The 194,976-nt window shown below is 68.3% G+C and carries 183 protein-coding genes, 1 tRNA gene, 1 other RNA gene, 2 pseudogenes and 1 riboswitch; of the genes and pseudogenes, 93 read left to right on the top strand and 94 right to left on the bottom strand.

Going from position 1 to position 194,976, the window contains the following annotated elements; all coding sequences use genetic code 11:
* Window positions 1-142: 142 nt before the first annotated feature.
* Window positions 143-1,054 carry a LysR family transcriptional regulator gene (locus GQ56_RS0110170; protein ID WP_031398555.1) on the bottom strand — a complete coding sequence of 304 codons (912 nt, stop codon included), beginning with the start codon at window positions 1,052-1,054 and terminating at the stop codon, window positions 143-145.
* A gap of 99 nt (window positions 1,055-1,153) precedes the next feature.
* On the opposite strand from GQ56_RS0110170, the gene mdlC reads away from it, so the two are divergent.
* The 4 genes from mdlC to GQ56_RS0110150 all read left to right on the top strand — a co-directional run bounded on the left by mdlC (window position 1,154) and on the right by GQ56_RS0110150 (window position 6,833).
* Entirely contained in the window at window positions 1,154-2,761 is a 1,608-nt protein-coding gene (gene mdlC, locus GQ56_RS0110165; protein WP_031398554.1) for a benzoylformate decarboxylase, read from the top strand.
* Between the two features lie 29 nt (window positions 2,762-2,790).
* Window positions 2,791-4,242 (top strand): aldehyde dehydrogenase, encoded by a 1,452-nt coding sequence (locus GQ56_RS0110160; protein WP_031398553.1) that lies wholly within the window; start codon window positions 2,791-2,793, stop codon window positions 4,240-4,242.
* Window positions 4,243-4,256: 14 nt separating this feature from the next.
* Window positions 4,257-5,201 carry a ketopantoate reductase family protein gene (locus GQ56_RS0110155; RefSeq protein WP_031398552.1) on the top strand — a complete coding sequence of 315 codons (945 nt, stop codon included), beginning with the start codon at window positions 4,257-4,259 and terminating at the stop codon, window positions 5,199-5,201.
* 234 nt (window positions 5,202-5,435) lie between these two features.
* Window positions 5,436-6,833 (top strand): MFS transporter, encoded by a 1,398-nt coding sequence (locus tag GQ56_RS0110150; protein ID WP_031398551.1) that lies wholly within the window; start codon window positions 5,436-5,438, stop codon window positions 6,831-6,833.
* A 31-nt stretch (window positions 6,834-6,864) separates the two neighbouring features.
* Here GQ56_RS0110150 and kynA read toward each other — a convergent pair whose 3' ends face one another.
* From kynA to kynB, 3 genes are all read right to left on the bottom strand, one after another.
* Window positions 6,865-7,797: a tryptophan 2,3-dioxygenase gene (kynA, locus tag GQ56_RS0110145; RefSeq protein WP_031398550.1), complete on the bottom strand. Its 933-nt coding sequence runs from the start codon at window positions 7,795-7,797 to the stop codon at window positions 6,865-6,867.
* A gap of 67 nt (window positions 7,798-7,864) precedes the next feature.
* A complete protein-coding gene (kynU, locus tag GQ56_RS0110140; RefSeq protein ID WP_034199834.1) occupies window positions 7,865-9,118 on the bottom strand; it encodes a kynureninase in 1,254 nt (417 codons plus the stop codon).
* A gap of 25 nt (window positions 9,119-9,143) precedes the next feature.
* Window positions 9,144-9,785, bottom strand: coding sequence for an arylformamidase (gene kynB / locus GQ56_RS0110135; protein WP_031398548.1), 642 nt, complete (start codon window positions 9,783-9,785; stop codon window positions 9,144-9,146).
* Window positions 9,786-9,915: 130 nt separating this feature from the next.
* Between kynB and GQ56_RS0110130 the strand changes: the two genes are divergently transcribed.
* On the top strand, window positions 9,916-10,416 hold the full coding sequence (locus tag GQ56_RS0110130; protein ID WP_006477992.1) for an Lrp/AsnC family transcriptional regulator: 501 nt from the start codon (window positions 9,916-9,918) through the stop codon (window positions 10,414-10,416).
* On the opposite strand, the gene GQ56_RS0110125 is transcribed toward GQ56_RS0110130, so the two are convergent.
* The 4 genes from GQ56_RS0110125 to GQ56_RS46905 form a co-directional block, all read right to left on the bottom strand.
* On the bottom strand, window positions 10,403-10,912 hold the full coding sequence (locus GQ56_RS0110125) for a flavin reductase family protein (RefSeq protein WP_031398547.1): 510 nt from the start codon (window positions 10,910-10,912) through the stop codon (window positions 10,403-10,405). The genes GQ56_RS0110130 and GQ56_RS0110125 overlap by 14 nt on opposite strands.
* 303 nt (window positions 10,913-11,215) lie before the next feature.
* Window positions 11,216-11,881, bottom strand: coding sequence for a hypothetical protein (locus tag GQ56_RS0110120; RefSeq protein WP_031398546.1), 666 nt, complete (start codon window positions 11,879-11,881; stop codon window positions 11,216-11,218).
* A complete protein-coding gene (locus tag GQ56_RS0110115; protein WP_031398545.1) occupies window positions 11,878-13,284 on the bottom strand; it encodes a selenium-binding protein SBP56-related protein in 1,407 nt (468 codons plus the stop codon). Before GQ56_RS0110115 ends, GQ56_RS0110120 begins: the two co-directional genes overlap by 4 nt.
* A gap of 453 nt (window positions 13,285-13,737) precedes the next feature.
* Window positions 13,738-13,869 carry a hypothetical protein gene (locus GQ56_RS46905; protein ID WP_265183110.1) on the bottom strand — a complete coding sequence of 44 codons (132 nt, stop codon included), beginning with the start codon at window positions 13,867-13,869 and terminating at the stop codon, window positions 13,738-13,740.
* On the opposite strand from GQ56_RS46905, the gene msrA reads away from it, so the two are divergent.
* Window positions 13,868-14,428, top strand: coding sequence for a peptide-methionine (S)-S-oxide reductase MsrA (gene msrA / locus GQ56_RS0110105; RefSeq protein WP_031398544.1), 561 nt, complete (start codon window positions 13,868-13,870; stop codon window positions 14,426-14,428). The two genes, GQ56_RS46905 and msrA, sit on opposite strands and share 2 nt — an antisense overlap.
* Window positions 14,429-14,455: 27 nt before the next feature.
* Here the strand turns inward: msrA and GQ56_RS0110100 are convergent, their stop codons facing one another.
* From GQ56_RS0110100 to pdxH, 3 genes are all read right to left on the bottom strand, one after another.
* The gene (locus GQ56_RS0110100) at window positions 14,456-15,730 is read right to left on the bottom strand and encodes a DUF72 domain-containing protein (RefSeq protein WP_031398543.1); all 1,275 of its coding nucleotides are present in this window, start codon (window positions 15,728-15,730) and stop codon (window positions 14,456-14,458) included.
* Window positions 15,731-15,753: 23 nt separating this feature from the next.
* Window positions 15,754-16,974, bottom strand: coding sequence for an SAM-dependent methyltransferase (locus GQ56_RS0110095; protein WP_031398542.1), 1,221 nt, complete (start codon window positions 16,972-16,974; stop codon window positions 15,754-15,756).
* A 121-nt stretch (window positions 16,975-17,095) separates the two neighbouring features.
* Window positions 17,096-17,740 (bottom strand): pyridoxamine 5'-phosphate oxidase, encoded by a 645-nt coding sequence (gene pdxH / locus GQ56_RS0110090; protein ID WP_031398541.1) that lies wholly within the window; start codon window positions 17,738-17,740, stop codon window positions 17,096-17,098.
* Window positions 17,741-17,868: 128 nt separating this feature from the next.
* On the opposite strand from pdxH, the gene GQ56_RS0110085 reads away from it, so the two are divergent.
* Window positions 17,869-18,726 carry a tRNA threonylcarbamoyladenosine dehydratase gene (locus GQ56_RS0110085; protein ID WP_031398540.1) on the top strand — a complete coding sequence of 286 codons (858 nt, stop codon included), beginning with the start codon at window positions 17,869-17,871 and terminating at the stop codon, window positions 18,724-18,726.
* A 104-nt stretch (window positions 18,727-18,830) separates the two neighbouring features.
* Here GQ56_RS0110085 and trxA read toward each other — a convergent pair whose 3' ends face one another.
* Entirely contained in the window at window positions 18,831-19,679 is an 849-nt protein-coding gene (gene trxA, locus GQ56_RS0110080) for a thioredoxin (protein WP_031398539.1), read from the bottom strand.
* A gap of 52 nt (window positions 19,680-19,731) precedes the next feature.
* Window positions 19,732-20,613: a pirin family protein gene (locus GQ56_RS0110075; protein WP_031398538.1), complete on the bottom strand. Its 882-nt coding sequence runs from the start codon at window positions 20,611-20,613 to the stop codon at window positions 19,732-19,734.
* Between the two features lie 233 nt (window positions 20,614-20,846).
* On the opposite strand from GQ56_RS0110075, the gene GQ56_RS0110070 reads away from it, so the two are divergent.
* The gene (locus GQ56_RS0110070; protein WP_031398537.1) at window positions 20,847-21,725 is read left to right on the top strand and encodes an EamA family transporter; all 879 of its coding nucleotides are present in this window, start codon (window positions 20,847-20,849) and stop codon (window positions 21,723-21,725) included.
* 54 nt (window positions 21,726-21,779) lie between these two features.
* Here the strand turns inward: GQ56_RS0110070 and GQ56_RS0110065 are convergent, their stop codons facing one another.
* Window positions 21,780-23,312, bottom strand: a complete 1,533-nt coding sequence (locus tag GQ56_RS0110065) for an N-acetylmuramoyl-L-alanine amidase (RefSeq protein ID WP_031398536.1) — start codon at window positions 23,310-23,312, stop codon at window positions 21,780-21,782.
* Window positions 23,294-23,848 carry a tRNA (adenosine(37)-N6)-threonylcarbamoyltransferase complex ATPase subunit type 1 TsaE gene (tsaE, locus tag GQ56_RS0110060; protein WP_031398535.1) on the bottom strand — a complete coding sequence of 185 codons (555 nt, stop codon included), beginning with the start codon at window positions 23,846-23,848 and terminating at the stop codon, window positions 23,294-23,296. The genes GQ56_RS0110065 and tsaE overlap by 19 nt, the downstream gene beginning before the upstream one ends.
* Window positions 23,849-23,865: 17 nt before the next feature.
* Here tsaE and queG point away from each other — a divergent pair, with 17 nt between their 5' ends.
* From queG to xerD, 3 genes are all read left to right on the top strand, one after another.
* Window positions 23,866-25,095, top strand: coding sequence for a tRNA epoxyqueuosine(34) reductase QueG (gene queG, locus GQ56_RS0110055; protein WP_031398534.1), 1,230 nt, complete (start codon window positions 23,866-23,868; stop codon window positions 25,093-25,095).
* Between the two features lie 63 nt (window positions 25,096-25,158).
* Entirely contained in the window at window positions 25,159-25,629 is a 471-nt protein-coding gene (locus GQ56_RS0110050; protein ID WP_031398533.1) for a methylated-DNA--[protein]-cysteine S-methyltransferase, read from the top strand.
* Entirely contained in the window at window positions 25,626-26,576 is a 951-nt protein-coding gene (gene xerD / locus GQ56_RS0110045; RefSeq protein ID WP_031398532.1) for a site-specific tyrosine recombinase XerD, read from the top strand. Before GQ56_RS0110050 ends, xerD begins: the two co-directional genes overlap by 4 nt.
* A gap of 73 nt (window positions 26,577-26,649) precedes the next feature.
* Here the strand turns inward: xerD and GQ56_RS0110040 are convergent, their stop codons facing one another.
* Window positions 26,650-28,209 (bottom strand): class I adenylate-forming enzyme family protein, encoded by a 1,560-nt coding sequence (locus tag GQ56_RS0110040; protein WP_031398531.1) that lies wholly within the window; start codon window positions 28,207-28,209, stop codon window positions 26,650-26,652.
* Between the two features lie 239 nt (window positions 28,210-28,448).
* Between GQ56_RS0110040 and ybaK the strand changes: the two genes are divergently transcribed.
* On the top strand, window positions 28,449-28,940 hold the full coding sequence (gene ybaK / locus GQ56_RS0110035) for a Cys-tRNA(Pro) deacylase (protein WP_031398530.1): 492 nt from the start codon (window positions 28,449-28,451) through the stop codon (window positions 28,938-28,940).
* 116 nt (window positions 28,941-29,056) lie between these two features.
* A complete protein-coding gene (gene plsY / locus GQ56_RS0110030) occupies window positions 29,057-29,695 on the top strand; it encodes a glycerol-3-phosphate 1-O-acyltransferase PlsY (protein ID WP_031398529.1) in 639 nt (212 codons plus the stop codon).
* 75 nt (window positions 29,696-29,770) lie between these two features.
* Here the strand turns inward: plsY and GQ56_RS0110025 are convergent, their stop codons facing one another.
* The gene (locus tag GQ56_RS0110025) at window positions 29,771-30,256 is read right to left on the bottom strand and encodes a YajQ family cyclic di-GMP-binding protein (protein ID WP_031398528.1); all 486 of its coding nucleotides are present in this window, start codon (window positions 30,254-30,256) and stop codon (window positions 29,771-29,773) included.
* Between GQ56_RS0110025 and GQ56_RS45555 the strand changes: the two genes are divergently transcribed.
* Together GQ56_RS45555 and murB are read left to right on the top strand one after the other, a co-directional pair.
* On the top strand, window positions 30,255-30,410 hold the full coding sequence (locus GQ56_RS45555) for a hypothetical protein (protein WP_161788562.1): 156 nt from the start codon (window positions 30,255-30,257) through the stop codon (window positions 30,408-30,410). The genes GQ56_RS0110025 and GQ56_RS45555 overlap by 2 nt on opposite strands.
* Window positions 30,394-31,443, top strand: a complete 1,050-nt coding sequence (murB, locus tag GQ56_RS0110020) for a UDP-N-acetylmuramate dehydrogenase (RefSeq protein ID WP_031398527.1) — start codon at window positions 30,394-30,396, stop codon at window positions 31,441-31,443. Before GQ56_RS45555 ends, murB begins: the two co-directional genes overlap by 17 nt.
* An 85-nt stretch (window positions 31,444-31,528) precedes the next feature.
* Here the strand turns inward: murB and argF are convergent, their stop codons facing one another.
* Window positions 31,529-32,458 carry an ornithine carbamoyltransferase gene (gene argF / locus GQ56_RS0110015; protein WP_031398526.1) on the bottom strand — a complete coding sequence of 310 codons (930 nt, stop codon included), beginning with the start codon at window positions 32,456-32,458 and terminating at the stop codon, window positions 31,529-31,531.
* Between the two features lie 414 nt (window positions 32,459-32,872).
* Between argF and GQ56_RS0110010 the strand changes: the two genes are divergently transcribed.
* Complete coding sequence (locus tag GQ56_RS0110010) at window positions 32,873-33,193, top strand: DUF3579 domain-containing protein (protein ID WP_031398525.1); 321 nt, start codon at window positions 32,873-32,875, stop codon at window positions 33,191-33,193.
* A 151-nt stretch (window positions 33,194-33,344) separates the two neighbouring features.
* On the opposite strand, the gene rpsT is transcribed toward GQ56_RS0110010, so the two are convergent.
* Entirely contained in the window at window positions 33,345-33,617 is a 273-nt protein-coding gene (rpsT, locus tag GQ56_RS0110005; protein ID WP_006482211.1) for a 30S ribosomal protein S20, read from the bottom strand.
* Window positions 33,618-33,921: 304 nt separating this feature from the next.
* Between rpsT and murJ the strand changes: the two genes are divergently transcribed.
* Entirely contained in the window at window positions 33,922-35,472 is a 1,551-nt protein-coding gene (murJ, locus tag GQ56_RS0110000; protein ID WP_031398524.1) for a murein biosynthesis integral membrane protein MurJ, read from the top strand.
* Between the two features lie 8 nt (window positions 35,473-35,480).
* Entirely contained in the window at window positions 35,481-36,323 is an 843-nt protein-coding gene (locus GQ56_RS0109995; RefSeq protein ID WP_031398523.1) for a SirB1 family protein, read from the top strand.
* Between the two features lie 67 nt (window positions 36,324-36,390).
* Here the strand turns inward: GQ56_RS0109995 and GQ56_RS0109990 are convergent, their stop codons facing one another.
* From GQ56_RS0109990 to lpxK, 5 genes are all read right to left on the bottom strand, one after another.
* A complete protein-coding gene (locus GQ56_RS0109990) occupies window positions 36,391-37,149 on the bottom strand; it encodes a 3-hydroxyacyl-CoA dehydrogenase (RefSeq protein ID WP_031398522.1) in 759 nt (252 codons plus the stop codon).
* A gap of 330 nt (window positions 37,150-37,479) precedes the next feature.
* Window positions 37,480-38,142 (bottom strand): adenylate kinase, encoded by a 663-nt coding sequence (gene adk / locus GQ56_RS0109985; RefSeq protein ID WP_031398521.1) that lies wholly within the window; start codon window positions 38,140-38,142, stop codon window positions 37,480-37,482.
* 208 nt (window positions 38,143-38,350) lie between these two features.
* Window positions 38,351-39,142: a 3-deoxy-manno-octulosonate cytidylyltransferase gene (gene kdsB, locus GQ56_RS0109980; RefSeq protein ID WP_031398520.1), complete on the bottom strand. Its 792-nt coding sequence runs from the start codon at window positions 39,140-39,142 to the stop codon at window positions 38,351-38,353.
* 112 nt (window positions 39,143-39,254) lie between these two features.
* Complete coding sequence (locus tag GQ56_RS0109975; RefSeq protein ID WP_010090898.1) at window positions 39,255-39,449, bottom strand: Trm112 family protein; 195 nt, start codon at window positions 39,447-39,449, stop codon at window positions 39,255-39,257.
* On the bottom strand, window positions 39,430-40,458 hold the full coding sequence (gene lpxK / locus GQ56_RS0109970) for a tetraacyldisaccharide 4'-kinase (protein ID WP_031398519.1): 1,029 nt from the start codon (window positions 40,456-40,458) through the stop codon (window positions 39,430-39,432). Before lpxK ends, GQ56_RS0109975 begins: the two co-directional genes overlap by 20 nt.
* 450 nt (window positions 40,459-40,908) lie before the next feature.
* Between lpxK and xseA the strand changes: the two genes are divergently transcribed.
* Complete coding sequence (gene xseA / locus GQ56_RS0109965; protein ID WP_031398518.1) at window positions 40,909-42,291, top strand: exodeoxyribonuclease VII large subunit; 1,383 nt, start codon at window positions 40,909-40,911, stop codon at window positions 42,289-42,291.
* Between the two features lie 224 nt (window positions 42,292-42,515).
* Window positions 42,516-43,094, top strand: a complete 579-nt coding sequence (sodB, locus tag GQ56_RS0109960) for a superoxide dismutase [Fe] (RefSeq protein WP_011352986.1) — start codon at window positions 42,516-42,518, stop codon at window positions 43,092-43,094.
* A gap of 291 nt (window positions 43,095-43,385) precedes the next feature.
* Here sodB and GQ56_RS0109950 read toward each other — a convergent pair whose 3' ends face one another.
* Window positions 43,386-44,093, bottom strand: coding sequence for a Crp/Fnr family transcriptional regulator (locus GQ56_RS0109950; RefSeq protein ID WP_031398517.1), 708 nt, complete (start codon window positions 44,091-44,093; stop codon window positions 43,386-43,388).
* Window positions 44,094-44,174: 81 nt separating this feature from the next.
* On the opposite strand from GQ56_RS0109950, the gene GQ56_RS0109945 reads away from it, so the two are divergent.
* From GQ56_RS0109945 to GQ56_RS0109935, 3 genes are all read left to right on the top strand, one after another.
* Entirely contained in the window at window positions 44,175-44,699 is a 525-nt protein-coding gene (locus tag GQ56_RS0109945) for an Mpo1 family 2-hydroxy fatty acid dioxygenase (RefSeq protein WP_031398516.1), read from the top strand.
* Window positions 44,692-45,738: a 2-dehydropantoate 2-reductase gene (locus GQ56_RS0109940; RefSeq protein ID WP_031398515.1), complete on the top strand. Its 1,047-nt coding sequence runs from the start codon at window positions 44,692-44,694 to the stop codon at window positions 45,736-45,738. Before GQ56_RS0109945 ends, GQ56_RS0109940 begins: the two co-directional genes overlap by 8 nt.
* A 109-nt stretch (window positions 45,739-45,847) precedes the next feature.
* Window positions 45,848-46,465: a methyltransferase domain-containing protein gene (locus tag GQ56_RS0109935; protein WP_031398514.1), complete on the top strand. Its 618-nt coding sequence runs from the start codon at window positions 45,848-45,850 to the stop codon at window positions 46,463-46,465.
* Here the strand turns inward: GQ56_RS0109935 and GQ56_RS0109930 are convergent.
* Both GQ56_RS0109930 and mdtD read right to left on the bottom strand, forming a co-directional pair.
* Window positions 46,452-47,726 carry an EAL domain-containing protein gene (locus GQ56_RS0109930; protein WP_031398513.1) on the bottom strand — a complete coding sequence of 425 codons (1,275 nt, stop codon included), beginning with the start codon at window positions 47,724-47,726 and terminating at the stop codon, window positions 46,452-46,454. The genes GQ56_RS0109935 and GQ56_RS0109930 overlap by 14 nt on opposite strands.
* A gap of 191 nt (window positions 47,727-47,917) precedes the next feature.
* Window positions 47,918-49,354, bottom strand: a complete 1,437-nt coding sequence (gene mdtD / locus GQ56_RS0109925) for a multidrug transporter subunit MdtD (RefSeq protein ID WP_031398512.1) — start codon at window positions 49,352-49,354, stop codon at window positions 47,918-47,920.
* Window positions 49,355-49,572: 218 nt separating this feature from the next.
* Here mdtD and GQ56_RS0109920 point away from each other — a divergent pair, with 218 nt between their 5' ends.
* Window positions 49,573-49,896 carry a DUF2917 domain-containing protein gene (locus GQ56_RS0109920; protein WP_031398511.1) on the top strand — a complete coding sequence of 108 codons (324 nt, stop codon included), beginning with the start codon at window positions 49,573-49,575 and terminating at the stop codon, window positions 49,894-49,896.
* Here GQ56_RS0109920 and GQ56_RS0109915 read toward each other — a convergent pair.
* Complete coding sequence (locus GQ56_RS0109915; RefSeq protein WP_031398510.1) at window positions 49,869-51,101, bottom strand: citrate/2-methylcitrate synthase; 1,233 nt, start codon at window positions 51,099-51,101, stop codon at window positions 49,869-49,871. The genes GQ56_RS0109920 and GQ56_RS0109915 overlap by 28 nt on opposite strands.
* A 138-nt stretch (window positions 51,102-51,239) precedes the next feature.
* Here GQ56_RS0109915 and GQ56_RS0109910 point away from each other — a divergent pair, with 138 nt between their 5' ends.
* On the top strand, window positions 51,240-52,631 hold the full coding sequence (locus tag GQ56_RS0109910; RefSeq protein WP_031398509.1) for a CoA transferase: 1,392 nt from the start codon (window positions 51,240-51,242) through the stop codon (window positions 52,629-52,631).
* Window positions 52,632-52,652: 21 nt separating this feature from the next.
* On the opposite strand, the gene GQ56_RS0109905 is transcribed toward GQ56_RS0109910, so the two are convergent.
* A complete protein-coding gene (locus GQ56_RS0109905) occupies window positions 52,653-53,399 on the bottom strand; it encodes a GntR family transcriptional regulator (RefSeq protein ID WP_031398508.1) in 747 nt (248 codons plus the stop codon).
* A 166-nt stretch (window positions 53,400-53,565) separates the two neighbouring features.
* Between GQ56_RS0109905 and GQ56_RS0109900 the strand changes: the two genes are divergently transcribed.
* Window positions 53,566-54,411: an aldo/keto reductase gene (locus tag GQ56_RS0109900; RefSeq protein WP_031398507.1), complete on the top strand. Its 846-nt coding sequence runs from the start codon at window positions 53,566-53,568 to the stop codon at window positions 54,409-54,411.
* Between the two features lie 101 nt (window positions 54,412-54,512).
* On the opposite strand, the gene fusA is transcribed toward GQ56_RS0109900, so the two are convergent.
* From fusA to GQ56_RS0109885, 4 genes are all read right to left on the bottom strand, one after another.
* Window positions 54,513-56,624 carry an elongation factor G gene (fusA, locus tag GQ56_RS0109895; protein WP_031398506.1) on the bottom strand — a complete coding sequence of 704 codons (2,112 nt, stop codon included), beginning with the start codon at window positions 56,622-56,624 and terminating at the stop codon, window positions 54,513-54,515.
* Between the two features lie 216 nt (window positions 56,625-56,840).
* Window positions 56,841-57,341, bottom strand: coding sequence for a DUF192 domain-containing protein (locus GQ56_RS0109890; RefSeq protein ID WP_031398505.1), 501 nt, complete (start codon window positions 57,339-57,341; stop codon window positions 56,841-56,843).
* A gap of 159 nt (window positions 57,342-57,500) precedes the next feature.
* Window positions 57,501-57,713, bottom strand: coding sequence for a hypothetical protein (locus GQ56_RS41065; RefSeq protein WP_075122913.1), 213 nt, complete (start codon window positions 57,711-57,713; stop codon window positions 57,501-57,503).
* A gap of 280 nt (window positions 57,714-57,993) precedes the next feature.
* Window positions 57,994-58,572 carry a pseudouridine synthase gene (locus tag GQ56_RS0109885; protein WP_031398504.1) on the bottom strand — a complete coding sequence of 193 codons (579 nt, stop codon included), beginning with the start codon at window positions 58,570-58,572 and terminating at the stop codon, window positions 57,994-57,996.
* A gap of 275 nt (window positions 58,573-58,847) precedes the next feature.
* On the opposite strand from GQ56_RS0109885, the gene icd reads away from it, so the two are divergent.
* Together icd and GQ56_RS0109870 are read left to right on the top strand one after the other, a co-directional pair.
* Complete coding sequence (gene icd / locus GQ56_RS0109875) at window positions 58,848-60,104, top strand: NADP-dependent isocitrate dehydrogenase (protein WP_031398502.1); 1,257 nt, start codon at window positions 58,848-58,850, stop codon at window positions 60,102-60,104.
* A 278-nt stretch (window positions 60,105-60,382) separates the two neighbouring features.
* The gene (locus GQ56_RS0109870; RefSeq protein WP_031398501.1) at window positions 60,383-62,611 is read left to right on the top strand and encodes an NADP-dependent isocitrate dehydrogenase; all 2,229 of its coding nucleotides are present in this window, start codon (window positions 60,383-60,385) and stop codon (window positions 62,609-62,611) included.
* A gap of 111 nt (window positions 62,612-62,722) precedes the next feature.
* Here the strand turns inward: GQ56_RS0109870 and GQ56_RS0109865 are convergent, their stop codons facing one another.
* Window positions 62,723-62,947, bottom strand: coding sequence for a hypothetical protein (locus GQ56_RS0109865; RefSeq protein ID WP_031398500.1), 225 nt, complete (start codon window positions 62,945-62,947; stop codon window positions 62,723-62,725).
* Between the two features lie 639 nt (window positions 62,948-63,586).
* On the opposite strand from GQ56_RS0109865, the gene GQ56_RS0109860 reads away from it, so the two are divergent.
* Complete coding sequence (locus GQ56_RS0109860) at window positions 63,587-65,194, top strand: multicopper oxidase family protein (RefSeq protein ID WP_031398499.1); 1,608 nt, start codon at window positions 63,587-63,589, stop codon at window positions 65,192-65,194.
* Window positions 65,195-65,376: 182 nt separating this feature from the next.
* Here GQ56_RS0109860 and GQ56_RS0109855 read toward each other — a convergent pair whose 3' ends face one another.
* Window positions 65,377-65,580, bottom strand: coding sequence for a cold-shock protein (locus GQ56_RS0109855; protein ID WP_006478030.1), 204 nt, complete (start codon window positions 65,578-65,580; stop codon window positions 65,377-65,379).
* Between the two features lie 545 nt (window positions 65,581-66,125).
* Here GQ56_RS0109855 and clpS point away from each other — a divergent pair.
* The 3 genes from clpS to GQ56_RS0109840 all read left to right on the top strand — a co-directional run bounded on the left by clpS (window position 66,126) and on the right by GQ56_RS0109840 (window position 70,220).
* Complete coding sequence (gene clpS / locus GQ56_RS0109850; RefSeq protein ID WP_006398529.1) at window positions 66,126-66,440, top strand: ATP-dependent Clp protease adapter ClpS; 315 nt, start codon at window positions 66,126-66,128, stop codon at window positions 66,438-66,440.
* A complete protein-coding gene (clpA, locus tag GQ56_RS0109845) occupies window positions 66,437-68,737 on the top strand; it encodes an ATP-dependent Clp protease ATP-binding subunit ClpA (RefSeq protein WP_031398498.1) in 2,301 nt (766 codons plus the stop codon). Before clpS ends, clpA begins: the two co-directional genes overlap by 4 nt.
* 103 nt (window positions 68,738-68,840) lie before the next feature.
* On the top strand, window positions 68,841-70,220 hold the full coding sequence (locus GQ56_RS0109840; RefSeq protein ID WP_031398497.1) for an amino acid permease: 1,380 nt from the start codon (window positions 68,841-68,843) through the stop codon (window positions 70,218-70,220).
* Between the two features lie 87 nt (window positions 70,221-70,307).
* Here the strand turns inward: GQ56_RS0109840 and dut are convergent, their stop codons facing one another.
* The 5 genes from dut to GQ56_RS0109815 all read right to left on the bottom strand — a co-directional run bounded on the left by dut (window position 70,308) and on the right by GQ56_RS0109815 (window position 76,521).
* On the bottom strand, window positions 70,308-70,754 hold the full coding sequence (gene dut, locus GQ56_RS0109835; RefSeq protein ID WP_031398496.1) for a dUTP diphosphatase: 447 nt from the start codon (window positions 70,752-70,754) through the stop codon (window positions 70,308-70,310).
* Between the two features lie 52 nt (window positions 70,755-70,806).
* A complete protein-coding gene (coaBC, locus tag GQ56_RS0109830) occupies window positions 70,807-72,018 on the bottom strand; it encodes a bifunctional phosphopantothenoylcysteine decarboxylase/phosphopantothenate--cysteine ligase CoaBC (protein ID WP_031398495.1) in 1,212 nt (403 codons plus the stop codon).
* A gap of 67 nt (window positions 72,019-72,085) precedes the next feature.
* Complete coding sequence (lspA, locus tag GQ56_RS0109825; RefSeq protein WP_031398494.1) at window positions 72,086-72,586, bottom strand: signal peptidase II; 501 nt, start codon at window positions 72,584-72,586, stop codon at window positions 72,086-72,088.
* A gap of 3 nt (window positions 72,587-72,589) precedes the next feature.
* A complete protein-coding gene (gene ileS / locus GQ56_RS0109820; RefSeq protein WP_031398493.1) occupies window positions 72,590-75,427 on the bottom strand; it encodes an isoleucine--tRNA ligase in 2,838 nt (945 codons plus the stop codon).
* Window positions 75,428-75,528: 101 nt separating this feature from the next.
* Window positions 75,529-76,521 (bottom strand): bifunctional riboflavin kinase/FAD synthetase, encoded by a 993-nt coding sequence (locus GQ56_RS0109815; protein ID WP_031398492.1) that lies wholly within the window; start codon window positions 76,519-76,521, stop codon window positions 75,529-75,531.
* Window positions 76,522-76,643: 122 nt separating this feature from the next.
* Between GQ56_RS0109815 and purN the strand changes: the two genes are divergently transcribed.
* The 6 genes from purN to nadC all read left to right on the top strand — a co-directional run bounded on the left by purN (window position 76,644) and on the right by nadC (window position 83,666).
* A complete protein-coding gene (gene purN / locus GQ56_RS0109810) occupies window positions 76,644-77,306 on the top strand; it encodes a phosphoribosylglycinamide formyltransferase (RefSeq protein WP_031398491.1) in 663 nt (220 codons plus the stop codon).
* Window positions 77,303-78,565, top strand: a complete 1,263-nt coding sequence (locus GQ56_RS0109805) for an RsmB/NOP family class I SAM-dependent RNA methyltransferase (protein ID WP_031398490.1) — start codon at window positions 77,303-77,305, stop codon at window positions 78,563-78,565. Before purN ends, GQ56_RS0109805 begins: the two co-directional genes overlap by 4 nt.
* Window positions 78,566-78,583: 18 nt before the next feature.
* Window positions 78,584-79,966: a mechanosensitive ion channel family protein gene (locus GQ56_RS0109800; RefSeq protein ID WP_031398489.1), complete on the top strand. Its 1,383-nt coding sequence runs from the start codon at window positions 78,584-78,586 to the stop codon at window positions 79,964-79,966.
* A 217-nt stretch (window positions 79,967-80,183) separates the two neighbouring features.
* Window positions 80,184-81,380, top strand: a complete 1,197-nt coding sequence (locus tag GQ56_RS0109795) for a DesA family fatty acid desaturase (protein ID WP_031398488.1) — start codon at window positions 80,184-80,186, stop codon at window positions 81,378-81,380.
* A 205-nt stretch (window positions 81,381-81,585) separates the two neighbouring features.
* Complete coding sequence (gene nadA, locus GQ56_RS0109790) at window positions 81,586-82,722, top strand: quinolinate synthase NadA (protein WP_031398487.1); 1,137 nt, start codon at window positions 81,586-81,588, stop codon at window positions 82,720-82,722.
* The gene (gene nadC / locus GQ56_RS0109785; RefSeq protein ID WP_407638584.1) at window positions 82,719-83,666 is read left to right on the top strand and encodes a carboxylating nicotinate-nucleotide diphosphorylase; all 948 of its coding nucleotides are present in this window, start codon (window positions 82,719-82,721) and stop codon (window positions 83,664-83,666) included. The genes nadA and nadC overlap by 4 nt, the downstream gene beginning before the upstream one ends.
* A gap of 91 nt (window positions 83,667-83,757) precedes the next feature.
* Here the strand turns inward: nadC and nadB are convergent, their stop codons facing one another.
* The 4 genes from nadB to radC form a co-directional block, all read right to left on the bottom strand.
* A complete protein-coding gene (nadB, locus tag GQ56_RS0109780; protein ID WP_031398485.1) occupies window positions 83,758-85,344 on the bottom strand; it encodes an L-aspartate oxidase in 1,587 nt (528 codons plus the stop codon).
* A 160-nt stretch (window positions 85,345-85,504) separates the two neighbouring features.
* Window positions 85,505-85,672: a 50S ribosomal protein L33 gene (gene rpmG / locus GQ56_RS0109775; RefSeq protein WP_006478046.1), complete on the bottom strand. Its 168-nt coding sequence runs from the start codon at window positions 85,670-85,672 to the stop codon at window positions 85,505-85,507.
* 17 nt (window positions 85,673-85,689) lie between these two features.
* On the bottom strand, window positions 85,690-85,923 hold the full coding sequence (gene rpmB / locus GQ56_RS0109770; protein ID WP_004186391.1) for a 50S ribosomal protein L28: 234 nt from the start codon (window positions 85,921-85,923) through the stop codon (window positions 85,690-85,692).
* Between the two features lie 237 nt (window positions 85,924-86,160).
* Window positions 86,161-86,934, bottom strand: a complete 774-nt coding sequence (radC, locus tag GQ56_RS0109765; protein WP_031398484.1) for a RadC family protein — start codon at window positions 86,932-86,934, stop codon at window positions 86,161-86,163.
* A 135-nt stretch (window positions 86,935-87,069) separates the two neighbouring features.
* Between radC and GQ56_RS0109760 the strand changes: the two genes are divergently transcribed.
* The 8 genes from GQ56_RS0109760 (at window position 87,070) to GQ56_RS0109725 (ending at window position 94,280) form a co-directional block, all read left to right on the top strand.
* Window positions 87,070-87,525: an FKBP-type peptidyl-prolyl cis-trans isomerase gene (locus GQ56_RS0109760; RefSeq protein WP_031398483.1), complete on the top strand. Its 456-nt coding sequence runs from the start codon at window positions 87,070-87,072 to the stop codon at window positions 87,523-87,525.
* A gap of 2 nt (window positions 87,526-87,527) precedes the next feature.
* Entirely contained in the window at window positions 87,528-88,508 is a 981-nt protein-coding gene (ispH, locus tag GQ56_RS0109755; RefSeq protein ID WP_031398482.1) for a 4-hydroxy-3-methylbut-2-enyl diphosphate reductase, read from the top strand.
* 269 nt (window positions 88,509-88,777) lie between these two features.
* Window positions 88,778-89,455 carry a hypothetical protein gene (locus GQ56_RS0109750; protein ID WP_031398481.1) on the top strand — a complete coding sequence of 226 codons (678 nt, stop codon included), beginning with the start codon at window positions 88,778-88,780 and terminating at the stop codon, window positions 89,453-89,455.
* A gap of 211 nt (window positions 89,456-89,666) precedes the next feature.
* Entirely contained in the window at window positions 89,667-90,617 is a 951-nt protein-coding gene (locus GQ56_RS0109745) for a branched-chain amino acid ABC transporter permease (protein WP_006488946.1), read from the top strand.
* Window positions 90,618-90,635: 18 nt separating this feature from the next.
* A complete protein-coding gene (locus tag GQ56_RS0109740) occupies window positions 90,636-91,805 on the top strand; it encodes an ABC transporter permease subunit (RefSeq protein WP_031398480.1) in 1,170 nt (389 codons plus the stop codon).
* Between the two features lie 24 nt (window positions 91,806-91,829).
* Window positions 91,830-92,606 carry an ABC transporter ATP-binding protein gene (locus GQ56_RS0109735; protein ID WP_031398479.1) on the top strand — a complete coding sequence of 259 codons (777 nt, stop codon included), beginning with the start codon at window positions 91,830-91,832 and terminating at the stop codon, window positions 92,604-92,606.
* Complete coding sequence (locus GQ56_RS0109730; protein ID WP_031398478.1) at window positions 92,606-93,322, top strand: ABC transporter ATP-binding protein; 717 nt, start codon at window positions 92,606-92,608, stop codon at window positions 93,320-93,322. Before GQ56_RS0109735 ends, GQ56_RS0109730 begins: the two co-directional genes overlap by 1 nt.
* A 286-nt stretch (window positions 93,323-93,608) precedes the next feature.
* Window positions 93,609-94,280 carry a DUF2278 family protein gene (locus GQ56_RS0109725; RefSeq protein WP_031398477.1) on the top strand — a complete coding sequence of 224 codons (672 nt, stop codon included), beginning with the start codon at window positions 93,609-93,611 and terminating at the stop codon, window positions 94,278-94,280.
* Between the two features lie 18 nt (window positions 94,281-94,298).
* Here the strand turns inward: GQ56_RS0109725 and GQ56_RS0109720 are convergent, their stop codons facing one another.
* The 3 genes from GQ56_RS0109720 to GQ56_RS0109710 form a co-directional block, all read right to left on the bottom strand.
* Window positions 94,299-94,757 carry a GNAT family acetyltransferase gene (locus GQ56_RS0109720; protein ID WP_031398476.1) on the bottom strand — a complete coding sequence of 153 codons (459 nt, stop codon included), beginning with the start codon at window positions 94,755-94,757 and terminating at the stop codon, window positions 94,299-94,301.
* A 13-nt stretch (window positions 94,758-94,770) separates the two neighbouring features.
* The gene (locus GQ56_RS0109715; protein ID WP_031398475.1) at window positions 94,771-95,955 is read right to left on the bottom strand and encodes an acetylornithine transaminase; all 1,185 of its coding nucleotides are present in this window, start codon (window positions 95,953-95,955) and stop codon (window positions 94,771-94,773) included.
* A 285-nt stretch (window positions 95,956-96,240) separates the two neighbouring features.
* A complete protein-coding gene (locus GQ56_RS0109710; RefSeq protein WP_031398474.1) occupies window positions 96,241-97,272 on the bottom strand; it encodes a CDP-6-deoxy-delta-3,4-glucoseen reductase in 1,032 nt (343 codons plus the stop codon).
* A 110-nt stretch (window positions 97,273-97,382) separates the two neighbouring features.
* On the opposite strand from GQ56_RS0109710, the gene GQ56_RS0109705 reads away from it, so the two are divergent.
* Entirely contained in the window at window positions 97,383-98,420 is a 1,038-nt protein-coding gene (locus GQ56_RS0109705) for an NAD-dependent epimerase/dehydratase family protein (protein WP_031398473.1), read from the top strand.
* On the opposite strand, the gene GQ56_RS0109700 is transcribed toward GQ56_RS0109705, so the two are convergent.
* Both GQ56_RS0109700 and GQ56_RS0109695 read right to left on the bottom strand, forming a co-directional pair.
* Window positions 98,403-98,591, bottom strand: a complete 189-nt coding sequence (locus GQ56_RS0109700; RefSeq protein WP_031398472.1) for a hypothetical protein — start codon at window positions 98,589-98,591, stop codon at window positions 98,403-98,405. The genes GQ56_RS0109705 and GQ56_RS0109700 overlap by 18 nt on opposite strands.
* Before the next feature lie 105 nt (window positions 98,592-98,696).
* Complete coding sequence (locus tag GQ56_RS0109695; protein WP_031398471.1) at window positions 98,697-99,413, bottom strand: pseudouridine synthase; 717 nt, start codon at window positions 99,411-99,413, stop codon at window positions 98,697-98,699.
* A gap of 117 nt (window positions 99,414-99,530) precedes the next feature.
* On the opposite strand from GQ56_RS0109695, the gene copC reads away from it, so the two are divergent.
* The 4 genes from copC (at window position 99,531) to GQ56_RS0109675 (ending at window position 102,616) form a co-directional block, all read left to right on the top strand.
* The gene (gene copC, locus GQ56_RS0109690) at window positions 99,531-99,905 is read left to right on the top strand and encodes a copper homeostasis periplasmic binding protein CopC (protein ID WP_031398470.1); all 375 of its coding nucleotides are present in this window, start codon (window positions 99,531-99,533) and stop codon (window positions 99,903-99,905) included.
* 57 nt (window positions 99,906-99,962) lie between these two features.
* A complete protein-coding gene (locus GQ56_RS0109685) occupies window positions 99,963-100,478 on the top strand; it encodes a DinB family protein (protein WP_031398469.1) in 516 nt (171 codons plus the stop codon).
* A gap of 163 nt (window positions 100,479-100,641) precedes the next feature.
* Window positions 100,642-101,415, top strand: a complete 774-nt coding sequence (locus GQ56_RS0109680; RefSeq protein ID WP_031398468.1) for an SDR family oxidoreductase — start codon at window positions 100,642-100,644, stop codon at window positions 101,413-101,415.
* Window positions 101,416-101,602: 187 nt separating this feature from the next.
* Window positions 101,603-102,616, top strand: coding sequence for a LysR family transcriptional regulator (locus GQ56_RS0109675; protein WP_235212674.1), 1,014 nt, complete (start codon window positions 101,603-101,605; stop codon window positions 102,614-102,616).
* Here the strand turns inward: GQ56_RS0109675 and GQ56_RS0109670 are convergent.
* Complete coding sequence (locus GQ56_RS0109670; RefSeq protein WP_031398466.1) at window positions 102,517-103,413, bottom strand: LysR family transcriptional regulator; 897 nt, start codon at window positions 103,411-103,413, stop codon at window positions 102,517-102,519. The two genes, GQ56_RS0109675 and GQ56_RS0109670, sit on opposite strands and share 100 nt — an antisense overlap.
* Window positions 103,414-103,518: 105 nt before the next feature.
* Here GQ56_RS0109670 and GQ56_RS0109665 point away from each other — a divergent pair, with 105 nt between their 5' ends.
* Window positions 103,519-104,409, top strand: a complete 891-nt coding sequence (locus GQ56_RS0109665) for an alpha/beta fold hydrolase (protein ID WP_031398465.1) — start codon at window positions 103,519-103,521, stop codon at window positions 104,407-104,409.
* A 399-nt stretch (window positions 104,410-104,808) separates the two neighbouring features.
* Here the strand turns inward: GQ56_RS0109665 and GQ56_RS0109660 are convergent.
* The 3 genes from GQ56_RS0109660 to GQ56_RS0109645 form a co-directional block, all read right to left on the bottom strand.
* Window positions 104,809-104,893, bottom strand: a tRNA-Leu gene (locus GQ56_RS0109660).
* 95 nt (window positions 104,894-104,988) lie between these two features.
* Window positions 104,989-106,146 carry an ABC transporter substrate-binding protein gene (locus GQ56_RS0109650; RefSeq protein ID WP_031398464.1) on the bottom strand — a complete coding sequence of 386 codons (1,158 nt, stop codon included), beginning with the start codon at window positions 106,144-106,146 and terminating at the stop codon, window positions 104,989-104,991.
* A 73-nt stretch (window positions 106,147-106,219) separates the two neighbouring features.
* Window positions 106,220-107,161, bottom strand: a complete 942-nt coding sequence (locus GQ56_RS0109645; RefSeq protein WP_031398463.1) for a CysB family HTH-type transcriptional regulator — start codon at window positions 107,159-107,161, stop codon at window positions 106,220-106,222.
* Between the two features lie 214 nt (window positions 107,162-107,375).
* On the opposite strand from GQ56_RS0109645, the gene GQ56_RS0109640 reads away from it, so the two are divergent.
* The 6 genes from GQ56_RS0109640 (at window position 107,376) to cobA (ending at window position 113,600) form a co-directional block, all read left to right on the top strand.
* Window positions 107,376-109,055, top strand: a complete 1,680-nt coding sequence (locus tag GQ56_RS0109640; RefSeq protein WP_031398462.1) for a nitrite/sulfite reductase — start codon at window positions 107,376-107,378, stop codon at window positions 109,053-109,055.
* Between the two features lie 25 nt (window positions 109,056-109,080).
* Entirely contained in the window at window positions 109,081-109,638 is a 558-nt protein-coding gene (locus GQ56_RS0109635; protein WP_031398461.1) for a DUF934 domain-containing protein, read from the top strand.
* Entirely contained in the window at window positions 109,635-110,384 is a 750-nt protein-coding gene (locus GQ56_RS0109630) for a phosphoadenylyl-sulfate reductase (protein ID WP_031398460.1), read from the top strand. Before GQ56_RS0109635 ends, GQ56_RS0109630 begins: the two co-directional genes overlap by 4 nt.
* An 80-nt stretch (window positions 110,385-110,464) precedes the next feature.
* Window positions 110,465-111,427 carry a sulfate adenylyltransferase subunit CysD gene (gene cysD / locus GQ56_RS0109625; protein WP_031398459.1) on the top strand — a complete coding sequence of 321 codons (963 nt, stop codon included), beginning with the start codon at window positions 110,465-110,467 and terminating at the stop codon, window positions 111,425-111,427.
* 22 nt (window positions 111,428-111,449) lie between these two features.
* Window positions 111,450-112,766 carry a sulfate adenylyltransferase subunit 1 gene (locus GQ56_RS0109620; protein ID WP_031398458.1) on the top strand — a complete coding sequence of 439 codons (1,317 nt, stop codon included), beginning with the start codon at window positions 111,450-111,452 and terminating at the stop codon, window positions 112,764-112,766.
* Window positions 112,767-112,850: 84 nt separating this feature from the next.
* A complete protein-coding gene (gene cobA, locus GQ56_RS0109615) occupies window positions 112,851-113,600 on the top strand; it encodes a uroporphyrinogen-III C-methyltransferase (protein WP_031398457.1) in 750 nt (249 codons plus the stop codon).
* Window positions 113,601-113,682: 82 nt separating this feature from the next.
* On the opposite strand, the gene GQ56_RS0109610 is transcribed toward cobA, so the two are convergent.
* From GQ56_RS0109610 to lptF, 3 genes are read right to left on the bottom strand one after another with little or no spacing between them, the layout of a single operon-like run.
* Window positions 113,683-114,066 (bottom strand): sirohydrochlorin chelatase, encoded by a 384-nt coding sequence (locus tag GQ56_RS0109610; RefSeq protein WP_031398456.1) that lies wholly within the window; start codon window positions 114,064-114,066, stop codon window positions 113,683-113,685.
* Between the two features lie 27 nt (window positions 114,067-114,093).
* Window positions 114,094-115,242, bottom strand: a complete 1,149-nt coding sequence (gene lptG, locus GQ56_RS0109605) for an LPS export ABC transporter permease LptG (protein WP_031398455.1) — start codon at window positions 115,240-115,242, stop codon at window positions 114,094-114,096.
* 3 nt (window positions 115,243-115,245) lie between these two features.
* The gene (lptF, locus tag GQ56_RS0109600; RefSeq protein WP_031398454.1) at window positions 115,246-116,337 is read right to left on the bottom strand and encodes an LPS export ABC transporter permease LptF; all 1,092 of its coding nucleotides are present in this window, start codon (window positions 116,335-116,337) and stop codon (window positions 115,246-115,248) included.
* A 122-nt stretch (window positions 116,338-116,459) separates the two neighbouring features.
* On the opposite strand from lptF, the gene GQ56_RS0109595 reads away from it, so the two are divergent.
* The 3 genes from GQ56_RS0109595 (at window position 116,460) to GQ56_RS41055 (ending at window position 119,560) form a co-directional block, all read left to right on the top strand.
* Window positions 116,460-117,971: a leucyl aminopeptidase gene (locus GQ56_RS0109595; protein ID WP_031398453.1), complete on the top strand. Its 1,512-nt coding sequence runs from the start codon at window positions 116,460-116,462 to the stop codon at window positions 117,969-117,971.
* Window positions 117,972-118,005: 34 nt separating this feature from the next.
* Entirely contained in the window at window positions 118,006-118,422 is a 417-nt protein-coding gene (locus tag GQ56_RS0109590) for a DNA polymerase III subunit chi (protein ID WP_031398452.1), read from the top strand.
* A gap of 466 nt (window positions 118,423-118,888) precedes the next feature.
* Window positions 118,889-119,560 (top strand): DUF2486 family protein, encoded by a 672-nt coding sequence (locus GQ56_RS41055; protein ID WP_407638585.1) that lies wholly within the window; start codon window positions 118,889-118,891, stop codon window positions 119,558-119,560.
* A gap of 142 nt (window positions 119,561-119,702) precedes the next feature.
* On the opposite strand, the gene GQ56_RS0109580 is transcribed toward GQ56_RS41055, so the two are convergent.
* Both GQ56_RS0109580 and ilvD read right to left on the bottom strand, forming a co-directional pair.
* Window positions 119,703-120,029 carry a c-type cytochrome gene (locus GQ56_RS0109580; protein ID WP_031398450.1) on the bottom strand — a complete coding sequence of 109 codons (327 nt, stop codon included), beginning with the start codon at window positions 120,027-120,029 and terminating at the stop codon, window positions 119,703-119,705.
* 126 nt (window positions 120,030-120,155) lie between these two features.
* A complete protein-coding gene (gene ilvD, locus GQ56_RS0109575; protein WP_031398449.1) occupies window positions 120,156-121,829 on the bottom strand; it encodes a dihydroxy-acid dehydratase in 1,674 nt (557 codons plus the stop codon).
* A 276-nt stretch (window positions 121,830-122,105) separates the two neighbouring features.
* On the opposite strand from ilvD, the pseudogene GQ56_RS46460 reads away from it, so the two are divergent.
* Window positions 122,106-122,375 (top strand): annotated as a pseudogene (locus GQ56_RS46460) (LysR substrate-binding domain-containing protein); the annotation flags it as partial.
* A 115-nt stretch (window positions 122,376-122,490) separates the two neighbouring features.
* Window positions 122,491-123,381, top strand: a complete 891-nt coding sequence (gene lgt, locus GQ56_RS0109570) for a prolipoprotein diacylglyceryl transferase (protein ID WP_031398448.1) — start codon at window positions 122,491-122,493, stop codon at window positions 123,379-123,381.
* A gap of 111 nt (window positions 123,382-123,492) precedes the next feature.
* Here lgt and GQ56_RS0109565 read toward each other — a convergent pair whose 3' ends face one another.
* From GQ56_RS0109565 to GQ56_RS0109550, 5 genes are all read right to left on the bottom strand, one after another.
* Window positions 123,493-124,233 (bottom strand): SIMPL domain-containing protein, encoded by a 741-nt coding sequence (locus GQ56_RS0109565; protein ID WP_031398447.1) that lies wholly within the window; start codon window positions 124,231-124,233, stop codon window positions 123,493-123,495.
* Window positions 124,234-124,411: 178 nt separating this feature from the next.
* Window positions 124,412-124,873, bottom strand: a complete 462-nt coding sequence (locus tag GQ56_RS0109560) for an EVE domain-containing protein (RefSeq protein WP_031398446.1) — start codon at window positions 124,871-124,873, stop codon at window positions 124,412-124,414.
* A 71-nt stretch (window positions 124,874-124,944) separates the two neighbouring features.
* A non-coding RNA gene (gene ssrS / locus GQ56_RS40365) (6S RNA) lies at window positions 124,945-125,126 on the bottom strand.
* Between the two features lie 81 nt (window positions 125,127-125,207).
* Window positions 125,208-125,522, bottom strand: coding sequence for a cell division protein ZapA (locus GQ56_RS0109555; RefSeq protein WP_011352906.1), 315 nt, complete (start codon window positions 125,520-125,522; stop codon window positions 125,208-125,210).
* Window positions 125,519-125,869: a hypothetical protein gene (locus tag GQ56_RS0109550; RefSeq protein WP_031398445.1), complete on the bottom strand. Its 351-nt coding sequence runs from the start codon at window positions 125,867-125,869 to the stop codon at window positions 125,519-125,521. The genes GQ56_RS0109555 and GQ56_RS0109550 overlap by 4 nt, the downstream gene beginning before the upstream one ends.
* A 154-nt stretch (window positions 125,870-126,023) precedes the next feature.
* A riboswitch (cobalamin riboswitch) is annotated at window positions 126,024-126,273 on the top strand.
* A 159-nt stretch (window positions 126,274-126,432) separates the two neighbouring features.
* Between GQ56_RS0109550 and GQ56_RS0109545 the strand changes: the two genes are divergently transcribed.
* The 5 genes from GQ56_RS0109545 to cobC are packed head-to-tail and all read left to right on the top strand — an operon-like array spanning window position 126,433 to window position 130,686.
* Window positions 126,433-127,431: a FecCD family ABC transporter permease gene (locus tag GQ56_RS0109545; protein WP_031398444.1), complete on the top strand. Its 999-nt coding sequence runs from the start codon at window positions 126,433-126,435 to the stop codon at window positions 127,429-127,431.
* Entirely contained in the window at window positions 127,428-128,243 is an 816-nt protein-coding gene (locus GQ56_RS0109540) for an ABC transporter ATP-binding protein (protein ID WP_031398443.1), read from the top strand. Before GQ56_RS0109545 ends, GQ56_RS0109540 begins: the two co-directional genes overlap by 4 nt.
* A 52-nt stretch (window positions 128,244-128,295) precedes the next feature.
* Entirely contained in the window at window positions 128,296-129,351 is a 1,056-nt protein-coding gene (gene cobT / locus GQ56_RS0109535; protein ID WP_031398442.1) for a nicotinate-nucleotide--dimethylbenzimidazole phosphoribosyltransferase, read from the top strand.
* The gene (locus tag GQ56_RS0109530; protein WP_031398441.1) at window positions 129,344-130,117 is read left to right on the top strand and encodes an adenosylcobinamide-GDP ribazoletransferase; all 774 of its coding nucleotides are present in this window, start codon (window positions 129,344-129,346) and stop codon (window positions 130,115-130,117) included. Before cobT ends, GQ56_RS0109530 begins: the two co-directional genes overlap by 8 nt.
* Entirely contained in the window at window positions 130,102-130,686 is a 585-nt protein-coding gene (cobC, locus tag GQ56_RS0109525; protein ID WP_031398440.1) for an alpha-ribazole phosphatase, read from the top strand. Before GQ56_RS0109530 ends, cobC begins: the two co-directional genes overlap by 16 nt.
* 89 nt (window positions 130,687-130,775) lie before the next feature.
* Here the strand turns inward: cobC and GQ56_RS0109520 are convergent, their stop codons facing one another.
* The 4 genes from GQ56_RS0109520 to cobU are packed head-to-tail and all read right to left on the bottom strand — an operon-like array spanning window position 130,776 to window position 134,194.
* Window positions 130,776-131,693 (bottom strand): cobalamin-binding protein, encoded by a 918-nt coding sequence (locus GQ56_RS0109520; RefSeq protein WP_031398439.1) that lies wholly within the window; start codon window positions 131,691-131,693, stop codon window positions 130,776-130,778.
* Window positions 131,690-132,709, bottom strand: coding sequence for a threonine-phosphate decarboxylase CobD (cobD, locus tag GQ56_RS0109515; protein WP_031398438.1), 1,020 nt, complete (start codon window positions 132,707-132,709; stop codon window positions 131,690-131,692). The genes GQ56_RS0109520 and cobD overlap by 4 nt, the downstream gene beginning before the upstream one ends.
* Window positions 132,702-133,646, bottom strand: coding sequence for an adenosylcobinamide-phosphate synthase CbiB (gene cbiB, locus GQ56_RS0109510; RefSeq protein WP_031398437.1), 945 nt, complete (start codon window positions 133,644-133,646; stop codon window positions 132,702-132,704). The genes cobD and cbiB overlap by 8 nt, the downstream gene beginning before the upstream one ends.
* On the bottom strand, window positions 133,640-134,194 hold the full coding sequence (cobU, locus tag GQ56_RS0109505; RefSeq protein ID WP_031398436.1) for a bifunctional adenosylcobinamide kinase/adenosylcobinamide-phosphate guanylyltransferase: 555 nt from the start codon (window positions 134,192-134,194) through the stop codon (window positions 133,640-133,642). The genes cbiB and cobU overlap by 7 nt, the downstream gene beginning before the upstream one ends.
* A gap of 74 nt (window positions 134,195-134,268) precedes the next feature.
* On the opposite strand from cobU, the gene GQ56_RS0109500 reads away from it, so the two are divergent.
* From GQ56_RS0109500 to GQ56_RS0109490, 4 genes are all read left to right on the top strand, one after another.
* Window positions 134,269-135,771 (top strand): cobyric acid synthase, encoded by a 1,503-nt coding sequence (locus tag GQ56_RS0109500; protein WP_031398435.1) that lies wholly within the window; start codon window positions 134,269-134,271, stop codon window positions 135,769-135,771.
* 82 nt (window positions 135,772-135,853) lie between these two features.
* Window positions 135,854-135,994: a hypothetical protein gene (locus GQ56_RS46015; RefSeq protein WP_162836098.1), complete on the top strand. Its 141-nt coding sequence runs from the start codon at window positions 135,854-135,856 to the stop codon at window positions 135,992-135,994.
* 151 nt (window positions 135,995-136,145) lie between these two features.
* Window positions 136,146-136,559 (top strand): DoxX family protein, encoded by a 414-nt coding sequence (locus tag GQ56_RS0109495; protein ID WP_031398434.1) that lies wholly within the window; start codon window positions 136,146-136,148, stop codon window positions 136,557-136,559.
* A gap of 146 nt (window positions 136,560-136,705) precedes the next feature.
* A complete protein-coding gene (locus tag GQ56_RS0109490) occupies window positions 136,706-137,374 on the top strand; it encodes a ParA family protein (RefSeq protein WP_031398433.1) in 669 nt (222 codons plus the stop codon).
* A 148-nt stretch (window positions 137,375-137,522) separates the two neighbouring features.
* Here GQ56_RS0109490 and panD read toward each other — a convergent pair whose 3' ends face one another.
* The 4 genes from panD to GQ56_RS0109470 all read right to left on the bottom strand — a co-directional run bounded on the left by panD (window position 137,523) and on the right by GQ56_RS0109470 (window position 140,119).
* Window positions 137,523-137,909, bottom strand: a complete 387-nt coding sequence (gene panD / locus GQ56_RS0109485; RefSeq protein WP_031398432.1) for an aspartate 1-decarboxylase — start codon at window positions 137,907-137,909, stop codon at window positions 137,523-137,525.
* Window positions 137,910-137,953: 44 nt separating this feature from the next.
* Window positions 137,954-138,793, bottom strand: coding sequence for a pantoate--beta-alanine ligase (panC, locus tag GQ56_RS0109480; protein ID WP_031398431.1), 840 nt, complete (start codon window positions 138,791-138,793; stop codon window positions 137,954-137,956).
* Between the two features lie 260 nt (window positions 138,794-139,053).
* Window positions 139,054-139,926 (bottom strand): segregation and condensation protein A, encoded by an 873-nt coding sequence (locus tag GQ56_RS0109475; RefSeq protein ID WP_031398430.1) that lies wholly within the window; start codon window positions 139,924-139,926, stop codon window positions 139,054-139,056.
* 4 nt (window positions 139,927-139,930) lie between these two features.
* Entirely contained in the window at window positions 139,931-140,119 is a 189-nt protein-coding gene (locus tag GQ56_RS0109470; protein ID WP_006478107.1) for a DUF3460 family protein, read from the bottom strand.
* Window positions 140,120-140,384: 265 nt separating this feature from the next.
* Here GQ56_RS0109470 and GQ56_RS0109460 point away from each other — a divergent pair, with 265 nt between their 5' ends.
* A complete protein-coding gene (locus GQ56_RS0109460) occupies window positions 140,385-142,199 on the top strand; it encodes an autotransporter assembly complex protein TamA (RefSeq protein WP_031398429.1) in 1,815 nt (604 codons plus the stop codon).
* A 28-nt stretch (window positions 142,200-142,227) separates the two neighbouring features.
* The gene (locus GQ56_RS0109455) at window positions 142,228-146,271 is read left to right on the top strand and encodes a translocation/assembly module TamB domain-containing protein (protein ID WP_031398428.1); all 4,044 of its coding nucleotides are present in this window, start codon (window positions 142,228-142,230) and stop codon (window positions 146,269-146,271) included.
* Between the two features lie 93 nt (window positions 146,272-146,364).
* Here GQ56_RS0109455 and metG read toward each other — a convergent pair whose 3' ends face one another.
* Both metG and GQ56_RS0109445 read right to left on the bottom strand, forming a co-directional pair.
* Entirely contained in the window at window positions 146,365-148,518 is a 2,154-nt protein-coding gene (metG, locus tag GQ56_RS0109450; protein ID WP_031398427.1) for a methionine--tRNA ligase, read from the bottom strand.
* Between the two features lie 376 nt (window positions 148,519-148,894).
* A complete protein-coding gene (locus GQ56_RS0109445) occupies window positions 148,895-149,536 on the bottom strand; it encodes an OmpA family protein (RefSeq protein ID WP_031398426.1) in 642 nt (213 codons plus the stop codon).
* A gap of 347 nt (window positions 149,537-149,883) precedes the next feature.
* Here GQ56_RS0109445 and apbC point away from each other — a divergent pair, with 347 nt between their 5' ends.
* The 5 genes from apbC (at window position 149,884) to GQ56_RS0109420 (ending at window position 155,509) form a co-directional block, all read left to right on the top strand.
* Window positions 149,884-150,975 carry an iron-sulfur cluster carrier protein ApbC gene (apbC, locus tag GQ56_RS0109440; RefSeq protein ID WP_031398425.1) on the top strand — a complete coding sequence of 364 codons (1,092 nt, stop codon included), beginning with the start codon at window positions 149,884-149,886 and terminating at the stop codon, window positions 150,973-150,975.
* A 133-nt stretch (window positions 150,976-151,108) separates the two neighbouring features.
* A complete protein-coding gene (gene sodC / locus GQ56_RS0109435) occupies window positions 151,109-151,645 on the top strand; it encodes a superoxide dismutase [Cu-Zn] (RefSeq protein WP_031398424.1) in 537 nt (178 codons plus the stop codon).
* A 124-nt stretch (window positions 151,646-151,769) separates the two neighbouring features.
* Window positions 151,770-152,339 carry a dCTP deaminase gene (gene dcd / locus GQ56_RS0109430; RefSeq protein ID WP_006398615.1) on the top strand — a complete coding sequence of 190 codons (570 nt, stop codon included), beginning with the start codon at window positions 151,770-151,772 and terminating at the stop codon, window positions 152,337-152,339.
* Window positions 152,340-152,420: 81 nt separating this feature from the next.
* A complete protein-coding gene (locus GQ56_RS0109425; protein WP_031398423.1) occupies window positions 152,421-154,700 on the top strand; it encodes an arginine/lysine/ornithine decarboxylase in 2,280 nt (759 codons plus the stop codon).
* Complete coding sequence (locus GQ56_RS0109420) at window positions 154,700-155,509, top strand: lysozyme inhibitor LprI family protein (RefSeq protein WP_031398422.1); 810 nt, start codon at window positions 154,700-154,702, stop codon at window positions 155,507-155,509. Before GQ56_RS0109425 ends, GQ56_RS0109420 begins: the two co-directional genes overlap by 1 nt.
* A gap of 86 nt (window positions 155,510-155,595) precedes the next feature.
* Here the strand turns inward: GQ56_RS0109420 and GQ56_RS0109415 are convergent, their stop codons facing one another.
* The 3 genes from GQ56_RS0109415 to GQ56_RS0109405 form a co-directional block, all read right to left on the bottom strand.
* Window positions 155,596-156,279, bottom strand: coding sequence for an HAD family hydrolase (locus tag GQ56_RS0109415; RefSeq protein WP_031398421.1), 684 nt, complete (start codon window positions 156,277-156,279; stop codon window positions 155,596-155,598).
* A 94-nt stretch (window positions 156,280-156,373) separates the two neighbouring features.
* Entirely contained in the window at window positions 156,374-157,783 is a 1,410-nt protein-coding gene (gene argH / locus GQ56_RS0109410) for an argininosuccinate lyase (RefSeq protein WP_031398420.1), read from the bottom strand.
* Window positions 157,784-157,890: 107 nt separating this feature from the next.
* On the bottom strand, window positions 157,891-158,700 hold the full coding sequence (locus tag GQ56_RS0109405) for a helix-turn-helix transcriptional regulator (RefSeq protein WP_031398419.1): 810 nt from the start codon (window positions 158,698-158,700) through the stop codon (window positions 157,891-157,893).
* Between the two features lie 217 nt (window positions 158,701-158,917).
* Between GQ56_RS0109405 and GQ56_RS0109400 the strand changes: the two genes are divergently transcribed.
* Entirely contained in the window at window positions 158,918-159,670 is a 753-nt protein-coding gene (locus tag GQ56_RS0109400; protein ID WP_031398418.1) for a class I SAM-dependent methyltransferase, read from the top strand.
* Window positions 159,671-159,797: 127 nt separating this feature from the next.
* On the opposite strand, the gene ppc is transcribed toward GQ56_RS0109400, so the two are convergent.
* Window positions 159,798-162,824, bottom strand: coding sequence for a phosphoenolpyruvate carboxylase (gene ppc / locus GQ56_RS0109395; RefSeq protein WP_031398417.1), 3,027 nt, complete (start codon window positions 162,822-162,824; stop codon window positions 159,798-159,800).
* A 207-nt stretch (window positions 162,825-163,031) separates the two neighbouring features.
* Here ppc and hemC point away from each other — a divergent pair, with 207 nt between their 5' ends.
* From hemC to GQ56_RS0109380, 3 genes are read left to right on the top strand one after another with little or no spacing between them, the layout of a single operon-like run.
* Complete coding sequence (gene hemC / locus GQ56_RS0109390; RefSeq protein ID WP_031398416.1) at window positions 163,032-164,036, top strand: hydroxymethylbilane synthase; 1,005 nt, start codon at window positions 163,032-163,034, stop codon at window positions 164,034-164,036.
* A complete protein-coding gene (gene hemDX / locus GQ56_RS0109385; protein WP_031398415.1) occupies window positions 164,036-166,006 on the top strand; it encodes a fused uroporphyrinogen-III synthase HemD/membrane protein HemX in 1,971 nt (656 codons plus the stop codon). The genes hemC and hemDX overlap by 1 nt, the downstream gene beginning before the upstream one ends.
* 2 nt (window positions 166,007-166,008) lie before the next feature.
* The gene (locus GQ56_RS0109380) at window positions 166,009-167,196 is read left to right on the top strand and encodes a heme biosynthesis protein HemY (RefSeq protein WP_031398414.1); all 1,188 of its coding nucleotides are present in this window, start codon (window positions 166,009-166,011) and stop codon (window positions 167,194-167,196) included.
* Between the two features lie 76 nt (window positions 167,197-167,272).
* Here the strand turns inward: GQ56_RS0109380 and GQ56_RS0109375 are convergent, their stop codons facing one another.
* The 5 genes from GQ56_RS0109375 to GQ56_RS0109355 all read right to left on the bottom strand — a co-directional run bounded on the left by GQ56_RS0109375 (window position 167,273) and on the right by GQ56_RS0109355 (window position 172,797).
* Entirely contained in the window at window positions 167,273-168,499 is a 1,227-nt protein-coding gene (locus GQ56_RS0109375) for an alpha/beta fold hydrolase (protein WP_031398413.1), read from the bottom strand.
* The gene (locus GQ56_RS0109370) at window positions 168,496-168,909 is read right to left on the bottom strand and encodes a helix-turn-helix domain-containing protein (protein WP_031398412.1); all 414 of its coding nucleotides are present in this window, start codon (window positions 168,907-168,909) and stop codon (window positions 168,496-168,498) included. The genes GQ56_RS0109375 and GQ56_RS0109370 overlap by 4 nt, the downstream gene beginning before the upstream one ends.
* A gap of 210 nt (window positions 168,910-169,119) precedes the next feature.
* Complete coding sequence (locus tag GQ56_RS0109365) at window positions 169,120-170,424, bottom strand: MFS transporter (protein WP_031398411.1); 1,305 nt, start codon at window positions 170,422-170,424, stop codon at window positions 169,120-169,122.
* A gap of 80 nt (window positions 170,425-170,504) precedes the next feature.
* A complete protein-coding gene (locus GQ56_RS0109360; protein ID WP_031398410.1) occupies window positions 170,505-171,263 on the bottom strand; it encodes an SDR family oxidoreductase in 759 nt (252 codons plus the stop codon).
* A gap of 94 nt (window positions 171,264-171,357) precedes the next feature.
* Window positions 171,358-172,797 (bottom strand): aldehyde dehydrogenase family protein, encoded by a 1,440-nt coding sequence (locus GQ56_RS0109355; protein ID WP_031398409.1) that lies wholly within the window; start codon window positions 172,795-172,797, stop codon window positions 171,358-171,360.
* Window positions 172,798-173,100: 303 nt separating this feature from the next.
* Between GQ56_RS0109355 and ppa the strand changes: the two genes are divergently transcribed.
* Window positions 173,101-173,628: an inorganic diphosphatase gene (gene ppa / locus GQ56_RS0109345; RefSeq protein ID WP_017333852.1), complete on the top strand. Its 528-nt coding sequence runs from the start codon at window positions 173,101-173,103 to the stop codon at window positions 173,626-173,628.
* A gap of 54 nt (window positions 173,629-173,682) precedes the next feature.
* Here the strand turns inward: ppa and GQ56_RS0109340 are convergent, their stop codons facing one another.
* The 3 genes and pseudogenes from GQ56_RS0109340 to GQ56_RS0109335 form a co-directional block, all read right to left on the bottom strand.
* A complete protein-coding gene (locus GQ56_RS0109340; protein ID WP_321029194.1) occupies window positions 173,683-174,327 on the bottom strand; it encodes a GIY-YIG nuclease family protein in 645 nt (214 codons plus the stop codon).
* 36 nt (window positions 174,328-174,363) lie between these two features.
* Window positions 174,364-174,522, bottom strand: a pseudogene (locus GQ56_RS47020) (GIY-YIG nuclease family protein); the annotation flags it as partial.
* A 49-nt stretch (window positions 174,523-174,571) separates the two neighbouring features.
* Entirely contained in the window at window positions 174,572-175,606 is a 1,035-nt protein-coding gene (locus tag GQ56_RS0109335) for a helix-turn-helix transcriptional regulator (RefSeq protein ID WP_031398407.1), read from the bottom strand.
* 151 nt (window positions 175,607-175,757) lie between these two features.
* On the opposite strand from GQ56_RS0109335, the gene GQ56_RS0109330 reads away from it, so the two are divergent.
* Window positions 175,758-178,016 (top strand): glycoside hydrolase family 3 C-terminal domain-containing protein, encoded by a 2,259-nt coding sequence (locus tag GQ56_RS0109330; protein WP_031398406.1) that lies wholly within the window; start codon window positions 175,758-175,760, stop codon window positions 178,014-178,016.
* A 66-nt stretch (window positions 178,017-178,082) separates the two neighbouring features.
* Here GQ56_RS0109330 and GQ56_RS0109325 read toward each other — a convergent pair whose 3' ends face one another.
* Window positions 178,083-179,261, bottom strand: a complete 1,179-nt coding sequence (locus GQ56_RS0109325; RefSeq protein ID WP_031398405.1) for a GNAT family N-acetyltransferase — start codon at window positions 179,259-179,261, stop codon at window positions 178,083-178,085.
* A 113-nt stretch (window positions 179,262-179,374) separates the two neighbouring features.
* Here GQ56_RS0109325 and GQ56_RS0109320 point away from each other — a divergent pair, with 113 nt between their 5' ends.
* Window positions 179,375-181,096, top strand: a complete 1,722-nt coding sequence (locus tag GQ56_RS0109320; protein ID WP_031398404.1) for an NAD+ synthase — start codon at window positions 179,375-179,377, stop codon at window positions 181,094-181,096.
* 83 nt (window positions 181,097-181,179) lie between these two features.
* Window positions 181,180-181,518: a P-II family nitrogen regulator gene (locus GQ56_RS0109315; RefSeq protein ID WP_006398637.1), complete on the top strand. Its 339-nt coding sequence runs from the start codon at window positions 181,180-181,182 to the stop codon at window positions 181,516-181,518.
* Window positions 181,519-181,654: 136 nt separating this feature from the next.
* Here GQ56_RS0109315 and GQ56_RS0109310 read toward each other — a convergent pair whose 3' ends face one another.
* A complete protein-coding gene (locus tag GQ56_RS0109310) occupies window positions 181,655-182,734 on the bottom strand; it encodes a porin (RefSeq protein ID WP_031398403.1) in 1,080 nt (359 codons plus the stop codon).
* Between the two features lie 557 nt (window positions 182,735-183,291).
* Window positions 183,292-184,218 carry a LysR family transcriptional regulator gene (locus tag GQ56_RS0109305; protein ID WP_031398402.1) on the bottom strand — a complete coding sequence of 309 codons (927 nt, stop codon included), beginning with the start codon at window positions 184,216-184,218 and terminating at the stop codon, window positions 183,292-183,294.
* A gap of 133 nt (window positions 184,219-184,351) precedes the next feature.
* Between GQ56_RS0109305 and GQ56_RS0109300 the strand changes: the two genes are divergently transcribed.
* Window positions 184,352-184,849: a GNAT family N-acetyltransferase gene (locus GQ56_RS0109300; RefSeq protein WP_031398401.1), complete on the top strand. Its 498-nt coding sequence runs from the start codon at window positions 184,352-184,354 to the stop codon at window positions 184,847-184,849.
* A 63-nt stretch (window positions 184,850-184,912) separates the two neighbouring features.
* On the opposite strand, the gene GQ56_RS0109295 is transcribed toward GQ56_RS0109300, so the two are convergent.
* From GQ56_RS0109295 to GQ56_RS0109280, 4 genes are all read right to left on the bottom strand, one after another.
* Window positions 184,913-185,692, bottom strand: coding sequence for an ABC transporter ATP-binding protein (locus tag GQ56_RS0109295; RefSeq protein ID WP_031398400.1), 780 nt, complete (start codon window positions 185,690-185,692; stop codon window positions 184,913-184,915).
* A gap of 18 nt (window positions 185,693-185,710) precedes the next feature.
* Window positions 185,711-186,424: an ABC transporter permease gene (locus tag GQ56_RS0109290; protein WP_031398399.1), complete on the bottom strand. Its 714-nt coding sequence runs from the start codon at window positions 186,422-186,424 to the stop codon at window positions 185,711-185,713.
* Window positions 186,421-187,110, bottom strand: coding sequence for an ABC transporter permease (locus tag GQ56_RS0109285; RefSeq protein ID WP_031398398.1), 690 nt, complete (start codon window positions 187,108-187,110; stop codon window positions 186,421-186,423). The genes GQ56_RS0109290 and GQ56_RS0109285 overlap by 4 nt, the downstream gene beginning before the upstream one ends.
* Window positions 187,111-187,340: 230 nt before the next feature.
* Window positions 187,341-188,123 (bottom strand): ABC transporter substrate-binding protein, encoded by a 783-nt coding sequence (locus GQ56_RS0109280; protein WP_031398397.1) that lies wholly within the window; start codon window positions 188,121-188,123, stop codon window positions 187,341-187,343.
* Window positions 188,124-188,493: 370 nt separating this feature from the next.
* On the opposite strand from GQ56_RS0109280, the gene GQ56_RS0109275 reads away from it, so the two are divergent.
* Window positions 188,494-189,189, top strand: a complete 696-nt coding sequence (locus tag GQ56_RS0109275) for a pirin family protein (RefSeq protein WP_031398396.1) — start codon at window positions 188,494-188,496, stop codon at window positions 189,187-189,189.
* 70 nt (window positions 189,190-189,259) lie between these two features.
* Here GQ56_RS0109275 and GQ56_RS0109270 read toward each other — a convergent pair whose 3' ends face one another.
* Complete coding sequence (locus GQ56_RS0109270) at window positions 189,260-189,811, bottom strand: periplasmic heavy metal sensor (protein ID WP_031398395.1); 552 nt, start codon at window positions 189,809-189,811, stop codon at window positions 189,260-189,262.
* 223 nt (window positions 189,812-190,034) lie between these two features.
* Between GQ56_RS0109270 and GQ56_RS0109265 the strand changes: the two genes are divergently transcribed.
* Together GQ56_RS0109265 and GQ56_RS0109260 are read left to right on the top strand one after the other, a co-directional pair.
* Complete coding sequence (locus GQ56_RS0109265; RefSeq protein ID WP_006493394.1) at window positions 190,035-190,760, top strand: response regulator; 726 nt, start codon at window positions 190,035-190,037, stop codon at window positions 190,758-190,760.
* Window positions 190,744-192,060, top strand: a complete 1,317-nt coding sequence (locus GQ56_RS0109260; protein ID WP_031398394.1) for an ATP-binding protein — start codon at window positions 190,744-190,746, stop codon at window positions 192,058-192,060. The genes GQ56_RS0109265 and GQ56_RS0109260 overlap by 17 nt, the downstream gene beginning before the upstream one ends.
* Before the next feature lie 42 nt (window positions 192,061-192,102).
* Here GQ56_RS0109260 and GQ56_RS0109255 read toward each other — a convergent pair whose 3' ends face one another.
* Window positions 192,103-192,369, bottom strand: coding sequence for a double-stranded DNA-specific endonuclease (locus GQ56_RS0109255; protein WP_031398393.1), 267 nt, complete (start codon window positions 192,367-192,369; stop codon window positions 192,103-192,105).
* 480 nt (window positions 192,370-192,849) lie between these two features.
* Here GQ56_RS0109255 and GQ56_RS0109250 point away from each other — a divergent pair, with 480 nt between their 5' ends.
* Together GQ56_RS0109250 and GQ56_RS0109245 are read left to right on the top strand one after the other, a co-directional pair.
* On the top strand, window positions 192,850-194,607 hold the full coding sequence (locus GQ56_RS0109250) for an ABC transporter permease (protein WP_031398392.1): 1,758 nt from the start codon (window positions 192,850-192,852) through the stop codon (window positions 194,605-194,607).
* Between the two features lie 22 nt (window positions 194,608-194,629).
* A partial coding sequence (locus GQ56_RS0109245; RefSeq protein ID WP_031398391.1) for an ATP-binding cassette domain-containing protein occupies window positions 194,630-194,976 on the top strand: 347 nt, incomplete at its 3' end.

Here is a 194,976-nt window from a genome sequence, read left to right as displayed (position 1 = left end):
AAGGTCGATTGGCTCTTTAGGTGAGCGAATGATGGTATCGGGGGGGGCGAAAGCGAGGGGGGGGAACCGGCATTGCGGGGCGGCGCGGGGGCGGCGCGGGGGGGGGGGGGGGCGGGGGCGGGCGGTGGATCGGGTCGCGCCGTCAGCGCCCCTCGCGCGTCAGCGCGACGAGTTCGTCGAGCAGCTTGCCGGCCGGCCCCGGCAGGATGCCGTGGCGGCGCCGGAACGCGGTGAGGGTGCGCACCGCGACGACCTCGCGCACGGGCAGCGTATCGATCGTGCCGGCGCGCTGCTCGGCGCCGTACATCGGCTCGGCCATCCAGCTGAGGAACCCCGCATGCGCGACGAGGCTCTTCAGCGTCGTGACCGAGCGTGTCTCGACCGCGATGTCGGGCAGCGCGATGCCGTGCGCGTCGAAGGTCGCGCGCATGTGGTCGAACGGCGCGGTGCCGCGCGGCGGAATCGCCCAGCGCGCCTGCCGCGTGTCAGCCAGCGTCGGCGCGCGGCCGAGCGCGCGCAACGGATGATGCGGCGCCGCAACGATATGGCTGCGGTCTTCCCAGCGGCACTCGGGAATCGCGACGATCTCGTCGGTGTCGGGCCCGTGCGCGGACAGTGCGAGATCGATCTCGTGCTTGTGCAGCCCTTCCGCGAGCCGGTCCCACACGCCCTCGATGATCTCGACGCGCAGGTTCGGCCAGCGATCGAGCACGCGGCCGACCGCGACCGGCAGCACGAGGCTCGCGATGCTGCCCACCGTGCCGACCTTGATCGTGCCCTTCGCGAAGCCGCGCATCGCGTCGAGCTCCTCGCGCGCGTGCTCGGCCTCGTGCTGCAGCAGCGTTGCGTGCGGCAGCAGCGCCTCGCCGAACGCGGTGAGCTGCACGCCCTTCGAATGGCGTTCGAACAACGGCGCGCCGACCTGGTCCTCGAGCCGCTTCAGGATCCGGCTCAACGCCGGTTGCGTCACGTGCAGCGCGTCGGCCGCGCGCCCGAGGCTGCCGCACGCGACGATCGTCGTGAATGCGCGCAATTGTCGGAGATCGAAAGTCATGCCGGAACGTAATGGCTTATCGCAAAAAATACAGTATCCGAGAATGGCTCGCACTTCGATACTGTGGAAACCGCCAAGCCAACGAGGAGACACCCGAGCATGTCCGGCCACCCGCCCCCTTCCGCCGCATCGATCACCGTTCGCGATGCGGTGATCGACCTGCTTCGCCAGTTCGGCATCGACCGCGTGTTCGGCAATCCGGGTTCGACCGAGCTGCCGATGTTCCGCGATTTCCCGGCCGATTTCCGCTACGTGCTCGGCCTGCACGAGGCCGTCGTGGTCGGAATGGCCGACGGCCATGCGCAGGCGACCGGCAACGCGGCGGTCGTCAACCTGCATTCGGCGGCCGGTGTCGGCAATGCGATGGGCAACCTGTTTACCGCGTACCGGAACCGCACGCCGCTGATCGTCACCGCGGGCCAGCAGGCGCGCGCGATCCTGCCGTACGATCCGTTCCTCGGCGCGACGCAGGCCGCCGAGCTGCCGAAGCCGTACGTGAAATGGAGCATCGAGCCCGCGCGTGCGCAGGACGTGCCGGCCGCGATCGCCCGCGCGTACCGCATTGCGATGCAGGAGCCGCGCGGGCCGGTGTTCGTGTCGATCCCGGTCGACGACTGGGACCAGCCGGCCGAGTTGCTGCCGCGGCGCGACGTGAGCTGCGTCGTGCGGCCCGACCCCGACGCGCTCGCGCGGCTCGGCGACGCACTCGACGCCGCGCGGCGTCCCGCGCTCGTGGTTGGCGCGGCCGTCGATCGCGCCGGTGCGTGGGACGACGTGGTGCGCCTTGCCGAGCGGCATCGCGCCAGCGTGTACGTCGCGCCGATGTCGGGGCGCTGCAGCTTCCCCGAGGATCACCCGTTGTTCGCCGGTTTCCTGCCCGCGATCCGCGAGAAGATCGTCGCGCGGCTGGACGGGCACGACCTCGTGTTCGCGTTCGGCGCTCCCGCGTTCACCTATCACATCGAAGGCTTCGGCCCGCACGTGCCGCCGGGCGCCGTGCTCGTGCAACTCGTCGACGATCCGGGCGTCGCCGCATGGACGCCGTCGGGCGACGCGGTCGTCGGCAACCTGCGGCTCGCGGCGCGCGATCTGCTGGCGCGTCCGGCGCCGCCCGAGCGGGCGCTGCCCGCGCCGCGCCCGCCGCGCGAACGCGTCGCCGCGCCGGCCGCCGGGGAGCGCCTGTCCGTCGCATTCGTGCTGCAGACGCTCGCCGACGCGCGCGACGCGCAGGACATCGTCGTCGAGGAGGCGCCGAGCGCGCGGCCGGTGATGCAGGCGCATCTGCCGTTCACGCGCAGCGGCACGTTCTACACGATGGACAGCGGCGGGCTCGGCTACGGGATGCCGGCCGCCGTCGGCGTGGCGCTCGCGCAGCCCGGCCGGCGCGTGATCGGGCTGATCGGCGACGGTTCGAGCCTGTATTCGATCCAGGCGTTGTGGAGTGCCGCGCAGCTGAAGCTGCCGATCACGTTCGTGATCCTGAACAATCGGCGTTACGCGGCGCTGCAGGATTTCGCGCCGGTGTTCGGCTTCGGGCCGGACGACCCCGTGCAGGGCACCGATCTGCCGAACCTGGATTTCGTCGCGCTCGCGCAAGGGATGGGCTGCCGCGGCGTGCGCGTGACCGATGCGGCGCAGTTGCGCGACACGCTTGCCGACGCGCTGCGCGCCGTGACGCCGGTCGTCGTCGAAGTCGAGGTTGCCTGACGCGCCGCGCGCGTCTTTCGGGAGAATTCATGCAAACCGTATCGATGCTGATCGGCGGCGAACGCCGCCACGCGTCCGGCGGCGCGACCTTCGTGCGCCGCAACCCGCTCGACGGCGAAGTCGCGTCCGAGGCGCCCGCGTGCACCGTCGACGATGCGCGTGCGGCGGCCGACGCGGCCGCACGCGCGTTTCCCGGCTGGGCCGCGCTCGGCCCCGGTGCGCGGCGCGCGTTGCTGCTGAAGGCGGCCGCCGCGCTCGAAGCGAAGCACGAGCAGTTCGTCGCTGCGATGGCGGCCGAGACGGGCGCATCCGCGCTTTGGGCCGGCTTCAACGTGCACCTGGCCGCGAGCGGGCTCGTCGAGGCCGCGTCGCTGACGACGCAGGTCGGCGGCGAGCTGATTCCATCCGACGTGCCCGGTTCGCTCGCGATGGGGGTGCGGCAACCGGCCGGCGTCGTGCTCGGCATCGCGCCGTGGAACGCGCCGGTGATCCTCGCGACGCGTGCGCTCGCGCTGCCGCTCGCGTGCGGCAACACGGTCGTGCTGAAGGGTTCGGAGCTGTGTCCGGTCACGCACGGGCTGATCGTCGAGGCGTTGCAGGAGGCCGGGCTGCCGCCGGGTGTCGTCAATTTCGTGACGAACGCGCCCGAGGACGCCGGCGCGATCGTCGATGCGCTGATCGCGCATCCGGCCGTGCGCCGCGTGAATTTCACGGGCTCGACGCGGGTCGGCCGGATCGTCGCCGAAGCGTGCGCGCGTCACCTGAAGCCGTCGGTGCTCGAACTCGGCGGCAAGGCGCCGTTCGTCGTGCTCGACGACGCCGACATCGACGCGGCGGTCGCGGCCGCCGCGTTCGGCGCGTTTGCGAATTCCGGGCAGATCTGCATGTCGACCGAGCGCATCGTCGTCGACGAAGCGATTGCCGATGCGTTCGTCGCGAAGCTCGCCGACAAGGCCGCATCGCTGCCGCTCGGCGACCCGCGCGACGGGCCCGTCGTGCTCGGCTCGCTGATCGACATGAAGGCGGTCGAGCGCTGCAACGCGCTGATCGACGATGCGCTCGCGCACGGCGCGACGCTGTTGTGCGGCGGCAAGGCCGACAGCACGCTGTTTCCCGCGACGCTGCTCGACCGCGTGACGCCGGCGATGCGCATCCATGCCGAGGAGTCGTTCGGCCCGGTGAAGGGCATCGTGCGTGTCGACGGCGAGGAGGCCGCGATCCGCTGCGCGAACGACAACGCATTCGGGCTGTCGTCGGCCGTGTTCAGTCGCGATGTCGCGCGTGCGCTGCGGGTCGCGGCGCGCATCGAATCGGGCATCTGCCACGTGAACGGCCCGACCGTGCACGACGAGGCGCAGATGCCGTTCGGCGGCGTGAAGGACAGCGGCTTCGGGCAGTTCGGCGGCAAGGCCGGCATCGCGGCGTTCACGGACCTGCGCTGGATCACCGTGCAGACCGCGCCGCGCCACTATCCGTTCTGACGAGGCTGCCGACGATGAGAATCGCGATTCTGGGGGCGGGCGCGATGGGTTCGCTGTTCGGCGGGCTGCTGGCCGAAAGCGGCGAAGCCGTCACGCTGATCGACGTGAACGACGCGCATCTCGAGGCGATCCGGCGCGACGGACTACGGATCGACGACGATCGCGGCGAACGGCGCGTCCGCGCGCTGCAGGCCGTGCGGCCGGAAGCCGCGAATGCGGCGAATGCGGCGGCGTCCGGCACGCCGTTCGACCTGCTGATCGTGTTCACGAAATCCCTGCACACGCGTACCGCGCTCGACGGCGTGCGCGCGCTGCTGAGCCCGGACACGACCGTGCTGACGCTGCAGAACGGGCTCGGCAACGTCGAGACGCTGAATGCGTTCGTGCCGCTCGAACGCATCCTGGTCGGCGTGACGACGTGGCCGGCCGATGCGGCCGGGCCCGCGCACGTGCGCTCGCACGGCGCGGGCACGATCCGCATGATGACGGCCGACGGCGCGGCGCGCCCGATCGCGGCGGCCGTGGCCGATGCGCTGTCGCGTGCGGGGCTCGCGTGCACGCTCGACGCCGACGTGTGGGCGGCGATCTGGGAGAAGGTCGCGTTCAACGCGGCGCTCAACACGCTGTGTGCGGCGACGGGCTGCACGGTCGACCAGCTCGGCAACCACCCCGACGGGCCGCGGCTCGCGCTCGCGATCGCGGCCGAGACGGCAGCCGTCGCCCGCGCGAAGGGCATCGCGGTCGATGGCGAGCGCATCGCGCGCAACGTCGAACACGCGATCCACGCGCATCGCGGCCATCGTCCGTCGATGCTGCAGGACGTGCTTGCGGGCCGCCGCACGGAAATCGACGCGATCAGCGGCAAGGTAGTGGCGGCCGCACGCGAAGCGGGCGTCGCTGTGCCGCATGCCGAGACGCTGCTCGCGCTCGTCCGGCTGATCGACGCGCGCACGCACTGAGTACCGAGGCGGCGGCCGACTGGCGCCGCCCCACGTCGCGGGCGCGCCGCGTGCGGTCGGCGGCGCGGGATCGTGACGGGCCGGACTCGACACCGGTCGGCCACGCAAGATCGGGGCACGCGCCCACGCGCCAGCCCGGACAACTGGAGACGCCATGAAAGCCATCGAATGCCGTTGTCATGCCGCGCGCCGGACGCGCACGTTGCCGCCGGCGCGCGGCGTTCGGGAGGTCGCATGAGCACGCGCGACGTTTTGCAGCCGGCGCCGGTCGACATCGGCGCGACGCTCGACGACGGGCCGTTCACGACGATGCAGCGCTGCGTGGTGCTGCTCGCCGCGCTCGCGATCGTGCTGGACGGCTTCGACGGCCAGTTGATCGGCTTCGCGATCCCCGTGCTGATCCGCGAATGGGGCATCACGCGCGCCGCGTTCGCGCCGGCCGTCGCGGCCGGGCTGATCGGGATGGGGATCGGCAGCGCGTGCGCGGGGATCGTCGCGGACCGCTTCGGCCGCCGCCAGGCCGTGATCGGCAGCGTGTTCCTGTTCGGCGTGGCGACCTGCGCGATCGGCTTCGCGCCCGATGTCGCGGCGATCGCGGCGCTGCGCTTCTGCGCGGGGCTCGGGATCGGCGGCGCGCTGCCGACGGCCACGACGATGACGGCCGAATACACGCCCGCGCGGCGCCGCACGATGATGGTGACCGCGACGATCGTCTGCGTGCCGCTCGGCGGGATGCTGGCCGGCCTGTTCGCGCACGAGGTGCTGCCGCGCTACGGCTGGCGCGGGCTGTTCTTCGCGGGCGGCGCATTGCCGCTCGTGCTTGGCTTCGTGCTCGTGCGCGCGCTGCCCGAATCGCCGCGCTATCTCGCGCGGCGTCCCGCGCGCTGGCCGGAACTCGGCGCGCTGCTCGCCAGGATGCAGCGGCCGGTCGCACCGGGCGCCGTGTTCACCGATGCGAGGGACGCGCGCTCGCCCGGCGGCCGCGGCGGCTTCGGCGCGCTGTTCGCGGGCGGCCAGGCACGCGACACGATCGCGCTGTGGTGCGCGTTCTTCATGTGTCTGCTCGCCGTGTACGCGGCATTCAGCTGGCTGCCGACCATGCTCGCGGCGAGCGGGCTCAGCGTGTCGGTGGCGGGCGCGGGGCTCACCGCGTACAACCTCGGCGGCGTGATCGGTGCGCTGCTGTGCGCCTGGGCGATCGCGCATGCCGGGTCGCGCTGGCCGCTCGCGCTGTGCAGCATCGGCGGCGCGGCGAGCGCGATATGGCTGATGGGCGTCGACGCGGGTCGCCACACGGGCTGGCTGATCGTCGGGCTCGGCCTGCACGGGCTGTTCGTCAACGCGGTGCAGTCGACGATGTATGCGCTCTGCGCGTACATCTATCCGACGGCCGTGCGCGCGACCGGCACCGCGAGCGCGCTCGCGTTCGGCCGGCTCGGGGCGATCCTCAGCGCGTTCGCGGGGGCGGTCGTGATCACCACGGGCGGCGCCACGGCGTATCTGACGATGCTGGCGGCGGCGATGGGGATTGTGTGCGTCGCGCTGCTCGTCCTGCGACGGCACATTCCGCGGCTGTCGCGCGCGGCGGTGCAGCCGCGCGAAGGGGAGGCGCTCGCCCGCACGTCGTCGTGACGGCGGGCGGGGCGCGGTGGCGTGCCGCGCGTTACAGCGTGGTGCGCACGTGCCAGAGCTCGGGGAACAGCACGACGTCGAGCATCTTGCGCAGATACGGTGCGCCGTTGGTGCCGCCGGTGCCCTGCTTGAAGCCGATGATGCGCTCGACGGTCGTCACGTGACGGAAGCGCCACTGGCGAAATGCGTCCTCGAGATCGACGAGTTCCTCGGCCATCTCGTAGAGTTCCCAGTGCTGCTGCGGGTGGCGGTACACCTCGAGCCAGGCGGCCTCGACCGTCTCGTCGTGCTGCATCGGCTGCGCCCAGTCGCGCTCGAGCCGCGCCGGCGCGATCGGAAAGCCGCGCCGCGCAAGCAGGCGCACGACTTCGTCGTAGAACGACGGCGCCTCGAGCGTCGCGCGCACCTGTTCGAGGATATCGGGCCGGTGCGCGTGCGGCTGCAGCATCTGCACGTTCTTGTTGCCGAGCAGGAATTCGAGCTGGCGATACTGGTACGACTGGAAGCCCGACGACTGTCCGAGATACGGCCGCATCGCCGAGTACTCTGACGGCGTCATCGTCGACAGCACGCTCCACGCCTGCACCAGTTGCTCCAGGATGCGCGACACGCGCGCGAGCATCTTGAACGCGGGCGGCAGCGAGTCGGAGCGCACGGCGTCGAGCGCGCCGCGCAGTTCGAACAGCGCGAGCTTCATCCACAGCTCGCTCGTCTGATGCTGGATGATGAACAGCATCTCGTTGTGATCGGGCGACAGCGGGTGCTGTGCGTCGAGGATCGAGTTCAGCGACAGGTAGTCGCCGTAGCTCATCGACTTCGAGAAATCGAGCTGCGCGTTGTGCCAGCCGGCATCGCCGGGCACGTGCGGCGCTTCGTGCGCCGCCTGGGCGGCTTGCGCCGGATGCGCGGCGCGTGCGCCCGAGAACGGGCAGCCCGCCGGCGCGTCGCCGCCGGGTGGCTGCATATGACCAGAATTCACGACTATCTCCAGGATTGAATGACGAGGCCCGGCGTGCGCCGGGCAATGCCGGTCAGGTCACCGCGCCGCGCTCGGCGAACTCGGGCGCCTTCCACGCGTCGGTGGCGAGGATGTCGCGCAGCGTCTCGACGGCATCCCACACGTCGGCAAAGCGCGTATAGAGCGGCGTGAAGCCGAAGCGCAGCACATACGGCTCGCGGTAGTCGCCGATCACGCCGCGCGCGATCAGCGCCTGCATCACCTCGTAGCCGTGCGGATGCTCGAAGCTCGCCTGCGAGCCGCGCTGGTGATGCGCGCGCGGCGTGACGAGCTTCAGCGACAGGCCCGCGCAGCGCGCTTCGACGAGCGCGACGAACGCGTCGGTCAGCGCGAGCGACTTGCGGCGGATCGCCTGCATGTCGGTCTGCAGGAACACGTCGAGCCCGCATTCGACCATCGACATCGACACGATCGCCTGCGTGCCGCACAGGAAGCGCGCGATGCCCGGATCGGGCGCGAAGCCCGGCTGCATCGCGAACGGCGCGCGGTGGCCCCACCAGCCCGACAGCGGCTGCGAGAAATGCGCGTGATGGCGCTGCGGCACCCACACGAACGCGGGCGAACCGGGGCCGCCGTTCAGGTATTTGTACGTGCAACCGACCGCGCCGTCCGCGCGCGCGCCGTTCAGGTCGACCGGCACCGCGCCGGCCGAGTGCGCGAGATCCCACAGCATCAGCGCGCCTGCGTCGTGCACGAGCTGCGTGACGGCCGGCATGTCGTGCATGTAGCCGGTGCGGTAGTTGACGTGCGTGATCATCGCGACGGCCGTGTCGGCGCCAAGCGCACCGGGCAGGTCGGCCGGATCGTCGATCAGGCGCAGTTCGTAGTCGCCGCCGAGCTGTTCGATCAGCCCCTGCGCGATATACAGGTCGGTCGGGAAGTTCGAGCGCTCCGACACGATCACGCGGCGCTCGGGCGCGCGCTCGGCCTGGTGGCGCACCATCGCCGACAGCAGCTTGAACAGGTTGATCGAAATCGTGTCGGTCACGACCGTTTCGCCGGGGGCGCCGCCGATCAGCGTGGCGAGCTTGTCGCCGAGCCGGCGCGGCAGCGCGAACCAGCCGGCCGTGTTCCAGCTGCGGATCAGGCCTTCGCCCCATTCGGCGCCGATCACCTGCTGCGCGCGGGCGGCCGATGCGCGCGGCTGCGCGCCGAGCGAGTTGCCGTCGAGGTAGATCACGCCGTCGGGCAGGGAGAATTGCTCGCGCAGCGGGGCAAGCGGGTCGTCGCGGTCGAGCGCGAGCGCGTCTTCACGGGTCTTGATCATGATGTCGGGTCGTAGGTCGGGGAAATCAGGCGGCGCGCGCGGGCAACGCGCGCAGCACCGCGCGCACGGGGCTCGCGTCGAGCGTCGTGAACTTCAGCGGCAGTGCGATCAGTTCGTAGTCGCCGGGCGGCACGTCGTCGAGCACGATGCCCTCGAGAATTGCCATCCGGTGCGCACGCACGCGGCGATGCGCATCCATCGTCTTCGATTCCTGCGGATCGAGCGACGGGGTATCGATGCCGATCAGCGTCACGCCGTGCGCGGCGAGCAGGTCGACGGTCTCGGGCGCGACCGCGCAGAAGCGGCTGTCCCACTGCTCGACGCTGGCGCGCGCATACGTGCGCAGCAGCACGCGCGGCGGCACGTCGGCGAGCGCGGCTTCGATGTCGGCGGGCTGCACGACCGGCGAGGCGCCGATGCAGTGCAGCACGCGGCACGGGCCGAGGTAGGTGTCGAGCGGCACGGCGCCGATCGGCGCGCCGTCGGCATCGTAGTGCAGCGGCGCGTCGCAGTGCGCGCCCGTGTGCGGCGACAGCGTCAGGCGTGCGACGTTGACCGGCGAGCCGGCCTCCATCCGCCATACGCGTTCGACGGAAACCGGCGTATCGCCCGGCCACACGGGGGTGGCGGGGCTGACAGGCGGCGAGATGTCCCAGAGGGTGTCCATGGCATGACGATTCGGTGAGTCGATCCATCGAATGATAGGTGGACGCTCGCAGAAAGTGCTTGCGAAATAAACATGGACAATCCGCCGGATTGGCAGATAATTCGACTCAGAGGGAAAACGGGGACCAAAAATGCATGCGATTACGCTCGATGCCACCGACTGCCGGATTCTGGCGGTACTTCAGGAAGAGGGCAGAATCAGCAATCTCGACCTGGCGGAACGGATTTCGCTGTCGCCATCCGCGTGCCTGCGCCGCATGCGCCTGCTCGAGGAGCAGGGCGTGATCGAGCACTATCGCGCGTGCCTGAGCCGCGAGAAGCTCGGCTTCGAGCTCGAGGCGTTCGTGCAGGTATCGATGCGCAACGAAGAAAATCAATGGCACGAGCGCTTCGCGGAAGCGCTGCGCGAATGGCCGGAGGTGGTCGGCGCGTTCGTCGTGACCGGCGAGAGCCACTATCTGCTGCGCGTGCTCGCGCACAACCTCAAGCACTATTCGGATTTCGTGCTGAACCGGCTCTACAAGGCGCCGGGGGTGATGGACATCCGCTCGAACATCGTGCTGCAGACGCTGAAGGACGAAGCCGGCGCGCCGGTCGGGCTGGCGCGCACGGGAGCGATCAAAGCGGTGTAAGCCCGTGGAAGCCGCCGCCGTGGAACACGAGCGGCGGCGTCGTATCCGATACGGCGCGCACGCCGCAGCGTTCCACCTCGCCGACGAAGATCACGTGGTCGCCTTCGTCGTAGCGGCTGCGGTTGTGGCATTCGAACCAGGCGAGCGCCCCGTCGAGCACGGGCATTCCCGAGTTGCCGGCCGCGTGCGCGATTCCTTCGAAGCGGTCGCCCTTGTAGGTCGAGAAGCGCTTGCACAGGTCGAGCTGCGACGCGGCGAGCACGTTCACCACGTAATGGCTGTTGCCGCGGAACACCGGCGTCGACGCCGACTTGTGCGCGAGGCTCCACAGCACGAGCGGCGGATCGAGCGAGACCGAATTGAACGAACTGGCGGTGATGCCGATCAGTTGCCCGGACGGCGCGCGCGTCGTGATCACCGTGACGCCCGTTGCGAACTGGCCGAGCGCCTGACGGAAGGCTGCCGAGTCGAAATCCGGCGGAGTGGCGTGGTTCATCGGGCGGCGATCCGGAAGGAGGCGGACGGGCGCGGCGTGACGCGGGTGCGACGGGCGCGGCGGACGAAAGGCGACAAGGCGGTCGATTGGGAAGTGGTGCGCATGGCCCGATTTTAGCGGAATCGGGGCCGCCGGGCCCGGCCAGACGGCGCATTGCGGGGATAGGGTGACGTACCCAACACTGCGGCGCGATGCCGGGTGCGCGACGACGGGCGGCGCGGGGCGGCCGTCACGGCCCGTACGCGTACGCACCGCCGGGCCGGTCATGGTCGTGCCCGCCGGCGCATCGCGTCGCGCCCCGCGCTAACGCGCGGCCGCCAGCCCGAGCGACAGCGCGCCCGTCATGATCAGGCTCGACGCCCACACGGCATCGAGATTGAACCAGCTCCGCGACACGAATTGCAGCCCGAGATACCGGTACACGAGCCACGCGAGCCCGCCGCCGGCTGCGATCATCGCGGCCGCATGCACGGCCGCGACGACGAGCGCCATGCCGAGATGCGCGTCGACCAGCATGGCCGCCGCGCGATGGCCCGCGTCCGGGTCGAACCCGCAGAGCCCGAGGTAGATCGGCACCAGCATCAGCCCCGCGCCGTGCGCGAGCGCCACCGCGAACGACCACAGGCCGAGCCGCGCGGGCGGGATGCGCGCGAGGGCGCGCGGATGGCTGCGCCGGATCAGCAGCATGGCGCCGAAGCCGATCACGAGCGCGCTCGCGCCGATCCGGATCGCCGACTGCCACGCGAGCAGCGCCGCGAGCAGCCCGAACGGCAGCATCACCGCGAAGACGGCGAGCACGTGGCCGAGCGCGAGATAGCCGAGCGCCGCGACGAGCGCGCCGCCGCGGCGCGTCATCAGCGCGTTCGACACCGCGAGCGGCCAGCCCATCGCGGGGTTGAGTCCGTGATAGACCCCGCTCGCGAGCACGGCCGCCCACAACGCGAACGGGGCGTGAAGGCCGGCACTCAACGCTTGACCGACGGATAGCAGAACGAGTCGGTCGAACAGTCGCCGCCCTCGAGCCGGATCTGGTGCGCGCGATAACCGTCGGGGAACTCGACCCAGTAGTCGTCGGCGAGCGTCAGCCCGCCGTCCGGCCCCGCGTGCGCAAGCACCTGCGCGGCCGGCACGCCGTCCGGATAGAACTGGTCGTCCCACGTCGAATAGAGCGAGTTGGTCCAGTACACGCGCCGGCCGTCGCGGCTGATCTCGACCATCTGCGGGCCGCCCGCGAACGCGCGGCCGTTCGTGTGCGGCGCGCGGCGCACGATGCCGCCGATCCGCACCGATCCGGCGAGCACCGGGTTGTGCGGGTCCGACACGTCGTACTGGCGCATCTCGCCGGTGCCCCAGCACGACACGTAGAGGAAGCGGTCGTCGAGCGACAGGTCGATGTCGGTCACGAGCGGCGGCACGGCGCCGAACGCTTTCAGGAGCGGCGGCAGTTCGTCGGCCGCGGCCGGCTCGGCCGGGATCGTCGCGGTTTTCTTCACATGAAACTTGCCGTCTTCGCGCCACCAGGTCCAGATCGAGCCTTCCAGATTCGTCGTGTCGACCACGACGCCGACGAACCCGTATTCGCGCACCGGGTCGTGCGCGGGCCGTACCTCGAGCGCCATCTGGTGCTGCGCGCCGAGATCGATCGTCTGCACGTTGCGGCGCGCGCGCAGATCCCAGAAATGCAGCCGGTGCCCGTACTTGTTCGCGAGCAGGTCCTCGGGGACGATCCCGTTCTCGAATTGCGGCGGCAGCGCCCATTCGCTCGACACCATGTAGTCGCGCGGCAGGTTCCACCAGAAGTCGTAATGCTTGTCCTGCGGGCCGCGGTCGATCTCCCAGCGGCCGAGCACGTCGAAGGTCTCGCAATCCATGATGAAGATGCCCGGCGCGCCGTCGGTGCCGTCCTTGCCCGCGCCGCCGAGCGTGCTCACGTAGATGCCCTCCGGGCCGCAGTGAACGGTGTGCGGCCGCGAGTAGCCGGTCTTCGCGAAGATTTCGTCGGGCTCGACGATCTTGTGGATGCGTGCCTGCGTCGGGTGCGGCTTCGTGTCGATCACGTAGATGCGCGACGAGCGCAGGCCGGGGATGATCAGGAAGCGGCGTTCGAGGAACGCATGGCCGGTCAGCGGCGACAGCGCCGACGAGCACGCATTCCAGCCGAAGTGGTGAAACTCGTCGCCGGTGTTCGGCATCGTCACCGTGTGCACGATTTTGCCGTAGGTCGACGAGCCGGGCTTCACGTCGATCACGGCGAGCGCGTCGGGTCTGGAAAAATCGGGGCTCAGCAACAACGTATAGGCGAACGCCTCCGCCGGTGCCTGCATCGCAAGCTCGGGCGAGGCGTGAAACGTCGGGTCAGGCCGCATGCTCATGGTGATGCCCTCTCGATGATGTCGGATCGTGGCCGCACGGCCGTTCGTTGCCGGTGTGCGACCCGTGGTTGCCGCGCGGCGCCCGGCGCGCCGGCGGGGGAAATCGGCGGGCGGCCGCGCGCGTCGGCGACACGCGCGGCGCCGTGCATCAGATCGTCAAAGCGGATAAAGGCGGCGTGCTCGATTGCCGCGCCCGGATCGGCGTGGCTGCACGGCATGGCGAAGGCCCGGCCGAAGCGGCGGCCCGCGAGGCGGCGACGGCCGGGCGGGTGACACGGGCGATGTCTGTCAAGGCATGCATATCGATGTTCCGGCGGATGATGTTTGCATCTGGGGCGGGGGTGCATCGGACGCTTCGCGCTGAACGGCGGGTGGGTGGCTGCCGCGCGCGTGCATGGCTAAGTGTAGGCGAGAAAAGGTGCGGCCGGTCGCACGCGGCGCCTGTGCGATCTGTCAGGTTCGCGCGCGGGTGAGATACTTGTCGACGGGCCGCTGCATCCCGCACCGCTGGCGGGCGGCGGCGAGGCGCAACAGCGGCGCCGGCGCATGCGTGCCGGCTGCCGTCATCAACGAGGGAGATTTCATGGTGAACGCAATGCTTGAAACCGCGACGTTGGGAGGCGGGTGTTTCTGGTGCACGGAGGCCGTGTTTCTCGACGTCGACGGCGTGACGGCCGTTCAGTCGGGCTACGCGGGCGGCCATACGCGCAATCCCGGCTATCGCGACATCTGCGAAGGCGACACGGGCCACGCGGAAGTCGTCAACGTGACGTTCGATCCGGCGCGCATCGGCTATCGCGAGATCCTCGAGATCTTTTTCGCGACGCACGATCCGACCCAGCTGAACCGGCAGGGCAACGACGTCGGCACGCAGTACCGGTCGGTCGTGTTCACGCATTCGGATGCGCAGCGCGACACGGCGCTCGACGTGATCCGGGAGCTGGAAAGCGAGCAGGTGTTCGGGCAGCCGATCGTCACGCAGGTCGTGCCGCTCGACGGCAACTACTGGCCGGCCGAGGACTATCACCAGAATTACTACGCGCGTAACCCCGGGCAGGGCTACTGCTCGGTCGTGATCGGGCCGAAGCTCGCGAAATTCCGGCAGAAGTTCGCGCACCGGCTGAAGTCGCTGCGCGGCGCATAAGCGCCTGAACGGCCGCGCAACCGTGCGTCAGGCCGCCTCGCCGCGCCACTGCGCGCACGCGGCTGCGATCTCGCGCGCGAGCGCGATGCACGACAGCGGCGCGGAGCCTTCCGCCTTGTTGTTGATCGTGATGATCACCGGCTGCCCGGCCAGCGCATAGCGCGCGGCCAGCTCGGCAAGCGCCGAGCGCGTGGCCGGGTCTTCGTCGACGAGCTTGTCGAACGGCTCGTATTTCGCTTTCGCCTGTTCGTACTTGAAGCCGCCGTGCAGGCTCCAGCGCACGATCAGCGGGCCCGGCGCGTCGCCGTCGAGCAGCGCGAGCGCGGCGGCCTGGCGCAGCGGGTCGGGCATTCGCGCGTGCAGGCCGACGCAGTAGCGCACGCCGAGCGCGGCGAGCGCGCGGATGAAGCGCGGCGTGAGCAGGCTCGCGTCGCGGATCTCGATCGCATAGCGCGGGCCGTCGGCGTCCGCAGGCAGCGGCGGCAGCGCAGCAAAGAATGCAGCCAGCCGGTCGATCAACGCGGCCGGTTGGGCGAGCAACGAGTCGGGCAGCGGCGAGAACTGGAACACCAGCACGCCGGCCTTGCGGCCGAGCCCGTCGAGGCACGGCTGCACGAATTCGCGGGTGGCGAGCGGCGCATCGAGGAAGGTCGGGTTCGGCCCCGACGGCTCGCCGCGCCGGCCGCGGATCACCGCGTCGGTCACCGAGGCGGGCGCCTTGACGACGAAGCGGAAGTCGTCGGGCACCTGCTGTGCGTAGCGCAGGTAGTCGGCGACCGACAGCGGCCCGTAGAACGACCGGTCGAGGCTCACGCTCTTCAGCAGCGGATGCGCGCCGTAGGCCTCGAGCCCTTCGCGCGACAGCTTCGTCTGCGCGAAATCGCCGTCGTAGACGATGCCGTTCCAGCCGGGGAAGTACCACGACGACGTGCCGAGCCGGACGTTCGGCGGCAGGCCGGCCGCGGCGGCGGCCACGTCCGGTGCGACTGGTGCGGGCAGCACGCCGCGCTTGCGGCGACCTTGCTTCGGCGCGGCGGCCGGCGGCGACGGTTCGTCCCACAGCAGGCCGGAGGAGGCGGGTGGCGCTGCGTCGGCAGCGCGGTCGGGGGAGGCCGGCTCTGTGGCGTCGCGCGCGGCGGGCGTGGTGCGATCGTCGGCAGGGGCGTGTGCGGGCGGCGACGCGCGTGCGTCGTCGGGCGGCGCGCCGAACAGGTTGAACTGCCCGTCGTCGGGCGACCCGCTCGCGTCGTCGTGCTGTCGTCGTTGCGGCGGCGCCTTGCGCCGCGTGCTGCCGTCACCCATGCATGCCCAGCGTGAAGCGCGGCCTAGCGCGGCAGCGCGTGTTCGTACATATAGCGCCGCGACCACGGCAGCGTTTTGGCGCTGCGTCCGGCCTTGCGGCACACGATCTGGAAGATCGACACGTCGTCGTGCTCGAACGCATACGCGCAGCCGGCGAGATACACGCGCCAGATGCGGAATTTCTCGTCGTCGACGAGCTTGCGCGCTTCTTCGGCCTTCGCCTCGAAGTTCTCCGTCCAGATGTCGAGCGTGCGCGCATAGTGCCGCCGCAGGCTTTCGACGTCAACCGCTTCCAGCCCACCGCGCTGCGCGGCTTCGAGCGCGAGGCTGATGTGCGGCAGCTCGCCGTCCGGGAACACGTAGCGATCGATGAACTCGCCGCCGCCGAGCGCCGTCTCGCCGCTTTCCGCGTCGGTCGACGTGATCCCGTGGTTCATCGCGACGCCGTCGTCGGCGAGCAGGTCGTGGATCCGCGAGAAATACAGCGGCAGGTTCTTGCGGCCGACGTGCTCGAACATCCCGACGCTCGTGATGCGATCGAACTGGCCTTCGACCTCGCGGTAATCCTGCAGGCGGATCTCGATCCTGTCCTCGAGCCCCGCCGCCTTCACGCGTGCGGTTGCAAGGTCGAACTGGTTTTGCGACAGCGTCACGCCGAGGCACTGCGCGCCGAACTTCTGCGCGGCGCGCAGCACGAGCGCGCCCCAGCCGCAGCCGATGTCGAGCAGCCGCTGGCCGGGCTGAAGCTGGATCTTGGTCAGGATGTGGTCGATCTTCTTGATCTGCGCGGTGGCCAGATCCTCGTCGCCGTTCTCGAAGTACGCGCACGAGTACACCATGTTCTCGTCGAGCCACAGCTGGTAGAACGCGTTCGAGACGTCGTAGTGATACTGGATCGCCTTCTTGTCGGTGCTCTTCGAATGATTGAAGTAGCGCTTCACGCGCGCGAGCTTGCTCGCGCTCGTCACCGTGCTGCGCGCGAGCGAGTAGCCGATGTTGATGATGTCCGACAGCTTGCCCTCGATGTCGATCTTGCCCTTCACGTATGCCTCGCCGAGATTGTCGAGGCTCGGTTCGAGCAGCAGCGGCAATGCCGACGCGCTGTTCACCTTCAGGGTGACCTGCGGGGCGCTGAAGGTGCCGAAATCGAGCTGGTCGCCGTTCCACAGCACGAGGCGTGCCGGTATGTTCGCTTTCGCCCGTACTTCGTCCGCCCACTGTGCCAGCTTCTTTTCCCAGAACATTTGGATTCTCCGTTTGTTCGTTGAATCGAATACAGCCAAGTATCTTGACCGGCGCCCGCCGCTTGCGAGGCGGGCGCCCGGATGCAACACGAGACACGACCGGCGCGCGCCGGCGCCGCGCTTACGGCGACAGGCGCGAAATCGACCAGCCCGGCGACGCGTCGGATTCGCGCGTATAGAGCAGGCGGTCGTGCAGCCGCGACGGGCGGCCCTGCCAGAACTCGATCGAGTCGGGCACGAGGCGGTAGCCGCCCCAGTGCGGCGGGCGCGGCGGGTTGTCGCCGTAGCGTTCGCTGACGGCCTTCTCGCTTGCTTCGAGCGTCGCGCGGCTGTCGATCACGGCGCTCTGCGCCGATGCCCAGGCGCCGATGCGCGAGCCGAGCGGACGTGACGCGAAATAGCGGTCGCTTTCCTCGGCGCTGGTTTTCTCGATCCGGCCTTCGATGCGCACCTGGCGCTCGAGCTCGATCCAGTAGAACAGCAGCGCCGCCTGCGGATGCGCGGCGAGATCGCGCCCCTTGCGGCTGTCGTAATTGGTAAAGAAGACGAACCCGCGTTCGTCGACGCCCTTGATGAGCACGATCCGGGCCGATGGCCGGCCGTCGTCGCCGACGGTCGCGAGCGTCATCGTGTTCGGCTCGGGCAGTTTGGCGGCCAGCGCCTCCTTGAACCAGCGGTCGAACTGGGCGAAGGGGTCGGGGGCGACATCGGCTTCGTCGAGCGAAGCGCGTGAGTAGTTGATGCGGAGATCGGCGAGAGTCGTCATGTTATGCAAACGCTTCAATCTGGAACCATTGTAGCGAACGCGCGGAAAACGTGCGTGTACAGTGGCGTGTGAAAGCGGGGAGTTCAGGCAAAATAGAGGGCTGCTCGACTTACGTTTTCCTTGCTGCCATGTCTGCCGCCGACGCTGCCCCGCCCCGTTCTTCCGATCTTACCCCGACCCCGACAATCCAGCTTGACGTGGATCGGGCGCGCCGCTTCGGCGGCGTCGCGCGGTTGTACGGCGCGCCGGCGGCAGCCGCTTTCGAGCGCGCGCACGTCGCGGTGATCGGGATCGGCGGCGTCGGGTCGTGGGTGGCCGAGGCGCTCGCGCGCAACGCGGTCGGCACGCTGACGCTGATCGATCTCGACAACGTCGCGGAAAGCAACACGAACCGGCAGATCCATGCGCTCGACGGCAATTACGGCAAGCCGAAGGTCGATGCGATGGCCGAGCGGATCGCGCTGATCGATCCCGCGTGCCGCGTGAACCGGATCGAGGATTTCGTCGAGCCCGACAACTTCGACGCGCTGCTCGGCGGCGGCTTCGACTACGTGATCGACGCGATCGACAGCGTGCGCACCAAGGTGGCGCTGATCGCGTGGTGCGTCGCCCGGCGCCAGCCGCTCGTCGTGGTCGGCGGCGCGGGCGGCCAGCTCGACCCGACGCGCATCCGGATCGACGATCTCGCATTGACGATCCAGGATCCGCTGCTGTCGAAGGTGCGGGCGCAGTTGCGCAAGCAGCACGGCTTTCCGCGCGGGCCGAAGGCGCGTTTCAAGGTGAGCGCCGTGTATTCGGACGAGCCGCTGATCTATCCGGAAGCAGCCGCCTGCGATATCGAGGACGGCGCGGAGCCGTCGGCCGCCGCGCACGTCGCGGGGCTCAACTGCGCGGGCTTCGGTTCGAGCGTGTGCGTGACCGCGAGTTTCGGCTTCGCGGCCGCCGCGCATGCGTTGCGCGCGATCGCCGCGCAGGCCGCCGGCTGAGCCGCCGCGCAGCGCGGCCGCCGGCGCATGCCGCGGCGCGCGACGTGCGCCGGGCGTAAGAGGGCGATCGGCCGCCGGGCCGTTGCGGCCCGGCCGGCCGCGCGTCAGTTGAGCGCCATGCTCAACCTGCGCCGCCATGCGGCGACGAGGTCCGGGCGATCGCCCGCCAGCTCGAACACCGAGATCATCGTGCGGCGGCCGAGATCGTCGCCGTAGGCGCGGTCGCGCGTCACGATTTCCAGCAACTGCTCCAGCGCACCTTCGTACGCGCGCCGCGCGATCAGGCTTTGCGCGAGATCGAAGCGCGCGTCGAGATCGCCCGGGTTGGCGGCGATGCGCGCTTCGAGCGCGTCGGTCGGCGGCAAGTCGGCCGTGGCTTCGAGCGCGTCGAAACGGGTCTTGATCGCCTGGAAGCGCGGGTCGTTGCCTTGCACGGTTTGCGTCGACAGTCGCTCGGTTTCCGCGTGCGCGGCGTCGATCTCGTTGTTCGCGAGCAGCAGTTCGATCAGGTCGAGGCGCGCGTCGTCGAAGCCGGGGTTCAGCGCGAGCGCCGCTTCGAGGTGCGAGCGCGCATCGTCGTAGCGTTCCTCGGCCAGCGCGTATTGCGCGGCGCGGCGTTCGGCTTCCTCGGGCGCCGGCAGCAGCCGGTCGAGGAACGCGCGCAGCTGGCCTTCCGGCAGCACGCCGACGAACTGGTCGACGGGGCGCCCGTCGGCGAACGCGATCACGTGCGGGATGCTGCGCGTCTGGAAGTGCGCGGCAAGCTCCTGATTCTCGTCGACGTTGACCTTCACGAGCTTCCAGCGGCCTTCGTAGTCGCCTTCGAGCTTTTCCAGCAGCGGGCCGAGCGTCTTGCAGGGGCCGCACCAGGGGGCCCAGAAGTCGACCAGCACGGGCGTGTCCAGCGACGCCTCGATGACGTCCTTCTCGAATGTGGCAAGCGTGGTGTCCATGTCGTTCTCTTCGGTTCGAATATCGTCAGGATGGGGGCAGCGTGCCCCTTTTTCAACGCGGTTTCGCTTCGGGCAGCGGAATCCACTCGGTCTCGCCGGGCACCTTGCCCATTTCCTGGCGCGTCCACGCCTGCTTCGCGTGTTCGATCGCCTCGCGGCTGCTGGCGACGAAATTCCATTCGATGAAGCGCTCGCCGTCGATCCGGTCGCCGCCGAGCAGCATCGCGCGGGCGCCGCCGGCGCTCGTCAACGTGACCGTCGCGCCCGGCGCGAGTACGGCCATCCGTTCGGCGTCGACCGGCGTGCCGTCGATCGCCAGATCGCCGTCGACCACATAGACCGCCCGCTCCTCGTGCGACGCGTCGAGCTCGACGCGGCCGCCGGCCGCGAATTCGGCGGCGACGTACAGCGTGCGCGAGAACGTCGTGACGGGCGAGCGCAGTCCGAACGCGTCGCCGGCGATGACCGTCAGTTCGACGCCATCCCGATTGCGGCGCGGCAGGGTCGCGGCCGGATGATGCTCGAACGACGGTTCGGTCGTCTCGTGCGTGTGCGGCAGCGCGACCCAGGTCTGGATTCCGTGCACCGTGTGGCCGTTTTCGCGCTGCGCGTCGGGGGTGCGTTCCGAGTGGACGATCCCGCGCCCGGCCGTCATCCAGTTCACGTCGCCCGGCACGATTTCCTGCCGCGAGCCGAGACTGTCGCGGTGCAGGATCGCGCCGTCGAACAGGTAAGTGACGGTGGCCAGGCCGATATGCGGATGCGGCCGCACGTCGAGCCCCGAGCCGGGCGGCAGCGTGGCGGGCCCCATGTGATCGAAGAAGATGAACGGGCCGACGAGGCGCGCGGCGAGCGCGGGCAACGTGCGGCGCACCTGCAGGTTGCCGATGTCGCGCACGTGCGGTTTCAGCAGGGCTTTGATCGAGGCGGTCATGGCGGATCCTGTGGGGCGGCGGATGCCGGTCATTGTACTGGCCGCCCGCCGCCGATTCCATGCGTGCGGCGCGGGTATCGGCCCGCAGGCGAAACCCGGTAGACTGGCCGCCTTCGCGAAAGCGCGCCCGCCCCGGGGTCGTCGCCCCGCCGGACGTCCCGACGGGGAGGCCGCTCGCGCGGCCGGCGCGCCGCACGACGATTCGACAAAAAACGAAAGAGGAGACTCCGATGATGGCCCCGAAGGACTTGCTGCTCGCGCTGGTCGTGATCCTGGCGTGGGGCGTGAACTTCGTCGTGATCAAGGTCGGCCTGCACGGCATGCCGCCGATGCTGCTCGGCGCGCTACGCTTCACGCTCGCGGCCGTGCCCGCGGTGTTCTTCGTGCGCCGGCCGCAGATTCCGTGGCGCCTGCTGGTGCTGTACGGCGCGACGATCCAGCTCGGCCAGTTCGTGTTCCTGTTTACGGGCATGTACGTCGGCATGCCGGCCGGGCTCGCGTCGCTCGTGCTGCAGTCGCAGGCGTTCTTCACGCTCGTGTTCGCGATGCTGTTCCTCGGCGAGCGGCTGCGCCTGCAGAACCTGCTCGGGCTGGCGATCGCCGCGGGCGGGCTCGTCGTGATCGCGGCGCAGGGCGGCCGCGCGATGACGCTGGCGGGTTTCCTGCTGACGATCTGTTCGGCCGCGATGTGGGCGGTCGGCAACATCGTCACGAAGAAGGTCGGCCAGGCGAACCTCGTGTCTCTCGTCGTGTGGGCCAGCCTCGTGCCGCCCGTGCCGTTCTTCCTGCTGTCGCTGTGGTTCGAGGGGCCGCAGCGGATCGCGGACGCGCTCGCCGGACTGAACGGCGCGTCGATCTTCGCGGTCGTCTATCTCGCGTTCGTCGCGACGTTGCTCGGCTACGGGCTGTGGAGCCGCCTGATGTCGCGCTACCCGGCCGCGCAGGTCGCGCAGTTCTCGCTGCTGGTGCCGGTCGTCGGCCTCGCGTCGGCGTCGCTGCTGCTCGACGAGCATCTCACGCGCACGCAGCTGATCGGCGCGGCTCTCGTGATGGGCGGGCTCGCGGTGAACGTGTTCGGCGGGAAACTGATGCGCCGCTTCGCGGCATCGTGACGCGCCGGCACGCGCTGCGTGCCGGCGGCGGGGCGGGAACGGCCCGGGAAGCCGTCAGGCCATCCGGTTCTTCGCGAGCGGCGGGTTCGCGGAGAAGTAGCGCTTGATGCCGCGGAAGATCGCGTCGGCCATCTCGTCGCGATAGCTGTCGTCGTTGAGCCGGCGCTCTTCGTCCGGGTTGCTGATGAACGCCGTCTCGACGAGGATCGACGGAATGTCGGGCGCCTTCAGCACCGCGAACCCGGCCTGCTCGACCGAGCCCTTGTGCAGCTTGTTGATGCCGCCGACTTCCTTCAGCACGTAGTTGCCGTAGCGCAGCGAATCGCGGATCTGCGCGGTCGTCGACATGTCGAACAGTGCGCGGTTCACGGCCGCGTCCGGCGTCTTGATGTTGATGCCGCCGATCAGGTCGGACGAGTTTTCCTTGTTCGCCATCCAGCGCGCCGCGGCGCTCGTCGCGCCGTGGTCGGACAGCGCGAACACCGACGAGCCGCGCGCGGACGGCGTCGTGAACGCGTCCGCGTGGATCGACACGAACAGGTCGGCGCCCACGCGGCGCGCCTTCTGCACGCGCACGTTCAGCGGCACGAAGAAGTCGGCGTCGCGCGTCATCATCGCGCGCATGTTCGGCGCGCCGTCGATCTTCGCGCGCAGCTTCTTCGCGATGTCGAGCGCGATGTGCTTCTCGTACGTGCCGCCGCCGCCGATCGCGCCGGGATCCTCGCCGCCGTGGCCCGGATCGATCGCGACCGTCAGCAGGCGCACGGTGCCGCCCTTGCCGGATTTCGGTGCGGTGAACTTGTAGGTGTCGTCGTCGTCGTCACTGTCGTCGCGGCGGGCGATGACGGGCGGCGGCTTGACGGCCGGCTTCGCGGGCGTCGCCGGGGTCGCGGCGGTGGGCGGCGCGTGCGGCGTGGCGGGGGTGTTCTGCGCGAAACGCTGGAAGAATGCGTCGCTGTTGTCGCCCGCGGCGGGCGGCGGCAGCGGTGCGCCCGGGCCGGACAGCGCGGTCGGCGGCTGCATCTGCTGCGCGCGCGCGGCGTCGTTGAGCGCCTGCTCCTTGCGCTCCGTCTGCGTAATCAGGTCGGTCAGCGGATCGGGCGCGACGGCCGGATACAGGTCGAACACGAGCCGGTACTTGTACGCGCCGACCGGCGGCAGCGTGAACACCTGCGGCTTGACCGAACCTTTCAGGTCGAACACCATCCGCACGACATGCGGCTGATACTGGCCGACGCGTACCGACTGGATCTGCGGATCGTTCGGCGCGATCTTCGACACGAGGTCGCGCAGCGCCTGGTCGAGATCGAGGCCGTTCAGGTCGACGACGAGACGGTCGGGACCCTGCAGCAGTTGTTGGGTATTCTGCAGCGGCTGGTCGGATTCGATCGTGACGCGCGTGTAATCGCGGGCGGGCCAGACGCGCACGCCGAGCACCGACGACGCATGCGCGAGCCGCGGCGCGACGAGACCGAGCACCAGTGTCGACGCGCCCGCGCACAGGATCTGGCGGCGCCGCCAGTTGTGCGTCGCGGTGGCCGCCGATTCGATCGAACGGAACGGTTTGATCAACATCTTTCGAGACATGCCTTTCCTGAAGCGCTATACGCCCGAACGGTGAGGGCACGGCCGTCGCCATCCACGTCGAGCGAGAAGACCAGATCGGGCACGCCGAGCAGCGCACCCGCCTGTTGCGGCCATTCGACGAGACAGATCGCGCTGGAATTGAAATACTCGCGAAAGCCTGCGTCGGACCATTCGGCCGGATCGTTGAATCGATACAGATCGAAGTGATAGACCTCGAGTTCCCCATCGTCGCGTTCGAGCGCGTACGGCTCGACGAGCGTATAGGTCGGGCTGCGCACGCGGCCCGTGTGGCCGAGGCCGCGCAGGATCGCGCGCACGAGGGACGTCTTGCCCGCACCGAGATCGCCGACCAGCTGGATCTGCAGCCCGTCGAACGCGTGCGTGCGGGCGAGCTCGGTGCGCGCCGCGTCGAGCGCGTGTGCGAAGCGGGTGCCGAAGGCCTCGGTCGCCGCTTCGTCGGCGAGCGCGATCACGCGCTCCGCGAACGGGGCGGGCAGCGTGGCGTCATGAGGCGGTTGGCTGGGCGTGGCTGGCATTCTCGTAAAATAGTGCGATGAACCGATTACCGGAACTCGCCGCATCCGACAGGCCTTCGACTCGTGCCGAAGGCGCCGCGCCGTGCGCGCTCGACGATGCGGCGTTGAGTGCGCTCGCCACGCGCATCAGGGCGTGGGGGCGCGAATTGGGTTTCGGGGCGATCGGCATCAGCGATACCGATCTCTCGGACGCCGAAGCAGGCCTCGCCGCCTGGCTGGAAGCCGGCTACCACGGCGAGATGGATTATATGGCGAAACATGGGATGAAACGCGCGCGTCCGGCCGAACTTGTGGCCGGTACGCGACGCGTGATTTCCGCGCGGCTCGCCTACCTGCCGGCCGAAACGCTCGCCGCCGGCGCACCGGGCGGCGAGCCCGTCGCACGCGCGCCGCACGACTGGCGCGCGCGCGAACGGGCGCGGCTCGACGATCCGCAGGCGGCCGTCGTGTCGATCTATGCACGCGGTCGCGACTATCACAAGGTGCTGCGCAACCGGCTGCAGACGCTCGCGGAGCGCATCGAGCGCGAGATCGGCGCGTTCGGTTACCGCGTGTTTACCGATTCCGCGCCCGTGCTCGAGGTCGAGCTTGCGCAGAAGGCCGGCGTCGGCTGGCGCGGCAAGCACACGCTGCTGCTGCAGCGCGATGCGGGCTCGCTGTTCTTCCTCGGCGAGATTTACGTCGACGTTCCGCTGCCGACCGACGCGCAAACGTCGCCCGACACCGCGCCCGAGACGCCCGGCGCGCACTGCGGAAGCTGCACGCGCTGCATCGGCGCATGTCCGACCGGCGCGATCGTCGAACCGTACCGCGTCGACGCGCGCCGCTGCATCTCCTACCTGACGATCGAACTGAAAGGCAGCATCCCCGAACCGTTGCGGCCGATGATCGGCAATCGCGTGTACGGCTGCGACGACTGCCAGCTCGTCTGCCCGTGGAACAAGTTCGCGCAGGCCGCGCCCGTCGCCGATTTCGACGTGCGGCACGGCCTCGACCGCGCGACGCTCGTCGAGCTGTTCGCATGGGACGCCGAAGCGTTCGATACGCGGATGCAGGGCAGCGCGATCCGGCGCATCGGCTATGAAAGCTGGTTGCGCAATCTCGCGGTCGGCCTCGGCAATGCGCTGCGCGGGAACCGGCTCGCGCCGCAGGCGCGCGACGGCATCGTCGCCGCGTTGCGCGCGCGGGCCGACGATCCGTCTCCGGTCGTGCGCGAGCATGTCGAATGGGCGCTGCGTGCCGCGTGAAGGCGGCGTAAAGTGTCGTCGGCGCGCGGCGGTGCCGCGCGCATCCATCGGTCAGGAGAGGGTATGTTCAATGCAGTCATCGACGCGCCGTTCGGCAAGGTCGGCATCCGCACGGACGCCGCGGTGGTGCGCGAGATCGTCTATCTGCCCGAATCGGTGAAGTCGGTCGAGCCGGATTCGCCGCTCGCGAAGCGCGCGGTCACGCAGATCGAACGTTATTTCGCGCGCGCGTCGGCGCGCTTCGACCTGCCGCTCGCCGAAGTCGGCAGCGCGTTCCAGCATCGCGTGTGGGACGCCATCAGCGATATCCCGCCCGGCACGGTGCTGACCTACGGCCAGGTCGCCAAGCGGATCGGCAGCGCGCCGCGCGCGGTCGGCCAGGCGTGCGGCGCCAACTATTTCCCGCTCGTGATCCCGTGCCATCGCGTCGTCGCGGCGGGCGGCCTCGGCGGTTTCGCGAACCATGACGACAACGGCTATTACCGGAACGTGAAGCGCTGGCTGCTGGCGCACGAGGGCGTACCGTACCGATGAGCGAACCATTGATGATCCCCGGCGGCGACGAAGATACCGCCGCCGCGTCGCCCGCGCTGCTCGCGAGCCGCGCATCGATCGACGTGTTTTGCGATGCGCTGTGGCTCGAACACGGGCTCTCGCGCAACACGCTCGATGCGTACCGGCGCGATCTGGTGCTGTTTTCCCGGTGGCTGGCCGCGACGCACGACACGCCGCTCGATTCGGCCGACGAAGCGATGGTGACGGGCTACATCGCCGCGCGCAGCGACGGCAAGGCGACGTCGTCGAACCGGCGGCTGTCGGTGTTCCGGCGCTATTACGGCTGGGCCGTGCGCGAGCATCGCGCGAGCGCGGATCCGACGCTGCGGATCACGTCCGCGAAACAGGCGGTGCGCTTCCCGTCGACGTTGTCGGAGGCGCAGGTCGAGGCGCTGCTCGGTGCGCCCGACGTCGACACGCCGCTCGGCCTGCGCGATCGCACGATGCTCGAGCTGATGTATGCGAGCGGGCTGCGCGTGAGCGAACTCGTGATGCTGAAAACCGTCGAGGTCGGGCTCAACGAGGGTGTCGTGCGCGTGATGGGCAAGGGCTCGAAGGAGCGGCTCGTGCCGTTCGGCGAGGTGGCGCACGGCTGGATCGAGCGCTACCTGCGCGATGCGCGGCCCGCGCTGCTTGGCGCGCGCGCGGCCGATGCGCTGTTCGTGACCGGGCGCGGCGAGGGGATGACGCGCCAGCAGTTCTGGAACATCATCAAGCGCCACGCGCTGCGCGCCGACGTGCGCGCGCACCTGTCGCCCCATACGCTGCGGCATGCGTTCGCGACGCACCTGCTGAACCACGGCGCCGACCTGCGCGTCGTGCAGATGCTGCTCGGCCACAGCGATATCTCGACGACGCAGATCTACACGCACGTCGCGCGCGAGCGGTTGAAGTCGCTGCACGCGCAACACCATCCGCGCGGCTAGCGCGCGGCGGGCATCCGGCGCGGCACGCGCGCCGCCGGTTTCGCCGCCCGCGGCGCGCCGGCGCCGGCCTGCGTCAGACCAGGTCGCGCAGCTTGTGCTTCAACACCTTGCCGGTCGACGCGGCCGGCAGCGCATCGAGCACGCGGAGGTGCGCAGGGCGCTTGTAAGGGGCGAGGCGCTCCGCGCACCACGCGTGCAGCGCCGCCTCGTCGGCCGTCGCGCCAGGCACCAGTTCGACGAACGCGAGCACTTCCTCGTTGCCTTCGACCGCGCGGCCGATCACGGCCGCCTGCACGACGTCCGGATGCGCGTTCAGCACCTGCTCGACTTCGACCGGATACACGTTGAAGCCCGAGCGGATGATCAACTCCTTGCTGCGGCCCGCGATCGTGACCGCGCCGTCCGCTCCCTGCCGCGCGAGATCGCCGGTGGCGAGCCAGCCGTCCGGCGATACGGCCGCGCGTGTCGCGTCCGCGTTGCGGTAGTAGCCGAGCATCACGTTCGGCCCGCGCACGCGGATCTCGCCGACTTCGCCTCGCGGCACGTCGGTGCCGTCCGGCGCGACGATCCGCATCTCCACGCCGGGAATCGGCATGCCGACCGAGCTGTCGGTGCGCGGCGCGTCGAGCGCCGTCTGCGTGATCGTCGGGCTGCTTTCGGTCATTCCGTAGCCGTTGTGCAGCGGCACGCCGTACAGGCGCTCGACGCGCGCCTTCAGGTTCGCGTCGAGCGGCGAGCCGCCCGAATACGCGAAACGCAGGCGCGGCGCATGCCATGCGTGGCCGTGCGTATGCAGGTGTTCGAGCAGCTTCGCATGCATCGCGGGCACACCCTGGAAGATCGTGACGCCTTCGTCGGCGAGCGCGACGCGCACGGCTTCCGGCGCGAAGCGCGGGGCGAGCCGCAGCGTCGCGCCCGCATACAGGCTGCCGAGGCAGACCGACGCGAGCCCGTACACGTGCGACACGGGCAGCACCGTGTAGACGACGTCGTCGGGCGACACGCGGCGCAGCGTGCTCGACGTCGCCGCGATGAACAGCAGGTTGCGGTGCGACAGCATCACGCCCTTGGGCGTGCCGGTCGTGCCGGTCGTGTAGATCAGCGCCGCGCATTGCGCGGCGCCGGCGGCCACCGGTTCGCCCGGTGCGCTTGCGTCGACGCGATACGACCACGCGCCGATGTCGACCGGCAGGGCGCCGGCGGGCGTCGCGCCGAGCCGCGCGGCGTGCGTGCGCGCGTCGCTCGACGCCTCGGTCGTGAGCGCGATCAGCTTCGGGCGCGCGTGCGCGGCGATCGCGTCGAGTTCGGCGGCCGACAGCCGGGCGTTCGACACGAGCGCCCACGCGTCGAGGCGGGCGGTTGCGAACAGCAGCACGATCTGCGCGACGCAGTTCTCGGCGACGATCATCACGCGGTCGCCGCCTTGCACGCCGAGGCTCGCGAGCCGCGCGGCGGCCGCCTCGATGGCGTGCGACAGGTCGCCGTACGACAGGCGGCGGGCGTCCTCGATCAGCGCCGGGTGCGCGGGCGCCCGGGCGGCTTGGCGCGCGGGCACGTCCGAGATGCGGCGGGGCAGCGCGGCGAGCAGCGCATCGACGTCGAGCGGCTCGGACGAACGGATGGACGAGGGCATGGCGTCTCCAGAAAAGGGGCGGGCGGCGGCTGACGACGGGTGCGAACGATCGTGCCACGACGGCACGCGCGCCACAATCGGCCAATCGGGCAATAGCGCTTCGCGATGCCCGCAATGATGACGGGCGGAATCGTTGCGGCGCCGCAGCAGGCCGCCCGGCGGAAAACGGGCCGCGAGTATACCGCCGGTGCGGACGCGCGATTGCGCGCCCGTCGGTCGTTCGCCATTAAAATGCCGCCATGAGCAAATCCAGACATGTGTCCGAAACGCCCGCGACCCAGTTGTTGCGCCGCCACGGCGTCGCGTTCGGCGAGCATCCGTACGACTACGTCGAGCACGGCGGCACCGGCGAATCGGCGCGCCAGCTCGGCGTCGACGAGCACAGCGTCGTGAAGACGCTCGTGATGGAAGACGAGCACGCGAAGCCGCTGATCGTGCTGATGCACGGCGACCGCACGGTGTCGACGAAGAACCTCGCGCGGCAGATCGGCGCGAAGCGCGTCGAGCCGTGCAAGCCCGAGGTCGCGAACCGCCATTCGGGCTATCTCGTCGGCGGCACGTCGCCGTTCGGCACGCGCAAGTCGATGCCCGTCTACGTCGAGGCGACGATCCTCGACCTGCCCACGATCTACCTGAACGGCGGCCGTCGCGGCTACCTCGTCAGCCTCGCGCCGGCCGTGCTCGCGTCGCTGCTCGGCGCGCAGCCGGTGCAGTGCGCGAGTGTCGACTGAGGGTTTCACCTTCGTGGCAGGTCCCGCCCGTTCGGTAGAATGGGCGCCGTTTCGGCTTGCCGGCTCGCCGTGCAAGGCCGTCCCTTTACCGATACGTTGAAAGAAGAGTCCTCCGCATGCAGATCCTGCTCGCCGCCCTCGTTGCCTACCTGATCGGTTCGGTGTCGTTCGCCGTCGTCGTCAGTGGCGCGATGGGCCTGGCCGACCCGCGTTCGTACGGGTCGAAGAATCCCGGCGCGACCAACGTGCTGCGCAGCGGCAACAAGAAGGCCGCGATCCTGACGCTCGTCGGCGACGCGTTCAAGGGCTGGATCGCCGTCTGGCTCGCGCGACGCCTCGGCCTGCCCGACGTCGCGGTCGCGTGGGTCGCGATTGCCGTGTTCCTCGGCCACCTGTATCCGGTGTTCTTCCGCTTCCAGGGCGGCAAGGGCGTCGCGACCGCGGCCGGCGTGCTGCTTGCCATCCATCCCGTGCTCGGTCTCGCGACCGCGCTGACCTGGCTGATCGTCGCGTTCTTCTTCCGCTATTCGTCGCTCGCGGCGCTGGTGGCGGCCGTGTTCGCGCCGGTGTTCGACGTGTTCCTGTTCGGCACGGGCCACAACCCGGTCGCATGGGCGGTGCTCGCGATGAGCGTGCTGCTCGTGTGGCGTCACCGCGGCAACATTTCGAAGCTGCTCGCGGGGCAGGAAAGCCGGATCGGGGACAAGAAGAAGGCGGGCGCCGACGGTGGCGCGCAGGATGGCGGAAAAGCCTGAGTTGGCGGCGTTCGCCGCGCCGGTCGCCCCGCGTGTGCGGGGCCCGGCCGGTTGACGTGACGGATCGCCCGGCGATCAGTCGCGGAAGTTGTTGAAGTCGAGCGGCGTGTCGGTCACGTCCTTGCGCAGCATCGCGATCACGTTCTGCAGGTCGTCGCGCTTCGTGCCGGCCACGCGCACGGCGTCGCCCTGGATGCTCGCCTGCACCTTGATCTTGCTGTCCTTCACGAGCCGCACGATCTTCTTCGCGAGATCGCCGGTCACGCCTTTCTTCACGGTGACGATCTGCTTCACCTTGTCGCCGCCGATCTTCTCGACCTTGCCGTAGTCGAGAAAGCGCACGTCGACGTTGCGCTTGGCCAGCTTGCCGATCAGCACGTCCTTGACCTGGCCGAGCTTGAAATCGTCGTCGGCGAACAGCGTCAGCTCGCGATCCTTCTGCTCGACGCGTGCGTCGGAGCCCTTGAAGTCGAAGCGCGTCGAAATTTCCTTGTTCGACTGCTCGATGGCGTTCTTCACTTCGATCATGTTCGCTTCGGAAACGACGTCGAACGATGGCATGGCATTCTCCCTTGAGATGCGGGCGCCCGGCTCGCGCGCGGGCACTCGCTATAATTGCGGACTGTTTGCCATTTTACCGATGCCCCCTCGTTTGCCCAAGACCGGCCATGTGGCCGCCCGGGCGGACGTGACCGCGAATGCCGATGCCTTCTGACGAATCCGCCCTGTCGCTGCTTCCCGACCAGCCGCTCGCCGCACACAACACGTTCGGCATTGCCGCGAACGCGCGCCTTGCCGCGCGCATCACGCATGCTGCGCAGTTCGAGGCGCTGCATCGCGACCCGCGTGTCGCGACGCTGCCGCAGCTCGTGCTCGGCGGCGGCAGCAACGTCGTTTTTACGCGCGATTACGAAGGTGTCGTGCTGTTCGACGAGATCGCGGGCCGCCGTGTCGTGCGCGAGGACGACGACGCGTGGTACGTCGAGGCCGGCGGTGGCGAGAACTGGCACGGATTCGTCGCATGGACGCTGGAACACGGGATGCCGGGGCTCGAGAACCTCGCGCTGATCCCGGGCACCGTCGGCGCCGCGCCGATCCAGAACATCGGCGCGTACGGCCTCGAGATGAGGACGTATTTCGACTCGCTGGTCGCGGTCGAGCTGGCGACGGGGCGCAGCGAGCGTTTCGACGCCGCGCGCTGCGCGTTCGGCTATCGCGACAGCTTCTTCAAGCGGGAAGGGCGCGGCCGGTTCGCGATCGTATCGGTGACCTTCCGGTTGCCGAGGCAGTGGACGCCGCGGCTCGGCTACGCGGACGTCACGCGCGAGCTCGATGCGCGGGGCATCGCGCCCGGCGCGGCGACGCCGCGCGACGTGTTCGACGCGGTCGTCGCGATCCGCCGCGCGAAGCTGCCCGATCCGCTCGTGCTCGGCAACGCCGGCAGCTTCTTCAAGAACCCGGTGATCGATGCCGCGCAGTTCGACGCGTTGCGCGCTCGCGCGCCCGACGTCGTGTCGTATCCGCAGCCGGACGGGCAGGTGAAGCTCGCGGCCGGCTGGCTGATCGACCGCTGCGGCTGGAAGGGGCGCGCGCTGGGCGCGGCGGCCGTGCACGACCGCCAGGCGCTCGTGCTCGTCAATCGCGGCGGTGCGACGGGCGCCGAGGTGCTCGCGCTGGCGCAGGCGATCCAGGCCGATGTGCACGCGCAATTCGGCGTCGAGCTCGAGCCCGAGCCGGTCTGCCTGTAACGCGGGCGCCGCGCACCCAAACAAAAAGCGCCGATCGACGATCGGCGCTTTTTTTACGCGGGTGCGTTCCGGTGCGGCAGCGGCGTCAGTGCTTGAGACGGCCGAGCAGCAGGAACTCCATCAGCGCCTTCTGCACGTGCAGGCGGTTTTCCGCCTCGTCCCACACGACGCTCTGCGGGCCGTCGATCACGCCGGCCGTCACTTCCTCGCCGCGGTGCGCGGGCAGGCAGTGCATGAACAGCGCATCCGGATTCGCGTGGCCCATCATTTCCTCGTCGACGCACCAGTCGGCGAACGCCTGCTTGCGCGCCTCGTTCTCGGCCTCGAAGCCCATGCTCGTCCACACGTCGGTCGTCACGAGGTCGGCGCCCTTGCAGGCTGCGTTCGGATCGTCGCACACCTCGTAGAACGGCGCGCTGTCGGGCGACACCAGCTTCATGTCGAGCGCATAGCCGGGCGGCGTCGACAGGCGCAGCTTGAAGCCGAGGATCTGCGCGGCTTCGATCCACGTGTAGAGCATGTTGTTCGCGTCGCCGACCCACGCGACGGTCTTGCCGGCGATCGGGCCGCGGTGCTCGTAGTACGTGAAGATGTCGGCGAGCACCTGGCACGGGTGGTATTCGTTCGTCAGCCCGTTGATCACCGGCACGCGGGAATTTTCCGCGAAGCGCTTGATGACCGCCTGCTCGAACGTGCGGATCATGATGATGTCGACCATCCGCGAGATGACCTGCGCGGAATCCTCGACGGGTTCGCCGCGGCCGAGCTGCGTGTCGCGCGTGCTCATGAAGACGGCGTGGCCGCCGAGCTGGAAGATCCCGGCCTCGAACGACAGGCGCGTGCGCGTCGAGCTTTTCTCGAAGATCATCGCGAGCGTGCGGTCGTGCAGCGGGTGATAGGTCTCGTAGTTCTTGAACTTGCGTTTCAGGATACCCGTGCGTTCGAGCACGTACTCGTAGTCTTCCAGCGAGAAATCCTTGAACTGCAGGTAGTGACGAATGGTTTTGGCGGTCATGAAACGGGATGCGGCGGGTTTCACCCGGCAGCAAGGCCGGACGGCGCCGCCGTCGGGTGTGGATAACTCAAAGCAGCATAAAGGATTTTCTGTGCTTTGACGAGCCGCGAAGGAAAACGGGGCGTGATCGTCGCGCACGGCGTGCGGTGCAGGCGGAGGGGGCTCGTGACGACGTGCGATGGCGCGCTGCGGTATAATTCAAAAGTTTTCTTCAGCCCGGCAGGCAAGCCTCCTCGCGCTCTGCCGGACACAAGCCGTGCGCTGCACAAATCCTGTGCGGCACAACGGCGGCGCGCTTCGACGTCCTGTTTTCGGGATATCTGATGGCGGGTTGCCGTCGTTCATTCCAGCTTTGTGTTTGCGTATCCAGGCGCCGTCGCCTGGGCATGGCCGGGCCGTCACTTGGGTAACCACATGGCTGAAACCCCTCCGACCGAATTCTTCATCCAGGGCATTACGAAAGACGGGAAAAAGTTTCGCCCGAGCGACTGGTCGGAACGTCTGGCCGGTGTGATGGCCTGCTTCGGGCCGGGGGCAAGCGGCCCGAATGCGCGTCTCAAGTACTCGCTGTACGTGCGCCCGACGATGCTCGGCGACCTGAAATGCGTGATCCTCGATTCAAGGCTGCGCGAGATCGAACCGATGGCTTTCGATTTCGTGCTGAATTTCGCGAAGGACAACAACCTCGTCGTTACCGAGGCGTGCGAGTTGCCGGACTACGACGCGAAGAAGTGATGCCGGGCGAGGGCGCATGCCGCGCCCCTCCGGCCGATGCCGTCGCCGCCGCGCGTGATGCGTGGGCGACAGGCAACAAAAAAGCCCGCCTAGGCGGGCTTTTTTGCGATCGCAGGAAACAGGAACGCCCGCGCGAGCGGGCGCACCGGATTTACGCTGCTGCCTGCAGACCCTTGACGGCTGCGGCCAGGCGGCTCTTGCTGCGAGCGGCCTTGTTCTTGTGAACGATCTTCTTGTCGGCGATCGTGTCGATCGTCTTCACGGCAGCCTTGAACAGCTCGGCAGCCTTTGCCTGGTCGCCGGCTTCAACAGCCTTGCGAACCGACTTGATCGCGGTACGGAATTTCGAGCGCAGCGCCGAGTTGTGCGAGTTTGCCTTCGCGGCCTGGCGGGCGCGCTTGCGTGCTTGTGCGGAGTTAGCCATGACGGTTCCTTATCCTGTCCTGTTTCCAGAGCTTGGAGCCTGACGGCCAAGCGCTGCTTTTCGATCCGTCCCCTGAGAACGATTGCCCAGGGGCGCATAAAAAAACGGTGATTTTAACCGAGGCCGGGACATGAAAACGGCAGTTGCCGTGCATGTACGAGCCCAGAAACCGGCGATTATAGCAACAAAATCAAGCGCGTGGCAAGTTCAACGTGATGCCCGCCGGGCGGGGCGCCGGCGACGTGCGCGCTTTTCGGCATCGGCCGCTGGTCGGGCCACGCAACGTCCGTATAATAAGCGCCCCATGAATCTATTCCGAGCCCTGCTGACGGTCAGCGGCTTCACGCTGCTGTCGCGCGTGACCGGACTGGCCCGCGAGACGCTGATCGCCCGTGCGTTCGGTGCCAGTCAATATACCGACGCGTTCTACGTCGCCTTCCGCATTCCGAACCTGCTGCGTCGCCTGTCCGCGGAAGGCGCGTTCTCGCAGGCGTTCGTGCCGATCCTCGCCGAGTTCAAGAACCAGCAGGGGCACGATGCGACGAAGGCGCTCGTCGACGCGATGTCGACCGTGCTGGCCTGGGCGCTTGCCGCGCTGTCGGTCCTCGGGATCGCCGGTGCGTCCTGGGTCGTGTTCGCGGTCGCGTCCGGCCTGCACACCGACGGCCAGGCGTTCCCGCTCGCGGTCACGATGACGCAGATCATGTTCCCGTACATCGTGTTCATCTCGCTGACGACGCTCGCCTCCGGCGTGCTGAACACCTACAAGAGCTTCTCGCTGCCCGCGTTCGCGCCGGTGCTGCTCAACGTCGCGTTCATCGCCGCGGCCGTGTTCGTCGCGCCGCACCTGAAGGTCCCGGTGTTCGCGCTCGCGTGGGCGGTCATCGTCGGCGGCGTGCTGCAGTTCCTCGTGCAGCTGCCGGGCCTGAAGAAGATCGACATGGTGCCGCTGATCGGCCTCAACCCGCTGCGCGCGCTGCGTCACCCGGGCGTGAAGCGCGTGCTCGCGAAGATGGTGCCCGCGACGTTCGCCGTGTCGGTCGCGCAGCTGTCGCTGATCATCAACACCAACATCGCGTCGCGGCTCGGGCAGGGCGCCGTGTCGTGGATCAACTACGCCGACCGGCTGATGGAATTCCCGACGGCGCTGCTCGGCGTCGCGCTCGGCACAATCCTGCTGCCGAGCCTGTCGAAGGCGCACGTCGACGCCGATTCGCATGAATATTCGGCGCTGCTCGACTGGGGCCTGCGCGTCACGTTCCTGCTCGCGGCGCCGAGCGCGCTCGCGCTGTTCTTCTTCGCGACGCCGCTTACCGCCACCCTCTTCAACTACGGCAAGTTCGACGCGCACACCGTCACGATGGTCGCGCGCGCGCTCGCGACCTACGGGATCGGGCTGGTCGGCATCATCCTGATCAAGATCCTCGCGCCGGGCTTCTATGCGAAGCAGGACATCAAGACGCCGGTGAAGATCGCGATCGGCGTGCTGATCGTCACGCAGATCTCGAACTACGTGTTCGTGCCGCTGATCGGCCACGCGGGCCTGACGCTGAGCATCGGCGTCGGCGCGTGCCTGAACTCGCTGCTGCTGTTCATCGGGCTGCGCAAGCGCGGCATCTACCAGCCGTCGCCGGGCTGGCTGCGCTTCTTCGTGCAGCTGATCGGCGCGACGCTGGTGCTCGCGGGCCTGATGCACTGGCTGTCGATCAGCTTCGACTGGACCGGGATGCGCGCGCAGCCGCTCGATCGCATTGCGCTGATGGGCGCGTGCCTCGTGCTGTTCGCTGCACTATATTTCGGTATGTTGTGGGTGATGGGCTTCAAATACGCTTACTTCAGAAGGCGCGCCAAGTGACGACCGCAATGACCCGCGTCCTCGACTACTTCAGCACGCTCGTGGCGGACGACGACAGCCTGCCCGTCACGGAGGCCGCGCTGTCGCTGGCGCAGGACGCGTATCCCGACCTCGACCTGCAGGGTACGCTGGCCGAACTCGACATGCTGGCGGCGCGGCTGCGCCGGCGGCTCGCCGACGATGCGGACCTGAAGGGCCGCGTCGTCGCGCTGAACGACTTCTTCTTCCGCGAGCTCGGCTTCGCGTGCAACCACAACGACTATTACGACCCCGATAACAGCCACCTGAACGCCGTGCTGAAGCGGCGGCGCGGGATCCCGATCTCGCTGTCGGTGCTGTACCTGGAACTCGCCGAGCAGATCGGCGTGCCGGCGCGCGGCGTATCGTTCCCGGGCCACTTCCTGTTGCGCGTCACGCTGCCGGACGGCGACCTGATCATCGATCCGGCCAACGGCCATTCGCTGTCCGAGGCGGAGATGGTCGAGATGCTCGAGCCGTATGTCGCGCGCGCGGCCGGCGCGGTCGACAGCGCATTGCGCGCGTTGCTGCAGCCGGCGGCGAGCCGCGAGATCATCGCGCGGATGCTGCGCAACCTGAAGACGATCTATCTTCAGACGGAGCGCTGGCAGCGGCTGCTGGCCGTGCAGCAGCGGCTCGTGATCCTGCTGCCCGAGCAGCTCGACGAGGTTCGCGACCGCGGTTTCGCCTATGCGCGGCTCGACTACCTGCGCCCCGCGCTCGAGGATCTCGAACAGTATCTCGGCGAGCGGCCGGATGCGGACGACGCGACCGTCGTCGAGTCGCAGGTGAGCGAATTGCGGCAGCGGATGCAGCGGGACGGCGAGGACTGAGCCGTCGCGGTCCTGCCGCCTTCCGGATGAAAAAGCGCCCGCGGTTGCGGGCGTTTTTTATTTGCGCTTATTTCGGCTGCATCCGGATCGCGCCGTCGAGGCGGATCACTTCGCCGTTGAGCATCGGATTCTCGACGATCTGGCGCACCAGCAGCGCGTATTCGGCCGGTTTGCCGAGTCGCGGCGGGAACGGCACCATTGCGCCGAGCGCGTCCTGGACGTCTTTCGGCATGCCGAGCAGCATCGGCGTTTCGAACAGGCCGGGCGCGATCGTCATCACGCGGATGCCGCTGCGCGACAGGTCGCGAGCGATCGGCAGCGTCATGCCCGCGACGCCGGCTTTCGACGCTGCGTACGCGGCCTGGCCGATCTGTCCGTCGAATGCGGCGACCGACGCGGTGCTGACGATCACGCCGCGTTCGCCTTCCTCGGTCGGTGCGTTGGCGGCCATTGCGGCGGCTGCGAGCCGGATCATGTTGAAGGTGCCGACGAGGTTCACGTTGATCGTCCGGGCGAACGCGTCGAGCGGATGCGCGCCGTCCTTGCCGACGGTCTTCGCGGCGAGCGCGATGCCGGCGCAGTTGACCAGGCCGCGCAGCGTGCCTGCGTGCGTTGCCGTGTCGACGGCCGTCCGGGCGTCGGTTTCGCTCGACACGTCGCAGTGCACGAAGGCGCCGCCCAGTTCGGATGCGAGCGCGGTGCCGGCCGTATCGTTCAGGTCGGCGAGCACGACCTTGCCGCCAGCCTGCGCGATCATCCGCGCCGTGCCGGCGCCGAGGCCCGATGCGCCGCCGGTGATCAGAAACACGTTGCCGCGAATATCCATCACTGTCTCCGTGTCGACCGCCCTTGGCGCTTCAGCGCCTAGGGAGGTCCCATGCAACGCGGTCGACCGCCCTTGGCGCTTCAGCGCCTGGGGAGGTCCCATGCAACGCGGTCGACCACCCTTGGCGCTAGCGCCCGGGAAGGTCCCATGCAACGCGCTCGCGCGCCAAGGCTGAAACGCCGGCGCGCCGGTCGTCGCCGCAGTACACGTGTGCAGCCGATTGTACGGGGCGCCATCGTGCAGCAGGTACGAAAAACGATCGTACGACAACCGGCCGGGCAAAAAAAAGCCGCCCGGCGAGGGCGGCTTGCGGGTGCGCGACGCGGTTGCTTACTTCAGCGCGTCAAACGCGCGCTCGCGGATTTCCTCGACGCTGCCGAGGCCCGAGATCTTGCGATACTGCGGCGCCTTCAGGCCGTTTTCCTCGCCGCGCTGCGCCCAGTCGCCGTAGTACGTGATCAGCGGCTTGGTCTGCGCTTCGTACACTTCGAGACGCTTCTTGACGGTTTCTTCCTTGTCGTCGTCGCGCTGGATCAGCGGTTCGCCCGTCACGTCGTCATGGCCGTCGACCTTCGGCGGGTTGAACTTGACGTGGTACGTGCGGCCCGATGCCGGGTGCGTGCGGCGACCGCTCATGCGCTCGATGATTTCGGAGAACGGGACGTCGATCTCGAGCACGTAGTCGATCGCGACGCCGGCTTCCTTCATGGCGTCGGCCTGCGCGATCGTGCGCGGGAAACCGTCGAACAGATAGCCGTTCGCACAGTCGGCGTCCTTCAGGCGTTCCTTGACGAGGCCGATGATCAGGTCGTCCGTCACGAGCTTGCCTTCGTCCATGAAGCGCTTCGCTTCGATACCGAGCGGCGTGCCGGCCTTTACGGCCGCGCGCAGCATGTCGCCGGTCGAGATTTGCGGGATGCCGAATTTTTCCTTGATGAAGTTTGCCTGGGTGCCCTTTCCCGCGCCGGGCGCGCCCAACAGAATCAAACGCATGGTGATATCTCCGAGTATGTAGATTCCTGTGGCGAGCCCTGAAGGCATCGGCGACGGCGGACGTGGCGCTTGCCTGGCGCGCGGCGGGCCGGTCTGATGCGACGCGTCGGCTGTGGCGACGCGCGGCTGCCGGCAGGGCCGCGGGCGGGGTCAAGCGAGGACGCGCTGGTCGCGGACGGCTCGCACAATCGCCTGATTATGCCACGGGTTATTTTGAACCCGGCCGAAAAAGGGCCTGCACGCGCGCGAGATCCGCTGGCGTGTCGATACCGGCTTCGGGCGCGGACTCGGTGATCAGCACCGCGATGCGCTCGCCGTGCCACAGCGCGCGCAGCTGTTCGAGCTGCTCGGCCTGTTCGATCGGCGCTTGCGCGAGCGTCGGGTACGTGCGCAGGAAACGCGCGCGATACGCATAGAGGCCGATGTGCCGGTAGACCGGGAAAGCCGGCGCCGGCATGGCCGCGACGTCGGGCCAGTGCGGCTGGTATGCGTCGCGGCTCCACGGAATCGGCGCGCGCGAAAAGTACAGCGCGACGCTCTGCGCGTCGAGCGCGACCTTCACGACGTTCGGGTTGAATACGTCGGCCGCGTCGTGGATCGGGTGGGCGGCCGTCGCGATCGCGCAGGCCGGGTGCGCGGCCAGGTGCGACGCTACGTCGCGCACGAGCACGGGGTCGATCAGCGGTTCGTCGCCCTGAACATTGACGACGACGGTGTCGTCGCTCCACCCGAAGGTCGCCGCGACTTCCGCGAGCCGGTCGGTGCCGGACGGATGGTCGGCTCGCGTCAGCACCGCTTCGAAGCCGTGATCGCGCGCCGCATCGAGCACGCTTTGCGCGTCGGATGCGACGAGCACCTGTTGCGCGCCCGCTTCGCGCGCGCGCTCGGCGACGCGCACGACCATCGGCTTGCCGCCGAGATCGGCGAGCGGCTTGTTCGGGAGTCGCGTCGACGCGAGCCGTGCGGGGATGACGGCGATGAAGGGTTGCGGGCGGGTCATCGGGGAGGTGCGGTGAGAAGAACGGAGCAGGCGGCGTGTCCCGGGTCGGTCGCCGCGCGGGGTTGGGCGCCCCGCCGCGGGCCGGCCACGGCCGGGCGGGGCGTCGAGCCGGTCAGCGGCCGGCCGGGTCGACCGGCGTGCCTTCGACGGTCTGGCGCGCTTCGTCGACCAGCATCACGGGAATGCCGTCGCGAATCGGGTAGGCGAGCTTGTCCGCGTTGCAGATCAGCTCCTGCGCGGCGCGGTCATAGTGGAGCGGGCCTTTGCAGATAGGGCACACAAGGATTTCAAGCAGGCGAGCGTCCACGGAGTTTCTCCACAACGAGGGCAATGAGGCGAGGGTCGAGCGCGGCTTCGACGGGGACGACCCACAGTCGAGCGTCGCGCCAGGAAGCGCCCAATTTTACTGCATCCTTCTCGGTGATCAGGATCGCATCGACGGCGTCGTCGACGAACGGGTTGTCGGCGAACGCGTAGTGGTCGGGCAATGCGCGCGTCGCGGGTGCGAGGCCGGCCGCGCGCAGCGTCGCGAAAAAGCGTTCCGGCGCGCCGATGCCGGCCGCGGCGAGCACGCGCTCGTTCGCGAATTGCGACAGCGGGCGGCGCAGCGCGGGCTGGTCGAGGTGCCATGCGGCGCCCGGCGTGAGCGTCAGCGAGTAGGTGTCGGGCCACGGCGGCAGCGCGCCGCTGTACGGATCGTTGACGAGCGTGGCGTCGCGGCGCCGCGACAGCGGCTCGCGCAGCGGCCCGGCCGGCAGCAGGAAGCCGTTGCCGCCGAGCCGGTGGTCGAACACGACGAGCTCGACCGTGCGGGAGAGGCGGTAGTGCTGCAGGCCGTCGTCGCTGACGATCACGTCGACGTCCGGATGTGCGGCGCACAACGCCTGCGCGGCCGCGACGCGATCGGGGCATACCCAGACGGGCGCGCCGGTGCGGCGTGCGATCAGCAGCGGCTCGTCGCCGGCCGCACTCGCGCGCGACGCGGGCGTGACGGCAAGCGGCGCCGTCACGTTCGCGCCGTAGCCGCGCGACACGATGCCGGGCGTGAAGCCGGCCGCCCGCAACGCATCCACGAGCGCGATCACGGTGGGCGTCTTGCCGGTGCCGCCGACGGTCACGTTGCCGACCACGACGACGGGCACGCCGACATCGACCGGCTGCTTCCAGCCCTGCGCGTAGGCGGTGCGCCGCAGCGCCGCGCACAGGCCGAACACGCACGCGAACGGCGTCAGCGCCCACGCGAGCGCGCCGCGGCGCTGCCATTCGCGTGTCAGGCGCGCTTCGAGCCGGGCGAGCGGGCCGCCGGGCGCGCTCATCGGGCCGGGCGCGGCGCGTCGTGCGCCGCGGCGTGGGACGGATTCGTCAAGGCGGATTCTCCGGTGGGTGGTACATGCCGCAGGGGCTGCGGAAGGCGGCACTCTAGCGCGCCGCGGGCGAACGCGGCAAGCGGGCCCGGTCGCGGCGGTTCGAGGGGCCGGATCGAGGCGGACTGTGGATAACTCTGTGAAGAACTCCGCGCGGGATTGAGTCGAACGCCCGCCGGGCGGGCCTCGAATCGGATGAGAATCGTTCCGAAAGATTTAAAAATATATAAAAATCAATGCGTTATCGGGAATCGTCTGGGTTTTTCAGCGGTTTTCGCGCGTTTCAGAAGGACGATTGCCAGAGTGTGGACACCTTCTGCGCATCGCGCCGAATGCGGCCGGCGCTGGACGCCGCGCGCGCGTCGGACTATCGTGTCGCCGCCAGCATTCATCCGACCGTCCATGCTCTCCGACTCTCCTTTTGCCGCACCGGGCGCGACCCGCGGCGGCGACGAAGTGATTCCCGTCTCGTCGCTCAATCGCGCGATTTCGACGATGCTCGAGCGCTCGTTTCCGCTGTTGTGGATCTCGGGCGAAGTGTCGAACTTCACGCGTGCCGCCAGCGGCCACTGGTATTTCTCGATCAAGGATCAGCAGGCGCAGATGCGCTGCGTGATGTTCCGCGGCCGCGCCCAGTACGCGGAGTTCACGCCGCGCGAAGGCGACCGGATCGAGGTGCGCGCGGTCGTCACGATGTACGAGCCGCGCGGCGAAGTGCAACTCAACGTCGAGGCCGTGCGGCGCACCGGGCAGGGGCGCCTGTACGAGGCATTCCTGCGGCTGAAGGCGCAGCTCGAGGGCGAGGGGCTTTTTGCCGCCGAGCGCAAGCGGCCGCTGCCGGCCCACCCGCGCGCGATCGGCATCGTCACGTCGTTGCAGGCCGCCGCGCTGCGCGACGTGCTGACCACGATCGCCCGCCGTGCGCCGCACATTCCGGTGATCGTCTATCCGGCGCCCGTGCAGGGCGCCGGTTCCGCCGAAAAGCTCGTCGCGGCCGTGGAGACCGCGAATGCGCGCCGCGAGGTCGACGTGCTGCTGGTGTGCCGCGGCGGCGGCTCGATCGAGGATCTGTGGTCGTTCAACGACGAAGCGCTGGCGCGCGCGATCGCGGCGAGCGCGTTGCCGGTCGTCAGCGGCGTCGGCCATGAAACCGATTTCACGATCGCGGATTTCGCGGCGGACGTGCGTGCGCCGACGCCTACCGGCGCGGCCGAACTCGCGAGTCCGCAGCGCGCGCTGCTGCTGCGCGAGGTTGACGATCGCCGGCGTGCGCTCGCGCGCGGCATGGCGCGCCGGCTCGAACAGCGCGCGCAGCAGCTCGACTGGCTTGCGCGCCGGCTCGTGAGTCCGGCCGAGCGGCTGCAGCGGCAGCGTACGCACATCGAGCAGCTCGCGGTGCGGCTGGCTTCGGCGGCGTCGCGGCCGGTGCGCGACGCACGCGCGCGCTTCGCGCTCGCGCAATTGCGCTGGCAGCGCGCGCGGCCCGATCCGTCACGGGCGCAGCAGGCGCTCGCGGGGTTGTCGCAACGTCTCGCGCTGGCCTTGCAGCGCCGTCACGAGCGTGACACGGCCCGCGTATCGGCCTGTGCGGCACGGCTCGAAGTGTTGAGTCCGCAGCGCACGCTCGAGCGTGGCTATGCGGCGCTGATCGACGCCCAGACGGGCCGCGCGGTGCGCACGCCGAACGCGCTGAAGCCGCAGCGGCGCCTGACCGTGCATCTCGCCGAAGGCTCGGCCGACGTGTCGCTTGCCGACGTGCAGCCGCGGCTGAGCGATACGATCTGACGCAACCGGCGCAAGCGAAGCGACGGGACGAAACCGGCGTCCCGGGAAGCTGAACGCATGCGGTGCAGCGCCGGCTCGCGTGGCCGGACGTTGCGCAAACGCCGCTTTGCCGCATACCGCGGATAAATGGCCCGTGAGTTTGCGGGGTTATTCGTCCTCGCCTACAATCGGACGCTCGGCAGCATCCAACACAGCCCCCCTACATACTCAACGAAGGAATTGCCATGGCTCATACGCTCCCGCCGCTCCCGTACGCTGAAGACGCGCTCGCGCCGACCATCTCGCTCGAGACGATCCAGTACCACTACGGCAAGCACCATCAGGCTTATGTGACGAACCTGAACAATCTGATCCCGGGCACGGAATTCGAAAACCTGTCGCTGGAAGAGATCGTCAAGAAGTCGTCGGGCGGCATCTTCAACAACGCCGCGCAAATCTGGAACCACACGTTCTTCTGGAACAGCCTGTCGCCGAACGGCGGCGGCGCACCGACGGGCGCGCTGGGCGACGCGATCAACGCGAAGTGGGGTTCGTACGACGCGTTCAAGGAAGCGTTCACGAAGGCCGCGGTCGGCACGTTCGGTTCGGGCTGGGCATGGCTCGTGAAGAAGGCCGACGGTTCGCTCGACATCGTGTCGACGAGCAACGCAGCGACGCCGCTGACGACCGCCGACAAGGCACTGCTGACGATCGACGTGTGGGAACACGCGTACTACATCGACTACCGCAACGCACGTCCGAAGTTCGTCGAAGCGTTCTGGAACATCGTGAACTGGGACTTCGCAGCGAAGAACTTCGCGTAAGGTCCGGCGCCAGCGCGCCGCCATGGCGCGCGGCACCCCACGAAAAGCCCTCGTTTCGAGGGCTTTTTGTTTTTGTCCCGCGGGAAAGTACCGCGTTTGCCGGGGCGCGCGACCATGCCGGGCATCCGGCCGCGCGTCGCGCTTGCGATCGCGACGGCCCAGGGCGGCGTGCGCCGGAACGCCCGGGCGAGCGACACCGGCTACGGATGACGGGAACGGGCGGGGGCGGCTAACGGATTCAACACGCGACGCGGAGCGGACGGACGAGTCGCCGCGATCGCGCCACGCCGTTCAGTGCGCCCCGTCGCCGAGCCCGCTTGCCTGCCGCAGCGCGTCGATGTCGACGAGTTCGATCTCGCCGACATGCAGCCGCACGACGCCGTCGGCCTGCAGCGCCTTCAGCAACTGGTTGGTGGTCTGCCGCGTCAGCGACAGCATCGACGCGAGCGTTTCCTGCGACAGCCGCACGCGCGTGCGCCCGGCGCTGATGCCGCCGTAGCCTTCGGCGATCATCAGCAGGCGCGCGGCGAGCCGCTGCGCGGCCGGCATCACGCTCATCGCCTCGACGGTCAGGAAGCTCAGGCGCAGCTTCTGCGCCATCAGCAGCGCGAACTGCCGCCAGTATTGGGGCGTCGCGTCGAGGATCGCGAGCAGCGCGGCCTGCGGGATGTGCAGCAGCAGCGCGTCGTCGAGCGCGATCGCGTCGTGCGTGCGCGGCTGGCCGTCGAACAGCGCGATCTCGCCGAACCAGGTGACGGGTTCGGCCACCGTCAGCAGCGCCTCCTTGCCCTGCGGGTCGACCGCGCCTATCGTGAGTGAACCGGCCAGCACCGCGTACAGCCCGCACGGCGGGTCGCCGCGCCGGAACAGCGCGTGGCCGGCCGGCAGCCGGCGCAGCGCCGCACGCGCGAGCAGATCCGCGCGCAACGCGGCCGGCAGCGCCGCGAACCACGGGTTCGCTTCGATCTGCGGCAGATACGGGGCGAGCGAAGAGGGCATGGGCACGCGATGTCGGGTAGCTGACAGAGGTTCTGGGGCGTGACGCGCATCATAGCGCTCAACGACCGACCAGGAGACGCCATGAAGACGCTCGAAGACCATCTTTCCCAGTATGCGGCCTACCATCGCGACGCGCGCAACATCGCGACGCACCTGGTCGGCATTCCGATGATCGTGTTCGCGGTCGAGGTGCTGCTGTCGAGGCCGGTGGTCGGGATGGTGTCCGGCATCGCGCTGTCGCCGGCGCTGCTGCTTGCCGTCGTGTCCGTGCTGTTCTACCTGCGTCTCGACCGGCGTTTCGGGGTCGTGATGGCCGCGCTGTTCGCGCTCGGCCTATGGGCCGCGCAGGCGCTGGCATTGCTGCCGACCGCGCAATGGCTAGGCGTCGGCATCGGTGCGTTCGTCGTCGGCTGGATCGTGCAGTTCGTCGGGCACTGGTTCGAGGGGCGCAAGCCCGCGTTCGTCGACGATCTGGTCGGCTTGATCGTCGGGCCGCTGTTCGTCGTCGCCGAAGTCGCGTTCTTCGCGGGGTTGCGTGGCGACGTGCGCCGCGAGGTCGAGCGCCGGGCCGGGCCCGTGCACGGCGGCGCGCACTCGCATGTCTGACGCGCCGGTCTGCGTGATCGGCGCGGGCGCCGTCGGTTGTTATCTCGGCGGCCGGCTCGCGGCCGCCGGCGCGAATGTGACGCTGGTCGGCCGGGCGCGGATTGGTGATGCGATCCATCGACACGGGCTCACGCTGACCGATCAGCACGGTTATCGCGCGACGCTCGCGCCGGCCGATGTCGTGTTCACGACGGATCCCGCCGCCGCGGCCGCCGCGCGGCTCGTGCTCGTCGCGGTGAAATCGGCCGCGACCCGCGACGCCGCCGCGCAACTGGCCGGCGTGCTGCGTCCGGGTACGGTCGTGGTCAGCTTCCAGAACGGCCTGCACAATGCCGACCTGCTGCGCGACGCGCTGCCGCAAGCGACCGTGCTGGCCGGCATGGTGCCGTTCAACGTGATCGAGCGCGGGCCCGGCGCGTTTCACCAGGGTTCGGCGGGCGCGCTCGCGGCCGCTGCGTCGCCCGCGCTGCAGCCGTTCGCCGATGCATTCGCGCGCGCCGGGCTGCCGCTCGCGCTGCATCGCGACATGCCGGCCGTGCAGTGGGCGAAGCTGCTGCTCAACCTGAACAACGCGATCAACGCACTCGCGAACCTGCCGCTGCGCGACGAACTCGCGCAACGCGCGTACCGGCGCTGCGTCGCGCTCGCCCAGCGCGAAGCGCTGCACTGGCTCGCACGGGCCGCGATTCGCCCCGCGCGGCTGACACCGCTGCCGGCCGCGTGGATTCCGGCCGTGCTCGACCTGCCCGATGGCGCGTTTCGCGTGCTCGGCGGCCGGATGCTCGCGATCGATCCGCTCGCGCGTTCGTCGATGTCCGACGATCTCGCGGCGCACCGGGCGACGGAGATCGAGTGGATCAACGGCGAGGTCGTGCGGCTGGCCGAACGCTTCGGCGGCCAGGCGCCCGTCAACGCGCGACTGTGCGCGCTCGTCCACGATGCGGAAGGCGCCCAGGCCCGCCCGGCGTGGCGCGGCGATGCGCTATGGGCCGAGTTGGCCGCGCAGGCGCCGCGTGCCGACGCCGTGCGCCCGGCGTAGCGAGGCTTCGCGCGGGGCCTCGCCGCACGGGCCGGCCGTGACGCCACGGGCGCGGCGCAACGGCTAAGATGCGGAGTGCGTCATTCGACGCCTATGCGGAGCAAGCGCCATGGTGGATCGCCCGACTCTCGACGCCTACGATGCCCATGCCGCGCAATATGCGCAGGACTGGCTCGACCAGGCCGCGCCAGACGACATGTACGCGCTGCTCGAGCAGCATTTCTCGCCGGGGCCGACCGCTGACGTCGGTTGCGGCGCGGGGCGCGACACCGCCTGGCTCGCGTCGCGCGGTTTCGACGTGCGCGGCTACGATGCGAGCGCCGCGCTGCTCGACGAGGCGCGACGCCATCATCCCGGCCTGACTTTCGAACTGGCCGCGCTGCCGGCCCTGGCCGGCGTGCCGTCGGGCGCGTTCCGCAACGTGCTGTGCGAAACGGTCGTCATGCATCTCGACCAGGCGGACGCGGCGGCGGCGGTCGCGCGGCTGGCCGATCTGCTGATGCCGGGCGGCACGTTGTACCTGAGCTGGCGGGTGGCCGGGAACGGCGCATCGCGCGACGAGCGCGGCCGCCTCTACACGCCGCTCGATTCGGCGCGGATGCGTGCGGCGCTCGGCGCCGGCGCGCAGGTGATCGACGAGTACGAGGTCGTCAGCGCATCGTCCGGCAAGCGCGTGCACCGGCTGATCGTGCGCAAGGCGGCCGGCGCCGCGCTCACTCGCGGCTGAGCGCCGCTTCCCAGTTGATGTCGACGCAGAGCACCTGCATGCCGGCCGCGACGGGCGCGGCGATCGATGCGGTCACGCACAGGTGCGCCTCGTTGATCGACAGGTAGGGCGCCGTCAGGTGCACGCGGCCCGGCGCGCGCATCGCGTCGATGAAGTACGGGCGGCGCTCCCAGCTTGCGCCTTCGGAATGCAGCAGCGGCCGGAAGCGCTTGGCGCGCTGCGAGACGCTGCCGCGCGCGAGCACGTTGTCGCCGATCTGGCGCCCCGATGCGTCGAGCAGGAAGCAGCGCGCGGTCTCGGGCAGCCCGAGCACGGTCGCGGCCGCGTCGATGAGCGGTTCGCCCGCGCCGAGCCGGCGGCTCGCTTCCTCGAGCGCCGCGACGTACGGCGCGAGCCGTTCCGCCTGGGTCTGCTCGCGTTGCGCGACACGCAGCCGCAACGCGGCCGACAGCGTATCCATGCAGCCCGCGGCAGCCTGCGGCTGCACGGGTTCGACGCTCGGCCCCGCGAAGTACTGGCCCTGCACGAAATCGACGTCGCACTCCAGCGCGATCAGCGCGTCGCGCTCGGTCGCGAGCCCGCCCATCAACACGAGCTGGCCGGATTCGTGCAGCAGCGACACCAGCCCCGGCAGCACGCGCTCGAGATGCGAGTGCTCGCTCGCCTGTGCGAGGATGCCGCGATCGAGCGTGACGATGTCGGGATGCAGGTGCCACACGCGGTCGATGTTCGAATGCTTCGCGCCGAAGCCGACGAGCGCGATCAGGAAGCCGGCCTTGCGCAGCCCGTCGATGATCGCCGCGTAGCGCGGCGTTTCGCCGCCCGCCTGCTCGGGCACCTCGAGCACCACGCGGTGCGGCGGCAGCCCGAGCGCCTTCAGGTTCGCGAGCATCGCGTCGCCGTAGACGGTGTCCATCAGCGCGGCCGGATGCAGGCTCAGGAAGAGCCATTCGTCGTGGCTGTCGAACGCATGGAAGTTGCCGAGATGCAGCGATTCGGCGAGCCGGCCGAGCTCGAGCAGGTCGCCGCGCCGGGCCGCCTGCGTGAACACCTCGTGCGACGCCACCTGGCGGTTTTCCTCGTCGTGCGCCCGCAGCGACGCGTGATAGCCGATCGCGCGGCGGTGCGACACCGAAAAAACGGGCTGGAACACGCTGAACACGGTGTAGCCGCCGTACAGCACGGTGCGCCGGTTCCCGTCATCGCCGGCGACGGGGCGGGGCGGTTGAAAGCCGGGGGGATCGAGTTCGATCATGCTCATGATGTCGGCCGAAGGAAGGCTGCCAGTTTACCTACAGAATAGGCGAGCAAGAAGCGTGCACGGCAACGTACCCCGTGCGGCGGCCCGTCGCGGCCACGGAACGGGGCATCGAGGCGCGTGTCATCGGGCCGGATGCACCGCCATGGTGCGCGGCGCGGCGGCGCACCGTCCGAAACGGCGCGCGCCGCGCGTCAGGCGCGCTCGGACGGATCGGTCTTGCGTGCGGTGCCGCGGATCTCGGGTGCGAGCTGCGCGAAGATCCACGCGGACGCGGCCGTAATGATCCCGACGCAGATGAACGTCGCATGGAAGGCCGGCAGCGTGTTGCTTGGCGTCACGGCGCGCAGCATGCCGGTGAACGTCGCGAGCAGCGCGCCCGCGACCGTGACCCCGAGGCTCATCGACAGCATCTGCACCAGCGAGAACAGGCTGTTGCCGCTGCTCGCGCCGCCGGTGCCGAGATCCTTCAGTGTCAGCGTGTTCATCGCGGTGAACTGCATCGAGTTGAAGCCGCCGAACAGCGCGAGGTGCACGACCTTCACCCACACGGGCACCGTGTCGCGCATCAGCGCGAAGCTCGCCATCATCACGCCGACCATGATCGTGTTCACGAGCAGGACCTTGCGGTAGCCGTGCCGCGTGATCAGGCGCGTGATGATCCGTTTCGAGAACATCCCGGCCGCCGCGACCGGCAGCATCATCAACCCTGCTTCGAAGGCCGAGTAGCCGAGGCTCACCTGGAGCAGCAGCGGGATCAGGTACGGCATCGCGCCGCTGCCGATCCGCGCGAACAGGTTGCCGAGCAGCCCGACGCTGAACGTGTGGATCCTGAACAGTTCGAGCGAGAAGATCGGCTGCGGCGCGCGCACCGCATACAGCCCGTACGCGACGAAGCAGGCGAGGCTCAGGATCAGCAGCACGAGCACGGCCGCGTGCTGCATCCCGAGATCGGCGAGGCCGTCGAGCGACAGCGAGATCGCGATCATGCCGATCGTCAGCAGCAGGTAGCCCTTCAGGTCGAAGCGGCCGACGGCCGGATTGCGCGCATCGGGCATCGAATAGAAGGTCGCGATGCAGCCCGCGACGCCGACCGGCACGTTGATCAGGAAGATCCAGTGCCACGACGCGATCTTGACGAGCCAGCCGCCGAGCGTCGGCCCGATCAGCGGGCCGATCAGGCCGGGAATCGCGACGAACGACAGCGCGGGCAGGTAGCGTTCGGCCGGGAACGTGCGCAGCACTGCGAGGCGCCCGACCGGCAGCAGCATCGCGCCGCCGACTCCCTGCACGATGCGGAATGCGACGAGTTGCTGCAGCGAATGCGCGTTGGCGCACAGCAGCGAGCCGAGCGAGAACACCAGGATCGCGCTGAAGAACACCCGCCGCGTGCCGAAGGTATCGGCGAGCCAGCCTGACACGGGGATCATCACCGCCATCGTCAGCGAGTACGCGATCACGACCGACTGCATGCGCAGCGGCGATTCGCCGAGGCTCGCGGCCATCGACGGCAGCGCCGTGTTGACGATCGTCGAATCGAGCGTCTGCATGAAGAAGCCCGTCGCGACGAGCCAGAGCATCACGGTGAGGTTCTTTTCGCCGGGAGCGGCGGCGGGCGGGCGTTGGAACATGAGGGCGGGGCGGTGGCGCGGGACAGCCGACATTGTAGGGAAAGCCGCCGCGCCGTGCAGGTTTGGCGCAGGCGGCTGCGCGGGCCCGGGCCGGCGCGGCCCGTCCTCCCGAATTGACCAGTACAGTTCAGCCGGAAGTGTCTGCAGCCGTACCTGTCCCTGTGCTGCCACTGTCCGAAATACTGGTGTCATCGGACCCATGCGACCAGGAGGCTGCCATGCGTGAACTGCGACTTTACGTGATCGACGGCGACGAGCCGGCGGGCCGGTGGCGGATTGTCGATCGCACCGCGCTGCAGGTGGCGGACGGCGAGGCATGGGTGACGATCGAGGGTCGGCCCGACGATCACTGGCTCGGCGCCGGCGCGTCGTTGACATTGCTGCCCGGCATGCGCGTGTGGGTCAGCGCCGGGCCGTGCGGCGCGACATTCGCGTTCGGTCCGCTCGCGGTGCCGGCCGCGCTGGCGGCGGGTGCGTGGTGGCGGCCGTTCGTTGCGTGGCGCGACGGCCGGCGTCACGCGGCCGTGTCGCTGCCCACATAGCGCGCCCGCGGCCGGATCAGCTTGCCGTCCGCATATTGCTCGAGCGCATGCGCGATCCAGCCGGCCGTGCGGCCGGCCGCGAACAGCACGAACGCCGCGCCGTCCGGCAGCGCCAGCGCACGCTGCAGCACCGAAAGGGCGAAGTCGATCGTCGGGCGCAGACCCGTTGCCGCTTCGACGCGCGCGGCGAACGCGAGGGCCGTGCGCAGCGCCGGGCGGTCCGGCACGGTTGCCTGCAATGCATCGAGCAAGGCCCGTCCGCGCGGATCGCCGCCGGGGTAGAGCGGATGGCCGAAGCCGGCGAGCGTGCCGCGCCGGCCCGTCGTGCGTCCGTCGGGCGCGACGCGCGTTGCGAGGGTGCGGTCGAGGTCGGCGGTGCGGATCGCGTCGTCGAGCAGTGCGGTTGTGCGGAAGGTCTCGCCGCCGTGGCGCGGGCCCGACAACGCCGCAAGGCCGCCCGCGATCGCGCCGAACAGCGGCGTGCCGGTCGACGCGATGCAGCGTACGGCAAAGGTCGACGGATTCAGTTCGTGATCGGCGCTCAACACGAGCGCGCGACGCAGCAGGTCGGCTTCGTCGTCGCGCGTGACCTGCCAGGCGGTTGCGAGTTGCCGGTGCACGGGGGCGTCGCCGGGTGCGATCGCGGCCAGCGCGGCGGGGGCGATGCGCAGCAGCAGCGCCGCCGTGTCGAGTTGCGCATCGCGATTCCGTGCCTGCCGGCGCGGTAACGACGCAGCCGCGGCCGGCAGCAGCACGAGCGCGCGTTCGAGCGGCGCGAGATGTGTCCAGCTGCGCATCCAGTCCACCCAGCACCCGGCGTCGAAGCCGCTCGATCCGGGCGACACGGTCGCCAGCCGCGCGGGCGGGCAGTCCCACAGCCGGGCGGCGGTTTCCTCCAGCGTGGCCGAACCGGCGAGCGCGATCGCGTCGGCGCCCCGGTAGCGCAGGCGGCCGTCGGCGATCTGCGTGATGCGCGATTCGAGCACCGGCACGCCCCAGTCGAGCGAGCGTTCGGCCACCGCGCCCGCGCGTTTCGCGTCGGCCCGGCGGCGCGCGAGCAGGCGCACCTCGTCCGCGTCGTAGCGGCGGCGCCTGGTCGCGCCGTCGGGCAGCGAGCGCAGCAGGCCGCGGCTCACATACGCATAGAGCGTGCTCACGCTGACACCGAGGGTGCCGGCGGCTTCCTGCGCGCTGAGGGATGTCATGCAGGTCGCTCCTGTCGGGATGCATGAAGCATGGCCACGCTACAACTATTCGTTATGTATTGATTCGCGCAATCAAGATTGATCGCGCCTGTCGCGAATTCTAGACTCGATTCCGTCTCCTCCACCGCTCACTTCGCCATGACACCCGAACTCGCATTGACGCACCTCTGGCAACTCGCCGGCGGCGACGCCGGCGCGCTGGCCCGCGCGACCGTCGCCGGGCAGGACCCGACGTTGCCGTCGACATGTCACGTCGGCACGCTCGCCGCCGCGACGATCGCGGCGGCCGGACTCGCGGCGGCCGAATGCCACCGGCTTCGCACGGGCGTCGCGCAGTCCGTCGACGTGTCGGTGCGCGACGCGCTCGTCGCGTTCCGCAGCGAACGCTACCTGCGCGTGGACGACGGCCCGCCGCCGGAGCTGCGTCATCCGGTGACGGGCTTCTTCGAGACGGGCGACGGGCGCTGGATTCAACTGCACGCGAATTTTCCGCATCACCTGCAGGGGATCCTCGACGTGCTCGGTTGCGGCGAGCAGCATGCCGACGTCGCCGCCGCGATCCGCACGTGGCGTGGTGCGGCGCTCGACACGGCGCTTGCCGAGGCGGGCCTCTGCGCGGCATTGATCAGAACCCCTGATGAATGGGCGGCGCACGAGCAGGCGCATGCGATCGCGTCGCTGCCGCTGTTCGAGATTGAGCGGATCGGCGATGCGCCGGTCGAGCCGATCGGCCGCGGCGCGGCCGGCCAGCCGCTCGCCGGCGTGCGCGTGCTCGATCTCACTCGCATCATCGCGGGCCCGGTCGCGGGCCGCACGCTGGCGTCGCACGGCGCGCAGACGCTGCTCATTAACGGCCCGCACCTGCCGAACATCGCGCCGCTGGTGATCGACAACGGGCGTGGCAAGCGTTCGGCGTGGATCGACCTGCGCGACACGGCGGGCGTCGAGACGCTGCGCGCGCTTGCGCGCGATGCGGACGTGTTCCTGCAGTCGTACCGGCCCGGCGCGCTCGCGGCGCGCGGCTTCGCGCCGCAGGCGCTGGCGGCGCTGCGGCCCGGCATCGTGTGCGTCACGGTATCGGCGTACGGGCACGCAGGGCCGTGGGCGCAGCGGCGCGGCTTCGACAGCCTCGTGCAGTCGGCAAGCGGGATTGCGTGGCAGGAGCAGCAGGCCGCGCACGCGAGCGCACCGCGCCATCTGCCGTGCCAGGCGCTCGATCACGCGACGGGTTATCTGGCGGCGTTCGGCGCGATGATCGCGCTCGCGCGCCGGGCCCGCGAAGGGGGCAGCTGGCACGTGCGGATGTCGCTCGCGCAGACGGGGCGCTGGCTGCAGTCGTTCGGCGTCGTGCCGGACGGCCTTCAGGCGCCCGATTTCGGGCCCGCCGATTTACGCGAGCGGTTCGAGCGCGTCGCGTCGCCGTTCGGGATGCTCAGGACCGTGCGGCCGGCCGAGCGGTTGTCGGCGACGCCGCCGGCGTTCGCGCGGCCGCCCGTGCCGCTCGGCACCGACGAGGCGCGCTGGCTGTGAGCGCCGGCGGCGCGGCGGACGTTACTTGCGCAGCTCGACGACGAAGTCGTAGTAGTCGTTGCGGCAGTAGGTATCGGTCAGTTCGATCGCGCGCTGGTCCGACGTATAGCCGATCCGCGTGATCAACAGCAGCGCGTCGTGCGGCGCGATGCCCATCTGGTCGGCGATCTCGTCGGTCGCGTTGACCGCGCGGAAATGCTGCAGCGCGCGCACGATCGGCGTGCCGCGCGCCTCGAGATAGCTGTACAGCGAATCGCCGATCGCCTCCGGGTCGGGAATCAGCGTCGCGGGGAACGTCGAGTTCTCGACGGCCATCACGATGTTGTCGGCCAGGCGCAGGCGCTTCAGGCGCGTGACCGATGCGGCGGGCGACAGCCCGAGCTGGATCACCTCGTCGCGGTTCGCGGGCTGGATCTCGCGTGCGAGCCATTGCGAGCTCGGCCTGAAGCCGCGGCGCTCGAGCATTTCGCTGAAGCTCGACAGCCGCGACAGCGGATCTTCATAGCGCGGCTGGATGAAGTTGCCCGCGCCCTGCGTACGACGGATCAGGCCCTGCTCGACGAGCAGCGCGATCGCCTTGCGCGCGGTGATGCGCGATACGCCGAGCGCGTCGGACAGCACGCGCTCCGACGGCAGTGCCTCGCCGGCCGTCCAGCGGTTGTCGTGGAGCGCGTCGCCGAGCTTGCGGGCGAGTTGCAGGTAGAGCGGCGTGTCGTTGTCGGGGTCGGGGCGCAGGTCCTGCCAGCGGTCGTCCGTGGGTGCCTTCATGGGATGCGTGTCGATCAGGTTGCGGCCATTCTAAGTCATCATGCGGCGCTGTTATAGCCGGTTTTTGCCCTGCAATAGGCCGTCGGCGCGCCGATTGACTACACTGATGCGTCGAATTCGATGCCCGGGCGCGCGATGCGCGGCCCCTATCCGCAGCGAGGAGCGCATGACAGACACGATTGCCACGGTCGTCCTGCCGGACGGCGAGACGGTGCCGAAACTCGGCCAGGGCACCTGGGAAATGGGCGAGCGGCCGGCCCGGCGTGCGGACGAGATCGCCGCGCTGCGCGAGGGCGTCGAGCTCGGGATGACGCTGATCGATACGGCGGAGATGTACGGCGAGGGCGCGACCGAGACGCTTGTCGGCGAGGCGCTCGCGGGCCTGCGCGACGACGTGTTCCTCGTCAGCAAGGTGTATCCGCACCATGCGAGCCGGCGCGGCGTCGTCGCCGCCTGCGACGCGAGCCTCAAGCGCCTGCGCACCGACCGCCTCGACCTGTACCTGCTGCACTGGCGCGGCTCGGTGCCGCTCGAGGAGACGGTGGAGGGTTTCGAGGCGTTGCGGCGGTCGGGCAAGATCCGTCACTGGGGCGTCAGCAACTTCGATACGGCCGACATGGCCGAGCTCGTCGGCGAAGCGGGCGGAGCCGCGTGCGCGACCAACCAGATTCTCTACAACATCGCACGGCGCGGCCCGGAATTCGACCTGCTGCCGTGGCTCGCCGGGCGCCGGATGCCCGCGATGGCCTACAGTCCGGTCGATCACGGGCGGCTGCCGAAGCGTTCGCCGCTCGACGAGATCGCGCGGCAGCGCGGCGTATCGGTGCTGCGGGTCGCGCTCGCGTGGGTGCTCGCGCGGCCGGGCGTATTGGCGATCCCGAAGGCTGCGAGGATCGAACACGTGCGCGACAATCGGGCGGCACTCGATCTGGTGCTGACCGGCGACGAGCATGCGCAGCTCGACGCGTACTTCCGCCCGCCGCGCAGCAAGCGCGCGCTCGAAATGCTCTGACCGATGCACCGTGACGCGGAGCGGCGCGCCGGACGAAAAAAAGGCCCGTCCGGAACCGGACGGGCCTCGCCTGCATGCAACAGGGCGCGAGCGCCCCGTGCTTACTTCGTCTTCGCGCTGATCACGCCTTCCGATACGTTGGCCGGCGTCTCCGCATACTGCTTGAACTCCATCGTATAGGTCGCGCGGCCCTGCGTTGCCGAACGCAGCGACGTCGAATAGCCGAACATCTCGGCGAGCGGCACCTCGGCGCGCACGAGCTTGCCGCCGCCGCCCGCGATGTCCTCCATCCCCTGCACGATGCCGCGCCGGCTCGACAGGTCGCCCATCACGTTGCCCATGAATTCCTCGGGCGTCTCGACCTCGACCGCCATCATCGGCTCGAGCAGCACGGGCTTCGCCTTGCGCATCGCTTCCTTGAACGCGATCGAGCCGGCCATCCGGAACGCGTTTTCGTTCGAGTCGACGTCGTGGTACGAACCGAACGTCAGGTGCACCTTCACGTCGACGACCGGGTAGCCCGCGAGCACGCCGCTCTTCAGCGTGTCGATGATGCCCTTGTCGACGGCCGGGATGTACTCACGCGGAATCACGCCGCCCTTGATCTCGTCGAGGAACTCGTAGCCCTTGCCGGGGTTCGGCTCGAGCGTGATCACCGCATGGCCGTACTGGCCGCGCCCGCCCGATTGCTTGACGAACTTGCCCTCGACGTCGGCGGCCGTTGTGCGCACCGTCTCGCGATACGCGACCTGCGGCTTGCCGACGGTCGCTTCCACGCCGAATTCACGCTTCATCCGGTCGACCAGGATTTCGAGGTGCAGCTCGCCCATCCCCGAAATGATCGTCTGGCCGGATTCCTCGTCGGTCTGCACGCGGAACGACGGATCTTCCTGCGCGAGGCGGTTCAGCGCGAGGCCCATTTTTTCCTGGTCGGCCTTCGTCTTCGGCTCGACGGCCTGCGAGATCACCGGCTCCGGGAACTCCATCTTCTCGAGGATGATCGGCTTGGCCGGATCGCACAGCGTGTCGCCGGTGGTCGCTTCCTTCAGGCCGACGGCCGCCGCGATGTCGCCCGCGCGCACCTCCTTGATTTCCTTGCGCTCGTTCGCGTGCATCTGCAGGATCCGGCCGAGCCGTTCCTTCTTGTCCTTCGTCGCGTTGAGCACCGTGTCGCCCGATTCGACGACGCCCGAATACACGCGGAAGAAGATCAGCTGGCCGACGAACGGGTCGGTCATGATCTTGAACGCGAGCGACGAGAACGGCTCGTCGTCGCTCGGATGACGTTCCGCCGGCTTTTCCGGATCGGCGAAGTCGTGGCCGAGAATCGCCGGCACGTCGACCGGCGACGGCAGGTAGTCGATCACCGCGTCGAGCATGGCCTGCACGCCCTTGTTCTTGAATGCGCTGCCGCACAGCATCGGCACGATCTCGTTCGCGATGGTGCGCTTGCGCAGCGCGGCCTTGATCTCGTCCTCGGTCAGCGATTCGTGGTCGTGCAGGTACTTCTCGAGCAGTTCCTCGCTCGCTTCCGCCGCGGCCTCGACCATCTTCTCGCGCCATTCGTGCGCGAGCTCGACGAGGTTTGCAGGGATGTCCTCGTACGTGAACTTCACGCCCTGGCTTTCGTCGTCCCAGACGATCGCCTTCATCTTCACGAGATCGACGACGCCCTGGAAATGATCTTCCGCGCCGATCGGAATCTGGATCGGCACCGCGACGCCTTTCAGGCGCTCGCCGATCTGCCGCTGCACGCGGAAGAAATCGGCGCCGATGCGGTCCATCTTGTTGACGAACGCAATGCGCGGCACCTTGTACTTGTTCGCCTGGCGCCACACGGTCTCGGACTGCGGCTGCACGCCGCCGACCGAGTCGTAGACCATGCACGCGCCGTCGAGCACGCGCATCGAGCGCTCGACTTCGATCGTGAAGTCGACGTGCCCGGGCGTGTCGATGATGTTGATTCGGTGTTCCGGATAGTTGCCGGCCATGCCCTTCCAGAAGGCCGTGGTCGCCGCCGACGTGATCGTGATGCCGCGTTCCTGCTCCTGCTCCATCCAGTCCATCGTGGCCGCGCCGTCGTGCACTTCACCGATCTTGTGGCTCACGCCGGTGTAAAACAGGATGCGCTCGGTCGTCGTGGTTTTGCCGGCATCGATGTGAGCGCTGATCCCGATATTGCGATAGCGCTCGATGGGGGTTTTGCGGGGCACGTGAACCTCCTTAGGTTCGGATCGTAAGCGGGCCGGCTGGGCTGGCCCGGGCTGGACAAGCGAGACTTAAAGCATAGCGCTTGCGCGTGGCTTTTGCAGATGCGGCCGGCGCCGGCGGAATCAAGTCGGTGCCTGCGGGCGGCGCGTAAAAAAAGCCGGCGCGCAACGGGCGGCCGGCTTCGGTCGGTGCGCGGCGCGACGCCGCGGCGAGGGCCGTTACTGGGCCTGCGGCAGACCGTCGAGCTTCATGCCGGGCTTGATGCCCTTCGCCGCGAACCAGCCCTTGCTCATTTCGAGTGCATACACGCCGTTGTTGCGCGGGCAGTGGTTGTCGGTCGTCTCGGCCTTCATCTCGTCGATGTCGGTGATCGTGCCGTCCGCGCGGACGAACGCGATCGACAGCGGGATCAGCGTGTTCTTCATCCAGAAGCAGTGCACCGCGTTCTCGTTGAACACGAACAGCATGCCTTCGTTCGGCGCGAGCTGCGAACGGTACATCAGCCCCTGTTCACGGTCGGCGTCGTTCGCGGCGACGGCCGCGTCGATCACGTACATGCCGGCGCGCAGCTTCACGCGCGGGAACTCGCTCGGCTGCTTGGCGCCGGGCGGCATCTGCGCGCTGGCGGCTTGCATGCCGAACGCGAGGGCGGCGAGGGCGGCGGGAAACACGGCGGCGCGCACAAGGCGGCCGAGCGACGAGCGCAGGGAGAATTGCACAGCAAGGCTCCTATCTGGAAAACGAGACCCGCATGGTACGCGATGCGTGCGGGCGGGCACAAAAAGAAAAAGGCAGATCGCCTTGCGGTGATCTGCCTTTCAACGCCGTAAGAACGGCAAGACTGCGTGTTCTTGACTGCGTTATTACAGCTTGCTTACTTAGTTCGAAGCAGCTGCCGGTGCTGCTGCGTCGCTTGCTGCAGCCTTCTTCGATGCCTTGTGGTGTGCCTTCTTGTGAGCGTGCTTCTTAGCATGCTTAGCCGGTGCCGAAGCAGCGTCAGCAGCTGCCGGAGCAGCTTCCGGTGCCGATGCTTGTGCGAAAGCAGCCGTTGCGAAGAGGCCAGCGACCAGAGCGGCGATCAGTTTGTTCATGTTGTGTTCCTCAGCTTTAGTTAATTAACCAAATGACCCGGCAATAGGAGTCATGACGTCTAACGGTGCCATCCACCTTTCGGTTGACAGACGCTCCAAGAAATTTCTCTTTGCGCTGCGGGCGCCGAATCGTATTCGAAAAAAACGTCGCTTTCGTGACGCAAACACGGTTCGGCTGCCAATGCCGGATAGCTAAGGTTGGCATCTGCGAGGTTTAACGCGCGATCTTCGCAGGTGGTTGACGAAAAAAATGACGAAAAGTGTGCGTGTCCCGAAATCGTCATCCGGCGGGCGCGAAACCGTCCCACGGCGCGCGCGGCGGCAGTGCAATTGTTTCTCCCGGCGCAATGCCGAGCGCGAATATGTCCAGTGCGCCGATGCCGACGCGCACCAGGCGCAACGTCGGGAAGCCCACGGCGGCCGTCATGCGGCGCACCTGCCGATTCTTGCCTTCGGTGATCGCCAGTTCGATCCACGTCGTCGGGATCGCCGCGCGGTGGCGGATCGGCGGATTGCGCGGCCACAGCGCGTCGGGCGGCTCGATGAATTCGGCGCGGCACGGGCGCGTCACGTAGTCGCCCAGGTCGACGCCGCGCGCGAGCGCCTTCAGGTCGGTGGAGCCGGGCGCGCCCTCGACCTGCGCCCAGTAGCGCTTGACAAGCTTGTGGCGCGGCTCGGCGATGCGTGCCTGCAGCGCGCCGTCGTCGGTGAGCAGCAGCAGGCCTTCGCTGTCCGCGTCCAGCCGGCCGGCCGCGTAGACGCCGGGTGTCTTGACCCAGTCGCCGAGCGACGGCCGCGTCTCGTGCGCGGAAAACTGGCAAATCGTGCCGAACGGCTTGTTGAGGGCGATCAGGTTCATGGCGGGGCGGCTGCCCGGCGCCGCGGGGCGCGGGGGCGGGCGGTCTATGGCAAATGGCGGAATCTTAATGCATAATACGGAACGGCAAGTCCTCTGTCTTATATAAGACATAAGTGGGGTCTTGATACGCAGCGCCGCGGTTCACGCCGAAGTGCCCGATTGGGGCGCTAGAATAGCGGCTCGCTGTTGCCGTCACGGGGTGGCCATGCCGCGCCCCCGCCGCGCGCGCAGTTTCGACCAGCATCACCTGCTCAGCCACGTCACTGGAGTCGATCATGCCGTATCAGCACATCAAGGTTCCGGAGGGCGGTGACAAGATCACCGTCAACAAGGATTTCTCGCTCAACGTTTCCGATCAGCCGATCATTCCCTATATCGAAGGCGACGGTACGGGCTTCGATATCACGCCGGTCATGATCAAGGTCGTCGATGCGGCGGTCGAGCATGCCTACAAGGGCAAGCGCAAGATCCACTGGATGGAGATCTTCGCGGGCGAGAAGGCGACGAAGGTGTACGGTCCGGACGTGTGGCTCCCGGACGAAACGCTGCAGGTGCTCAAGGAATACGTGGTGTCGATCAAGGGGCCGCTCACGACCCCGGTCGGCGGCGGCATCCGTTCGCTGAACGTCGCGCTGCGCCAGGAACTCGACCTGTACGTGTGCCTGCGCCCGGTCCAGTACTTCAAGGGCGTGCCGTCGCCGGTGCGCGAGCCGCAAAAGATCGACATGGTGATCTTCCGCGAGAACTCGGAAGACATCTACGCGGGCATCGAATGGGCCGCGGGTTCCGAGCAGGCGAAGAAGGTCATCAAGTTCCTGCAGGACGAGATGGGCGTGAAGAAGATCCGCTTCCCGGAAACCTCGGGGATCGGCGTCAAGCCCGTGTCGACCGAAGGCACCGAGCGTCTCGTGCGCAAGGCGATCCAGTACGCGATCGACAACGATCGCAAGTCGGTCACGCTGGTGCACAAGGGCAACATCATGAAGTTCACGGAAGGCCTGTTCCGTGACGCCGGCTACGCGCTCGCGCAGAAGGAATTCGGCGGCGAGCTGATCGACGGCGGCCCGTGGATGCGCGTCAAGAACCCGAAGACGGGCAACGAGATCGTGATCAAGGATTCGATCGCCGATGCGTTCCTGCAGCAGATCCTGCTGCGCCCGGCCGAATACGACGTGATCGCCACGCTGAACCTGAACGGCGACTACATCTCCGACGCGCTGGCCGCGCAGGTCGGCGGCATCGGGATCGCGCCGGGCGCGAACCTGTCGGATTCGGTCGCGATGTTCGAGGCGACCCACGGCACGGCGCCGAAGTACGCGGGCAAGGATTACGTGAACCCCGGTTCCGAGATCCTGTCGGCTGAAATGATGCTGCGCCACCTCGGCTGGACGGAAGCGGCCGACACGATCATCGCCGCGATGGAGAAGTCGATCCTGCAGAAGCGCGTCACGTACGACTTCGCGCGCCTGATGGAAGGGGCGACGCAGGTGTCGTGCTCCGGCTTCGGCGAAGTGCTGATCGAGAACATGTAAGTCCCCTTCCGGGGTGGGCCGGCGCAGTTCCGGCCGCCCCGGCGCCTACTGCCGGCGCCGGGGCGTTTCGTGGATGGCAGGTTTGTTGGCAGGGCGGTCCGGCATGCGGGCCGCGGCGCCGCACGGCGGCCCGGAGCCCCTGCAAGGTAGAACATGACGGCCCTCGCAACACCATCGCCCGGTTAAGCCGGCGCCCCTTTCGCGACCGACCCGGTCGCTCCCCGCCGGTTATCCGCCGGCGCTCCTCAGTCCCATTTTCACGTAGCAACGCATCGACCATGTCCACTTCGCCCAAGATCATCTACACCCTCACCGACGAAGCGCCGGCGCTCGCGACCTATTCGCTGCTGCCGATCGTCAAGGCCTTCACGCGCTCGTCCGGCGTCGCCGTCGAAACGCGCGACATCTCGCTCGCCGGCCGCATCGTCGCGGCATTCGCGGACGTTCTGCCGCCCGAACAGAAGGGTTCCGACGATCTGGCCGAGCTGGGACAGCTCACGCTGAAGCCGGAAGCGAACATCATCAAGCTGCCGAACATCAGCGCGTCGGTGCCGCAGCTCAAGGCCGCGATCGCCGAACTCCAGGCGCAGGGCTACAAGCTGCCGGCCTATCCGGAAGATCCGGCGACGGACGAAGAGAAGGCCGTCAAGGCGCGCTACGACAAGATCAAGGGCAGCGCGGTGAACCCGGTGCTGCGCGAAGGCAACTCCGACCGCCGCGCGCCGCTGTCGGTCAAGAACTACGCACGCAAGCATCCGCACAAGATGGGTGCGTGGAAGGCCACGTCGAAGGCGCACGTCGCGCACATGAGCGAAGGCGATTTCTACGGCAGCGAGAAATCGGCGCTGATCGCCGATGCCGGCAGCGTGAAGATCGAACTCACGACGGCCGACGGCGCGAAGAAGGTGCTGAAGGAAAAGACGGCCGTCAAGGCCGGTGAAGTGATCGACGCATCGGTGATGAGCCGCAACGCGCTGCGCAGTTTCATCGAAGCGCAGATCGCCGACGCGAAGGCGCAGGACGTGCTGTTCTCGGTGCACCTGAAGGCGACCATGATGAAGGTCTCCGATCCGATCCTGTTCGGCCATTTCGTATCGGTGTTCTACCGCGACGCGCTCGCGAAGCACGCGGACGTGCTGGCGCAGGCCGGTTTCAACCCGAACAACGGCATCGGCGACCTGTACGCGCGCCTGAAGGACCTGCCGGCCGACACGCGCGACGCGATCGAAGCCGACATCAAGGCCGAATACGCGGCGCGCCCGCGCCTCGCGATGGTCAACTCGGACAAGGGCATCACGAACCTGCACGTGCCGAGCGACGTGATCGTCGACGCTTCGATGCCGGCGATGATCCGCGAATCGGGCGGCATGTGGGGCCCGGACGGCGAACTGTACGACGCGAAGGCCGTGATTCCGGATCGCTGCTACGCAGGCGTCTACCAGGCCGTGATCGAGGACTGCAAGCAGCACGGCGCATTCGATCCGGTCACGATGGGCAGCGTGCCGAACGTCGGCCTGATGGCGCAGGCGGCCGAAGAATACGGCTCGCACGACAAGACCTTCCAGATCCCGGCGGACGGCGTCGTGCGCGTCACCGACGAAGCCGGCAACGTGCTGCTCGAGCACGCGGTCGAAGCGGGCGACATCTGGCGCATGTGCCAGACCAAGGACGCGCCGGTGCAGGACTGGGTCAAGCTCGCGGTGAACCGCGCACGCGCGACCGGCGCACCGGCCGTGTTCTGGCTCGATCCGGCGCGTGCGCACGACGCGCAGATCATCGCGAAGGTCGAACGCTACCTGAAGGATCACGACACCAACGGTCTCGACATCCGCGTGATGACGCCGGTCGAAGCGACGCGCTTCTCGCTCGAGCGCATCCGTGCGGGCAAGGACACGATCTCGGTCACCGGCAACGTGCTGCGCGACTACCTGACCGACCTGTTCCCGATCATGGAACTCGGCACCAGCGCGAAGATGCTGTCGATCGTGCCGCTGATGGCCGGCGGCGGGATGTTCGAAACGGGTGCGGGCGGTTCCGCGCCGAAGCACGTGCAGCAGTTCGTCGAGGAAGGCTTCCTGCGCTGGGATTCGCTCGGCGAATTCCTCGCGCTGGCTGCGTCGCTCGAACACCTCGGCCACGCGTACCAGAACCCGAAGGCGGTCGTGCTCGCGAAGACGCTCGACCAGGCAACCGGCAAGTTCCTGGACGAGAACAAGTCGCCGGCGCGCAAGGTCGGCGGCCTCGACAACCGCGGCAGCCACTTCTACCTGTGCCTGTACTGGGCGCAGGCGCTGGCCGAGCAGACCGAGGACGCCGCACTGAAGGAGCAGTTCGAAGGCGTCGCGAAGGCGCTGTCCGACAGCGAAGCGCGTATTCTGGAAGAACTGGCGGCGGCGCAGGGCAAGCCGCAGGCGATCGGCGGCTACTACCGTCCGAACGTCGACCTGACGAGCCAGGCGATGCGCCCGAGCGCGACGCTGAACGGCATCGTCGACGCGGTCGCCTGACGCAGGCCGCGCGCGCGAGCGCGCCACCGCGGCGGGCGTGACGGCCCGTCGCCCGTGACAAAAGAAAACGCCCCGGCTGCCCCGGGGCGTTTTGCGTTGCAGGCTTGCCATTCAGACGTGAACGATTTCCCAGTCGGCGATTTCGTGCGGCACTTCGAGCGTCGCCGTGTCCAGTTCGGACAGTTGCTCGCAGTCGCCGCGGGAGATGTGGTCGGCCGCCACTTCGGGGCACGAGAACGCGCCGAGCAGGGCGTTGCCGAACGTCGCTTCCCAGCCGCCGTTACCCGGCAGGATGTAGAACGACCCGAGCGCTGAACCAAAGCGAAATCCCTTCATTTCCGTTCTCCCTTTCTGATCACAAGCGATTCTGTTGTGCCGTCGTGGCCCGACTGGCTGCTTGCGCCGGGTTCCGTATCGAACGTCGTGGCGAAGCGTCAGTGCATGGGACAAAGTCTACGTCCGGGCCCCGGTCGGATGGTGCGCGTAGAGTGCCTTCTCGAAAGAAAAATTTGTGTTTAAAAACAATGCATTATGTTGTGCGTTTTGTATTGCGGAACGATTTTTGGCATCGCGAAACAGGAATTTTGTGCCCTGCACCACGAATTTTTACAACGCAGAGACTTGTTCCGCATCGTGAAATATTGGCCGATTTGACGACGGGTGACGCGATCTGTGCCTGCGCGGGGCCGCACGGCAGGGGGCCGGCAATCGAAGGGAGGCTGCCAAGGACGTGCGCGTCACGGCGGCGCTGGCGGGCGCAGGGCGGGGCGCCCTGCGTGTCGAAGCCGGCTGAATCCGGCGGGTGCCGCTGCCCTGCGACGTATCGCCGCCCTCCGGGTGGCGGCGTATCGGGACAAGGGGCTGCAGTTATGATGACGCGGGCATCGGGTTTCGCGTCGCGCACCGGCATGCCAGCCGGCCGGCGCGGGCGTCGCGGCAGCCGCGCGACGCCGCATGGATAACGAGGATCGATTGATGATACGGAGAACCTTCCTGTCGTACGCCGTCGGCGTCGCAGCTGCATCGCTGTGGGCGCGCAGCGCGTGGGCGCAGCATGCCGGTCATGCGGGCATGGCCGGTATGGATTCGATGGACGACATGGCAGGCATGCCGAGGATGTCAGGGATGTCGGGTCACGCGCAGCATGGCAAGCCGGCACCGGCCGCGCTCGCGGCCGCCGATGCGTTGCCGGCCGGCGCGCCGCTTGCGGGGTTGCGCACGCTCGCGAACGAAAGCAGCGAGCCCGGTACGTTCCGGGCGACGCTGGTGGCGCAGCCCGTGGCGCGCCCGATGCTGCGCGGCGCACGGCCGACCACGTTCTGGCAGTTCGGCGAGGGTGCGCAAGGCCCCGTGGTCGGTCCGCTGATCGACGTGCGCGAGGGCGACACAGTCGAGATCAGGTTCGTGAACATGCTGCCGCAGCCGTCGACGATTCACTGGCACGGGCTGCCCGTGCCGCCCGATCAGGACGGCAATCCGTCCGATCCCGTCGCGTCCGGGGCGTCGCGCGTGTACCGCTTCACGCTGCCGAAGGGGAGCGCCGGCACCTACTGGTACCACCCGCATCCGCACATGATGACGGCCGAACAGGTGTTCCGCGGGCTGGCCGGCCCGTTCGTCGTGCGTGCCGCGGACGATCCGCTCGACGGCTGGCCCGAGCGCCATCTGTTCGTGTCGGACCTGAAGCTTGCGCGTAACGGCACGATTGCGCCGAACGACACGATGGACTGGATGAACGGCCGCGAGGGCCAGTTCGTGCTGGTCAACGGCGCGCGCCGGCCCCGGATCGATGTCGCCGGCGACGAGCGCTGGCGCCTGTGGAACGCGTGCAGCGCGCGCTACCTGCGGGTCGCGTTCGACGACGGCCGCCCGTTCGAGCACGCGGGCACCGACGGCGGGCTGTTCGACGCGCCGCGGCGCGTCACGTCGCTGCTGATTGCGCCGGGCGAGCGGGCGGAACTGCTGGTGCGCGCCGGCGATCGCGCGTCGCGCGCGGTGCTGCAGGCGGCCGAATACGACCGCGGCAAGATGGCGATGTCGCACGACGATGGCCACGGCAGCCTGCCGCCCGACCCGGCGCTGGCGCTGGCCGACGTCGCGTTCGCGCCCGCCGCCGCGCGTGCGCTGCCCGCCACGCTGCGCACGGTGCCGCCGCTCGGCGAGCCGGTTGCGCGCAAGACGGTCGCGTTCGGCGAGGAAATGGACATGGCCGCGATGATGAAGGGCGCGCCGCACGGCCGGCCGGCCGGCATGCGTTTCACGATCAACGGCGCGACCTACTCACCGCACCGCGCGACGCTGACGAGCCGCCGCGGCGACGTCGAGCGCTGGGAGATCCGCAATGCCACCGACATGGATCACCCGTTCCATCTGCACGGTACGCAGTTCCAGGTGATCGAGCGCGCGTCGGACGGCGCGAGTACGGCCGAGCCGTTCCGCGCATGGCGGGATACCGTGAACGTGCGCAGCGGCGAAACCGTGTCGATTCTCGTCACGCAAGACATGCCCGGCGAACGCATGTTTCATTGCCACATTCTCGAACACGAGGATCTCGGCATGATGGGCACGCTGAAGGTCGTGTAACGACGTGACGATTTTGTTTCACATGCCGGATGAGTATCCGATCTGCGCGCATGACAACACAATACGTGTTCAATTATCGGGATTGAACGAAAAGGCTGGCCAATCGATAATCGATTGGCCAGCCCGAAAAAAAAGAAACCCGGCGCAATGCGCCGGGTTTCTTCGTCCGATATCCGATGCCTTTATGCGGCCTGGATGTTCGACGCTTGCTTGCCCTTCGGTCCTTGAACGACGTCAAAGCTCACCTTCTGGCCTTCCTTCAGCGTCTTGAAGCCATTCATGGTGATAGCCGAGAAGTGCGCAAACAGATCCTCACCGCCCTCGTCGGGAGTGATGAAACCGAAGCCCTTCGCGTCGTTGAACCACTTAACGATACCAGTTGCCATTTCCTACTTCCCCTGTCACACAGTCGCTGCTACTTACCACGAGCACGCTCGAAAAGCTAAACGACCGGAAAATGCAGCCGTTCCCCCCTCACAAGCTCACCTCGGCCTCTTTCATTTTGCCGACTGGCAAATTGAAAAAAGTGCCAGCTTGATTGTTGGCGCTCTTTATTGGAGTGTCAAGAGGAATTTTTAGACGTTTAGAGGGACGTTGTAAAGAACCCATTTTCAGGGTTTTTCCGGCTTTGCTTTGCAGCACGTGGCCAAGCGCGAGGACTTGAAAAGCCGCATAATCGGCTCATATACCAGGCTCGGGTGACGCGCGTTCGAGTCGTCCCGGCTTGTGGGATACTGGATGCGGATACGACGTTCCGGTGCGGTTCCACCAGACGGTTCGTGTTCCGCGCCACGCGTGAAAGCCGGCACCGCAGCCGGCTTTCGCATGGCGCGAAGGCGGTCGCGTGTTCCGGGATTCCGGGGAGGGCGCCGGCCGGTCGGTCGGGTTATGGCAGGATTGCGGGCCTGTCCGAGTTGTTTAGAATGGGTGTATGGCGATTATCCCGGACAAGCAGGACAGTACCGTCCTGGAACGCAAGCAGCAGAAGCTCAAGCCGCCTTCGATGTACAAGGTGGTGCTGCTGAACGACGACTTCACGCCGATGGAATTCGTCGTGATGGTGGTCCAGGAGTATTTCAAGAAAGATCGCGAGACGGCCACGCAGATCATGCTGAAGGTCCATCGCGAAGGGCGAGGGGTTTGTGGGGTCTATACGCGGGACATCGCGTCGACCAAGGTTGAGCAAGTCGTTACCCATGCGCGGCAGGCCGGGCATCCGCTGCAGTGCGTGATGGAGGAAGCATGATTGCCCAGGAATTGGAAGTCAGCCTGCACATGGCGTTCATGGAAGCACGCCAGGCGCGCCATGAGTTCATTACGGTCGAGCATTTGCTGCTGGCCCTGCTGGATAATCCGACGGCAGCCGAGGTGTTGCGCGCGTGCGCGGCAAACATCGAGGACTTGCGTCAGAACCTGCGCAATTTCATCCACGACAATACCCCTACCGTCCCGGGTACCGACGACGTCGATACCCAGCCGACGCTCGGGTTCCAGCGCGTGATCCAGCGCGCGATCATGCACGTCCAGTCGACGTCGAACGGCAAGAAGGAAGTGACCGGCGCGAACGTGCTGGTCGCGATCTTCGGCGAGAAGGATTCGCACGCCGTCTACTACCTGCAGCAGCAGGGCGTCACGCGCCTCGACGTGGTGAACTTCATTTCGCACGGCATCGCGAAGACCAACAACGGCGAAGCCGCGAAGTCGACCGACGCAAGCGCGGAAAGTGAAGACGCGAACGCGCAGAAGGAAACGCCGCTCGCGCAATTCACGCAGAACCTGAACCAGATGGCGAAGGACGGCCGCATCGATCCGCTGATCGGGCGCGAGACCGAGGTCGAGCGCGTCGTGCAGGTGCTGTGCCGCCGCCGCAAGAACAATCCGCTGCTCGTCGGCGAGGCCGGCGTCGGCAAGACCGCGATCGCGGAAGGGCTCGCCTACCGCATCACGCGCGGCGAAGTGCCGGACATCCTCGCGAACGCACAGGTCTACTCGCTCGACATGGGCGCGCTGCTCGCGGGCACCAAGTATCGCGGCGATTTCGAGCAGCGTCTGAAGACGGTGCTGAAGGAGCTGAAGGAGCGTCCGCACGCGATCCTGTTCATCGACGAGATCCACACGCTGATCGGTGCGGGGGCGGCGTCGGGCGGCACGCTCGACGCGTCGAACCTGCTCAAGCCGGCGCTGTCGTCGGGCACGCTCAAGTGCATCGGCGCGACCACCTTCACCGAATATCGCGGCATCTTCGAGAAGGATGCGGCGCTGTCGCGGCGCTTCCAGAAGGTCGACGTGACCGAGCCGACCGTCGAGCAGACGGTCGCGATCCTGCGCGGGCTGAAGTCGCGCTTCGAGGAGCACCACGGCGTCAAGTACTCGTCGGGTGCGCTGTCGGCCGCGGCCGAGCTGTCGGCGCGCTTCATCACCGACCGCCACCTGCCGGACAAGGCGATCGACGTGATCGACGAAGCGGGCGCCGCCCAGCGCATCCTGCCGAAGTCGAAGCAGAAGAAGACGATCGGCAAGAGCGAGATCGAGGAAATCATCTCCAAGATCGCGCGCGTCCCGGCGCAAAGCGTGTCGCAGGACGATCGCAGCAAGCTGCAGACGCTCGACCGCGACCTGAAGAGCGTCGTGTTCGGCCAGGATCCGGCGATCGACGCGCTCGCCGCGTCGATCAAGATGGCGCGCGCGGGCCTCGGCAAGATGGACAAGCCGATCGGTGCGTTCCTGTTCTCCGGCCCGACGGGCGTCGGCAAGACCGAAGTGGCGCGCCAGCTCGCGTTCACGCTCGGCATCGAGCTGATCCGCTTCGACATGTCGGAGTACATGGAGCGCCATGCGGTGAGCCGCCTGATCGGCGCGCCGCCGGGCTACGTCGGGTTCGACCAGGGCGGGCTGCTGACCGAAGCCGTCACGAAGAAGCCGCACTGCGTGCTGTTGCTCGACGAAATCGAGAAGGCGCATCCGGACATCTACAACGTGCTGCTGCAGGTGATGGATCACGGCACGCTCACCGACAACAACGGCCGCAAGGCGGATTTCCGCAACGTCATCATCATCATGACGACGAACGCGGGCGCCGAGTCGATGCAGAAGGCGACGATCGGTTTCACGACGCGCCGCGAAACGGGCGACGAGATGACCGACATCAAGCGCCTGTTCACGCCGGAGTTCCGCAACCGCCTGGATTCGATCATCAGCTTCCGCTCGCTCGATGAGGAAATCATCATGCGCGTGGTCGACAAGTTCCTGATCCAGCTCGAGGAACAGCTGCACGAGAAGAAGGTCGACGCGCTGTTCACCGACGCGTTGCGCAAGCATCTCGCCAAGCACGGCTTCGACCCGCTGATGGGCGCGCGGCCGATGCAGCGGCTGATCCAGGACACGATCCGTCGCGCGCTGGCCGACGAGCTGCTGTTCGGCAAGCTCGTCAACGGCGGTCACGTGACGGTCGACGTCGACGAAAACGACAAGGTGCAGTTGTCGTTCGACAAGCTGGCGAACCCGCCGCACAAGCCGAACGAAGAGGCGGTCGAAGTCGAGTAAGCGATAATTCGAGGTTCATGCGAACGGCGCGGGAAGTTCTCCGCGCCGTTTCGTTTTATCTGGCGCCGGCGGCGCCACGGTGGTGCAGGGGAGTGGCAATACAGTGACACAACAACAACGGACGTTCGACGACATCGTCGCGCGCGAACAAGGGCTGCGCCACGCGCTGACGTCGGGGCAGATGGCGATGATCGCGATCGGCGGCGCGATCGGCACGGGGCTGTTCCTCGGCAGCGGGTTCGCGATCGGGCTCGCCGGCCCGAGCGTGCTGGTTTCGTATGCGATTGGCGCGCTGATCGCGTTGTTGCTGATGGGCGCGCTTGCGGAAATGACCGTCGCGCATCCGACGGCCGGCTCGTTCGGCGCGTATGCCGAGCACTACGTCGGCCCGCTCGCGGGCTTCCTGGTGCGCTATGCGTACTGGTTCGCGGTCGTGTTCGCCATCGGCACCGAGATCAGTGCGATCGCCGTGTTCATGAAGTACTGGTTTCCGGCCGTGCCGGGCTGGTACTGGGTGATCGGCTTCTCCGCGCTGCTGATCGCGGTGAACCTCGCGAGCGTCACGCTGTACGGCTCGGTCGAATATGCGTTCTCGCTGCTGAAGATCGCGGCGATCGTCGTATTCATCGTGCTCGGCGCGTATCTCGTGTGGTCCGCGCCGGCCGCGTCGGGCATCGGCTTCGCAAACTACACCGCGCACGGCGGCTTCATGCCGAAGGGGCCGTGGGGCACCTGGGTCGCGGTGATCGTCGCGATCTTCAGCTACATGAGCATCGAGGCCGTCGCGATCGCGGCCGGCGAGGCGCGCGATCCGCAGCACGCGGTCACGCGCGCATTCCGCTCGACCGTGTTCCGGCTCGTGCTGTTCTACCTGCTGACGCTGTCGCTGATGCTCGCGATCGTGCCGTGGACGCAGGCCGGCACCGACGAAAGCCCGTTCGTGAAAGTCATGGCCGCGACCCACGTGCCGTACGCGGCGGGCGTGATCAACTTCGTGCTGCTGATCGCGGCGCTGTCGGCAATGAACAGCCAGCTCTACGTGACGACGCGGATGATGTTCAGCCTGTCGCGCGCGCGGCTTGCCCCCGCGGTGTTCGGCCGGCTCGGCACGAACGGCGTGCCGCGAGCGGCGCTGTGGATCTCGACGAGCGGCGTCGCGGTGGCGGCCGTGCTGGTCGTGCTCGCGCCCGACACGGCGTTCACCGTGATGATGGCGATCGCGATGTTCGGCGCGCTGTTCACGTGGCTGATGATCTTCGTCACGCACCTGCGCTTCCGGGCGCGCTATCGCGGCCCGGCGCTTGCGTTCCGGATGTGGGGGCACCCGTTCGGCAGCCTGCTCGGTGCAGGGCTTGTCGCGTCGATCCTGTTCACCACGGCCTTCACGCGCGAATTCCGGATGACGATGGTGGTCGGCGTTGTATTCGCCGTGCTGCTCACGCTTGCTTACGTGCTGCACTACCGGCACCAACACGCACGCTGACGGCGCAGGCGTGACGCTCGCGCGAATCGCGCCGCCGACCGGAAAAAAAAGGGGCCTCGCGGCCCCTTTTCTTTGGCGATGCGCCGCTCAGTGGCGGCCGGTGCTGCCGAAGCCGCCTTCGCCGCGATCGCTCTCGGCAAACTCGTCGACGAGGTTGAACTGTGCCTGCACGACCGGCACGATCACAAGCTGCGCGAGCCGTTCGAACGGGTTCAGCACGAACTCGGTCTGACCGCGGTTCCAGGTCGAGATCATCAGCTGGCCCTGGTAGTCGGAATCGATCAGGCCGACCAGGTTGCCGAGCACGATGCCGTGCTTGTGGCCGAGGCCCGAGCGCGGCAGGATCAGCGCGGCATAGCCGGGATCGGCGAGGTGGATCGCGAGGCCGGTCGGCACGAGCGTCGTTTCGCCCGGCTGCAACGTGACCGGCGCGTCGAGGCACGCGCGCAGGTCGAGACCCGCGCTGCCGGGGGTGGCGTAGGCGGGCAGGTAGTCGCGCATGCGCGCGTCGAGAATCTTCAGGTCGAGTTTCATGCAGTCGTCGAATCGGTCGGGAAGGGCGCGGCGGCGGCCGCCGCGCGGTTGATCAGATCAGGCGGTTGTCGGGCAGGCGTTTCGCGATCTCCGCGACGAGCGTTTGCGCGAGCGTGTCTTTCGGCGCGCGCGGCAGGCGCGTGAGGCCGGCCGCCTCGAACAGCACGACTTCGTTGTCGTCGCGGCCGAACGTGAGCGGGCCGAGGTTGCCGACGAGCAGCGGCACGTTCTTGCGCTTGCGCTTCGCGTCGCCGTGCACGTCGAGGTCGCCGCTTTCGGCCGCGAACCCCACGCAGAAGGGCGGATCGGGCAGCGCCGCGACCGATGCGAGGATGTCCGGGTTCTCGACGAACGAGAGTGCCGGCATCTTGCGGTCGGCCGTCTTCTTCATCTTGTGCTCGGCCGGCTGGTCGACGCGCCAGTCGGCGACCGCGGCCACCGCGATGAAGATGTCGGCATTGGCGACGGCATGCATGACCGCGTCGTACATCTGCTGCGCGGTCTGCACGTCCTGGCGGTAGACGCCCCACGGCGTGTCGAGCGCTACCGGCCCCGCGACGAGATGCACGTCGGCGCCGGCCTGCTGCGCGGCGCGCGCGAGCGCGAAGCCCATCTTGCCGCTCGAGCGGTTCGTGAGGCCGCGCACCGGGTCGAGCGGCTCGAACGTCGGGCCGGCCGTGATCAGCACGCGCCGATGCGCGAGCACCTTCGGCGCGAAGTGCGCGACGATCGCTTCATAGATCGCCTCGGGCTCGAGCATGCGGCCGTCGCCGACCTCGCCGCATGCCTGTGCGCCCGAATCCGGGCCGAGCACCGACACGCCGTCCGCGCGCAGTTGCGCGGCATTGCGCTGGGTGGCCGGGTTCTGCCACATCTGGCGGTTCATCGCGGGGACGACGAGCAGCGGACAGTCGCGTGCGACGCACAGTGTCGACAGCAGATCGTCCGCGAAGCCGTGCGCGAGCTTCGCGAGGAAATCCGTCGACGCGGGCGCGATCACGATCGCGTCGGCTTCGCGCGACAGGTCGATGTGCGCCATGTTGTTGTCGATGCGCGCGTCCCACTGGCTCGTGTAGACCGGCCGGCCCGACAGCGCCTGCATCGTGACGGGCGTGATGAACTGGGTGGCGGCTTCGGTCATCGCGACCTGCACGGTCGCGCCGGCCTTCGTGAGCAGCCGGGTGAGCTCGGCGATCTTGTAGCAGGCGATGCCGCCCGTCAGGCCGAGAACGAGGTGTTTTCCTGCGAGTTCTGCGTGTGCCAACTCAGGCCTCCAAGGATCAAACGGAACGGCCGGCGCGAAGCCGGCCGTCGACGCCGAGTATGCGCGCCTAGCGCGAACCGCGCACGCGGCGCAGTTCGTCGTAGATCAGCAGCACCGCGCCGACCGTGATTGCGGAATCGGCGAGGTTGAACGCCGGGAAGTGCCAGGCGCCGAGGTGGAAATCGAGAAAGTCGATCACGTGACCGTAGATGAGCCGGTCGATCACGTTGCCGAGCGCGCCGCCGAGGATCAGCGCGAGCGACACGCTGAACAGCCGCTGATGACCGTGGCGCTTCAGCAGGAAGCAGATCACGAGCGTCGCGCCGATGCCGAGCGCGGTGAACGCCCAGCGCTGCCAGCCGCTCGCGGTCGACAGGAAGCCGAACGCGGCGCCGCGGTTGTACACCAGCACGAGGTTGAAGAACGACGTCAGCGCATGCTGCGCGCCGTACGCGAACGTTTTCAGGATCGCGATTTTCGACAACTGGTCGAACAGGATCACGATCAGCGAAATGCCGAGCCAGGGCGCAAGCGCGCCGCTGGCCGGTTTCGACAGGGTTTTCGCCATGGTTTAAGCAGCGCTCCGGATTTCGCCGTTTTCGAACAGGTTGGAGAAGCAGCGGCCGCACAGCGTCGGGTGATCGGCGTGCACGCCGACATCTTCGCGGTAGTGCCAGCAGCGTTCGCACTTCTGGTACTTCGACGCAGCCACGTCGACGCTCTCCTGCGCCTCGTCGTCGACCCTGACGACGGTCGCCGCCGATGTGATCAGCACGAACTTCAGGTCGTCGCCGAGGCTCGTGAGCGCGTCGTAACGCGCGCCGCTCGCATGCACGGCGACTTCGGCCTGCAGCGACGAACCGATGCGGTTCGCGGTGCGCGCTTCCTCCAGCGCCTTCGCCACGTTGCCGCGCACGTTGCGCAGCAGCGCCCACTTTTCGATCAGCGCGGCCGAGCCGGCGATTTCCGGATACGCGTAGTAGGTTTCCGTGAAGATCGTGTCGCTGGCCGGCTGGAACACCTTCCACGCTTCTTCCGCCGTGAACGACAGGAACGGCGCGAGCACGCGCAGCAGGCCCTGCGTCAGGTGGTACAGCGCCGTCTGCGCGGAGCGGCGTGCGCGCGAATCGGCCGCGCTCGTGTACAGGCGATCCTTCAGCACGTCGAGGTAGAAGCCGCCGAGATCTTCCGAGCAGTACGTCTGCAGCTTCGCGACGACCGGGTGGAATTCGTACTTCTCGTAGTGGCCGAGCAGATCCGCCTGCATCTGCGCCGAGAACGCCACCGCATAGCGGTCGATCTCGAGCCATTCGTCGACGGGCACCGCGTGCTGCGCGACGTCGAAATCCGACAGGTTCGCGAGCAGGAAGCGCAGCGTATTGCGGATGCGGCGATAGCCTTCGGTCACGCGCTTCAGGATTTCCTCGGAGATCGCGAGCTCGCCCGAGTAGTCGGTCGACGCGATCCACAGGCGGATGATTTCCGCGCCGAGGCGGTTCGCGACTTCATGCGGGTCGATGCCGTTGCCGAGCGACTTGCTCATCTTGCGGCCTTCGCCGTCGACCGTGAAGCCGTGCGTGAGCAGGCCCTTGTACGGCGCGCGGCCGTCGATCATCGACGCGGTCAGCAGCGACGAGTGGAACCAGCCGCGATGCTGGTCCGAGCCTTCGAGGTAGAGGTCGGCCGGGAACTGCAGCTGATCCTTGTGCGAGCCGCGCAACACGTGCCAGTGCGTCGTGCCCGAGTCGAACCACACGTCGAGCGTGTCGCGGTTCTTTTCGTACAGGTTCGCGTCGTCGCCGATCAGCTCGCGCGGATCGAGCGTCTGCCAGGCCTCGATGCCCGACTGCTCGACGCGTTTCGCGACTTCGTCGAGCAGCTCGAGCGTGCGCGGGTGCAGCTCGCCGGTTTCCTTGTGCACGAAGAACGCCATCGGCACGCCCCACTGGCGCTGGCGCGACAGCGTCCAGTCGGGACGGTTCGCGATCATGCTGAACAGGCGCTGCTTGCCCCACGACGGATAGAACGCCGTCGCATCGACGCCTTCGAGCGCCGTTTCGCGCAGCGTCTTGCCGCCGTCGCTCGGCGTCACGTCCATGCCGGCGAACCACTGCGACGTCGCGCGGTAGATGATCGGCGTCTTGTGGCGCCAGCAGTGCATGTAGCTGTGCGTGTACTTCTCGCTGCGCAGCAGCGAGCCGGCCGCGTTCAGCGCCTCGACGATCTTCGGGTTCGCGTCCCAGATCGACAGGCCGCCGAACAGCGGCAGCGATTCGATATAGCGGCCGTCGCCCATCACCGGGTTGATGAAGTCCGAGTCGGTCATCCCGTGCGCCTTGCAGGACATGAAGTCCTCGATGCCGTATGCGGGCGACGAGTGCACGACGCCGGTACCCGTGTCGGTCGTCACGTAGTCGCCGAGGTAGACGGGGGCGGTGCGCTTGTAGCCGGGGTGGGCCGACGCGAGCGGGTGGTGGAAGCGCAGGTTCGCGAGCTTCACGCCCGGCGCGGTCGCGACGACGCGGCCGGTCAGCTTGAAGTCGGCCATGCACGCGGCGACGCGCTCTTCCGCGATGATCAGCAGCCCGCGCTCGGTGTCGACCAGCGCGTAGACGATTTCGGGATGGAGGTTCAGCGCCTGGTTCGCCGGGATCGTCCACGGCGTGGTGGTCCAGATCACGATGCCGCCCTCGGCGCGCGGCAGCGCCGGCAGGCCGAACGCCTGCGCGGTCTTTTCCGGCTCCGCGAACGCGAACATCACGTCGATCGTCGGGTCGGTGCGGTCCTTGTACTCGACTTCCGCCTCGGCGAGCGCCGAGCCGCAATCGAAGCACCAGTTAACCGGCTTCAGGCCGCGGTACACGTAGCCCTTCTCGATGATCTTGCCGAGCGCGCGGATCTCTTCCGCCTCGTTGACGAAGTTCATCGTCTTGTACGGGTTGGCCCAGTCGCCGAGCACGCCGAGGCGCTTGAAGCCGACCTTCTGCTTCTCGATTTGCTCGGTCGCGTACGCCCGCGCCTTGCTCATCACCTCGGCCGCCGGCAGCGACTTGCCGAACTGCTTCTCGATCTGGATCTCGATCGGCATGCCGTGGCAATCCCAGCCCGGCACGTACGGCGCGTCGAAGCCGGCCATGTTGCGCGACTTGACGACGATGTCCTTCAGGATCTTGTTGACGGCGTGACCGAGGTGGATGTCGCCGTTCGCATACGGCGGGCCGTCGTGCAGGATGAACTTCGGCCGGCCCTTGCTGGCCGCGCGGATCTTCTCGTAAATGCCGCGCTCCTCCCATTCCTTGACCCACTGCGGCTCGCGCTTGGGCAGGTCGCCGCGCATCGGGAACGGCGTGTCGAGCAGGTTGACCGGATACTTGGCCTGCGGTTTCGAATCGGCTTTCTTGTTGCTCATGATGGGATCGCTATCAAATCGGGGGACGCGCGAGCGTCGTGAATCGGGGATGCGCGCGAGTGAGCGGCGCGAGGGTGCGGCGCGGGGCGCCGCCGGCCGGATCAGCTAATTCGGTCGGTGGCCGATGTCGAGAAGCCCGTGGCGCGGCTGCCGGGCGCACGGTCACGCTCGACGAAGTACGCGCGCGCATTCGCGACATCCAGCGCGATCGCGCGCGACAGCGCTTCGAGATCGTCGAATTTCGCCTCGTCGCGCAGCTTCTTCAGGAACTCGACGCGGATGAGCTTGCCGTATGCATCGCCGTGCCAGTCGAGCAGGTGGACTTCGAGCAGCACGCGGCCCGAATCGTCGACGGTCGGGCGCAGGCCGAGGCTGGCGACGCCCGGCAGCGGCGCGGGGCCGAGGCCGTGCACCTGCACGACGAAAATGCCCGCGAGCGCCGGCCGCTTGTGCGCGATCGGCAGGTTCAGCGTCGGGAAGCCGAGGTCGCGGCCGAGCTTCAGCCCGTGCGCGACGTGGCCGCTGATCGCGTAGCCGTGACCGAGCGCCTGCGCGGCCGCGTCGAGATCGCCGGCCGCGAGCGCGGTGCGCACGCCCGAGCTGGAGATGCGTGCGCCGTCGCTGCCGGCCACGGTGCCCATCTGTTCGACCTCGAAGCCGTACTGCTCGCCGGCCGCCTTCAGCGTGTCGAAGGTGCCCGCGCGCTTCGCGCCGTAGCAGAAATCGTCGCCGACCATCATCCAGCGCGTGTGCAGGCCGTTCACCAGCGTGCGTTCGACGAACGCTTGCGGCGACTGGCTCGCAAAGGTGTGGTTGAAGTGCTCGACGACCACGCGGTCGACGCCGTGATCGCGCAGCGCCTCGAGCTTGTCGCGCAGCATCGCGATGCGCGGCGGCGCGCCCGCCGGGTTGAAGAATTCACGCGGGTGCGGCTCGAACGTCATCACGCACACCGGCAGGCCGCGCGCGTCCGCTGCCGCGCGCACGCGCGCGAGCAGGGCCTGGTGGCCGCGATGGACACCGTCGAAGTTGCCGATCGTCAGCGCGCACGGGGCGCGGCTCTCGGCGTTGGGCAGGCCGCGGAAGACTTTCACGATAGCGGATGCAGCGTCGGGGAATGGGCGGTGGGATGCCGCAAAGCAGAAGATTATAAACGTTCGGGAGAGCCGGCGGCCGAGAAGGCGGGAAACGCGGGGGCGAATGGTAAAATTCGCGAATGAAAAAACTCGTGATCCTGATTTCCGGTCGCGGCAGCAACATGGAGGCCATCGTCCGCGCGTGCGCGCAGGAACGCTGGCCGGCCGAGATTGCCGCCGTGATCGCCAACCGGCCCGATGCGGCCGGACTGGCTTTTGCCGCGTCGCACGGGGTGGCGACGGCGGTGGTCGACCACCGGTCGTTCGATGGCCGCGACAGCTTCGATGCGGCGCTCGCCGCCGAGATCGACCGTTTCGCGCCCGATCTCGTCGTCCTCGCCGGCTTCATGCGCATCCTCACGCCCGCATTCGTCAGACGATACGAGGGCCGGCTGCTGAACATCCATCCGTCGCTGCTGCCAAGCTTCAAGGGCATCCACACGCACCAGCAGGCGCTCGAGGCGGGCGTCGCGGTGCATGGCGCGAGCGTGCATTTCGTCGTTCCGGAGCTCGACAGCGGCGCCATCGTCGCGCAGGGCGCGGTGCCGGTGCGTGCGGGCGACGACGCGGCGGCGCTCGCGCAGCGGGTGCTGGCGGTCGAGCATGTGCTGTACCCGCGTGCGGTGCGCTGGTTCGTCGACGGGCGTTTGCGCCTCGAGAACGGGCGTGCAGTGCTGGCGCCGGAAGAGGCGCGCTGGATTTTCGCGGATCAACCGCATACCGAAACGAGTGAGGGCGTATGAAGCTGCACGGATTCCTGATCGGCCAGACCGAGACATTGCTGGCCGAGGTGCTGAAGTTCGCCGGCCCCGCCGACGCGACGACGAGCCGGTTCTTCCGCGCACACCCGAAGCTCGGGCACGCCGAGCGCGGCGTGATCGCCGAGGCCGTGTTCGCGGTGCTGCGCCGGAAGATGGAGTTTTCGCACCTGGCCGAGAGCGGCACGGGCACGCCCGCGCGGCGCCTCACGCTGCTCGGCCTGATGCAGACGGTCGGCCGCAATGCGCTGAGGCCGTTCCTGTCCGATGCCGAGTCCGCGTGGCTCGAGCACGTGTCGAAAATCGATCCGGCGAGCCTGCCGGTGCGCGTGCGCACGAACCTGCCGGACTGGATCCTGCAGGCGCTGGCGGCCCGTTTCGACGCCGATGAGCTCGCGCAGCTCGCCGCCGCGCTGAACTACCCGGCGCCGCTCGACCTGCGCGCCAACGTGCAGAAGGCCAATCGCGACCAGGTGATCGATGCGCTGCGCGCGAGCGGCATCGACGCGGGCGCGACGCCGTTCGCGCCGAGCGGCGTGCGTGTCGTCGGCAAGCCGGCGCTGACGCGGCTGAAGCTGTTCGAGGAAGGCCAGATCGAGGTGCAGGACGAGGGCAGCCAGCTGCTGTGCTCGCTGGTCGCGCCGCGCCGCGGCGAGATGGTCGTCGATTTCTGCGCGGGCGCGGGCGGCAAGACGCTCGCGCTGGGCGCGATGATGCGCTCGACCGGGCGCCTCTATGCGTTCGACGTGTCGGAGAAGCGCCTCGCGAAGCTGAAGCCGCGCCTCGCGCGCAGCGGGCTGTCGAACGTGAACCCCGTGCTGATCGACAGCGAGCACGACGCGAAGATCAAGCGGCTCGCCGGCAAGATCGACCGCGTGCTGGTCGACGCGCCGTGCAGCGGCCTCGGCACGCTGCGCCGCAATCCGGACCTGAAGTGGCGCCAGACGCGCACGGCGATCGACGAACTGACGCCGAAGCAGGCGTCGATTCTCGCGAGTGCCGCGCGCCTGGTGAAGAAGGGCGGCCGGCTCGTCTATGCGACCTGCAGCGTGCTGGACGCCGAGAACGAGCGCATCGTCGAACAGTTCCTGGCCGACCATCCCGAGTTCGTGCTGGTGCCGGCGCAGAAGGTGCTGGACGAGCAGCGCATCGAGATCGAGACGGGCGACTACCTGTCGCTGTGGCCGCATCGCCACGCGACCGACGGCTTCTTCGCCGCGGTGCTCGAGCGGCGCGCGCAGTAACGGCGGCCCGGACGGACGATGGAGAATCTGCAGAGCCGCCTGCTGTCGCACCGGTTGGCGTCGGTCATTCGCGATTTCCACCAGCCGGTGATGATCTGGCAGGCGGCGATCCTGGTCGGGGCGCTGTGTTTCGCATGGGTGGCCGCGCGCTTCGTGCACGGCCGGATCGATGCGCGCCGCCGGGCGGCCGGACGCGCGCCCGGCGCGGGCGCGCACAGCCTGAAGCGCGCGCTGTTTCCGCTGTTCGGCGGCGTGTTCGCGGGCGGCGCGCAGCTCGCGTTCGACCCGTTCATGTCGACGTCGCTGTTGTCGCTCGCGCTCGTGCCGCTGTTCGGCATCGGGCTGATCTACGTGCTGTTCTTCTTCGCGCGGCGCGTGTTCGCGCGCGACGGCCATACGCATGCGTGGCTGTCGATCGTCGAGAAGATCGTGTCGACCGTCGTGTGGGCCGCGATGGTGCTGACCGTGCTCGGCATCCAGCGCGACGTGCTCGGCTGGCTCGACAGCGTGCAGTTCCGCGTCGCGAACGCGCACCTCACGCTGCTGTCGCTGATCTCCGGCGCGCTGTGGGTCTGCGTGACGCTGATGGTCGCGATGTGGCTCGGGTCGGTGCTCGAGGATCGCCTCACGCGTTCGAGCACGCTCGACGTCAACCTGAAGGTCGTGCTGTCGCGGGTCGGCCGCGCGCTGCTCGTGTTCGCGGCGGTCCTGATCGGGCTGTCGCTCGTCGGCATCGACGTGACGGTGCTCGGCGTATTCGGCGGCGCGGTCGGGGTCGGCCTCGGTTTCGGGCTGCAGAAGATCGCCAGCAACTACGTGTCGGGCTTCATCATCCTGCTCGACCGCTCGCTGCGGCTCGGCGACGCGATCAGCGTCGGCGGGCTGCAGGGCGTCGTCACGCAGATCCGCACGCGCTACACGGTCGTGCGCGGCCTCGACGGCAACGAGACGCTGATCCCGAACGAGAAGCTGATCACCGACGTCGTGCAGAACCAGTCGTCGTACCTGACGCGCGGCTATGCGAAGGTCGCGGTGCAGGTTGCGTACACGAGCGACGTCGAGCAGGCGCTCGCGTTGCTCGCCGACGCCGCGAAAGGCGTGCCGCGCGTGCTGGCGGAGCCTGCTCCGACCCCGTATCTGGTGGGTTTCGGTGCGGACGGGATCGATCTGGAACTCGGCTTCTGGATCGAGGATTCCGCGAAAGGCACGTCGGGCGTGCGTTCGAGCGTGAACCGCAACATCTGGCGGCTGTTCGGCGAGCATGGCGTGTCGATTCCGTTCCCGCAGCGCGAAGTGCGCGTGGTCGGGTGGCCGGACGGCGTTGCCGCCGCAGGCGAGGCCGCTGCGCCCGGCCCGGTGGCCGGCAACGGCGCGGCGGACGGGCGCGCACCGGCCGTGTAGCCTGGCGGCCGCCAATCGCGTCGGCCCGCGGCCGGAACCGGATCGCGGGCCCTTCCAAGTCCGCCCATGGACTGCGCCGGTTGCGTCAGGGCAAGAAAATGTTCATTTTTTACAAAGACTTGGAACGGTTGAAGTAAAATTCTGGTCTACACGCGGTATGCTTTCATTTTTCTGACGTCTGCGCGAGCCGGCGTCGCTCTCATCACGGGTAACTGCCTTGTTGAATTCCCTGCTCGATTTTCTTTCCCACGGGCTCCTGCGTTTTTCGTGGTGGCAGGTCGCGCTGTTCGCGCTTGCCGTCACGCACGTCACGATCATCGGCGTGACGGTCTACCTGCATCGCTGCCAGGCGCACCGCGCGCTTGAGATGCATCCGATCGCGAGCCACTTCTTCCGCCTCTGGCTGTGGATGACGACCGGCATGCTGACCGGCCAGTGGGCCGCGATTCACCGCAAGCACCACGCGAAGTGCGAGACCGAGGAAGATCCGCACAGCCCGCAGACGCGCGGCATCTGGAAGGTGTTCCTCGAGGGCGCCGAGCTGTATCGCGCGGAAGCGAAGAACGAAGAAACGATGCGCAAGTTCAGCCACGGCACGCCGAACGACTGGATCGAACGCAACGTGTACTCGAAGTACCCGATCCTCGGCGTGAGCATGATGATGGTGATCGACGTCGCGCTGTTCGGCGTGCTCGGCCTGACCGTGTGGGCCGTGCAGATGGTCTGGATTCCGTTCTGGGCGGCCGGTGTCGTCAACGGTTTCGGCCACTTCTGGGGCTATCGCAACTTCAACTCGGCCGACGCGAGCACGAACCTGTTCCCGTGGGGCATCGTGATCGGCGGCGAAGAGCTGCACAACAACCACCACACGTTCGCGACGTCGGCGAAGCTGTCGAACAAGTGGTACGAGTTCGACATCGGCTGGATGTATATCCGCATCATGTCGGCATTCGGTCTCGCGAAGGTGAAGAAGGTCGCGCCGACGCCGCGCCTGAACAAGCCGAAGACCGTGCTCGACCAGGAAACGCTGCAGGCCGTGCTGTCGAACCGCTACGAAGTGATGGCGCGCTACGGCAAGGCCGTGAAGCGTGCGTATCGCCAGGAACTCGCGCACCTGAAGGAACTCGGCTCGAGCGAGAAGTACCAGCTGATGCGCGGCGCGCGCAAATGGTTCCACAAGGATGCCGACGGCCTCGACGAGCCGCAGAAGAAGCTGCTGCCGGAAATCTTCGCCAACAGCCAGAAGCTGCATACGTACTTCCAGCTTCGCCAGGATCTCGCTGCAATCTGGGATCGTTCGACCGCCTCGCGCGAACAGCTGCTCGCGCAATTGCAGGATTGGTGCCATCGCGCAGAACAAAGCGGCATCAAGGCGCTGCAGGAATTCGCGACGCGCCTGCGCCGCTACGCCTGATTCGAAATCGATTAGAATCTAAGGACGTCACAAACCCCGCGTTGGCGGGGTTTTTTTATTTCGGCCGCCGGTTTCGATACATGACCGGACGGGCCGGATTCCGTCCAAGCCTTGGGGCGGCGTTGAAGCAACGCCCCGGGGCGAGCGCAGGGGATGAGGCCTGAGCGCGCCAAAGCGCCGGCTCGGGTCGACAGGAGATATGGAGATGCAATCGACGATCAAACCCGTCGAATACGACCGGCCCGTCGCGGCGGGGACCGTGTGCGGTGTGGGGCAGGCGTGGGCCAAGGTGCCCGATGCCCCGTCCGCCGAAGAGCGCGCCGCACTGAAGGCGCGCATCAAGGCGTTGCTCGTGCGTGAAAAGGCCGTGCTGGTCGCGCACTACTATGTCGATGGCGAACTGCAGGAACTGGCTGACGAAACCGGCGGCTGCGTTGCCGATTCGCTCGAGATGGCCCGCTTCGGCCGCGATCACGACGCGCAGACCCTGGTCGTCGCCGGCGTGCGCTTCATGGGCGAAACCGCGAAGATCCTGAGCCCGAACAAGCGGATCCTGATGCCCGATCTCGATGCGACCTGTTCGCTCGACCTCGGCTGCCCGGTCGACGAGTTCTCGGCATTCTGCGACGCGCATCCCGACCGTACCGTCGTCGTCTACGCGAACACCAGCGCAGCCGTGAAGGCACGCGCGGACTGGATGGTCACGTCGTCGATCGGCCTCGAGATCGTGGCCGACCTGCACGCGCGCGGCGAGAAGATCATCTGGGCGCCCGATCGCCATCTCGGCAATTACATTCAGAAGAAAACCGGCGCGGACATGCTGCTGTGGCAGGGCTCGTGCCTCGTTCACGACGAATTCAAGGGGATCGAGCTCGATCTGCTGCGCGCCGAGTATCCGGACGCGAAAGTGCTCGTCCACCCCGAATCGCCGGAAAACGTCGTTGCGCTGGCCGATGCCGTCGGCTCGACCACGCAACTGATCGACGCGGCCGTGAAGCTCGATGCGACGCGCTTCATCGTCGCGACCGATCTCGGCATCCTGCACAAGATGCAGCTCGCGGCACCCGGCAAGACCTTCATCGCCGCGCCGACGGCCGGCAACAGCGCGACCTGCAAGAGCTGCGCGCACTGCCCGTGGATGGCGATGAACGGCCTCGCGAACCTCGCCGACGTGCTCGAACGCGGTCACAACGAGATCTTCGTCGATCCCGCGATCGGCGAGCGTGCGCGCCTGCCGATCGACCGGATGCTCGGTTTCGCCGCCGCGCACAAGAAGCGCGTGCAGGCGAGCGGCGATCTGCAGCGCGACCAGCAACTGTTTGCAAACGTGGGGGCCGCATGATGAACAGCCTCCACGCGCAGGTTCAATCGTCGTCCGCCGATGAAGCCGCCGTCCTCGAAGGGGGCGCGAGCGCCGTTTCGCCGCTGTTCGGCAGCGTTCGCGAGCAATACGGCGCGGCGTTCGACGCGGCGATCGCGCGCAACGTGGCCGATGCGATCGCGGAAGACGTCGGGGCCGGCGACCAGACCGGGCGGCTCGTGCCGGCCGGCGGGCGTCGCCGTGCGCGCATCATCGTGCGCGAGGACGCCGTGCTGTGCGGCGTGCCGTGGTTCGAGGCCGTGATTGCCTGCATCGATCCCGCGATCGTCGTGCAATGGCGCTATCGCGAAGGCGACCGCATGACGCCCGATTCGACCGTCTGCGAGCTCGAAGGGCCGGCACGGTCGCTGTTGACGGCCGAGCGCAACGGGCTGAACTTCCTGCAACTGCTGTCGGGCGTCGCGACCGCGACGCGCCGCTACGTCGATCGCGTGGCAGGCACGCGCACGAAGATCCTCGATACGCGCAAGACGCTGCCGGGCCTGCGGCTCGCGCAGAAGTACGCGGTGCGCGTGGGCGGCGGCGAGAACCAGCGGCTCGCGCTGTACGACGGCATCCTGATCAAGGAAAACCACATCGCGGCGGCGGGCGGTGTCGGCCAGGCGCTCGACGCGGCGTTCGCGCTGGAGTCGGGCGTGCCCGTGCAGGTCGAGGTCGAGACGCTTGCGCAACTCGACACGGCGCTCGCGCATCGCGCGCAGTCGGTGCTGCTCGACAACTTCACGCTCGACATGATGCGTGAAGCGGTGCGCGTGGCGCACGGCAAGGCCGTGCTCGAAGTGTCGGGCGGGGTCAATTTCGACACGGTGCGTGCGTTCGCGGAAACGGGTGTCGACCGCATCTCGATCGGCGCGCTGACGAAGGACGTGCGCGCGACGGACTATTCGATGCGGATCGTCGACTGAGCGGGCGTCCGCGTCCGAACAGAAAAGCCGTTGGCACGTGAGTGCCAACGGCTTTTTTCCTGTGCGGGCCGCAGCCCGGGAGGGGGGGCGCTTAGCGGCGCGCGCGCGGCGTGAGCACGCTCGGCAGCGCCTTCGGCAGCGTGTGCGGCCAGTCGCGGCTGTAGTGCAGCCCGCGGCTTTCGCGGCGCGAGTGCGCACTTTTCACGATCAGTGTCGCCACGTCGACGAGGTTGCGCAGTTCAAGCAGGTCGCGCGTCACGCGGAAATTCGCGTAGTACTCGTGGATCTCGTCGCGCAGCAGCGACAAGCGGTGCTTCGCGCGTTCGAGACGCTTGTCGGTGCGCACGATGCCGACGTAGTTCCACATCAGACGGCGCAACTCGTCCCAGTTGTGCGCAACGACGACTTCCTCGTCCGCATCCGATACTCGGCTCTCGTCCCATGCCGGCAGCTTGGCCGGCGTTTCGACGTCGAAGCCGGCCGCCTCGATCGCTTCGGCGGCCGCACGGCCGATCACGAGACACTCGAGCAGCGAGTTGCTGGCGAGCCGGTTGGCGCCGTGGAGCCCCGTGTACGACGTTTCGCCGACCGCATAGAGGCCCGTCAGATCGGTGCGTCCGGCGAGATCGGTGACGACGCCGCCGCACGTGTAGTGCGCGGCCGGCACGACGGGAATCGGCTCTTTCGCGATGTCGATGCCGAACTCGAGGCAGCGCGCGTGAATCGTCGGGAAGTGTTCGCGCAGGAACGCTTCCGGCTGATGGCTGATGTCGAGGTACACGCAGTCGATCCCGCGCTTCTTGATCTCGAAGTCGATCGCGCGCGCGACGATGTCGCGCGGCGCGAGTTCGGCGCGGGGATCGTGCGCGGGCATGAAGCGCGTGCCGTCGGGCAGCTTCAGCAGGCCGCCTTCGCCGCGCACGGCTTCCGAGATCAGGAACGACTTCGCATACGGATGGAACAGGCAGGTCGGGTGGAACTGGATGAATTCCATGTTCGACACGCGACAGCCCGCGCGCCACGCCATCGCGATGCCGTCGCCGGTCGCGGTGTCGGGGTTCGTCGTGTACAGGTAGACCTTGCCGGCGCCGCCCGTCGCGAGCACCGTATGCGGCGCCTCGATCGTGATCGTGCGGTCGTTGTCGACATCGAGCGCGTACAGGCCGTGACAGCGGCGGCCGGGCAGGCCGAGCCGGTCGGACGTGATCAGGTCGATCGCGTGGTGATTTTCGAAGAACGTGATGTTCGGATGCTGGCGCGCACGTTCCGACAGTGTCGCGAGCACCGCGTGGCCGGTCGCGTCGGCCGCGTGGATGATCCGGCGATGGCTGTGACCGCCTTCGCGCGTCAGGTGGAAGCCGAGTTCGGCCGCGTCGTCCTTCGTGAACGGCACGCCTTGCGAGATCAGCCATTCGATCGCCTCGCGGCCGTGCTCGACGATGTATCGCGTGGCGGCTTCGTCGCACAGGCCGCCGCCGGCGACCAGCGTGTCGTCGACGTGGTTCTCGATGCTGTCCGTCGAGTCGAGGACGGCCGCGATGCCGCCCTGTGCGTTATCGCTTGCGCCCTCCATCATCGAGCGTTTCGCGATCAGCGCGACACGTCGCGTGCTGGCCAGATTGAGTGCGACCGACAGCCCTGCCAGGCCGCTGCCGACGATCGCCACGTCGAATTTCATGCTGCATCTCCATCGTTACGCTTTTGATCTTGTGCGTTCCGGCGGCCAAGGCCGCGGAAAGAGGAGAGCATACCGCGTCGGGCCAAAGCGTGCGCGCAAAACAAAAAGCCCCGCAAATGCGGGGCTTTTCGCTTGTCAGCGGGCTCGCAGAAACCGGAGATTACTTGATCTTGGTTTCTTTGTATTCCACATGCTTGCGGACGACGGGATCGAACTTCTTGATCGCCATCTTTTCCGGCATGTTGCGCTTGTTCTTCGTGGTCGTGTAGAAATGACCCGTACCAGCAGTCGACTCGAGCTTGATCTTGTCGCGTGCGCCTTTTGCCATGATTGTGCTCCTTGGGCTTAGGCTTCGCCGCGTGCGCGCAGGTCAGCGAGCACGGAATCGATGCCGTTCTTGTCGATCAGGCGCAGGCCGGCGTTCGAGACGCGCAGGCGCACCCAGCGGTTTTCGCTCTCTACCCAGAACCGGCGGTTTTGCAGGTTCGGCAGGAAGCGGCGCTTCGTCTTGTTGTTTGCGTGGGAAACGTTGTTGCCGCTCATCGGCGCTTTCCCAGTTACTTGGCATACGCGTGCCATGAGAGCACTCCTAATACGCTAAATTCGGGGTTCGATCGCCGATGAAGGTTCCATCGCACCGCCACGTGATCCATGGCTGCACTCAGAACGCCGAAGCCCTTACAGACAAGGCCCTTCGATGGCTAGAACTGGTTGGAAAAAAGACAGACGGCGATTCTAGCAGAAAAAGTTCAGAAAAATCAAACCTAATTTCGCTTCACCGTTGCGGCGCCCGTTGGCGGGCCGCCGCGCCACAGTCTACAGCCAACCGGCACGTGCGAACGAAAAAGTATCGCCGGTGCCGATGACGACATGATCGAGCAGCCGCACGTCGACGAGTGCGAGCGCATCGTGCAGCACGCGGGTCAGGCGGCGGTCTTCCGCGCTCGGCTGCACCGCGCCGGACGGATGGTTGTGCGCGACGATCAGCGCCGCGGCGTTGTGCTGCATCGCGCGGCGCACGATCTCGCGCGGGTAGACGGCCATGCGCGTCAGCGAGCCGCGCGTGATTTCCTCCGTTTCGATCAGGCCGTTGCGCGCATCGAGGTAGACCGCGGCGAACACTTCGTACGGGCGCGCGCCGATCTTCAGCCGCAGATAATCCTCGACCGCGCCGGGCGAATCGATCGGCGTCGTCTCGCGCGCCTTCTCCTTCAGCACGCGCCGCGCGATCTCGGTGACCGCCATCAGCCGCGCCGACCGCGCGGGGCCGATGCCGGCGTGCGCCTGGAAATCGGCGTCGCTCGCCTCGAGCAGCCCGCGCAACGTCTTGAACTGCGCGACCAGGGCGCGCGCGATGACGAACACATCGTGCTCCGGTGTGCCGGTGCCGAGCAGCAGTGCGATCAGTTCGTCGTTGGTCAGCGCGGCCGGCCCGCGTTCCAGCAGCCGCTCGCGGGGGCGTTCGGGGCACCAGCCGCGCGGGAGGCGCCCGCACCGGCCGACAGGGAGGGCGCAGCCGGGCGCGGCGGCCGGCCGGTCGTGGGCGTCGCGGCATTCGAGCGGCGGCGGGGCGAGGCAGGGTGACAGCATGCTTGGAACTCCATTGGCGGCGGGCGGTGTGCGCGACGTCGTCGCACTTTCCGCCTTGCGCGCTCAGGTGACTTACAATATTGGCTTTGCGCCGGGCCTTTCGGCCGTTTCGGGCGCCGACTGAACGAGTAATTCATGAGCCTCATCGATCTATCCGAAGTGAAGCCCGGTTCCCACGTCACGTTGCATTACCGCCTGGCACTGGCCGACGGCGCCGACATCGTCAACACCTTCACCGACAAGCCGGCCACGCTGCTGCTCGGCGCGGGGCAGCTGGCGCCGTCGCTGGAACAGATTCTGCTCGGGCTCAGGGTCGGCGACCACTCGACTTATCAGCTAACGCCCGAGCAGGGGTTCGGTCCCCGTAATCCCGACATGCTCCAGCGCGTGACGCTGTCGACGCTGCGCGAGAACGGGATGGTCGGCGACGATTTCACGCCGGGCGAGCTGATCGAGTTCAATGCGCCGGACGGCGGCCGGTACGCGGGGGTGCTGAAGGAAGTCAGCGAAACCTCGGCGCTGTTCGACTTCAATCATCCGCTCGCGGGCCAAGCGCTCACGTTCGAAGTGAAAATCATCGGAATCCTGTAATCATGAGCACCACCGATACGCTGTCCGGGCAGACCGTCGCCGCCGACGCCGAAATCCTGCTGGCCCAGCCGCGCGGTTTCTGCGCAGGCGTCGATCGCGCGATCGAGATCGTCGAGCGGGCGATCTCGATGCACGGCGCGCCGATCTACGTCCGTCACGAAATCGTCCACAACAAGTACGTGGTCGAGGATCTGAAGAAGAAAGGCGCGATCTTCGTCGAGGAGCTCGAGGAAGTGCCGGCCGGCAACACCGTGATCTTCAGTGCGCACGGCGTGTCGAAGGCCGTGCGCGACGAGGCCGACGTGCGCGGGTTGCGTATTTACGACGCCACCTGCCCGCTCGTCACGAAAGTGCACGTCGAGGTCGCGAAGATGCGCCAGGACGGCGTCGACATCGTCATGATCGGGCACAAGGGCCATCCGGAAGTCGAGGGCACGATGGGGCAGGTCGAGCGCGGCATGCATCTCGTCGAGAGCGTCGAGGATGTCCTGAAGCTGCAGCTCGCCGATCCCGAGCGCATCGCGCTCGTCACGCAGACCACGCTGTCCGTCGACGACGCGGCCGAGATCATCGCGGCGCTGAAGGCGAAGTATCCGAAGATCCGCGAGCCGAAGAAGCAGGACATCTGCTACGCGACGCAGAACCGCCAGGACGCGGTGAAGTTCATGGCGCCGCAGTGCGATGTCGTGATCGTCGTCGGCAGCCCGAACAGTTCGAATTCGAGCCGCCTGCGCGAAGTGGCCGAGAAGCGCGGCGTCGACGCCTACATGGTCGATGCGCCCGACCAGATCGATCCGGCATGGGTCGCGGGCAAGCGCCGCATCGGCGTGACGGCCGGCGCATCGGCGCCCGAGGTGCTCGCCCAGGCCGTGATCGCGCGGCTGCGCGAGCTCGGCGTGCGCAACGTCCGCGCCCTCGACGGCATCGAGGAAAACGTGTCGTTCCCGCTGCCGCGCGGGTTGAACCTGCCGCCCGCCGCCTGATTGACGCATTGCACCCGCGGAACACCGAAGCGCGCCTCCCGGCGCGCTTTTTTTTGCCTGTCGAAATTGTAATCGCAACCATTATTCGCGTTCGCGGTGCAACCGGGTTGCCCTGCGTGTTTCCAAGCGTCTCTCAAAATTGGTTGCAATGCAGGAAAACCCCATCGAATCAGGATTATTGGCGTCCTATAAATGGAGTTACAATGCGCCCGTTTTCAGGCCTGAATGGCTTTGAGATCGGGTTTGGGCAAGGCGCGGGAGACCATTCAATGCATGTGAAGTTGGCGTACGCCATGTCCGTCGCCGCACCGGTTGCAATGCTTGCCGGCTGCAGCAAAAAGAGCGACGACGGGGCGGGCAGGGAGGCTGCGGCGTTCGCGGCACCGCCGGCCAGCGGCGTGCGCGTCGCCGGAGCCGGTCGTGTGGCGCCATCCGTGTGCCGCAGCGCGCAATTGGGCAAGGACAAGGAAGACGGGGCACGTTTGGCGATCGAGGAATTCAACGCGCCTGGCCTGGCGATCGGCCGGGCAGCGGGCATGCAGGTTGCATTGCAGTACACCGCCGGCCGTGGTGCCACGGCGACCGGGCGTGCCGACCGACGGCAGCCGGCAGCAGCGCCTGGCGCTGCGGGCCGCGTGCGGAAGTCACCGACCCCCTTTCATTTCGATTCGACGAAACAGCGCGTTGCCGCGATCGGTGGTGTTGCGACGCGCGGTCTGGTTCGTACGATGGATTCCGACGCAGTCCTGACGAATGTCGGGTGCGGTCTTCGCGGCGCCCGGACGGGCGGCGCGGCGCGGAATCCGATCCGCCCGGGTGCGGGGTTTGCCCCGCACCGGACGGAAACAGGCACGGATGCCGGGCAACCGGACGAAGGCCGTCTCGGCATGCTGCCCTACGACTTCAAGGAGGCCACGAACACCGTCCTCGATGTCGTGACGATTTAGCGACGGGACTCATGACGGCACCGGAACAGTGCGGTGCCGTTTTTGTATCCGCTCCGGCGGCAGGTCCGGCCGTACAGGCCGGGCGGCGCGCGCCGGGACGATCCACCCTTACCGGTATCGACTAGTACCCGCAGTGTCGCCGAGAAGGCGCGATTCCTCGCTTACCCGCGGGGCGCAACGTCCTCCGGCAGCACGGGCCAAGGAGCTTTAAATGGATATTTTCGTCCAGCAGGTTCTCAACGGGCTGGTGCTCGGCAGTGTCTACGCCATCATCGCGTTGGGCTACACGATGGTGTACGGCATTCTCGGCATCATCAACTTCGCACATGGCGACGTGCTGATGATCGGCGCGATGGTCGCCCTGTCGGCCATCACCGTGCTGCAGAACCACTTCCCCGGACTCGGCAACGTCGCGACGCTGACGATCGGCCTGGGTATTGCCGCGGTCGTCTGTGCGTTCGTCGGCTTCACGATCGAACGCGTCGCCTACCGGCCGCTGCGCCGCGCGCCGCGCCTCGCGCCGCTGATCACCGCGATCGGCGTGTCGATCCTGCTGCAGACGGCTGCGATGATCATCTGGTCGCGCAACCCGCTGCCGTTCCCGCAATTGCTGCCGACCGATCCGATCAACGTGATCAAGGCCACCGACACGACGCCCGGCGCCGTGATCTCGGTGACTGAAATCGTGATCATCGCGGTTGCGTTCATCGTGATGGGCGGCCTGCTGCTGCTCGTGCACAAGACCAAGCTCGGCCGTGCGATGCGCGCGATCGCCGAAAGCCCGAACACCGCCAGCCTGATGGGCGTGAACCCGAACTTCGTGATCTCCGCGACGTTCATGATCGGCTCCGCGCTCGCCGCGCTGGCCGGCGTGATGATCGCGTCCGAATACGGCAACGTGCACTTCTACATGGGCTTCATCCCCGGCATGAAGGCATTCACGGCCGCGGTGCTCGGCGGGATCGGCAACCTCGGCGGCGCCATGGTCGGCGGCGTGCTGCTCGGCCTGATCGAGCAGCTCGGGGCCGGCTACATCGGCAACCTCACGGGCGGCGTATTCGGCAGTAACTACCAGGACGTGTTCGCCTTCATCGTGCTGATCATCGTGCTGGTGTTCCGTCCGTCCGGCCTGCTGGGCGAACGGGTCGCGGATCGCGCGTAACGGAAGGGAGCAAACGACATGACATCCATTCAACCGATCGAATCCTCGACGTCGCTCGTCGAAGAGCGCAACACCGCCAAGACCGTCATCATCGGCCTCCTGACCGCGGTCTTCGTGATCGCGGCGCCGATCATCATCGGCTCGGCCGGCGGCAACTACTGGGTCCGCGTGCTCGACTTCGCGATGCTGTACGTGATGCTCGCGCTGGGCCTGAACGTGGTGGTCGGCTTCGCCGGCCTGCTCGACCTGGGTTACATCGCGTTCTACGCGGTGGGCGCGTACACGGCGGCATTGTTGAGCTCGCCGCACCTGAGCTCGCAATTCGAGTGGATCGCGGCGCTGGCGCCGAACGGGCTGCATGTGCCGTTCCTGATCATCGTGCCGATCGCGATGGCGCTGGCGGCCACCTTCGGGATCCTGCTCGGCGCGCCGACGCTGCGCCTGCGCGGCGACTACCTGGCGATCGTGACGCTCGGCTTCGGTGAAATCGTCCGGATCTTCATGAACAACCTCGACCGTCCGGTGAACATCACCAACGGCCCGAAGGGGATCACGGGCATCGATCCGGTGCACCTCGGCGACTTCAGCCTTGCCCAGACGCACTCGCTGTTCGGGATCCAGCTGCCGTCGGTCTACATGTACTACTACCTGTTCGTGCTCTGCTCGCTGCTGGTGATCTGGGTGTGTACGCGCCTGCAGCACTCGCGTATCGGCCGCGCATGGGCGGCGATCCGTGAAGACGAGATCGCGGCGAAGGCGATGGGCATCAACACCCGCAACGTGAAGCTGCTCGCATTCGCGATGGGCGCGTCGTTCGGCGGCCTGTCGGGTGCGATGTTCGGTTCGTTCCAGGGCTTCGTGTCGCCGGAATCGTTCACGTTCTGGGAATCGATCGTCGTGCTCGCGTGCGTGGTGCTCGGCGGCATGGGCCACATCCCGGGCGTGATCCTGGGTGCGGTGCTGCTCGCGATCTTCCCGGAATTCCTGCGCTCGACGATGAGCCCGCTGCAGCACGCGCTGTTCGGTCACGACATCGTCGACACGGAAGTGATCCGTCAGGCGCTGTACGGCCTCGCGATGGTGGTCATCATGCTGTACCGCTCGGAAGGTCTGTGGCCCGCGCCGAAGCATGAGGACAAGATCGCGAAACTGGCGAAGCGCAACAGCAAGAAGCCGGTGCGCGCTTAACCTACGGACACAGGGGATACACACATGAGCGACAAGCAAATCCGACTGTCCGTGCAGGGCGTGAACAAACGCTTCGGCGGCCTGCAGGCACTGTCCGACGTCGGCCTGCAGATCAAGGAAGGCGAGATCTACGGCCTGATCGGCCCGAACGGCGCCGGCAAGACCACGTTCTTCAACGTGATCACGGGCCTCTACACGCCGGATTCGGGCGACTTCAAGCTGGACGGCCAGAACTACACGCCGACGGCCGTGCACCAGGTGGCCAAGGCCGGCATCGCGCGCACGTTCCAGAACATCCGCCTGTTCGGCGGGATGACCGCGCTCGAGAACGTGATGGTGGGCCGCCACGTGCGCACCAAGCACGGGCTGCTCGGCGCGGTGTTCCAGACGCCGGCCGAACGCCAGGAAGAGCGCGAGATCAAGGAACGCGCGATCGAGCTGCTCGACTACGTCGGCGTGCTGCAGTACGCCGACTACACGTCGCGCAACCTGTCGTACGGCCACCAGCGCCGGCTGGAAATCGCACGCGCGCTGGCGACCGATCCGAAGCTGCTCGCGCTCGACGAGCCGGCGGCCGGGATGAACGCGACCGAGAAGGTCGAACTCACGCGCCTGCTCGACAAGATCCGTTCGGACGGCCGCACGATTCTCCTGATCGAGCACGACGTGAAGCTCGTGATGGGGCTGTGCAACCGGATGACGGTGCTCGATTACGGCAAGGTGATCGCCGAGGGTCTGCCGCAGGACGTGCAGAAGAATCCGAAGGTGATTGAGGCATATCTCGGCGCAGGGGTGCACTGATGGCAGCGGCAATGTTGAAAATCAAGGGCTTGCAGGTCAACTACGGCGGCATCCAGGCCGTCAAGGGCGTTGACATGGAAGTCCGTCAGGGCGAGCTCGTGACGCTGATCGGCGCGAACGGCGCGGGCAAGACCACGACGATGAAGGCGATCACGGGTCTGAAGGCGTATTCGGCGGGCGACATCGAGTACGACGGCAAGTCGATCAAGGGCGTGCCGTCGCACGAGTTGCTCAAGCGCGGCCTCGCGATGGTGCCGGAAGGCCGCGGGATCTTCGCGCGGATGTCGATCATCGAGAACATGCAGATGGGCGCGTATCTGCGCAACGACAACGACCAGATCAAGAAGGACGTCGACCGCATGTTCGGCTTCTTCCCGCGCCTGAAGGAGCGTGCGACGCAGCTCGCGGGCACGCTGTCGGGCGGCGAGCAGCAGATGCTGGCGATGTCGCGCGCGATCCTCTCGAAGCCGAAGCTGCTGCTGCTCGACGAACCGTCGATGGGCCTGTCGCCGATCATGGTCGAGAAGATCTTCGAGGTGGTGCGTGAAATCTCGAAGGAGGGCATCACGGTGCTGCTCGTCGAACAGAACGCACGGCTTGCGCTGCAGGCGGCCGACCGCGGCTACGTGATGGATTCGGGCACGGTCACGATGGAAGGCGACGCGAAGCAGATGCTCGACGATCCGAAGGTGCGTGCCGCGTATCTGGGTGAATGAGCGAGTGAATGAGCGGGCCCGGTAGCGCGCGACGGCGAGTGCCGGGCGCGTCGCACGCGGGCTTTCGAAAGGCTGTCACGGAATGCCGTGACAGCCTTTTTTTTCGTCTTCCGGCGATTCGCGGCGAACTTGTCCGTGCGGAAGCGACTCCATGCGACTGTTGCGCCGGGCCCGCGGCGGCCGTTCGATGCCGGCCGCCGGCCGCCGGCCGCCGGCAGCGGGTTGCCGGCAAATCGACACACGGGCCGCGTAGCATCGAAGGCCCGGCGAAATACGGAGCGCACGCATGAGTCTCGACTATGGTTTCGTGAAGGCGAAGGTGACATCGGTGGCGAAGCTGAAGGGCTCGCCGCACGGCAACGAGATCCAGTATCACATCCACCTGACGCTGGCGCTGCCCGGCGGCGACTGGGACGTCGCGATCAACGTCGGCACCAGCGACGCGGACGACCTGCTGAACTACAAGCTCGTCTACGATTTCCACCACCCGATCACGCAGACGCTCGCGGATGCGGCCGAAGGCTATACGGACCTGACGGGGCAGGCGGCATTGCCCGCGCTCGACTACCTGCGCAGCGACATCCTGAGCGAAACGGGCGCGTGGCGCGCGAGTGAGGTGATGGACGGCACCGAAAACCCGGAGCCGATCCCGTCGCTGCTGCGGCTCGTGAACGCCGCGCAGTCGCAGGGGCTCGACGTCGTCGTGTTCGGCCGCTCGTATGCGGAAGGCAACGGGATCCACGACACGCACATGAACCAGGGCTCGACCGGCTCGAACTATCTGCACCGCGAGGGCGACGACCACAACGACCACAACGACGTCTGGCAGGACGGCGCGCTGATCGTGCGCGTGAACGACACGCAATGGGCCGCGTATTTCGCGGCGTTCGAGCAGCAGGCCGTGCCGACCGACGCGCTCGGCAATCCGCTGCCGGGCGCGGGGCCGATCACGCGCTGAGTCGGGCCGGCGGCGGTATTACGCAGCCGGCAGCGTCTTGCCGAACGAGATGCGCTCCTCGACGCGATAGCCGAGGGCCGCATAGAAGCGGCACGCATCGTCGTTGCCGGGCAGCACCTGAAGGTTGATCTTCAGGCAGCCGCGTGCGGCGAGCGCGCGTTCCGCATGCGCGATCAGCGCGCGGCCGACACCGAGCCGCCGCGCGTCGTTCGCGACGCCGAACGAGTAGAGCCAGCCGCGATGTCCGTCGAAACCCGCCATCAGCGTACCGACGACGCGCGTGCCGCTCGTCGCGACGAAGAACAGCTCCGGCTGCGTCGCGAGCTTCAGCGCGATCGATCGCAGCGGGTCGCGGTGCGGCGGCGCGCCGTCTTCGTCGTACTGCGGGAACGCGTCGCGCCATACCGCGAGCACGGCGTCGGTGTCGGCGCGTTCGAACGGGCGGATGGCGATTGCGTCGGTTGCGGCGGCGTCCATCGCGGCGGTCTCCTTAGAGCGTGTCGAGGATCGACCGCAGCATCGCCATCATCTGGTCGATTTCCTCGGTCGTCACGTTCAGGGCGGGCATGAAGCGCAGCAGGTTCGGCCGCGCGGCGTTCAGCAGCAGGCCGTCCGGCTGCATGTCGCGCGCCTTCTCGACGATCTGCGGGCCGATGTCCTTGCCGAGCAGCAGCGCGCGCAGCAGGCCTTCGCCGCGTTCGCCCTCGAAGCCGCGCTCCTCCGACAGCTCGAGCAGCCTGCGCTTCAGGTATTCGCTGCGTTCGCGCACGCCTTCGAGGAAGCCCGGTGCGACGAGCTGCGAGATCACCGCATGGCCGGCCGCCGTCATCAGCGGGTTGCCGTTGTACGTGCCGCCCTGGTCGCCGGCCTCGAACACCGCGACGTCGGCCTTCGACAGCAGCGCGCCGAGCGGCACGCCGCCGCCGATGCCCTTCGCGAGCGTCATGATGTCCGGCTCGATGCCCGACAGTTCGTAGGCGAACAGCGTGCCCGCGCGGCCGCAGCCGCTTTGCACCTCGTCGACGATCAGCAGCAGGTTGTGCTGTTTCGTCAGCGCGCGCAGCGCCTGCATGAATTCACGCGTCGCCGGAATCACGCCGCCTTCGCCCTGGATCGGTTCGAGCATCACGGCGACGGTCTTGTCGGTGATCAGCCGCTCGACCGAGTTGATGTCGTTCAGCTCGGCCTTCGGGAAGCCCGGCACCTGCGGGGCGTAGATCGTGTCCCAGCCCGGCTTGCCGCTGGCCGACATCGTCGCGAGCGTACGGCCGTGGAAGCTGTGGTCGAACGTGATGATCTCGTACGCGCCGTTCCTGAACTTGCGCCCCCACTTGCGTGCGAGCTTGATCGCGCCTTCGTTAGCCTCGGCGCCGCTGTTCGTGAAGAACACCTTGTCGAACACGCTGTGCTGCGTGAGCAGGCCCGCGAGCTTCGCCATCGGCTCGTTGTAGAACGCCGGCGACGGGTTCAGCAGCTTGTCCGCCTGCGTCTTCAGCGCCTCGACGATGCCATCGTTGCAGTGGCCGAGGCTGTTGACGGCCCAGCCCTGGATGAAGTCCAGATAGCGCTTGCCGGTGTGATCGTAGAGCCACGAACCCTTGCCGTGCGTAAACACGATGTCGGGGCGGTTCGTGATGTACATCAGCGAGTCGATCGGATAATCGTTCAGGGGCATGGCAGCAGACTCCAGCGGACGTTGAAAGGGAAACGGGCAATAAAAAAGCCACGGAAGGCCGTGGCTGGTGGGTTCGAACAGCTTGTGCGTAACCGGTGAAGCGGTGGGGGTTACGCGCGAGTCCGTGACGAGCCTGCGGCATCCGGGCGGAGCGGCGAGCGGCGACGTCGGAGAGCGGACAGGAAGCGGTTCATGTGCGCAAGCATAAGGCATCCCGCGCCCCACTGTAAACCGCCGCGATGCCACGGATGTGACATCGCGGCGCGGGACGCGGGCGCGCGGGCGTCAGACCGGATGCGCGAGATCGGCGGCGCTCGTGAACGAGTCCGCGTAGAACTCGTCGGCTGGCAGCGCGTGGTGCTGCGTGAAGTCGCGCTGGGCGGACTCGACCATCACCGGCGCGCCGCATGCGTACACCTGGTGACCCGACAGGTCGGGCAGGTCGTCGATCACCGCGCGATGCACGAAGCCCGTGCGGCCCGTCCACTGATCGGCGGCGTCCGGCTCCGAGAGCACCGGCACGTACTTGAAGTTCGGGATCTCGCGCGCCCACTGCTCGGCGAGTTCGCCGAGGTAGATGTCCTTCTTGCGGCGGGCGCCCCAGTAGAGCGTCATCGGGCGCGTGATGCCCGTATGCTTCACGTGCTCGATGATCGCCTTGATCGGCGCGAAGCCCGTGCCCGATGCGAGCAGCACGATCGGCTTGTCGGAATCCTCGCGCAGGAAGAACGTGCCGAGCGGGCCCTCGAAGCGCAGGATGTCACGCTCCTTCATGGCGCCGAACACGTGGTCGGTGAACTTGCCGCCCGGCATGTGGCGGATGTGCAGCTCGATCGGGCCTTCCTCGTGCGGCGCGTTCGCCATCGAGTAGCTGCGGCGCGAACCGTCCTTCAGGATGAACTCGACATACTGGCCCGCGAGGTACTGCAGGCGTTCGTTGGCGGGCAACTGCAGCTTCACGACCATCACGTCGTCGGCCTTGCGCTCGAGTGCGGCGATCCGGCACGGCAGCTTCTTGACCTGCACGCCGTCGACGCCGGCGATCTCGCGCACGTCGATCTCGAGATCGCACTGCGCCTTCGAGCAGCACAGCAGCGCGAGGCCGCGCGTCCGTTCGTCGTTGGACAGCGCCGACGCGGCGTGCGGGCCCTGTTCGATCTGTCCCGACACGATCTGGCCCTTGCAGGAGCCGCACGCGCCGTTCTTGCAACCGTACGGCAGATGGACGTTCTGGCGCAGCGCGGCCGCCAGCACGGTTTCGTCCGACTCGACCTGGAATTGCCGGCCGCTTTGCTTGAGAGTGACGTTGAATGCCATAGAACCAAACTAGAACAAAATGTGGGGACCGTGCATTTGGAGCACGGCAGCTACAATGCAAACCCGTTGCGCGCCGCGCAACGATGGCTACTGATTTCTTCGCAACCAATATGATCGCGACACGAATCCTGCGCCGGCCGCGCGCACTGATCGTCGGCTGCGGCGACGTCGGCATGCGTTGCGTCGCGCAATGGCGCGAGACGCGCCGCAACCTGCGGATCTTCGCGCTGACGAGCCACCCGGCCCGCCGCGACGCGCTGCGCGCCGCGGGCGCGACGCCGATCGTCGGCGACCTCGATCGCCGGGCGACGCTTGGCCGCCTCGCGGGGCTGGCCCGCACGATCCTGCACCTCGCGCCGCCGCAGTCCGACGGACGCGACGACAGGCGCACGCGTGCGCTGATCGCCGCAACGACCGTGCCTGCACGGCGGCCACCGGCGCCCGCAGCACCGGCGGTCGGCCGGCTCCGGACGCTGCGCACCGCTGCCCGGCGGGCCGGCGCGCCCGTTCGGGCAGCGCGTATTGTACCCGACGGCCCTCGCGCGCCGAGGCTCGTATACGCCAGCACGACGGGCGTGTACGGCGACTGCGGCGGCGCGTGCATCGACGAGACGCACCCGCTGCGTCCCGCGAATCCGCGCGCGTTCCGGCGCGTGTCGGCCGAGCGGCAACTGCGCGCGGCGACGGTGCGCGGCGTGCTGTCCGCACGCATCGTGCGGATCCCCGGCATCTACGCGGCGAACCGTCTGCCGGTCGCACGGCTCGAGCGCGGCACGCCGGCGCTCGAGCCGGCCGACGATGTCTATACGAACCACATCCACGCGGACGATCTCGCGGCGATACTGCGCCGCGCGGCCGAGCGCGGCAAGCCCGCGCGGGCCGTGCACGCGTCGGACGACACCGAACTGCGGATGGGGGAGTATTTCGACCGGGTCGCGCAGGTGCTCGGCCTGCCGAAGCCGCCGCGCGTGAGCCGCGCGGACGCCGAACGCCAACTGGAACCGACGCTGCTGTCGTTCATGCGCGAATCGAGGCGACTGTCCAACGCACGGCTCAAGGCCGAATTGTGCGTGACGTTGCGGTATCCGACCGTAGACGATTTCCTTCAAACGCTCGCGCCGGGCAGCGCGTCAGGTGAGCGCCGGTAACGCCTCGATCAGCAGGAAGCACAGCAGCGCCCCGATCAGCGCGCCGATCAGGTTCGGATGATATCTGTGCCTCAGGTGCATCGCGGCCAGCAGGCCGCCGATCCCGACGACGCCGATGACCGCGAACGCGATCATCACGTATGACAGTTCCCAGGTGTGGTTGATGTTCATGATGTCTCCCCCGCATCGCTGCTCGTACAGCTTGTGATTTCAGTATAGCGGGGGATCATGCGGCCGGGACGCGGCCGGACACCGAACGGTCGTGCGGATTTTCCCTTACAGGGTTTTGACGGGATTGCGCAGCGCTGAAAGGTCGGCGGCATCGAGCCAGCGCCACGCACCGGGTGCGAGGTCGTCCGGCAGCGCGAAGCCGCCGATGCTTTCGCGGTGCAGCAGCTCGACGCGGTTGCTCGCCGCCGCGACCATGCGTTTGACCTGGTGATACTTGCCTTCGAGGACGGTCAGCGCGAGCGCATGCGGGCCGCGCGCGTCTGCGGCGACCGCGGCGATCGGCTTCGGCTCGCCGTGCAGCTGCACGCCGGCGCGCAGCGCCTGCAACTGCGTATCGTCGAGCGGATGGCGTACGGTCGCCACGTAGGTCTTCGGCACCTTGCGCTTCGGCGACGTGTACGCGTGCACGAACTGGCCGTCGTCGGAGAGCAGCAGCAGGCCCGTCGTGTCCTGGTCGAGCCGGCCGACGCACTGCACGCCGCGCGCGACGAACGGCGCGGGCAGCAGGCTGAACACGCTGGCGTGGTGTTGCGGATCGCGCGAACACTCGTAGCCGGCCGGCTTGTTGAGCGCGAGGTATGCCTGCGCGTGGAACGGCCACGCCGTATCGTCGACCGAGAACACGAGGCCTTCGGTGTCGAACGCGGCGTCGGGATCGGTGGCGCAGGCGCCCGCGACGGCCACGCGGCCCGCTTCGATCAGGCCGCGGCACTGGCGGCGCGAGCCGAAACCCTGGGTGTAGAGAATGCTTTCGAGATCCATAGCGCGCGCATTCTATCAAGCGGCGCCGCGCCGCGGCCGGCATGAACGCATTTGCGCTGGTAAGCTGCCGTAACGCCGCGCGGTGCGCGGCGCCCGTTCATTTTTCACGGAAAGCCCATGCTCATCGCTTCGTTCCCGTTCGGCCGCCAGGCGGCCGCCGCCATCCTTGCCGCGACCGTTTCGTCGGCTGCGTTCGCGCATGCGCATCTCGCGACGAGCGACCCGGCGGCAGGTGCTGCGGTGGCAGCCGCACCGGCCGCCGTCACGATCGATTTCACCGAGCCGCTGGAGCCGGCGTTCAGCTCGATCGTCGTCGTCGACAACGCAGGCAAGACGGTGTCGGACGGCAAGGCGCGCATCGACGCGTCGAACCGCAAGCGGATGACGATACCGCTCACCGCGGTCGGCACGGGCGCCTATACGGTGAAATGGGTGGCCGTCGCGGCCGACGGGCACCGCACGCAGGGTTCGTACGGTTTCAACGTGAAGTAACGCAGCGGCGGCAGGGCCGTGCCAGGGCCGCCGCCCGCATCCGACAGGGGAATCCGCATGAACCCGACGACGCTCGCCGCACTCGCCGATTTCCCCCGGCTGCTCGAAGCCCATTTCGCCGCCGTGCCCGACGGCTATGCGCGCTGGACGCCCGACGACTGGGCCGGGATTCCGAGCGAACATTTCTCGCCGCTCGGGCAGCTCTGCCACGTGCGCGATATCGAAATCGACGGCTACCACGTGCGGCTGCGCCGCATGCTCGACGAAGACCGGCCGCTGCTCGTGTCGGTCGACGGCGATGCGCTCGCGATCGAGCGTCGCTATGACGATGCCGATTCGTCCGACGTGCTTGCGGCCATTCGAGAAGCGCGGCGCGAGACGCTGGACCTCGTGTCGCGCCTGACGCCCGAACAGCTGGCTCGCACCGGCGAGTTCGACGGCTACGGGGCGCTGACCGTGCGCGGGCTCGTCCATTACCTGTGCAGCCACGACCAGCAGCATCTGGCCGGCATGCAGTGGCTGCTCGGCAAGATCGACGCGGCGCGGCACGCGCGCGAAGCCGGCCGGCAATAGCGCGGTCGTGCGTGGAATCCGGGGCGCTTGTCGGTACGGCAGCGCACGGTACGCGACTCCGATTGGCCGGTTTTTATGGATAATCCATCCAGCCGCGACCGGCTGACCGGCGTCTTGCGCGTGCCTACACTGCTAGCTTCGTTCACCGAAAAAGGAGTTACCCGTGGCAAATCATACGCTCGCAGACAAGGTCGTCCTGATCGCAGGCGGCGCAAAGAATCTTGGAGGGCTGATCGCCCGGGATCTGGCGAGCCACGGCGCGAAAGCGGTGGCGATTCACTACAACAGCGCGGCGTCGCAGGCGCAGGCCGAGGAGACGGCCGCCGCGGTGCGCGCGGCCGGCGCGCAAGCCGCCACGTTCCAGGCCGACCTGACGACGGCCGCCGCGGTCGAGAAGCTGTTCGACGACGCGAAGCGGCACTTCGGCAAGATCGACATCGCGATCAACACGGTCGGCAAGGTGCTGAAGAAGCCGTTCACCGAGATCAGCGAGGCCGAATACGACGAGATGTTCGCGGTCAACAGCAAGTCGGCGTTCTTCTTCATCAAGGAAGCCGGGCGGCACCTCGAGGATCACGGCAAGCTCGTCACGCTCGTGACGTCGCTGCTCGGCGCATTTACGCCGTTCTATGCGGCGTACGAGGGGTCGAAGGCGCCGGTCGAACACTTCACGCGCGCGGCGTCGAAGGAATACGGCGCGCGCGGGATCTCGGTGACGGCCGTCGGGCCGGGCCCGATGGACACGCCGTTCTTCTATCCGGCCGAAGGCGCCGATGCGGTCGCGTATCACAAGACGGCCGCCGCGCTGTCGCCGTTCAGCAAGACTGGCCTGACCGACATCGAGGACGTCGTGCCGTTCATCCGCCATCTCGTGACCGACGGCTGGTGGATCACGGGCCAGACGATCCTGATCAACGGCGGCTACACGACCAAGTAACCCGCCGTGCAGCGGGCCGCGCCGGCAACCGGCGCGAGCGCGCGGCGCGCCGCAATGGCGCGTTTGCGTGGACAATGGACGGGTGCGCCGCCATCGGGCCGCGCACCCTCTCCCGGTGCCGCCGGGCCTTGCCGCGCCGTGCGCGACGGCGGGCGGCGGCGATCGTCCGAACCTACGTTTCCCGTCGATGGACAAGCTGGACCAGGTCAGAATCTTCCTGCAGGTTGCCGAAATGGGCAGCTTCATCAAGGCCGCGCATGCGCTCGACGTGCCGCGCGCCACCGTATCGGCGGCCGTCCAGCAGCTCGAGACGGGGCTCGGCACGCGCCTCCTGCATCGCACCACGCGCCAGGTGCAACTGACTGCCGACGGCGCGCTGCTGCTCGAGCGCGGCCGGCGTCTGCTCGCGGAGGCCGACGAACTCGACCGGTTGTTCCGCCGCCGCGAGCGCGACGTGATCGGCCGGCTGAGCGTCGACGTGCCGAGCCGGATCGCGCGCCGCGTGGTCGCGCCCGCGCTGCCTTCGCTGTTTCAGCGTTACCCGAAGCTGCAACTGTCGCTCGGCTCGACCGACCGTTCGATCGACCTCGTGCAGGAGGGCGTGGACTGCGCGATACGCGTCGGGCGGCTCGCGGACAGCAGCCTCGTCGTGCGGCCGCTCGGACAGTTCACGCTGATCAACTGCGCGAGCCCCGACTACTTGCGCGAATGCGGCGTGCCCGAGCACCCGGATGCGCTTGTGCGCGGGCACTGGGCGATCGGCTATGCGTCGCCGACGACGGGGCGCGAGCTCGACTGGGAGTACTGCACGGACGGCCAGCGGCACGCGCTGACGCTGCCGAGCCGCGTGATCGTCAACAACGCCGAAACCTATATTGCCGCCTGCATCGCCGGGATGGGGCTGATCCAGATCCCGCGCTTCGACGTCGCGCACCTGCTCAACAGCGGCGCGCTCGTCGACGTGATGCCCGGCTATCGCGCCGCGCCGATGGACGTGTCGGTCGTGTATCCGCACCGGCGCCACCGGTCGCGTCGGCTCAACGCATTCATCGAGTGGTTCGGGGAGCTGATGGCGGGTGCGCCGGGCGCCGCCGCGTTTTTTCAACCGGGCTGCGTTGCAAACCGCCGGCCGCGCCCGGCCTCCCGTACTGCGTCGATCAAGGCTGAACCGACGCCGTCCGGTTTCGCCGCGAATGCGTAGAAGCGCGCGGCCGGCAGCGCGGGCAGCCCGTCCGGCGCCCCGCATGCGCGCAGGCCGTCGCGCAGCTGGCTGCGCGCCAGCGCGGTGACCGCGAAGCCCGCGAGCGCGGCCGACACGCAGCCGGCCATGCTGCCGCTCTCGAACAGCACGCGGAACGGCCGCAGCGCGGCGGCGAGCGCCGCGACGGCGGCTTCCCGATAGACGCACGGCTGAGGAAACAGCGCGAGGGGCACTTCGCCGCGGGCGTCGAGCGGGCAATCCGACGCGAACGCCCATACGAGCGGTTCTTCCCACAGCAGTTCGCCGGGCGCGTCGACCTGCCGGCACTGCTTGCCGAACACGACATCGAGCCGGCCGAGCGTCTGTTCGTGCAGCAGCGACGCGGTGATCCCGACCTTCAGCTCGATCGACGTATGCGGATGGCGGTCGCGGAACGTGCGCAGCACGTGCGGCAGCCACGCCCCCGCGAAATCCTCCGATGCGCCGACCCGCAGCCGTCCGTGCGCCGGCGCGCCGCGCAGCCGCGCGCGCACTTCGCGCTCCATGTCGACGATGTTGCGGGCGTACGCGTACAGCGTGTCGCCGGCCGGCGTGAGCGCGATGCGGCGCGTCGTGCGCGCGAGCAGCACGGTGCCGGCCGCCTGTTCGAGCCGCTTGATGTGGCCGCTGACGGCGGACGGCGTCAGCGCGAGGCGTTCCGCGGCCGGCGCGAAGCCGCGGCTGTCGACGACTTCCAGGAAGGTGCGCAGCAGCGTGATGTCGAGCGAGCTCGACGCGGGATCGGTCAACGGTTCCATCGGTCAATTCAACGCAATACTCGAAGAATGAGTGATGATACTCCGTGAATCGTGTTGAAAGACCGACCTACCATCGTGCGCTCAGTTTGACCAACGGAGTGCACGATGACTGCCTATGCGTATGCGACGACCGCGTCGCTCGATATCGCCTATCTCGAATGGAACCCGCGCGGCGAGCGCGTGGCCGTGCTGCTGCACGGCTGGCCGGACAGCCCGGTCGGCTGGGAAGCCGTGGCGTCGGCGCTCGCGGCGCGCGGCTACCGCGTGCTCGCGCCCGCGCTGCGCGGCTTTGCGCCGACGCGCTTTCGCGATCCCGCCACGCCGCGCAGCGGCCGGCTCGCGGCGCTGGGCCGTGACTTGCTCGAATTCAACGACGCACTCGGCATCGCGCGGCCGGTGCTGGTCGGGCACGACTGGGGCGCGCGTGCGGTCGCGAACGCGTGCGGACTGGACAACGCCGCGGCGTCGCATCTGGTGATGCTGTCGGTGGGTTACGGCACGAACGATCCGGCGCAGCCGCTGTCGCTGCCGCAGGCGCGCAACTACTGGTATCACTGGTTCATGGCGACGGCGCGCGGCGAGCGCGCGCTGCGCGACGATCGTCGCGCATTCGCGCGCCTGATGTGGGACACGTGGTCGCCTGCCGGCTGGTACGACGAGCGCGACTTCGACGCGGCTGCCGCGGCGTTCGACGGGCCTGACTGGATCGACGTGGTGCTGCATTCGTACCGTTATCGCTGGGGATTCGTCGACGGCGGGGCCGCGTACGCGGAGGACGAGGCGCGGCTGACGCCCGCACCCGTGCTGTCGGTGCCGACGCTCGTGCTGCACGGCGCCGTGGATACCTGCAATGCCGCGGATACGTCCGCCGGGCGCGAGCGGTTCTTCTCGGGCCGCTATGCGCGCGCCGTGCTGGATGGTGTCGGCCATTTTCCGCAGCGCGAGGCGCCGGCGGCGGTCGCCGATGCGATCGTCGGGTTCTGCGGGCACGGCTGATGCTGTCGGCCGGTGACGGTCGGCGACGCGGGGTGCGCTGCTCGGCCTGCGTTACACGATTTCGCGCGGGTGTCGATGGCGTGCGCAGGGGAGGTGGACGATGGCCGGTTGGGGCCTTTCGTTCGGGACGATACGGGATGGCGTCCGGGAGCGGATTCGGGCGCTCGGCACGTCGTTTCCGTCCGCGATGAGCAAGCGCGCCATGACGCGCATGCCGGGGGAGGGCGGAGACGGTATCGGGCGCACCGATATTGCGTGCCTTCGTGCCGCGCGTCCTCTGGATGGCCGGGCCGTCGCGCAGGGGCACGCGTTGCGGCGTGCTCGGCAAAAACAAAAAACCCGCGAAGCGGCGAGCTTGCGCGGGTTTCGTCTGCGGCATCGTGAGACGCTGCTAAATACTGGTGCCCAGGGCCGGAATCGAACCGGCACGCCTTGCGGCGGGGGATTTTGAGTCCCCTGCGTCTACCAATTTCACCACCTGGGCTTGATCGTGGCCACGCGTGAGGCCGTGCGCGGCGAAAGGCGGATTATGGCGGAAATCCGGATGCCGGGCAAGCTGCACGACATCCGGCACGCTCGTCACTGGCTCAGGTAGACGAACCGGCCCTGCTTGACGATTCCCATCACGCTCGCCCGCTGATCGAGCCCCACATGATCCTTGTCGCTCGTGTTGACGACGCCGTTCGGCACGACGAGTTCGTGCGCGCGCTCCAGCTCGCGCCGCAGCGCCGCGCGGAATGCGGGGGTGCCGGGCTGCGCGGTCTTCAGCGCGCGGCCGACCGCATCGGCGAGACGCGGATAGACGCCTGCCGCGTCGCCCGCGAACTGCGTGACGGTGCCGGCGCCGTATTTCGCTTCGTACGCGTCGACGAACGCGAGCGCGGCCTGACGGGCCGGATGCCCGGCCGGCAGCGTGCGCGCGACGACCACCGGCTGGGTCGGGAACAGCGTCCCGTCGACATCCTTGCCGCCGAGCTTGATGAATTCGGGCGTCGCGATGCCGTGGGTCTGGTAGATCGGGCCCTTGTAGCCGCGCTCGATCAACGTGCGTTGCGGCAGCACGGCCGGCGTGCCCGACCCCGCGATCAGGATCGCGTCGGGCTTCGCCGCGATCAGCTTCAGCGCCTGGCCGGTCACGCTCGCGTCGGTGCGGTTGAAGCGCTCGGTCGCGACGACGCGGATCTTGCGCAGCTCGGCGAAGCGCGTGAACTCGTTCAGCCAGCTGTCGCCGTAGCTGTCCGCGAAGCCGATGAAGCCGACCGTCTTCACGCCATGGTTCGCCATGTAGCGCGTCATCACGTCGGCCATCGCGCGGTCGCTCTGCGCCATCTTGAACGCCCAGGTCCGCGCGCCTTCCTGCGGCTCGACGATCGCGCCGGAGCCGACCAGCGTGACCATCGGCGTCTGCCCGGCGGCGATCGCGTCGAGCGCCGCGAGCGCGGCCGGCGTGATGTTCGGCCCGACCACGACGTCGACGTGATCCTCGTCGACCAGCTTGCGGATGTTGCGCACCGCGGTGCCCGGGTCGGAGGCGTCGTCGAGCACCGTCACCTGGACGGGCTGCCCCGCGATCGTCTTCGGCCACATCAGGATCGCGTTCTTGCTCGTGATGCCGATCGCGGCGGCCGGGCCGGTCGACGACAGGTCGACGCCGACCTTCAGGTCGGCCTGCGCGGCCGTGCAGGCCAGCACGAGGGCGCCGGCGGCGGCGCGGCGCAACAGGGCGGGAAGCGTCATGCGGGAATCTCCGTCGGGCAGCGGAACAGGACGCCGAACGGGAAGCCGGCGCCCCTGCGTTTATACACGCCGGTCAAAGCTCGTACGATTCGGATTCGCCCTTGAGCGCCTGCTCGATCAGCTTGCGGTTCAGCGTCGGCGACAGCAGTTCGACGAGCGTATACACATAGCTGCGCAGATAGGCGCCCTGCTTGAGCGCGACGCGCGTCACGTTGCTGCCGAACAGGTGGCCGACCGGGATGAGCCGCAGGCTGCGGTCGCGCTCGGGATTGAACGCGATGTCGGCCATGATCCCGACGCCGAGGCCGAGTTCGACGTAGGTCTTGATCACGTCGGCGTCGATCGCCTCGAGGACGATGTCCGGCGACAGCCCGCGCAGCGCGAACGCATGGTTGATCTTCTTGCGGCCCGCGAACGCATCGTCGTAGGTGATCAGCGGGTACTGCGCGAGATCGTCGAGCGTCGGCGGCTTGCGTTCGAGCAACGGGTGGTCGGCCGGCACGACGGCCGCGTGATGCCACTGGAAGCAGGGCAGCGACACGAGCTCCTTATAGTCGGAGATCGCCTCGGTGGCGATCGCGAGATCGGCCTGGTCATGGATCACCATCTCGGCTACCTGCGTCGGGCTGCCCTGCAGGATCGACAGGTGAACCTTCGGGAAGCGCTTCTTGAACTCGGCGATCGCGGCCGGCAGCGAGTAGCGGGCCTGCGTGTGGGTGGCCGCGATGGTCAGGTTGCCCTGGTCTTGCGCGGCATAATCTTTCCCGACCCTTTTAAGGCTTTCAACCTCCTGGAGAATCCGCTCGACCGACGCGAGGATGATCCGGCCCGGCTCGGTGAGCGAGCGCACGCGCTTGCCGTGCCGCGTGAAGATCTCCACGCCCAGCTCGTCCTCGAGCTCGATGATCGCCTTCGATACCCCCGGTTGCGACGTGTAGAGCGCCTTCGCGGCCTCGGTGAGATTGAAATTCTGCCGGACGGCCTCGCGCACGAAGCGAAATTGGTGCAGGTTCATTTATAACCCTTCCGCATATCAACAGAATTTTTTAGTCGTTTGAAATATAAGGCGAGTTTATTACGATTCACCGGAGTTTTTCAAATATGGATATCTGTTTTCGTCATTAGCAATCCACCCGGCAGTGGTTGGCGGCGGTGACGGCGGAACGGAGATTCGGGCGCGACGTGGCTAGGACGTCGCGCGGTCACCACGAAAACCCTGGGGTCCCCGAATGTATCAGTACGACCAATACGACCAGACGATCGTCGACGAACGTGTCGCGCAGTACCGCGATCAGGTGCGCCGCCGGCTGTCGGGCGAGCTGAGCGAAGACGAGTTCCGTCCGCTGCGCCTGCAGAACGGCCTGTACATGCAGCGCCACGCATATATGCACCGCATCGCGATTCCGTACGGCAACCTGCGCAGCGACCAGCTCCGGATGCTGGCGCGCATCGCCCGCGAACACGATCGCGGCTACGGCCATTTCTCGACCCGCTCGAACATCCAGTTCAACTGGATCCAGCTGGAAGAGACGCCCGAGATCCTCGCGAAGCTCGCGTCGGTGCAGATGCACGGCATCCAGACCTCGGGCAACTGCATCCGCAACATCACGGCCGACCAGTTCGCGGGCGTCGCCCAGGACGAGGAGATCGATCCGCGTCCGTGGTCGGAAATCCTGCGCCAGTGGTCGACGTTCCATCCCGAATTCGCGTGGCTGCCGCGCAAGTTCAAGATCGCCGTGTCGGGCTCCAGGGACGACCGCGCGGCCGTGCAGATCCACGATCTCGGCGTCTACCTGAAGAAGAACGCGCAGGGCGAGGTGGTCGCGAGCATCCTCGCGGGCGGCGGCCTCGGCCGTACGCCGATCATCGGCGCGGTGATCAAGGAAGACCTGCCGTGGCAGCACCTGCTCACCTACTGCGAAGCCGTGCTGCGCGTGTACAACCGCTACGGCCGCCGCGACAACCTGTACAAGGCGCGCATCAAGATCCTCGTGAAGGCGCTGTCGCCCGCGAAGTTCGCGCAGCAGGTCGAGGAAGAGTGGCAACACCTGAAGGACGGCCCGTCGACGCTCACGCAGGCGGAGGTCGATCGCGTGTCGCAGTACTTCCAGCCGCCCGTATACGAGAAGCTGGCCGACACCGACGCATCGTTCGAGCAGCATCTGCTCGAGAACAAGGCGTTCGCGCGCTGGGTCGAGCGTAACGTCGCGCCGCACAAGGTGGCCGGCTATGCGGCCGTCACGCTGTCGCTGAAGGATCACCGCGTGGCCCCGGGCGACGCGACCGACCAGCAGATGGAACAGGTGGCGGACTGGGCCGACGCCTACTCGCTCGGCGAGCTGCGCGTGTCGCACGAGCAGAACCTGATCCTCGCGAACGTCAAGAAGCGCGACCTGTTCGCCGTGTGGGAAAAGGCGAAGGCGGCCGGTTTCGCCACGCCGAACGTCGGCCTGCTGACCGACATCATCGCGTGCCCGGGCGGCGACTTCTGCTCGCTCGCGAACGCGAAGTCGATCCCGATCGCGCTGGCGATCCAGCAGCGCTTCGACGATCTCGACTACGTATACGATCTCGGCGACCTGTCGCTGAACATTTCCGGTTGCATGAACTCGTGCGGTCACCACCACGTCGGCAACATCGGCATCCTCGGCGTCGACAAGGACGGCGCGGAGTGGTATCAGGTGTCGCTCGGCGGCGAGCAGGGCACGGGTCGCAACGGCGCGCGCCTGGGCCGCGTGATCGGGCCGTCGTTCTCGGCGGAGGAAGTGCCGGACGTCATCGCGAAGCTGATCGACACGTTCGTCGAATCGCGCGTCGACGGCGAGCGCTTCGTCGACACGTACGACCGCATCGGCCTCACGCCGTTCAAGGAGCGCGTCTATGCGGCGCGCCAGGCGGTGAACGCGTAACCAACCGGGTAGAAGGAATTAGCAGATGGCTTCGATTATCAAGAACCGCGCAGTGATCGACGATGCATGGCAGGTCGTGCGCGCGGCGGAAGACGGTGCGCTGCCCGCGGTCGATGCGCTGCCGGCCGGCAAGGTACTGGTGCCGCTCGCGTGGTGGCAGGCCGAGCGCGCGGCGCTCGTCGCCGCGAAGACGAAGGACGAACTCGGCGTCTGGCTCGCTCCGGACAGCGAGCCGGCCGATCTCGCGGCCGATTTCGGCGCGATTTCGCTCGTCGCGGTCGACTTTCCGCGCTTCGCGGACGGCCGCGGCTACAGCATCGCGCGCCTGTTGCGCGAGCGCCACGGCTGGACGGGCGAGCTGCGCGCGATCGGCGACGTGCTGCGCGACCAACTGCTGTACATGTCGCGTTGCGGCTTCGACGCATTCGCGGTGCGCGCCGACAAGGACATCCACGACGCGCTGAACGCGTTCACGGAATTCACGCAGCGCTACCAGGGCGCGTTCGACGAGCCGGCGCCGCTGTTTCGCCGCCGCGCCACCGCGGCCGACGGGGCGGCGCCCAGCGCCAAGGTGAGCGCATGAGCGCCGCGACCGCCACCGTGCTGACGCCGGAGCTTGCCGCGAAGGTCGAGCGCCTCGACGCGTTGCTCGCGCAGATCGGCGAGCGTCACGAGCGCGTGAAGTTCGCGAGCAGCCTCGCGGCGGAAGACATGCTGCTGACGCACGCGATCCTGTCGAAAGGCGTGCCGATCGGCATCTTCTCGCTGAACACCGGCCGCCTGCATGCGGAAACGCTGGGCATGATCGATCGCGTGCGCGAGCGTTACGGCTACGAGATCGAGCAGTTCCACCCGCAGCAGGACGCGATCGACAGGTACGTCGCCGAGCACGGCCTGAACGCGTTCTACGAGAGCGTCGAGCTGCGCAAGTCGTGCTGCCACATCCGCAAGGTCGAGCCGCTGAATCGCGCGCTGGCCGACGTCGGCGGATGGGTCACGGGCCAGCGCCGCGAGCAGTCGGTCACGCGGGCGGAGCTGCACGAGGAAGAACAGGACGAAGCGCGCGGGATCGCGAAGTACAATCCGCTCGCCGACTGGACCGAAAGCGACGTATGGGCGTACCTTGAGGCGTTCGACGTGCCGGTGAACCCGCTGCACGCACGCGGCTACCCGAGCATCGGCTGCGAGCCCTGCACGCGGGCGATCCGCCCCGGCGAGGACAGCCGCGCGGGCCGCTGGTGGTGGGAATCGCGCGACACGAAGGAATGCGGCCTGCACATCACGATCACGCCGCTTCCCGCGACCGCCGAGGCCGGCGCCGCACACTGAAAGCCTGACAAAAAACTGAATATTGCGCCGCCAGCGACAGACCGCGGGCGGCACGAACCCGGAAGAGAAGGACTGAAACCATGAGCACGACGCTCGAGCAATCCGCCTTTGCCCCGCCCGCCGGTGCCGACAGCCGCATGGGCCACCTCGACTGGCTCGAAGCCGAGTCGATCCACATCCTGCGCGAACTGGTCGCCGAATGCAGCAAGCCGGCGCTGTTGTTCTCGGGCGGCAAGGATTCGGTCGTCGTGCTGCATCTGGCCCTTAAGGCGTTCGGCCTCGGCGCGAACCGCAAGACGACGCTGCCGTTCCCGCTCGTGCACATCGACACGGGCCACAACTACCGGGAAGTGATCGATTTCCGCGATCGCCGCGCGCAGGAGCTCGGCGCCGAGCTGGTCGTCGGCCACGTCGAGGATTCGATCAAGCGCGGCACGGTCGTGCTGCGCCGCGAGACCGATTCGCGCAATGCCGCGCAGGCCGTCACGCTGCTCGAGACGATCGAGGCGCACGGCTACACCGCGCTGATCGGCGGCGCGCGCCGCGACGAAGAGAAGGCGCGGGCGAAGGAGCGCATCTTCTCGTTCCGCGACGAATTCGGCCAGTGGGACCCGAAGGCGCAGCGCCCGGAACTGTGGAGCCTGTACAACGCGCGCCTGCACAAGGGCGAGCACCTGCGCGTGTTCCCGATCTCGAACTGGACCGAGCTTGACGTGTGGCAGTACATCGCGCGCGAAAACCTCGAACTGCCGTCGATCTATTACGCGCACCAGCGCGAGATCGTGCGCCGCAACGGGCTGCTCGTGCCGGTCACGCCGCTGACACCGATGCGCGACGGCGAGACGAGCGAGTTCGCGCAGGTGCGCTTCCGCACGGTCGGCGACATCAGCTGCACGTGCCCGGTCGAGAGCGACGCGGACGACGTCGAGAAGATCATCGCCGAGACAGCGGTGACCGAGATCACCGAGCGCGGCGCGACGCGGATGGACGACCAGGCCTCCGAAGCCGCGATGGAGCAGCGCAAGAAGCAAGGTTATTTCTGAAGCACACGAGGACATTCACATCATGAGCATCATCGAGAACACCGAAGACCTCGGCGTGTTGCGCTTCATCACCGCGGGCAGCGTCGACGACGGCAAGAGCACGCTGATCGGCCGCCTGCTGTACGACAGCAAGGCGGTGCTGTCCGACCAGCTGTCCGCGCTGTCGCGCGCGAAGAACAAGCGCACCGTCGGCGACGAGCTCGACCTCGCGCTGCTGACGGACGGCCTCGAGGCCGAGCGCGAGCAGGGCATCACGATCGACGTCGCATACCGCTACTTCGCGACCGCGAAGCGCAAGTTCATCATCGCCGACACGCCGGGTCACGAGCAGTACACGCGCAACATGGTGACGGGCGCATCGACCGCCCATGCAGCGATCATCCTGATCGACGCAACGCGCGTGACGGTCGAGAACGGCGTCGCGGACCTGCTGCCGCAGACCAAGCGTCACAGCGCGATCGTCAAGCTGCTCGCGCTGCAGCACGTGATCGTCGCGATCAACAAGATGGACCTCGTCGACTACAGCGAAGCGCGCTTCAACGAGATCCGCGATGCGTACGTCGCGCTCGCGAAGCAGCTCGGCCTGGCCGACGTGCGTTTCGTGCCGGTGTCGGCGCTGAAGGGCGACAACATCGTCGGCGCGAGCGAGCGCATGCCGTGGTACGCGGGCGAGCCGCTCCTCGACGTGCTCGAATCGCTGACGGTCGAGACGCAGGCGCATGACGCGCTGCGCTTCCCGGTGCAGTGGGTCGCGCGCCAGGACGGCAGCTCGGCCGACGATTTCCGCGGCTACATGGGCCGTATCGAATCGGGTGAAGTGAAGCTCGGCGACGAGATCGTCGTGCTGCCGTCGAACCGCACCGCGACGGTCGCCGAGATCGTCGCGCCGGTGCCGGGCGGCACCGCGTCGATCGCGCACGCATTCGCGGGCCAGGCCGTGACGATCCGCCTCGCGGAAGACGTCGACGTGTCGCGCGGCGACATGTTCGTCACGGCCGCCGAGCCGGTTGCGCCGGCGAAGAAGCTCGAGGCCGATCTGTGCTGGTTCGACGAGACGCCGCTGTCGCCGCAGCGCAAGTACCTGTTGAAGCAGACCACCAGCACGGTGTTCGCGAAGATCGGCGGCGTCAAGCAGGTGCTCGACGTGCATACGCTGTCGCACGCGACCGATCGCCACGACCTGAAGATGAACGACATCGGCCGCGTCGAGTTGACGCTGCAGAAGCCGATCGTCTGCGATACGTACGACGCGCATCCGGGCACGGGCGCGTTCGTGCTGATCGACGAGGCGACGCACCACACGGTCGCCGCGGGCATGATCCGCGCGTTCTCGGCGTAATCGTCAATCTGCGCGGCAAGCCGCGCCGCCACGGGCGGCGCGCGCCGGACCAGCCGTTCGCAGGGACCAAGCGAAGCGACAAACATGGGCAAGGTGTATCTGATCGGAGCAGGGCCGGGCGCGGCCGACCTCATCACGGTGCGCGGCGCGCGCCTGCTCGCGCAGGCCGACGTCGTGCTGCACGACGCGCTCGTCGAGCCCGCGATGCTCGACTACGCGCCGAACGCGCGCCGGATCGCGGTCGGCAAGCGCTGCGGGCAGCGCTCGACCGCGCAGCATTTCATCAACAAGCAGATCGTCGATGCGGCGCAGGAGCACGCGTGCGTCGTGCGGCTCAAGGGCGGCGATCCGATGCTGTTCGGCCGCGCGGAGGAGGAAATGCGTGCGCTCGAGGCGGCCGGCATCGACTACGAGGTCGTGCCGGGCATCACCGCGGCGCTGGCTGGCGCGGCGACGCTGAAGCGTTCGCTGACGTTGCGCGGCGTGTCGCGCAGCGTCGCGTTCGCGACGCACAGCCGCGCGCCGGGCAGCGACGACATCCGCGAAGCCGCGCGCGCCGATTCGATCGTCTACTACATGGGCCGCGACAGCGCGCCCGGCATCGCGCAGGAACTGATCGACGCCGGCCGTGCGCCGGCGACGCCCGTGGCGATCGTCGAGGCGTGCAGCACCGCGCGCGAGCGCTCGCTGACGCTGACGCTCGCGCAGATGGCGGCGGGTGACGCGCAGGCGTGGCTCGATCCCGCGGAGCCGAGCCTGCTGATGATCGGCGAAGCGTTCGCCGAACGCGCCGGGCAGGCCGGGAAGGTCGACCGGATGCGGGACGCCGCCTGAGCGGGCGCCGGCCGTCGTCCGGAACGAAAAAAGCGCCGGCGGAAGCCGGCGCTTTGTCTTTGGGGGCTGTGGCTGCGTCGTTTTACGCGTCGCCGCCGATCTGGCCGATGCAGTAGCGCGCGACCGCGTCGAGCACGCCGTCGTCTTCGCCGACCGCCGTCGCGCAGCGGATCTCGATGCCCGGATGCGCCGCGCGGCATGCGTCGACGAGTTGCGGCAGGTCGCGGCGGACGTGGCCGCCCTGGCCGAAGAATACGGGCACCACGGTGATGCGCGTGCAGCCGGCGGCGACCTGCGCCGCCACGGCGTCACCGAGCGACGGCGTCATCAGTTCGAGGAACGCGAGCGACACGTGCGCCGCCGGGGAGCCGGCGACGCGCAGCCGCGCGGCGAGCCGCTCGAACGGCTCGGCCCAGCGTGGATCGCGGGCGCCATGGCCGAACAGGACGATGCCGTGCGAACTCATGTCGAAGCCTCCGTCGTGACGCGGCGCTCAGTGCCGGTCGACCCACTTGAGCGCGAACAGGCCGAGCGCGAGATAGATGAGGCCCGGGGTCGCGGCGGTGAGCGGCGCCGGCCACGTGTTCAGCGTGCCGATGTGCGAGAACAGCGTATTGAGGAGCTGGAAGCTCATGCCGAGCATGATGCCGCCAAACACCTTCACGCCGACCACGCCCGCACGCGTGTGCAGGTATGCGAACGGCAGCGACAGCACGAGCATCACGAACACCGCGAACGGATACAGCAGCTTGCGCCACAGCGCGATGTCGTAGCGCTGCGTGTCCTGCTGGTTCTCGCGCAAGTGCTGGATGTAGCGGAACAGGTTGATGATCGACATGCGCTCCGGCGAAACGAGCAGCACCGACAGGATCTGCGGCGTCAGGTCGGAGCGCAGCCGGTATTCGGGCAGGGACACCTGCTGCGACCGGTAGACGGGATTCAGCGCATCGGCCGGCTGGCCGCCGACCGGCTTGATCGGCGTCAGCTCGGTTTCGGTGACGCCCGTCAGCAGCCAGTGGCCGGGCGGCTCGTAGCGGCCCGTTTGTGCGATCCGCACGTTCCGCAGCTGGAATTTCGAGTCGAATTCGTAGATGCGGACATTGCTGATCGTCGAATCGGGCGACAGGCTGCCGACGTTGACGAAGCGCGTGACCTGCTCGCCGTTGTCGCGTGCCGTGAGCGTGTCCTTCACCCACACGCCCGACTGGAAGTTCGACGACACCGACGCCCCGAGCGCCTGCAGCCGCACGCGCTCGGACAGCTGGTCGGCGTACGGGCCGACGAATTCGCCGATCAGGTAGGTGACGATCACGAGCGGCACGCCGATCTTCAGCAGCGAGCGCAACGCCTGGTTGGTCGCGAGGCCCGACACGCGGAAGATCGTGAATTCGGAGTTCGCGGCCATCTGCGCGAACACGTAGATCGCGCTGATCAGCGCGGCGACCGGGATGATCTCGTAGAAGCGCGACGGCGTCTGCAGCGCGACGCGCAGCACGGCGTAGCCGAACTTGTAGTTGCCGTGGCCGACCGAGTTCAGTTCGTTGATCAGGTCGAAGAAGAAGAACAGGCCCGAGAACGCGAACAGGATGAAGACGAACGTGACGTAGATCTGTCGCGCGAAATACTTTTCATAGAGCCGCATCGATCATGCTCCCGAGCGGCCGAACAGCGCGCGTGTAAACAGCGGACGATTGCGCACGCGCAACCAGAAGATGAACGCGACGATCGCCGCGACGACCAGGTGCAGGCCGACGAGGCCGACGCCGAACGACATCTTGCCCTGCTCGATCTGCGACTGCACGACGTTCAGCAGGTTCGAGTACGTGAGATAGATCAGCACGGCCATCACGAGGTTGATCGTGCGGCTGCGGCGCGGGTTCTGGTATGCGAGCGGGATGCCGAGCACCATCAGGTTGATCGCGATCAGCGGCAGCCCCGCGCGCCACGCGAATTCCGCGAGGTTGTCGCGCGTCGGGTTGCGCAGCAGGTCGGGCGTCGGCGTGCTGTTGGTGGTCGGCACGTTGACGACCGGCGTGCTCGTGATCTTCACGCCGTAGCGCTCGAACTCCATGATCTTGAAGTTCGGCTGGCCGGGCGTGCCGTCGTAGCGACGGCCGTCCTCCAGGACCACGAAGCGGCTGCCGTCGCGCGTTTCCGTGTGGCCTGTCTGCGAGACGACCACGTTGACCTTGCCGTTCTCGGTCGACGTGACGAACACGTTCTGCACCTTGCTCTGGTCGGGCGTCATCTTCTCGATGAAGAACACGCGATGGTTCGTGGCCGACTCGCGGAACTGGCCCGGCGCGAGCAGCGAGATTTCGTCGCGCTGCTGGAACCGCGCCTTGATCATCTTGCTCTGCTGGTTCGACCAAGGCCAGCCGACGAATGCGAAGAACGCGATCAGCAGGACGATCGGCGTGGCGAACACGCCGATCGGCTTGATGAGGCGCGTGAGGCTCACGCCCGACGCCAGCCACACCACCATTTCGGAATCCCGGTACCACCGGGTCAGCACGAACAGGATCGACACGAACAGCGTGACGACGAGCATCACGGCGAGGTAGCCGATCACGGTCAGGCCGATCAGCACGAGGACGTCCCGCGGGTCGATTTCACCGGACGCGGCGTAGCCGACGATGCGGATCATCATCGTCGTGAGCATGATCGTGAGCAGCACCATGAACACGGCGCCAGCCGTATACGCAAGCTCGCGCTGGAGGGAGCGTTCGAAGATCATTCTTGATGAGAAGAGGGCGGGAGGCTGCGCACGCGTGGTGGAGCGCTCGCGCCGCCACGGGAAAAATAGCGGATAATTGCGGCTTTCATCCTTAGCCCAGATTTTATCCGAGGACAAGCGCGATGGACTTTAGCATAAAAGGCTGTGATTGGAGCAAAGGCGAGGCGAAGGGGTTCCTGACCGGGAAGTCCGACTGCATCGTGCTCGGCATCTTCGAGGCGCAGACCCTGTCGGGCGCGGCGCTCGACATCGACACGGCCACCAAGGGACTGATTTCGCGCGTGGTGAAGGCCGGCGACATGGACGGCAAGCGCGGCAAGACGCTGTTCCTGCACGAAGTGTCGGGCATCGGCGCGTCGCGCGTGCTGCTCGTCGGCCTCGGCAAGCAGGATGCTTTCAATCAGAAAGCCTATAACGACGCCGCCACGGCCGCCTGGCGCGCACTGCTGGCGACCAAGGTCGTCCAGGTCACGTTCACGCTCGCACAGCTGCCGGTCGACGAGCGCAGCTCCGACTGGGGCGTGCGCGCCGCGATCCTCGCGCTGCGCAACGAGACCTACCGTTTCACGCAGATGAAGAGCAAGCCGGAACCGGCGTCGCACACGCTCAAGCGCGTGGTGTTCAGCGTCGATCCGTCCGACGACAAGGCCGCGAAGGTCGCCGTCAAGCAGGCCGTCGCGCTCGCCAACGGGATGGATCTCACCCGCGACCTCGGCAACCTGCCCGGTAACGTCTGCACGCCGACCTACCTCGGCAACACCGCGAAGCAGATCGCGAAGGATTGGGGCCTGAAGGCCGAAGTCCTCGGGCTCAAGCAGATCCAGGCGCTGAAGATGGGGTCGTTCCTGTCGGTCGCGCGCGCATCGGTCGAACCGCCGCAATTCATCGTGCTGCATTACCAGGGCGCCGCCGCGAAGGCCGCGCCGGTCGTGCTGGTCGGCAAGGGCATCACGTTCGACACGGGCGGCATCTCGCTGAAGCCGGGCGAGGGCATGGACGAGATGAAGTACGACATGTGCGGCGCGGGCTCCGTGCTCGGCACGATCCGCGCGGTCGCCGAGATGGGTCTGAAGATCAACGTCGTCGCGATCGTGCCGACCTGCGAGAACATGCCGGGCGGCAACGCGACGAAGCCGGGCGACATCGTCACCAGCATGAAGGGCCTGACGATCGAGGTGCTGAACACCGACGCCGAAGGCCGTCTGATCCTGTGCGACGCGCTCACGTATGCCGAGCGCTTCAAGCCGGCCGCCGTGATCGACGTCGCGACGCTGACGGGCGCCTGCGTGATCGCGCTGGGCGGCCACAACAGCGGCCTGTTCTCGACGAACGACGCGCTCGCGGGCGAGCTGCTCGACGCGTCGCGCGAGGCGAGCGACCCGGCATGGCGCATGCCGCTCGACGACGAGTACCAGGATCAGCTGAAGTCGAACTTCGCGGATCTCGCGAACATCGGCGGGCGCCCGGCCGGCGCCGTGACGGCCGCGTGCTTCCTGTCGCGTTTCACCGAGAGCTATCCGTGGGCCCACCTGGACATCGCGGGCACCGCGTGGAAGGGCGGTGCGGCGAAGGGGGCGACCGGCCGCCCGGTGCCGCTGCTCGCGCAGTTCCTGATCGACCGCGCCGGCCAGTGATGGCGGGGTTGACGACGATGCGGGTGCGCGGGCAATGACGCGGATCGATTTTCATTCGAACGTCGGCGATTCGCTCGCGTACGCATGCCGGCTGCTGCGCAAGGCCTACCAGGCCGGGCAGCCGGTCGTCGTGCTGGCCGAGCCCGCGCGCCTGCGCGCGCTCGACGAGCGGCTCTGGACGTTTTCGCCGCTCGACTTCATCCCGCATTGCGGCGTCGACAGCGAGCACGTCGACGGCACGCCGATCGTGCTGGCCGCCGATCTCGATCGCGCGCCGCATCATCACGTGCTGCTGAATCTCGGCGCGGCCGTGCCCGCGCAGTTCGCCCGCTTCGAGCGCCTGCTCGAAGTGGTCGGCAATGCGCCGGACGAGCTGGCCGCGGGCCGCGACCGCTACCGGTTCTACCGCGACCGCGGATACGCGCTGAACAACTACAAGCAGGGCAGCTAGCCGCACCCGTCGACGGAGTGTTCCCGTGACAGAAGCCGATTCATCCTCCATCCCGACGCTGACCGATGTGCTGGTGCCGGGCAAACCGGTGCCGGCGCGCTCACCCGCGCCCGAGGCGCCGAAGCCTTATGACAGTGCGGCGATCCCGGTACTGGCCGACGTGATCGTGCCGCCCGCCGCGGGTAAGGCGTCGACCGATTTCATGCAAAACGTGCCCGACCCCGAGGCTGAGGCCGTCGTGGTCGAACCCGTGCCGACGCCGCACGTGCCGGCGGTTGAATTGCCGGCCGATATGGCCTCGGTCGAGGCGGCTGCGGTCGAAAAGGCCACGGTCGAAGCGGTTACTGCTGAAAAGGCCACGGTCGAGACGGCTATGGCCGAAAAGACCACGATCGAAACGGCTGCGGTCGAAACGGCTACTGCTGAAAAGGCCACGGTCGAGACGGCTACGGCCGAAAAGACCACGATTGAAACGGCTGCGGTCGAAACGGCTACTGCTGAAAAGGCCACGGTCGAGACGGCTACGGCCGAAAAGACCACGATCGAAACGGCTACGGCCGAAACGGCCACGGTCGAAGCGGCTGCTGTCGAAACGCCCTGGGTCGAAACGGCAACGGTCGAGGCGACTACGGTCGAAGCGGCCACGGCCGATGCGCCGAAGGTGGGCGAGACCGATGCGCCGCCCGAACCCGGCGCGGCAGAGCGTGTGGTCGCCGAAGATGCGGCGGCGATGCGTGCGTCGCTGCGATCGTCGCTGGCCAGTGACGATTTGCCGCAGCCCGCGTTCGCCGAACCGGCGCATGAGGCGGTCGCGCACGCGCCTGAAGCGTGCGTGCAGGAGGCCGTCGAGCCGGACGCGGTGCCGCAGCCGGATTCACGGGCCGCGGCAGGGCTGACGCCGGAAGACGCGCAGCACATCGCAGCGCGCCTGCGTCATCGGCTGACAAACTATCTGACCGGAGCGGGGCGCGAGGCCGTCGAGGCCCGCTGCCGCGACGCGCTGCACGAGCATTCGGCCTGGCTGGTCGGCCAGATCACGCGCGAGGTTGCGCTGGCGCTCGAAACCGAGGTCATGGACTGGGTTCGCGACGCGGTCGACGAAGAGATCGCCCGCCGCCGCACCGGTCATTCCGGCTGAGTGCGCGGCGGCCCCGGCGACAAGGCGGGGCGATTTCCGGCGAGGGCCGGCGCATCCGCCGGCGAGGCGTGGATCAACCGGGGCAGGGGCGCCTGCCGGCGGAGCCCGGCACGCTGCGCCATTCCCGTCCGGCGCATCCGGTTCAGCGTACCGACAGCACCCACTGCGCGAGCGTGTGGGCCTCGCTGTTCGTCAGTTGCGTATTGGCGGGCATCGGCACGTTGCCCCATACGCCGACGCTGCCTTTCACGATCGATTGGGCAAGATAATCGGCGGCGTCGCCGCGCGCCGCGTACTTGCCGGCGATGTCCTGGAACGACGGACCCATCAACGGCTTGCCGATCGCGTGGCAGGCCATGCAGTTCTTGCGCTGCGCCAGCGCGAGCCCGTCGGCCTGGTCGGCGCGCGCCGCCACCGCACCGCCGGTCAGCAGCGTGGCGAGCAGGACGCGCAGTATCGTGTGTTTCATGCGGTTCTCCACCGGCGGGGACAGCCGGCTTCATGGTCCGCGCATTATAAAAGCAAAGGGAAAGCACGTTTTGGGCGTTTCCCCGGCGCCCGGGTTGATGGGGTCGCATGCCGCGACGCACGCACGTCAGCCCGTGACGGCGCCCTGGTTCGCCGGCCGGGCAAGCGCCGCGAATTTCGCGAGCACGCCGCGCGTGTAGCGTGGCGCCGGTTGTCGCCATGCCGCCCGGCGGCGCGCGAGTTCCGCCTCGTCGACGTTCAGTTGCAGCAGCAGCCGATGCGCGTCGATCGTGATCGAGTCGCCTTCCTGCACGAGCGCGATCGTGCCGCCGACGAACGCCTCGGGCGCGACATGGCCGACCACCATGCCCCAGGTGCCGCCCGAGAAGCGGCCGTCCGTAATGAAGCCGACCGATTCGCCGAGCCCCTTGCCGATGATCGCCGAGGTCGGCGCGAGCATTTCCGGCATGCCGGGGCCGCCCTGCGGGCCAAGGTAGCGCAGCACGAGGATGTCGCCCGCGCGGATCCGGTCGCCGAGAATCGCATCCATTGCGCTCTGCTCGTCGTCGAACACGCGCGCCGGGCCCGTGATCACCGGGTTCTTCAGGCCGGTGATCTTCGCGACCGCGCCGTCCTCCGCGAGATTGCCTTTCAGGATCGCGAGATGGCCTTCCCTGTACAGCGCGCGGTCGATCGGGAAGATCACGTCCTGGTCCGCGCGCGGCACGCCCGGGACGTCCTTCAGCGCGTCGGCGAGGGTGCGGCCGGTGATCGTCATGCAGTCGCCGTGCAGCAGCCCCGCATCGAGCAGGATCTTCAGCACCTGCGGAATCCCGCCGGCCCGGTGCAGGTCGGTCGCGACATACTTGCCCGACGGCTTCAGGTCGCAGATCACGGGCACGCGCTTGCGGATGCGCTCGAAGTCGTCGATCGTCCAGTCGACCTCGGCCGCATGCGCGATCGCGAGGTAGTGCAGCACCGCGTTGGTGGAGCCGCCCGTGGCCATGATCACCGATACCGCGTTTTCGATCGATTCCTTCGTGATGATGTCGCGCGGCTTCAGGTCGCGCTTCACGGCCTCGACGAGCACGCGCGCCGATTCGGCGGCCGAATCGACCTTTTCCTGGTCGGGGTTCGCCATCGTCGACGAGTACAGCAGCGACATCCCGAGCGCCTCGAACGACGAGCTCATCGTGTTCGCGGTGTACATGCCGCCGCACGACCCCGACGTCGGGCAGGCATTCTGCTCGACGCCTTCGAAGTCCTCCTGCGACATCCGGCCTGCGGTGAATTCGCCGACGGCCTCGAACGACGACACGATCGTCAGGTCCCGGCCCTTCCAGTGGCCGGGGCGGATCGTGCCGCCGTACACGTAGATGCCCGGCACGTTCAGGCGCGCGAGTGCGATCATCCCGCCCGGCATGTTCTTGTCGCAGCCGCCGACCACGACCACGCCGTCCATCCATTGACCCTGCACGCAGGTCTCGATGCAGTCGGCGATCACTTCGCGCGACACGAGCGAGTACTTCATGCCTTCGGTACCCATCGACATGCCGTCCGAGATCGTCGGCGTACCGAAGATCTGCGGGTTCGCGCCGGACGCCTTCACGGCCTCGACGGCCGCGTCCGACAGGCGCTGCAGGCCGGAATTGCACGGCGTGATCGTCGAGTGGCCGTTCGCGACGCCGATCATCGGCTTGTCGAAATCGTCCTTCCGATAGCCGAGGGCGTAATACATCGAACGGTTCGGCGAGCGGGCCACGCCTTGCGTGATGTGCTGGGAGCGACGGTTGTAAGCCATGGCGGACTCCATCGATGTCTGGGCAACGCCGGCGACCGGCGCGCCGGTTCGTATCGTTCAAGCATGGAGTGTCCGGATGGGGATGTCCAATCTATTGTTGAAGGCCGATTCAGTCGTTTTTTTGAATGGATTGAGTGAAATCGATAGGATTTTCGACCGGCGCGTGCGGCGTTGCCCGGCGTCCGTGGCCGGGGTTCGCGCGCGGCGAAGCCGGCCCGCTGTCGCGCGCGTTCGCGCCGGCCGCCGGTGACCGCGCGCCGTTGTCGCGGCCGCGCGCGTTTGGCGCCCGGCTTTTATGACATCATTACGGCCTGCCGCGGCGCGGCGGGGGAAACCCCGCGCATCGGCCGGGCGGCGATCCGGTTGCGGACGATCGCCAGCCTCGTGCCGGCCGGCACGGGCGTCGCACGGGTGCCGCAATCGCTGCGTAGCCTGCGGCGCACCGGCGTGGTCGGCCGGCCGCTTGCCGGTCATGCGCCGCTCGTCGAGACGGGCCGTGCATGGCGCACGGGCGACGTGAGCCCGGCGCTCGCCGGCCTTGCCGATGCCGGCTGCAGGGCTTCGCCGCGTGACGTGAACGATGGCGCGCCGGCGCCGTCCAAAGCGCGGTGCCGTGCGTGTGCGACGGCCGGACCGCATTCGAAAACTTCTTCGCTAACCCATGATCATTCACCCGAATTTCGACCCCGTTGCGATCCATCTCGGGCCGCTGGCCGTGCGCTGGTACGGCCTCATGTATCTCGTCGGCTTCATCGCGGCGATCGTCGTCGGCCGGGTCCGCCTGAAGCTGCCGCACGTCGCGGCGCAAGGCTGGACCGCGAAGGACATCGACGACATGATGTTCTACGGCGTGCTCGGCACCGTGCTGGGCGGCCGGCTTGGCTATGTGCTGTTCTACAAGGCCGATTTCTACTTCTCGCATCCGCTCGACGTGTTCAAGGTGTGGGAAGGAGGCATGTCGTTCCACGGCGGCTTCCTCGGCGTGACGCTCGCGATGATGCTGTTCGCGTGGCAACGCAAGCGCCACTGGCTGCAGGTCACCGACTTCGTCGCGCCGATGGTGCCGACGGGGCTCGCGGCCGGGCGGCTCGGCAACTTCATCAACGGCGAGCTGTGGGGGCGCGTGACCGATCCGTCCGCACCGTGGGCGATGCTGTTCCCGGGCGCGATGCGCGACGATGCGGCATGGCTGCCGAAGCATCCGGTGCTCGTCGAGAAGTGGCATCTTGCCGACGTGTTCATGCAATACCAGATGCTGCCGCGCCATCCTTCGCAGCTCTATGAAATCGCACTCGAAGGCATCGTGCTGTTCTTCGCGCTGTTCTTCTTCTCGCGCAAGTCGCGGCCGATGGGCGCCGTGTCCGCACTGTTCCTGATCGGCTATGGCCTCGCGCGCTTCACGGTCGAATTCGCGCGCGAGCCCGACGACTTCCTCGGCCTGCTCGCGCTCGGCCTGTCGATGGGGCAGTGGCTGTCGTTGCCGATGATCCTCGCGGGTGTCGCGCTGATGGTCTGGGCGTATCGCCGTCGCGCGGCGAACGCGGCGGCGTGACGCGACGTCGATGCGCGCGCGTTCGTCGCGTGCATCGACAGTACGCACGCACAATGAAAAACGCCGGCCCGAGGGCCGGCGTTTTTGTTTCGGACTGCCGCGCGCCGTGCGTTACTTCATCTGCACGGAACCGTTGACGGTGACCGACACGGTGGCCTTGCCGCCTTCGACCGCGATCGGTGCGCTCATCTTCGCGCTGTCCATCGGCGCCGCGGCCATCGCCATCATGCGCGGATACGGCTGCACGTTGCGGCCGCCGCCGACATTCACGTCGCGGATCGTGTAGCTGCTGTAGCCGAAGGCCTTCGCGGCTTCGTCCGCGCGCGCGCGGAACGACTTGATCGCTTCGGTCGTGAGCTTCTGCTCGGCCGCGCGCTGTGCCTCGGGCGACAGCGAGAACTCGACGTTCGCGACCTGCATCAGGTTCGACAACTGGCCCGCGAGCTTCGACGCCGCGGCGAAATCGCGCGATTCGAGCGCGACTTCGGTACGGCCGCGCCATGCGGAAATCTTCCCGTCGCGATCGGTGCTCGGATAGACGGAGAAGGCGCCCGTGTGCGCAGTGACGCCCGATACGCCCTTCGCCTGCGACAGCGCTGCGTCGGCGCGCTGGTTCAACTGCGCGGTGAGGCTGCCCGGATCCTTGGCCTGCTGTTCGTAGAACAGCGTGATGTGGATGATGTCCTGCGGCACGTCGGCGCTGGCCTGCGACGAAAGCGACAGCACGCCCGCCGGCTCGGGAAAGTGCGGGTTCGCGGTCTGCGCATGCGCGGCGGGCGACGCGAGCGTCAGCGCGACGGGAACGGCGGCGGCGAGGGCGAGCGACAGCGCGAGTGCGGATTTCTTGGTCATTGTTGGACTCCTTGTGCGAGGGCGCGCACGCGGATTGCGCGTGCGCGACGCGGGCATGCCGCGCGACGGAAAAAACGGCCGGCCCGATCGGCCGACAGCGGTTGCTTAGGCCGCGCGAACGTGCCGCGAGTTCCGCGGCGGCAGCGCGTGCCGACCGGATTTGACCTTTGGCGTGCGCCTACTTCATCAGCTTTTCGGTGATGAAGCGCCATTCGGCTCGCGTGACGGGCGTGATCGACAGCCGGTTGCCGCGTGCGAGCACGCGCATGTCGGCGAGCGCATCGTGCTCGCGCAGTGCGGCGAGCGGCACGAGCGGCGATTTCTTCACGTAGCGCACGTCGACGAGCAGCCAGCGCGGCGTTTCCCGCGTCGACTTCGGATCGTAATAGGGGCTGTCCGGATCGAACTGGGTGGGATCGGGGTAGGGTGTCGACGATACTTCGGCGAGGCCCGCGATGCCCGGCTCGGGGCAACTCGAGTGATAGAACAGCACGCCGTCGCCGATCTTCATCGTGTCGCGCATGAAGTTGCGCGCCTGATAGTTGCGCACGCCGGTCCAGGGCAGCGAACGCTGCGGGGCGTTGGCCAGATCGTCGATGCTTGCTTCGTCCGGTTCGGACTTCATCAGCCAGTATTGCATGGATCGTGATCGACGCAGAAAGAGGCTGCTACAAAAGAAAACGGCACCGGGACTTGCCCGATGCCGTTGGATAGGCCCCCGCCTTGGCCGCTAGGCCGGCATCCTGAACCTGAGGTTCAGAATTGGTCGCAGTTAGCAGCACTTCGGGTACATCAGACAGAGTGACGCGCGCGCCCGTGCTACAAATTTCCGCAACCGTGCACATGGCATTGGTTCAAGGAATATATGACCTTGGCGAACCAGGCAGGGAAGCTGACTGAACTGTGATTCGATGCGCCAATTTGACCACCGTTGATCGCCGAGATCAAGCGGAATCGACACATCGATTGAAACGTTACTGCGTCTCGTGCTGTGCGAGCACCGCACCGAGCTGTTCATTCATCTGGTGCATTGTACGACGGATTTCCTCCGCCGGAAATGCTTCACCGTGTCGCACGCTGGTTTGCAGCCGCAGCAACTCCGATGCGAGCGACAGCGCCGCCATGACGGCGATGCGATCGGTACCGCGCACCGAACTGTTCGAGCGGATTTTCGACATTTCGGCGTCGACACGCGCGACGGCTTCGAGCAGTGCCGCTTCGGTCTCGGCCGAGCAGGCGAGCCGATAGGCCTGACCGAGAATCGAGACTTCGATCTGCTTGGTGCTCATGCATGTTCTCCGTGGCTGGCCGCGTCATCGCCATCCTTGCGCGCCTGCGCATCCAGCAGGTCGAGCTGGTTGTCGGCCTGTTCCGCGCTTTTCGAGCGCGGCAGCTTTTCGAGAATCGCGTTCAGTTTCACCTGGGCGTCGTCGATCTTTGCCGACAGGGTGTCGCGCTCGGCTTCGAGCGCATTGCGTTCCTCGCGCAGTTGTGCGAGTTCCGCGCGGACAGTGTCCGCGTCCGCGCGCAATTGCGCGACCTGCTCCTCGAGCGCGAGCCGTTCCGAGTGATAGCGCTTGTTCAGCGAAATCAGACGGCCAATATTTTGAGATAGGGTTTCGAGTTCGTTGAGCATTTGCTGCGTCCTCTAAAGACCCAGCATTTTAGCGCGGAATAACGCGCAATCCGACATCTGTAACGTTTCCAGTCGTAACTTCCCCCCTTCTTGCCGCGAATCGACGCGTCGCGCACGTCTCCGGGCGTTTCCTTGACGCTCGCGCGACCCGCTCCTAAACTGGCGCCGCCTCGGTGCTCGCGCGTGGAACGCGCGGTTAAACGGGAAGCAGGGCGCGGGCGCGAAGCCCGCCAGCCTGCGCTGCCCCCGCAACGGTAAGCGGCCGCGTCCCGTGACGCAGGCCGGCTCGGGCGCGTTTCGCACGCGGCTTTCGCACGCGGAACGCGGGCCACTGCGCGTCATCGCGCGGGAAGGCGAGCCGGACCGCCGCCAGCCCGGATACCGGCCGAGACGGGGAGCCCGCACGGGCTTCGGGACGCGCGGCCCGCGGGGAGGCAGGGCGCGCAACGCTTCACGGAATCTTCTTCGATGCTGACCCCAATCGTCCGCGCGGCGCCCATGTCGTGTCTGTCCGGCAGCAACAGGCGGGTGCGCCGCGCGTCACGCGCGGGGCTGCGCGCGGCATGAGCGCCGCGCGCGCCACCGCGATCTGGGCGACGCTGGCCGCGGCGGTCGCGTTGCTGTTCGTCGCGTCGCTGTCGATCGGCAGCGTGCCGATGTCGCCGTGGCAGGCGCTCGCGTCGCTCGTGCCGCATGGCGGCGACGCGCTGTTCGCCGACATCGTCCGCACGCTGCGCCTGCCGCGCGCGCTCGCGGGCTTCGCGTGCGGCGCGCTGCTCGCGCTGGCCGGCGCGCTGCTGCAGGTGCTGCTGCGCAACCCGCTCGCGGAACCGTACGTGCTCGGCGTGTCCGGCGGCGCGGCCGGCTTCGCGCTCGTCGCGATGATCGCGGGTGGCGCGTGGTGGCTCGTCGATGCGTCGGCGTTCGCCGGCGCGCTCGTGTCGGTCGCGCTCGTGCTCGGTCTCGCGCGCCGCGAACTGTGGCGCGGCGATTCTCGCGACGCGTCGCCGCGACTGCTGCTCACGGGCGTCGTGATCGCGGCCGGGTGGGGCGCGCTGGTTACGCTGCTGCTGTCGCTCGCGCCCGATGCGCGGCTGCGCGGCATCATCTTCTGGCTGACGGGCGACCTGAACGGCGTGACGGCGCCGTGGTTCGCGTGGGGTGCGCTGCTGCTGGCCGCATGCGTCGCGCTGCCGGCCGCGCCGCAACTGAACGTGCTGCTGCGCGGCGACTCGACCGCGCTCGCGCTCGGTGTGCCCGTCGCGCGCCTGCGCGTGCGGATCTATCTCGTCGCGTCGCTGGCCGCCGCGGCCGCGGTGACGACGGCCGGCACGATCGGCTTCGTCGGCCTCGTCGTGCCGCATGCGCTGCGTATCGCGTTCGGCAACGACCAGCGCATGCTGCTGCCGGCCGCGATGCTCGCGGGCGGCGGCGGCGTGATGGCGGCCGACCTGCTTGCCCGCACCGCGATCGCGCCCGCGCAGTTGCCGGTTGGCGTGATGACCGCCTTGATCGGCGTACCGGTGTTCCTGTGGATGTTGCTGAGGAGGCCGACGCGATGACGTGGGCCGCAGCATCCGCCGACACCGGCGGCCTGAACTACGCGGCCGTCGACGTGACGCTGAAGGCCGGCGCCCGCACGCTGCTCGACGGCTTCTCCCAGGCTTTCCGTCCGGGCGAGATCTGGTGCGTCGCCGGGCCGAACGGCGCGGGCAAGACGACGCTGCTCGCGACGCTCGCGGGGCTGCAGCAGCCGGCCGGCGGGCAGGTGGAGATCGACGGCCGGCCGCTTGCCGCATGGCCGCCCGATCGGCTTGCACAGCGGCGCGCGCTGATGCCGCAGCAACTGCATGACGCTTTCAGCGCGACCGTGTTCGACACGGTGTTGCTCAACCGCTTTCCGTATCTCGGCGGCTGGGGATGGGAGCGCGACGGCGACCGCGCGGCCGCGCGCGATGCGCTGGCGACGTTCGATCTGGCCGCGCTTGCATCGCGCGACGTGCTGTCGCTGTCGGGCGGCGAGCGGCAGCGCGTCGCGCTGGCCGCCACGCTGTGCCAGGATGCGCCGTTGATGCTGCTCGACGAGCCGCTGGCGCATCTCGACCTGCATCACCAGATCGATTGCCTGACCGCACTGGCCGAATGGCTCGACGCGGGCCCGCGCACGGTGCTGTTCTCGTGTCACGATCTGAATCTCGCGCGGCGTTTCGCGACGCATGCGTTGCTGCTCGACGGCCGCGGCCATGCGTGGGCCGGCCCCGTGCACGACGTCCTGACGCCGGAGCGCGCGAGCGAGGCGTTCGGCTATCCGCTCGTGCTGATCCGCGAGAACGGCCGCGATGCGCTGCTGCCGGCGTGGCCCGAGCGACAATGACGGTTTCCCCTGCGATGCGCGGCGCATGCCGCGCCAACGACACGGCTCCTCGATGACGACACCGACTCCCTTTCCGCCCGCGATCGCGCCGCTCGACGACGCGCTGCGCAAGCGCCTGCAGCATGTGATCGACCACAAGACCAAGCCGCCCGGCAGCCTCGGCCAGCTCGAGGCGATCGCGCTGCAGGTCGGCCTGATCCAGCGCACCGAGCGGCCGGTCGTGCAACGCCCCGCGATGATCGTGTTCGCCGGCGACCACGGGATCGCGGCGGAGGGCGTGAGCCCCTATCCGCAAGCGGTGACCGCGCAGATGGTCGCGAACTTCCTGGCCGGCGGCGCGGCGATCAACGCGTTCTCGGGCGTCGCGCAGAGCACGCTCGAGATCGTCGACGCAGGGGTCGCGTCGCCGCTGCCGGTGTCGGACCGGCTGGTGTCGCTGCCGGTCGCGCGCGGCACCCGCAATTTCGCGGCGGAGCCGGCGATGACGCGCGACGAGGCGATGACCGCGCTCGCGGCCGGCGCTGCACGCGTGCGCCTGCATGCGTCGCTCGGCACGAACGTGATCGGCTTCGGCGAGATGGGGATCGCCAACACGTCGTCGGCCGCCTGCCTGATGAGCCGCCTGCTCGGCGTGCCGGTCGACGCGTGCGTCGGGCGCGGCACCGGCCTCGACGACCAGGGCCTCGCGCACAAGCGCGCGGTGCTCGGGCGCGCGCTCGTCAAGCATTCGCACGCGATCGCGCCGCTCGACGTGCTCGCGACGTTCGGCGGCTTCGAAATCGCGATGATGACGGGCGCGTATCTCGCGGCCGCGAGCGAGCGGATGACGATCCTCGTCGACGGCTTCATCGCGACGGCCGCGCTGCTCGTCGCGGAGCGCTTCGTCCCCGCCGTGCGCGACTACTGCGTGTTTTCGCACACGTCGCACGAGGCCGGGCACCGGCGCATGCTCGAGCATTTCGGCGCGAAGCCGCTGCTCGCGCTCGACCTGCGGCTCGGCGAAGGCACGGGCGCGGCGCTCGCGCTGCCGCTCGTGCGTGCGGCGGCCGCGTTCCTTCGCGAGATGGCGAGCTTCGAATCCGCCGGCGTCGACAATCGTGATGCCTGATCGCGCGCGCGGCGTGCGTGCCGAACTGCGCTACTTCTTCGTCGCGCTCGGCTATTTCACGCGCGTGCCCGTGCCGCGCGCGATCGGCTACGCGGCCGGCGATCTCGACCAGGCCGCGCGCTATTTTCCGCTCGTCGGCGCCTGCGTCGGTGCGTGGGGCGCGCTCGTCTATCTCGCCACGGTACGCGTGCTGCCCGCGTCGATCGCGGTCGGGCTGTCGATGGCCGCGACGCTGCTCGCGACCGGCGCATTCCATGAAGACGGCCTCGCCGACAGTTGCGATGCGTTCGGCGGCGGCTATACGCGCGACGACGTGCTGCGCATCATGCACGATTCGCGGATCGGCACGTTCGGCGCGGTCGCGCTCGTGATCGCGCTCGGCCTGAAATGGCAGGCGCTCGCGTCCATGCCGCCGCTGCGCGCGGCATGGACGATGATCGCCGCGCACGCGGCGAGCCGGGCGGCGGCCGTGAGCCTGCTGATGTCGCTCGACTACGTGCGGCCCGAGGGCAAGGCGAAGCCGGTCGCGCAACGCATGGGCGCGCGTGCGGCGTGCATCGCGGCGGCTTTCGGCCTGCCCTGGCTGTTCTGGCCGGACTGGCGCATGGGCGTGGCCGTTTGCGTCGCGCTCGTGCTGGTGCGCGCGTGGGCGGCCCGCTATTTCGTGAAGCGGATCGGCGGCTACACGGGCGATTGTCTCGGCTTCGCGCAGCAGTTGAGCGAACTCGCGATCTATCTGGTGGTGCTCGGATGGACGTCGTCCTGATCCGTCATCCGGCCGTCGGTGTCGAACCGGGCATCTGCTACGGACGCAGCGACGTGCCGCTCGCCGCACCGGCCGACGCCGGCGCGCAGGCCGTGCTCGCGCATCTGGCGGCTGCCGGTGCGCCGCCGCCCCGGCAGGTCTGGACGAGTCCGCTGGCGCGCTGCGCCACGGTCGCCGAACGGCTCGCGCGTGCGTTCGACGTGCCGCTGCGGCGTGATGCGGCCTGGCAGGAAATGGATTTCGGCGCGTGGGAAATGCGCCGCTGGGACGATATCGGCCGTGCGGCGCTCGATGCGTGGGCGGCCGACCTGATGCATGCGTGCGCGCATGGCGGCGAAAGCGTTGCGCGGTTCGCCGCGCGCGTGGCGAGGCGGGCCGATGCGCTTGCGCAGCTCGACGGGCCGCACTGGGCCGTCACGCACGCGGGCGTGATCCGCGCGTTCGCATCGCACGTACTGGACGTGCCGCTCGATACGCTGCTGTCGCGGCCGGTGCCGACGGGCGGTGTCGTGTGGCTGCGCGCGAGCGAGGGCGCGAGAGCGTGGGAAGTCGTCCGCTGGGACGAATAGGCCGGCATGGCCCGGATGTCGGCGATGCGACGTGCGGGCCCACGCCGACCGAAGCGCCGCATCGCTCGAAGCGCGGGAATCGCCGCCGATCAGCGCGTCGGCCGCCGCGCCCGCGCGGCATCGAGATCCTCGCACAGCACGGCCGCGCCTTGCGCGATGCGCGGCGACGGTCGCGTCAGCAGATCGCCGTCGATCGCGAACAGATTGTTGCGCGCCACGGCAGTCAGTGCGGGCCACGCGCGCCAGCGCGCCAGGCTCGGCTGCGGTTCGTCGGAGCGCGTCGCGCCCGCGCTGGTCGTCACGATCGCCTCCGGATTCGCCGCGAGCACGGCCTCGTCGGTCACGGCCGGCACGAGCGGCTTGAGCGCCGCGAACACGTTGCGGCCGCCGCACAGTTCGATTACGTCGTTGATCAGATGCGTGCCGTTGAGCGTCATCAGCGGACGGTCCCAGACCTGGAAGAACATCGTGACGGGCGCACGGGCGGCGTAGCGCGTGCGCAGCGCCGCGATGTCGCGCGTAAAGGCGGCCGCGGCCTCGTCGGCGGCGGGTTGCGTGCCGAGCAGCGTGCCGAGGCGGCGCAGCGACGACGCCACGTCGTCGAGATGTTTCGGTTCGCTGAAGAACAGCGGAATGTGCAGCGCCCGCAGCGCATCGGTCTGCCGCTCGGCGTTGCCGTGCCGCCAGACGACGATCAGGTCGGGCTTCAGCGCGGCGATCCGTTCGAGGTCGAGCGCCTTGTTGTCGCCGACGCGCGGCACCGCGCGCGCGGCGGGCGGGTAGTCGCTGTACGTGACGGCGCCGACGAGCTTCGCGCCGCCGCCGGCCGCGTAGACGAGTTCGGTCGCGTGCGGCGCGAGGCTGATCACGCGCTGCGCGGGGGCGGGCAGCGTGACGGTGTTGCCGGCGTCGTCGCGCGTGGCGACCTCGGCATGCACGGGCAGCGCGTGAGCGAGTGCGGCCAGCGCCGCGACCGGCGCCAGCCGGCGCAACAGGTGTGCCGTCATGCGACGCCTCGTTGCAGCAGCGGTACGCAGTGCGCGAGCGCGGCGTCGATGCGCTGCCATTCGACTGCGCTGCCCGGCAGGCCGATGCGCACGCTCGACGGTGTCGCGAAATAGCGTGTCCAGATCCCGTGTGCCGCGAGTGCCGCATGCAGCGCGGCGGCGCGCGGGTCGTCGGTCCAGCTGAAGAGCGGTGTCGCACGAACCGCGAAGCCGTGCGTGCGCAGCAGTCCGGCCAGTCGCTCGCCGTCGGCTGCGAGCCGTTCGCGGGTGGCCGCCTGCCATGCGCGATCGGCGAACGCGGCGTCGACCGCGTGGCGCGCGGGGCCGCTGACGGTCCACGCGCCGAGCAGGTCGCGCAGCGCGACGATCTGCCCGGGACAGGCGAGCACGAAGCCTGCCCGGATGCCGGCGAGCCCGAAGAACTTGCCGACCGAGCGGAGCACGACGAGCCCCGGGCGGTCGACCTGAGGCGCGAGCGATTGGGTCGCACCCGTATCGGCGAACGCCTCGTCGACGATCAGCGTGCCGCCGCGCGCGGCCAGTTGCGCATGCCAGCCGAGCAGGCGCTCGGCCGGCACGAAGTCGGCGGTCGGATTGTTCGGATTCCCGACGATGATGTGGCGCAGTGTCGCGGGCAGCGTATTCGCGTGGATGTCGAGCGGGACGACGCGATGGCCGTGGCGTGCGAACGCGGGTGCGTATTCGCCGTAGGCAAGCGCCGCGATGCCGGCGTCGCCGGCCGGCAGCAGGGCGGGCAGCGCACGGATCGCGGCCTGGCTGCCGGCGACCGGCAGCACGTGCGCGGGATCGGGGGCGCGGTAATACCGCGCGGCGCAGGCCGCGAGGCCGTCGCCGTCGTCGGGCAGCCGGCGCCAGGCGTCGGCCGGGACGGGCGGCACCGGATAGCCGGCCGGGTTGATGCCGGTCGACAGGTCGAGCCAGGCGTCGTACGGAATGCCGTGACGGCGGGCGGCTTCGTGCAGGTTGCCGCCGTGCGCGATGCGGGTGTCAGACATGATGGGTGGCCATGGCGAGGGCGCCGCTCGCGACCAGCAGCGCGAGCCACAGGGCCAGCGTGCGCGTGACGAGCGACAGGGCGGCGACGATGTGGACGGCGGTCGCCGTCGCGCCGGTGCCGAGCGCCGGGCGATCCTCGATCTCGCCGTGATAGACGGCCGGGCCGCCGAGCTGTACGTTCAGGCTGCCGGCGCCGGCGGCCATCACGGGGCCCGCGTTCGGGCTGTCCCAGTGGCGCGCCTGCGTGCGCCAGCAGCGCCACGCGGAGGCCGTGTCGCCGAGCAGCGCATAGCTCGCGGCGGTGAGGCGCGCGGGGATCCAGTTGAGCGCATCGTCGAGGCGGGCGGCGGCCCAGCCGAAGGTCAGGAAGCGTGGTGTTCGGTAGCCCCACATCGCATCGAGCGTGTTCGCGAGCCGGAACAGCAGTGCGCCCGGGCCGCCCGCGACGACGAACCAGAACAGCGCGCCGAAGATCGCGTCGTTGCCGTTCTCGAGCGCCGATTCGACGGCCGCGCGCGACAGCGCGGTTTCGTCCGCGTTGCTCGTGTCGCGCGACACGATGCGCGCGGTCAGCGCGCGGGCGGCGCCGAGATCGTGCCGCAGCAGTGCCGCGGCGATCGGCGCGACGTGGTCGGCGAGGCTTTTCGCCCCGAGCGCGAACCACAGCAGCGCGACGTGCAGCGCGGCGGCGAGCGGCCACGGCAGCACGGCCGCGAGCCACGCCGCGACGGCTACCGGCGGCACGACCGCCGCGAGCCACGCGGCGACGCCGATCACGCGGCCGCGCCGGCCCGTGTTCAGCGCGCCTTCGATGCGCGCGGCGAGGCGGCCGAACGCGACGAGCGGATGCCAGCCGGCCGGCTCGCCGATCGCGCGGTCGACGATCGCGGCCGCGACCGCGAGCATCGCGACGACAGGCAGCGACAGCATCAGCATGACGGCGCTCCGGGTTTGAGTTCGAGCGGCAGCCCGGCGACGAGCAGTGTCACGCGCGTCGCGAGCGCGGCGATGCGCTGGTTCAGGCGCCCGAGTTCGTCGACGTAGCGGCGCGTGACCGACCCGAGCGGCACGACGCCGAGCCCGATCTCGTTGCTGACGACGATCACCTTCGCGCGCGCACCGCGCAACGCGTGTTCGAGCCGCTCCACCTGTGCCGCGTAATGCGCGTCGTCGAGCGGTTCGCCGTCGGCCGGGCACAGCAGGTTCGTGAGCCACAGCGTCAGGCAGTCGACGAGCAGGCACGCGTGCGGATCGTCGAGCCGCGCGAGCGTGCCGGCGAGGTCGACAGGCGCTTCGGCGAAACCCCAGTCGGCCGGCCGGCGTGCGCGATGATGCGCGACGCGTTGCGCGAATTCGGCATCGGCGGCGATCGCGGTGGCGACGTAGGTGACGGCGCGGCCGCTGTCGGCGGCGAGCCGCTCGGCATGCACGCTCTTGCCCGAGCGCGCGCCGCCGAGGACGAAGGTGAGGTCGTGCGGAATCATCGCGTGATTGTAACGGCGCGGCGGCGCCGGCGCGGGAGATAATGCGGCCTTTGCCTCGCGACCACCTTGACACGATGAATGCACCCGAGCCGCGGCCGCGCGGCACGCTGATGATCCAGGGCACGACGTCCGACGCCGGCAAGAGCACGCTCGTCGCGGGCCTGTGCCGGCTGGCGCGCCGCGCGGGCGTGCGCGTTGCGCCGTTCAAGCCGCAGAACATGGCGCTCAACAGCGCGGTGACGGCCGACGGCGGCGAGATCGGCCGCGCGCAGGCGCTCCAGGCCCTCGCCGCGGGCGTTGCGCCGCATACGGATTTCAACCCCGTGCTGCTGAAGCCGACGAGCGACCGCGGCGCGCAGGTGATCATTCACGGCAAGGCGCGCATGAACCTCGACGCGCGGGCGTATCACGACTACAAGCCGGTCGCGTTCGACGCGGTGCTCGAATCGTATGCGCGGCTGCGCGCCGGCTACGACGCAGTGATCGTCGAGGGCGCGGGCAGCCCGGCCGAGATCAACCTGCGGGAAGGCGACATCGCGAACATGGGGTTCGCCGAACGCGTCGACTGCCCGGTCGTGCTCGTCGCCGACATCGACCGCGGCGGCGTGTTCGCGCACCTGGTCGGCACGCTCGCGTGCCTGTCGGACAGCGAGCGCGCGCGCGTGCGCGGCTTCGTGATCAACCGCTTCCGCGGCGATATCGGACTGCTCGAACCGGGCCTCGACTGGCTGCGCGCGCAGACCGGCAAGCCTGTGTTCGGCGTGCTGCCGTACCTGCACGGGCTGCTGCTCGACGCCGAGGACATGCTGCCCGCCCAGGCGCGCAGTGCCGCCGCACGCGGCGAGACAGGCGTGCTGCGCGTCGTCGTGCCCGCGCTGCCGCGCATCAGCAACCACACGGATTTCGATCCGCTGCGCGCGCATCCGCAGGTCGAATTCACGTACTGGAAGAGCGGCCCCGTGCCGGATGCCGACCTGCTGATCCTGCCCGGCTCGAAAAGCGTGCAGCGCGATCTCGCGTGGCTGCGCGACGCGGGCTGGGACGCGCTGGTCCGCCGCCACCTGCGCTACGGCGGCAAGGTGATCGGCATCTGCGGCGGGATGCAGATGCTCGGCCGCACGCTCGACGATCCGCTCGGCCTGGAGGGCGCGCCCGGCAGCATGCCGGGGCTCGGGCTGCTCGATTTTGACACGACGCTGCAGCCCGACAAGACGCTCCGGAACGTGACGGGGCAACTCGCGCTGCCGGGCGGGGCCGCCGTGCGCGGCTACGAGATCCACATGGGCGACACGCGCGGGCCGGCGCTCGCGTCGCCTGCGCTGGCGCTGGCCGCCGACGCCGCGCAGGACGCTGCGCGTCCGGACGGCGCGGTTTCCGCCGACGGCCAGATTCTCGCGACCTATCTGCACGGGCTGTTCGACGCGCCGGACGCGTGCGCGGCGCTGCTCGCATGGGCCGGACTCGACGGCGCGGAACGCATCGACTATCCGGCGCTGCGCGAGGCGTCGCTCGAGCGGCTCGCGGAGACGTTCGCGGCGCATCTCGACCTCGACGCGCTGTACGCCGAGTTTCGTTGAGCCGGCGCCGGGCCGCGCTCGCTTTTTCCGTCCGATCGCGTACAACAGAGGAGGGCGGAGGTCCGCCTGGAGGAGTGCGACGATGAAGGCTCGATGGTGGTGGAGCGTGCTGCTCGCGGCGCTGCTGGGCGTGTCGGCGGTTGCGCACGCCTGCGACGCGTCCGGATCGGGCGGCGGCCAGCCCGGTTCAGGTGACGCCACGCAAGGCAAGAGCGGTTACTGACGCGGGCAGGAGGGGCATGATCGGTCATGCCCTTTTTTTCGATCGAATTGATTCCAGGTGGGAACGAGTTAAAGCGAATTTGCGTGTTTATCGGTCAAACGGATTCGAATAGAGTGCGATTCATTCTCATCCACTCACGAAGGAACCCGTCATGACCTCCCATCGCCTGAACGATTTCGCCGCGACGCTGCTGCGCGTCGCGCTCGGCGTGCTGTACCTCGCACACGTCGCACAGAAGGTGTTCGTCTTCACGTTGCCCGGCACCGCGCAGTTCTTCGCGTCGATCGGCCTGCCGGGCTGGCTCGCGTACCTGACCACGTTCGTCGAACTGGCCGGCGGCCTGGCGCTGCTCGCGGGCTTCCGCGTGCGCGTCGCGGCGCTCGTGTTGCTGCCGTTCATGCTCGGCGCGACCGCCGCGCATCTGCCGAACGGCTGGAGCTTCGCGTCGCCGAACGGCGGCTGGGAATATCCGGCGTTCTGGGCCGTCACGCTGGCCGTGCAGGCGCTGCTGGGCGGCGGCGCGTTCGCGATCGGCGCGCGGGAGGCCGTGGGTCGGCCCGCATAACGGCGGGCCGGGGCGAGCCGGCGGCGAGCCGTTCGGCCAACCCGTTCCGGTGACGCCCCGTTTGCCGATATCATCGCTCCCTGTATCCGCAATCGAGCGGCGCCGGCCATGCGGCGGGCGCCGCGTGGCTTTTTCGGGGGGAATTCATGACGGTGATCGTGGTGGCGAATCCGAAGGGCGGCGTGGGGAAGAGTACGCTGTCCACCAATCTTGCCGGCTATTTCGCGGCGCAGGGCGCATGGGTCGCGCTCGCCGATCTGGACCGGCAGCAGTCGGCGCATGCGTGGCTCGACCTGCGGCCGTCCGGCCTGCCGGCGATCGAGGCGTGGGCGCTCGATCCGGATGCGCCGTCGAAGCCGCCGCGCGGCCTCGAATATGCGGTGATCGATACGCCGGCCGGCCTGCACGGCAACCGGCTCAACGTCGCGCTGCAACTGGCCGACAAGGTGATCGTGCCGCTGCAGCCGTCGATGTTCGATATCCTGGCCACGCAGCAGTTCCTGGAGCGTCTCGCCGGCGAGAAGGCCGTGCGCAAGGGCAATATCGAGGTCGGGATCGTCGGGATGCGGGTCGATGCGCGCACGCGCTCGTCCGACCAGCTTCACCGGTTCGTCGAAGGGCTCGGCCTGCCGGTGCTCGGCTATGTGCGCGACACGCAGAACTACGTGCAGATCGCCGCGCATGGCCTCACGTTGTGGGACGTCGCGAAGAGCCGCGTCGAGAAGGATCTCGAACAGTGGCGGCCGATCGTCGAATGGGCCGAACGCCGCGAGCCGAAGGCGGAGAAGCCGGAGAAGGCCGCCAAGGGGGCCTGATCGCATCGCACCCGGGCGGGCCGCGCCCGATGAAACGAGAAAGGGCCTGATCCCGTGCGATACGGAATCAGGCCCTTTTACCGTGAACGCCGCAGCCGCGTCACGCGCCGCGCGCCACGGCGCGCGGGCGGCCGGCCACGCGGGCGGATTACGTCCAGTTCTGCGTCGGCACGTGATCGCGATGGCCCTTGATCTTGTTGCCGTCGTCGATGAACACGAGCTTCGGCTTCCAGCCGGCCTGCAGTTCGGCTTCGTCGACCATCGCGAATGCCGCGATGATCACGAGGTCGCCGAGCTGCGCGCGACGCGCGGCCGAGCCGTTCAGCGAGATCATTCCGCTGCCGCGCTCGCCCTTGATCGCGTACGTCGAGAAGCGCTCGCCGTTGTTGATGTTCCAGATGTCGATCCGTTCGTTCTCGACGATGTTCGATGCTTCGAGCAGGTCTTCGTCGATCGCGCACGAGCCTTCGTAGTGCAGCTCGCAGTGCGTGACTGCGGCACGATGGATCTTCGATTTGAGCATGTGGCGCTGCATGATTTCTCCGTGATGCGTCGTGAGAGGCGCGGGCGGGCGGCCCGTCAGATTTCCAGGTTGTCGATGAGGCGCGTCGCGCCGAGTTTCGCGGCCGCGAGCACGACGAGCGGCTCGCCGGCTTCGAGTTCGGCGGCGCTCGGCGCGATCAGGTTCGCGCGGCGGCGGATCGACAGGTAGTCGGGCGCCCAGCCGCGCTCGGCCAGGTGCGTGCGCGCCTGTTGCTCGAGCTTGCCGAGGTCGTGCTCGCCGCCGAGCACGCTTTCGCGCATGCGCTGCAGCGTCTTCGCGAGTTCGGGCGCTTCCTTGCGCTCGTCGGCCGACAGGTAGCGGTTGCGCGACGACAGCGCGAGGCCGTCCTCGTCGCGCACGGTTTCGGCGGCGACGATATCGACCGGCAGCGCGAGCTGCTGGCACATGCGGCGCACGATCATCAGCTGCTGGTAGTCCTTCTTGCCGAACACGGCAACACGCGGCTGCACGCAGGCCATCAGCTTCGAGACGACGGTGCACACGCCGGTGAAGAAGCCGGGCCGGAACTCGCCTTCGAGAATCCCGCCGAGATCGTCCGGCGGCAGCACGCGGTATTCCTGCGGCTCCGGGTACATGTCGCGCTCGGTCGGCGCGAACAGCACGTAGACGTTTTCCTTCTGCAGCTTCTCGATATCGTCCTGCAGCGTGCGCGGGTACTTGTCGAAATCCTCGTTCGGGCCGAATTGCAGCCGGTTGACGAAGATGCTCGCCACGACCGGGTCGCCGTGCTGGCGCGCGAGGCGCATCAGCGACAGATGGCCTTCATGCAGGTTGCCCATCGTCGGCACGAACGCCGTGCGGTTCTGGCCGCGCAACTGGTCGCGCAGTTCATGGATCGAGCTGATGACTTTCATGATCGGGTAGCGGGTTCCTCGCGCATGCGCGCGTTGGCGCCGCAGCAGCGGCGTCGGGGTCGAAGCGGAGAACGCCGGCGCGCGGGCGGCGCATCGGGCGTCGGCGGATTGTAGAGGATTTGGCCGTCAAACGCATCGAAAAAAGAACGATCGTTCATTTTTTGGCGGGGCGTGCCGGCAACGGTCTGCGGGGCCGTGCCGGGTCAGGGCGCAACGACGCATGCATGCGGGTGAACAGGGAAGGCGGGAGAGTGCCGGCCTTACGCGGGCAGGTACGCGAGGCGCACGTAGATCGGCGCGAACGGCTCGGCCTGCGTGATCTCGAGGAGCGATTCGCGGGCGAGTTCGAGCATCGCGATGAAATTCACGACGACGACCGGCACGCCGCGCGACGTATCGAACAGTTCGGCGAACTCCATGAAGCGCGCATTCTGCAGCCGGCGCAGGATCAGGCTCATGTGTTCGCGCACCGACAGCTCCTCGCGGGAGATCTTGTGGTGCTGGACGAGCTTCGCGCGCTTGAGCACGTCGGCCCACGCGGCGCGCAGATCGTCCGAGTTCACGTCGGGAAAGCGCGGCGTGACGCTCTGCTCGATATAGACCTCGGCGCGCAGGAAATCGCGGCCGAGCTGCGGCAACCGGTCGAGCCGCTGCGCGGCGAGCTTCATCTGCTCGTATTCGAGCAGGCGGCGCACGAGTTCCGCGCGCGGATCCTCGGCTTCCTCGCCGGTATCGGCCTTCTTGACCGGCAGCAGCATGCGCGACTTGATCTCGATCAGCATCGCGGCCATCAGCAGGTACTCGGCCGCCAGCTCGAGGTTCGACGTGCGGATCTGGTCGACGTAGCCCAGATATTGCGCGGTGACCTGCGCCATCGGGATGTCGAGCACGTTGAAGTTCTGCTTGCGGATCAGGTAGAGCAGCAGGTCGAGCGGGCCTTCGAACGTTTCGAGGAACACCTCGAGCGCATCGGGCGGGATGTAGAGATCCTGCGGCAGCTTGAAGAGCGGCTCGCCGTACAGGCGAGCAAACGCCGCGACACCGTCGACCGTGTCGGGCGTCGAATCGGCGCCCGCGGGCGCGGCGATCGCGTCGTCCTGCCGGGCGGCGCTGGCCTCGTCGGCGGCGCTCACGTCGTCAGAAGTTCTGGTAGTAGACGTACGAGGTTTGCTTCACGCGCGATTCCTGCTGCTCGGCGCGCTCCTCGAGGTCGATAGGCTGCTTGTCCCACAGCAGCGAGCGGCCCTTGCGCTGCTCTTCCTCGAGCGTCGGCTTCTGTTGCTTGAGCTGGTTCAGGAACTGCGTGACGTCGGACTGGTACGGCATGGCTGGAGTTTCCGTTTCGGGCGGCGCACGATGCGCCGGATTCACGATGGCGGGATTTTACCGCATCGCGGGAACAGCCGGCGTCAATCGCGCGTCGAACCCGCGAGCTGCCGCGCGGCAGGCAGCCCGGGCGCCTGCCGGCAGGCATCGCGCCGCGCCCGCACGCCCGCGAGGCAGCTTACAAACATTAAGCTTTGACGCTTGCGCCCTGTGGTCAAATACGGGGTTTTCCACCAAAACGCGATAACCGAGGGCGAGGTCATATTTGGCGGGGCAGTCGAACCAGCAAGCACACATGGCAACCGGCGCGGGCTCGCGCGCGGCACGCAATCGTGCCGGCGCCGCGCCCCGCATCGCACGGGCGGCCCTCGCGGGCTGCCTCGCGGCATTCTTCGCACTGCCGGCCCACGCGAAGTACGACGTCGACATCGACGCGCCGCGCTCGGTCCGCAAGCTGCTCAAGTCGCATCTCGACATCGCGCGCTTCGCGAAGCGTGACGACATCAACGACGACCAGTTCGACTTCCTCGTCACCGCCACGCCGCAGCAGGTGCGCGACCTGACCGCGACGGCCGGCTATTTCTCGCCGGTCGTGCGCACCGACGTCCGCACGCACGACGGCAAGCGCGACGTGCGCATCGCGGTCGATCCGGGCAAGCAGACCGTCGTGTCGACGGTCGACCTGACGTTCAACGGGCCCATCGACACCGAGGACCCGAAGCAGGAAGCCGCGACCCGGTTCGCGTTCTCGCTGAAGCCGGGCGACCCGTTCACGCAGTCCGACTGGGACGGCGCGAAGGGCGCCGCGCTCAAGCAACTGCAGTCGCGCCGCTATCTCGGCGCGAAGATCGTGTCGTCCGAGGCGCGCATCGACCCGCGCACGCAGCGTGCGACGCTCGCGGTCACGTTCGACAGCGGCCCGACGTTCACGATCGGCAAGGTCGATGTCGACGGCGTGCGGCGCTATCCGGAAAAGATCGTCACGAACGTCAATCCGCTGTCCGAGGGCGAGATCTACGACGTGCAGCGCATCACCGAATTGCAGCGGCAGTTGCAGAACACGCCGTACTACGCGAGCGTCGCGATCGACGTCGGCGACGATGCGACGAAGCCCGAGCGCACGCCGGTGCACGTGAAGGTCAGCGAGTTTCCGTACAACAACATTCGCGGCGGCGTGGGCTATGCCACCGACACGGGCCCGCACGTGCAGGGCTCCTACACGTATCTCGACACGTTCGGCGCCGCGTGGCCGCTGACCGTGTCGGGCCGGCTCGACCAGATCCAGCAGTACGGCCAGGTCCAGCTGTCGATGCCGCCGGGCGAGAAGGGCTGGACCAACAGCGTGCTTGCGTCCTACACCAACACCAACGTGTCGGATACGCGCATCTACAGCGGGCGGGTCGGCGCGCAGCGCACACGCACGGGCCAGTTCATCGACTATTCGTACTCGCTGATGTTCTACCAGGACCGGCTCGACCAGAACGGCGCGGGGCCGACCACGAGCCGCGCCCTCGTGCCGCAATGGGCCTGGACGCGCCGCAACGTCGACGATCAGCTGTTCCCGCGCTCGGGCAACCTGATCCACGCGGAGGCCGGCTTCGCGATCAAGGGCGTGCTGACCGACCAGACCTTCGTCCGCGGCTATGCGCGCGGCCAGCAGTACCTGCCGATCGGCAAGCGCGACCTGTTCGTGTTCCGCGCGGAGCTCGGCGGCGTGTTCACGGGCGGCAGCTCGGCCGGCGTGCCGGCATCGCTGCTGTTCCGCGCGGGCGGCTCGAACTCGGTGCGCGGCTACGGCTACCAGAGCATCGGCAACAGCGTCGACGGCTCGGTGCTGCCGACCAAATACCTGATGACGGGCACCGCCGAATACCAGCACTGGTTCAACCGCGACTGGGGCGCCGCGACGTTCTTCGACATCGGCACTGCCACCGATGCGTGGGGCGAGCGCGTGTTCTACCCCGGTGTCGGCGTCGGCGCGCGCTGGCGCAGCCCCGTCGGCCCGATCAACGTCGACGTCGCGTACGGGATGCGCAACCATAGCGTGCGCCCGTACCTGACGCTCGGCATTGCTTTCTGAACGAACCGCATCATCGACGACGAACCGCATGACGAAGGACCCGAACGACACGCCGCCGCCTCACGATCCGGACGCACCCGACGGCGCGCCCGACGCGCCGCCGCGCGTGCCGCGCCGCGGGCTCGCCGCACGCGTCGGGCGCGCCGCCGCATGGACGCTCGCGACGGTCGTGCTGCTCGTGGTGCTGGCGCTCGGGCTCGTGCTGGCCGCGGTGACGACCGAATCCGGCACGCGGCTCGCATGGCAGGCGGCCGAGCGCGTGCTCGGCGCGCGGCTCGCGGGCACGCTCGAAGGCGGTTCGCTCGCGACCGGCGTGCGGTTGCGCGGGTTCGCGTGGACCAGCCCCGACGGCACCGGCACCGAAGTCCGCATCGACCGGCTCGACGGCCGCTGGGCGCTGACCCGCGCGCCGTGGCGGCTGTCCATCGCCCATCTGCGCGCCGGCACGGTCGACGTGCGGATCGCACCGGGGCCGTCGACGCCGGGTACGCCGCCGCAGGACCTGAGCCTGCCGCTGCAGTTGCGGATCGACGACCTGCGCGTCGACCGTCTCGCGATCCACGACGGCGGCTCGACGACGCAGCTCGACCACATCGCGCTGAACGGCCGCAGCGACGGCCGTCATCATGAACTCGTGCTCGACGGCGTCGATACGCCGTTCGGCGCGCTGACGGCGCGCGCGCAGCTCGACGGCGTGAAGCCGTTCGCGCTGACGGGCGAAGCCACCTACGCAGGGAAGCTGTCCGACGAGCCGGTCGACGCCCGGGCCCGCGTGTCGGGCTCCCTCGAGGCGCTGGTCGCCGAAATCGACGCGAGCGGGATGAAGCTGAACGGGCGCGCGCATGTCGAGGCCGCGCCGTTCGGCCCGGTGCCGCTCACGCGCGCGTCGCTCGCGTTCGATCACGTGAATCCGCAGGCGCTCGCGCCCGGCGCGCCGGCCGCCGATCTCGCGGTGCGCGCGGATCTCGCGCCCGTGACCGCGCCGGCCGGCACGGCGCACGCGCAGGCGTTCGCGGTGACGGGCCCGGTGTCGATCGTCAACGCGAAGCCGGGCATCCTCGGCGACCACCTGCTGCCGGTGATCGATGCGCATGCGAACGTGCATCTCGATGCACACACGCAGCGGATCGACGGGCTTGCGCTGAAACTGATCCGCGACGGCAGCGTGGCGGGCAGCGGTACGCTGACGGGCGGCAAGGGCCGCTTCGACCTGAAGGTCGCGAACCTCGACCTGAACGCGTTCGTCGCCGAACTGCGGCCGATGCGCCTCGGCGGCCCGCTCGGCGTGACGCTCGCGGGCGACGTGACGACCGTCGATTTCGACCTGAACGATCCGAAGCTCGCGCTCGGCGCGCGCGCGAAGGTCGCGCTGGCCGCGCAGCAAACCGTGCTGACCGATGCGCGCGTGACGGCCGGCAAGGGCCGTATCGATCTGACCGGCGTGTTCCGTCACGATGCGCATTCGAGCTACGACGCGAAAGCGACGCTGACGGCGTTCGATCCGCTCCTGCTCGCCGCGCTGCAGGCGCCGAAGGCCGGCGGCAAGGCGTCGGCCAAGGCCGCCCCGGCCACGCGCGGCGACACGCGCGTGTCGGGCACGCTGACGGCATCGGGCGCGTTCGCGCCGCAGGTGTCGACGAAGGCGACCTTCAAGCTCGGCGACAGCCTGTACGACGGCGTGCCGCTGACCGGCGCCGGCGTCGTGCAGCTTGCCGGCTCGCGAATCCTGCCGAGCAACGCGAACCTGTCGATCGCGGGCAACCAGGTCGACCTGCGCGGCAGCTTCGGCGCGCCCGGCGACCGGCTGCGCTTCGTCATCGACGCGCCCCGGCTCGACCGGCTCGGCTTCGGCGTGGAAGGGCTCGTGCAGGCGCAGGGCGACCTGACCGGCAGCTTCGCGCACCCGAACGTCACGGCCGACTACAAGGCCGAGGGCGTCGTCGTCGGCTCGAACCGGATCGGCGCCGCGCATGGCCGCGCGGACATCCGCGACGGCGCGCATGGCGCCCTCGTATTTACGGCCGACGCATCCGACCTCGCGCTGGGTTCGCTGAAGCTCAAATCGCTGCGCGCGAATCTCGACGGTACGCGCGCGAAGCACACCCTCGACGCGTCGGCGCTCGGGACGGCCGGCGGCCGCGTGATCGACGTGACGCTCGCGGCGAACGGCGGCGTGACCGAGGGCCGCGACGGGATGCGCTGGGACGGCACCGTTACGCGTCTGGCGAACCGCGGCACGCCGGCCATTGCGCTGCAGGCGCCGTTGACCGTGTCGGCCGGCGCCGATCGCGTGACGCTCGGTGCGACGCGGCTCACGCTCGAGGGCGCCGCGATCGACCTGAAATCGTTCGTCTTCGATCGTGGCCAACTGCGCTCGTCGGGCTCGGTGAGCGGCGCGTCGGTTGCGCGTCTGCTCGAAGTCCGCCAGGAACTGACGGGCCAGCGCTCGCCGGTTCGGACCGACGTCGTACTCGACGCCGACTGGGATTTCTCGCTCGGCGCGAACTCGACGGGCTACGTGCAGGTGAAGCGCCGCGGCGGCGACGTGACGATCGAGAGCGGGCGCGGCATCGCGTCGCTCGGGCTGACCGACCTGTCGGCGCGCGCGAGCTTCGCGCCCGGCAACCGGCTCAACGTGACGGCGCAGGCGAAGGCGAACCGGATCGGTACGCTCGATGCGAGCGTCGCGGTGCCGTTCGCGCTGCGCGACGGCGTGTTCGGCGTCGTCGACGACGGCCCGCTGTCGGGCCGCGTCGACGCCGACATCCCTGCGCTGAAGACGACCGGCAACCTGTTCGGACCGAGCTACCTGCTCGGCGGACGCGCGGCGCTGAAGCTGACGGTCGCCGGCACGCCGGCGAAGCCGAACCTGTCGGGAATGCTGACGGGCGACGACCTGTCCGCGACGCTCATCGACCAGGGCGTGCAGCTGAAGGACGGCATCGTGCGCGTGAAGCTGTCGGACAACCTCGTCGAATTCCAGCAGGTCGAGTTTCACGGCGGCGACGGCACGCTGCGCGCGCTCGGCCGCGTGCGTCTCGACGGCGCGGCGTCGGACCTGACCGCGAGCATCGTCGCGGACAAGCTCGAAGTGTTCGCGGCGCCCGACCGCAAGCTGTCGCTGTCGGGCAAGGCGACGGTCGCGAACGACGGGCCGCGCGGCGCGCTGTCGATCGACGGCAAGTTCGTCGTCGATCGCGCGCTGTTCGATCTGCCGGAGGAGTCGGCGCCGCACCTGTCCGACGACGTCGTGATCGTGCAGCCGGACGGCACGGTGCGCGGCGAGACGCCCACCGGCACCGCGGTCGCGAAGCCGCAGCCGGCCGCGAACAAGCCGGCGCCGTCGCTCGCGCCGCGCGCGAACATCGACATCGATCTCGGCAACAACTTCCGCTTCAAGGGCCACGGCGCGGATCTCGGGCTGCGCGGCACGATCACCGTGATGAGCGCGCCAGGCTTGCCGCTGCGCGCGGTCGGCAACGTTCGCGTGACCGAAGGGTCGACGTACACGTCGTTCGGCCGCAAGCTGGCGATCGAGAACGGTTTCTTCACGTTCAACGGGCCGGTGTCGAACCCGGGCGTCAACATCCTCGCGATGCGGCGTAACCAGGAGGTCGAGGCCGGCGTGCAGGTGACGGGCACGATCCAGTCGCTGACGGTCAAGCTCGTGTCGGAACCGAATGTCACGGACAACGAAAAGCTGTCGTGGCTGCTGTTCGGGCACGGCACCGACCAAGGCAACAACGTCGGCCAGCAGGGTGCGATGACGGCGGCCCTCGGGTTGCTCGGCAGCGTGACCGGCAAGCGCGTTGCGCAAACCTTCGGTCTCGACGAGGTGTCGATCGGCCGCAGCGAAGTCGGCCTGACCGATCCGCAGGTGGTGCTGGTGTCGAAGGCGATCAACGAGCGCTTCGTGCTCGGTTTCGAGCAGGGCCTGCAATCGGCGAGCAACGCGTTCAAGGCGACGATCAACCTGACGCGCTTCTGGTCGGTGTCCGCGTACGGCGGCACGTTCCAGGGCGTCGACCTGAACTACACGCGGCGCTTCGACCGCTGGTTCGGGCAACGGTGAAGGCCGGCGCCGGGCAGGCGCCGCACATGTGAAAAGCCCCGCACGACAACAGGCGTGCGGGGCTTTTTTTCGTGCGGGCGGCGGGGCGCCGGCTTACTTCACGCGCATGCCCGGCTTCGCGCCGCTGTGCGGCTCGAGGATGTAGAGGCCCGGCTCGGCCTTTTCATCGGTGGCCGACGCGGCGAGCACCATCCCTTCCGACAGGCCGAACTTCATCTTGCGCGGCGCGAGGTTCGCGACCATCACCGTCAGCTTGCCGACGAGCTGCTCGGGCTGGTACGCGGACTTGATGCCGGAGAACACGTTGCGGGTCTTTTCCTCGCCGACGTCGAGCGTGAGCTGCAGCAGCTTGTCCGAGCCTTCGACGGCCTGGCACGCGACGATTTTCGCGATGCGCAGGTCGATCTTCGCGAAATCGTCGATCGAGATCGGCGCATCGTCGGCGCCGTTCACGGCGGCCGGCTTTGCGTTCGCCTTGGCGTTTTTCGCATCCTTCGCGGCGTTTGCGCCGGCGGCGGCCGCACTGGCCGCATCCGCCTGCAACGAATCGCGGTTCGCCGCGAGCAGCGCTTCGATCTGCTTCGCATCGACGCGCGTCATCAGGTGCTGGTACGCCTTGATCGGCTGTTCCGACGACAGCGGTTTCGTCGCATCGGCCCACGCGAGCGGCGCGATCCCGAAGAACGCCTCGACGGCCTCGGCCACGCGCGGCATCACCGGCTTCAGCGCGAGCGACAGCAGGCGGAACGACTCGAGGCTCACGCTGCAGGTTTCGTGCAGCGCGACCGCGTTGGCCGGATCCTTCGCGAGATCCCACGGTTTCGCGCCGTCGACGTACGCGTTCACTTCGTCCGCGAGTTCCATCGTGTGGCGCAGCGCACGGCCGTATTCACGTGCCTCGTAGTGCGCGGCGATCTGCGGAATCGCATCGCGCAGCTTCGCGACGAGCGGATGGTTCATCGCGCTGTCCTGCACGCGGCCGTCGAAGCGCTTGATCAGGAAGCCCGCCGCGCGGCTCGCGATGTTCACGTACTTGCCGACGAGGTCGCTGTTCACGCGCGCCTGGAAGTCGTCGAGGTTCAGGTCGATGTCTTCCATCGTCGCGTTCAGCTTCGCGGCGAAGTAGTAGCGCAGCCATTCGGGGTTCAGGCCCGTGTCGATGTAGCTCTGCGCGGTGATGAAGGTGCCGCGCGACTTCGACATCTTCGCGCCGTCGACCGTCAGGAAGCCGTGCGCGAACACGTTGGTCGGCGTGCGGTGGCCCGAGAACTCGAGCATCGCGGGCCAGAACAGCGTGTGGAAGTACAGGATGTCCTTGCCGATGAAGTGGTACTGCTCGGCCTTCGAGCCCGGGCGGATCCACGCGTCGAAGTCGATCCCGCTGCGGTCGCACAGGTTCTTGAAGCTCGCGTAGTAGCCGACCGGCGCGTCGAGCCACACGTAGAAATACTTGCCGGGCGCGCCCGGGATCTCGAAGCCGAAGTACGGCGCGTCACGCGAGATGTCCCAGTCGGCGAGCTTGGCTTCGCCGGCGTCGCCGAGCCATTCGCGCATCTTGTTGGTCGCTTCGGGCTGTGCGAGGCCGCTCACCCAGTTGCGCAGGAACGTCTCGCAGCGCGGGTCGGACAGGCGGAAGAAGTAGTGCTTCGACGTCTTGCGCACGGGCGTGGCGCCCGACACGACCGAATACGGGTTCAGCAGCTCGGTCGGCAGGTAGGTCGAGCCGCACACTTCGCAGTTGTCGCCGTACTGGTCCTTCGCGTGGCACTTCGGGCATTCGCCCTTGATGAAGCGGTCCGGCAGGAACATTTCCTTGACCGGGTCGTAGGCCTGCTCGATCTCGCGTTCGGCGATCAGGCCGGCATCCTGCAGCGCGAGGTAGATCTTCTCGCTCAGCACGCGGTTCTCGTCCGAGTCGGTCGAGTAGAAGTTGTCGAACGACACGCCGAAGCTGTCGAAGTCGCGCTTGTGTTCGGTCCACACGCGGTCGATCAGCTGCTTCGGGGTCAGGCCTTCCTTCTCCGCGCGCAGCATGACCGGCGTGCCGTGCGTATCGTCGGCGCCGATGTAGTAGACCTCGTTGCCGTGCATTCGCAGCGTCCGCACCCAGATGTCGGTCTGGATGTACTCGACCAGGTGGCCGATGTGGATCTGCCCGTTGGCATAGGGCAGTGCGGACGTAACGAGGATCTGGCGGCCGCCTTGCGGCGCCGCAGCCTGCACGGAAGTGAGGTCGGATGCGGACATAGGGTCTGTAGAGGAACGGCGGAAAAACGACGGGAAACTGCGATTCTAGCAGGGGCGCGCGCCAGCGACGCGGGCGGGCGCCGCGGACCGGGCGCCGGAAGGGGCGGGGCCGCGCAGGCGGCGTACCCGATGGCGTCGTGCTGCGATGCAGCATGAATTCCGCGGGCGAAAAAAAACCGGGGCGGATACGGCCCCGGAGCAACAACGACAAGAGGAGAATGGTGACGCGCCGGCAACACCAGCCGCGTACCGTAAATACTGACCACGGCGAGCGGCAGAAGTTCGAAATATTTTTCGCGCGGCGTGCGGCTTGGCTGGAAGCCTTGCCCGGCGGGCTGCGCGGGCAGCCCGCCCGCGCCTTCCCCTCGTCGGGTGCTTACTGCTGCGCGGCGCGCAGGTAGATTTCGACGCGGCGGTTCTGCGCGCGGCCGGCTTCCGTCGCGTTGTCCGCGATCGGGTTCGACGCACCCATGCCTTGCGCCGACAGGCGGCCGGCGTTGACGCCGCGCTGCGCGAGCGCGTTCACGACGCTTTGCGCGCGGTTCTGCGACAGCGTCTGGTTCAGCTGCGCCGAGCCCGTGCTGTCGGTGTAGCCGACGATCGATGCCGTCACTTGCGGGTTCTGGGTCAGCGTCGAGGCCAGATCGTTCAGCAGCGGCGTGAACGCCGGCGTGATCGCGTACTGGTTCGTCGCGAACGTCACCGCGCTCGGCACGTTCAGCTTCAGCGAGCCGTCCGGCTGCTCGGTCACCTGCGTGCCCGTCTGCGCCGCCGACGGTGCGAGCTTGTTCTTGATGGCCTGCCAGTTGTAACCCGTCACGCCGCCAACCAGTGCGCCGACGCCTGCGCCGATCGCCGCGCCCTTGCCGCCGCCAGCCAGTGCGCCGATGCCTGCGCCCAGCGCCGCACCCGTGCCGGTGCCGACGGCGGTGTTGGTGCCTTGCTGCGTTGCGCAGCCGGCCAGCAGTGCGCCGGCCAGGGCGAAGACGGACAGGCGAGTCGCGATTTTCATGTTCATCTTGGATTCCTCTCTTGGTTGAACGAGTCGATAACGACGACAACAGTTACGGCTCCCCGCACGGGCCGCCCGACAACGCGGGCAGGCCTGCGCACGCGGCAGCCGCCGAGGCGGCCGCTTGCCCTGCCCGTCAGCGTGGCTGTTCGGGCAGGGCGACGCGTCAGCCTCTACAATATAGGCGGTTAGTGGCCGATTTGGCCCCATAGCATGCCGCACGCGAAGAGTGCGCCGGGTTGCGCGTCCGCGCAATGGTATGCAACAGATTCTTTCACTTTTCCCGATTTTCGCAGCGTAATTTGATATTTTTTTACGATCGTACGCGAGAAAAACGTTTTCACGGAGTTTCGATGAGCATTGACCGGGCACAAGTCGACGCCGCTTTGGCGGCTGTCGTCGACCCCAATACCGGCCGTCCGTACGCGGCGAACAAGGGCGTGCGCAACGTCGCGCTCGACGGCGACGTCGTGGCGCTCGACGTGGTGCTCGGTTATCCGGCGCGCAGCCAGCACGACGACGTGCGCGCGCGCATCGCGGCGGCGCTGCGGGCCGTGCCCGGCGTGCGCGATGCGCGCATCGCCGTGTCGCAGGAGATCGTCGCGCACACCGTGCAACGCGGCGTGAAATTGCTGCCGAACGTGAAAAACATCGTCGCGGTCGCGTCGGGCAAGGGCGGCGTCGGCAAGAGCACGACGGCGGTGAACCTCGCGCTCGCGCTTGCCGCGGAAGGCGCGTCGGTCGGCATCCTCGACGCGGACATCTACGGCCCGTCGCTGCCGACGATGCTCGGCATCCACGGCCAGCGCCCCGAGTCGCCGGACAACCAGTCGATGAATCCGCTCGTCGGCCACGGGCTGCAGGCGAACTCGATCGGCTTCCTGATCGAGGAAGACAACCCGATGGTGTGGCGCGGCCCGATGGCGACCTCCGCGCTTGAACAGCTGCTGCGCCAGACCAACTGGCGCGAGCTCGACTACCTGATCGTCGACATGCCGCCCGGCACGGGCGACATCCAGCTCACGCTCGCGCAGCGCGTGCCGGTGACGGGCGCGGTGATCGTGACGACGCCGCAGGACATCGCGCTGCTCGACGCGAAGAAAGGCCTGAAGATGTTCGAGAAGGTCGGGATTCCGATCCTCGGCATCGTGGAGAACATGAGCATCCACGTCTGTTCGAACTGCGGCCACGAGGAGCATATCTTCGGCGCGGGCGGGGCCGAGCGGATGGCGAAGGACTACGACGTGACCGTGCTCGGCAGCCTGCCGCTCGACATCGCGATTCGCGAGCGGGCCGACAGCGGCACACCGACGGTGGTGGCCGATCCCGACGGCGCGCTCGCGCGTCGCTACCGCGATATCGCGCGCGGGGTCGCGCTGGCAATCGCCGAGCGTTCGCGCGACATGACCTCGAAGTTCCCGTCCATCGTTGTTCAAAATACGTAAAACCCTTGCGGGGCGGGACCTTACGCTGTTTACGGCGCCGCGAGGCGCGGTATCATGGCGACTTTTACCGGGTCCCTTTACCCGCCCGGCGCGGCCGTCGTGTCAAACGGCCGCCAGCCGGCATGAGGATCGAATGAAACAACGACATCACGGCGTACGCGCCGGCCGCGCGCGGCGGGCGCTGCTGGCCGCTGCCGCGCTGGGCCTGCTGGCCGGCTGTACCTCCTTTTCCTCGTCGCACGAAAAACGGGCCGATGCCCAACTGCAGCCCACGGTCGGCTCGCAGGCGCGCGGCGCGGTGACGTTCGTCGAGCGTCCGGACGGCGTCCAGGTCACCTACAACCTGGCCGGCCTGCCGCCGAACAGCGATCACGCGCTGCAGGTTCACGAGCGCGGCGACTGCAACGCGGGTGATGGCTCGAGCGCCGGCCAGGTGTTCGCGCCGGCCGCCGACCGCCTGCGCGCGGGCGCCCGCGTCGCAGGCGATCTCGGCAACATCCATGCGGACGCGAACGGCGTCGCGGCGGGCTTCATCGTCGCGCCCGATCTGGCCCTCGACGGCGTGCGCTCGGCGCTGAACCGAGCGGTACTGGTGCACCGCGACCCGAGCGATCCCGCGTTTCCGCAGCATGGCGCGGGCCCGGCGCTTGCGTGCGGCGTGATCCGTTGATCGCTGCCGCGTGCACGGACCGATGATCGCGTAAAATGTGCGCCTTTCCAGGCCGCCGCCTCGCGCGAGCGGCGCTTCCCGATTCTCACGCTGACCGTCGCGCAGCGTTTCCTGGCGCCCTGATATGAGCATCAAGTCCGACAAATGGATTCGGCGCATGGCCGAAGAGCACAAGATGATCGAGCCGTTCGTGCCCGATCAGGTTCGCGCGTCCGAAGACGGCCGCCGGATCGTCAGCTACGGCACGTCGAGCTACGGCTACGACATCCGGTGCGCGGACGAATTCAAGATCTTCACGAACATCAACTCGACGATCGTCGATCCGAAGAATTTCGACGAGGGTTCGTTCGTCGATTTCAAGGGCGACGTGTGCATCATCCCGCCGAACTCGTTCGCGCTGGCCCGCACCGTCGAATATTTCCGCATCCCGCGCACCGTGCTGACGGTCTGCCTCGGCAAGTCGACCTATGCGCGCTGCGGGATCATCGTCAACGTGACGCCGTTCGAACCCGAGTGGGAAGGCTACGTCACGCTGGAATTCTCGAACACCACGCCGCTGCCCGCGAAGATCTACGCGAACGAAGGCGTCGCACAGGTGCTCTTCTTCGAGAGCGACGAAGTGTGCGACGTGTCGTACGCCGATCGCGGCGGCAAATATCAGGGGCAGCGCGGTGTCACGCTGCCGAAAACCTGATCTGTTTGCATAACGTCTCACCAGTTTCCGGGTGACCGCTGCGCGTGACGCGCCGCGGTCGTTCTTTTTGGAGAATCGCCCATGAAGTTTCGTTTCCCCGTCGTCATCATCGACGAAGATTTCCGCTCCGAGAACATCTCGGGCTCCGGCATCCGGGCGTTGGCCGAAGCGATCGAGAAGGAGGGCGTCGAAGTCCTCGGCCTCACGAGCTACGGCGATCTGACGTCGTTCGCGCAGCAGTCGAGCCGCGCGTCGTGCTTCATCCTGTCGATCGACGACGACGAACTCATGCTCGGCGAAACCGGCCCGGACGGCGAACTGCCCGAGCTCGCGACCGCGATCATCGAGCTGCGTGCGTTCGTGACCGAAGTGCGCCGCCGCAACGCGGACATCCCGATCTTCCTGTACGGCGAGACGCGCACGTCGCGCCACCTGCCGAACGACATCCTGCGCGAGCTGCACGGCTTCATCCACATGTTCGAGGACACGCCGGAGTTCGTCGCGCGCCACATCATCCGCGAGGCGAAGGTCTATCTCGACTCGCTCGCGCCGCCGTTCTTCAAGGAACTCGTGAAGTACGCGGACGAAGGCTCGTACTCGTGGCACTGCCCGGGCCACTCGGGCGGCGTCGCGTTCCTGAAGAACCCGCTCGGCCAGATGTTCCACCAGTTCTTCGGCGAGAACATGCTGCGCGCGGACGTCTGCAACGCGGTGGACGAACTCGGCCAGCTGCTCGATCACACGGGCCCGGTCGCGGCGTCCGAGCGCAACGCGGCGCGCATCTTCAGCGCGGACCACCTGTTCTTCGTGACCAACGGCACGTCGACGTCGAACAAGATCGTCTGGCATGCGACGGTCGCGCCGGGCGATATCGTGCTGGTCGACCGCAACTGCCACAAGTCGATCCTGCACGCGATCACGATGACGGGCGCGATTCCCGTGTTCCTCACGCCGACGCGCAACCATTTCGGCATCATCGGGCCGATCCCGCGCGACGAATTCAAGCCGGAGAACATCCGCAAGAAGATCGAGGCGAACCCGTTCGCGCGCGAAGCGATGCGCGAGAACCCGGACCTGAAGCCGCGCATCCTGACGATCACGCAGAGCACGTACGACGGCGTCGTCTACAACGTCGAGATGATCAAGGACCTGCTCGGCGACCTGCTCGACACGCTGCACTTCGACGAAGCGTGGCTGCCGCATGCGACGTTCCACGATTTCTACCGCGACATGCACGCGATCGGCGACGGCCGTCCGCGCACGGGCGCGCTCGTGTTCGCGACGCACTCGACGCACAAGCTGCTCGCGGGCATCTCGCAGGCGTCGCAGATCGTCGTGCAGGATTCGGAGAACCGCACGTTCGACAAGCACCGCTTCAACGAGGCGTACCTGATGCACACGTCGACGAGCCCGCAGTACGCGATCATCGCGTCGTGCGACGTCGCGGCCGCGATGATGGAGCCGCCGGGCGGCACCGCGCTCGTCGAGGAATCGATCGCCGAGGCGATCGATTTCCGCCGCGCGATGCGCAAGGTCGACGCCGAATACGGCGACGACTGGTTCTTCAGCGTGTGGGGCCCGGACACCCTGTCGGAAGAGGGCATCGGCTCGCGCGACGACTGGATGCTGAAGCCGAACGACCACTGGCACGGCTTCGGCCCGCTGGCGGAAGGCTTCAACATGCTCGACCCGATCAAGGCGACGATCATCACGCCGGGGCTCGACGTCGACGGCGAGTTCGGCGAGACCGGCATTCCGGCCGCGATCGTCACGAAGTACCTGGCCGAGCACGGGATCATCGTCGAGAAGACCGGCCTGTACTCGTTCTTCATCATGTTCACGATCGGCATCACGAAGGGCCGCTGGAACTCGATGGTGACCGAGCTGCAGCAGTTCAAGGACGACTACGACAACAACCAGCCGCTGTGGCGCGTGCTGCCGGAATTCGTCGCGCAGCATCCGCGCTACGAGCGCGTCGGCTTGCGCGACCTGTGCACGCAGATCCACGACGTGTACCGCGCGAACGACATCGCACGCCTGACGACGGAGATGTACCTGTCGGACATGGAGCCGGCGATGAAGCCGTCGGACGCGTTCGCGAAGCTTGCGCACCGCAAGATCGACCGCGTGCCGCTCGACGAGCTCGAAGGCCGCGTGACGAGCATCCTGCTCACGCCGTACCCGCCGGGCATTCCGCTGCTGATCCCGGGCGAGCGCTTCAACAAGACGATCGTGAACTACCTGCGGTTCGCGCGCGACTTCAACGAGCGTTTCCCGGGCTTCCACACCGACATCCACGGTCTCGTCGCGGAAGAGGTGAACGGCCGCGTCGAGTACTTCGTCGACTGCGTGCGCGACTGATGGCAGCGCACGGACGTATCCGGGCGATGCGCGCGGCGGCAGCCGCGCTCGTCGTCTGGGCGGCGGGGCTGGCGGGGGCGAGTGCCGCCCATGCGGAAGTCGCGGCGGCCGACCCGATCGACGTCGCGATGCGGCAATGCCTCGCGCGGCGCGACCGGTCGTCGACGGCCGGCCAGATCCAGTGCATGGGCGAAGCGCGGCAGCAGTGGCAGGCCGTGATGGAGGGCGCGTACCAGCGCCTGTTGAAGGATGCGCCGGCCGCCGCGAAGCGCGGCTGGCAGGACAGCCAGCGCCGCTGGGTCACGTGGCGCAAGGACGAAATGCATCTGCTGAAGGCCGTGTACGACACGACGCGCGGCACGGCGTACGCGATGTCGAGCGCCGACCTGCAGTTGCAGCCCGTGCGCGATCGCGCGCTGGCGTTGCGCGGCGCGGCCGATCGCTATGCGCCGCCGCCGGCCGCCGCGCCTGCCGCGGCCGCGAGCGGTGCGCAGGGCGGGGCCCAGGGGGTGGCGCAGGCGAACGGCAAGCCGGCCGGCGCGCCGCGCGATCCGGCCGTGGGCCGAGTGCGGCCGTGCGAACGGGATGCCGCGTGCGAACACGCGCTGTTCGACCTGAACCGCTATTACCAGAAGCTGCGTCGCAAGATGCCCGCGCATTCGGCCGCGACGCTCGCGCGCGCGCAGCGTGCATGGGTTGCGTTCCGCGACGCGACCGCGCCGCTCGTCGGCGAGGACGGGCGCGTCGACCTGATCGGCGCGCGCATCGCGACGATGAAGCGGCTGTCGGAGACGGCCGGCAACCAGTAGGCGCGATCGCCACAGGCCGGCTGGCCGGCGCGAGAGGATGGAACGGGCACCCGAGGGTGCCCGTTTCGCATTGGGCGGCAGGCGACCTACGCGGGCCGTTGCGTATCGTGCCGGCCGAACCACGACGGCACGAGCGCGACCGCCTCGTCGAGCGAGCCGAGCACGTGCAGGCTCAGCGCGACGATTTCGGGCGTCGGCGCCTTCAGGTCGGGCACGGTGACGACCGATGCGCCCGCGCCGGCGGCCGACTGCGCGCCGAAGTCGCTGTCCTCGAATGCGACGCACGCGTGCGCCGGCACGCCGAGGCGCTCGGCCGCGAGCCGGTAGACGGCCGGGTCGGGCTTGCCGCGCGCGACTTCGTCGCCGCCCGCGATCGCGCGGAAGAACGGCAGCACGCCGACCGCATCGAGCCGCGCGCGGATCACGTCGCCCGCGGACGACGACGCGACCGCGCACGGAATGCCGGCCTGCGCGAGCGCATCGAGCAGCGCGAGCGCGCCCGGCTTCAGCGGAAACTTCGGATGGGGTTCGGGCGCCGCGAGTTGCTCGCGCACGCGGGTGCGCACGGCATCGAACGTATCGGGATGGCCGATCAGCCGGGCCAGGATGACCTGGCCCTCGGCGAACGAGCGGCCGACGATCTGCAGGTAATCGGGGACGGTCAGCGTGACGCCGTGCGCGTTCGACACGTCGATCCACGTGTTCATGATGGTCCGCTCGGAATCGACGAGCAGGCCGTCCATGTCGAAGAGCGCGGCGGAAAAGGTCATCGGGTGCATCCGGGAGGCGGGACGGGCGACGGGCGGCGCGACGGCCGCCCGAATGAAAAACGGACGCCGAAGGCGTCCGTCGGGAGCGGCAGGCTTACCGGCCGAGCGCGGCGCGGGCCGCCTTGACCGCCGCGCGCACCTGGTCGGGCGCGGTGCCGCCGGGGTGGTTGCGGCTCGCGACCGATCCCTCGAGCGTCAGGTAACCGAACACGTCGTCGCCGATCAGGTGCGCGACGTTCGGCAGTTCCTGCTTCATCTCGTCGAGCGTCAGGTCGGCCAGGTCGATGCCGCGGTCGTCGCAGATCTTCACCGCGTGCGCGACGGCTTCGTGCGCATCGCGGAACGGCAGGCCGCGCTTCACGAGGTAGTCGGCGAGGTCGGTGGCGGTCGAGAAGCCCTGCAGCGCGGCCGCGCGCATCGCGTCCGGTTTCACGGTGATGCCGGCAACCATCTCGGCGAAGATCCGCAGCGTGTCGGCAACGGTGTCGACCGTGTCGAACAGCGGTTCCTTGTCTTCCTGGTTGTCCTTGTTGTACGCGAGCGGCTGGCCCTTCATCAGTGTCAGCAGCGCCATCAGGTGGCCGTTCACGCGGCCCGTCTTGCCGCGCGCGAGCTCCGGCACGTCCGGGTTCTTCTTCTGCGGCATGATCGAGCTGCCGGTGCAGAAGCGGTCGGCGATGTCGATGAAGCCGACGCGCGGGCTCATCCACAGCACGAGTTCTTCGGAGAAACGCGACACGTGCGTCATCACGAGCGCGGACGCGGCCGTGAATTCGATCGCGAAGTCGCGATCGGACACCGCGTCGAGCGAGTTCGCGCAGATGCCGTCGAAGCCGAGCGTCTTTGCCACCGCGTGACGGTCGATCGGGTAGCTCGTCCCTGCCAGCGCGGCCGCGCCGAGCGGCAGGCGGTTCACGCGGGTGCGGCAGTCGCGCATGCGTTCCGAGTCGCGCGAGAACATCTCGACGTACGCGAGCAGGTGGTGGCCGAACGTGACGGGTTGGGCGACCTGCAGGTGCGTGAAGCCCGGCATGATCGTGTCGGCGTTCTGTTCCGCGAGGTCGAGCAGCGCGCCGCGCAGGTCGTTCAGCAGGCCGCCGATGCGATCGATCTCGCCGCGCAGCCACAGGCGGATGTCGGTCGCGACCTGGTCGTTGCGCGAGCGGCCCGTATGCAGGCGCTTGCCGGCGTCGCCGATCAGCGCGGTGAGGCGCGCCTCGATGTTCAGGTGGACATCTTCCAGGTCGAGCTGCCATTCGAATTCGCCGCGCTCGATTTCACCCTTGATCTGCGCCATCCCGCGTTCGATCGCGGCCAGGTCGTCGGCGCTGATGATCTTCTGCGCGGCGAGCATGTTCGCGTGCGCGAGCGAGCCGGCGATGTCGACGAGCGCGAGGCGCTTGTCGAAAAATACCGACGACGTGTAGCGCTTGACCAGCTCCGACATCGGTTCCGAGAAGCGGGCCGACCAGGCCTCGCCCTTTTTGTGCAGTTGGGACGTCATGGCGATTCTTCGAAGGGGATGTTGGGCGGCGTGCGCCGCCGAGGGAATCCCGCGATTCTAACATTCGCGGGCCCGTCCACCGGCCGCGACGGCGCGGGCCGGCCGGCTCAGTCGCGCACGAGCACGACCAGCTTCAGGTCCTCGCGGTGCGCGGGCTTCAGCGTGATCTGCTGGTACACGAGACGCCCGTCGGCCGGGTGATCGAATTCGCGCAGCCCGCCCTCGCGCTCGAACACGTCCTGCGACGCCCAGTACTGCGCGAAGGCGTCGCTGCCGGCGGCAAGCGCGTCGATCAGCGCGCGCGTCGGCGCGTCGGCCAGGTGGCGGATCGAATCGGCACGGAATTCGGCCGCGAGCCGTCGCGCGCGGGTTTCCCAGTCGACGATCAGCGTGCGCGCGGCCGGCGCCATGAACGTGAAGCGCAGCAGGTTGCGGTCGTGCTCGCCGTCGAGCCAGCCGGAAAAGAGCGCGGCGGCCGGTGCGTTCCACGCGAGCGCGTTCCATTGCCGGTCGAGCACGTACGCGGGCGTCGCGATCGCCGCGACGGTTGCAGCAAGCGTCGGCGGCAGGTCGCCGGCCGCGACGTCGGGCTCGGCCGGGTCGCGCTGCGCGGCCAGTTCGAACAGGTACGCGCGCTCGGCCTTCGACAGTTGCAGCGCGACGGCGATCCGCGCGAGCGCGTCGGCCGACGCCGACACGGGGCGGCCCTGTTCGATCCACGTGTACCAGGTCGGGCTGACGCCGCACAGCTGCGCGACTTCCTCGCGCCGCAGCCCCGGCGTGCGGCGCCGCGGGCCGGGCGGCAGGCCGACGGCCTGCGGCGACAGCCGCTCGCGGTGGGCGCGGATGAATTCGCCGAGCGCACGGGCGGGCGTGGCGTCGAGCGGCGGGACGGGAGCGGAGGACGGCAGGTTCATGCGGAAACGGCGAAATGGAATCGGGGACGTGAAAACGGCCAGACGGGTGGATCGAATACCGGGATAACCAGTTGACTTGTACCGGTACAGGCGCAGGCCTATTGTAGCGGTTCGCGCGCTGCCAGGGCAGCGGGCGCCCCGCAAAACGCGTCGCATGGGGCCGGAACGAGCGCCGAAGCGCTCGCGCCCGCAACGGCGCAAGAGAAAGGAGCGAACGATGAAACACCACGACCAGGTCGCCGATGCCTTCGGCACGACGGCCGCCGCCTACCTGACGAGCACGGTGCACGCGACGGGCGCCGATCTGCAGACGCTCGCCGACGCGGTGCGCGCGACCCCCGATGCCGCGGTGCTCGATCTCGGCTGCGGCGCCGGCCATGCGAGCTTCGCGGTCGCGCCGCACGTGCGCGACGTGGTTGCCTACGATCTCGCGGAGCAGATGCTGGCGACCGTCGATGCGGCCGCGCGTGCGCGCGGGCTCGCGAACATCGGCACGCGGCAGGGCCCGGCCGAGCGGCTGCCGTTCGACGCGGCGAGCTTCGACTGGGTGGTGAGCCGGATGAGTGCGCACCACTGGCACGACATGCGCGCCGCGCTCGCCGAGGTGCGCCGTGTGCTGAAGCCGGGCGGCCGCGTGCTGATGATCGACATCGCGGGCAACGACCATCCGCTCCTCGATACCTACCTGCAGGCCGCCGAGGTGCTGCGCGACGCGTCGCACGTACGCGACTACCGTGCGGACGAATGGCTCGCGATGTTCCGCGAGGCCGGATTCGACGCACGCGTGCACAGCCGCTGGCGGCTGCCGATCGATTTCGATACGTGGGTCGCGCGCATTCGCACGCCGGCCGACAGCGTCACCGGCATTCGCGCGCTGTGGGCGCACGCGCCCGACGAGGTGCGCGGCTACTACGCGGTGCAGCCCGACGGCTCGTTCGAGCACGACGCGCTGCTGATCGACGCGCACTGAACGGGCGGCGCGCCGCCGCCGCTGCCGTGTCCCATGAAAAAAGCCGCGATGCGCGCCGTGGGTACGGTCGCGTATCGCGGCTTGCGCGCGGACGGCCGGCGCGGAACGGGCCCGCGCCGCCTGCCGGTCAGCCCGTGTTGCGCAGGCCGGCCGCGATGCCGTTGATCGTCAGGTGAATCCCGCGGCGCAGCCGCGCGTTCGTGTCGCCCGCGCGGTGACGCTTGATCAGTTCGACCTGCAGGTGGTTCAGCGGGTCGAGATACGGGAAGCGGTTCTTGATCGAGCGTGCGAGCAGCGGGTTGGTCGCGAGGCGGCCTTCGTGCCCGGTGATTTCCGCCAGCGCCCGCGACGTGCGCTCCCATTCCGCGACGATCCGCTCGAACACGTGCTTGCGCAGCTTGCGGTCGGCAACGAGCTGCGCGTAGCGCGACGCGACCGCGAGGTCGGTCTTCGCGAGCACCATGTCCATGTTCGACAGCAGGTTCGAGAAGAACGGCCAGGTCTTGTTCATCTTCTTCAGCAGCGTGACGCGCTTCGTGCGCTCGGCGTCGTCCTGCGCGCTGTCGAGGTAGGCGCTCACGGCGCTGCCGAAGCCGTACCAGCCGGTCAGCAGCAGCCGGCACTGGCCCCACGAGAAGCCCCACGGAATCGCGCGCAGATCCTCGATCCTGCGCTGCTTCGGGTCCTGCAGCTTGCGCGAGGCCGGGCGGCTGCCGATGTTCAGCTCGGCGATCTCGGTGATCGGCGTCGACGAGAAGAAGTAGTCGGTAAAGCCCGGGGTTTCATAGACGAGCGCACGGTACGCGGCCATCGCCGAATCGGACAGCGTCTGCATCGCCGCCTCGAACGCGGGCAGTTGCGCGGGGGCATTCGACTGCGGCAGCAGCGACGCCTCGAGCGTCGCGGCGACGACCGTCTCGAGGTTGCGCCGGCCGATCTCGGGGTTCGCGAACTTGCTCGCGATCACCTCGCCCTGTTCGGTCAGGCGGATCTGGCCGTTCACGGTGCCCGGCGGCTGCGACAGGATCGCCTGGTAGGTCGGGCCGCCGCCGCGGCCGACCGTGCCGCCGCGGCCGTGGAACAGCCGCAGCGTGATCTTGCGCTCGCGGAACAGGTCGACAAGCGCGAGTTCCGCGCGATACAGCTCCCAGTTCGACGTGAGGAAGCCGCCGTCCTTGTTGCTGTCCGAGTAGCCGAGCATCACTTCCTGTTCGGCGCCCTGGTGCGCGACCAGTTCGTCGACGCCCGGCAGCGCGAAGTATTCGCGCATGATGCGCGACGCGTCGCGCAGGTCGGGGATCGTCTCGAACAGCGGAATCACCATCAGGCTGTTGCGCGCATTGCCGCCCGGCACGCCGAGCGTGCCGTCGAGCAGCCCCGTTTCCTTCTGCAGCAGCAGCACCTCGACGAGGTCGCTGACGGTTTCCGTATGCGAAATGATGTAGTTGCGCACCGCGCGCGCGCCGAATTGCGCGCGGACCTCGCGCGCTTTCTCGAACACGCCGAGCTCGCTCTGCGCGAGCGCCGAGTATTCGAAGTACGGCGAGCGCAGCGGCCGCGGGTCGGCGAGCGCGGCGAGCAGCACGCGCAGCTTGTCTTCCTCGGCGAGCGCCGCGTAGTCGGCCTCGACGCCCGCGCGCGCGAACAGCTCGGCGACCACGGCTTCATGGATGTCGGAGCTCTGGCGCAGGTCGATGCTCGCGAGATGGAAGCCGAACACTTCGGCCGCGCGCACGAGCGGCGCGAGGCGCGGCGCGGCGAGCGACGTGCCGTGGTGCTCGTCGAGCGACGCGGTGAGCACCTTCAGGTCGGCGACGAACGCGTCGGAGTCCGCATACGGGATCGCGCGCACCGGCGCCGCGCCGCGGCCCGCGCTGCGCACCGGCACTGTGCCTTCGCCGAGGCGCACGCGCGCGCTTGCGGCAAGCCGCGTGTAGATGCCGATCAGCGCGCGGCGATACGGTTCGTCGACACGGTGCGGCGACTGGTCGGGCGATGCGGCCGCGAGCGCCTTCACGGCGTCGTTCGCGCCGACCAGCAGGTTCGACACCGACAGCTCGGCGCCGAGCTTGTGCACCTGTTCCAGATAGTGCTCGAGGATCACCGCGGCCTGGCGGTCGATCGCCTCGTCGAGCGTCGCGGCCGTCACGTTCGGGTTGCCGTCGCGATCGCCGCCGATCCAGCTGCCCATCTGGAAGAAGGCGGGCACGCGGGCGGGCAGGCCGTGCTCGGCGAGCGCGGCCTCGATGTCGCCGTACAGCGCGGGCAACTCGTCGAGGAAGGTCGCGCGGTAATAGGACAGCGCGTTCTCGATCTCGTCGCCGACCGTCAGGCGCGCGTCGCGCAGCATGCGCGTCTGCCACAGCGTGGTCACGCGCGCGCGCAGCATCGATTCGTTGAACTGGCGCTCGCGCGTGGTCAGTTCCTGGTCGCGCTCGGCAAGCAGGCGCGCGATGTCGTGCTGCGCGTCGAGAATGCTCTTGCGCTGCACTTCGGTCGGGTGCGCGGTCAGCACCGGCACGATCAGCGCATCGTCGAAGAAGCGCTGCAGCAGGCGCTTCGACGCATTGCCGGTCGTTTTCAGTTGCTCGAGCGCGTACGCGACCGTGCCGGGCTGCGGCGCGGAGCCGGCCAGCGCGTGGATGCGGCGGCGGCGGTTGTGATGGCGGTCTTCCGCGATGTTCGCGAGATGCGAGAAATAGCTGAACGCGCGCACGACGCTCACCGTCTGCTCCGGCGTCAGTTTGCGCAACTTCTTCTCGAGCGTCTGCGCGGCTTCGCTGTCGTCCTCGCGGCGGAACTTGACCGCGGTCTGGCGGATGGTCTCGACGACGTCGAACACGGTGTCGCCTTCCTGCTCGCGTACGACGTCGCCGAGCAGGCGGCCGAGGAAGCGGATGTCGTCGAACAGCGGGCCGTCCTTGTCCTCGCGCGTGCGGGGGGCGGGCCTCGGCGCGTCGGCCTTGCGGGCCGCGGTGCGGGCGGCCGGGCCGGCGGGTTGCTTCGCGCGTTTTGTCTGACGTATCGGGTCTTTCGGTTTCGTTGCCGTTTTCGCACGGCCGTTCGCGGCGGTGGCGACGGTGTCCGTCGAGGCGTCGGGAGAGGACAGGGCAGCATTGCGGCGCGCCGTACGCGCCGATCCGGAAGACTTCACGATGGGTTTCCTTGGGAAAGCTCGAGTCAAAAGGAACTGCGGAAACTGCGAAACTGCGGTCAAGCAACCAGCTACGTGCGGCACATCCGCACAGCGGCGCCGCGACCCGTGCGGCGACAGGCCGGGCGCAGGCTCCGGGCCCGGGCGGGCAGGGGCGTGCGTGCTACCATTGTTCGATCTTCAATCCCGTCCTTCGATGTTCCAGCAATGAATTCCGAGACTCTTGCGGCCGGGCCGCAACAGGCACAGCCGCCCGCGACGTTGACGATTGCTTCGCGCGAGAGCCGCCTGGCGATGTGGCAAGCCGAACATGTGCGTGATGCGCTGCGCAAATTATATCCAGCTTGTGACGTGAAAATCCTCGGAATGACGACCCGTGGCGACCAGATTCTCGATCGCACGCTGTCGAAGGTCGGCGGCAAGGGCCTGTTCGTGAAGGAGCTGGAAAACGCGCTGGCAGACGGCCGCGCCGATCTCGCCGTGCATTCGCTGAAGGACGTGCCGATGGCGCTGCCCGACGGCTTCGCGCTTGCCGCGATCATGGAGCGCGAAGACCCGCGCGACGCGTTCGTGTCGAACGACTACGCGTCGCTCGACGCGCTGCCGGCCGGCGCCGTGGTCGGCACGTCGAGCCTGCGCCGCGAGGCGATGCTGCGCGCGCGGTATCCGCATCTCGAGGTCCTGCCGCTGCGCGGCAACCTCGACACGCGCCTCGCGAAGCTCGACCGCGGCGACTACGCGGCGATCATCCTCGCGGCCGCCGGCCTGAAGCGCCTCGGCCTCGACGGGCGGATCCGCGCGCTGCTCGACGTCGAGGCGAGCCCGCCCGCGGCCGGCCAGGGCGCGCTCGGCATCGAGATCGCCGCGCGTCGCGACGACGTCGCCGCGTGGCTCGCACCGCTGCACGACGCGCGGACCGCGCTCGCGGTCGAGGCCGAGCGGATGGTGTCGCGCGCGCTCGGCGGCAGCTGCGAGGTGCCGCTGGCCGCGCACGCGGTGTGGCGCGCGGGCGAGCTGTACCTGACGGGCCGCGTGTCGACGACCGACGGCAAGCGCGTGCTGACGGCCGATGCGTGCGGGGCCGTCGTTACCGCCGCCGATGCGCTCGCGCTCGGCCGCACCGTATCCGACGCGCTCGAGGAGCAGGGCGCGCTCGACATCGTCCAGGCACTGCTCGCGGCTTCGCAGCAGGCCGGCAAGGGCGACGCCTGATGGCGGGCGGCGCGCGCGCGTTCACCGCTGTCCTGACCCGTCCGGACGGCCAGTCGGACGCGCTGGCGTCGCAACTGGCCGAGGCCGGCTGCGAGGTCGTCGAATTCCCGCTGATCGACATCGCGCCGGTGGACGATCCGGCGCCGCTCGACGCCGCGTTCGCGGCGCTCGCCGACTACGCGCTGGTGATTTTCGTGTCGCCGAACGCGATCGACCGCGCGCTCGCGCGGTACGGCGCGATCTGGCCGAACGCGCTGCCGGTCGGCGTGGTCGGCCCCGGCAGCGTCGCGGCGCTCGCGCGGCACGGCATCGCGGCGCCCGCGCATCGCGTGATCGCGCCGCAGGCGCCGGCCGACGGCGGCGTGCCTCACTACGATTCGGAAAGCCTGTTCGCGTGCATCGAGGCCGCGTTCGGCGGCCTGCAGGGGCTGGCGGGCCGGCGCGTGCTGATCGTGCGCGGCGACGGCGGGCGCGAATGGCTCGCCGAGCGGCTGCGCGAAGCCGGCGCGGACGTCACGCTCGCCGCCGCCTACCGGCGTGTCGTGCCCGAGCCGCGCGTCGGCGCGTGGGAGCGCGTGCATGCGTTGCTCGACGGCGCGCCGCATGCGTGGCTCGTCACGAGCTCGGAAGGCGTGCGCAACCTGCACGAACTCGCGCGGGCGCATCTGAACGACGCCGAGATCGACGCGCTGAAGCATGCGCCGCTCGTGACGCCGCATCCGCGAATCGAGCAGACCGCGCGCGCATTGGGTTTTGATAGGATTACGCTGACCGGCGCGGGCGATGAGCGCATCGTCCGCGCGTTTCGAACGATGGCCGACGAGGCCGTCCAACCGGCGACAGCCGCACCGGTGACTAAACGCATGACAGATACCAACGATTCCAAAAGCGTCGCTTCCCAGCCGGCCGCTGCCTCCGCACCGCCGTCCAGCCCTCCTTATCTCGCGCCCGAGCCGCGCGCGCGACGCGGCGGCAGTGCGGTGCTGTGGTTCGTCGTCGTCGTGCTCGGCTGCGCGGCGGGCGTCGGCGGCTACGCGCTGAACCGCAAGATCGACCGGCTCGACGGCACGTTCGTCGCGCGCCAGAAGGCGCTCGACGCACAGACGGCCGAGACGCGCATGAAGACCGAGCAGGCGCTCGCGAGCACGCACCAGGTCGACACGCAGCTCGCGCAGCTCGACGGCAAGCTCGCCGACGCGCAGAGCGCGCAGCAGGCGCTGCAGCAGCAATACCAGGACCTGTCGCGCAACCGCGATGCGTGGATGCTCGAGGAAGTCGACCAGATGCTGTCGAGCGCGAGCCAGCAGCTTCAACTGACCGGCAATACGCAGCTCGCGCTGATCGCGCTGCAGAACGCCGACGCGCGTCTGGCCACGTCGCAGAGCGCGCAGGCCGTCACGGTGCGCAAGGCGCTCGCGCTCGACATCGAGAAGCTGAAGGCCGCACCGGCGGCCGATCTCACGGGCCTCGCGATCAAGCTCGACGACGCGATCGCGAAGATCGACGCGCTGCCGCTGTCCGGCGAGGCGGTCGTGCCGCACGATGCGCCGAAGGCCGCGCCGGCCGACGCCGCATCGTCGGCTGTGGCCGGCGAGTCGCGCTGGAAGGTGTGGTGGCACGACTTCTCGGCCGGTCTCGGCCAGCAGTTGAAGGGGCTCGTGCAGATCCGCCGGATCGACAACGCGGACGCGATGCTCGCCTCGCCCGACCAGGGCTACTTCGTGCGCGAGAACGTGAAGCTGCGCCTGCTGACCGCACGGCTGTCGCTGCTCGCGCGCAACGACGGCGCGATGAAGGCCGACCTGCACGCCGCGCAGGCGTCGCTCGGGAAGTATTTCGATCAGGCGTCGAAGGACACGCAGACCGTCGAGGATCTGCTCAAGCAGGTCGACGGCGCGTCGCTGACGGTCGCGGTGCCGAACCTGAACACGAGCCTGAACGCCGTTCAGCAGTTCAAGAGCCGGGGGTAACGATGACGCTTCGAGGAATCGTCTGGCTCGCGATCCTGTTCGCGATCGCCGCGGCACTTGCCACCATCGGCCGTTTCGACGCCGGGCAAGTGCTGCTCGTCTATCCGCCGTACCGGGTCGACGTGTCGCTGAACCTGTTCGTGATCGCCATCGTCGTGCTGTTCATCGTCGTGTACGCGCTGCTGCGCATCGTGCGCAACATCTGGCGCATGCCGCAGCGGGTCGCCGCGTATCGGGCGCGTTCGCGCAACGAGAAGGCGCAGGCGTCGCTGCGCGACGCCATCGCCAACCTGTACGCGGGCCGTTTCTCGCGCGCGGAGAAGGCCGCGCGTGAAGCGCTGTCGGTCGATGCGAACCAGGGCGCGGCGAGTCTCGTCGGGGCCACCGCCGCGCACCGGATGCACGAGTACACGCGCCGCGACGACTGGCTGTCGAAGGTCGACGCGCCCGAATGGCAGGACGCACGGCTGCTCGCCGCCGCCGACATGCGAGCGGACGCGCGCGATGCCGATGGCGCGCTCGCCGCGCTGGCCGACCTGCAGGCGGGCGGCAAGCGCATTCACGCGCAGCAGGTCGCGCTGCGTGCGCAGCAGCAACTGAAGAACTGGGCCGAGGTGCTGAAGCTCGCCAAGGCGCTCGAGAAGCGCGAGGCGCTGCATCCGGCGGCGGCCGTGCGGCTGCGTCAGCAGGCCGCGGAAAACCTGCTGCGCGAACGTCGGCACGACCCCGACGCGTTGCTCGAGGTATGGCAGTCGCTGTCGCCGGTCGAGCGCCAGTCGCCGCGTCTTGCCGATCTGGCGGCCGATCTGCTCGTGCCGCTCGAGCGCCGCAACGAAGCGCGCCGCATCGTCGAGGACGCGCTCGCGCACAACTGGGACGCACGCCTGCTGCGCCGCTATCCGGATACGGCCGGCGCCGATGCGCTGCCGCTGATCCAGAAGGCGGAAGGGTGGAAGAAGGATCACCCGGAAGATGCCGACCTGCTGTTTGCGCTCGGCCGCCTGTGCCAGCAGCAGCAACTGTGGGGCAAGGCGCAGTCGTTCCTCGAATCGGCGCTGAAGCTGGCCGACAACGAGGCGCTGAAGGTGCGTACGCATCGCGCGCTCGCGCGCCTGTTCGAGCATCTCGGCGAAACCGACAAGGCGGCGAAACACTACCGCGAAAGCGCGCTCGCCATCACCGTGGTCTGACGCCGCGCGACATCGCGCAACCTGCCCCGAACGCCATGCGGCCTTCGGGGCATTTTTTTGTTCGTCGCGTGCCGCGCTATGCGCCGAGCCTGCGCAGCAGGTCGTCCTCGCTCGCGACGAACCATGCCGACTGGCCGCGATTGGACTCGCGCACGAGCGCGCGCAGCGCTTCGCTGCGCGCGAGCCAGCGCTCGACGTTGCCGACCACGGCGAGCCGGACGCCGTAGTTGGCGAGCTTCTGCAGCACGGCGCCCGCCAGGCCGCTGTCGAGCCGGTAGAAGTCGTCGTGCAGCGCGTCGGCGCCGATCGCGATCCAGTCGGCTTCATGCGAGCGCGCGAGCGCGACGAGGTCGAGCGCATCGCTTTCGTGCCGTACGAGGCCGGCGGCAGGATCGCGAACCAGCACGCGGCGGCCGGCGGCCTGGACGATTCGGTGGCGCATGGCGGGCGGCTTCGTCGACGTGAGAAACGCGAGCACGATGTCGCGCTGCCCGCGGATGAAGTGGTATTGATCCGGAAGAAACCGGACCTGCGCGTGCGGCACGAGACGCGTGAGGCGATCGCGCGTGTCGCGCGAATCGAGCATGACGTCGTGGCCGCCGACGATGACCAGTGCGGGGGCGGACAGCGTGCGCAGCGCGTCGTCGGTGAACAGCGGAATCGCTTCGAGGCGTGGCCGGCAGCCGCGATCGACGGCGCGCATCAGCGCGATCGCGTCGCGTTCGGCCGGCGTCGACGCAGGCGGCAGACGGCCGAGCACGCGCCGTCGCACGCAGGCACGCCCGATATCGCCGAGCAGCAGCAGCGGCAGCGCCCACCACAGAAGCGGCTTCTGTCTGCCGATGCCCGACGGACAGAGCAATGCGAGCCGCGTGACGCGCGCCGGCCGCCGCAACGCGAAATCGAGTGCGGTTCGCGCGCCCAACGAGATGCCGACGAACGCGGCGTGCGACACCTGCAGGCTGTCGAGCACGTCGTCGAGCCACTGCGCGTAAGCGTCGCTCGCGAGCGGCGGCCGTGCCGGCGCGCTGGGTCCCGCCTCGCCGATCGCGTCGATTGCGTAAAGCCGGCAGTGCTTCGACCATTCGGCCGCATGGTGCTGCCAGCTGGCCGCCGTGGTCTGTGCGCCGTGAAGCAGGACGACCGGCGGTGCATCGTCCGGTCCGCACGCGACGACGTGCGTGGCGCCGTGACGCGTCTGCACCGTGATGCGCCGATGCCCGACCGGCCAGTGCGACAGCGCGGCCTCGTAGGCCGCGCGAATCGCGCGCGCATGGCGCGGCGACCTGAAGATCGCGCTCATGTCGCGTTTTGCCGCAGCAGCGCCTCGAGCGACGACAGCAGCGCGGCCGTGTCGGCGGGCGTGGCCGCCACGATGATCTTGACCTGGCTCGCGGCGGGATCGAACGCGACGTCGATGCGCACCGGTTCGGCATAGGACGCGCGGCCCGACGCCATCGCGTGCAGCGACCGCGACAGGTATTGATGCAGCGACTGCGACGCGTCCGGAATGTCGACGATGCTGGTGACGCGTACCGCGCGCGGCATGGGCGCGGCGGGCGTCGTTGGCGCGAACGCGGCGAGGTCGGCGTCGAGGATGCGGTATGCGCGGCCGACCCGCGTCGCGCGCAGCTTGCCCTCGCGGATGAAGCGCAGGACGGTCTTCGGGTGGAGGCGCAGGCGTGCGGCGGACTCGTCGACGGTACGGAACATGATCGATCGGTGGTGTTCGGATATTCCCTATTGTTCCATAAATAAGGGAATTTTAGGGGGGTCGACGTGAATCGAGGTGTGCGCGCGGGCGAGATATCGAACCCGCTTCGTCCGGGGCCGGTGTGCGTGAAAACAGAAACGCCCCGTCGACCGGAGCGGTTCCGGCCGGCGAGGCGTTATGCGGGTGGAGGGGCGCTCATGCGCCCCGGGTCATCTGTCGACCAGTCGCTTCGGCACCGACAGCGCGAGCAGTCCGCCGAGCACGAGGAACGCGGCGAGCATGTACATGCCCGCATCGTTGGCGCCCGTCGCCTGCTTGAGCCAGCCCATCATGTACGGGCTCAGGAAGCCCGCGAGGTTGCCGATCGAGTTGATCATCGCGATGCCGGCCGCGGCCGCCGTGCCGCCGAGAAACGCGGTCGGCAGGCTCCAGAACAGCGGCAGCGTCGTCAGAATGCCGATCGTCGCGAGCGTGAGGCCGAGCATCGCCAGCGCGGTCTGATGCGCCCAGATCACCGACAACACCAGCCCGAGCGCGCCGATCGCGGCCGGGATCGCGACGTGCCAGCGGCGTTCGCGGCGCTTGTCCGCGCTGCGCGCGATCAGGATCATCGCGACGACCGCGGCCGCATACGGAATCGCCGACAGCAGGCCGATCGTGAACGTGTCGGTCACGCCGGTGGCCTTGATGATCGTCGGCAGCCAGAAGCCGACGCCGTAGAGCCCCATCACGAACGAGAAGTAGATCAGCGCCATCAGCCACACGCGCGGGCTCGACATCACGGTGCCGAGCGGCAGGTCTTCCTTGCTTGCCTCCTCCGCTTCGACGTTGCGCGTGAGCAGCGCCTTTTCGTCGTCGGTCAGCCACTTCGCCTTCGAGATCCGCTCGTCGAGCGCGAAGAACACGAGCACGCCGGCGAGTACCGACGGAATGCCTTCGAGCAGGAACAGCCATTGCCAGCCGTGCCAGCCGCTCACGCCGTTGAACGTCTTCAGGATGTAGCCCGAGACCGGCCCGCCGATCACGCCGGACAACGCGACGGCCGTCATGAAGAACGTCGTCATCCGGCCGCGCCGGTGCGCGGGATACCAGTAGGTGAGGTAGAGGATCACGCCGGGGAAGAAACCCGCTTCGGCGACGCCGAGCAGGAAGCGCATCACGTAGAACATCGCGGGCGTCGTGACGAACATCGTCAGGATCGAGATCACGCCCCACGTCGCCATGATCCGCGCGATCCACACGCGCGCGCCCACCTTGTGCAGGATGATGTTGCTCGGGACTTCGAACAGGAAATAGCCGAAGAAGAAGATCCCGGCGCCGAGCCCGTAGACGGTGTCGCTCAGGTTCAGGTCGCTCGCCATCTGCAGCTTCGCGAACCCGACGTTCACGCGGTCGAGATACGCGACCACGTAGCACAGCAGCAGGAGCGGCGTGAGCCGCCACGACACCTTGCGGTAGGTTGCTTCCTCGAATGCGCCGGACGAGCCCGGCAGCGATTGCGTCGATGTTGCCATGTTGTCTCCTGTCCTCGTTTATCGTTGATTTTGCGCGAAGCAAGGCGGGGCGGCGTGCCGCCCGGTACGGCCCGGTACAACTAGATGCAGCGTCCGCCGTCGACTTCGAGGCAGACGCCCGTGATGAACTCGGCCTCGTCGGACGCCAGGTAAAGCGCCGCGTTCGCGATGTCCTGCGGCGTCGAGAAGCGGCCGAGCGGGATCGTCGCGAGGAACCGGCGGCGGTTCTCGGGCGTGTCCTCGCAGCCCATGAACTCGGTCATCAGCGCCGTTTCGCCCAGCACGGGATTGATGCAGTTCACGCGGATGCGGTCGGCGCCGAGCTCGGCCGCGAGCGACTTGCTCGCGGTGATCATCGCGCCCTTCGTGCTGTTGTACCAGACGAGCCCCGGGCGCGGCCGCACGCCGGCGGTCGACGCGACGTTGACGAACACGCCGCCGCCCTGGGCGCGGAAGTACGGCACGAAGGTCTGCACGCACCAGAACAGGCTCTTCATGTTGACCGCGTACACGCGGTCGAACTCGGCTTCCGTCACGTCGAGCACGGGCTTGTTGCGGTGCGTGGTGCCCGCGTTGTTCACGACGATGTGCACCGCGTGGAAATCCTCGAGTGCGGCCTGCAGCAGTACGCGCCAGTCGTCCTGCTGCGAGACGTCGCCGGCCACCGCGATCGCCTTGCCGCCCGCGAGCGCGATCTCGCTCGCGACGCGCTCGGCCGCCGCGCCGTTCAGGTCGTTGACGACGACGTTCGCGCCTTCGCGCGCGTAGGTCTTCGCGATGCCTTCTCCGAAACCCGAGCCGCCGCCCGTGACGATGGCCGTCTTGCCGCTCAACCGCATGGTGTGTCTCCTCTGCCGGATATGAGAGTGGTGGTGCTTCGACCCGCGGCCGGTCAGGCTCGGCCGCTTGCCGCTTGCCCAGTTTGCCGCGTGTTCAGCCGTGCCGGATCGCGATCGTCTTCAGCGCGGTGAAGCCGTACAGCGCCTCGAAGCCTTTCTCGCGGCCGTGGCCCGAGTGGCCGACGCCGCCGAACGGCAGTTCGACGCCGCCGCCCGCGCCGTAGTTGTTGATGAACACCTGGCCTGCGCGCAGGCGCCGCGCGAGGCGCATCTGGCGTGCGCCGTCACGCGTCCAGACGCCCGCGACGAGGCCGTAAGGGGTGCCGTTCGCGAGTGCGACGGCTTCGTCCTCGTCGACGAAACGCATGGCGGCGAGCACGGGGCCGAACACTTCCTCCTGCGCGAGCCGGTGCGACGGCGGCACGTCGCGCAACAGCGAGGGCGCCTGGTAGAAGCCGCTTTCCGGGGCCTCGGCGACGACCTGCCCGTGCGCGGCCATCGGGATGCCGTCGTGCTGCGCGTCGGACAGGAAATCCCACACGCGCTGCTGCTGCTTCGCGTTGATCAGTGGGCCGCAGTCGAGGTCGGCGCGGCTCGGGCCGACGCGCAGGCCGTTGAACGCGGTAGCCAGACGCTCGACGAGCGGCTCGTACACCGCGCGCTCGATCAGCACGCGGCTGCCGGCGGAGCAGGTCTGCCCGCCGTTCTGCACGATCGCCGACACCAGCACGGGCAGCGCCGCTTCGAGGTCGGCGTCGGCGAACACGATCTGCGGCGACTTGCCGCCGAGTTCGAGTGTGACGGGCACGTGGTTCTCGGCCGCCATCTGCGAGACGAGCTTGCCGGTGGCCGGTGAACCGGTGAACGAGATGTGGTCGATGCCCGGATGGCGCGCGAGCGCGGCGCCGGCTTCATGGCCGTAGCCGGTGACGATATTGAGCGCGCCGGCCGGCAGCCCGGCCTCGGCGGCCAGTTCGGCGACCCGCAGCACGGACAGGCACGCGTCCTCGGCCGGCTTGACGACGCATGCGTTGCCGGCCGCGAGCGCCGCGCCGACGCTGCGCCCGAAGATCTGCATCGGGTAGTTCCACGGCACGATGTGGCCCGTGACGCCATGCGGTTCGCGCACCGTCAGCACGGTGTAGCCGGCCTGGTAGGGGAGGGTTTCGCCGTGCAGCTTGTCGGCGGCGCCCGCATAGAACTCGAAGTAGCGCGCGAGCGCGGCGGCGTCGGCGCGCGCCTGCTTCAGCGGCTTGCCGGTGTCGCGCGCCTCGATCGCGGCGAGCTCCGCGAGGGAATCGGTCACGCGCGCCGACAGCCGCATCAGCACGCGGCCGCGTTCGGCGGCGCTTGCGGCGCCCCATGCGCCCGCGAACGCGTCGCGGGCCGCGGCGACTGCGCGCTCGATGTCGGGAGCCGTGCCGCGCGCGATCGTGGCGAACGGCTGGCCGTCGGACGGATCGATGACCGCGATGGTTTCCAGTTGCGCGGGCAACGTCCATTCGCCCGCGATGAAGTGCTTCGCCTCTTCCATGCTTGCTCCTGTCGACTCGAGTTGGCGCGTTAGCGCCTGCCAGGGCCCCATGCTTTGCGGACGACCCGGGTCAGCTCTTCAGCGCCTGCTCGGGTTCCATGCTTCGCGGTCGAACGCCGCCGGCCCCGTACGGTGCCGCCGGTGGTTCGACGGCCGGGCATCCGGAGCGATTATCGCGCCGATCGTCATCCGGACGCCACCGGTCGATTGGCTATAATGGCGTATTCCCTTGGGGGACGCTCGCGGCGGTGCATCGGCCGCGGCGCCCTGTCCCGAATTCCCATCGACCTACAGAGAGTGCTCATGAGCTTCAATCATGTTCCGGCCGGCAAGGACCTGCCGCAAGATTTCAACGTGATCATCGAGATTCCCGCGCAAAGCGATCCGGTGAAGTACGAGGCGGACAAGGAACTGGGCCTCCTCGTCGTCGACCGCTTCATCGGCACGGGCATGCGCTATCCGGTGAACTACGGCTACATCCCGCAGACGCTGTCGGGCGACGGCGATCCGGTCGACGTGCTGGTGATCACGCCGTTCCCGCTGCTGGCCGGCTCGATCGTGCGTTCGCGCGTGCTCGGCATGCTGCAGATGACCGACGAGTCGGGCGTCGACGCGAAGCTGGTCGCGGTGCCGCACGACAAGGTCTGCCCGATGACGGCGAACCTGAAGTCGATCGACGACGTGCCCGAGTACCTGAAGGATCAGATCAAGCACTTCTTCGAGCAATACAAGGCGCTCGAGAAGGGCAAGTGGGTGAAGGTCGAGGGCTGGGCCGGCATCGACGCCGCGCACAAGGAAATCACCGACGGCGCCGCGAACTACAAGAAGTAAGCGGCGCACCGGCCGCCGGCCGGTTCGCGTGACCCGCCAACCGCGCGAGTCTCCTCAGGAGGCCGCGCGGTTTTGTTTTGCGCGCGGGGTTTTCCTGCGCGATGTCCTGGCGGCGGGCGCGGCGGCGAGGTCCGTCGCGTCCTTCGCGCGGCGGGGCGTATCGGACGCGCCTTGTGCGGCCGACGGCCGGCGGCGGGCCGGTGCGGGAGCGCCGTCCTCGCGGTTGTTCGCGACGGGCTTGCCGGCGGCGGCCGGTTTTTTCTTTCTCGGCGAAGGAGCGGGGGCCGGCACGTCGCCATCGGGCCGCGAGCGACGCGACGCGGTCTTTTTCGCCGCTGCGGCGCTATCGGCCTTCGCGCGCTCCGCGACCGGCTCGGCCCGGGTTGCGTCGCGTGCCGTTCCGCCCTTCGCGGCCTTTGTGGTCTTTAAGGACTTCGCAGACTTCGTGCCCTTGCCGGCCTTCCCCGCATGATCGGCCTTGCCTGTCCGGTCGGCCTGCTTTGCGACCTGTTCCGCATCAGCTGACGTCGTCGCGCGACCGGCTTTCGCTGCCTTCGCCTTCTTCCGCCCGCGTACGTCGGCCGTCGAGCCCGCCGCGTCGCCGCTCGCATCGATGTCCGCCTCGGCTGGCAGCACCGACTTCAGCGTTCGCAACCCGGCTGCCAGCTCACGCTTTTGCGCGGGCGTGAGCCGTTTCACCCAGTATTCGGCGCGCGACGCGCTCGACCGGTCGGGCAGCGGAAACGACGCGAGCACCGCGCGCGGCTTGCGCGAGCGGGTGTAGCGCGCGCCCTTGCCCGACGCATGTTCGTCGAAGCGCGCGGCAACGTCGGTCGTGATGCCGGTGTAGACGCTGTCGTCGGCGCATTCGATCAGATACAGAAACCAGGACATGGCAGGGCGGCGGGATGCGAAGCCGTCAGTGTCTCAGAAAAAACGCGGCTCAACGCCATCGGTCGCCGTGGCCGTCGCGGAAGCGGCTCGGCGCCGCGCCGAGTTCGCGCGTGAAGAAGCGCGTGAACGCGCTCGTCGAACGGAAGCCGACCCGCACGCCGATCTCGCCGATCGGCAATTGCGTATTGAGCAGCAGGTCGCGCGCTTCGCCGAGCCGCGCCTGTGCGACGAGCGCGTGAAAGCCGACCGCTTCGCGATGCAGCCGCCGGCGCAGCGTCCAGCGCGACATCGCGAAACGCGTGCAGACGTGCTGCATCAGCGTATCGGTCGGCGCGTCGACGTCGTCGGACGTGCGCAGCCAGTCGCGTACGCATTGCTCGACCGACGAGCCGAACGTCGAGCGTGCGCGCACGCGTTCGCGCGCCGTGTCGGCCGCATGACGCTGGATCCCGGCGAGCGGCGCGTTGTAGCGCTCGAACGGCGTGTCGAAGTGTGCGGAGCGCAGCACGAGGCGGTTGTGCGCGGCGTCGAACGACACCGGCGCGTCGAGCGTGTCGCGCAGCGCGGCAGCGGGCGCGAACGCGCGGCCGGCGAAGGCGGCGTCGGCGACACGCACGTGCGGATCGTACAGACGCGCGAGCGCCGCGAGGATCGCGAGGTTCGCGAATGCGCTGCCGGCGTGCCGGCCGTCCCCTTCGTTCACGTATTCGAGCGCGATCGCGTCGCCGTTCTCGTGCGCGAAGAGCCAGTCGACGTTGCCGATCAGCTCGCGATAGCGCAAGTAGCCGTGCAGGGCGTCGCGCAGTGTCGCCGCGTTGCATGTGATGCCCGCGAGCTCCGGGAACGGCACGAGCCACGGCGCGACCTGCGGCGGCGGCCGGTGCCATGACAGCGGCCAGTCGTGCGTCAGCCGCATCGCGGCGACATGCCGGTCGCCCGCGATGCGGCGCGTGTCGTCGGCGAGCTCGGCGGGGCCGATGCCGAGCGCCGCATAAAGCGGCGCGGGATCGACGCCGTTCGCGCGCGTGTCTTCGCACAGCCAGCGGTAGATCCGGACGGATACCGATTTCTGTTGCAACTCCATGTCTGCCCCCTGTCGTCATTGCCGTTCGGGTTTGTACCCGCTGCGAGAGGTCAACGCGTGCTCCTGCCGGTCAAGCGTGGTGACCGGTCGATTCTTAGACTCGGACGCTGGAGTGTGGCGACAAGTACAACAGAACGATTCTGGAGGATCAATGAAAACTTCGCTGTTCCGGTGTTCGACGATCGCGTCCGCGTGCGCGCTCACGGTACTGCTCGCGTCGTGCGGCGGCAACGACATCCAGGCGGACCCGGCCGCGCCGGCCGACCTCGATGCGGCGGCCGACCAGCGGGCGGCTACGCTCGTCGCGCAGCTGACGACCGACGAAAAGCTGCAGCTCGTGCATGGCACGGGCATGCCCTCGCTCGGTCTGGGCGGCCCGTTTCCGGCCGGCGCGCTGAACGGTGCGAGCTACATCCCGGGCGTGCCGCGACTCGGCATTCCGGCGGTCAGCAGCGTCGATTCGGCGGGCGGCGTGAACGTGCAGAACGCCCGCGTGACCGCTCTGCCGGCGCCGATCGCGCTCGCGGCGACCTGGGACCCGGCGCTCGCGGCCGCCTACGGCGCGCGCATCGCGCTCGAATTGCGCGCGCTCGGCTTCGCGGAAGGGCTCGGCGGCGGCGTGAACCTCGCGCGCGAGCCGCGCAACGGCCGCACGTTCGAATACATGGGCGAGGACCCGGTGCTCGCGGGCACGCTGAGCGCCGCGCGCACGCAGGCGACGCAGGCGCGGAAGGTGATCGCGACGATCAAGCATTTCGCGTTCAACGATCAGGAAACCAACCGGATGACGATCGACTCGGTCGTCGACGAGCGGACCATGCGCGAGGCCGAACTGCTCGCATTCGAGATCGGCGTGAAGGAAGGCCGGCCAGGCAACGTGATGTGCGCGTACAACAAGCTGAACGGCGTGTATGCGTGCGAGAACCCGTATCTGCTGACGACGGTGCTGAAGAACGAATGGGGCTTCAAGGGCGTCGTGCAGTCGGACTGGGGCGCGACGCATTCGACCGTCGCGGCCGTGCAGGCGGGGCTCGACGAGGAGCAGCCGGGTGCGGCCGACGACGGCAACGCGCCGCTCGGCTCGTTCTTCAACACGAAGCTGCGTGCGGCGCTGCAGGCCGGCAGCGTGTCGGCCGCGCGCTTGAACGACATGGTGCAGCGCAAGCTGCGCACGCTGATCCGCATCGGCGTGATGGACGCGCCGCCGCAGCCGGGCGGCGCGATCGACGAAGCCGCCGGCCATGCCGACGCGCTCGCGATCGCGCGGCAGGCCGCCGTGCTGCTGAAGAACGCGGCGGCGCCGGGCGATGCGCAGCCGGTGCTGCCGCTGGCGGCCGGCGCGCTGAAGTCGGTCGTCGTGATCGGTGGGCATGCGGACGCGGGCGTGCTGTCGGGCGGCGGCTCGGGCGCGGTGCCGGCGATCGACGGCAATGCGGTGACGGCCTGCCGGCAGCCTGCCGACATGATGTTCGGCGGCTGCGCGACCTGGTACAAGTCCGCGCCGCTCGCGGCGATCCGCGCGAAGGCGCCGAACGCCGCGGTCAGCTATCTGGACGGGACCGACGCGAATGCCGCCGCGAGCGCGGCCGCGCAGGCCGATGTCGCGATCGTGTTCGCGACGCAGTGGCAGACGGAAGGGCTCGACCTCGCGAGCCTGTCGCTGCCCGATGCGAAGGCCGATCCGTACAACCAGCAATACGACCAGAACGCGCTGATTGCCGCGGTCGCGGCAAAGGCGAAGCGCGTGATCGTCGTGCTCCAGAACGGCAGCCCGGTGCTGATGCCGTGGCTGGCGAACGTGCACGGGGTGCTCGACGCATGGTATCCGGGCGTGCAGGGCGGGCAGGCGATCGCCGACCTGCTGTTCGGCGACGCGAACCCGTCGGGCCGCCTGCCGCTGACGTTCCCGAAGCGGGACGCCGACTTGCCGCAAGCGGCGATCGATCCGGCGAACACGCGGACCGTGTATGCGGAAGGGCTCGCGTACGGCTATCGCTGGTTCGATGCGAAGTCGATCGAGCCGCTGTTTCCGTTCGGCTTCGGGTTGTCGTACACGACGTATGCGTTGTCGGCGATGACCGCGCAGGCCGATGCCTCCGGCAACGTGACGGTCGGCGTGACGGTGACGAACACGGGCGCGCGGGCCGGTACGCAGACGGTGCAGATCTACGCGTCGCTGCCCGCGTCGCTCGGCGAGCCGCCGCAGCGGCTGGTCGGCTGGACCAAGGTCGCGCTGCAGCCGGGCGAGGCGCGCACGGTCGGCGTCGCGGTGCCGTCGCAACGCTTCGCGGTGTGGGATGCGAATGCGCATGCGTGGCGGATCGGGGCAGGCAGCTACGTGTTGTCGGCGGCCGCGTCGTCGCGCGATCCGCAGGCGCTGTCGAGGACGGTGACGCTCGCCGCGCATTGAGCGGCGCCGCGACGCGGCAGGCGCGCGGCCGGGCCGGGGCACGCTGCGCCCCGGCGCATGTGCCGGCTATGGCGTGCCGCGCCGGAACGGATCGTGTTCGCGCAGTTCGTCGACGTAGGCGTGGATGTGCTCGGTCTCGCGCTCGAGAAAGCGCGCGACCGCATCCGAGAACGCCGGGTGCGCGAGCCAGTGCGCGGAGTGCGTGACGGTCGGCAGGAAGCCGCGCGCCAGCTTGTGTTCGCCCTGCGCGCCGCCCTCGAAGGTATCGAGCCCGGCTTCGATGCAGAACTCGAGCAACTGGTAGTAGGCCGTTTCGAAATGCAGGCACGGGACCTGTTCGAGCGCGCCCCAGTAGCGGCCGTACAGCGTGCCGCCGCCGTGCTCGCCGCGCCGGTACACGGCCAGCGCGCTCGCGATCGGCTGGCCGCCGGCTTCCGCGATCACGAGCAGCAGGTTCTCGGGCATCGTCGCGCCGATCGTGCGGAAGAAGTCGAGGTTCAGGTACGGGCTCGAATAGTGTTCGCGGTAGGTCTGCCGGTAGCAGCGCGAGAAGAAGCGCCAGTCGGCGTCGGTGATCCGGTCGCCGGTCAGGCGCCGGAACGTCACGCCGGCATCGTGCACCTTGCGGCGCTCCGCGCGGATGTTCTTGCGCTTCTTCTGCTCGAGCGTGGCGAGGAAGTCGTCGAAGTGGCGGTAGCCGTCGTTGACCCAGTGGAACTGCACGCCTTCGCGCAGCATCATCCCCATCGATTCGAGGAGCGCCGCTTCGTCGCCGGTCGGGAACAGCACGTGCAGCGACGACACGTCGCTCTGCTCGGCGAAGGCCAGCAGCGTGGCGGCCAGCCGGCGGCGCGCGTCGTCGTCGGCCGCGATGAGGCGCGTGCCCTGCACGGGCGTGAACGGCACCGCGCACAGCAGCTTCGGGTAGTAGGGCAGGTCGTTGCGCTGGTACGCGTCGGCCCACGCCCAGTCGAACACGTATTCGCCGTACGAATGCTGCTTCGCGTAGACGGGCGCTGCGGCCGCGAGCCGGCCCGTGCGCGGGTCGGTCAGCGTGACGAAATGCGGCGACCAGCCGGTCGCGTCGACCGCGCAGTGCGAGGCGTGCAGCGCGTCGAGGAATTCGTGGCGCAGGAACGGCGTCGGCTGCGCGTCGCCGTCGAGCAGCGCGTTCCATTCGGCGGCGGGCACCTCGGCGGGGGACGACAGGATGCCCGTGCGATAATCGATGCGTTCGTGTTTCAAGCGTGAATCCGTACCGTTCTGTGTCGCCGGATGCGCGGGCCTGCGCGGCCCCCGCCCCCGGGATGATTTCGTCAGCCGTTCAGGGCGCGCCGCCGGGCTGCGCCGATCCCGTCATGAAGACCCGACTCGCTCTCGCCCAGATCAACGTCACCGTCGGCGATTTCGCCGGCAACGTCGCGCGGATCGTCGCGGCCGCACGCACCGCGCACAACGATGGTGCGCAGTTGATGGTCGCGCCCGAACTCGCGTTGTCCGGCTATCCGCCGGAAGACCTGCTGCTGCGGCCGGCGTTCTACGCGGCCGCCGCCGCGGCGCTCGACGCGCTCGCCGACGCCCTGAAGGCGTTCGACGGGCTCGCGGTGCTGGTCGGCCATCCGCTGCGCGGCGCGGGCGACGGCGCGCCGGGCGGCGATCCGCATGCGTCAGCCGTCGATGGTAATGCAAACCGGCCGATCGAGCGCGGCGTGCCGCCCACCGACACCTACAACGCGGTGTCGCTGATCGTCGGCGGCGCGATCGTCGGGACCTACCGCAAGCAGGACTTGCCCAATACCGAGGTGTTCGACGAGAAGCGCTACTTCGCGACGGACACCGAGCCGCTCGTATTCGAGCTGAACGGCGTGAAATACGGCGTGATCATCTGCGAGGACGCGTGGCACGCATCGGCCGCGCAGATCGCGAAGGCGGCCGGCGCGCAGGTGCTGCTGATCCCGAACGGCTCGCCGTACCACATGAACAAGGAAGCGGTGCGCATCGACATCCTGCGCGCGCGGATTCGCGAGACCGGATTGCCGATGGTGTACGTGAACCTCGTCGGCGGGCAGGACGAGCTCGTGTTCGACGGCGGCTCGTTCGTGCTCGACGCACAGGGCGCGCTGGTCGCGAAGATGCCGCAGTTCGACGAGGGGCACGCGATCGTCGAATTCGACGGCGCGCGGCCGTTGCCCGGCACGATCGCGCCCGAGTTGCCGGTCGACGCGCAGGTGTATCGCGCGCTCGTGCTGGGCGTGCGCGACTACATCGGCAAGAACGGTTTCCCCGGTGCGCTCATCGGGCTGTCGGGCGGGGTCGATTCGGCGCTGGTGCTGGCCGTCGCGTGCGATGCGCTCGGGCCGGAGCACGTGCGCGCGGTGATGATGCCGTCGCGCTTCACGGCCGACATTTCGACCACCGACGCGGCGGAGATGGCGCGGCGCGTCGGCGTGCGTTACGACGAGATCGCGATCGCGCCGATGTTCGACGCCTTCCGCACGGCGCTCGCGGGCGAGTTCGCGGGCCGTGCGGAAGATGCGACGGAGGAGAACATCCAGGCGCGCATTCGCGGCACGCTGCTGATGGCGCTGTCGAACAAGTTCGGCTCGATCGTGCTGACCACCGGCAACAAGAGCGAGATGGCGGTCGGCTACTGCACGCTGTACGGCGACATGGCGGGCGGCTTCGCGGTGATCAAGGACATCGCGAAGACGCTCGTGTACCGGCTGTGCCGCTACCGCAACGCGACCACCGACTACGTGCTGCGCGACGTGATCCCGGAGCGGATCCTGACGCGCGCCCCGTCGGCCGAGCTGCGCGAGAACCAGACCGACCAGGACAGCCTGCCGCCGTACGACGTGCTCGACACGATCATGCGGATGTACATGGAAGAAGACCGGCCGCTCGCCGAGATCGTCGCGGCCGGTTATGCGCAGGCCGACGTCGAACGTGTGACGCGGCTCATCAAGATCAACGAATACAAGCGCCGCCAGGCGCCGATCGGCATTCGCGTCACGCATCGCGCATTCGGGCGCGACTGGCGCTACCCGGTCACGTCACGTTTTACCGAACGTCTCGATTGAGCCGCGCTGGGCCGCATGCGGCTCGCAGGCTTACAATCGGGATCGCGATTTTTCATCCAAACGAGCATTGGGGGACAACCACCATGAAACGCATCACTGCCATCATCAAGCCGTTCAAGCTGGACGAAGTCCGCGAAGCGCTCGCCGAAGTGGGTCTCACGGGCCTGACCGTGACGGAAGTGAAGGGCTTCGGCCGCCAGAAGGGGCACACCGAGCTGTATCGCGGCGCCGAGTATGTCGTCGACTTCCTGCCGAAGATGAAGATCGAGGTGGTCGTCGCGGAAGCGCAGGTCGACCAGGTGATCGACGCGGTGATCGGCGCGGCGCGCACCGGCAAGATCGGCGACGGCAAGATCTTCGTGTCGGATGTCGAGCGCGTGATCCGCATCCGCACCGGCGAAGAGAACGAAGCGGCCGTCTGAGCGCCGCATTCGTCCGCGGGCCGTTTCGGGCCCCGCCAATAAAAAACGGTGCGATACCCGGTTGGGTACCGCACCGATACGCGCCTCTCGCAGCAGCGTGGAAAGTGTTGCCGAATCGTTCTTTGACGGCGCCCGATCAGAACAGGTGCTGGATGCCGGCGTAGACGCCGGTCTGGCTGCCGCCCGGATTCGGGTTGCCGGTCGAAACGGCCGTGCCGGCGCCGTTCGCGTTCAGGCCGAAGTTCGCATTCTTGCTGTTGCGCACCGTCGCGACCTGCAGGTCGAACAGCGTGCGCTTCGAGATGTTGTACGAACCGCCGACCGTGTAGATGTTCGCGTTGCCGCCGCCGTTGTTCGCGTTCACGTGATACGCGGCCGCGATCAGCGCCGCCGCCGGCGTTGCCTGCCACGTCACGCCGCCCCAGACCTGCTGGGTGCCGGTGATGCCGGCGTTGACCGCCGGGCCGCCGCTGCCGTCCGCGCGCGATGCCTGGTAGGCCGCCTGCAGCTTGAACTGGCCGAGGAACACGTTCACGCCCGCGAAGTATTCGCGCGAGTAGTTGAACACGTCCGAGAAGTGGCCGTTGCTGTCGCGCGTTTCGTCGTAGATGCCGCGCAACTGGAACAGCGAGTTCGTATAGGTGACCTGTGCGCCGGCTGCGCGGCCCGGCTGGCCGGCCGTCGTGTTGCCGTTGAAGCTGGTCGAGTTCGAGAACGAGAACTGGCCGTAGAAGTCGAGGCCGTAGAGCGACGGCGACTGGTACGAAACGTTGTTGCTCGTCTTGTTCCAGTTACGGCCGCGCACCAGCGAGGCGGTCGACCAGGCCGACTGGCCGAACGGGTCGAAGTCCCACACGCCGTTGGCGATCGCGAGTTCGCGACCCAGCAGCAGCGTACCGTAGCGGTCGTTGGAGATGCCGACCGTGGCATAACGATCCCAGATCGAGCCGCTGAAGCCGCCCGTCATCGTGTTGAATGCGCCTTCGAGGTGGAACAGGACCTTGTTGCCGCCGCCGATGTCCTCGGTGCCCTTCAAGCCCCACAGGCTCGTGCCCCAGTCGCCGCTTTCCGCGCGCACTTGGTGGCCGTTTTGCAGGCCGTTCAGGTACTCGATGCCCGCATCCAGGCGGCCATACAGCGTGACGCTGCTCTGCGCGTGCGCCGTCACCACCCCAGCAGCCATCAGCGCGGCCGCGACCAAAGCTTTCTTCATCATCTCCTCCATACCCTGTCAAAAAGTCAACCCAGACTGCACGAGATGCCCGGAGCATGCGCGCCCGGGCAAAAGCGGGATAACCAGGGAGACCTCGTGCAGGGCCGGTAAGCGCGGCACGCGGGCAAGCGGACGGAAAACCGTTGAGCGGTCCCGCGCAGCCGGGTCGGCCTGCGGGGTCTCCTTGTAGTGTCGTGAAGCTAAACTACATTTCACGAACTTCGTTTTGCTACTTTGGTTACTAATTTAGCAAAAATACAATTTTGTGGCGATGGAAATCGTTGTTTGACTAACACATGTCGCCAAATTGCCATGCAACACGGTGCGCAACGGGGGCGTCAAGGGTTTGCAATTAACGGAAAACCCTTGTCGCGCAAGGGAGACACGAATTCCGGGAACATGGGTCAAGGATTGCCACTATTGACGTTGCCGGGGCGCGGGCGTAAGCGCCGAAAGTGAGTAATTGGAAAGGAATTCGTAATGAATGGCGACCGCAGGACGTCGCCTGCCGGCGCCTGTCTCGGGGCGCCACGCAAGGCAAGGCGCGCGCCGCGCCGGGTTCAGCCGGGCGCCGGCCGCGCATCGAGCAACTGCGCGCGAATCCAGCGGTGCGCATCGGTGCGCGCATGCTTCGCGTGCGAGTAGACCTTCACCGTGTAGCGCGGGATCTCGAACGGCGCGGGGAAGATGCGGATCGGCGCCGCGTGCCGCAGCGCCTGCGCGGCGCGGTTCGGCACGGTCATCAGCAGCGCCGATTCCGCGATCACGAACGGCGCGGCCAGTACGCTCGGCAACTGCACGGCGACCTGCCGAGCGAGGCCGAGCCGGTCGAGCACGTAGTCGACGACGCCGCGCGACTCGTTCCACGGCGTGACGACTACGTGGCGCGCGGCCAGGTACTGGTCGAGCGTCAGCCGCCGGCGAATGTCCGGATGCGCGGCGCTCGCGATCACGACGTAGTCGTCGGAGAACCAGTCGAAGTCTTCGATGCCCGGCGCATCGGCCGCCGATTCCTCGTGGTAGCCGAGCGCAAAATCGATGCGGCCGGCCGCGAGTTCGTCGACGGAGATCTTCCGGTCGGAATGCACGACGCGGATCCGCAAGCGCGGCGCGACGTGCTGGATGCGTGCCAGGAACGCCGGCAGCACGGCGAATGCGGTGTAGTCGCTCGCCGCGAACACGAACGTGCGGTCGCTCTGCGCGGGATCGAAGCGGCGTGCGCGGGCGAGCCCCTTCGACATCGCGTCGAGCGCGTCGCCGGCCCAGGCGGCGATGTCGTCGGCGCGCACGGTCGGTTGCATCTCGTTGCCGAGGCGTACGAACAGTGCGTCGCCGATCGCGTCGCGCAGCCGCGCGAGCGCGTGGCTCAATGCGGACGGGCTCAGCGCGAGCTCGTGCGCGGCCGCGGCGACCGATCGGTGGCGATACAGCGCGTCGAACACGAGCAGCAGGTTCAGGTCGAGGCGGCGCAGATCGGGATGCATCATGTTCAGATCGGAATGAAGAAACTGCACTTCCTGCAGTAGCGTCATGACCGTAGCATGACGGTTCGATCGGCGCCAGCGCGGCTGTGCGGCGCCGCTTTCCGTTTCAAGTCCGGGCCGGAGGAGGGCTCATCCCGTGCAAATCGACATCCGTTGCGCCACCGTCGCCGACGTGCCGCTGATCCTGCGTTTCATTACCGAGCTGGCCGTCTACGAGAAGGCGGAGCACGAAGTGGTCGCGACGCCCGCGTCGCTCGAGCGCAGCCTGTTCGGCGAGGGATCGCCGGCGCGCGCGCTGATATGCGAGGTCGACGGCGAGCCGGCCGGTTTCGCCGTGTATTTCTTCTCGTATTCGACGTGGCTGGCCCGTCAGGGGCTGTATCTCGAGGATCTGTACGTGTCGCCGCGCTTTCGCGGCGCGGGTGCCGGGTTGCGGCTGCTGAAGGCGCTCGCGCGGATCGCGGTCGAATCGGGCTGCGGGCGCTTCGAATGGAGCGTGCTCGACTGGAACGAGCCGGCGATCCGCTTTTACGAGAGCGTCGGCGCGGCGCCGCAGAGCGAGTGGGTGCGTTACCGGCTCGCCGGCGACGCCCTGCGCGCGTTCGCCGACAACGCGCCGGTGAGCGCCGCGTAAACGCGACACGGGCGCCGCGCGGCGAACCGCGGGCGCCCGTTCGAGCGTCATGCGCGACGTGCGTTACTTGAGGCTGCCCGACAGGAAGCCGCGCAGGCGTTCGCTCTTCGGGTTGGCAAACACCTCGGACGGCACGCCTTCTTCCTCGACGCGGCCCTGATGCAGGAACATCACGTGGTTCGACACGTTGCGCGCGAAACCCATCTCGTGCGTAACGACGATCATCGTGCGGCCTTCCTCGGCCAGCTTCTGCATCACCTTCAGCACTTCGCCCACCAGTTCAGGGTCGAGCGCCGACGTCGGCTCGTCGAACAGCATCACGTCCGGATGCATCGCCAGCGCGCGCGCAATGGCCACGCGCTGCTGCTGGCCGCCCGACAGGTGCGACGGATACTGCTTTTCGACGCGCGGCGCGAGGCCGACCTTCTCGAGATATTCGCGCGCACGCGCCTCGGCTTCCTTCTTCGAAATGCCGAGCACGTTCACGGGTGCTTCCATCACGTTCTCTAGCACGTTCATGTGCGACCAGAGGTTGAAGTGCTGGAACACCATCGAGAGCTTGGTGCGTACGCGCTGAAGCTGCTTCGTGTCGGCCGCGCGCAGCGCGCCCGTCTTGTCGAGCGCGGTGCGCACTTCCTCGCCGTCCACGAAGATGCGGCCCGAGTTCGGCTGCTCGAGGAAGTTGATGCAGCGCAGCATGGTGCTCTTGCCGGAGCCGGACGAGCCGATCACGCTGATCACGTCGCCCGAGTTCGCCTTCAGCGACACGCCCTTGAGCACCTCGTTGTCGCCGTAGCGCTTGTGCAGATCGTCGACGAAAAGCTTTTGAGTCTGGGAATTCATCAATAGTCCTGCGAAAACTTACTTGCCTTGCGGGCGCAGATAAGCGAGCCAGCGACGCTCCGCCTGGCGGAACAGCCACACGAGCGTGAACGAGATCGCGAGGTAGAGCAGGGCGGCGATGCCGAATGCGTGGAACGACATGTAGGTCGCCGAGTTCACGTCGCGCGCGATCTTCAGGATGTCCGGCACGGTCGCGGTGAAGGCCACCGTCGTCGCATGCAGCATCAGGATCACTTCGTTGCTGTACAGCGGCAGCGCGCGGCGCAGCGCCGACGGCAGGATCACGCGGCGGTACATCGTGAACGTGGACATCCCGTACGCGCGCGCGGCCTCGATCTCGCCGTACGACGTGGCCTTGATCGCGCCCGCGAAGATCTCGGTGGTGTACGCGCAGGTGTTCAGCGTGAACGCGAGCAGCGTGCAGTGCATCCCGTCGCGGAAGAACGCGTCGAGCATCGGCGTGCCGCGCACGGCCTGCAGGCTGTAGAGGCCCGTGTAGCAGAGCAGCAGCTGCACGTAGAGCGGCGTGCCGCGGAACACGTACGTGTACAGCCACACGGCGCTGGACAGCCACTTCTTCTTCGATACGCGCGCGACCGCGAGCGGCACCGACAGGCAGAAGCCGAGGCCGATCGACACGACCAGCAGCCACAGCGTGATCGCGACGCCGGTGGTGCGATAGCCGTCGGTGTAGAGATAGTTGCGCCAGTATTCTTGGATGAGTTCGATCATAGGTCAGCCTTGCGGACACCGGTCGAGTAGCGCTTTTCGAGCCACATCAGCACGAAGTTCGAGATCGTCGTGATGGCGAGGTAGACCGCACCCGCGATCAGCGTGAAGAAGAAGAACCGCAGCGTGCCCTTGCCGGCGTCCTGCGACGCCTTCACGACGTCGGCCAGGCCGATGATCGACACGAGCGCGGTCGACTTCACGAGCACCTGCCAGTTGTTGCCGATGCCCGGCAGCGCGAAGCGCATCATCTGCGGGAACATGATCCGCGTGAACACCTGCCAGTTCGTCATGCCGTATGCGCTGCCGGCCTCGAGCTGGCCGCGCGGCACCGACAGGAACGCGCCGCGGAACGTCTCGGTGAAGTACGCGCCGTAGATGAAGCCGAGCACGAGCACGCCGGCGAGGAACGGGTCGATGTCGATCTGGTCCCAGCCGAGCGCGTCGGTGGCCATGTTCAGCCAGATCTGCAGGCTGTAGAACAGCAGCAGCATCAGCACGAGGTCGGGCACGCCGCGGATCAGTGTCGTGTAGACGGTGCCGATGCCGTTCGTCACGCGGTTGCGCGAGAGCTTGGCGCCGGCGCCGAGCAGGCCCAGCAGGAACGACAGCACAAGCGAAAGCACCGCCAGTTTGACGGTTTGCCAGGTGCCTGCGAGGATCAGCGGGCCGTAACCTTGTAGAAACATATGTGGTCCCTGGTGTGGTCCCTGAGGGCGCACGCGGTGCGCCGCGAAAGACGCGCCCGCCAAGCTGCGCGGAACGCCCCGTGCGTATCATGACCGTCCGCCCCGGCAACGGTGCCGGGCCAGCCCGTCGCGCGGGCGGCGGGCATGGGGGCGGGCGGCGCGTGGTTGACTGCCTGTACTGCCGCGGACGCGGGGCCGCCCCCGCATCCGTTGCTGCTGCGCTTCGACGCTCAGCGGGCCGGAGCCGAATACACGCTGAACGAGAAGTACTTGTGCGACAGCCGGTCGTACGTGCCGTCCTTGTGCATGTCGGCCAGCGCCCGGTTGATCCTGAGCTTCAGGTCCGTATCTTCCTTGCGCAGGCCGATCGCGGTGCCGTCGCCGATCGTCTTCGAATCCTTCACTTCCGGCCCGGCGAACGCGAAGCCCTTGCCGCGCGGCGTGCGCAGGAAGCCGTAGTCGGCCTGCAGTTCGTCCTGCAGCGTCGCGTCCAGACGGCCGGAGCCGAGATCCGCATAGACCTGGTCCTGGTTCTGGTAAGGAATGATCGTCACGCCCTGCGGCTCCCAGTAAGCCTTTGCGTAGGTTTCCTGCGTCGAGCCCTGCTCGACGCCGACGCGCTTGCCCTTCAGCGACGCGACCGTCGGCAGCAGCGGCGAGCCGGTTTTCGCGATCATGCGCGCCGGCGCGTCGTACACCTTGTCGGAGAAGTCGATCTGCTCGCGGCGCTTGTCCGTGACGGTCAGCGACGACACGATGACGTCGTACTTCTTCGCCTTCAGCGCCGGGATGATGCCGTCGAGATCCTGCGCCACCCACACGCATTTCACGTTGATCCGCTTGCAGATTTCCTTGGTGAGATCGACGTCGAAGCCGACGATCTCGCCGCTCGGCGCGGTCGACTCGAACGGCGGGTAGCTGGCGTCGACGCCGATCCGCACGGTCTTCCACTCCTTCGCGAAGGCGCTGCCCGCCACGAGGGCGAGGGCGGCGCACAGGGCGGCCTTCTTCATTTGCATCCTTCTGTTGCTGACTTTCCGGGGGCGCTCGCGGCCGGCTGGACCGGGCGCCGCGGCGTATTCTAGACGGCCAAAATTCGCCGGACGGCGCTCTGGCGATGGCGGCCGCCGGAAGGGCGATCGCCAAAAGGGCGGTATTTTACCCGAACGCGATACCCGGAAACCGGCAATCCGGGCCGACCGGCTGATTCTTCGGTGCGTCGAACCGGCTGTTGCGGCAATCGTCGTATTCGCAAGGGACATTGCTTTGATTGCTATCGCAGATGCAACGATGCAGTGCACGAGCGGCGGATTGTGGCGCGATTGGCACACCCATACAGTGTCGGACATGCCAGAACAACGCGTCTCACGGAGTGTCCGCCCCATGTTCCAGATCCGCCGCGCGGCCGATCGCGACCAGCGCAGCCATGGCTGGCACGAATTCCTGCACAGCTTTCCCTGTTCCGCCGGGAGGGGCGCGCCGCCGGGCCTCGGCGCGTTGCGCGAGCTGAACGAGGAGTGCATCGCGCCGACCCGCGGCTACGGGATGCGGCCTTTTCGCGACGCGGAGATCGTCACCTACGTGCTCGACGGCGCGCTCGCGCATCGCGACAGCCTCGGCAACGGGGCGATCGTTCGCGCGGGCGGCGTGCAGTGCATGAGCGCCGGCACCGGCATCATGCTGAGCGAAACCAATGCGTCGTGCGACCGGCCGCTGCGCCTGCTGCGGATCCGGCTCGCGCCGGCCGGGCCGGGCGGGCGGCCCGGCTACGAGCAGACGCACTTCGCGGACGACGACAAGCGCGGCCGGCTGCGGCTCGTCGCGGCGCCGGACGGTGGCGGCGGTGCGCTGCCGATGCGAGCCGACGCCCGCATATTTGCGGGGCTGCTCGACGGCGACGAGGCGGCGGCGTTCGATGTGCCGGCCGGGCGCAGCACCTACGTGCACGTGGTGCGCGGCGACGTCGAGGTCAACGGCCGCGCGCTGGCCGCGGGCGACGGCGCGCGGATCGGCGGCGTGGACGCGGTGGCGTTCGCGCGCGGCCGGGCGGCCGAGGTGCTGCTGTTCGACGTCGCGTGAATGACAAAGGGGGACGCGGGCTCGTGCCCGCGTCCCCCTTCGGGGCCGCCCCGTGGAGCGGCCGGCCGGCTTACTGCGCCGGCGCCGACGCGGCCTTGGCCGCGCGATGCTGCTGCCAGCGTTCCTTCATCTTTTCGTGGCGCTGTTCCATCTTCGCGAACTGCTGCTTGAGCGCCGTGCTGACCGTGGTCTTCTGCTGGTCGTTCAGGCCGTTGTAGAACGCGAGCCATGCGGCCGACGTCTGTTCACGCAGTTGCGCGTTCTGCTGCTCGGCCTGCTGGCGCGCGGCGTGCATCGCGCTCAGGTCGAGGATCGGCTGGTTCTGCTGCGCCTTGAACTGCTCGCGCATCTGCTCGTGGCTCTTGCGCATCGCGTCACGATTCTGCTTCATCGTGTTGATGGCCGTCTGCCATTGCTGCTCCTGCGCCGCGTCGAGCTTCAGCTGGTCGTGCAGTTTCATGATCACGCCGAACGGGCCGCCTTCGTGCCCGCCGTGCATCCGGTGCATGCCGGGGCCGCCCGGCGGCGGCATGTCGCCGGGTTGTGCGGCGTGCGCCGAGCCGAATGCGAGAGCGAGCAGAGTGGCGGCTGCGATGGCCACGCGGGAAGTCTTCTTATACATTTCAGAAACTCCTTGTATCCAAAGGGTCCGGCGATGCGGCGCGGGAAACTCGCGTCATGCATCCGGTAAGACGCAGGTTAGCGATGTAGGCACGGGCCGGTGTTACGTGGGGCATCGGCCCGGTTACCGTGCATTACACTTCCCTTGCGCCGTAACCCGCAGTAACCCTTTCGTCCCTTTCTTTCGTTCTTTGACTCCGCCCTCGCGCGGTAAACTTCGAGCCATGACTACCCAGATCCTCATCGTCGACGACGACCAAGAACTCCGTGACCTGCTGCGCGACTATCTGGTGCGCCAGGGGATGGAGGTGTCCGTGCTGCACGACGCGGCGACGCTCGAGAAGCGCCTCGAGCGCGAGCGCCCCGACCTGATCGTGCTGGACCTGATGATGCCGGGCGTCGACGGCCTGACCGCGCTGCGCCAGTTGCGCGCGGCGGGCGACGACATCCCCGTGATCATGCTGACCGCGCGGGCGGACGACGTCGACCGCATCGTCGGGCTCGAGCTCGGCGCGGACGACTACCTCGGCAAGCCCTTCAACCCGCGCGAGCTGCTCGCGCGCGTGCAGGCCGTGCTGCGCCGGCGCCGCGCGACGCCGTCCGCGGCCGCGCCCGAGCAGCGCGAGCCGTTCGCGTTCGGCCGCTTCCTGCTCGACTTCCAGGCACGCACGCTGTCGGTCGACGGCAAGCCGGCCACGCTGTCGAGCAGCGAATTCGCGCTGCTGAAGATTTTCGTGAACCACGCGCTGCGCACGCTCACGCGCGAGCGGCTGCTCGAGCTGCTGCACGGGCCCGAGTACGACGGCACCGATCGCGGGATCGACGTCCAGGTGTGGCGCCTGCGCCGCATCCTCGAAACGGATCCGTCGACGCCGCGCTTCATCCAGACGGTACGCGGGCGCGGCTATGTGTTCGTGCCTGACGGCGAGGCCCATGCGCAAACCCATTGATTCATTGTTCGGGCGGCTGGCGCTGCTCGTCGTCGGGGTTCTGCTCCTGTCGCATTTCGCGTGGTTTTTCGCGATGCGGCTCGAGCGCAACCAGATGCAGACGCGTTACGCGGTCGAAGAGGCCGCATTCCTGGTCGACGCGGTGCGCCAGCACGTCGAGCGCACGCCCGACCAGCCGCTGCCGTCGCGTGTGCGGCTGGTGACGCCGGGCAGCGCCGACGTGCCGAACGGCGACCCGGCGAATCTCCCGGCGTCGCTCAAGCGGTTCCGCGACGACGTGAGCGAGCGGATGCCGCCCGGCACGCGCGTCGAGATCGGCGCGCCCGGGCATCCGCCCGTGCTGTGGGTGAAGGAGCCGACCGACCGCAACTGGATCGTGGTACCCGTGCAGCCGCTGCGGCCGCCGCGCTCGCTCGACCGGATGCTGCTGTGGCTCGGCACGATCTTCTCGGCCGGCGTGATCGCCGCGCTGTTCGCGGCATGGCAACTGCAGCAGCCGCTGCGTTCGCTCGCGCGCGCGGTCGCGCGTTTCGGCCGCGGGCAGCCGGTGCCGCCGCTGCGCGAGCGCGGCCCGCGCGAGCTGCGCCAGCTCACGCATGGCTTCAACCAGATGGTGGAGCAGGTGTCGCAGGCCGAGAGCGATCGGGCGGTGATGCTGGCGGGCGTCGCGCACGATCTGCGCACGCCGCTTGCGCGGATGCGGCTGCGTGCGGAAATGATGGATGATGTCCGGTTGCGCGACGGCGTCGTGCGCGATGTCGACTCGATGTCGCACATCGTCGACCAGTTCCTGGTGTTTGCGCACGGCGGCTCCGATCGCAGCGAGCCGGTGCCGGTCGATCAGACGTGCGAGCGGATCGCGCGCAGCTACCGCGCGGTCGCGCCGAACGCGCCGACGGTGCAGACGCGGCTCGACGCCGATCCGGGTTTCCGCCTGCCGACGGCGACGCTCGACCGGATCCTGTCGAACCTGCTGGACAACGCGCATGCCTATGGCGCGCCGCCGGTGCTGGTCGAGACGGCGCGCACGTCGGCCGGCTACGTGCTGTCGGTCAGCGACAGCGGCGGCGGGATCGCGCCGCGCGATCTCGCGGCGGCCACGCGGCCGTTCGTGCGACTCGATCCCGCACGCGGCGGCAACGGCCACAGCGGGCTCGGGCTCGCGATCGTCGAGCGGCTCGTCCTCAGGCTGGGCGGGGCGTGCGACATCGGCAACCGCCCCGAAGGCGGCCTGCGCGTCTCGATGACGTTCCCGTTCGAGGCCGTGCCGAAGGACGAACCGCACGCCCAGGCCGCATAAGCGGCTGCGGCGCCAGCCCGGCCGGGCCGGCGCCGCATGGCATCATTCGCCGAACAGCGAGCCGAGGGTCTCGGCCGCGTTGCTGTCGATGGTGTTGTAGGTCACGGTGGTGGCCTCGAAGATGTAGACGGTCGTATACCGGCCGAGACGCTCCAGGATTTCCTCCTGCAGCGATTCCGGCACGACGTTCATGTTGAGGTACCACGCCGTCGACGACAGCCGTGTCTGGAACGTCCCGTACTCCTGCATCAGCTCATAGAACGCGTCGGCATCCTGATCGCGGCAGACGATCACCAAGTTTCCTGCCATTCCCTTTCCTCCCGCTCGTCGGTCGATCCCCGGGGCCTGATGACTCGGGGAACGCGCCTGCGTTGCCGCGAGAACGGCCGCACCGGGCCCCGGGGGCTAACCCTGATCATACCCGCTTAGTCGTATCCGGCTGCTGATGCCCGACATGGTTTGCGTCGGCGTGCGGCTGGCGGGTTCACGGCCGGGCCGGATCGCGGCATAATTCGGGCCTGCATGCCGGCCGAAAGGCGGCGGCCGGGTTGTGCCCGTCCCGCGCCCCCGCCGTTCGCCCGCTTGCCGGGCACGATCGTGCGCCGCCCGCTCCGTCCCCGGACGGTTGTAGCTGAAATACAGGTTGGTGTAGTGTCGTGCCGTCGCGGGCCGGCTCGGCCGGCGCGCGTGCGCGAGATCGTCAGTCAATCGAATTACCGCGCCCGTGCGCTTTGCCATGAATCAACATCGACTGCCGGCTGGGTCCGGCCTTACCGGGGAGGGCGCCTGATGGACGTCGGATTCTTCAATCCGAACCGGACCGCCAACGCGTCCGCGTGGCGCGTTCTGCCGAACCGGTGGGATTTCATCGCGTTTCCGCTGATCATCTGCCTGATCGCGATGGCGGTCGTCGGCTTCCACGAAACGATGGCGCCGATCGGCGTGCTGCAGACGCAGAAGATCTCGCTCGATCCGTCGAACCTGCCCGAATATGCGCTGCGCACCACGTTGCGGATGCTCGCGGCGATGGTCGCGTCGCTCGTGTTCACGCTGATCTACGGCACGCTCGCGGCCAAGAGCCGCCGCGCGGGCATGGTGCTGATCCCGATCCTCGACATCCTCCAGTCGGTGCCGGTGCTCGGCTTCATCTCGTTTACGGTCACGTTCTTTCTCGCGCTGTTCCCGAGCCGCGTGCTCGGCGCGGAGCTCGCGGCGATCTTCGCGATCTTCACGAGCCAGGCGTGGAACATGACGTTCAGCTTCTACCAGTCGCTGCGCACGGTGCCGCGCGATCTCGACGAAGTGTCGCGCGGCTTTCACCTGACCGCGTGGCAGCGCTTCTGGAAGCTCGAGGTGCCGTTCTCGATGCCGGGCCTGATCTGGAACATGATGATGTCGATGTCGGGCGGCTGGTTCTTCGTCGTCGCGTCGGAGGCCATCACGGTCGGCAACCAGACCATCACGCTGCCGGGGATCGGCGCGTATCTCGCGCAGGCCATCTCGGACAAGAACCTCGGTGCGATCGGCTGGGTGATCCTCACGATGACGCTCGTGATCCTCGCGTACGACCAGTTCCTGTTCCGTCCGCTCGTCGCATGGGCCGACAAGTTCCGCATGGAAAACACGAGCTCGGGCAATGCGCCGGAGTCGTGGCTGCTCGATCTCGTGCGCCGCACGCGCCTGATCCATCAGTTGCTCGTGCCGGCCGGCTGGTTCTTCGCGAAGGCGGCGCGGATTCCGCTGCGCATGCCGCTGTCGGGCGCGATGCGCTTCACGCTGCCGCGCGTCGAGAAGAAGGCGTCGCGCACCGTCGACATCGCGTGGGCGGTCCTCGTGCTGATCGGCACGGCCTATGTGGTGTGGCGGGTCATCAGCTTCGTGGCGACCGGCGTGACGATGGCCGAGGTCGGCCACGTGTTCGTGCTCGGGCTCATCACGCTGCTGCGCGTGGTCGTGCTGATCGCGATCGCGTCGGTGATCTGGGTGCCGATCGGCGTGTGGGTCGGGCTGCGCCCCAGGCTGGCCGAGAAGCTGCAGCCGCTCGCGCAGTTCCTCGCCGCGTTCCCGGCCAACCTGCTGTTCCCGGTGTTCGTGATCGTGATCGCACGATTCCACCTGAACCCGGACATCTGGCTGTCGCCGCTGATCGTGCTCGGCACGCAGTGGTATATCCTGTTCAACGTGATCGCCGGCGCAACGTCCTACCCGAACGACTATCGCGAAGCGGCGACGAATTTCCGCATCCGCGGCTGGCAGTGGTGGCGGCAGGCGATCCTGCCCGGCATCTTCCCGTACTACGTGACGGGCGCCATTACCGCTTCGGGCGGCGCGTGGAACGCAAGCATCGTGTCCGAGTTCGTACAGTGGGGCGATACCAAGATCGAGGCGCACGGCCTCGGTGCGTATATCGCGCAAACCACCGCCGCCGGCGATTTCCCGAAGATCATCCTGGGCATCGCCGTGATGTCCCTGTTCGTCACCCTGTTCAACCGCCTGCTGTGGCGCCCGCTGTATGCCTTCGCCGAAGCGAAGCTGCGGCTCGACTGAGACCGATTGAGAGCGAAACGCGATGCAAAATCCGAATGCTGTAAACGCCCCCGTCCAGACGAACCAGCCGCCGCGTCTCGGTGAGGAGATCCTGCGCGTCGATCACGTCTGCCGCGGCTTCAACAAGACGCAGGGCGAGCTGCTGGTGCTCGACGACGCGAACCTGTCGCTGCGCGAAGGCGAGATCGTCGGCCTGCTCGGCCGCTCGGGCTCCGGCAAGTCGACGCTGCTGCGGATCATCGCCGGCCTGATCGAGCCGACCGGCGGCGAGGTGTCCTATCTCGGCAAGCCGCTGAACGGCCCGGCCGAAGGCGTCGCGATGGTGTTCCAGACCTTCGCGCTGTTCCCGTGGCTCACCGTGCTGCAGAA

Source organism: Burkholderia paludis (genome assembly GCF_000732615.1).
Classification (GTDB): Bacteria; Pseudomonadota; Gammaproteobacteria; order Burkholderiales; family Burkholderiaceae; genus Burkholderia; species Burkholderia paludis.
This window is presented reverse-complemented; position numbering and strand designations above follow the sequence as displayed.

Bases quoted from the DNA above. Each gene is read 5' to 3' on its own strand.
- GQ56_RS0110170 (WP_031398555.1), bottom strand. From the start codon at position 1,054: ATGACTTTCGATCTCCGACAATTGCGCGCATTCACGACGATCGTCGCG.
- mdlC (WP_031398554.1), top strand. From the start codon at position 1,154: ATGTCCGGCCACCCGCCCCCTTCCGCCGCATCGATCACCGTTCGCGAT.
- GQ56_RS0110160 (WP_031398553.1), top strand. From the start codon at position 2,791: ATGCAAACCGTATCGATGCTGATCGGCGGCGAACGCCGCCACGCGTCC.
- GQ56_RS0110155 (WP_031398552.1), top strand. From the start codon at position 4,257: ATGAGAATCGCGATTCTGGGGGCGGGCGCGATGGGTTCGCTGTTCGGC.
- GQ56_RS0110150 (WP_031398551.1), top strand. From the start codon at position 5,436: ATGAGCACGCGCGACGTTTTGCAGCCGGCGCCGGTCGACATCGGCGCG.
- kynA (WP_031398550.1), bottom strand. From the start codon at position 7,797: ATGCAGCCACCCGGCGGCGACGCGCCGGCGGGCTGCCCGTTCTCGGGC.
- kynU (WP_034199834.1), bottom strand. From the start codon at position 9,118: ATGATCAAGACCCGTGAAGACGCGCTCGCGCTCGACCGCGACGACCCG.
- kynB (WP_031398548.1), bottom strand. From the start codon at position 9,785: ATGGACACCCTCTGGGACATCTCGCCGCCTGTCAGCCCCGCCACCCCC.
- GQ56_RS0110130 (WP_006477992.1), top strand. From the start codon at position 9,916: ATGCATGCGATTACGCTCGATGCCACCGACTGCCGGATTCTGGCGGTA.
- GQ56_RS0110125 (WP_031398547.1), bottom strand. From the start codon at position 10,912: ATGAACCACGCCACTCCGCCGGATTTCGACTCGGCAGCCTTCCGTCAG.
- GQ56_RS0110115 (WP_031398545.1), bottom strand. From the start codon at position 13,284: ATGAGCATGCGGCCTGACCCGACGTTTCACGCCTCGCCCGAGCTTGCG.
- msrA (WP_031398544.1), top strand. From the start codon at position 13,868: ATGGTGAACGCAATGCTTGAAACCGCGACGTTGGGAGGCGGGTGTTTC.
- GQ56_RS46905 (WP_265183110.1), bottom strand. From the start codon at position 13,869: ATGAAATCTCCCTCGTTGATGACGGCAGCCGGCACGCATGCGCCGGCG.
- GQ56_RS0110100 (WP_031398543.1), bottom strand. From the start codon at position 15,730: ATGGGTGACGGCAGCACGCGGCGCAAGGCGCCGCCGCAACGACGACAG.
- GQ56_RS0110095 (WP_031398542.1), bottom strand. From the start codon at position 16,974: ATGTTCTGGGAAAAGAAGCTGGCACAGTGGGCGGACGAAGTACGGGCG.
- pdxH (WP_031398541.1), bottom strand. From the start codon at position 17,740: ATGACGACTCTCGCCGATCTCCGCATCAACTACTCACGCGCTTCGCTC.
- GQ56_RS0110085 (WP_031398540.1), top strand. From the start codon at position 17,869: ATGTCTGCCGCCGACGCTGCCCCGCCCCGTTCTTCCGATCTTACCCCG.
- trxA (WP_031398539.1), bottom strand. From the start codon at position 19,679: ATGGACACCACGCTTGCCACATTCGAGAAGGACGTCATCGAGGCGTCG.
- GQ56_RS0110075 (WP_031398538.1), bottom strand. From the start codon at position 20,613: ATGACCGCCTCGATCAAAGCCCTGCTGAAACCGCACGTGCGCGACATC.
- GQ56_RS0110070 (WP_031398537.1), top strand. From the start codon at position 20,847: ATGGCCCCGAAGGACTTGCTGCTCGCGCTGGTCGTGATCCTGGCGTGG.
- GQ56_RS0110065 (WP_031398536.1), bottom strand. From the start codon at position 23,312: ATGTCTCGAAAGATGTTGATCAAACCGTTCCGTTCGATCGAATCGGCG.
- tsaE (WP_031398535.1), bottom strand. From the start codon at position 23,848: ATGCCAGCCACGCCCAGCCAACCGCCTCATGACGCCACGCTGCCCGCC.
- queG (WP_031398534.1), top strand. From the start codon at position 23,866: ATGAACCGATTACCGGAACTCGCCGCATCCGACAGGCCTTCGACTCGT.
- GQ56_RS0110050 (WP_031398533.1), top strand. From the start codon at position 25,159: ATGTTCAATGCAGTCATCGACGCGCCGTTCGGCAAGGTCGGCATCCGC.
- xerD (WP_031398532.1), top strand. From the start codon at position 25,626: ATGAGCGAACCATTGATGATCCCCGGCGGCGACGAAGATACCGCCGCC.
- GQ56_RS0110040 (WP_031398531.1), bottom strand. From the start codon at position 28,209: ATGCCCTCGTCCATCCGTTCGTCCGAGCCGCTCGACGTCGATGCGCTG.
- ybaK (WP_031398530.1), top strand. From the start codon at position 28,449: ATGAGCAAATCCAGACATGTGTCCGAAACGCCCGCGACCCAGTTGTTG.
- plsY (WP_031398529.1), top strand. From the start codon at position 29,057: ATGCAGATCCTGCTCGCCGCCCTCGTTGCCTACCTGATCGGTTCGGTG.
- GQ56_RS45555 (WP_161788562.1), top strand. From the start codon at position 30,255: ATGGCATTCTCCCTTGAGATGCGGGCGCCCGGCTCGCGCGCGGGCACT.
- GQ56_RS0110025 (WP_031398528.1), bottom strand. From the start codon at position 30,256: ATGCCATCGTTCGACGTCGTTTCCGAAGCGAACATGATCGAAGTGAAG.
- murB (WP_031398527.1), top strand. From the start codon at position 30,394: ATGCCGATGCCTTCTGACGAATCCGCCCTGTCGCTGCTTCCCGACCAG.
- argF (WP_031398526.1), bottom strand. From the start codon at position 32,458: ATGACCGCCAAAACCATTCGTCACTACCTGCAGTTCAAGGATTTCTCG.
- GQ56_RS0110010 (WP_031398525.1), top strand. From the start codon at position 32,873: ATGGCTGAAACCCCTCCGACCGAATTCTTCATCCAGGGCATTACGAAA.
- rpsT (WP_006482211.1), bottom strand. From the start codon at position 33,617: ATGGCTAACTCCGCACAAGCACGCAAGCGCGCCCGCCAGGCCGCGAAG.
- murJ (WP_031398524.1), top strand. From the start codon at position 33,922: ATGAATCTATTCCGAGCCCTGCTGACGGTCAGCGGCTTCACGCTGCTG.
- GQ56_RS0109995 (WP_031398523.1), top strand. From the start codon at position 35,481: ATGACCCGCGTCCTCGACTACTTCAGCACGCTCGTGGCGGACGACGAC.
- GQ56_RS0109990 (WP_031398522.1), bottom strand. From the start codon at position 37,149: ATGGATATTCGCGGCAACGTGTTTCTGATCACCGGCGGCGCATCGGGC.
- adk (WP_031398521.1), bottom strand. From the start codon at position 38,142: ATGCGTTTGATTCTGTTGGGCGCGCCCGGCGCGGGAAAGGGCACCCAG.
- kdsB (WP_031398520.1), bottom strand. From the start codon at position 39,142: ATGACCCGCCCGCAACCCTTCATCGCCGTCATCCCCGCACGGCTCGCG.
- lpxK (WP_031398519.1), bottom strand. From the start codon at position 40,458: ATGAGCGCGCCCGGCGGCCCGCTCGCCCGGCTCGAAGCGCGCCTGACA.
- xseA (WP_031398518.1), top strand. From the start codon at position 40,909: ATGCTCTCCGACTCTCCTTTTGCCGCACCGGGCGCGACCCGCGGCGGC.
- sodB (WP_011352986.1), top strand. From the start codon at position 42,516: ATGGCTCATACGCTCCCGCCGCTCCCGTACGCTGAAGACGCGCTCGCG.
- GQ56_RS0109950 (WP_031398517.1), bottom strand. From the start codon at position 44,093: ATGCCCTCTTCGCTCGCCCCGTATCTGCCGCAGATCGAAGCGAACCCG.
- GQ56_RS0109945 (WP_031398516.1), top strand. From the start codon at position 44,175: ATGAAGACGCTCGAAGACCATCTTTCCCAGTATGCGGCCTACCATCGC.
- GQ56_RS0109940 (WP_031398515.1), top strand. From the start codon at position 44,692: ATGTCTGACGCGCCGGTCTGCGTGATCGGCGCGGGCGCCGTCGGTTGT.
- GQ56_RS0109935 (WP_031398514.1), top strand. From the start codon at position 45,848: ATGGTGGATCGCCCGACTCTCGACGCCTACGATGCCCATGCCGCGCAA.
- GQ56_RS0109930 (WP_031398513.1), bottom strand. From the start codon at position 47,726: ATGAGCATGATCGAACTCGATCCCCCCGGCTTTCAACCGCCCCGCCCC.
- mdtD (WP_031398512.1), bottom strand. From the start codon at position 49,354: ATGTTCCAACGCCCGCCCGCCGCCGCTCCCGGCGAAAAGAACCTCACC.
- GQ56_RS0109920 (WP_031398511.1), top strand. From the start codon at position 49,573: ATGCGTGAACTGCGACTTTACGTGATCGACGGCGACGAGCCGGCGGGC.
- GQ56_RS0109915 (WP_031398510.1), bottom strand. From the start codon at position 51,101: ATGACATCCCTCAGCGCGCAGGAAGCCGCCGGCACCCTCGGTGTCAGC.
- GQ56_RS0109910 (WP_031398509.1), top strand. From the start codon at position 51,240: ATGACACCCGAACTCGCATTGACGCACCTCTGGCAACTCGCCGGCGGC.
- GQ56_RS0109905 (WP_031398508.1), bottom strand. From the start codon at position 53,399: ATGAAGGCACCCACGGACGACCGCTGGCAGGACCTGCGCCCCGACCCC.
- GQ56_RS0109900 (WP_031398507.1), top strand. From the start codon at position 53,566: ATGACAGACACGATTGCCACGGTCGTCCTGCCGGACGGCGAGACGGTG.
- GQ56_RS41065 (WP_075122913.1), bottom strand. From the start codon at position 57,713: ATGAACAAACTGATCGCCGCTCTGGTCGCTGGCCTCTTCGCAACGGCT.
- GQ56_RS0109885 (WP_031398504.1), bottom strand. From the start codon at position 58,572: ATGAACCTGATCGCCCTCAACAAGCCGTTCGGCACGATTTGCCAGTTT.
- icd (WP_031398502.1), top strand. From the start codon at position 58,848: ATGCCGTATCAGCACATCAAGGTTCCGGAGGGCGGTGACAAGATCACC.
- GQ56_RS0109870 (WP_031398501.1), top strand. From the start codon at position 60,383: ATGTCCACTTCGCCCAAGATCATCTACACCCTCACCGACGAAGCGCCG.
- GQ56_RS0109865 (WP_031398500.1), bottom strand. From the start codon at position 62,947: ATGAAGGGATTTCGCTTTGGTTCAGCGCTCGGGTCGTTCTACATCCTG.
- GQ56_RS0109860 (WP_031398499.1), top strand. From the start codon at position 63,587: ATGATACGGAGAACCTTCCTGTCGTACGCCGTCGGCGTCGCAGCTGCA.
- GQ56_RS0109855 (WP_006478030.1), bottom strand. From the start codon at position 65,580: ATGGCAACTGGTATCGTTAAGTGGTTCAACGACGCGAAGGGCTTCGGT.
- clpS (WP_006398529.1), top strand. From the start codon at position 66,126: ATGGCGATTATCCCGGACAAGCAGGACAGTACCGTCCTGGAACGCAAG.
- clpA (WP_031398498.1), top strand. From the start codon at position 66,437: ATGATTGCCCAGGAATTGGAAGTCAGCCTGCACATGGCGTTCATGGAA.
- dut (WP_031398496.1), bottom strand. From the start codon at position 70,754: ATGAAACTCGACCTGAAGATTCTCGACGCGCGCATGCGCGACTACCTG.
- lspA (WP_031398494.1), bottom strand. From the start codon at position 72,586: ATGGCGAAAACCCTGTCGAAACCGGCCAGCGGCGCGCTTGCGCCCTGG.
- ileS (WP_031398493.1), bottom strand. From the start codon at position 75,427: ATGAGCAACAAGAAAGCCGATTCGAAACCGCAGGCCAAGTATCCGGTC.
- purN (WP_031398491.1), top strand. From the start codon at position 76,644: ATGAAAAAACTCGTGATCCTGATTTCCGGTCGCGGCAGCAACATGGAG.
- GQ56_RS0109805 (WP_031398490.1), top strand. From the start codon at position 77,303: ATGAAGCTGCACGGATTCCTGATCGGCCAGACCGAGACATTGCTGGCC.
- GQ56_RS0109800 (WP_031398489.1), top strand. From the start codon at position 78,584: ATGGAGAATCTGCAGAGCCGCCTGCTGTCGCACCGGTTGGCGTCGGTC.
- nadA (WP_031398487.1), top strand. From the start codon at position 81,586: ATGCAATCGACGATCAAACCCGTCGAATACGACCGGCCCGTCGCGGCG.
- nadC (WP_407638584.1), top strand. From the start codon at position 82,719: ATGATGAACAGCCTCCACGCGCAGGTTCAATCGTCGTCCGCCGATGAA.
- nadB (WP_031398485.1), bottom strand. From the start codon at position 85,344: ATGAAATTCGACGTGGCGATCGTCGGCAGCGGCCTGGCAGGGCTGTCG.
- rpmG (WP_006478046.1), bottom strand. From the start codon at position 85,672: ATGGCAAAAGGCGCACGCGACAAGATCAAGCTCGAGTCGACTGCTGGT.
- rpmB (WP_004186391.1), bottom strand. From the start codon at position 85,923: ATGGCACGCGTATGCCAAGTAACTGGGAAAGCGCCGATGAGCGGCAAC.
- radC (WP_031398484.1), bottom strand. From the start codon at position 86,934: ATGCTGTCACCCTGCCTCGCCCCGCCGCCGCTCGAATGCCGCGACGCC.
- GQ56_RS0109760 (WP_031398483.1), top strand. From the start codon at position 87,070: ATGAGCCTCATCGATCTATCCGAAGTGAAGCCCGGTTCCCACGTCACG.
- ispH (WP_031398482.1), top strand. From the start codon at position 87,528: ATGAGCACCACCGATACGCTGTCCGGGCAGACCGTCGCCGCCGACGCC.
- GQ56_RS0109750 (WP_031398481.1), top strand. From the start codon at position 88,778: ATGCATGTGAAGTTGGCGTACGCCATGTCCGTCGCCGCACCGGTTGCA.
- GQ56_RS0109745 (WP_006488946.1), top strand. From the start codon at position 89,667: ATGGATATTTTCGTCCAGCAGGTTCTCAACGGGCTGGTGCTCGGCAGT.
- GQ56_RS0109740 (WP_031398480.1), top strand. From the start codon at position 90,636: ATGACATCCATTCAACCGATCGAATCCTCGACGTCGCTCGTCGAAGAG.
- GQ56_RS0109735 (WP_031398479.1), top strand. From the start codon at position 91,830: ATGAGCGACAAGCAAATCCGACTGTCCGTGCAGGGCGTGAACAAACGC.
- GQ56_RS0109730 (WP_031398478.1), top strand. From the start codon at position 92,606: ATGGCAGCGGCAATGTTGAAAATCAAGGGCTTGCAGGTCAACTACGGC.
- GQ56_RS0109725 (WP_031398477.1), top strand. From the start codon at position 93,609: ATGAGTCTCGACTATGGTTTCGTGAAGGCGAAGGTGACATCGGTGGCG.
- GQ56_RS0109720 (WP_031398476.1), bottom strand. From the start codon at position 94,757: ATGGACGCCGCCGCAACCGACGCAATCGCCATCCGCCCGTTCGAACGC.
- GQ56_RS0109715 (WP_031398475.1), bottom strand. From the start codon at position 95,955: ATGCCCCTGAACGATTATCCGATCGACTCGCTGATGTACATCACGAAC.
- GQ56_RS0109710 (WP_031398474.1), bottom strand. From the start codon at position 97,272: ATGGCATTCAACGTCACTCTCAAGCAAAGCGGCCGGCAATTCCAGGTC.
- GQ56_RS0109705 (WP_031398473.1), top strand. From the start codon at position 97,383: ATGATCGCGACACGAATCCTGCGCCGGCCGCGCGCACTGATCGTCGGC.
- GQ56_RS0109700 (WP_031398472.1), bottom strand. From the start codon at position 98,591: ATGAACATCAACCACACCTGGGAACTGTCATACGTGATGATCGCGTTC.
- GQ56_RS0109695 (WP_031398471.1), bottom strand. From the start codon at position 99,413: ATGGATCTCGAAAGCATTCTCTACACCCAGGGTTTCGGCTCGCGCCGC.
- copC (WP_031398470.1), top strand. From the start codon at position 99,531: ATGCTCATCGCTTCGTTCCCGTTCGGCCGCCAGGCGGCCGCCGCCATC.
- GQ56_RS0109685 (WP_031398469.1), top strand. From the start codon at position 99,963: ATGAACCCGACGACGCTCGCCGCACTCGCCGATTTCCCCCGGCTGCTC.
- GQ56_RS0109675 (WP_235212674.1), top strand. From the start codon at position 101,603: ATGGACAAGCTGGACCAGGTCAGAATCTTCCTGCAGGTTGCCGAAATG.
- GQ56_RS0109670 (WP_031398466.1), bottom strand. From the start codon at position 103,413: ATGGAACCGTTGACCGATCCCGCGTCGAGCTCGCTCGACATCACGCTG.
- GQ56_RS0109665 (WP_031398465.1), top strand. From the start codon at position 103,519: ATGACTGCCTATGCGTATGCGACGACCGCGTCGCTCGATATCGCCTAT.
- GQ56_RS0109650 (WP_031398464.1), bottom strand. From the start codon at position 106,146: ATGACGCTTCCCGCCCTGTTGCGCCGCGCCGCCGCCGGCGCCCTCGTG.
- GQ56_RS0109645 (WP_031398463.1), bottom strand. From the start codon at position 107,161: ATGAACCTGCACCAATTTCGCTTCGTGCGCGAGGCCGTCCGGCAGAAT.
- GQ56_RS0109640 (WP_031398462.1), top strand. From the start codon at position 107,376: ATGTATCAGTACGACCAATACGACCAGACGATCGTCGACGAACGTGTC.
- GQ56_RS0109635 (WP_031398461.1), top strand. From the start codon at position 109,081: ATGGCTTCGATTATCAAGAACCGCGCAGTGATCGACGATGCATGGCAG.
- GQ56_RS0109630 (WP_031398460.1), top strand. From the start codon at position 109,635: ATGAGCGCCGCGACCGCCACCGTGCTGACGCCGGAGCTTGCCGCGAAG.
- cysD (WP_031398459.1), top strand. From the start codon at position 110,465: ATGAGCACGACGCTCGAGCAATCCGCCTTTGCCCCGCCCGCCGGTGCC.
- GQ56_RS0109620 (WP_031398458.1), top strand. From the start codon at position 111,450: ATGAGCATCATCGAGAACACCGAAGACCTCGGCGTGTTGCGCTTCATC.
- cobA (WP_031398457.1), top strand. From the start codon at position 112,851: ATGGGCAAGGTGTATCTGATCGGAGCAGGGCCGGGCGCGGCCGACCTC.
- GQ56_RS0109610 (WP_031398456.1), bottom strand. From the start codon at position 114,066: ATGAGTTCGCACGGCATCGTCCTGTTCGGCCATGGCGCCCGCGATCCA.
- lptG (WP_031398455.1), bottom strand. From the start codon at position 115,242: ATGCGGCTCTATGAAAAGTATTTCGCGCGACAGATCTACGTCACGTTC.
- lptF (WP_031398454.1), bottom strand. From the start codon at position 116,337: ATGATCTTCGAACGCTCCCTCCAGCGCGAGCTTGCGTATACGGCTGGC.
- GQ56_RS0109595 (WP_031398453.1), top strand. From the start codon at position 116,460: ATGGACTTTAGCATAAAAGGCTGTGATTGGAGCAAAGGCGAGGCGAAG.
- GQ56_RS0109590 (WP_031398452.1), top strand. From the start codon at position 118,006: ATGACGCGGATCGATTTTCATTCGAACGTCGGCGATTCGCTCGCGTAC.
- GQ56_RS0109580 (WP_031398450.1), bottom strand. From the start codon at position 120,029: ATGAAACACACGATACTGCGCGTCCTGCTCGCCACGCTGCTGACCGGC.
- ilvD (WP_031398449.1), bottom strand. From the start codon at position 121,829: ATGGCTTACAACCGTCGCTCCCAGCACATCACGCAAGGCGTGGCCCGC.
- lgt (WP_031398448.1), top strand. From the start codon at position 122,491: ATGATCATTCACCCGAATTTCGACCCCGTTGCGATCCATCTCGGGCCG.
- GQ56_RS0109565 (WP_031398447.1), bottom strand. From the start codon at position 124,233: ATGACCAAGAAATCCGCACTCGCGCTGTCGCTCGCCCTCGCCGCCGCC.
- GQ56_RS0109560 (WP_031398446.1), bottom strand. From the start codon at position 124,873: ATGCAATACTGGCTGATGAAGTCCGAACCGGACGAAGCAAGCATCGAC.
- GQ56_RS0109555 (WP_011352906.1), bottom strand. From the start codon at position 125,522: ATGAGCACCAAGCAGATCGAAGTCTCGATTCTCGGTCAGGCCTATCGG.
- GQ56_RS0109550 (WP_031398445.1), bottom strand. From the start codon at position 125,869: ATGCTCAACGAACTCGAAACCCTATCTCAAAATATTGGCCGTCTGATT.
- GQ56_RS0109545 (WP_031398444.1), top strand. From the start codon at position 126,433: ATGAGCGCCGCGCGCGCCACCGCGATCTGGGCGACGCTGGCCGCGGCG.
- GQ56_RS0109540 (WP_031398443.1), top strand. From the start codon at position 127,428: ATGACGTGGGCCGCAGCATCCGCCGACACCGGCGGCCTGAACTACGCG.
- cobT (WP_031398442.1), top strand. From the start codon at position 128,296: ATGACGACACCGACTCCCTTTCCGCCCGCGATCGCGCCGCTCGACGAC.
- GQ56_RS0109530 (WP_031398441.1), top strand. From the start codon at position 129,344: ATGCCTGATCGCGCGCGCGGCGTGCGTGCCGAACTGCGCTACTTCTTC.
- cobC (WP_031398440.1), top strand. From the start codon at position 130,102: ATGGACGTCGTCCTGATCCGTCATCCGGCCGTCGGTGTCGAACCGGGC.
- GQ56_RS0109520 (WP_031398439.1), bottom strand. From the start codon at position 131,693: ATGACGGCACACCTGTTGCGCCGGCTGGCGCCGGTCGCGGCGCTGGCC.
- cobD (WP_031398438.1), bottom strand. From the start codon at position 132,709: ATGTCTGACACCCGCATCGCGCACGGCGGCAACCTGCACGAAGCCGCC.
- cbiB (WP_031398437.1), bottom strand. From the start codon at position 133,646: ATGCTGATGCTGTCGCTGCCTGTCGTCGCGATGCTCGCGGTCGCGGCC.
- cobU (WP_031398436.1), bottom strand. From the start codon at position 134,194: ATGATTCCGCACGACCTCACCTTCGTCCTCGGCGGCGCGCGCTCGGGC.
- GQ56_RS0109500 (WP_031398435.1), top strand. From the start codon at position 134,269: ATGAATGCACCCGAGCCGCGGCCGCGCGGCACGCTGATGATCCAGGGC.
- GQ56_RS46015 (WP_162836098.1), top strand. From the start codon at position 135,854: ATGAAGGCTCGATGGTGGTGGAGCGTGCTGCTCGCGGCGCTGCTGGGC.
- GQ56_RS0109495 (WP_031398434.1), top strand. From the start codon at position 136,146: ATGACCTCCCATCGCCTGAACGATTTCGCCGCGACGCTGCTGCGCGTC.
- GQ56_RS0109490 (WP_031398433.1), top strand. From the start codon at position 136,706: ATGACGGTGATCGTGGTGGCGAATCCGAAGGGCGGCGTGGGGAAGAGT.
- panD (WP_031398432.1), bottom strand. From the start codon at position 137,909: ATGCAGCGCCACATGCTCAAATCGAAGATCCATCGTGCCGCAGTCACG.
- panC (WP_031398431.1), bottom strand. From the start codon at position 138,793: ATGAAAGTCATCAGCTCGATCCATGAACTGCGCGACCAGTTGCGCGGC.
- GQ56_RS0109470 (WP_006478107.1), bottom strand. From the start codon at position 140,119: ATGCCGTACCAGTCCGACGTCACGCAGTTCCTGAACCAGCTCAAGCAA.
- GQ56_RS0109455 (WP_031398428.1), top strand. From the start codon at position 142,228: ATGACGAAGGACCCGAACGACACGCCGCCGCCTCACGATCCGGACGCA.
- metG (WP_031398427.1), bottom strand. From the start codon at position 148,518: ATGTCCGCATCCGACCTCACTTCCGTGCAGGCTGCGGCGCCGCAAGGC.
- GQ56_RS0109445 (WP_031398426.1), bottom strand. From the start codon at position 149,536: ATGAACATGAAAATCGCGACTCGCCTGTCCGTCTTCGCCCTGGCCGGC.
- apbC (WP_031398425.1), top strand. From the start codon at position 149,884: ATGAGCATTGACCGGGCACAAGTCGACGCCGCTTTGGCGGCTGTCGTC.
- sodC (WP_031398424.1), top strand. From the start codon at position 151,109: ATGAAACAACGACATCACGGCGTACGCGCCGGCCGCGCGCGGCGGGCG.
- dcd (WP_006398615.1), top strand. From the start codon at position 151,770: ATGAGCATCAAGTCCGACAAATGGATTCGGCGCATGGCCGAAGAGCAC.
- GQ56_RS0109425 (WP_031398423.1), top strand. From the start codon at position 152,421: ATGAAGTTTCGTTTCCCCGTCGTCATCATCGACGAAGATTTCCGCTCC.
- GQ56_RS0109420 (WP_031398422.1), top strand. From the start codon at position 154,700: ATGGCAGCGCACGGACGTATCCGGGCGATGCGCGCGGCGGCAGCCGCG.
- GQ56_RS0109415 (WP_031398421.1), bottom strand. From the start codon at position 156,279: ATGACCTTTTCCGCCGCGCTCTTCGACATGGACGGCCTGCTCGTCGAT.
- argH (WP_031398420.1), bottom strand. From the start codon at position 157,783: ATGACGTCCCAACTGCACAAAAAGGGCGAGGCCTGGTCGGCCCGCTTC.
- GQ56_RS0109405 (WP_031398419.1), bottom strand. From the start codon at position 158,700: ATGAACCTGCCGTCCTCCGCTCCCGTCCCGCCGCTCGACGCCACGCCC.
- GQ56_RS0109400 (WP_031398418.1), top strand. From the start codon at position 158,918: ATGAAACACCACGACCAGGTCGCCGATGCCTTCGGCACGACGGCCGCC.
- hemC (WP_031398416.1), top strand. From the start codon at position 163,032: ATGAATTCCGAGACTCTTGCGGCCGGGCCGCAACAGGCACAGCCGCCC.
- hemDX (WP_031398415.1), top strand. From the start codon at position 164,036: ATGGCGGGCGGCGCGCGCGCGTTCACCGCTGTCCTGACCCGTCCGGAC.
- GQ56_RS0109380 (WP_031398414.1), top strand. From the start codon at position 166,009: ATGACGCTTCGAGGAATCGTCTGGCTCGCGATCCTGTTCGCGATCGCC.
- GQ56_RS0109375 (WP_031398413.1), bottom strand. From the start codon at position 168,499: ATGAGCGCGATCTTCAGGTCGCCGCGCCATGCGCGCGCGATTCGCGCG.
- GQ56_RS0109370 (WP_031398412.1), bottom strand. From the start codon at position 168,909: ATGTTCCGTACCGTCGACGAGTCCGCCGCACGCCTGCGCCTCCACCCG.
- GQ56_RS0109365 (WP_031398411.1), bottom strand. From the start codon at position 170,424: ATGGCAACATCGACGCAATCGCTGCCGGGCTCGTCCGGCGCATTCGAG.
- GQ56_RS0109360 (WP_031398410.1), bottom strand. From the start codon at position 171,263: ATGCGGTTGAGCGGCAAGACGGCCATCGTCACGGGCGGCGGCTCGGGT.
- GQ56_RS0109355 (WP_031398409.1), bottom strand. From the start codon at position 172,797: ATGGAAGAGGCGAAGCACTTCATCGCGGGCGAATGGACGTTGCCCGCG.
- ppa (WP_017333852.1), top strand. From the start codon at position 173,101: ATGAGCTTCAATCATGTTCCGGCCGGCAAGGACCTGCCGCAAGATTTC.
- GQ56_RS0109335 (WP_031398407.1), bottom strand. From the start codon at position 175,606: ATGGAGTTGCAACAGAAATCGGTATCCGTCCGGATCTACCGCTGGCTG.
- GQ56_RS0109330 (WP_031398406.1), top strand. From the start codon at position 175,758: ATGAAAACTTCGCTGTTCCGGTGTTCGACGATCGCGTCCGCGTGCGCG.
- GQ56_RS0109320 (WP_031398404.1), top strand. From the start codon at position 179,375: ATGAAGACCCGACTCGCTCTCGCCCAGATCAACGTCACCGTCGGCGAT.
- GQ56_RS0109315 (WP_006398637.1), top strand. From the start codon at position 181,180: ATGAAACGCATCACTGCCATCATCAAGCCGTTCAAGCTGGACGAAGTC.
- GQ56_RS0109310 (WP_031398403.1), bottom strand. From the start codon at position 182,734: ATGATGAAGAAAGCTTTGGTCGCGGCCGCGCTGATGGCTGCTGGGGTG.
- GQ56_RS0109305 (WP_031398402.1), bottom strand. From the start codon at position 184,218: ATGATGCATCCCGATCTGCGCCGCCTCGACCTGAACCTGCTGCTCGTG.
- GQ56_RS0109295 (WP_031398400.1), bottom strand. From the start codon at position 185,692: ATGAATTCCCAGACTCAAAAGCTTTTCGTCGACGATCTGCACAAGCGC.
- GQ56_RS0109290 (WP_031398399.1), bottom strand. From the start codon at position 186,424: ATGATCGAACTCATCCAAGAATACTGGCGCAACTATCTCTACACCGAC.
- GQ56_RS0109285 (WP_031398398.1), bottom strand. From the start codon at position 187,110: ATGTTTCTACAAGGTTACGGCCCGCTGATCCTCGCAGGCACCTGGCAA.
- GQ56_RS0109280 (WP_031398397.1), bottom strand. From the start codon at position 188,123: ATGAAGAAGGCCGCCCTGTGCGCCGCCCTCGCCCTCGTGGCGGGCAGC.
- GQ56_RS0109275 (WP_031398396.1), top strand. From the start codon at position 188,494: ATGTTCCAGATCCGCCGCGCGGCCGATCGCGACCAGCGCAGCCATGGC.
- GQ56_RS0109270 (WP_031398395.1), bottom strand. From the start codon at position 189,811: ATGTATAAGAAGACTTCCCGCGTGGCCATCGCAGCCGCCACTCTGCTC.
- GQ56_RS0109265 (WP_006493394.1), top strand. From the start codon at position 190,035: ATGACTACCCAGATCCTCATCGTCGACGACGACCAAGAACTCCGTGAC.
- GQ56_RS0109260 (WP_031398394.1), top strand. From the start codon at position 190,744: ATGCGCAAACCCATTGATTCATTGTTCGGGCGGCTGGCGCTGCTCGTC.
- GQ56_RS0109255 (WP_031398393.1), bottom strand. From the start codon at position 192,369: ATGGCAGGAAACTTGGTGATCGTCTGCCGCGATCAGGATGCCGACGCG.
- GQ56_RS0109250 (WP_031398392.1), top strand. From the start codon at position 192,850: ATGGACGTCGGATTCTTCAATCCGAACCGGACCGCCAACGCGTCCGCG.